This window comes from Mesorhizobium sp. P2_E6, assembly GCF_056403835.1.
The window spans coordinates 1-230,686 of the sequence record NZ_JBFUEQ010000009.1; the positions used below are offsets into that span (position 1 = coordinate 1).

Sequence of the window (230,686 nt, forward strand, 5' to 3'; positions counted from 1 at the left end):
TCTATTCCCTGTATAACTACAACGTCTCCAGCAATTGGCATGGTTGTATTTGTCTCAACAAATCCAGCGTTTGTTAGATTCCGTCCGTAATCTTTCGCGTCACCAGTTGGAACCAACGTTATGCCGCCGCTTTCAATTGCCTCCCTTACAGATCTTGCACAATGACCCTTGCCATGACTTCCGCCAGCACCAGCATGTCCTCGCGCAAAGGAAATAGCCCTATTTTTATCCCAAGGCATAATAATGCTCCCGGCGTGAGCGGCATGAGCCTAGGGCAATTTACCCCAATACCGGCCCCTTGAAAATCGGACACCGCGCAGGGCGGCGGCCTTCGCTTATCGCCGCCGCGCTGAGCGTCATCCCTCGTTTGTAGTTCGCAACCAACCCCACCGCCGCTCGTTGACCTTATGCTGGTTGATCCCAGCACTCCATAAACTTGCCCGCTGCTGAAAGGTGGCGGGCTTTTTTTGGTTGGAACGGTTTGTTTTTCGGCTCGTTTTTTCAGCGCATCCGTGACGCGGGTGCACGAAAGTTGTTTCGACATCTTTCGGGGCCTGCTATGGCTTCCTCCGTGGCGGGTCTTTTGCGTTCCTACGGCCGGGTTGCTAAGCCGCGTCTAATCAACGAGCACGATGAACGGTCTGTGCTTCGGTCGTTCGTGCCAAATGACCTGTCGCAGATCGCGCGCATGTCGACCATCTGGCCGCAGATTGGACAGGGATAGAAATTGTCCTGATCGTCGGAATGGCCGCCCCCGTGCTTACCAGGAATAGGCGGTCCAAGGTCGGATAGCTTCGTCATCTCGCTCGAACATCCTGTTGCGGTAAAGGTTCCGATCGGCCGCCGGCGCCCTGCCACAGCGGCAGCCCGGTCGATACCGCGACTTCAAGATCGGCCGTGAAGAGATTGGCGCCACGGCCGCGTAGCTTCAGCAAGATCGAGCTGTCCATGTCGCTATGAAGCCTCCTCAAGCCGAGCTCGTTGTAGACATGGCCGGTCGAGCCGGGATTGATGCCCGATATGACGACAGTCGACGCGCCGCTGTTGAATGCATAGAGCACAGCGGTGATGCCGTTCGAAAACTTCCGTGCATTGTCCAACTCGCTGTGGCGCGCGCCCATGACCGCCTCGTGCAGGGCAATGCGCTGGTACGTGCTAACCATCCGGAGCTGGTCGTAGCGATAGTTAAATGCCGCGAGGCCATCGCGTAGGCGCTGCTCTCCGAACGGCCAGCGCATCACATACAAGATGCCGGTCTCTTCGCCGTTGAGAACGCGCCGTACGGCTACGGCATTGTCGTTCGTGCCGTCGACTTGGTTGAAATGGAGAAAGGTCGCGTCAGGTTTGGCGATGCCCCATTTCCTCGCCACCGACTGGGAACCGTTGACGGTGAGAACCGAAAAATTCTCGTCGAATCCCTTGGGCAGGTTAGATCCAGGGGCGGAGCCGACGACGAGCACTGGCCCGATGAACCGGGTCGGATGACGCGGGGGCTTGGGGCGGGAAAACCTGTAGACGAGTGCTTCCTTGATCGTTCGTCTGATCTTGGAGTAGCTCATCGGAAGTCGTCACCGCTTGCCGAGTGGGTAGTGGGTCAGTTTGAAATCTAGTGGTGGTTCGGCTCTAGCTTTGACCGGACTTTATGAATAGCGCTCGCGATGGCGTCGGCTGATTCAAGGTCCAGCGCAATATCTAACAGACCTTCGGTTGTGTGAATTGAGAGAACGCCAATCACACCCACATCGTCCGTAATGGTGCCGACGTGGATTTCAGTCGGTACGAAGGGCCGCGCCTTTCCCTTGCGTTGCATTTACTCACCTGTACACCCCTCGCGGCGACAGTCGAGCAACACCGTGGCACATTCAAGCTGTCCTTTGGGTCACGTAACGTGCGGGAAGCGTTCTTAGGTTAGCGAGTGCCAAAAGCCTTACCTATTCGCCTATTTCGGCAGCGCGCTTCTTGTAGGGACCGCGCTGCCCGGCTTCGGCGCAACGGCGTCCATCTTCTCGCAAATGCGCATGACGGCATTGCCGATCGCATCGGCGGGGCGCTTCTGGCCTTTAGGTCCGGTTGGCATGTTGTTCCTTGTCTATCTCGGCGGCATCAACCCAGCCGCGTCGCCATGCCTTGCCCGCTTCTGTTCGCGCTGGGTAGGGGCAGTTGGCGAGATCGATCCCAGCACAATACGCGTCAACGCCTTCCGTCTCTGCGGCGTCGATTGTTGGGAAGGGTATCAGTTCCGGTTCCATGCTTTCCGCTAAGCTATAGGAGGCCGGGCCGATATGGGAAATGCATATTGCATCCCGTCAAATTTCAAACTGAGACTCTTCCGAGAAGCGCATTGGCGGACGGTGCTCACCACCAAGGACAAGGCCAAGGCGCTAGCCTGGGCAAGGGAGATCGGCGACAAGGTGCGGATCGAGGAGATCACGCCGAGGCCGAAGAGGCGCTAGCGCAATAGCATGCCTTCCGGATCATTGGACTGTCGGCTTCGGTATGAACTTGGGCGATTGTAGATCGTGGCCCAACTTTGTTGCCTGAGCGGGTCTAAGGATGACCGGGACAACATCGCCTTCGGTCGGGAACAGTAGTAGAACGACGCCTCCGACTGCTTCACTCATGGCCACCTCCCACTTGTCGATGGCAATTGCTTGCTTCTCGCTGTTGATCTCGGCTGCCATTGCATAGCCCCCTATCTTTATTTCCCCGAGGGCAGCATCGCGCAACCTGCGCGCGAAGGCAAGCTTTGCCACCGCAAGGGCGTACTTGACGATTTCAGCAGGATGAAGAAGGCCGGCGCCTAGGGGGAGGTTGCCTGAAGGCGCCGGCCAAGCGGAAAAAGTCCGCCGCGGTGTGAGGGTAGCTGAGTCTTGACGCAACGTCATGCCTGTAAGATCAAAGGCCCGCTGCCTGCGGACGAGCGGGCAGCGGGTACGGCCCCCAACGCTGGGCAGCACCATCCCATGAAAGATGACCGCCTAGGCGGCTATCTGGCCTTTTCCTTGCGGACTATGGAAGCTTCGGCTCGTGAGCTTCCCGGATGAGCTTGGCGGCTTCGTCTATGGTGATGCCGACCTTGCGGGCATAGTAGGCGGCTTCCGCTTCAAGCGCGCCCTCTAACTCTAATGGCGCATCAATCGCCTGATTGGCCTTCTGTTTCGCCTTCTTGCCCATGAGGCGAATCATAGCACATTCCGCTAGATAGCTCTATTCAGGCCCCTCGAAATCCTGCGGCCTTTGCTTTCATGTGCTGGAGGTCTCGCCTCCGCCTTTCGCGCTTCTTTAGGCTAAGCGCTCCCGTCGGTTTCGCTTTCCTCATCGATCATCCGGACCGGAAGATAGGCGTTTGTTTCCAGCCACTCCCCGCAGCACGATCTGAATGAGATCCGACCGGCCTACCTTCATCTCGGCGGCGATGGAATTCAATGCGTCTTCCGTCTCCGGTTGCAATGGGACGCCGGCTACATTCCTGAGCATCAAGGCAGCGCGCCGAAGGATGATCTGCAGATCCGCCCGCGACATGTCCGCGATGCGGTCGGCGGCGCTCTCAAGCTCTTCAGCGATGGATGCTCGGGTCATGGCCCTACCTTTGCCATACAAGGCGGCCGCCTGCCAAATTTATGGTAGTGGGTCGGTTTGATATTTTGTCGATGTGAATCAATCTGCGATGCCAACTTAGAAGCAGGCCAACCGCCTCTTGACCTTGGACTTAGCGCCTGGTGGCCCTGGGCGGGGGTGTCCATAGTCACTGCCTGCCCTAAACGCCGACCGCGGGGCTGGTCCGTTCGCACTGTATTGATTTTTAGGAAGGGGGGATGTTGGGAAAATCGGCCTCAACGCCATGCGCGGCAAGGTGTTGGGCGTCAAAATTTACCGACTCTGTCACAGACATAGGCAATACCGGCCTGCCTTTGCCGGTCTGACGGTCCGTGACGGTCTCAGTCATGCGCTTGCCATTTGTCATCAGTTGCCTAGTGCCTTCCGATGGTGCGATTGTTTGCGCGAACGGCGGAGGGTGCATGGAAACGAAGAAAGCAATGGGCCGGCAAGGATGGTGGTTTGCTGAGGTGGACGGCAAGGCCTTGGCCTGCGCACACAAATACTGGCTAAAGGGAAGGACTTATCACGATCCGTTCGAGCGCCATAAAGGCAAGGACAACCAATCCAGGATCGACGAGGCCGTGAATGCGATCAAAGACACGAAGAAGGTCGTTTTGACAAGCGACAAAGCCACAGTCGACCCAAACGGAATCGTTACAGCCTTTGAGCGAACGGGCTACATCGCGGTTTTCGAGGTCGCTGACATTTCATACTCAGTCGACGATGGGCTCAGATTCCGCTTGGCTGAGCGGCTTTGCCACTTGGAATAGCGGCTGTCAGCGTCGGCCGATTGGCAGCCGATGCCTGCCGGTTTTCGACGTGATGCTCTACAGGCTTGGTTGCGGTGGCATGCGGCCACAGGCAAGCGCCAGGACGTGCGGGGGCCTTCGACGGTCTAGGACAGCGGCCAGACAGAACGCGCGCTGGCGGGGCTAGGCAGCGTCCGGCGCTTCGCCAAATTTAGCCTTCAGCTTTGCGATCGCGTGGACGTCTTTCGTTTCCCATATGATTGTGCGCGTGTGGTCCGCCGTCGAATAGACGGACGACAGGTAATCGCGGACTTTCACGGTCTGAACTGCATCATCTGGCCGCGGATGTTCGGTAAAATTGAAGTCCGTCTTCTCCGATCACCCAGCCTTTTGGGGTGAGGTGGTATTCGGTCCATTCGTTGCTTGCCGACATTTTCAAAACTCCGGGGAAATGGAAAGTGAAGAGGCGCTAAGGCGAAAGGAAACCATCGCCCTGTGCGCCGTCATGCGCAAGCGGGCTTGCAAGTGCCATCGGGTTCAGGATTATATTCCTCTGTTGCGGCGACCCCCCTTCAACGGAGATCGCCATGTCCAAGACCCTCGCCGATACCCTGGCCGCTCGCGAAACGATGTACGTCAATTGCGAGCACCCTATGTGCTGGCGCTGATAGACAAGCTCGGCCCCGATCACGGTTCGATGCATTGGGATCTGGTTGGCCGCTTCGGCTGCTCGGATTGTAAGGCTGCAGGGCGCGACCCCCGGTCGGTGTTTTTCACCGTCGTTCCTGACTATAAGGGCATCCAGGCGAAGAGCAATCGCGACTGGAAACCGCCTTTCGAACGATAGACGCCGCCGACAGGCAGAGCTACATTTTAGCGATGCCTCATGAGCCTGTAACAACCTATGTGGTCAGCGTGTTCGAGAAGCCGCATTGGCGCACCGTGCTGACGACCAAGGACAAAGACAAGGCCTTGGCTATGGCCAAGGAGATCGGCGACAAGGTGCGGGTCGAGGAGATCACGCCGAAGGCACTGACAGCTTTAGCCTGCCAATGCATGCCCTATGGCGATGCCTAGGCCGATAGCGAGGCCGCCAGCAAGCTTATAGGCAGATCGAGGGCCGAAGCGCCGGATCGGGCTCCACACGTCCCAGTGAGGCGCTCTGAGGGCAGACGAAAGGTCATCGACCGTGTCCATACCCTCACCATAGATCGAAACCGCGATTCTGTGAATCCCCACCTTCATGGCGTTATCGCACCAGTAGATTGTAGCTCGGTTCCTCACAGTGATAGACGCGGCATTGGCCGTCGCGGGTTGGAACGGCGGCGGACATCGGCACGTCGGGCCAGTCGCACTCATTGCCGAACTGGCGCACATAGCGGTCATATGTGTTGGGGCCGGTGGTCAGCACCACGGCGTGCCGGCTCTGGATCAACTGCTGAAGCTGCTCGCAGCTCATCGTGCGCGTGTCGGGCCGAGCCTCGGCGACGCTCGTGGCACAACAAACTGCCATCCCGGCAAGAAAGGCGATCGACGGACTTTTCGTGGCCAACACAACGGAACTCCCGATCATGGTCCGCAGCATCGCGCGCAAGCTTCGTTCCCGCAAGGGCGCGCTTGACGATTTCAGAAGCGACGACTCGGCCGAAGTGACAGCACAAATCCTACGACCAGACCGACAACGAAGCCCAGCGGCCCGGTTATGAAGATGCCGAGCAGTGGACCCTGGTTTGCTTCAGGCGTGAAGATCACCGGCCCGACAAACCCGCCGACGAATCCGATGATGCCGAGGATCACGCCCCAGCGAAACATGGTGGCGATCATGAAGGGCTCTTCCTCAACCTCACCCCGGCGCCGCCGCCATTCTCGGGGATGAACTCGACCCCGCCGGCAAAATCTCTAACCAACCTCCCGTCGACGGCCTATTGGCCCGCTGCCTCTGGTGGCGGGCTTTTCAATTTCGGGCTTCGCCAATTCAGCGTGTGGCTGCCGATAGCGCAGACGCCGAGCGTACGCTTGCACTTGAGAAAACCACGAAGGCGAATAGCAGCACCGCCGCAGCCACGATCAGCGAGCCGACGGCAACGACCGGTTCGATTGCCGTATAGCCTTCATGCAGCATCAGATACAAAGCAGGCAGCATGATCACAAGCCCGACGTTATATAGGCCGTAGTGGATCATCGCGATTTTCCGCTCGGCCTTTGCCGGGTTAAGGGCGTAGTAGCCACCGAAGATTGCACTTGTAACCCATCCGAGAAGATTGATGTGCGCATGCGCCGGAAAGGCACTGTGGTCGCCCGAAATCGCCATCTGCAAGCCGGCACCAATCCCCAGGATGAGCCACACAACTGCCGTCTTAAAGAAGAGATCCGAAACCTTAGGCATGACACTTCCTCCCCGTAATGCCGATTTTCAACGGGGGTGATATTAGGGTTCCCTAAAAAAGCAATGCAATCAAAATCAAAGACCATCCACAGGCCCCTACTGCGCCTTACCGCTGAATAGGTACCCGCTGCTCCGGTGGCGGGCTTTTCAATTTGCCCAGCCCTTGGCCCACTTCACCCGTGCCGCAGCGAATTCCATCTCAAGCGACGCTTTCGGCTTCTGCAGCTTCACGGCCACACAATGTTTGCTGGCGGCATCCCAGGAACTGCCGGTCATGCAGACTGGGCGCTTGGGCGAGCAGGACTTTCCGGCCAACGTGGACTTCAAGCTGCGCGTGCACACGCAGGCCCCTTTTTCCCAACCCCAATTCTCCGGGCAGCTCACGCAGCGCCGAGTTTTCGGATCGACGAACTGCCCCGCCCCACAGGAGCAGGCCGAGCGCTTGGCATCCCACGAGGCGCCCACTGCACAAGAGACGCAAGTTTTCCTCTTCGGATTCCAGTATTTCCCCTCTGGGCATGCTCCGCTCTCACCGGTGGGCTTGCTGGGCTGCGCCGGCGATGGCGGCAACGCCTTCGCCGGTGCAGTCTTCTGTGGCTCCGCCGGCTGCTGGCCCGGACAAGTGAGCTTTTGGTCGCATTGAAGCGTGCACCCGACCACACCACGAGACCGATTGACCGGAGTGTCCGGGTATTCGAAGGGACAGGGCATCTGCTGTGCGCTTGCGGTCCATCCGAACAGCATCATCAAACTGGCGAGAAGAAGATGGCGTCTCATAGTTCGGATAGTAGTGATTGTTCGCCGAATTGAAAACGGTCAACCGCGTGATGCCCGCTGCCTCACGGTAGGGGCCCTAGCCGTACAAATGCAGATTATTGACAGACATGCATATATCTGAAATGTATACGTACATTGGAGGCAAGAATGGCAAAGATGAGCATATACGTTTCGGACGAACTGAAAGAGCGCATGGATGGAAGGCCAAACGACAACTGGTCGAGCATCGCTCAGCGCGCTTTCGAATTGCAGATCAACTCAACCCTTAAGGAAGGCACTGACATGACTGAAGTGATCGAGAGGCTTCGCGCCTCCAAGGCCAAGCTCGAAGAGCGGGAGCGGCCTCAGTGGACTAAGGATGGAAGGGAATGGGCAGCCGGTCACGCTGAGATCGACGAACTGACCCGCGTGTGCGAGATCGACGTCGACGCATATGACGATGCTGACGATTTGCTGCTCGTGCTGTGCGCTGCCTATAATGACGACCCGAATCCGGATCGCGACCAGGTTGCCGACATCTGCGAACAGCTCACGGGCTCGCCGAAGAAGCGCCCGACCAGGAACCAGCTCGCCTGGTACATCGAAGGCGCGCAGCAGGTTTGGGAAGAGGTCAAAGATGAGGTGTTCAAATAGCCTTCCGGCTCCTACGGCTTGAGTAAAGTAAGGCCCGCTGCCTCACGGTGGCGGGCTTTTCCCTTTTACTGGATGCTCAGTTCCTAAATCGCGCGAAGTGGCACCTTTTTGTGTAGCTATGCTATTGATTCTTGATGATATTTTAAGGATTGATGCTATCATACCGCGTATGGCCGAGACTTCAATCGAATGGACTGACGCAACGTGGAACCCTGTCGCGGGGTGCACGATTCTGACTTCCGGTTGTACAAATTGCTATGCGATGCGAATGGCTGCCCGCCTTGAAGCAATGGGCACGGAGAAGTACCAGGGCCTGACGCGCAAGACCGGCGGTCGCGCCAAATGGACTGGCAAGGTGGTGACCGATCCGAAATCGCTTGCGATCCCGGCTACTTGGTCAAAGCCGCGACGGGTGTTCGTCAACTCGATGTCCGACCTCTTTCATGTCGACGTACCGGCGGACTTCATACGCCAGGTCTGGACCGTTATGGAAGGAACGCCGCGGCACACATACCAGATCCTGACCAAGCGGCCGGAGGTTATGGCGAGCGTCCTGACGCGGGGAGACTTCCCGGTGCTTTCGAACGTTTGGCTTGGAACTAGTGTCGAGGACAGTCGCGTGCTCGATCGTCTCGACGATTTGCGCCGCGTGCCAGCGGCAATCCGCTTTGTCTCGCTCGAGCCGCTTATCAGTTCCGTCGCTGGCGCCAACCTGACCGATATCGATTGGGCGATAGTCGGTGGCGAATCGGGACCAGGCGCCCGCGAAATGGATCCGCGCTGGGTCGACGAGATTGAGACCATGTGCCGGCGCAGCGGAACGGCGTTCTTCTTCAAGCAATGGGGTGGTCGCAACAAGAAGGCGACAGGTCGAACGCTGAATGGCCGCACCTACGATGAGATGCCGGCGGCGATCTAGAATAACTGGCCCTGGCCGTTGTCGGTCGCGGCCTTCCAGAAGGCAAGAGCAAGATCGTGCCGGGCGGCCAGCGTCAACCAATAGAGATGCTGGCCGCGACTTCCTGTGATCAACTGCATGTCGGTCGACGCCGCCATTCCGAGCTTGACCACCTTGATCTTCCACAGATCAAAGACAGCACGCCGAACGTGCGTGAACGGCTGGTTGACATCGACCGATGACCGCCATCCGGGGACGAATTTGTCGAAGGCCGATTTCTGCGCTCGAACATTCAGCCCGGTATTCCTCTGCAAATCCATCTTGCTGATGTGGACCATCATATCGATGCGCTTCCGCTTCGATAGCGTCTCAATCACCGAGAAATCGAACGCGGCGAGGTTGTAAGGGTCGATAAAGGCAAAGTGCAGCCCATAGGGGTCAAGCTTTGCCCGGATCGCCTTTGCGGTGTCCACCGCTTCCCCGTGAAAAGCTTCTACCGGCGCCTTAAGTCGCGTCAGCCGCGCCATTGCCAGATCAAGTCGGGCAGCATCGGAATCGGCGATGAAAACGGAACTGAAAGGCGTTTTCGATCGAAGGCTTTCATTCCAGGCCGCGACGCAACCTCCCTCGATAAACTCACCGCTGCGGCGAATCTTGGCGCGTCCAGGCCCGCAAAACAGGTCGATGTAGGTAGCGCCAGCTTTTCCAGGACCGACCCACTTCGCCCTTACCCCGCGGGAGATCGAGACATATTTGCAGAGGAGGGCAATCTTATCCTTCGACCATGCCCCAACGTCTTCGACCAGCATCCCGTCGTCGCCGTCCACCAGGTTCCCCACACACTACCCCTCCCATGTCGCATCCCATGTCGCGTGGACCTGCCGATAGTCGCAGGAAACCCTTGGAAATCAACGGTAGTGGATTGCAACATGACTGCGACATAGATGAGCAGCATTCCCTCATTTGAAGGACCGTAAGCCGATGAATTTATTGAGGAAAGAGATGGTGCCCAGAGGCGGATTCGAACCACCGACACGCGGATTTTCAGTCCGCTGCTCTACCAACTGAGCTATCTGGGCCTGTTCCGGCAAACGAAATCTCATACACCGGATCTCATGAAGCGCCATGGGCGCCCCTTGAAAGCGCGTGGGTTATAGCACGGGAATCCGGCCTGTCCAGCGCCCAGATGGCGATTTCAGACAGGAATGAGACGCCGTGCAGTGGCCCGGTTCCGGTACCGAGGCGATGGCCGGAACGGCGTGCGGCGCGGTCCCATTTCGGCCGGCGGCGCCCTTGTGCGCGTTGCCGTCGCGGACCGCAACGGCGCGACCCGTCTTTCAGCCGACGATCAAGATACGACAATGCATTTGCAGCGCCGGGCAAGCACCGCCTGATCGCCGGGTTCTATCTGGCGCCGGACACCCCTCTGCGAAAATCGGAGGGCGACATACCGGCCAGCTTGCGGAACGATTTGTTGAAGGCGCTGAGCGAGCCGAAGCCGGAATCCATGGCGACGCGGAGCACATTGGCGTCCTGGTGCATCAAAAGCGCCTGCGCGTAGCTCAGCCGCAAAAGGTTGACATACTCGTTGAGCGTCATGCCCGTCGATTTCTTGAACAGGCTCATGGCGTATTTGGGATGGATGTCGGCTGCCGCCGCGATGTTCACGCAATCGATGTCGTAGAGGAAGTTCTCGGCGATGAAATCGCACATGCGCCCGACGTTGCGCGACGACTGCTGGTCGAAGGCGCTGCCCGTTTCCTGGCCGATCGGGGTTGCGGATACGAGCCGGTAGGGCTCGAACCGCACCCGCTCCAGCCGCAGCAGCAATTCGTTGACGGCGTGTTCCGCCTTGGCCTGGTCGCCGGACCGGGCGTAGCGGTTCCAGCGCTCGAAATTATGGTTGTCGGAGGGGTCGGTGGCACTCGTCACCAGTGTGGCACCCGTCATCAGCCGGTGCCGGATGTCCGTGGGCAGGTGCAGCCGGAAAAAATGCACCAGCGGCAGATGCGCTCCGGCATAGACGGCGTCGTCGGACAAATCGTCCATCTGGTGCGGCAGGCCACCCCAGAACAGGCACATCTCGCCGGCAGACAGCGAAATCTCGTGGTCGTTCATGCGGTAATGCACGCTGCCGCGCACGATGAAATTCACTTCGACCTGGGCATGCCAATGCGGTTTGAGCATCACCAGAGGACTGGTGTGAAACATTTGCAGCAGCAGCGGCAAGCCTTCCACGCTGCTGGCACCAGGCTGGTAAAACGGTCGTTCCGGCATCTTACTTTCCGCCAATTTCATATTCCCTTTGACGGCGACAGCCCCTGCCCACTGCATAGTCTAGCCACGCTCACAGTGAGAGAGCAAATGGAATGGGAGGATTTCAATGCGCATCACAATGACCTGCGCCGCGCTCGCGCTCGCCCTGGGCTCTGCCCCGGCCTTTGCGCAATCCGGCGAAATCACGATCTGGAGCTGGAATGTCGCGGCTTCATCGCTGAAGGCGACCGTCGCCGGCTTCAACAAGCAATTTCCCGACGTCAAGGTGACGGTCCAGGATCTCGGCAACCAGCCGACCTACGACAAGTCGATCGCCGGCTGCGCCGCCGGCGGCGTCGGCCTGCCTGACATCGTCACCATCGAAAACGGCGAGGCCGAGAACTACTGGAGCCAGTTCCCCGACTGCTTCGTCGACCTGCATACGCTGGGCTATACCGCCGAGGATCAGAAGAAATTCCCCGACTTCAAGCGCACCGAGCTCGAAGTCGGCGACAAGGCCTATGCAATGCCGTGGGATTCGGGTCCTGTGGCGGCCTTTTACCGCCGCGACTTCTACGAGAAGGCCGGCGTCGATCCGGCATCGATCAAGACCTGGGACGATTTCATCGCCGCCGGCAAGAAGATCCAGGCCGCCAACCCGGGCGTCTCGATGACCAATGCGGATTTCAACGGCGACAGCGAATTCTTCCGCATGATTTCCAACGAGCAGGGCTGCGCCTATTTCGCCGAGGACGGCCAGTCGATCACGATCAACCAGCCCAAATGCGTCGATGCCATGACCAAGGTCAAGGAGATGAAGGACGCCGGCATCGTCTCCTCCGCCGACTGGGGCACCAAGATCACCAACAACACCGCCGGCACCGTCGCCACCCAGGTCTATGGCGGCTGGTACGAAGGCACCATTCGCACCGAATCAGCCGGCGAAAACGGCAAATGGGGTGTCTACCTGATGCCGAGCCTCACCGCCGACGGCCCGCGCGCTGCCAATCTCGGCGGCTCCTCGCTGGCCATCACCTCGGCGTCCAAGAACAAGGAGGCCGCCTACGCCTATCTGAAATACACGCTCGGAACCAATGAAGGCCAGATCACCATGCTGAAGGACTTCGGCCTGGTGCCCTCGCTGGTGTCGGCGCTCAATGACCCCTATGTCGCGCAAGGCCTACCCTACTGGGGCGGCCAGGCGGTGTGGAAGGACATCCTCGGCACCTTGCCCAAGGTTGTTCCGAGCCGCGGCACGCAATTCCAGAGCGACGCCGAAATCATCGTCCGCGCCGTGCAGACCAAATATCTGGCCGGCGGCTACCCCGACGCCAAGGCAGCGCTCGACGATGCCGCAAGCCAGATCGCCGCGGCGACCGGACTGCCCGTCAAATCTTGATCTGGACCGAGACGGTCCCGGGCGGCATTGATGCTGTCCGGGGCCGAACGCGCCACGTGTCTCGGCACGGGCGCGCCACCCCCTTGAACGCGGAAAGGAGGCTACAATGCGCTATCAGAATGCCACGGCTTATCGCTTCCTCGCGCCCTATCTGCTGATCTTTGCAATCTTCTGGGTGTGGCCGATCATCGATTCCTTCATGATCTCCTTCCAGGCGACACGTACCGTGCCATGGCGGTTCGCGCCCACCTTCAACTGGGGCCGGTTGATCGGCGACCCCGCCTTCTTCAACGCCCTGAAGAACACGCTGCTCATCCTCGTCATCCAGGTGCCGGTGATGATCACGCTGGCGCTGGTGATGGCGGTGCTATTGAACTCGCCGCTGCTCAAGGCACGCGGCCTGTATCGCTTTGCTTTCTTCGCCCCGGTCGTGGTCGGCGAAGTTGCCTACTCGGCGGTCTTCCGGCTGATGTTCAACCTCAATTTCGGCATCATCAACAAGCTCTTGAACAGCGTCGGCCTGCCCAGCGTCGACTGGTTTTCCAACGTCACGCCGGCGATGGCGCTGATCATGATCGCGGTCACCTGGCGCTGGGCCGGCTACAACGCCATCATCCTGCTCGCCGGCATGCAGTCCATACCCGAAGATGTCTACGAGGCGGCGACGCTCGACCGCGTCAGCAAGCTCAAGCAGTTCTTCTTCATCACTCTGCCGCTCTTGAAGCCGGTCATCGTTTTCTGCCTTGTGCTGTCGATCATCGGCACCATGCAGCTGTTCACTGAGCCCTTCCTGATCACCGAGCGCGGCGGACCCGGCGGCGGCACCGAGACGCTTGGCCTGTTGCTTTACCGCCAGGGTTTTCGGTCGCTCAACTTCGGCTACGCGTCGGCCGTCGCCTACACCATGGCCGGGCTGGCGATCGCGATCACGCTGGTGCAGCTGTGGCTGACGAGGGAACCGAAATGAGTTCCCTCTCCTCCGCAAGGCTGGGACGCAGCATAGCGCTGCATCTGTTCCTGACGCCGCTGGCGCTGATCTGGCTGTTTCCGCTGTGGATGATGGTGGTGTTCTCGACCATGCCGGACAACGGCATCTTCAGCCCCGGCATCGAGCTTTTGCCGCATGGCAATTTCATGGACAATTTCAACAATCTGCAGCGTGACACCGACTTTGTCGGCGCCATCGGCATTTCGGTCTCCGTGGCGGTGACCTACACGTTCCTGTCGGTGCTGCTGACGTCGATGGCCGGCTGGGCGCTGGCCCGCTACAGGTTCGTCGGCAAGGGCGTGGTTGTCGCCATCATCCTCGGCACCATCACGCTGCCCTATGCGGTGGTGCTGATCCCGCAATTCATCATGGTTGCGCGCGATTTCAAGCTTGCCAACACCTGGGTGGCCCTGATCGTGCCGCCGCTGTTCAATTCGCTCGGTGTGCTGTTCATGCGGCAGAGCTTCTCGATGATGCCGGACGACCTTTTCGATGCGGCGCGCGTCGAGGGGGTGAAGGAATGGCGCATCTTCCTCTTCGTCGCACTGCCCCTGGCGCGGCCGATGCTGGCGGCGCTCGCCATCATCCTGTTCCTCGCCTCCTGGAACAACTATTTGTGGCCGCTCCTGATCAACAGCCAGCCCGGTTCGATGACGGCGCCGGTGGCGCTCGGCACGCTGATCGGCCTGACCAAGGTGTCGTGGGGCGGCATCATGGCGGGCGCGGTGATGCTGACGGTGCCGATGCTTGTCGTCTTCGTGCTTCTGCAGCGCCATTTCATCGCCGGCATCGCCGCCGGCGCGATCAAGTAAGGGACAGCATGGCGACAGTCACGCTCAACAATGTCATCAAGCGCTTCGGCGTCTTCGAGGTCGTCCATGGCGCCAACATCGACGTCAAGGATGGCGAGTTCGTCGTCTTCGTCGGCCCCTCCGGCTGTGGAAAATCGACGCTGCTCAGGATGATCGCCGGGCTCGAGGACATCAGCGGCGGCGAGATCGCCATCGGCGGCAAGCTCGTCAACGATGTCGAGCCGGCCGACCGCGGCATCGCCATGGTCTTCCAGTCCTACGCGCTCTATCCGCACATGAGCGTCGAACAGAATCTGAGTTTCGGGCTCAGGATGACCGGCAATCCGAAGGCCGACACCGACCGGCGCGTCAAGCGAGCCGCCGAAATCCTGCGCATAAATGAACTGATGAACCGGCGTCCCAAGCAATTGTCGGGCGGCCAGCGCCAGCGCGTCGCCATTGGCCGCGCCATCGTGCGCGAACCGCAGGTGTTCCTGTTCGACGAGCCGCTTTCCAATCTCGACGCCGAATTGCGTGTCCAGATGCGGGTCGAGATATCGCGCCTGCACAAGGAACTCGGCACCACCATGATCTATGTCACGCACGACCAGACCGAGGCGATGACACTCGCCGACAGGATCGTCGTGATGCGCGCCGGCCATATCGAGCAGATCGGCCGGCCGCTCGATCTTTATGACAATCCCGACAATCAGTTCGTGGCGGGTTTTGTCGGCTCGCCGAAGATGAACTTCATCAGCGGCCGCATTGTCGGGCGCGATGCACATGGTGTTGTGGTCGAACTGGCCGGTCAGGAGAAGACCCGTATCGCGCAACCGCTGACGAGCGCTGTACCTGAAGCAGGGAGCAAGGTCATGGTCGGGGTGCGTCCCGAACATTTCGGCAGCGCCGGAGAGGGCGACACCGACCTTGTGGTGCGCATCGACGTGGTCGAGCACCTGGGCGGCACAAGTTTTCTCTATGCCAGAACGGCGAACGGTGACGACGTGGTGATCCAGCGCGACGCGGCAAACGTTCCCGATGCGTCCGAGATCACCGTTTCCATCCGCAAATCCTACCTGTTCGATGAAAAAGGGCTGCGGCTGCGCTGACGGCCGCCGGTTCCAGCCTTCAAGGAGAATGACAATGACTTCAACAACGCCCATTCGCTGGGGCATTCTCGGCCCGGGCAGCATCGCCCAGGCCTTTGCCGGTGGCGCGGCCGCTTCGCGCACCGGCAAGCTCGTTGCCATCGGCGCGCGCAACCCCGCCAAGCCAGGTCTCGCCGAGAGTTTCCCCGGCGCCCGCATCGTTGATGGCTACGATGCCTTGCTCGCCGATCCCGACATCGACGCCATCTACATTTCGATACCGCATCCCGGCCACGCGCAATGGGCGATCAGGGCGGCGGAAGCGGGCAAACACGTGCTTTGCGAAAAGCCGCTCGCGCTAACCGCCTTCGAGGCCGACGCCATGATCCATGCCGCGCGCAAGGCCGGCACCTTTCTCGGCGAAGCCTTCATGTACCGGCTGCATCCGCAGACGCTGAAGCTGGTCGAACTGATCAGATCGGGCGTCATCGGCGATATCAGGATGATCAAGTCGAGTTTCGGCTTCGCCATGCCTGGCTTCATGCCGGAGCATAGGCTCTATGCCAACGATCTTGCCGGCGGCGGCATTCTGGATGTCGGCGGCTATCCGGTCTCGATGGCGCGGCTGATTGCCGGGGCGGCGGCGGGCCTCCCCTTCGCCGAGCCGGACAAGGTGGTTGGTACGGCCCACCTTGGCCAGTCCGGTGTCGACGAATGGGCTTCGGCGGTGCTGCATTTCCCGGGCGGCATCATCGCCGAAGTTTCCTGCAGCATCTCGCTCAACCAGGACAATGTGCTCAGAATCTTCGGCACCAGGGGTCGCATCGAGGTGCCGGACTTCTGGTTCGCCGGCGGCAACCGCGACGTCGGCCTGGGCCAGATCGACGTGATCGGATCCGACGGCGTGCGTGAGACCATCAGCGTCGACGAAAAGCGCCATGTCTATTCTTTCGAGGTCGACGCCGCCGGTGAGGCCATCCTCGCCGGGCGGCAGGAATTCACATGGCCGGGTATGGACTGGGCCGACAGTCTCGGCACCTTGCGCGTCCTCGACAGATGGCGGGCGGCGGCGGGCCTGGAGTACGGGATCGAGAAGGCCCCGCAGCGCACCAACACCATCTCCGGTCGGCCTTTACGCTCCGGCGGAACGGCGATCGCCAAACGCACCATTCCGGGCCTGTCGAAGCCGGCGTCCGTGGTGGCGCTCGGCTTCGAGGATTTCCGCACCTTTTCTTCCGGGTCGATCCTGCTCGATGCCTTTTTCGAGGCCGGCGGCAATCTCTTCGACACCGGCTATGTCTACGGCGGCGGTTACACCGAGGCGCTGCTTGGCGAGTGGCTGAAAAACCGCGGCGTGCGCGCGCAATCGGTGGTCATCGCCAAGGGCGCCCATTCGCCGCTCTGCTATCCCGATGTGATCGGCAAGCAGCTTGACCAGTCACTCCACCGCCTGCAAACCGACCATGTCGATGTCTATTTCATGCATCGCGACAATCCCGATGTGCCCGTAGGTGAATTCGTCGATGCGATGGATCGTGAGGTGAATGCCGGCCGCATCCGCGGCCCGTTCGGCGGCTCGAACTGGACGATGGAACGCATGGACGAGGCTATTGCCTATGCCGAGCGGACCGGCAAACAGAAGCCCGGCGCATTGTCCAACAACTTCTCGCTGGCCGAAATGCTGGAGCCGATCTGGGCCGGCTGCGTGACCTCCTCGACCGATGCGTGGAAGACCTGGCTGGCCGCCCGGCAGATGCCGAACTTCGCCTGGTCGAGCCAGGGGCGCGGCTTCTTCACCGACCGCGCCGGGCGCGACAGGCACGACAATGAGGAACTGGTGCGGGTCTGGTACTCGGAGCGGAATTTCGGCCGCCGCGACCGGGCGATCGAACTTGCCGCGCGGCTGGGCAAGAGCCTGATCCATGTTGCACTGGCCTATGTGCTCAATCAGCCCTTCCCATCCATTCCGCTGATCGGGCCACGCACCCTGGGCGAGTTGGACGACAGCCTGCGCGCACTCGACATCACGCTTTCGCCGGCCGATCTCGAGTGGCTGGATGGCGGCAGGCTGCACGCTGCCTGATGCATGTCGCCCAGAAGTGCGCAGCGGTTTTGGTCGACATGCATGAAACCACGATCCCAAGGCGGCGTCAGGTCTCGTCGTCCGGCACCTTGGCGCCGCCTCTGGCCGGGGTTCTCATGCTGGCATACATGCCGGTGGTGCGGAATTGGCTGGGCGTGATGCCGTAGCAGCGGCGGAAGACCTTCGAAAAATAATTCGCGTCCTCGAAGCCGCACAGGATGGCGACTTCCTTCACCGGCAGGAAGTCCACCTTGGTCAGCAGCTTCGCCGCGCGTTGTAGGCGCTGCTGCAGCACGAACTCGGCGGGCGGCAGGCCTTCGCTCTCGGCGAAACAGCGCGAGAAATGGGCCCGGCTGAGGCCACTGATCTGGACCAGGTCCGCCACCGGCAGCGGCCTCTCTAGATTGGCACTGATGTGATCGATGACCGGCTGCATGGCACTCTGTTTTTCGGCAAAGGAATGTGAGCCGAAGACATCGTCATAGAGCGCCATCGCGGCTTCGTAGGCGACGGCGGAAGCAGCACCCGGCGAAGCGGCGCCCTTGATGAGGCGCAGGCTGCAATCGGCAAGATGATCGATCGTCGCCGGCTGCAACCGAAACACCGGACCCGACGTGCCGAGTATGGATTTGTGGATGCGCAGCGCCTCATCGCCGTTCATCGAAATCCAGAAATATTCCCAGCGTTCATGCTTGGCCAGCCAGTAGCGGTGGTTATGCGGCACCAGCACCAGCAATGTGTCGTTCTTCTGCAGGCGGTAGTTGCGGTTCTCGTAGCGCAGCCGGCCGGTCCCGCTGATCGTGTGCTGGAGCACGGTGAACGGTGTCTGGCCGCGCTTGCGCCCGTCCCAGTCGTAGATTTCGTCCTCGCGCACTTCATAGCCCGTGCTCGTCGGCATGGCGTGCAGGCGCTGGCGGCCGCGCGGCAGCGAGATCGTGCGCATGGACTGTCCGTTGGCTATCAAATCTTGCAGCACAAAATTACCCTTCAAAGCACAATCCTTCTCTGGTCGCGCTCGTGAATAAGCGCATAATCCCCTTCGAAAAGCGAGAGAGATCCGCAGTCGAGGAGCGGACCGGGAGGTTGGCATGGCCGGATTCCGGCGTGTCCTGCACACATGTCATGGCATGTGGCGGAACCTTTCCTTGTCGTTCCTTGCCTGCCATTCGAACGAAATGAGGTCCGGCAGATGAGTTTCAAAATCGCTATCATTGGTGCCGGCAGCGTTGGATTCACCAAGAAGCTGTTCACCGATATCCTGTGCGTGCCCGAATTCACCGACATCGAATTCGCGCTGACCGACGTCAGCGCGCACAATCTTGAGATGATCAAGGCGATCCTCGACAGGATTGTCGAGGCAAACAGACTGCCGACCAAGGTGACGGCGACCACCGACCGCCGCAAGGCAATCGAAGGCGCACGCTATGTCATCAGCTGCGTGCGGGTCGGCGGCCTCGAAGCCTATGCCGACGATATCAGGATTCCCCTGAAATACGGCATCGACCAATGCGTCGGCGACACGATCTGCGCCGGTGGCATTCTCTATGGCCAGCGCAACATTCCGGTGATCCTGGATTTCTGCAAGGACATACGTGAGGTTGCCGAGACGAACGCCAAATTCCTGAACTACGCCAACCCGATGGCGATGAACACCTGGGCGGCGATCGAGTACGGCAAGGTCGACACCGTCGGGCTCTGCCACGGTGTCCAGCACGGCGCCGAGCAGATCGCCGAGGTGCTGGGCGCGAAGTCCAGGCAGGAGCTCGACTATGTCTGCTCCGGCATCAACCACCAGACTTGGTTCATCGATCTGCGCCTCAACGGCCGCGAGATCGGCAAGGACGAACTGGTCGCCGCCTTCGAGGCGCATCCGGTCTATTCCAGGCAGGAGAAGCTGCGCATAGATGTCTTGAAGCGCTTCGGTGTCTATTCGACCGAAAGCAACGGCCATCTTTCCGAATATCTGCCCTGGTACCGCAAACGCCCCGACGAGATCACGCGCTGGATCGATATGTCCGACTGGATCCACGGCGAGACGGGCGGCTATCTCCGCTACTCGACCGAAACCCGCAACTGGTTCGAAACGGAGTACCCGCAGTTCCTCGAAGCGGCATCACAGCCGATCGATCCCAAAAAACGCTCCAACGAGCATGCCAGTCACATCCTGGAGGCGCTGGAGACCAACCGCGTCTATCGCGGCCACTTCAACGTCAAGAACAATGGCGTGATCACCAACCTGCCGCAGGACGCCATCATCGAGTCGCCCGGTTTCGTCGACCGCTTCGGCATCAACATGGCCGCCGGCATCACCTTGCCGGAAGCCTGTGCGGCCACCTGCATCTCCTCGATCAACGTCCAGCGCATGTCGGTCCATGCCGCTATCGCCGGCGACATCGATCTGCTCAAGCTCGCCGTATTGCATGACCCGCTGGTCGGCGCGGTTTCAACCCCGGAGGAGGTCTGGCAGATGGTCGACGAAATGGTCGTCGCCCAGGCAGCCTGGCTGCCGCAATATGCCCACGCGGTTCCGGCCGCCAGGGCGCGGCTGTCGACATCCGAGGTCAAGACCCGCGAATGGGCCGGCGCGGCGCGGCGCAGCGTGCGCTCGATCGAGGAATTGCGCGCCGAAAAAGCCGCGCTGAAACAAGCCGGCTGAAATTTCATGCGGTGATGGTGGATCTACGGGAGGGGGATCCACTGCCACGAAGTCGTTTGGATTCGAGGAGAAGCGGAGCAGGTATAAAAGCTCCGGAACAAACAAGAGGGAGAGAGACCGTGAGGAATTTACGCAATATCAGTCTTGCCGCCGGACTGGCGCTGAGCGTCTCGGTTCCGGCACTCAACGCTTTCGCTTCAGAGCCGACAGTCCCGCCGGTGCCGGCGACTTTTCCCGCCGAGGGCAAGATCAAGTACGTCGCGCGTGACTCCATCCTGGAGTTCAAAGCCCTGCCGGAATATCATGAGCCGGATTGGGTGACCGAAAAATACGTCAAGACCGGCAAGCTGCCGCCGGTGAAGGACAGGCTGCCCAAGGAGCCGCTGGTCTTCAAGACGGCCAACATGCCTGACGGTGTGGGCGTCTATGGCGATACGATGCGCCATGTCATCGGCGGCCGGCCGGAAGGCTGGAACTATGGTGCCGGCCAGACGCAAGGCTGGGGCGGCATCGATATTGGCCTTTCCGAATGTCTGACGCGCACGGCGCCACTGTTCCAGGTCGAAGCCAAGGACACCGAGCCGCTGCCGAACCTTGCCAAAAGCTGGGATTGGTCGAAGGACGGGCACAAGCTGACCATGCATCTGATCGAGGGCGCCAAATGGTCTGATGGCGTGGCCTTCAACGCCGACGACGTCATGTTCTATTGGGATGACGAGGTGGTCGACCCGAACGTCTCGCCGCTCAATGGCGCGACGCCGGAAACCTTCGGCGTCGGCACGACGCTGAAGAAAATCGACGACTACACTGTCGAGTGGACCTTCAAGGACGCCTTTCCGAAACAGTACCTCTACGCCATGGCCTATGGTACCTTCTGCCCCGGCCCCGCGCACATATTGAAGCCGCAGCATCCGAAATATTCGAAGAACACCTACGACCAGTTCAAGAACGCCTTTCCGCCGGAATATATGAACATGCCGGTGATGGGCGCCTGGGTGCCGGTCGAATACCGGCCGGACGACATTATCGTCATGCGCCGCAACCCCTACTACTGGAAGGTCGACGAAAAGGGCAACCAGCTGCCCTATCTCAACGAACTGCAGTACAAGCTGTCGACCTGGGCCGACCGCGACGTCCAGGCGGTCGCCGGCTCGGGCGACTTCTCCAACCTCGAGCAGCCAGAAAACTTTGTCGCCTCGCTCAAGCGCGCCGCTGAAGCCAACGCGCCGGCACGGCTCGCCTTTGGTCCACGCCTCATCGGCTACAATCTGCGCCTGAACTTTTCCGCCAATGGCTGGGGCAACCCGGACGAGCGCAGCCAGGCAGTCCGTGAGCTGAACCGCAATGAGGACTTCCGCAAGGCTGTCACCATGGCACTCGACCGCAAGGCACTGGGCGACTCCCTGGTCAAGGGGCCGTTCACCGCCATCTATCCCGGCGGCTTCTCCTCGGGCACAAGCTTCTATGACCGCAAGTCCACCGTCTACTATCCATTCGACCTCGCGGGCGCCAAGGCCGAACTCGCCAAGGCCGGCCTCAAGGATACCGACGGCGACGGTTTCGTGAACTTCCCGGCGGGCACTGCCGGCGGTAAGAACGTCGAGATCGTGATGCTGGTCAACAACGACTACGGCACCGACAAAAGTCTTGCCGAAGGTGTCGTCGCGCAAATGGAAAAGCTGGGCTTGAGGGTCGTGCTGAACGGCCTCAACGGTACCCAGCGCGACGCCTCGCAGTATTCCGGCCGTTTCGACTGGTTGATCCGGCGCAACGACCAGGAACTGACCTCGGTTGTGCAGAACACCGAACAGCTTGCGCCTGTCGGCCCGAAAACCAGCTGGAATCACCGTGCGCCGGAAAGCGGCGAGGTCGACCTGATGCCTTTCGAAAAAGACCTCGTCGACATCGTCAACAAGTTCGTCGCGTCAGAGGACAACGACAAGCGCGCCAGCCTGATGAAAGAGTTCCAGAAGATCTCGACCGAACACGTCTACAATGTCGGCCTGACGGAATATCCCGGGGCGCTGATCGTCAACAAGCGCTTCTCGAACATTCCGCAGGGCACACCGATCTTCATGTTCAACTGGGCCGAGGATTCGATCGTCCGAGAACGCGTCTTCGTCGCGGCCGACAAGCAGGCGAAATACGAATTGTTCCCGCAGGAACTCCCGGGCAAGCCCGGAGACAAGGGTCCGATGTAAGTTTACCTCCCCTGACCAAGAGAGACCCGGCCGCGCCGCTGGCGCGGCCGGGGCGAACCAACCCTCCGAACGACCCTCAATGGGAGCGTCCGGCGAAATGAGGAAGCCGACCGTCCATGCTGCGATTCCTGCTTATGCGCATAGCGTCGGCAATACCGGTCCTCGCAATCTTGAGCCTCGTCACCTTCGCCATCATCCAGGCGCCACCTGGTGACTATGCCGACTACATCCGTTCGCAGCTGATCAACCAGGGCGGCGCGTCCTTCGCGGAGGCCGATGCGCAGGCCCAGGCCTACCGCGTCGACCACGGCCTCGATAAGCCGCTGCCCGTCCAGTATCTCAACTGGATCGGCGGAATCATTACTCGCGGCGATTTCGGCTACAGCCTCTACTACAACAAGCCGGTGGCCGATGTCGTCGGCGAGCGCCTGCCGAGAACGCTGCTCCTGGCGCTGGTCTGCCATCTGCTCGCCTCGGTGCTGGGCATCACGTTCGGCATATGGGCGGCGACAAGGCAATACACGTGGATCGACTCGACGCTCTCGGCCATCGCCTTCCTCGGCATGACCGTGCCGCGCTTCCTGATGGCGCTGATCATCGTCTATCTCCTCGTCTTCCAGTTCAACCTGTCGGAGATCGGCTCATTCTTCTCGCCGCAATATGGCGGCGCGCCATGGTCTTGGGCGAAGTTCGTCGACCTGGTCAAGCATGTCTGGCCGGTGGTGGCGATCGCCACTTTCGGCGGCCTCGCCTACAATATGCGCGTCATGCGCGGCAATCTGCTGGATACGCTTAACGCGCAATATGTCGAGACGGCGAGAGCCAAGGGCCTGACCGGTAGCGCCGTCGTCATGCGGCACGCCGTGCCCAATGCGCTGCATCCACTCGTCATGTATCAGGGTGTGGTGTTGCCCTACATGCTCACCGGCGAGATCGAGACGGCGATCATCTTCGCGCTGCCGACCGTCGGCCCGGCGATCGTCGGTTCGATGGCGGTCGGTGATGTCTATGTCACTGCCACCTTCATGATGGTGCTGTCGGCGACACTGATCGTCGGCAACATCATCGCCGACATGCTGCTCGTCCTGCTCGACCCGCGCATCCGCCAATACGGAGAGAGCTAGATGCTGGCCCGCGATCCATCACCTCCACCGCTGCCGGCGGAAGGACCTATCGTCGCCAAACCTGCGCGCGGCAATGAGAGCTATATCGCGCTCGTCTGGCGTCGGTTGAAGCGCTCCTGGACCGGCATGGCCGGGCTTGGGCTCGTCGTTCTGTTGCTGGTGATGGCCGTGTTCGCCGAATTCCTGGCGCCGATGGACCCGAAGGCGACCGATGTCGGCTTCGCTCCGCCGCAAATGCCCTCCTTCCACGACAAGGACGGCAATTTCGTCGCGCGGCCACGGGTCTATGCGCTGGCCGATTCGGCCGACCTCGATCCGGTCACCTTCCAGCCCGTCGTCGGCCCCGACTACGACCATCCGAGACTGCTTGGCTTCTTTGTCGAAGGCGCGCCCTACAAGCTCTTCGGGCTGGTCCCGGCGGGCCGGCATTTCTTCGCCTCGATGGACGGCCAGCCGGTGCATTTCCTCGGTACCGACAAGTTCGGCCGCGATATCCTGTCGCGCGCCATACATGGTTCGCGCGTCTCGCTGATGATCGCGCTGACGGTCGTCTTCATCATCACCGTCATCGGCACCACCGTGGGCATGGTTTCCGGCTATTTCGGCGGCCGGTTCGATATCTGGATGCAGCGCTTCGTCGAACTGGTGCTCGCCTTCCCGCAGCTGCCGCTCTATCTTGCGCTGACGACGCTGATCCCCGTCACCGCGCCGACCAATGTCTTCCTCGCCTTTGTCATTGTCGTCATGTCGGCGCTGGGCTGGGCGCAGATGTCGCGCGAGGTGCGTGGCAAGACGTTGGCGCTGGCGCGCATCGAGTATGTGCGCGCCGCAATGGCGGTCGGCGCCACCGACCGGCGCATCATCCTGCAGCACATCTTGCCCAATGTGATGAGCCACGTGATTGTCGCCGTCACCTTGGCGATCCCGACGGTGGTGCTGCTCGAATGCTTCCTCGGGTTCCTCGGCTTTGCGGTCAAGCCTCCGCTGATCTCGTGGGGCCTGATGCTGCAGGACACCGCGACCTATTCCGTTATCGGCACCTATCCCTGGATCCTGTCGCCGGTCGGTTTCGTGCTCGTCACCGTTTTTGCCTTCAACGCGCTGGGCGACGGCCTGCGCGATGCCGTCGATCCGTATTGAGGTGGCTGGGATGACCGTCGCACTCGCCGAATCCTTCGCCCCCACCGTTCGTCATGACCATGACGGGCGCCAGGACCAGCCCATCATCGACGCCCGCAACATCGAGGTCGCCTTCAAGGTCGAGCACGGCGTTGTCGAAGCGGTCAAAGACATCTCGTTCCAGCTCTATCGCGGCGAGACGATCGCCATCGTCGGCGAATCCGGTTCGGGCAAGTCGGTGACGGCGCGCGCCGTCATGGGGCTGCTGTCGCGCCGGGCCGCCGTGTCGCCGAAATCGAGCATCTGTTACGATGGCCAGGACATCCTGAAATTCCCCGAGAGCGAGCGGCGCAAGCTGCGCGGCAACCGCATCTCGATGATCTTCCAGGAGCCGATGAGCTCGCTCAACCCGATCTATACGGTCGGCAGCCAGATCGTCGAGGCGATCCGGGTGCACCGCAAGGTGAGCCGCAGGCAGGCCTGGGCACGGGCGCTCGAACTCTTGCGGCATGTCCAGATCCCCGAGCCGGAGGCGCGGCTCAAACAGTATCCGCACCAGCTTTCGGGCGGTCAGCGGCAGCGCGTAATGATCGCCATGGCGCTGGCCAACGATCCTGACGTGTTGATTGCCGATGAGCCGACCACCGCGCTCGACGTCACCGTCCAGGCGCAAATCCTGAACCTGATCCGCAATCTGCAAAAAGAACTGCGGATGGCGGTGATCCTGATCACTCACGATCTCACCGTGGTGCGCAAATTCTCCGACTATGTCTACGTCATGCAGCATGGCGCGATGTGCGAGCACAACGTCACCGAACGGCTGTTTGCGGACCCACAGCATCCCTACACGCAGAGGCTGCTCGCCGCGGAGCCGCGCGGGCGTCCGCAACCGCTTCCCGAGGGCAGCGGCGCCATCCTCGAAGCGAATGATGTGCGCGTCTGCTTCATGCTGCGTCACGGCAGTTTCCTGAGGCCGGACTGGCGCGAGCTGGTCGCCGTCGACGATCTCGGCCTCAAGCTTTGCCGCCATGAGACGCTGGGGCTTGTCGGCGAATCAGGTTCCGGCAAGACCACATTCGGCCAGGCGCTGCTGAGATTGATCGACACCAAGCGCGGCGAAATCCGTTTCGACGGCCAACCGATCCAGGGCCTGTCACGCAACGAGATGCGGCCACTGCGCGCGCGCATGCAGATCGTTTTCCAGGATCCTTTCTCTTCGCTCAATCCGCGCATGACGATCGGCCAGATCATCGAGGAAGGGCTGGTCGTCAACAGCATAGGCGCGACGCGGGCCGAGCGGGTCGACCGGGTGCGCGAGGCGCTGGTCAGTGCCGGCATGCCGGGCGATATCCTGTCGCGTTTCCCGCACGAATTCTCGGGCGGTCAGCGCCAGCGCGTCGCGATCGCCCGCGCCATCGCGCTCGAGCCCGAATTCATCCTGCTCGACGAGCCCACCTCGGCGCTGGACCTCTCCGTCCAGGCGCAGATCATCGACCTCCTGCGCAAGCTGCAGGACGAGCGGGGCTTGAGCTACCTGTTCATCTCGCACGACCTCAAGGTGGTGCGCGCGCTGTGCCACCGCGTCATCGTCATGCAGCACGGCAAGATCGTCGAACAGGGCCCCGTCGACGAGGTCCTCACCAATCCCAAGACCGCCTACACCGAACGGCTCGTCAGGGCCGCTTTCGATGTGGCTTGAACATATGCCGGAGGTTAGCGTGGCAAGAAATCCCAAGATCACATTCATCGGCGCCGGCTCGACGGTGTTCATGAAGAACATTGTCGGCGACGTGCTGCAGCGGCCGTCGCTTTCGGGCGCGACGATCGCGCTGATGGACATCAATCCGCAGCGGCTCGAAGAGAGCGCGATCGTCGTCAACAAGCTGATCGCGACGCTCGGCGTCAAGGCGAAGGCAGAGACGCATTCCGACCAGCGCAAGGCACTGGCGGGCGCCGACTTCGTCGTCGTCGCCTTCCAGATCGGCGGCTATGAGCCCTGCACGGTCACCGACTTCGAAGTGCCGAAGAAATACGGCCTGCGCCAGACGATCGCCGACACGCTCGGCGTCGGCGGCATCATGCGCGGCTTGAGGACCGTGCCGCATCTGTGGAAGATCTGCGAGGACATGCTCGCCGTCTGCCCGCAGGCAATCATGCTGCAATACGTCAACCCGATGGCGATCAACACCTGGGCGATATCAGAGAAATATCCTGAGATCAGGCAGGTCGGCCTCTGCCATTCGGTGCAGGGCACGGCAATGGAGCTGGCGCACGATCTCGACCTTCCCTACGAAGAGATCCGCTATCGCTCGGCCGGCATCAACCACATGGCCTTTTATCTGAAATTCGAGCATCGCCAGCCCGACGGTTCCTACCGCGACCTCTATCCCGATCTCGTGCGCGCCTATCGCGAAGGCCGCGCGCCCAAGCCCGGCTGGAATCCGCGCTGCCCCAACAAGGTGCGCTACGAGATGCTGACGCGGCTAGGCTATTTCGTCACCGAAAGCTCGGAGCATTTCGCCGAATACACGCCCTATTTCATCAAGGAAGGCCGCCCCGATTTGATCGAGAAATACGGCATTCCGCTCGACGAATATCCCAAACGCTGCATCGAGCAGATCGAGCGCTGGAAAGACCAGGCGCAGGCCTACCGCTCGGCCCAACGCATCGAGGTCGAGGAGTCGAAGGAGTATGCCTCGTCGATCATGAACTCGGTGTGGACGGGCGAACCCTCGGTGATCTACGGCAATGTCCGCAACAATGGCTGCATCACTTCGCTCCCCCGCGATTGCGCCGCCGAAGTGCCGTGCCTGGTCGACGCCTCCGGCATCCAGCCGACTTACATCGGCGACCTGCCGACGCAATTGACGGCGCTGATCCGCACCAACATCAACGTGCAGGAACTGACGGTGCGGGCGCTGATGAGCGAGAACCGCGAGCACATCTACCATGCGGCGATGATGGATCCGCACACCGCAGCCGAGCTCGATCTCGACCAGATCTGGTCACTGGTCGATGATCTCCTCGCCGCCCACGGCGACTGGCTGCCGGCCTGGGCGCGTGTGGGGCGCAAGAACGAGGCCGCCTGAACGCACGGGTCTCACTTCGGCTCGTCGGCGTCCGTTTCTTCCTCGTCGTCGCGGGCGGAGATGACATAGGCGCCCTTCAGCCAGCGGTTGAGGTCGATGTCCTTGCAGCGCGTCGAGCAGAACGGATAGGTTTCGCGCGCCGAGGGCTTGCCGCATTCGGGGCAGGGGCGCTTTGGCCGCAGCGGCGTGACCTTGTCGTCCAGGCTCACAGCCGGGCTCCCACCTGCCAGCCGCGATGCACCTTGAAGCCTTCGCCGGAAAGCAGCGCCACCGTCTCATAGAGCGGCAGGCCGACGATGTTGGTGTAGGAGCCGACCAGCTTGACGACGAAGGCGCCGGCGAGACCCTGGACGGCATAGCCGCCGGCCTTGCCGCGCCATTCACCCGAGGCCACGTAGGCGTCGATTTCCTCGCGCGGCAGCCGCTTGAAGCGCACCCGCGTCTCGACCAGTCGCTGGCGCAATTTGCCGCCCGGCGTGATCAGGCAGATGCCGGAATAGACCCGGTGCGAACGGCCCGACAGCAGCCCGAGGCAATTGGCGGCGTCGTCGAGGGTTTCAGCCTTGGGCAGGATGCGCCGCCCGACGGCGACCACCGTATCGGCGGCCAGCACGAAGCCAGGCGCATAGTCGGCCTCGGCCGTCAGCGAGGCGAACGCCTTCTCGGCCTTTTCCTTCGACAGCCGCTTGGCCAGAGAGCGCGGGTGCTCGGCGCGCAGCGGCGTCTCGTCGACATCGGCCGGCAGCACGCGGTCCGGCTCGATGCCGGCCTGCTGCAAGAGCTCGATCCGGCGCGGCGAACCCGAGGCAAGCACCAGCTTCTGCAAAATGCTCATCGCGGACCAGTCGGGCTTTGCTTACTTGAAACGATAGGTGATGCGGCCCTTGGTCAGGTCGTATGGCGTCATCTCGACCAGAACCTTGTCGCCGGTCAGCACGCGGATGCGGTTCTTGCGCATGCGGCCGGCTGTATGGGCGATGATCTCGTGTTCGTTTTCGAGTTTCACCCTGAACATCGCGTTGGGCAACAATTCCGTCACGACACCCGGAAACTCGAGGACTTCTTCCTTCGGCATTCGATACCTTTGCTTGGATGGTAGTTCCAGCGCCCTGGCCGGAATTTCGGCGGAACCTATATGATAAACGCCCGCTTGTGAACACGCTTAATCCGTCTCGGTTTTTGCTTCTGGAAGCAAAAAACGCCGACCTATGCGCGCTTTCAGCCGCTCGCGTACGTCGCGATAGCTGGCCATGATCTGCTCGCGCGTGCCGGCGGCGTCGGTCGGGTCCGGCGTCGGCCAGTATTCGACCTCTACGGCGAGCGAGCGGGTGAGTTCGAGTGCGGCATGGTGCGCTTCTGGCGCCAGCGTGACGATGAGGTCGAAATAGTCGTCTTCGAGATCGTCCATCGTCCTTGGGTGACGCTCGCCCAGCGACAGTCCTTCCTCGGCCAGCACCGCATCGACGAACGGATCGCGCTCGCCGGCGCGAACGCCGGCCGAGGCGACGAAGACAGTGGCCGGCAGCGCCCGCCGCGCCAGCTGTTCGGCCATTGGCGAGCGCACGGCGTTCATGCCGCACAGGAACAGGATCGAGCGGGGCAGGGCAGCCAGGGCTAGCCCCGCCAGTGCAGCACGCAGACCAGCGTGAACAGCCGGCGCGCCGTATCGAAATCGATGTCGATCTTGCCGGCCAGCCGGTCCATCAGCGTTTGCGAGCCCTCATTGTGCAGACCGCGGCGGCCCATATCGATCGCCTCGATATGGCTCGGCGTCGAGGAGCGGATGGCGTCGTAATAGCTTTCGCAGATCATGTAGTAATCCTTGACGATGCGCCTGAGCGGCGTCAGCGACAGGATGTGGGTGACGACGGCAGCCCCGTCCTCGCGCGCCACGGCAAAGACCAGGCGCTGCTCGGCCAGTGACAGTTTCAGCCGGTAGGGGCCGGCGCCGTTGTCATTGACGGGTTGAAAACTGTTCTCCTCGATCAGGTCGAAGATCGCCACCGCACGCTCATGCTCGACATCGGGCGTCGAACGGCCGATCGATTCATCGAGTTCGACATCGATCAGCCTGGCGCGGGTTTGATCGGAGTCCGACATCGCGGCCTACATGTTCAGTCGTATGGCGACGGAGCGGCCGTGCGCATCGAGGCCTTCCGCCTTGGCGAGCGCAATCGCCGCCGGCGCCAAAATCCGCAACTGCTCCGGTCCGAGCTTCAGGATCGAGGTGCGCTTGACGAAGTCGAGCACGGACAAGCCCGACGAGAAGCGCGCCGAGCGTGCCGTCGGCAGCACGTGGTTGGAGCCGCCGACATAGTCGCCGATGGCCTCCGGCGTGTGGCGGCCGAGAAACACGGCACCGGCATTGCGCATCCGCGCCAGAAACCCTTCGGCATCGTCTATGGCAAGTTCGACATGTTCTGCGGCGATGCGGTCGACCAGCGGCAGCGCGGCGTCGATCGTGACGACCTCGACCACCGCGCCGAAATCGCGCCAGCTCGCCGCTGCCGTCTCGGCGCGCGGCAGGCTCTGCAACTGGCGTTCCACGGCCTTTTCGACGGCACGACCGAAGGCCGGATCGTCGGTGACCAGGATCGACTGCGCCGACGCATCGTGCTCGGCCTGGGCTAGCAGGTCGGCGGCGATCCAGTCCGGATCGTTGCTGCCGTCGGCCACGACGAGCACTTCCGAGGGCCCGGCGATCATGTCGATGCCGACGGTGCCGAACACCTGGCGCTTGGCCGCCGCCACATAGGCATTGCCGGGTCCGACGATCTTGGCCACCGGCTTGATCGTTTCGGTGCCGTAGGCAAGCGCGGCGATCGCCTGCGCGCCGCCGACACGATAAATTTCCGACACGCCAGCGATATCAGCCGCCACCAGCACCAGCGGATTGATGATGCCGCCAGGCGCCGGCACGACCATGACGATGCGTTCGACGCCCGCCACCCCAGCCGGTATGGCGTTCATCAGCACCGAGCTTGGATAGCTCGCGGTGCCGCCCGGTACATAGAGCCCGACTGCCTCGATCGCCGTCCAGCGCGAGCCGAGCTCGACGCCGGCGGCGTCCGTATAGCGATCATCCCTGGGCCGCTGTCGCTCATGATGCGTGCGGATGCGGTCGCGCGCGAATTCCAGCGCCTCTATCGTCTTGGGGTCGGCGGCCTTGTAAGCCCGGGCGATATCGTCCTTCGAAACGGCAATGCCGAGGCTTCCGAGGTCGGCGTGGTCGAATTTCTTGGTGTAGTCGATCAGCGCCGCGTCGCCCTCGGCGCGCACGCGCGCGATGATGTCGCGCACCGCGGCATCGACATCGGCCGACACCTCTCGCTTGGTCAAAAGGAAGGCGGCGAAACGCTGCTCGAAATCGGCATCGGACTGACGAAGCGTGATGGCCATCGGACGCTCAAGCCTTGTGCACGGGACGCGAGGTGGCTTCCCACGCGCCGCCGATGTCGGCAAGGCGGGCCTCGATGCACTCGACATCGAGCATGATGGTGCCGCCGCCCGAAAAGATCAGCTCGACGATACCGGCCGGCTTGCTGATCTCGATGAAACTGACCGCCAAAAGCGACAGGACCTCGGCCGGCTTGTCTCGAGCAATGCCATTGGTCTTGGCGCCGAGCACGCGGTCGAAATGCAGCACGGCCTGCCGCCGCTCATTGTGCTGGCGAAACAGGCTGGATTTGGCCTCCCAGACAAAGCGGTTCATGGTCAGCACGAAACGCTTGGCCGAAGGCAGAAACTCGAGGTCCGAGACCTTCATCACGGCATCCTGGACATGGGCCGAAACGATGCTCAGATCCTGGTCGTCGAGTGCGATAAGCTTAAGGGCGGTCATGCGGATTTCGCACCTGAAGGTTGATTGTTCAGCCTTCTGTTAGAGCATGATCCCGAAAAGTGGAAACCGGTTTTCGCAAAAGATCATGCTCAGACAGGAATCTGGAGCCTCATCTCGACCTTAATCGAGATGAAACAAGCTCCAGGCGGGTCTTTCCCGTCCGCGCAACCGCGCCGCGAGGCCTGGCGATTGGCCTACGCGGAAATCCTCTCGATCACCGCGCCGCAATTGGAAAGCTTTTCCTCCAGCCGCTCGAAGCCGCGGTCGAGATGGTAGACACGGTTGACCGTGGTCTCGCCTTCGGCTGCCAGGCCTGCGATGACCAGCGACACGGAGGCGCGAAGATCGGTCGCCATAACCGGCGCGCCCTTCAGCTTCGGCACGCCGTCGACGATCGCCGTCTGGCCCGAAAGCGTGATGTGGGCGCCGAGCCGAGCCAGCTCCTGCACATGCATGAAGCGATTTTCGAAGATCGTCTCGGTGATGCGCGACTTGCCCTTGGCCATGGTCATCAGGCCCATGAACTGCGCCTGCAGATCGGTCGGGAAGGCCGGGAATGGCGCCGTCGTCACATCGACCGGCGAAATGCCGGCGCCGTTGCGCCTGACGCGAATGCCGGAATTGGTCGGCGTGATCTCGGCGCCGGTCTGGGCGATCACGTCGAGCGCGGTCTGCAGCAGTTCGGGGCGTGCGCCTTCGAGCACGACGTCGCCGCCGGTCATGGCGACAGCCATGGCATAGGTGCCGGTCTCGATACGGTCGGGGATGACGCGCACGCGGGCGCCCGACAGCGATTCGACGCCATCGATGGTGATGGTTGGCGTGCCGGCGCCGGAAATCTTCGCGCCCATGGCATTGAGGCACTCGGCGAGGTTGACGATCTCGGGCTCGCAGGCGGCGTTTTCAAGCACCGTCTCGCCCTTGGCCAGCGACGCCGCCATCATCAGGACGTGGGTGGCGCCGACCGAGACCTTCGGGAACACGTAGCGGTTGCCGACAAGTCGGCCGTTCCGGGTCTTGGCGATGACGTAGCCGGTGTCGACGTCGATATCGGCGCCCAGCACCTGCAGGCCTTCGAGGAAAAGATCGACCGGGCGCGTGCCGATGGCGCAACCGCCCGGCAGCGACACCTTGGCCTCGCCCATGCGCGCCAGCAGCGGCCCGATCACCCAGAACGACGCGCGCATCTTCGACACCAGCTCGTAGGGGGCCGTGGTGTCGACGATGTTGCGGGCCGAGAAATTGATGGTGCGCGAATAGCCCTCATTCTGCTTTTCGCGGCGGCCATTGACCGAATAGTCGACGCCGTGATTGCCGAGGATGCGGATCAGCTGCTCGACATCGGCCAGATGCGGCACGTTTTCCAGCGTCAGCGTGTCGTCGGTCAGGAGCGAGGCGATCATCAAGGGCAACGCCGCGTTTTTGGCGCCTGAGATCGGAATGCTTCCGGCAAGCTTGTTGCCGCCGACAATTCTGATGCGATCCATGGAAGAACGTCCCTCTCGGCCAAAAAAGCCGGTTCAATCGGTTGAGTATCGGCCCCTCTAGACCATTGGCCGGTCTGGTTCAAGAAATAGGATTTCGCCCGCTCCGGTCCAAGAGTGGCCGATTTGAGTTAATCTTTCTGCATTTCCTTCGCCGAGCCGAGCCCGTCCGGTCGTTGGTCGGCTTCGCCGATACGCCGCGAGCGCGACTGCGCCTTGCGCTTCTGTAGATTGGCGCGCAATTGCTCGGCGAGCCGGTCCTTGCGGTTCGTGCCGCCCTTTTTCAGTGGAATTGTCTTGTCGTTCATTGTCCCGCAACCAACCAGCCCGCTATTCAGGGATAGCCAACATTGTGGCGCCGCCATGTCATGAAAAGCGATCCGGCAAAGGCTTTCACAGAAGCGTTGCACTTGGCCTTGCGCTTGCCGGTTCGATATGGCAGAAGCCCCGCCATCGGCGGCTGCGGTAGCTCAGTGGTAGAGCACTCCCTTGGTAAGGGAGAGGTCGAGAGTTCAATCCTCTCTCGCAGCACCATTCGTTTTCGAAGCAGCATCAAAAACTTAGAGTTTTCCGTGGCTTCCGTTAATTCGGGCTGTTATGGGAAAGTGCTCTGGTATGGCTGGTAAGCGGTGGCGAATGCGGGGTCTGTCCAAACGCAAAGGCTCTGAGGTGTGGCAGGGCAAGTTCCGTGTGCCCCAAAGGTTATGGGATCGGCGCGTCGATTTGCGGTCTCTTGGCGTCTCCGACCTGGGGAAAACTCAAGAATTCACTCGGTCCCTCGGGGAATATGACCGGGATCGAGCCGGCGAAGTCTACCGCAAGCGCCTCGCTGTTTGGGACCTCAAGCTTGGGGCGTGGGGGACGCTCCTGGAGAACGGTCCTCGGGGTCTAACCCAGAAGCAACGCTTCGCACTCGCGGGCGAATACGCCAAGGCCTTCCTGGCGGCGCATGAGGAAGAGCCGTTTTACGCTCCTCCAAGTCTGCCGGCCCCAGAGGCCCGTGCTGACGATGGCGGGGTGTTGGCTGGGGCGATGATCTCAATGGCTCCCGGCGAACGTGCCGAACTTCGGGGCGCTCTTCTCGCCTACTTCAAGGCAGGCGACCATGAACGGGTGCGGTTGGCCCTCTCCCTGTTCATCAGGTTCCCAGCACTCCAGGCGAGCCTGGGGCAAGACTTCGTGATGGCTCTGGAAGGAATGCATGGGGCTGAGGCTGATGCGGCCCTCGCGGCTCGGGGGCTTCTGGTCACGGAGGAGGCGCGGCGTCTCCTGACCTTCGACCTGGCGGACATGATGGGGGCTGCTCGACGGGGCCTAGTGGCGCGGAGCGGAGGCGATTACAGGCCGGTCCCGGAGCTTGAAGGTGCTCCCGGCTTCGTCTTGGAGCCAGTGTCCGTAGTGGCCGCGCCAGGCCGTCCCGTGGTCACATTCGCCGCGATCATCGACGCTCAAGCCACCAAGCGGAGCGCGGGGCAAGGCTCCAAGCCTATGCCAGAGAACTCGGTCAAGAAGTACAAGCGCATTGCCGATGCCTTCGCTCACCACCGGGGCTCAACCAATGCGGCAACCGTGACAGTCCATGAGGTCGAGGCCTGGGCGGATGCGATGCTGGAAGCGGGAGAGCCGTCCAATCGGTCCATCGCAGATCGGCTTGTAAACCTCGGGACCATCATCAACTGGGGCAAGCGCCTGCGGGAGCACCGAGAGACGATGGCGGCGGCGGAGACGGTCTCGGGCAAGGTCGAGCTGCCAAGCTATATGGAGAAGCCCGGTGGCGAGACCGCGTATCGTCTTGAGGAGGCTCGCACGGTTCTCAGGGCGGCGCGGAACGAGACCGACGCAAGCAAGCGCTGGCTGCCGTGGCTGTGCCTCTATGCGGGCCTCCGGATTAGCGAAGCGAACACGCTGAGGAAAGCTGATCTCTTTGAGGCCGAGGGATCGTGGTTCCTCAAAGTGACAAGTGCCGGCAAGCGCTCCCTTAAGACCGCAAGCAGCGAACGGCGCATTCCCGTCCATCCGGCCCTAAAAGCAGAGGGTTTCCTTGAGTGGGCGAGGGGCGCCCCTGCTGGTCAGCTATTTAGGAACGGCGCAACGTCACTCATTGGGCGATGGGTGAAGAGCAAGGCAGTGGGTCTGGTCCGCTCTGGGGTCGCCCCTAATCACGGGCTGCGCCACCTCTTCGTTGACCTTTGCCGGCGCTACGGAGTGGAGGACAGTGCTCGGGAGTATATGGCGGGTCACTCCTCCCCCTCGGTTCACGTCAAGTATGGCTCCTCGGATGCCATGCTGCCAGGGCTTGCGACGGAGATGCGGAAGATTGAGCCGGTGCTTTCGGTGTGGTGCCCAACTCTAGTCCCTTAAGGACTTTCCTAACCCGCACCGCCGCCCTTCACGCCCTTCTTCTGAAGCAGTGCCCGCATGTTCGAGGTGAACGACTTCGCGGCAGCTTTGGAAAGCGCCACTTGCGTCGCCAAGAATATCAGGATTTCCCTGACCTCCATCGCGAGTTCAAGACAACGCTCGTCGGATTCGGCATGAAGGCCCTCGCTCAAGGTTTCATGAAGCGTCTTCAGCGGGTTCATCCCATCCGGACGGAGTATTGGTGGCAACAGATCTTTGACAAGCTCTATCTTCTCGGCAGTGACCCGAGTTTTCTTCGTTTGCTCCAGCGCCTCCAAGTAGTGCGCTCGCTCTGCTTCTGCGATTAGGTCAGCCACTTCGCCAAGTAGCTCATCAATTATTTCTTCCACGATGCGTCGGTAGTAGGCAAACGCGCCGATGCCGTATCCCTGCGCCTCTGAGACAAGCGCCCTGCGAAGATAGTCCTTGCGCTCTCCGAGAAGCCTTTCGACCGAGGGGTCGCCCGCAACATCCCAAGGCGGGAATTGACCAATCTTCATGATGGATTTTCGGTCATTCGCAACTTTAACGACGAAGAATGCCTCAACCTCTTCGCAGCCTATGCAAAGGTACCGAAGCCTCAGCACTTCGCCACCAGTGTCTCCGTTAGTAATGCGACCAACCTCATAATACTCGTTGATCATCGCAAAGGTCTGATCAGATTTGCACTTCGGGCATGCTCGATTGATCCTCCCTTTCGGAATCGATCCGAGAGAGTTTGGTATCTCCATGTTGAATTTTCGGTATAGTGGATATTCTTGGAGAAATTCTCGACTTGGCAACTTCCCGACCCCCACAGCACGACTCGAAATCCTAGTCATCTGAGTAGCAGACCACTTGCCGCCTCGTGAAGTCCCCGTCCCCCTATCATTCAAAGTACTGGCAATAGCGGCGAGGTGGGCCGGCCGGCCGTGACGGGAGGGGGGACGGTCAAGCGGGAGCCCTCTTCAACACCCTCGTTACCCAAGTCGTCGATCAATCGCCTCCCCGCTATGTCTTTGCCACTATGTCGTTCATCGTGTCAGCGTTGGCAGTGCGGGTCTGACCGGTCCGAACGGTTTGGCACGGCCAGCCGGGAGGAGTCGTCACGCCGGTCGAGTCCTAAGGCGAAGGCGGCGCGGCCGCTTCGGCATTGTCGGACTTCCCCTTCAGCACCCTACCACTCGCCTCCAACATGCTGACCGCCCCGGCCAGGCAGGAGCCGGCGACGGCTGCCGCCAGGACCCAATCAGCTAGCCTGCCCGAGCGAGACATGGCCAGGAAGACAATTAGCGCCGCAACGCCTAGCCCAAGGTTGGCACTGTAGACCGCAACAATCACCAGCCATCTGGGAGCAGGGCGCGAGGCATCGACGGCGGTAGCCCACATGACCAACAGGGCGATCCCTACTGCAATCGCGATGAACCCTATCGTCCCGAAAAAGACCATTGATGCGCTCCCCTAGCAAGCGAACACATTAGTGACACACCTCGGAGTCCTTAGGAACTGCGCCGGGGACGGGGGGACGGCCTCTCTTTGGGCCACCATTGCGACAGTCGGTGGGGCGATTGCCTACCTGGGGTTTAGATGTATAGCTCCTGCCAGCATATTTGGGGGGCGAGTCTTATGCGGAATGCTTGCGTAGCCATGGCGGCGATGCTGACGATTAGCGGTTGCGCGATGACGCTGCCGGTTAGGGGGCAATCGGGCGACGGATCGGAGACCTTCACGGGTTCGGCCACCGGCCAGATCGATGGAGCCGGAACGCTTTCCATTGTGAGCAACAAGGGCCGCACCTGCAAAGGTGACTTCGTCTATACGACCAACCGCGAGGGGAGTGGCACGTTCACTTGCAGCGACGGCACGAGCGGCCCCTTCACGTTCGTCTCGACTGGCACTCGTGGGACAGGCTCGGGCACGCTTGGTGGCAAGCCCTTCACGTTCTCATTCGGATGAGCGGCCCAGCCCCACGCTACACACAAAGTCGGCTGACGCGTGGCCTCATTTTCGGCGGTGTTGGGTACCTCATTGGCCTCAGCACGGGCGTTGCGGCTCTGGGCAGTGCAGTGAGCGGCGCGGTTGTGTTCGGCCCCATTGGCTTCGTCATCGGGTGGTTGCTGCCTGCCAGATGGGCTGGTGCGGAAGCGCCGCCGGCCGAATCGCTGTTGACTCCGGTGGATGCGGCGACTGAGCCAGGTCCTGGCCCCATTGAGCCACCAACAGCCCCGCGTAGCGACTTTCAGCGTGTCGAGGATTCCTTGAACGAGATGATCCCCATGGTAGGGCGCGTCCTCGGCTCCGTCTGGAACCTGGAGATGCGGCTGCTGATAGCGGTCGGCCTCATGCCCTATTTTGTTCGCCACGGTTGGCTGCTGTTCGGCCTCGCCATCTTGCTGCTCGCGGTGGTGTTCCCTTTGGGCATCGTCTTCACGGTCACCGGGGTTGCCGCAATGAGCTATGGCGCGGAGGCCGGCAGCAACTTCATCATCGACCTTCAGCGCCCTGCGGTCTGATCCTCCGGGCTTACCACCCGCCACCTTATGTCATACACCCCACGGTCCTGCGGGACTCCTGCGGCAAGGTTCTGGCCATGCTGGCTGGAGACCCTGGACTGTGATGGGCGGGCCTGCGGTGGCCATGGTGCGGGGGATAGCTTCCCCTCCCTCTTCTACCTGGCGGAACTGCGGCCAGTCTTTCCGGTACCTTAATGCAGTCACTTTGAGCACTACCACCCGGCAGGCCGAAGGAGCGCCATCTGATAAGTCAGGGCCGATGAGGGCGAGGATCGCTCGGCACTTCTACCCCCCAAAGCCGGCCTCGGCGCTGCGAACACCTAAAGACCACCAGGGGGCCTCCCTTTACCCCATAGGGGGGAGTTATCGCGATGTCGTCTCGACGCCGCCATTACCTGCCTCGTCTGGACTTCTAGCCCTAGTGGACGCATTCTATCCTTGGGGAGAGGCGATGAGCAAAGTAGTTCATCCCAAATGGGCGAGACGGCGAAAGCCATTGTGGCGCTCGCTTCTCGCTGCTCGCCTTACTCTCGCTCTGGCGCTGCTGGCGGTTACTTCAGTCGCCTACGTTGCGACCAATGACCGGTCCCAGCTCCCGCGCGTCCATGTCTCTGGAACTTCATCGAGCACGGTAGCGGTCCGCAGGGCGGGCTGCGACATCAAGGGCAACATCAACGAACGGGGCGAGCACATCTATCACATGCCGGGCCAAGCGTATTACTTGGCTACTCGCATTAATCCTGCACGAGGGGAGCGATGGTTCTGCTCCCAATGGGAAGCATGGTGGGCTGGCTGGCGGAAGGCGAAGGTGTGATGGCAATGACAGCCTTGGACCTGTTCGTCGTCTTTGATAGTCGCGAATAGCCCTCATGGCTCTGCATTGGTTCAACCCTCCCGTTTACGTTAGGACCGACCGTCCTGGGCTCCGCTACGGGGTCAGTCATGTCGAGGGTGCTGCCGAACAGCTCCTCAAGTGGACCAAGAAAGGGCCTAAGTGGAACTACGCGATGCGCGTTTGCATGGCCGCTCTGGCCGACGAGATGCCACCTCAAGAAGCCCGGAAGGCATTCGAGGCGGCCGCCAAGGAAGAGAAGATGTTCCTCCCTTCTGTCTAGGAGGTAAACCGGCGATCCATCACTCCATGTCTGGCACTTCGCCCCCCACAAAGAGTGTCGCTGGCTCCCCGTATTCGCCCAACGACGGGTTAGCGTCCCGCGACCATGCGATGACGCCCGCATGCTTCCCCGCTAGGCCCTTTGCGATCCTTATCGCCCGGTCCTCGGTCTGCTGCTCGGCAGGCCCAAAGACAGGCTGAAGGTCGCCGGTCTCATCCCGGTCGAAGGCGGTGACAACGATTAGCTTGGGGGCTTTCTGCTGGGGCAGGAGGTTATCTGACATCAAGGTTCTCTTTCCGCTGCGCCACTCGGTGTGAGGTGACCGGCTCACTTGGAAAAATCGCAGTCGTGCCGAGTATGGGCATCATTGAAGGTTCAAGCTCTGGCGCTTTCTGCTTGGCCTTTAAGTCCGTGATTTCCTCGTCGCGTCTGGCAATTCGGCTTTCCAGATTGGCGATGCGCTCGGTCAGTAAATACCGTCCAACAGCAAACCCACCGCCTCCGAACAGGACGGCAAAAGTGGCAAAGGCTGCCGGGTTGGCCGCTACCAGCGCAGAGTTACTCTCAATAAACGCGATAAGGTCATGCATTGAGCGCCGCTACTTTCATCCCAGCACAGGCGGCGTTGGGTCAAAGCTGATCGCCACCAGCCCCGGATATCTGTGAGCGAGGGCGAGGATTTGGGTCTCAAGCTCGCAGTTGTAGGCCATGAGCGCCTTCACAGTCTCAAGGGGGCTTTCGTAGCGGGCTATGAGCTTCTCCGCTTCGGAGTGCAGTTCGGCTTTGGATTCGGCATCTAGGTGCATCGTAGCCATTACGGGTATCCCCAAGCGTGATGGTCGCAGTGAACAAAAAGAGAACATAGATGTCAAGGGTGAATTGACTCGGAGAGGAATGGGTTCCTATTTTTGGCCATGCCTGATACTGGTGGAAGACGGAAGCGAGGCGGCGAATGGAAGCTCAGCAATGCCCATGACATTGGACAGCTGGTGCTAGTCCGCTGCGGCCTCTGTAACGTAAAGCGTTGGTATCAGCCGAGTGATCTGAAGGAAATCTTTGGGGACATTGAGGCTGAGTTGGTTGGCAGCAAAATGAGTTGCGGACGGTGTGGCAAGAACGAGTACATGCGTGCCGAAACACAAAACCCATCGGCCCGAGAACGGCAGGATATTCGGGTTAGGCGACTGGCTGAAATCAGGACAGTTCGGCGGGTAATCTGGCGAGATGAGAGCTGAGGGGTTGGTTTCATCCATGGACCGACGTCTATTCGTGGGGATTGTTTTCGGATCTTGCAACATCTGACTGCATCCCGCCCGCTCTTAGTCTAAGCTCAGTCAAACTGGGTGGCGGGGCAAAATGATCGAACACATCTCATTACTGAGGAATATTGGGGCGTTCGACTCGGTGACGCCACAGGCAAATCTAGCATTCACGCCGTTCTCTCTCGTATATGCAGAGAACAGCCGGGGGAAGACGACACTTGCGGCTATTTTGCGTTCTCTGGCTACCGGCGAAGCCAGTCACATCCTTCATCGTCATAGGCTCGGCGCCAAGCACCCGCCGCACATTGTCGTAAAGCACGACGGAAGCCCAAACGTCTTCCAGAACGGAACCTGGAGTCACCCGCCGCCCCATGTCGCTGTGTTTGATGACGAGTTTGTCGCGAACAACGTCTGCTCCGGGATAGAAGTAAGCGCGTCACACCGGCAAAAACTGCACGAACTTATCGTTGGGGCGCAGGGCGTCACTTTGAACGCTGCCTTACTTTCACAAATAGACAAAGTGGAAGCACACAATGCTGCTCTTAAGCTCAAGGCTGCAGCAATCCCTGCCAAATTGCGCGGTGACTCGACGGTGGAAGCCTTCTGTGCGTTCAAAGCGGACCCAAATATCGATGGGAAGATACGGGAAGCGGAGCGACGCTTAGCAGCCGCGAAATCCTCGGATGCTATTCGCCAAAAGGCGCTCTTTGAACCCTTCGCACTACCTGATTTTGACACCGCCGTCGTCCAACAGATTCTCGGAATGACGCTGGCCAATCTTGAGGCGCAGGCTGCAACGCGGGTGCGAGAGCATTTGAAGCGCCTCGGACGAGCCGGGGAAAACTGGGTGGCCGAAGGAATGGAGCTTATCAGTGCAGCTTCCGAGGGGCGGGAAGGCGACGCGTGTCCGTTCTGTATGCAGGGACTGCAGAACTCGCCGATCATCGCGCACTATCAAGGCTATTTCAGCGCCGAGTACGATGCATTGAAACGCGCCATTCGAGAGACCGGGCTCGCTGTTCGCGACGCACACGGTGGAGATATTCCAGCTGCTTTTGAACGCGCTATTAGAACCGCAGCGCAGAACTGCGAGTTTTGGAAGGAGTTTGCCGATGTTCCGGAAATAAGAGTCGATACCGCTGCGATCTCACGCGAATGGACTGCCGCTCGTGAGGCTGTTCTCGGGCACCTGCGTGCAAAGGCTGTTTCGCCGCTTGAACCCATGTCTTTGGGCCAAGAGGCGATTGATGCAATTCACGCATATCGCAAGCGGCTCGCAGACATTGGTGTATTGTCAACGCGGCTCGAAGCCTGCAACCCCGCGCTACAGATCGTCCGCGAAAGGGCTGGGGCAGACGAGATTCCGGCGCTGACCAGCGACTTGAGCGCCTTCAATGCGCGTAAGCAACGCTTCGATCCAGCGATTGCGGCACTGTGCCAAGACTATCTGACGGAGAAGGCCGCCAAGAAGGTCACCGAGGCGAACCGTGCAAAAGCCCGCGAGGACTTAGATAGATATCGCCAGACAATTTTCCCGACGTATGAGACTTCCATCAATGACTATCTCCGGCGCTTCAATGCGGGCTTTCGGATCGCTCAGTTCTCATCGGTCAACAACCGTGCTGGCTCGTCGGCATCATACTCCGTCGTGATAAACCAGCAGCATGTCGACATCTCAGCGGGACACGGACCTTCGTTTCGGAACACGCTGAGCGCCGGTGATCGAAATACGCTGGCCTTGGCTTTCTTCTTCGCCTCGCTAGAGCAGGACGCCAATCTGGCTAAGACGGTAGTGATAATTGATGATCCGATGACCAGCCTAGACGAAAATCGTTCGTTGACAACGAAACAGGAGCTGCGGCGCCTCTATTCTCGCGTCGCTCAAGTCGTGGTTCTGTCTCACTCAAAGCCATTCCTATGCTCCCTTTGGGAAGGGGCAGATACGAATACGCGCTCAGCGTTTCGCATAGGCCGCGCCAACGTGGGATCAGAGCTGTATGAGTGGGACGTTCGAAACGACAGCATCACAGAGCATGACAAGCGCCACGAGCTTGTTTCTCGTTACCTTCAGGCGAGCGATCCTGCTGTAGAGCGATCAGTCGCCGCAGCCCTCCGTCCAATTCTGGAGGCGTTTGTGCGCGTGGCGTGTCCGCCTGATTTCCCGCCCGGCTCACTACTCGGTCCTTTTGTCGGCAAGTGCCAGCAGCGTCACGGCACTGGAAACGACATACTGTCCGTCGCTGATACCGTGGAGTTGCGTGACCTACTCGACTACGCCAATCGCTTTCATCACGACACCAATCCGGCCTGGGAGACAGCCGCGATAAACGATGGCGAGTTGGTGGATTTTGCGAACCGCACACTGTTGTTTGCATCGCGCGGATAGTTCCAGAGGCCCGCGAAGAAGAACAACGGGCGGTCCTCGTTGATGGCAAACCAGTAGTTCTTTTTGATGCCTGTCTCGGGGTCCTTCACGTCGAACCGGGCTGGGTTCCGCGAAGCTCGTCACTAGAACTCCGGCACCGGCTTGTCCCTACAACCGAACTTGCCGCCAGTAGCCGCATCCTTGATGTTGTCGTTGTAGAAACTGCCTTTGGACCCTGCTGCCAGCAGCGCCGACACTGTGCCTTGGTCAATCTCGCAGTAGTGATACCAGACCTGCTTGAGGCGAATGAGCATGTAGGAGTGCTCGGCGTTGTAGCAGACCCGCTTGACGACGCTGCTGTCTAGCTCCCCGGTGCATTCGAATTTGGCCAGGTCCACGGGGCCGCGATACTTTACGTCCACGGTTTCGGCGAAGGCCGGCCCAGCCAATACCTGGAGCACCAAAACGGCACTGGCCGCAGCCAGCCGCAGACCCATTAGTCCCATCCCCAACCCCTCCGGCAAAACTGAGCAGTAGGCTCTCAGCTTTGCAGCCACAAAGCAATCACCGTTCGGTAGGCCCACGGCACACGAAATGTACCGGAAGTTTGTCAACTGCCGCCTCTGGCGGCCTAGTGCGTCTGGGCTGTTTATGTCACGCAGTTGGTCCAATCGATCTGTCTCGACACCTCAAGGTGGTTCAAGATGCCTATTCTGTGGACAGAGCAATTGACGCCAACAGTCGGGCCTTATGCTGGTGAGGTCGCTAAAACGCAACATGAGGTTTGAGGCGGCATACTTTCGGCCTGGAGTCGCCAAATGAACGGACTAGAAATATCGATACGCATTACCTCCGGCTCCGGTTTATGTCAGACTGATTTGGGACATTGCGAACTGGAGGGGGAGCAACCAGTGAAGAAGCGCCTATTTATCGGGTCATCGGTCGAAGGATTGGACGCCGCCTACGCAGCACAAGAGAACCTTGAGCACAACCTCGAAGTTACCGTTTGGTCCCAGGGCATTTTCGAACTGAGCAAGACTAGTATCGAGGCCCTTTATGAGGCCCTTGATCGCTTTGACGCGGCTGCGTTTATTTTCAGGGGCGATGACACCTTAGTGAAGAACGGGGAGCAACGAGACGCAGTGCGGGACAACGTGCTGTTTGAGTTAGGGCTATTTGTAGGCCGGATCGGGAGAGACAAGTGCTTCATAATAAAACCCCGGTCGCAAAGGACGCTCCATTTCCCCACCGACCTCCTCGGGGTGACAACTGCCGACTACGATGACAGTCGTGGGGACGGCAACCTGGTGGCTGCATTAGGACCGGCCTGCAATCGAATTAAGAAGGCGGTAGTTCCGCCCAGCGACCAGAAACCGGCTGTAGCAGGCGACATCCGGTCCCTACTCTTAGGTCAAGCTTACCGTCTGTTCTTCAATCCGCCCAACCGATCAAAGCGGATACGATTTCACGACAACGGCATGATCGTCGAAGGCAATAACAAGAACGAGCATGCATGGCGGATCGTGCGCAACCGCCTGGAGCTAATCCAACTGGATGGGCAGGTCCATAGCCGCTTCGAATATGATCCGGCGAAGAAGATATTTAATCACACGAATGATTCCGACACGCCTTCAATCCGGGGACAATTCATCGCCCCAGACGTCTAAAGTCGAAGGCCTCGAACCCCTTCCTGGTCACAGGCAGCACCACCCCAACAATCGTTACTGCCACCGAATCCATGGCCTCCCTAGCCTCCTTCTCCTTCGAGGCCGGCACCATGATTCCGTCATGCATCGGCAATGCCGGGACGCCTTGTTCCATCAGGGTGCGCAGCGTCGCGACCAGGATGCGGCTCTCGGTCAACATGAGCCTGAGGCCAAGCCCGGTGCCGAACATGGAGGCGATGGCCGGGTGACGTTCCGCCAGAGCCCCGCTGAGCCGCTCGGCGTTCCACTCGTTGCCTGCGGCCTCCCGGACCTCGCTAGGCAGCCGGCGCATGGTCCCACGGCGGCAGAGCAGCGCGGAAAGACCCATCTTGGCCGCTGCACGCGGTAGGCCCCCAATGCCGCTGTACGGGTCGCCCTGAGGCAGGGTCTGGCCGGCCTGGAGGTAAGCCAATTGCGGGAACATGGCGGTGAAGTCGAGGTCCGCCACCTCTTCGCCATCGACCCTAAGGAGATGCCGTTGAGTCTTCGGAAGGTTCATCCAAAAGCCGCCGTAGAGTCGCCCGTGTTGGTCGAACGTATGGGGGGCGTCTTGGTGCTCGATCTGGAAGCGGCGGGTGAGGAGGACGGGGGGAGGAGGCGGGCTGCCGTCTAGTCGGATGTCGGCCTCGTTGAGGAACGCATTGATGGCCGTCATGTCCGCCCGCATAGCGACCGTTTCGGGCGTGTCGGCGTAGTCCAGGAGGAGCTTGCTGCGGCCCCTCCCGGTGGAGGCCTTGAGAACGATGGTCTCTGCCCCCGCCTCCCGACCAATCGGCCTCGGGGCTAGCTCTAGGTCCACCATCATACTGCGGAAGCGTGGAGTCGGCTCGATGGTGGACCGCTGACCGCCTCGCCCGCCGCGCTGCCGGGTGACGAAACCCGATGCCTCCATGCTGCCGATTAGCTTCGTGACCACCTCGCGGGGGAACCGAGGGCGGTCGTAGCGGGTCGCTTGGTCGTTCCTCGCTGAGACGGCCAAGCGGGTGCCGGCTGGGTGATGGAGCACCAGGAGGGCGAGGCTGGCGATGAGGTTCCCGGTGATTGCCCTGCGACGCTGCGTTGCGTCCCGACGCTGGCGCTGTGGCGAGGGGGAGTTATGTTCGATGTCCTCAAAGACGGTAGTGGCGAGGGCCTGGAGAACCGGACATGCGGGAGTCAGCCAAGGGTCGTGGTGGATATCGCGGCCTGGGGTCCGCTCTTCTTCGGCTTCGTTCAGCTCCGCTTCTGAGGTCATGGCCCCTCTACGGCGATGGTGAAAGGCCGCGGAATTTCGCATGTCTCGACAGACCCCCGCGTCAGGTCGCCAAATGACGGGGTAGTGGATCGTTGGTACGCGAGACCGGCCTGACGGGCCTCTCCGTGCGCGATTCCGGTAGCTAGCCTCAGCCGATGGAGTGTGAGCGGCCTCGCGACAGGTCGATACGTCCAGCCTCCTTCGTCTTGGCGAAGGGCAATCTCCCGGAGGACTTCATAGCCGGCGAAAGGCTTGCCGGACGAGGTCTCGCCCTCTCGCCGCATAGCCGCCCGGATGTGGCCTCTTGGCCCAATGTACGCCCCCAACTCGGCATGGGCTTGCACGAAGACTTCCAAGTCGGCTGGCACCATGGCCAACAGGCGTCGAATGCCCAAGGCGAGCATCGGGACCCCTGAGGTAGTGTGCCCAGCACCCCACAGGATGCCTTCCCTGCCTTGCCCCGCCCAGACGACTCCGTAGGTGCCAAGCGGGAAACTTCCCACCGCTGTAACCTGCGTCTGGGGTTCGTGCCAGGCGGCAACCGCTGCGGAGATGGCATGCGGCGAGTTGAGTTCTCCGGGAGCGAACCCGTACTTTGAAGCTGTCATGTCGTTACGTCCTTGTGGGTCGAGTTGGATGGCGCGGCTCATTGTTGCGCCCGCCCGTTGGTGAGAGCCTCCAGCAGCGCCTTGGCGCCAGGTTGCCCGTCCGTCCTGGCCTTTCTGTTTGCCGTGACGGCTCCGCGAGCTTCCATCTGCCGCTTCCCGATTATGGGTTGCAGCTCTACGTTCTCCTGGAGGAACACCTTCTTGGCGGCCTCGCGGTAGCGCTGGACGATCTCCCCGAGTTTGTTGAGCCTGGTGCCCTTCACGTCGGAGTCACCATCGGGGAGGTCCTGGTATGGCTCCGATTTGATCAGGCCGGCGAGGACCTCCTTGAGGTTCTTCTGCCCTGGGATGTGCCCTGACAGCTCCTGGAGACGCTGGTAGGCGTTCTTGCCGGCCTGCTTGCCTTGCGTGAGGGTGATCTCCCGAAGGTCCACGCCCTGAAGGTCCGTCCCCGGCTTGCCGATGCCATGGTCCGTCTGGAGCATGATGCGGTTGTGCTCGGCCTCCACGATGTCCGCGTCCTGGGAGTCCATGAGGCCAACGTGGCGCTCGATGGGATCGCCCCATACATCCATGGTGAGAGGGAGCGTCTCGGAAAGCCCAGGTACGCCCCTGATGGCGTTGTCCACGAAGGTCCGCGCCTCACGGAGGTACGGGTCGGGATTGGCACCACGCATCAAGGAGGACATAGGGAGCATAGAGCCCGCCGTGCGCCCCAAGAACTTAGGAAGCTCCGTCTCGGGGTCGAGGGCCGCCTTCAGCGAATTGTTGAGGTTGAGGAGGAACGTCTTCTCGCCCAGGTTCTTGGCCACCGCCACGGCAACCGCCATAATCAGATCCGATCTATCCTGGTCGGGATTCTTCTTCTGGAGGGTCACGATGTCGGCCACGAGGCCCATTACGGTGGCGGCGGGGTCGAACCTTCCGAGCTGGAAGTATCGCCGCTTGCCGTCCGCCCCCATCCAGGTGACCGAATAAGGCTTCCATCCGGTGGAGAGAAGCTCCTGCTTCAGCACGTAGTTGTCAGGGCCACTGCCGGTTAGAGAGTCGTTGGCCGCCAAATGAGCCGCGAGGCCCATGAACATAGACCCCATGGCCATCTGACCAATAGCCTGAGCTTGGGCCTCCATCCCGGTCTTTCCAAAGAGTGCGTTCCGGAACTCCGTCTGGAGGACATTCAGTCCCGGCGTGAGCTTCATTCCATACCGGATGACGTTGATGGGGGTCTTCACGAAGGGTAGCACTAGGGCCAGGATCGGGGCTGTCCGGCGAGCACTTTGTACGGCCCGCCCTAGCGCAAATCCGGGAAGGGTCTCGTAGTTGAGGTCCTGCTGGAAGGTCGTCATCTGGGCTTCCCGCACCGCGTTGGCGTCGAGAGCCCTGCCGGTTGCCGGGTCGAGGGCCTTGTCCATGGCCTTCTGCACGTAGTCCTTGAGGTCCCGGCCGGTCAGCCCGAGGCCCGCCGCGTCGGTGGCAGCTTTGGACTGCACCACGGCCCTGTAGCGGAGCGTCTTGAAGAACTCGTCGGCACCGCCCAGCGTCCGCGTAGGCAAGCCCACGAGGGTACGGTAGTTAGCCGACTGCCAGGCGTTGTGCGCCACGTCCCAGACGGAGTTCCAGGGCTTCCATTGAAGCGGTTGCGTCTGGGGGCCCGTCACGCTGCCGTCGAAGAACTCCGTGTTCTGGGGGTTGAGGATGGAGTCACCCCGCCTGAAGGCTTCGACCGCATTGGACCAGCCGTCCGCCAGGGAGGCGATGGTGTAGTGGTACTCGCGGAGTCCCTGCCTTGTGAGCGAGGACAGCTCCGCCCTCTTCCCTGGGTCCTTGGTGATGAGACGGAGGGCCGCCGACCCGAAGGTCTTCTCGATGGGCCGCGCAGCAAGCATGAAGGCGTTGGTCGTTAGGTTGACCATGTGGGTTGGCCACATCCAGAGGAGGCCGTTTGTTAGGTGCCAAGTGGCTTCGTCCAGGACCCGTTTGCGCCAGTTCTCGTTGAGGAGCATGGCGACCTTCTTGGGGTCTCCACCGGCCTTGCGCATCACCATGATGACCTGCTCGGGGTCCATGCCTTTGAGCCGCGCGATGTCGGCCGGCCTGAAACGGAATTGGGAGCGTGCGAAGCGCAAGGTGCGCCCCGAGTTTGCAAGCATGGAGTTGGCCGAGGCCATCGTGTCGAACGAGACCCCGAGCCGCGCCATGAACTCCTGGGTGGCGAGCTGGACGTTGCCGCCGAACTCGTGGAGGTTGCCGTTGGCAATCCTGTTGGCCAGGTCGTCAGCGTCATTGAACATGCGGTTGCCGAGGCGGAGCGCGGCCTCCATCTGCGGAGCGAGGAGCTTAGCCTTATCACCGGCCTCAGCGAGCTGCCCGAGGATGAGCGCCGGGTCCTCATTGAACTGGAGGCCCAGCTCGTTCGCGAGAGACCGCATATGCTCGTCCGTCAGAACCTTGCCGCCCTTGGCGACATTGAAGCGGTCCTCCAGGACCTTCGCCGACCGCTGGATGAGGGACTCCACGTTGCCAGTGATGTGAAGCTTTTGCCAGGGCAGGGGAATCCTCTTGCCAAAGTCGTGGCCAGCTTCCTGGGCCAGCGCCTTGGAGCCGTACGTCTCGACCGCTTTGGCATCCGCCTGGGTGTCCCTCAGTATCTTCGCGATGTCGTCGCCAGGTATCTCCTGGGTGGGGACGGCCTTGAGCGGGACTTTCTCAGTCGGGAGGAGGGGCTGGCCGGTCTTCGGGTTGATCGGAGGCTTGGTGCCGAGCTGCTCCATGGTGTCTTCGGCAGGACCAGTTGGAACCCCCTCGGTTTTGGCCGGGCTAGGCCCTCCGATGGCTCCTACCTCACGGGGTGCTTCGCCGGGCTTGGGGGTCTCTTTCCATATCCCTGGGCGTATCTCTTCCTCGGGGTTGAAGTTCACCTCGGAAGCCCGCACTTCGCCGCCGACCGAGGGCGCATCAGGTAGGCCGTACTCATTGGCATTGGCCAGTCGGGACTTCTCCAGCTTGGCGATCTCCTTCGCCGCCGCCGCTTTGTCGCTATTGCGGAGATATTTGATGACGCGCACAGCGCCGACCAGGGTCAGGTCCGCACCGATGGACTCCAGGGCATTCTTGAAGCGGCCCTCGGCAGCGGTGTCGTCGGGGTCAGCCGCCAGGTAGTTGGTCACGGGGTTCTGGAGGTCAGGGAACTCTTCGACCAGGTTCGACAGGCGGTCCTCATGGGGATCGAGGACGGTGTAGCCGGCGATGGCACCCTTGGCGATCTCGTAGCCAGTCTTCAGGATGGCGCTGCCTTCAGTGTAGGCCTTGAGTGGGGCCAGGAGCTTGCCGGCCCCGATGAGACCGACAGTGAGCTGCGAGACACCTTCGGTCAGCCCGTAGCCGATGCTCTCGTTGGCCAGCGCCCGGCCCTGGGCCTCGAAGCTCTGCCGGATGTCCGCCTTGTCGGTCTCCTTGGGCTCACCGACTAGGAAGTCCTTGGTCTCGAACAGCGCCTTGGAGGCTCCGATGGACGCGGCTCTGGCGGTCCTCTCGATCACCCCGGCCCCATCAGGTCCTTCTTGCTGCTGGAGGGCTATGCGGTCGCGGAAGGCCTGGTCGCCTGCCGGGTTGTTGGGATCGGCCTGCCTCCGTGCCTCCAGCTTGGCGGAGACCCTCTCGAATGCCCTGCGGATGCGGGCCTGCTCGTCGTCGGCTGGTGCGAATGCGGTCGTGGTGTCCATGCTTCGTGTCTTTCGATGGGTTGCGGCCGAGCGGGGGGCCATCGAGGCTCCGGCTGGGCGGGTGAATGGTGGGGATCGGCGCTGCTGCCGACTAGGTTGTTAGGAGTGAGGAATCTTGGCGCATGACCGCACGGCCCGTGGTGGGGCTCCATTGGGTCGGGCGCTGGTGAGATGGTTGGGCGGCCCCAAAAGGCCTGATGACGGCTGGATGCGGCATGTGGCCTGACCATATGGCTCGGCCCGCTGCGGCTGGAATGGTCCACCGATACGATCTCTCGGAGGCGGGCATTCATTCCTCGATTGAAGCGCCAGCGCAGCCCATCGGATGACAGGGGTACGGCCATGCCGCACTTCAAGTAGACCCCAAATTGCAAACCGCGCTGGCTGGCCGCTTATCAAGTAGGTGGGCTATTGGTCGGGCTGCTAATTCCTCTTCAAGTACAAGCCCAATTCATCGTCGTCGCGCCGCACGGGTCGGCCTTGGCTACGCCTCTCTTCAAGTGGGTGGGAATTGCACACTGGGTCCGGCCGGCCGCATATCAAGTAGGAGGGCTATCGGTCGGGAACCCACGTGGCTCCTCGCTTCATCAAGTAGGTCTCTCCCTCGCCACGGGCCGAGCGGATTGGCGCACCGGCTACGCGCCAGCTTCCAGGATGAACTCAACTTGCGAGAGGAGTCCCCGTCCGCGTGGCGTCAGGTAGAATATCTTCTTCCTCCCGTTGTCTGGGTTCCGCACCGTCCCGACCAGCCCTAGGCCGGGTGTGCCCTCGCGGTAACCGTGGCCCAGATACCGCAAGTGCTGCGAGATGGTGGTTGGCGAGAAACCCAATCGGTCGGCGAGGTCCTCCAGCGTCAGCGGGTCGTTCGGGTCTCGCGGGTCGAAGCCCCAAATGGCGGCCCCGAGGAACGCCACTGAGATACCTATGGGCATATCCTTGGCCTCGGCCATCATGCGGCGATTGGCTTCGAGATACCTACGGATTATCTGACTCGACATCACAAACTCACACTCTGCTTCGGGGCCGGCTCTGGGAAGGCCTGGCGTCGTTACGGGTGAGGCGGATGGGCACCGGCGCTGGGGCCGTAGTAAGAGCGGACCTCATCGCGAACCGAGGTGATGTGCGACAGCCAGCCCGTGAGGGCCCTCCCAGCCCTTCGGTCGGCCAGGAACGAACCCACCTCGAAATGCTCAAGGCAGTCTAGGGCGAAGTTGATGGCGATGTCAGGGTCCGCGAATGCATCAGCGGATGCGGGGAGGGACGGCAGGCGGGCGGGTGTCAGGAGGGTCATGCGCAGTCTCCGATTTGAGTTGCGCCGCCCAGTATGGCCATAACGAGTCGCCGATCAACAAGTATAAACTGTGCAGGTTCGTAGTGTTGTCACGCGCACAGTTATCGAGTGTCTGGGCCACCGTCCGCCAATGTCGCTAGGCTGCCCTCAGGATGCGGAAGACGCTCGCCCTCCCGATGCCCAGCTCTTGGGCGATGGCGTCGGCGGTCTTCCCCGCAGCCTTCAGCCTGATGACCTCGGGGGCCATGCGCCGCGCCGTGGGAGCCCGGCCCTTGTACTTCCCCTCTGCCTTCGCCTTGGCGATCCCCTCAAGCTGCCGCTCCAGCATTAGCTCCCGCTCGAACTCCGCAATAGAGCCCAGCAGGTTCACCATGAGCTTGCCCGTTGGGGTTCCGGTGTCCAGGTTCATGGAGAGGATACGGAGGGCCACGCACTTGGATCGGAGCTTCGCGGTGATCCCCACGAGGTCGGCCACTGAGCGGGCCAGCCGGTCGAGTTTGGTGACGATGAGGGTGTCGCCCTCTCGCACGTAGTCCAAAGCTCTCTCAAGTTCCGGCCGCTTGGTGGCCACCGAGGACAGCTCCTCGCGGAACACCTTCGCGCATCCCGCTCCGGTGAGGTCCCTGAGCTGGGCCTCAAGCCCTGCCTTCTGGTCGGTGGTGGAGGTGCGGGCGTAGCCGACGAGGTGTCCGTTCGGTGTGACGGTCGAGGTGACGTGCTCTAACTCTTTCATGATGGCCGCCCGCCCCTCACTCATGCTGCGGGGAAACGCGCGACCACTGCTTGATAAACTTCGTCCATTGAGGGTCGATTTCAAACGTCAGCTTATGGGGCGGAAGATGGCTCAAAGCGTTGACGACGAAAGTGCGAAAATCTGCGACTAGCTGCAGATGCCCTTCGTCTTCGTCGCCTACCAGATTGTCGATCCTTTCATATTCGGCGCCGATTGCCCTCAATACGTCGAGCAGCTCGAACAGCACGTCATCGAAAAAGACGTAGCTGCCGTCTGTGAAAAGCTTCAGGTCACTGCCGATCAGCTGAAGCTTGATGGGATCAATTTCCGCATCCTCCCAGTCGGCTTCGAGCTCAAGGGAGGGCATGGGGTTAAGGTCTTCCTCACGCTTGAGCATCTGGACGCGTATTTCGTACTCCATTTCGGTGTCCTCCCTTTTCGGATCATTAGACCTAAAGAGGATGTGATCCTTTCGTATCAAAAAGTCAATCGATATTCGTATGAGACTCAAAATCACTCGTTCTGGTCGACTCACTGAGGCAAGCCCTTATGATACTATTGACCAAGCCATTATATTTGTTGTGGTTTCATGGCCCGTGCCCTAGATTCACGCCCGGTACGCTCCGGCAGAGCCCGCTTTCAACGGCATGTTGTGACCTGACACCAAATCGGCATCGGCCAGGGGTGGCACGGGGGGAAATTCGCCCGCTGTCAGGTAGATTGAAGGGCTCGCGTGAGCCACCCTCACAGCTATCCGGGAAACGCTAACTCCTCGCTCGATTAGAATTGCGCAGCGACGCCGGTATTAAATAGGCTAGTCGCGTCAATTGAGCTTGGTATAGCTGGCCTAGCAATGTACCTGGCGGTGAACATTACCCAAATGCTGCGGTGGGAACGAAATGGCAAATGCTGATAAGGCCCTAGCGGCGATCAAGGAAAGGCTATTCCTTGTGGTCGGCCTGTCTTCCGTTGCGGTCATCTTGGGTGGATTTCTCATATGGCCTGGGCCTCAGCATCGAAAAGCCGAAGCCGAGCGAGCCCATGCGGCGTCCGTGGAAGCGGAGAAGCGACGAGTCGTAGCTGATCTGGCGGAGCAAGCAGCGATTGCTGAGGAAAATAAAGTCATGGCAAAGAAAAGGGCATCTGCCAGCAACGAGACACTAAGGGGTATCGTCGAAGGATGTCAGGCAAATATAGGGTCGGAGGTATCCAGCCGGGATAAGCTGTTCCCTTATTTCTTTCCAGCCTACGGTCCAGATGACTTGAAGCGATTTGGTGAACTCGCTTTGGGGTTTGGAATGAAGATGGGGCGTCCAAGTAGGGTGATGGACGGAGAGGTCCCATACGATGCCGTGGCATTTAATATCGCTACCATCCGTACAGACCCACTAGCGGATATCGAGTTTGTAGTGGAGGGAGCGAGTGATGGGTTCGCTGGAGTTACGCAGTGGGCGGCTACTTACAGATGTAAACTGCGCGGCCTGGACATCGTTAGCGTCGATCGAAAAGACTATTACGCGATAAATTAGAAAGCGCGAGGCTGAGGCGCTAAGGGCCTACCCCAAGGGGGGGAAGTCCGTCCGCTGCCATGTAAATTTGAGCGTTCGCATGACCGACCTTTTTTGCTGGTCCGGTCTAGCGCCCCATGCGGGTAAGGAAGTCATATATCGCTTGGTCCAGTATCTCCGAAGGATCATTGGCGAAGTCACGCACTGGCGAACCTTCCTTGGCCTGAAGCTGGCGTTGGGCCTGGCGAATCGCCAACATCTGTTCCAAGTGCGTATCGTGTAAAAGCACGAACAGCTTCCCACCCTCCCGCATCGCCCCGAACGCAGCCAACTCCGCATTTTCATGTGGCACGGTGCGGCTGACAAGGAAACAAACCGACCGCAAAGCCGCAGCGTTCACATAGCGTTCTGTCGAGTAAATTTGGCTTGGGGTGATGCCATCGGAATAGTTCTTACACTCGAATATGATGGCCCTGGTCCGAAAGTCTCTTGTGAGCGTGTCCCAGAAAGGATGGCCAGCCCGCACCCGGTAAACAAGGTCCAGGATATCGAGCCCGTCCTCGGTGCGGCTCTGGGCACGGGGATCGACCAGGTAATCACCAAACAAGTAGGTCACGATTTCCTCTACGAGCGCCTCGTATGCCTTAGCGTCGTCCCGTCCCGCACGGGTGCCCCGAAGCTTGTCTCGTAAGGCATCCCCCTCAAGCGGACCTTCTTCAGAGAAGCCGAGCCCAGCCTCGCCAAATTCGAGATAATCGCCAGTCGGTTCGGAGAAGCCAGGACTGCCCACCGAGCCGGACTGTATCGACCTTTCTGAAAGCCCCCGAGCGGCTTCGCCAATCTCCTCTACGCCGGCCAATTCATCGAAGAACTGTTTAAAACGATTAGTCAGTCGAACGCGTTTCCCTCGGAGCCTTCTTAATTCTAAGTCAATCTGCTCGCGGTCCCATATGTCGATCTTAAAGTCTCTCTCCAGCCACTCGCGGTGAGCGGGTTCGACGATACAGCTAACCACCACGAGATGCGTGCTCGATGAATCGACAATTGAGAGGATTGCTTTGGACCGTGCCACAACGTCTCGCAACTCACGAAGGCTGGGCGGGTTTGCGGGCACCACCTTGGTATCGACTACAAGGCTCTCCTCCTGCCTGCTTGCGTGTATGTCCGCACTCCGCGACCGCGATCCAACTGGGGACCACTGCGTCTCAATCTCGTACCCGATAGCGACGAACAATTCGCCGCATAGCGCCTCAAACCGCTCACCCAGGCGTCTAATTTCCACAGCATCCCCTCCGCCTCCGACCGGCTCCTAGTGCAACCTCAAGGCTGTTGTTATGGCCAAGTACCCAGGTTGAAGTCCACTCGTCAAACTCCGAGCAGCCGGCCAGCTTGGCATTGCGGACCTTGTGGACGAACCATCGGGGGAACGACGCTCATACCCCTGTACTCCGGCCAAGGCTTCAGAGTCAGGCTTGAGGTTGCACCTGCTATGGTCCCGTGCTACGGAAATCGAAGTGTCGGCCCTGAAAAGCTCTATGTTTTCAACGCTGGGTGTGACGTTGGAGGGACTTCAATCCTCTCTCGCAGCACCAGTCCATCCCGTTGAAATCGCTGAAGCCATTGGCGTGCTACGCGTTCCGTCCATTCTGACGTTACAAATGACGTCACAAGACGGAAATCGAGAGGGCCGCTGTCCACCAGGCTTGTGATCCCCAAGGACCGTCGGCCCTTTATGGGGTGCAGGACAGGGGCTGCGAACACGCCTTGGGGCCTGGGCATAGGACGGCTCTGAAGGCATTGCCAGGCGCTGCTCATCATCATGAGTGCGTTGTTGCGCAACTCCGGCGTGGGATCTCTGGACCGCTGAATGATGCTGACCCGGTTAGCGACGGTGAGTTCTCGGCGCTCCGACGGGAGCGACCAAGCGCTTGAGAAAATCCCTCCCGGCATCGGCTATCAGCACACATGCGCGGATCGTCGCGGTCCGGAGATCGAACGAGCGGACCATTGATTCTCGGCCAGCCCGCTGCTTCTCAAGATAGCGCGCGAGTGCAATTTCGTGGCGTTGCGGCGCAACCGCATTCCACAGCCGCGGGTTCTGCCCGGCATCATCATGCCAGATGGGCCACTCGTTCGGGTGCAGCATAGCATCCTCCTCCTGAGACAAGGGCTGCCTCGTCCGGGCAATCTCCTCCGCCGCCCGTGAGAAATGCGTTGGAACCAGCGTGATGAATTCGTGAAAAGCGTCACGCCGGCAAAATCGCGATTGAAATAGGGGCAGGTAGGGGAAATGATCGCCGGCGGGAGCTATGGCTGTGGCGGATTCGATGACGCACCCTCATCTCTGTCTGCTTGGTGGTTTCGATTTTGCCAGCGATGCAGCGACGGTTCCGCTCCTCGGCCGCAAGGCGCGTGCCATGATAGCTTACCTGGCCCTCCAGTCCGGACGCTCGCAATCGCGCGAGAAACTCGCTTCCCTTCTGTGGGGCTGCAACAGCGAGTCCCAGGCCCGGACGAACCTGCGGCAGGCCTTGTCTGCCGTCAGGAAGGCCACTCACGCATCAGGGGGCGGGAGGTTCCTCACCGAGGGCGACACCATCAGCCTCAATCTCGACGATCTCGATTTCGATGTCGCGCGGTTCGAGGCGCTGGCTGCTGGCTCCGCCCCCGAGCAGCTCGAGCAGGCGCTTGCTGTCTATCGTGGCGACCTCCTCGACGGCTTCGATCTCAAGGAGGAGCCGTTCGAAGACTGGTTGAGGTTCGAGCGCGAGCGATTGAGGGCAATCTCCATAGCTGTGCTGGAGAAGCTCGTCGCACACCATTCCGCGACAAGCGATCTTGCATCATGCGTGCGGGCGGCTACGCGCTTGCTGGCTTTTGAACCCCTGCGGGAAGACATTCACCGCGCCTTGATGCGGGCCTATGCAGCCCAGGGTCGCGTCAACCTCGCCCTGAAGCAATATGAGCGCTGCCGCGATGCCCTGCAGCGACAGCTCGACTTGCGGCCCGAGCCCGAAACCCGAAAGCTGTATGACGACCTTCGGGGGCGCCGCATCACACCGGACTCGGCTTTTCCAGCGCCCGGAGTTTCACCTTCGCAACAGACGCGATCCCAAGCCGATAGGCGTCCGGATTTCTCTGGCCAGCCCATCAGCCCGCCGACGCACTACGTCAAGTCGGCAGGGATCAACATCGCTTATCAGGTGACCGGCGACGGGCCGATCGACCTGATTTATGTGCCCGGATGGGTCTCCAACCTCGACCTTTCCTGGTCGTCGCCGCGGCTGGCGCATGTGCTCCGGCGCCTCGGCAGCTTCTGCCGCCTGATCCGTATGGATAAGCGCGGCACGGGGCTGTCCGACCGCAATGTCGGTCTGCCGACGATGGAAGAGCGGATGGAGGACGTGCGGGCAGTGCTGGATGCGGTCGGCTCGAAGCGCACGGTTCTCTTCGGCAGCTCCGAGGGCGGCCCCATGTGCATGTTGTTCGCGGCGACCTATCCCGAGCGCACGGCGGCGCTCGTGCTCAACGGAGCCTATGCCAGCGGCAGATGGTCGAAGGATTATCCCTGGGCGAGAACAAGCGAGCAGGTGGAACAAGATCTAACAGTCGTCGAGAGAGAGTGGGGAGAGCCGGCGGACATGAGCAACGCCGCGCCCAGCCTGATGAACGACAGTTTCGAGAGAGAATGGTTCGCCGCCTACCTCAGGAATTCAGCCTCTCCCGCCGACGCCATAGCGCTCTGGCGCTGGGGAACCGAAATCGACGTTCGCGACATTCTGCCGGCCATTCACGTTCCGACGCTCATCGCTCAGACGACGGGCGACCGCTGGGTAAAGCGGGAAGAAGGACGCTACCTGGCAACGCATATCGAAGGTGCCCGATACATCGAGCTTGCCGGCCGGGACCACGTGATCTGGGGGGAGAATTCCGATCGCCTCGTGGACGAGATCCAGGCTTTTGTCACCGGCGCTTTGCCGGCGGTGCCGGGCAAGCGGCTCCTGGTGTCGGTGCTGTCCGTAGAGATAGAAGGCCCTTCCTCTGGTTCGGGCACGGATCTGATTGAGCGACACGCCGAAGAGATCCGTAGCGATCTGCTCGGCGCCGAAGGCAGGCGGATCAGACGCACGGCAAGCGGATTTGTCGCCGTGTTCCAAGGCCCGACGCGATCGATCCAGTGCGCGATCGCGATCCGTCAACGCCTGAAGCAATCCGGTCTCGATGTCCGCTCGGCAGTCCATACCGGCGAATGCGAGGAGCGCGGCGATGATTTCACCGGGATGGCGATCGAGCTGTCATCGCGGCTGCTCGATCATGCGCGGCCAGGCGAGATCATTGCCTCGCGGACGGTTCGTGATCTCGTGGTCGGCTCCGGCCTGATGTTTGAAGAGCGCGGCGATACGGAACTTGCCGGGCTTCCCGGGAGCTTGCAGCTTTTCTCCGTCGGTGGGCCAGCCTGACGGCGATGATCCTTGACGCAAGTGGCTCGCGCACCTGACTCGTGGTATCGTCGTTGCGGGAGACGGCGGACGCGCCGTGAGTGCCCGCCCGCTCCCACAATGGGAGGAAAAAATGGCTTACTACGTATTGCTCTCAAATTTCACAGATCAAGGTATCAGGAGCATAAAGGATACCCAGAAGCGCGCGGAGGCCTTCAAGGCGATGGCCAGCAAGAACGGCATCAAGGTTCACACCTTGTTGTGGACGCTTGGCCAGCATGATGTCGTGGCGATTGCAGAAGCCGACGACGACATTGCTGCGACCGCACTAGCCTTGTCGATCGCATCGCTAGGCAACATCAGAACCCAGACATTGAGAGCGTTCGACGCCGCGGATATGGCCAAGATAATGGCAAAGATGGCCTGACCGCCACTCTGCCGTGAACGGGCGATCGAAGCCCGCTGGCGAGGGGAGCGGCGGCCTCGCTCATATCCTTGAAGCGAAAACCCTGGGACGAGGCCAGGGTTTTTTATGATTGCGGTTCAACTCGATATTTTGGTCAAATCGCAACCTTAGCCAGCCACATAGCGGCTACCTTGAAGCCGTTGCCGTTCGGATTGCGGGTCGTACTTGAAGCTGCGAAGATTGGGCGTTCGCTTAGCGATGTACTGGAAGGCATCTTATGCCAGTTGTTCGGGTGGAGCGGCGGCTCGCTGCGATCATGGCCGCCGACATAGTGGCCTATTCACGCCTGATCGAAGCAGATGAGGCCCGTACACTCGCGTCGATCAGGACCCTTCGCTCCCAAGTGGTAGACCCGCTGATCGCAGACCATAGGGGCCGTGTTGCCAAACTAATGGGCGACGGCGCAATCGTTGAGTTTGGCTCCGTTGTTGAGGCCGTGGCCTGTGCCGTCGCAATGCAGGAAGGGACGGCGGAGCATCAGCGGGAGGTCCCGCCCGAGAGCCGCATAGTGTTCCGCATCGGCATCAACGTCGGTGACGTTGTCGTGGAGGACGGCGACCTGCTCGGGGATGGCGTCAACATCGCGGCACGGCTTGAGGCACTGGCGGAGCCTGGGGGCATTTGCATTGCCGATGCGGCGCAGAAGCAGCTGGCCGGCAAGACTGACTTCGCCTTTGAAGACACCGGCGAGCGCAAGCTGAAGAACATCGCGCAGCCGGTCCGCGTTTGGTGCTGGTCCAAGGGATCGGCACCGCCTGCCGCCGGTGCGCCGCTATCCTTGCCCGACAGACCCTCAATCGCAGTGCTTCCGTTCGACAATCTGAGCGGGCAGCCGGAGGAGACCTACTTCAGCGACGGCATCACCGAAGACATCGTCACCGGGCTGACGCACTTCCGCTCGCTGTTCGTGATTGCCCGCAACTCCTCCTTCGCCTTTCGCGGCAAGTCGATCGACCTTGCCGAGATCGGCCGGCGGCTTGGGGTGTCCTATCTTCTCGAAGGCAGCGTGCGGCGCGCCGGAGCGCGCGTGCGGATCACTGCGCAGCTCATCGAGGCGGCGACCGGCGCGCATCTTTGGGCCGAACGCTATGACCGCGGCCTCGACGACGTCTTCACGGTGCAGGACGAAGTTGCGCAGACCATTGTGTCGACGCTGGTTGGGCGAATTGAAGATGCGAGACTTCAGCAATCGCTCCGGAAGCCGACAACCAGCCTTGCCGCCTACGACTGCCTGCTGCGGGGCATGGCCCACTTTCGGAGTGACACGGATGCCAATCGGCAAGCGCTTGAGATGTTCGAGAAAGCGGTGGCCCTCGACGCGCGGTATGCCGTGGCGCATTCGTATCGTGCTTTCGTGAAGGTGGCACAGAACGGTCACGCCGCCGCACCGATCGAGGTGCTGGACGCGGCGTTCAACGAGGCAAAGCACGCGATCGCACTCGACCCTCTGGAGAGCCGCTGCCACCGCATACTGTCGACCATCTGTCTCTACCGTCGTGAATACGACATGGCCGAGCAACATCTCCGCCGGGCATTCGACCTCAATCCCAATGATGCAGACGGACTGATCATGAAGGGCCGCTTGCTGGCCTTTCGTGGCAGGCCGGAAGAAGCACTGGTTTGCTTGGAAGCTGCTGGTCGCCTGAACCCACTACACTTTCGCTGGTACGATGTTCATTTCGGCATCGCCCTTTATTCGCTTCGGCGCTTTGCAGAGGCCGCTCAGGCGTTCAAAAAAATGCCCCTGCCAAGCTCGTGGTCGAGTGCACGGCTGGCGGCCTGCTACGCCCAGCTCGAACGGACCGAAGCGGCACAGGCAGCAGTGGCGGAGGTCCTGCGCTTGCAGCCTGATTTCTCTACCGCTGAATACATGCGCGAGAGCGTCCTCCTTGAACACGCCGAAGACCGGGAGCTTCTCCGTGAAGGGCTCATCAAGGCCGGATTGCCGGCGTGATTTGGCCGTGCCAGAGCAGCTGGTGGCTACCATGGTACCGGGTCGTTCCCGCGCGCAGCGTACCAGAATTGCAGCTTGGTGGCTTAACCCGTTGGCGCTTTTGTTAGATGCGTAGTCGCCTCCCTCAGGCAAGATTCTAGTCCTGCAGTTGGGAGGGGGGATCGGCGTAGTGCGTTTGCACCGCCTCGCAAACCTGCTCGAACATCCATGTCAGGCCGACATCCGTCATCACCGCTTTCTGGGCGATAACGCAGATCGGGACGTGGCCAGTGTTCAGCGGAAGGTCGGCGCTGACCAGGCCGAAGCGCGGTCCCTGCCTCGCCGCCAGCACGGCCGGTACGGCGGCGATGAGGTCGGACTCGGCGACCGCCGCAAGCGCCATAGTATAATTGGGCACCGTCAACACCACACGTCTCGCTAGGCCGCACGCTTCCAGGGTTTCGTCGATCAGCCCCTTCCTGTCGCCGGTGAACGACACCAGCACATGACGCATAGTGCAGTAGCGCTCTAGCGTCGGTTGCTCGGCAAAGGGATGACCGGCGCGCATCACCACCACGAAACGCTCCTTTAGCATAGCGCGCCGGGTGAAGCGCGCCGGCACGTCATCCAGCGGCGCGACGGCGATATCCACCAGGCCGGCGTCGATCTCGGCAAGCACCGGCCGCCAGGTCCGCTCGATGGGCCCGCCCTTGCGATAGGGCAGCATTTGCAGCACCGTGAGGTCGATATTGGGCGCGGCCGTGGCCAGCTTCTCGACAAGTGGCGGCAGGAACACCGCCGAAAGCGCGTCGGCGGCGCTGATGGTGAAGCGCCGGTTCGACGTCTCCGGACGGAACGGCTCGACCGCCACAACCATTCGCCGGACCTGCGCCAGAATATTGGCGATAGGCTCGGCCACCTCCAGCGCGCGCGGCGTCGGCACGACGCCCTTCGGCGTCTTCAGGAAGAGCGGATCGTTGAGCAGCTTGCGCAGCCGGCGCAGGCCGTGGCTGATCGCCGACGGCGACAGCCTCAGGCGATCGCCAGCCCGTCCGACATGGCGCTCTTGGAGTACCACCTCGAACAGTTTCAGCAAATTGAGATCGGCGCGGGATAGGTCGATTTCATTCAGCATGATGCTGAATTGATATCATTGGATACATCAGAGTCCAAGTACGATACTGGCGTCACAAGGGTTTTCCAGACCCGTGAGGGTATCCATGCAAGAATCGGGTGGCGGGGTGCGACGCGCTCTGATGGGATGGCTGATCGGCCGGGAACCGGACTTGGGGTTCGTCCGGCACCTCGGCGAGCGCTGGCTGGCGGAGCAGCCTTTTTCGGGCGAATTGAGCGGCGTCTCACTCCAAGCGGAGGAGGGGACAAGCGGCATGGCGAGATCATCTGCCTACAAGCTCGATGCCGGGCAGGCGAGCGGCTGCGCTTCAGCGGCGCCGATTTCCTGGTCAGGGCCGCGGCCGACACGACCGGCGGCGCCTTCTCGATCATCGAGGAGATCGATCCGCTCGACACGCCCCTGCACAGGCACGCCAACGAGGACGAGATTTTCTATGTCATCAAGGGTGAGCATGTCTTCCGCTGCGGCGACCAGGAGTTCCGCGTCGGGCCGGGCGGAACGATGTTTGCGCCGCGCGGTGTGCCGCATGCACACAAGCGCGTCCTGCCGCGCACCGGCAGGTTTCTCACCATGACCTCGCCGGCCGGCTTCGAAGGCTTCTTCCGCGAGCTGTCCGCGGCTGAGGCGAGCGGCGCCGCGATGCCCGAAGCCTACGCGGCCGTGTCGCGCAAATACGGCATAGACTGGCTATAGGAGACATCGTCATGACACTGGACGCCCTGATCCTCGACCCGATGCTGCAGGCCCTGGAGAGCAGGTCGCCCTCCGCATCGGAGGATGACGGCACAGGGGAGGCTTCCACAGGCGAACTCTTCCAGCGAGCTGCCGATCACGCCACGCGTTTTCGCGACGCCATCGCCTCCGGGCCGCAGCGGCCGCTGATGTCTTATCGGCAGGCTCTGGACAGTTTCCGCGAGCCGCTTCCCGAACGGGGCAGCGCTGGGATCGGTGTTGTTGACGAGCTTGCCGAGAAGGCTGAGCCCGGCCTGCACAGGATGACAGGTCCGCGCTTCTTCGCCTGGGTCTGCGGCAATTCCCATTCGGTCGGCGTTTGTGCCGACTGGCTGACCAGCACCTGGGGTCAGAACACCGGCAATCACCACGCCGCGCCGTCGGCCTCGGCCGTCGAGACGATCGCCGGCGGCTGGCTGCTCGAGCTTCTCGACCTGCCGCGCGAAGGCTCCATCGGCTTCGTCACCGGGGCGACCATGGCCAATTTCGTCTGCCTGGCAGCGGCGCGCGGCGCGGTCCTGCGGCAGGCCGGCTGGGATGTCGAGGCGCAAGGCCTGTTCAGCGCGCCGCCCATCACGGTGCTGATTGGCGACGACGCCCATGCCACGGTGTTCTCGGCGCTGCAGTTCCTCGGCCTTGGCCATGACCGCGTCGTGCGTGTGAAGACAGACGACAATGGCCGTATCGCGGTGGCCGATTTTGCCGTGGCCGCCGCCCAGGTCTCCGGCCCTTGCATCGTCATCCTGCAGGCCGGGCAGATTAACACCGGCGCCTTCGACGATTTTGCCGGCATCGTTCCCATCGCCCGGCGCATCGGTGCCTGGGTCCATGTCGATGGTGCCTTTGGCTTGTGGGCGCGCGCCTGCCCCGGGCGCAGCTATCTGGCCGCCGGGGTCGATGCCGCCGACTCCTGGGCGACGGACGGCCACAAATGGCTGCAAACGCCCTATGATTGCGGCTATGCTATCGTGCGCGACGAACAGGCGCATCGCCGTGCCATGACGATCGCGGCGAGCTACCTGCCACTGGCCTTCGAGGACGAGCGCGACCTGAGCCACTATGTGCCCGAACTATCGCGACGGGCGCGCGGCTTCGCCACCTGGGCGATGATCAAGCATCTCGGCCGCGAAGGCATCGCCGCGATGGTAGAGCGCCATTGCAAGGTGGCCGGAGCGATGGCCGATAGGCTGCGCGCCGACAACGCCATTGCCGTGCCCAACGACGTGGTGCTGAACCAGTTCGTCGTGCGTTTCGGCGCCGACCGCCCGGACGAGGAGGCCGACCGGCTGACGCTGCAGACGATCGCCCGCCTGCAGGCCGATGGGATCTGTTTTGCCGGCGGCGCCAGATGGCACGGCCGCCAAGTCATGCGGGTGTCGGTGATTTCCTGGTCGACCGACGACAGGCAAGGCGAAATTGCCGCCGACGCCATGATAGCGGCGTGGCGGGCGATAAGGTAGCCGATGGCTCGTCGTGATCGCTTGCTGTCTGACATCTACCCTGTCGGCTGGCCTTGTATTCAAGTAAATGCTAATATTGATCGGGCCCGGCAGATGCCGTTCCAGCTTCGCTCGGCCCATGGCGGCAGCTGATGTCGAGGGGGACGCATGCGGATCGCAATGATCGGGGCGGGCGGCATCGGCGGCTATCTCGGCGCAAGGCTCGCAGAGGCGGGGGGCGACGTCAGCTTCATCGCTCGCGGTGCCCACTTGCAGGCAATGCGCCGGAACGGCCTGCGAATTCAAAGCGATATCGGCAACGTCTTTCTCCCCAATGTGTCCGCGAGCGACGCGCCGGCCGACATTGGTCCCGTCGATCTCGCGATTTTTGCGGTCAAGCTCTACGACAGTGAGAAGGCCGCCGCCGCGCTCGGACCGCTCATCGGCAGGAATACGCGTGTCGTGACGTTGCAGAACGGCATCGACAGCGTCGAGATTCTAGGCCGCCATGTTCCCGGCGACCAGGTGATTGGCGGCGCCACCTACTTGTCCGCATTCATCAAACAGCCGGGAGAAGTCGTCCACGCTGGCGGGCTGCGTCACATCCTGGTCGGTGGACACCGCGAGCCTCTCATCAAGGACCTTCAGGCGCTCTGCGATCGTGCTGTTGGGCTTGAGCTGAAGCCGGTTGCCGACATCGACAATGTGCTGTGGGAGAAGTTCGTGACACTCGCGGCCTTTTCCGGAGGGACGTCGCTCATGCGCTCCGGGATCGGTCCGATCCTCGACGACCCCGAGGCTCGTATCTTCATCGAGCAACTGCGCGACGAGGGGATGGCGGTCGCGGCCGCGGCCGGTCATCCCATGGTCGAGGGGTTCGAAGGGCGCGTTGTGACCAGATGGACCGCATTCCCACCGCACGTAAAATCGTCGATGGCCAACGACCTCGAAAGGGGCAAGCCAATCGAGGTCGCCTGGCTGTCCGGGCGCATGCACGAATTGGGCATCAGGTTCGGTGTTGCGACCCCCGGCCACACGGCGGTCTTCCGCGCCCTGCATCTCTACGCTGCGGGTGCCGCCCACTAGCGGTGCCGCTTCAACGTCCCTTGGGAGGATATCATGGCCAGTTCGTCGAGCGAGAGCATGCCGGTGGCGACCGTTAACGAGGCTACCGGGCCACAGGACACGTTCAACAAGGAGCTGGAGACGTACCGCAGGATCGTGGCCACAAACCTCATGTTCCACCGCGAGGTCTACGGGCTCCTGCGCGATCTGCTCGTCGAGCATGCACCAGGGTCGTTTCGATTCCTCGACGTGGCGTGCGGCGATGCCGCTGCCTCTGCCGCGATGCTGAAGACGTCCGCGATCGGCGGCTATGTCGGCATCGACCTGTCGGAAGCGTCGCTAGCGCTTGCCGCTCGCGCACTCGAAGGGCTCCCATGCCCGGTCGAACTGCGCTGTGGCGATTTCGCGCAGGCGATGGCGAACTGGTCGGAACCCGTCGACGTAATCTGGATCGGCATGTCGCTGCACCATCTAGCGACCGAGGGCAAGGCGAAGCTGATGCGGCACGCCCGCAGGGCCTTGGGCGGCGTGGGCCAGTTCGTCATCTGGGAGCCGGCCCTGTTCGAGGGAGAAGATCGCGCCGCCTGGCTCGCCCGCTTCTCGTTGCTGCGAGACAAATGGTCGGCCGTTTCCGACGAGGAATTCGCTTCCATGGAACGGCATATGCTTCTGGCCGATTTCCCTGAAACCGCCGACACTTGGCTCGGCATGGGGCGGGATGCCGGGTTTCGCCGCGCCGAGGAGATTTTCATGATGCCGAACAGAATGGGCAGGGTATTCCGCTACTGGAACTAGCCAGCGCATCGGGGCGACCATGTCATCAGATCTGAAACCGGGTGAGATCCCGCCGGGCGACGCTCCGGTTCCCGCGGCCGTCGTGCTGGTCGGTCGCTCGGGTCGCCTGCGCCCGCTCGACGCCGGGCGCGACGCATCCTGTCTCTACCCGCTGTCGCATGACGAGCACACGAATGCCACCTGGGTCGACATGAAGGTTGGCCCGTTCGCCAGCGAGCAATGTTTCGCCGACCACGTCGCCGAACTGGTGGCCGACAAGAAACGCGCCTTCTTTGCCGTCGCCGGCCTCGACGACAAGCCGCTGGGGTGGCTCTGTCTGATGGAGGCGAGACCCGCCCATCATGTCGTCGAGCTCGGCTATGTGCTCTACACGCCGCCGCTGCAACGCACACGGCTCGCCACCGAGGCGCTCTACCTGATCCTGCGCCATGTCTTCGACGATCTTGGCTACCGGCGCCTCGAATGGACCTGCACCTCGACCAACCTGCGCTCGCGCAAGGCGGCCGATCGGCTCGGCTTCGTCTATGAGGGCACGCTGCGCCAGGGCCTGTTCCTGAAGGGCAAACCTTGCGACATCTGTGTCTATTCGATGCTTTCCAGCGAATGGCCGGACCATCGCTCAGCTTTTGAGGCCTGGCTTGATCCCGGAAATTTCGACGCCGGGCGGCAGCTTCGCTCGGTTGCCGAGATCAGGAGCGGCCTTGATTAGCATGATCCAGAGGTCAATCCTCAGTCGCAGCACCAGTCAATCCCTTGAAATCACAGTGCCGCGTCATCGACCAAGCGGCTGCCGTGACAAGGCGAGGAGCTCGGCCTCGTCGGTGATGCCGGCCATATAGTTGGCGATGATGCGGGAGGCCAGCGCTTCTCGGCTGGCATCAGAGTCGCCCTCGCGCTTTGCCTGGTCGAAGACCCGCCCAAGAAGTCCCATCTCGGACGGCGTGAAGTTGCCCGCCTCTTTGAGTTTGCGATTGATGGACATGCGGCCTCCCTTCCTTTCGAAAAGTATACGCGCATCTCACGCAAAAAGGACGGACTGAACGAGCGACAGCTTCGATTGCGCCCTTTTTGATTTCGCTCACAACCCGCGATCTTACGCCACCGACCAGCCGCCATCGACCAGAATATTGGCGCCGGTGATCATCGACGCTGCCGGCGAGGCCAGGAACACCACGGTTCCTGCGACATCGATCGGATCGCCGATGCGGCCGAGCGGAATGTGCCCCAAGACATGGGCGTGAAAGTCCGGCTCGGCGAGGGACGGCCGCGTGCCGTCGGTCCAGATGAAGGTCGGCGCCACGCTGTTGACGGCGATCTTGTGCTGCGCCCATTCGGCGGCCAGGCAACGCGTCAAATGGTTGATCGCCGCCTTGCTCATGCAGTAGATCGCCTCGCCCTTCAGCGTCACCGTGCCGGCCTGCGAGCTGATGTTGATGATGCGCCCGGATTTCTGCGCGATCATCAGCCTTCCGACCGCCTGGGTGGTGAAGAACGTGCCCTTGAGGTTGACGTTCACCGTCAGGTCGAAATCCTCCTCGGTGACGTTTTCGGCCAGGTTTTCCGGCCCAAGCCCGACATTGTTGACCAGCACGTCGATGCGGCCGAAGGCGGTGTGCGCCTCGGCGACGGCCTTTCGCACCGTGGCGAGGTCGGTCAAATCCATCTGTACGGCAAGCGCCCGCCTGCCCAAACTCTCGATCTCGGCGACCAGTTCCGCCCCGTCGGCCTTGCTGCGCACGCCGACGATCATGTCGGCCCCCGACCCGGCACAGGCCAGCGCACAGGCGCGGCCGATGCCGCGCGAGGCGCCGGTGACCAGCGCCACCTTGCCGGTCAGATCGAACTTTGGTGTGAACTCTGTCATCGCAACCTCCCCTGAAGGTTTTCGGGCCGAAACTGCACGGATAAGTCACGACCTTTACGCTGAACACTATCCGCTCGCGGCGTGAAAGCCAGCCGGCATCTGAAGACAGCTCAAGACAAGAACACGGCTTGCCCCCCGGACTTGACAGGCTGTGCGGCGTGCTGGCCGATCTCGGCGCTGTCCGCAAGGAGAAGGCGATGGCTGAGGAAGCCGTCGCCGCATGCCAGGACGCGCTCGTTATCTTCCCGGACCGCAATATGGACGATCTCACCGCCGGTTCGGAAAAAAATAACGCCGAAGCGCTAGCCTTGCTGGCCGCACTGCACCGACGCAGCGATTTCCCTCGGGAGCCAGGCGATTGCAACGACGCGTGACATAGTCGATCGCTTGTCGTATATTGACATAAAGATATCCTTATGTGACATGAATAGGCTTGTCGCCAAAGGGATAAAAAATGTCGCAGAATTCTGCATCGCTGGACGCATTGTTCGGCCCCGTTGCGGCAAAGCCCGACGGTTCGGAAGTGCTTGCGGCGCTGACGGCGGCAGCGCGCGAACGCATCCTCATCCTCGACGGCGCCATGGGCACGCAGATCCAGGGCCTTGGGTTCGACGAGGGCCAGTTTCGCGGCGAGGCCTTCGCGGGCTGCGCCTGCCACCAGCAAGGCAACAACGACCTTTTGATCCTGACCCAGCCCGGGGCGATCGAGGAAATCCACTATCAGTACGCCATGGCAGGCGCCGACATCCTCGAGACCAACACCTTCTCCTCGACCTCGATCGCCCAGGCTGACTACGGCATGGAGGATGCCGTCTATGCGTTGAACCGCGACGGGGCGCGGCTGGTGCGCCGCGCAGCGCTGAGGGCGCAGCAGCAGGACGGCAAACGCCGTTTCGTCGCCGGCGCCCTGGGGCCGACCAACCGAACGGCGTCGATGTCGCCGGACGTCAACAACCCCGGCTATCGCGCCGTGACTTTCGACGATCTGCGTCTCGCCTATGGCGAACAGTTGCGCGGGTTGATCGACGGCGGCGCCGACATCATCCTGATCGAGACCATCTTCGACACGCTGAACGCCAAGGCGGCGATCTTCGCCTGCAACGAGATCTTCATCGAGAAGGGCGTGCACCTGCCGGTGATGATCTCCGGCACCATCACAGACCTGTCCGGCCGCACGCTGTCCGGCCAGACGCCTACGGCCTTCTGGCATTCTGTGCGTCACGCCAGCCCGTTCACCATCGGCCTTAACTGCGCGCTCGGCGCCAAGGCCATGCGTGCGCATCTGGCCGAGATTTCAGGCGTCGCCAACACGTTCACCTGTGCCTATCCGAATGCCGGCCTGCCCAACGAATTCGGCCGGTATGACGAGAGCCCGGAATTCATGGCCGCGCAGATCGAGGATTTCGCCCGCGAGGGGCTGGTCAATGTCGTCGGCGGCTGCTGCGGCTCGACGCCGGATCACATCCGGGCGATCGCCGAGGCGGTGCGGAAATATCCGCCGCGCGCCATCCCCGAGATCGAGCCGAAGATGCGCCTGTCCGGGCTGGAGCCGTTCACGCTGACCGACGAGATTGCGTTCGTCAATGTCGGCGAGCGGACCAACGTCACGGGGTCGGCCAGGTTCCGCAAGCTGATCACGGCGGGCGACTATGCCGCCGCGCTCGACGTGGCGCGCGACCAGGTCGCCAACGGCGCCCAGATCATCGACATCAACATGGACGAGGGGCTGATCGATTCGAAGAAGGCGATGGTCAGTTATCTCAACCTGGTCGCCGCCGAGCCGGACATCGCCCGCGTCCCGGTGATGGTCGACAGTTCGAAATGGGAGATCATCGAGGCCGGCCTGAAATGCGTTCAGGGCAAGCCGCTGGTCAACTCCATCTCGATGAAGGAAGGCGAGGAGGCGTTCCTGCATCATGCCAGGCTGGTGCGCGCCTATGGCGCGGCCGTGGTCGTCATGGCCTTCGACGAGGACGGCCAGGCCGACACCAAAGCGCGCAAGGTCGAGATCTGCACCCGCGCCTACAAGCTCCTGACCGAACAGGCCGGCTTTCCGCCGGAGGACATCGTCTTCGACCCCAACGTCTTCGCCATCGCCACCGGCATAGAGCAGCACGACAATTACGGCGTCGACTTCATCGAGGCGACCGGCGAGATCACCGCGACGCTGCCGCATGTCCATATCTCAGGCGGCGTGTCGAACCTCTCCTTCTCGTTCCGCGGCAACGAGCCGGTGCGCGAGGCGATGCACGCCGTGTTCCTCTACCACGCCATCCAGCGCGGCATGGACATGGGCATCGTCAATGCCGGCCAGCTTGCGGTCTACGATACGATCGAACCGGAACTGCGCGAGGCCTGCGAGGATGTCGTGCTCAACCGCGTGCCCAAGGCCGGCGGCACCGCCACCGAACGCATGCTGGAGATCGCCGAACGCTTCAAGGGCACGGCGGGCCAGGAGGCCAGGGAGCGCGATCTCGCCTGGCGCGAATTGCCGGTCGAGCAGCGGATCAGCCATGCGCTGGTTAACGGCATCACCGAGTTCATCGATGCCGATACCGAGGAAGCGCGGCTGGCGGCCGAGCGCCCGCTGCATGTCATCGAAGGGCCGCTGATGGCCGGCATGAATGTCGTCGGCGACCTGTTCGGCGCGGGAAAAATGTTCCTGCCACAAGTGGTGAAGTCCGCGCGGGTGATGAAACAAGCGGTCGCAGGACTATTGCCGCACATGGAGGCCGAGAAGCTGGCGAACGCCGCCAATGGCATCGACAATGGCGAACGCCAGACGGCGGGCAAGATCCTGATGGCGACGGTCAAGGGCGATGTCCACGACATCGGCAAGAACATCGTCGGCGTGGTGCTCGCCTGCAACAACTACGAGATCATCGATCTCGGCGTCATGGTGCCGGCGGCCAAGATCCTGCAGACGGCGCGCGAGCAGCACGTTGACATCATCGGTCTGTCCGGCCTGATCACGCCGTCGCTCGACGAGATGGCGCACATGGCCGCCGAGATGGAGCGCGAGGGTTTCGACATTCCGCTGCTGATCGGCGGCGCGACGACCAGTCGCGTGCACACGGCGGTGAAGATCCACCCGCGCTATACCAGGGGTCAGACCGTCTATGTCACCGATGCCAGCCGGGCGGTCGGCGTGGTCTCGTCCTTGCTGTCGAACGAGACCAAGGGCGGCTATGTCGACGCGGTGCGCGCCGAATACAAGAAGGTCGCCGATGCGCATGCCCGCTCCGAAGCCGACAAGCTGCGGCTGCCGCTGGCCAAGGCGAGAGCCAACGCACACCGGATCGACTGGGCGAGCTACGAGCCGCCAAAGCCGTCCTTCACAGGCGTGAAGGTCTTTGAGAACTGGGACCTCGCCGAACTCGCGCGCTACATCGACTGGACGCCATTCTTCCAGACCTGGGAGTTGAAGGGGCGTTATCCCAAGATCCTCGAAGACGAGGCGCAGGGTCCCGCCGCTCGCCAGCTTTTCGAAGATGCACAGGCGATGCTGAAGAAGATCATCGCCGAAAAATGGTTCGCGCCACGCGGCGTCATTGGCTTCTGGCCGGCCAATGCCGTCGGCGACGATATCAAATTGTTCACGGAAGAAGCGCGCTCACAGGAACTGGCGACCTTCTTCACCTTGCGCCAGCAACTGACCAAGCGCGACGGCAAGGCCAATGTCGCGCTGTCGGATTTCGTCGCTCCGTCGGACAGTGGCAAGCCCGATTATATAGGCGGCTTCATCGTCACCGCCGGCATCGAGGAGGTGGCGATCGCCGAACGGTTCGAGCGGGCGAACGACGACTATTCCTCGATCATGGTCAAGGCCTTGGCCGATCGCTTCGCCGAGGCCTACGCCGAGCGCATACATGAGAAAGTGCGCCAGGAGTTCTGGGGCTACGCGGCAGACGAGAAGCTGGCGCCAGACGAACTGATCGGCGAGCCCTATCGCGGTATCCGTCCGGCGCCCGGCTATCCGGCGCAACCCGACCACACCGAGAAGGCGACGCTCTTCCGGCTGCTCGACGGCGAAGGCAATGCGGGGGTGAGCCTGACCGAAAGCTATGCGATGTGGCCGGGCTCGTCTGTGTCGGGGATCTATCTGTCGCATCCCGAAAGCTATTATTTCGGCGTCGCCAAGGTCGAACGCGACCAGGTCGAGGACTACGCACGCCGCAAGGCCATGCCGTTGGCCGAGGTCGAGCGCTGGCTCGGACCCATCCTCAACTATGTTCCGGCGCACCATGCCGAGGCGGCTGAATAGCGCGGCAAGGTCTGTCGCCTTTTCGCTCTGACAGTCGGTGTGAACGGGACTCAGGCGCAGGTGTTTTGACTCTGGTTCACACTGTGCCGTCAACAGAATTTGCTCTGGTTGCCGGCTTGTGATCCATGGCGTGGCGGTTACACCTTCGGGGTAGCCGTCTTTGTAGTTGGAGCGCCAAATGACTGTCCTCACACGCCGTAGGCTTTTGAAAACGGCAGCGATTGCCGGCGCCGGCGGGGTAGGGCTCTCGGCCATGGGCAGGTTTGCTGGCTGGGCCGCTGCCGGGCCTGAGCCGGTGGTGCTGGAGACGGCCAAAATCCAGGCGAAGCTGATGGATGTCGGCCAGACCAGGGATGTGCTGAGCTATGGCAACGCCGGAATGCCGCCGGTACTCAGGATGAAAAAGGGCCAGCCCTTCGCCGCGCGGCTTGTCAATGCGATCGACGATCCGACGACGATCCATTGGCACGGCATTCGCGTGCCGAACAAGATGGATGGCGTGCCGTTTCTGGTCCAGCCCTATGTCTATACCGGTGATCATTTCGACTACGCCTTCACGCCGCCCGACGCCGGCACGTTCTGGTACCACCCGCACTGCAACACGCTGACCCAGATGGGCCACGGCCTGACGGGGGTAATCGTGGTCGAAAACCCCGGCGATCCGACATTCGATGCCGAGATGGTCCTCAATCTGCGCGACTGGCGGCTCGGCGACGACGGCCAGTTCATCGACCAGTTCCGGCCGCGCGATGCCGCAAGAACCGGCACCTACGGCACCGTGCGTACCGCCAACTGGCTCGATCAGCCCCAATATGACGCGCCGGCTGGCGGGCTGGTGCGGCTCAGGGTCGCCATCACCGACGTCACGCGGATCTATGCTTTTCTCGTCGACGGCGCGGAGGCCACCGTCATGGCGCTTGACGGCAATCCGGTCCCGCAGCGTTTTGCTCCCGATGCTCTGCTGCTTGGACCCGGCCAGCGCATGGAGCTGGCCATCCGCATGCCCGACGACGAGGGCGCGATTGTCAGCCTGCGAGACGTCAGGGGCACCAAGCCCAAGGTGCTCGCGACCCTGCGCGCGACTGGAAGCTCGCTCAAGCGCGACATTCGTGATGTTGCACCCCTCGAGGTCAATCCGGTGGCGGAGGTGGATCTCACCGCCGCCCAGCATATTTCGCTGGCGCTCAGCGCCACGGCGGAAAACGTCCCGAGCGATGGCATCTGCGGTTCGCTTGGCTACAGTTTCTGGGCCATCAACAAGGTGCCGTGGCCAGGCGATACGCCCGATCCAACCGCGCCATTGGCCGAACTGAAGCTCGGCAAAAGCTATGTCATCGACATGGAGAACCTGACGCCGCAATCCCATCCGATGCATCTGCACGGCATGAGTTTCAAGGTGTTGTCGTCCTCGACTCGCCAGGTTCAGCCGCTGATTTCGGACACCTATCTTATCCAGCCCAACGAGAAGGTGAGCCTGGGCTTCGTCGCCGACAATCTCGGCGACTGGCTGCTGCACTGCCACATCATCGAGCACCAGAAATCGGGAATGACGAGCTATGTCAGGGTGGTCTGAACCCGGTTTCAATGGCTCGGAGATGGGTGGGAAGGTTGTTCTAACGCTGCATTGACGAGCGAGAAATTGCCGCCGGCTTGCGGTTTCATTGGCAAAAGGGGGCGATTCCCTGCTATTGCCGCCTCGAAATCGAGAAGCATGGACGCTCCCGCATGACCAATGTCGCCTTGACCGGGCTTGCCCGCGATCTCGCCAGCCGTGCCGCCGAGGGCCGCCCGGTACGCATCGGCGTTATCGGCTCGGGCGAGATGGGCACTGATCTGGTGACGCAAGGCATGCTGATGAAGGGCATCTCGGTCTGCGCCGTCTCGACACGACGCCCGCACACCGCGCGCGAGGCCATCCGTATTGCCTACGGCGATGAAGCGATGGCGGTCGAAGCCGACACCGCGTCGAAAGTCACCGGTGCCATCGAGAGCGGCAAGATCGCCATCACCTCCAATGAAATGCTGGTCACCAATCCGCTGATCGACGTCGTCATCGACGCCACCGGCAAGCCGGGCGTCGCCGCTGATTTCGACCTGATGGCGATGGAGCACGGCAAGCATCTGGTGATGATGAACGTTGAGGCCGACGTCACCATCGGCTGCTATCTCAAGCAGCAGGCCGACCGGTTGGGCGTCGTCTATTCGGTCGGCGCCGGCGACGAGCCGTCGAGCTGCATGGAGCTGATCGAATTTGCGTCCGCGCTCGGCTACACCATCGTCTCCGCCGGCAAGGGCAAGAACAACCCACTCAACCACGATGCTGTGCCGGACGATTATCGCGAGGAAGCGATCCGCCGCAATATGAACCCGCGCATGCTGGTCGAATTCGTCGACGGTTCGAAAACCATGGTCGAGATGTGCGCCATCGCCAACGCCACCGGGCTGGTGCCCGATGTCCCCGGCATGCATGGCCCGAGGGCCGATCGCGATGACCTCGCCAAAGTGCTCATCCCGCGCGAGGATGGCGGTCTGCTGTTGAAGAAAGGCGTCGTCGACTACACGGTCGGCAAGGGCGTCGCGCCCGGCGTCTTCGTCATCGTCGAGGCGACGCATCCGCGTATCATCGAGCGCATGGACGATTTGCATATCGGCCACGGCCCCTATTACAGCCTGTTCCGGCCGTACCATCTGACCTCGCTGGAAGTGCCGCTGACCGCTGCCCGCATCGTGCTTTTCGGCAAGCCCGACATGGTGCCGCTGCCAAAGCCGGTGGCCGAAGTGTGCGCCGTCGCCAAGCGCGATCTCGCCGCCGGCGAAACCTTCGATGCGATCGGCGAGACCTGCTATCGCTCCTGGACCATGACCACAGGTGACGCTCGCGCCCAACGCGCCGTGCCGGTCGGCCTGCTCGAGGGCGGCAAGGTGTTGAAGTCGGTCCGGAAAGGCGAACTGCTGAACGCCGACAATGCCGCGCCCGACCAGACCACGCGGCTGTTCGCCTTGCGCCAGCTGCAGGACGAGATGCTGTACGGAACGAACTGAGTTCTTACTTACCCAGTTCGATCGACCGCAGCCGCGCGGCCTCGACTGCCTGGACAAGCAGATTGGTGAGCCCGTCCTCCCGCATCAGCACGCCAAGCGCGGCTGCCGTCGTGCCGTTGGGGCTGGTGACCTGCTGGCGCAGAACGCCCGGTTCCTCGCCGCTTTCGGCGGCGAGCGAGGCAGCGCCGTAGACTGTCTGCATGGCGAGCAGCTTGGCGGTTGCCGTCGGCAGGCCAGCCTTCTCGGCGGCCACGGTCAGTGCCTCGATGAAATGGAAAATATAGGCCGGCCCCGATCCGGACACGGCGGTCACCGCATCCATCAGGCCCTCGTCGTCAATGGTGGCCACTTCGCCACTCGCCGACAATAGGTCGGAAACGAAACGCTTGGTGTCGTCGGAGACCAGTCGGTTGGAGAACACCACCATCATGCCCTTGCCGATGGCAGCGGGCGTGTTGGGCATGCAGCGCACAACCGGTGCGCGGCTGCCCAGGATTTCTTCGAAAGTGGCGGCCGGTGTCCCGGCAGCGATGCTGACGAAGGTGGTGCGGCCGTCGCCGAAGCGCTTGTAGGCGGCCGTCACGTCGCGGATCACTTGCGGCTTCACCGCGATGACGACGAGATCGGGAACGGCATCGGCTGGAATGCCGCCGGCATCGGCTGATGTCCCGCAGCCCAGCACTGCTGCTCGATTGCGTAGGTCGGCATTGGGCTCGACCACGAAGACCGCCGATGGTTGAAGCTTGCCGGATTTCAGCCAGCCCGAGAGCATGGCGTAACCCATATTGCCGCAGCCGGCGAGAACGAGCTTGATCGTCATGGAACCCTCCGAAGGAAGGCCTTCACATAGACGCTCGCGGTTCGGTGGGGAAGCCCCGTCAGGACGGACGAGAAGACCGCTAGCCGCGATCGGAATCCCGCACTGCCATGGGCCGCAGCGACACCTGTCTCAGCCCAAGCACGCCGAGCACGAAGAACAGCCAGACCGGGTCGCCTCGATGGAAGAAGAAGCTTTCGAGGAAGGCGTTGAGCGCCGTGAACAGCACCACCATCATGAAGAAGTCGCCGAGATAGATGTTTTCCTTGCGAAGCGGGATACGCATATAGTCGCGCAGCGGCGCGATGAGGAAGGTGTAGACCGCGACGCAAAGTGCCGGAATGCCCATCAGCACGGCGATGTCGAGATAGCCGTCATGGCCGTGCACGATGGTTCTGATGTCCCACGGTCGGTCGAAGGGCTGGTCCTGGTTGAGCAGCAGCGGCGTGCCCCAGAAGCTTTCATAGCCGTAGCCGGTCCATGGTCTCTTCGCCAGCATGCTGCCGGCGAACTCCCACAGCGTCGTGCGCCCGGTATAGGTGAGGTCGGGGAAATAGATCGCCGCCAGATGTTTCACCGGCGGCAGGAAGACGATGCCCAGCGTGCCGACCGCCGTGCCGATCATCGCCAGCGCAAACAGGACCGGCGTGCCAAGCCGCATCCCCATCAGGCTCGGCAGCACGACGATCAGGATCGAGAACGGCACCAGCCCGGCCGTCGTCTTGGAGCCGGTGTGCAGCATGAAGATCATCGCCGCGCAAAAGATCGCCGCCCCCCAAAGCCGCTGCCCGCGCCGGTAGAGGTACAGGCCGGCGAAGCTGAAACAGGCCATGATCGGGCCGGCGATGTTCTTGTGGGTGAACACGCCGCGCCACAGGCCGGCATGTTCGGGCTCCTGTGAGTCGGCGGTGTGCATGGCTTCGTGCGGAAAGACGATGAGGCCGAAATAGGACAGGCCCATGACCACGACGGCGGTGAAGATGATGACCTTTGAGAAAGCCTCGGCGTCGCGCGGCAAGACCAGTATCGTCGCCATCGTCAAAATGCCGATCAGCGTGAACGAGGCGGCACGCATCGCCGTGGGCGGGTCGGTTGCCAGCACCACCGACAGGAAAAAGAAACCGAGCATCAGCACCCAGGACGGGCTGAGCAGCGAGCGCACCACGCGCGGATCGGCGAAAGCCATCAGCGAGAAGATCGACATGGCGCCGAGCGAGCCGAAGCCAAGCTGGTTGACGATGTCGCCGCCTTCACCGGTCAGTTCGGCGCCGGCCGGCTGGAACGGCCGGAAGGACACCATGATGACGGTGAACAGCAGTGCTGCGATCGCGGTCGCCACGCCTTCGCGGGTGAATGCGGCGCTGAGCGGCGCGCGCTCAGTTTTTCTCAGGCTGGCGGTACTGCTCATTGGCATATCCGAATTCGGCCAGCACGCGGCCCAGCGCCACATGGACGGGGTAGATGGCGATCGCCGGCGATCCTGTCCGCGCCAGCCGGAGCATGCCGCGGAACGGCGAGGCGGCAAGCAGCGCCAGGCTCTTCAGCAACACCATGGCGCCGGCCAGCGGCGTGCCGGCGCGTTTCTTCTTTTCGACCAGTGTCGAGATCACGCCGTTGCGCAGGCTGCGGGCACGGATCCAGTCGGCTTCGAGGCGCCGGGCCGGAACGGTTTCACGCACTTGTCCCTCGGCGCACCAGCCCAGCACGAAGCCTCTCTGCGCGGACCGGCTGAGAAAATCGGAATCACCGCCGCCCATGAAGTTGAATTTCAGATCGAGAAATGGCGGACCCATGGCGATCAGAACGTTGCGTCCGACCAAAAGATTGCCGGACGAATAGAGCGCCGGCACGCGTCCAGTTTGCCGGTAGGGCGGCGCAAACACTGGATGCTCGGCCCATTTCGCATGGGCGGGGTCGGCAAAGTCGGGCACCTGCGGACCGCCGACGATATTGGCGCCTAGCGTTTCGGCCGCCGTGCACATCCGTTCCAGCCATTGCGGATCGGCGATCTCGTCATCATCGATGACCAGCAGATGCCTGAAGTTGGGGAATTGCAGGATCGCTGTCTGCCAGCCGGCATTGTAGGCGCTGCAATTGCCGCGCTGATGGGCGATGATGACCAGACCTGAAATCTCGCCGCGCTCGAACAGCGGCACCGCCGCCTTGGCGCCGGCACGCGCTTCGGCTTCATTTTCCATGACGATGACGGCGAAGCGCCGGCCGGTTTGCTGCGCACGCAGTGACGCCAGCGTTTCCAGCACCTGCTCGGGCCGCTTGAAGGTCGGCAAGGTGACGACGACTTCGACAGCCTGGACGTCAAGCCGGGGCGAGCGCCCCGCGATCGATACCGAACTGTCCGATGGCAAAGGGATCATCTGTGTCCAGCCACATGGTGAGTTGGGTTCTGGTAGCACCACGGTGATAAGGTTTCGTTAATCACCTTGTACGGAGAAGCCTGCCTGGCAGCGGCTTTCGCTCGTCGATTGTGCTCGCTTAATCAAGGGTTCACCGCACTTTGCTACCGGCTACACCACAGGATAGGTGAGATGCATCTGCTGTTCGCCACATCGATCGTGCCCGACGGCGCTCTTGCCTCGGGCTATGAAATAGCCAACGCTGCAATCATCGCTGCTTTGCGGCGAGCTGGCGCGCGCGTCACTGTCATCGGTTTCACCTGGCCGGGAAAACCCGCAGCCGATCCCGAAAACACCGTGGTGCTGGGTGCGATCGACGTGCGCACGGACAATGCCTCTGCACGACAAAAGCTGGCCTGGGTCGGCAAGGCGCTGCTCTCGGGCCTCACCTTCGCCTCGGTCAAGTTGCGCGCAGTGCCCGACAGCGACGTTCTCGCCGCGGTCGCACGCGCCGGTCCGTTCGACGGCTATGTGCTGAATTCCGTGCAGTTCGCCGGCGCCTTCGAAAAGCTGTTCGCCGACCGGCCCTCGATCTTCGTCGTCCACAATGTCGAGCATCTTTCGGCGCGGGAGAATGCCGCTGCCGCCGGCAGCCTCTTCCAGCGCCTGCTGTTTCGCCGCGAGGCGAAGTTGCTCGAGACCATGGAAGAGCGTCTCTGCCGCCGCGCGCGCTTCATCTTCACGCTGGCCGAGGAAGACCGTGCGGCACTCGGTGTCGCCTCCGACGACCGCTCGGCGGTGCTGCCTTTGGTGACGGGCGCGCAGCCGCCGACCGAGGTAGCTTTGCGCCGGATCGATTGCGAGGCAGCGCTGATCGGCACCTGGACCTGGCAGCCGAACCGTATCGGCCTGGACTGGTTCCTGGGCAAGGTGGTGCCGCATCTGCGGCCCGGTTTCCGCATTCGCATCGCCGGCAGCATGCCTTCGGGCGTCACGTCGAAGCATCCCGGTGTCGAATTCGTCGGCCGTGTGCCGGATGCGCAGGCTTTCGTGCGCAGTGCTGCCGTCATCCCGCTGATCAGCACCGCCGGCAGCGGCGTCCAGTTGAAGACCATCGAGACCTTCGAACTCGGCCTGCCCTCCGTCGCCACCAGCCGCTCGCTGCGCGGCATCGATCATCGCCCGGCCAATTGCGTCGTCACCGACGATCCGGCCGATTTTGCCCGGGCCCTGGAGGCCGCGGCAGCTGTCATCCACGATGTCGACGGCAGCGCTTTCCGTCGGTCGCAGGTCAGGGCGCTCGATGCCGCCATCCGGCTCGGCCTCGAAAAGCTCGGGCCGGTCAGGCAGGAGGCGTTTGCATGAACATGCATGCCGCCCGCACCCCGTCGGGGCTCGACACCTCGAAGACGATCCTCGGTATCCCGGTGCTCGCGATCCGCTGGAACGATGCGGTCGGCCTGCTGAACCGCCTGATTGCCGAGCGGCGCTTCACCAAGGTCAGTTTCCTCAACGCCCACAACGCTAACCTCGCCTCCACCGACCCGGTCTTTGCCGACGCGCTCGATGATTTCCTCATCCTGCCCGACGGCATCGGTGTCGATCTGGCGGCGAAACTTCTTTATGGAGCGCCGTTTCCAGACAACCTCAACGGCACCGACTTCGTCCCCGCCTTCCTGCAGGCCTCGACGACGCCCCTGACGGTCGGGCTGCTCGGCGCGACGCGCGTCAATGCCGAAGCTGCGTCGGCCAAGCTTGCAGCACTTGCCGTGCAGCACAGCTTCGTGGTCATCCATGACGGCTATTTCTCGCCGGCCGAGGAGGCGGGAATAGTCGATCGGATCGAGAAATTGCGGCCGGACGTGCTGCTCGTGGCCATGGGCGTGCCGCGCCAGGAATTGTGGATCGCACGCCATATCGACGCGCGTCACTGCACGCTGCCGATCGCCGTCGGCGCATTGCTCGATTTTCTCAGCGGCGCGGTGCCGCGGGCGCCCTTGTGGATGCGCCGGCTGCGGCTCGAATGGCTGTTTCGGCTGGCCGTCGAACCCGGTCGCTTGTGGCGCCGCTACGTGGTCGGCAATCCCTTGTTCCTGCTGCGCGTTGTCAGGCAGAAACTCTCGCGCATACCGGAAGCTGCGGGAGACATCCATTGAACAGCCGGTTCGTCCCAGGCGCCGCGATCGAGCCAAGCTCGCTTCGGCAGGTACCGACGGCGGCAATAGTGACGGCAAGCTATGCGCCGGATTTCGAGCGTTGCCGGCTGTTATGCGAAACGCTTGACCGCCACGTCTCGGGCGCGGCGCACCACTATATCCTGGTCGAACATCGCGATATCAAGCTTTTCCGTCAGTTGGAGAACGACCGTCGCAGCATCGTCGATGAGCGGGAATTGCTGCCGCGTTGGCTGCATGCCTTCGACGATCCGCTCAGCCTGTTTCGCCGGCGTGTCTGGCTCAGCCTGAAGACGCAGCCGTTGCGCGGCTGGCACGTGCAGCAATTGCGCCGTATCGCGATCGCCGCGCACGCCAGCGAAGACGTCCTGATCTTCTGCGATTCCGACGTCGCCTTCCTCAAACCTTTCGACTGCGGCGCCTTCTGGCGCGAGGGCAAGGCGCGGCTGTTCCGCCGCGACGGGATGCTGGCGGACGAGGGGCATGAGGAGCATCGCATCTGGTCGCGCAACGCCGGTGCGGCACTCGGTATCGACCCCTCCCGGACATCGGTCCATGACTATATTTCGACGCTGATCGCGTGGCGGCGTGACACCGTGCTGGCCATGTGCGGCGAGATCGAGAAGGTCCATGCGCGTGGCTGGGTCGAGGTTGTCGGCTCGGCGCGCAAGTTCTCCGAATGCATGATCTACGGCCGCTATGTCGACGATCTGCTGGAGGGTGCCGGCCACTTCCACGCTTCGGAGGAGTTCTGCCGAGTCCACTGGGCCGGGCAAGCGCTGTCGGACGACGAGTTCCGCCGCTTCGTCGCCGCCATGGCACCGGAGCAGGTGGCAATCGGCATGCAGTCTTTCATAGGCACCGATATCGGCCGCATCCGCCGTCTGATCGGGCTCAACTAAAGGCCGGATCCTGAAAGCGGGCCGGGTTGCCGTCCGCAATTGCGTCAAAGCTGGGGAGATAGGGTGGTTCTGCGTTTCTGTGAACGGTGAACCGCCCTAGACCGGCTTTGCCGGCTTGCGCATCGCCGAATAGGTGAGCAGCGTTGAGGCAAGATACAGAAGCAGGAAGACGACGTTGAGCGACAGCACCAGGTTCGGCGTGTCGAGGATGGTCGTCAGCACATAAGTCAGCAGCACCGCCTTCAGCCCGGCAAGCAGGCCGAGATTGAGCGCCCGCACCAGCGTCTGGCCGCGGGCGAACAGCAGCTCCGCTTGGTATTCGACCAGATTGCGCAGTCCCGGGACGCAGATCGCCAGCGCCACCAGAGGAGCGGCCTCGGCGACGTTCTTGCCGAGCGCATTGGGGAAGAAATGCAGCACGATGCCAAGCGTCAGCAGCGCCAGCGTCGAGACAGCGAAAACGCCGCCTTCGATGCCGCTCTTGACCGCCAGCCGTGACAGAAGCTCCGGCGCGCGCATCATGCGCTGCACCAGCATCATCGAGAAGGTGCGGATCGGAATGGCCGTCAGGTCGACCAGCCGCATGATGATGGCGTAGATACCGGCCAGATGCGGTCCGCCGATCGCCAGGACCAGTAGTTTGTCGAACTCCATCTGCAGATAAAACAGCACTTCGGCCCCGGCCACGTAGATGGAGTCAGCCAGTCGCCGAAGATAAAGCTCGATGCGCAGCCGCAAACGCTGGCGCGGGTAGAAGAAGCCGAAGGCAATCAGCAACGAGGCGGCATTGGCGCCGATATAGAACCACGACCATATCCAGACGCTGTGTTGCGCCCAGAACATGAACAGCACCGCGCCGAGCGCCCGCAGCGCCGTCGCCAGGATGGCCAGCAGCGCGGCGCGGCCGAACTTGCCCAGGCCGTTGTTGACGATCAGCGCCACCTCCACTGGCCGCCACAACAGGGCTTCGGCAAAGACGATTGCCGCAAACACCGACAGCGGCACGGTGTCGGCGAAGAAGATCAGGTAAACGCCGAACGAGGCCGCGGCCAACAGCGGCAGCGACAGCAGGCCGAGCAGCAGGAAGCCGGCGGTGAAGGTGCCGATCAGATTGGGGCGGATGGTGGCGGTGCGATAGAGTGCCGAGATGAAGCCGAAGGCGAGAATGCGCGACAGCATGACGCCGGCCGCCGATGCGGTTGCGAACATGCCGAACTCGGAAATCGACAGCGTGTTGGCCAGCGCGATGAAATAGGCGAGTGAAAACACCAGCCGCCCGCCAGCGCCGCTGATCGCCGAGAAATAGTCGCGCAGCAGGCCCCGTCGTTCGGCCAAAAAAATGCCGATCCGGGCGAGGGTAGGCCGCCTTTGCGGTATGTCACTGGCTTGCGTCATATCTCCAGGGAGAGCTTAGGTCGGAAAACTTAACGTGCCGTTCTGGAGTCCAGGGGCGTGTTGAAAAATAGGTACTGGCGGAGGGAGAAACGGGGGCTTCGGCGGGCGAAAATTAACCTTTTGTTTTCCATGCCTGTTTAGCGTGGCTTAACGAATGGCGAAGCGCCGTTTGCAGGCCGCCAAGGGTAAAGCTCCAGACGATGGTCGACAGGGAAAACCGTGAAGACTGGAAGCGCGAGCGTTCACTGCTGGCGCTTGGCAAGGCTGTGCGTGGCGACGACGAACCCGACGCGTCCCTGGTCTCGATCGGGGACCGGGCGGACCCGTCATGGCGCGAGGATGCCGCCACGCGTCATCGTCTCGCCCGGTCACAGCGCGAAGCGCGGACGAGCCCTTCGCAGCGCGAGGCGCTGTCGAATTCGAAGCTGCCGGATGCCGTTGCAACAGATGGATATCAGGCTGGCTATGAGCCAGCTTCGTCTGCGCAGGTGCCGCCTGAAGGCGGTCGATCCGCTGACGATTATTCAGCAACCAGGTCGGCATCATCGGACTACGCGCAAACCACGTCACGGTCTGCTGAAACCGCAGGCACCACCTATCGCCCCGATCGCATATCCGAACCTTACCATTCAGGCGACGCGCGGGCGTCCCGCAACGACGGCGCGGACAGCCAGCAATGGAAGCCGCTGATCGATCCGATGCAGGTCGTCCGTGGCGTTGGCAAGTCGAAGCTGCTGATCGTGGCGACGACGATATTGGGTGCCGGGCTCGGCATCGCCATCGCGCTGTCGACGCCGAAGAAATACGAAGCCACCACAGAACTGATCGTCGATCCGCGCGACCTGAAGCTCACCGACCGCGACCTCACCCAGTCGGTCGTCGCCTCCGATGCCACGCTGGCCATCGTCGAAAACCAGGTTCGGGTGCTGACGTCCGGCACCGTTTTGAACAAAGTCGTCGACAAGCTCAATCTCGTCAACGATCCGGAATTCAATGGGCAGGGCAGTGGCGGCCTCAGCGTCATGTCGCTCATCCGCTCCATCCTGTCGCGCCACGACGGGCCGGGTGGTGTCGACGAGACCCGCCGCCGGGCGCTTACTGTCGGCAATCTGGGCGAAAGCCTTTCAGTCGAGCGCGGCGGCAAGACCTTCGTCATCACCGTCAGCGCCACCACGCAGAATGGCGAGAAATCGGCTCTCATCGCCAACACGATGACGGATGTCTTCCTGCAGACCTTCGGTCAGATCCAGTCCGATACCGCCGGCCGCGCCACCGACGAACTGACGGCCAGGCTTGATGAATTGCGCAAGGGCGTCGAGGCGGCCGAACGCAAGGTCGAGGATTTCAGGGCCACGCACGACCTCGTCGACGCGCAGGGCCACCTCATCAGCGACGACGAGATGCTGAAGCTCAACGAGCAGCTGTCGGTTGCGCGCGCCCGCACGCTGGAACTCAACGCCCGGGCCGCTTCGGCGCGTTCGGTCGACGTCAACTCGGTTCTCACCGGCACCTTGCCGGAGGAGATCAACTCCAACACGATGAGCGATCTGCGTTCGCAATATGCGTCACTCAAGCAGGAGGCCGACCGCGCCGCCATCCGGTTCGGTCCGCGGCACCCCGAACTCCAGGCGCTCAATGCCCAGCTTGCCGGCGCACGCGACCGCATCGCCGCGGAACTGCGTCGCATCGGCTCGTCGCTGCAGGTCGACCTCAAGCGCGCGGTCCATCTCGAACAGGATCTCGCCTCTCGTCTGGCGCAGCTGAAGGTTCGCAGCGGCGACGTCAACAGCGACCTGGTGTCGATGCGCGAACTGGAGCGCGAGGCCGCCGCCAAGCGTTCCGTCTATGAACAGTATCTGCTGCGCGCCAAGGAGACGGGCGAGCAGAAAGACATCAACACCGCCAACATCAATGTGATCTCGAAGGCCTTCGCGCCGCTCGAGCCGAACGGGCCGTCGCGGGTCGTGGTGGCGCTTGCCGGCCTGCTGCTGGGCTTTGCCTCCGGCGTTGGCCTCGGCGCCATGCGTGGCGCCTATGAGAGCTTGCGTGACACCGCGACATCGCGCTCGCGCCGCGACCGCAGCATGGACGAACGCCGGACGCCTTACGACGACAAGGCATATCAGGCAGCACCGCCGCCGCCAAAACCACCTGCACCGCAGCCGGCGGCACCGCCACCACCGCCACCTGCACCGCCCCCGCCACCGCCTGCACCACCCGCGCCTGTTCAACAGGCTGACGTCACGCCGACCGAAGGTCCCGGTCGGATCAGTGCGTTGCTGTCGAAGCTGCGCAAGGCCATGTCCCGCAAGCAGTCCCCGCAGGACACCATCGATGCCGGTGAGTGGGTCTCATCCTTTGCCGAAGGGAAGCCAACGGAAGATCTGACGCACCCCGCCTATTCCCAGTCGGCAGCGGCCTTTGCGCCCCTGCCGTCGGCCGCGGCAGCCTATCCACCACCGCCTTTCCGGCCCGGCGGCCATGTTCCCTATCCGCAACAGACAGCGCAGCCGCCATTGCCTCCCCACATGATGCCGCAGCGATCGTATTCGGGTCCGCAGGCCTATCCCTATGGGCAGCCGTTAGGCCTTCCGCAGGCGCAGCACTGGCAGGTGCCGCAGCAGCCGGGCTATCCCTACCCGCAGCCCATGCCCGATGCCGGGCAGATGTCTTATCCGCCCCACCCCGCTTCCGCGCCTTATCCGCAACAGCCCACCGCGCCGCAGCAGGCGGCTCAGCCCGACGAGCCATCGGTGGAGGCGCCCCGGGCGGCGGAGGATGTCGAACGGCACGCCCCGATCGACGAAATCCGCGCCAGCCTGCGCGAATTCCGCGAAGCCGTCCGCGAACTTACCGAGACCCGCGCGCGCCGCCGCTACTTCTGAGCCACAAAATAAGTCGCGCTGCCGAACAAAAACATGCCGGTTTCGCGTAAACGGCATGGGACGGCGCTTTGACGGGATTGCGTGTTGGAATTTTCGTGAAAATGCCGCGCTGCATGGTGCCGAAGGCACGCTTCCGAGTTTGATCGGGGCGCGCGGTTTCGCGGCATGCGTCAGACAAGGATCCAGGGTGCCGCATTCATGTTTTCGATGCGGCCGTTTGGGCGGAACGGTGTTGAGGGTGGTCCATGGCCGAAGTGATTGATGGGAAGAGCGTCGCCGAAGACGTGGTGCGGACGGTTAAGACCCTGACGGCCGAACTTGTCGCGAAAGGCAAGGCCAAACCCGGTCTTGCCGTGGTCATCGTCGGTGAGGATCCGGCCAGCCAGGTCTATGTCGCTTCCAAGTCGCGCACCGCCAAGGAATGCGGCTTTCATTCCGTCCAGCACACGCTGCCGGCCGAAACCTCCGAGCCGGCATTACTGAAGATCATCGGTGATCTCAACGCCGATCCGGCCATCAACGGCATCCTGGTGCAGCTTCCGCTGCCCGCCCATATCGACGCCGGCAAGATCATCCAGACCATCGCGCCGGAAAAGGATGTCGATGGCTTTCATTTCATCAATGTCGGCAAGCTCGGCACCGGCGAACTCGAGACCGCCTTCGTGCCTTGCACGCCGGCCGGCTCAATGCTCCTGATCGAGCGCGTGCGCGGCAAGGACCTGTCCGGCCTCAACGCGGTCGTCGTCGGCCGCTCCAACATCGTCGGCAAGCCGATGGCCAACCTCCTGCTTGCCGCCAACTGCACCGTCACCATCGCCCACAGCCGCACCAGGGATTTGCCGGCGCTTGCCCGCACCGCCGACATTCTCGTCGCGGCGGTCGGTCGGCCGGAGATGATCAAGGGTGATTGGGTGAAGCCCGGCGCCACGGTCATCGATGTCGGTATCAACCGCATTCCGGCGCCGGAAAAGGGCGAGGGCAAGTCGCGCCTCGTCGGCGATGTCGCCTATGCCGAAGCGGCGAAGGCCGCCGGCGCCATTACGCCGGTGCCCGGTGGTGTCGGCCCGATGACCATTGCCATGCTGATGGCCAATACGTTAGCCTCTGCCTACCTCGCGGCCGGATTGAAACGGCCGTCCTTCTGACCCACCAGAAAGCCGCAGCTTTGCCGAACCCAACTGTTCCTGTAGAACGGCCGGTCATGACGGATCCCGTTCAAGGCGGCCGGCAGTTCGCTTTCCTGCTGGTCGACAAGTTCTCGATGTTCTCGCTGGCCGCGGCGATCGATACGTTCCGGTCGGCGAACCGGTTGCTTGGCCGCGACTTCTATGGCTGGACGACCGTCTCCGCGGATGGCGATCCGGTGATGGCCTCCAACGGCCTGCCGCTGAAGATCGACTATGCCGTTGCCGACCTGCCGCCGGTCGACATCCTCTTCGTCTCGGTCGGACTGACGACGGAATTTCCCGGCAAGAGCAAGGTGCTGGCGGCGCTGCGCAGCTGGGGCCGGCGCGGCAACGCGCTCGGTGCGCTGTCGGTCGGCTCCTACCTGCTTGCCGAGGCCGGCCAGCTCGAAGGCTATCGCTGCACCATCCATTGGGAAAACCGCGCCGGCTTCGTCGAACGCTTCCCCGACATCAACTGCACGGGCAACGTCTTCGAGATCGACCGCAAGCGCTACACATGCGCCGGCGGCACCACCTCGATCGACCTGATGCTGGAGATCGTGCGCGGCGATTTCGGCTCCAACCTCGCCAATGGCGTCGCCAACCAGTTCCAGCACGAGCGCATCCGCTCGGCCGGCGACCGCCAGCGTGTCGGGCCGGAACGCGATCTCACGGGCAAGTCGGAGAAGCTCAGGCGCATTGTCGAACTGATGGCCGACCACCTCGATGAGCCGCTGTCGGCGGTGCAGCTGGCCAAATCCGCCGGCCTGTCGGTGCGCCAGGTCGAGCGCCTGTTCCTACGCCATCTCAGCGTCACGCCGGGCCGCTATTACATGCGGCTGCGGCTGGAGCGGGCGCGCGAATTGCTGCGCCAGACCAACATGCCGATCCTCGACGTGGCGATCGCCACGGGCTTCACCTCGCATTCCTATTTTGCCCAGAGCTACCGGCTGCAATTCGGTAGGCCGCCCTCGGAAGAGCGCCGCACGACCTACTGAGCGGAGATTTTCGCTTCCGCTCAAAAGTTTGACATTCCGTCCCCTCCCAGCCGCGCCCGGCCTTGTGTCCTGACGCTGCGTCAAATAGTTTCCCGCCCGGATCGGGGCGGATTTGAGGAGATTTCGATGGCGGGATTTGCACGGAGCGTCGCTGCGGCGATCCTCCTTTTGTCGATGACGACGTTCGGCTTTGCCGCAAACAAGGTCATCATCATTCTCGATGCCTCTGGCTCCATGTGGGCGCAGATCGACGGCAAGCCCAAGCTCGAAATCGCCCGTGAATCGCTGAGAACCGTGCTTCAATCGGTTCCCGCCGATGACGAGATCGGCTTCATGGCCTATGGCCATCGCGAAAAAGGCAGTTGCGACGACATCCAGTTGATCGTGCCACCACAGGCAGGCTCGGCAAGCGCCATCTCGGCCGCTGCCGACAGCCTGAAATTCCTCGGCAAGACGCCGCTGACGGCCGCCGTCAAGCAGGCGGCCGAAGCGTTGAAATACACCGAGGACAAGGCGACCGTCGTCCTCATCACCGACGGGCTGGAAACATGCGGCGGCGATCCCTGCGCGCTTGGCAAGGAACTCGAGGCGTCCGGCGTCGATTTCACCGCTGACGTCGTCGGCTTCGGCCTCACCGCCGACGAAGGCAAGCAGATCGCCTGCCTCGCCGACAACACGGGCGGCAAGTACATCCAGGCCTCCGATGAGAAGGCGTTGCAGGAGGCGCTAGTCGAGACGGTGGCGGCACCAGCACCAGCACCCGCTCCTGCTCCTGAACCGGCTCCCGCCCCGACGCCTGCGCCGGAGCCCGCGAAACCGGAATTCAACTTCCAGCCGACGGTGGTGATGGCCGAAGGTGGCGAGCCGATCACCGACGGCAACGCCTGGGAGATCTACAAGGCGAATTCCGACGGCTCGCGCGAGGATTCCGTGACCACCGAATATGGCGCCTACAAGGGCAATCTCGAGCCCGGCGACTATGTCGTCGTTGCACGCGACGACGAGGCCAAGGTGGAGCAGAAATTCAAGATCGAGGCCGGCCAGGTCTACAAGCCGCTGTTCACCTTGAACGCGGGCACCATGCTCATTCATCCGCGGCCGAGCCAGGGCGCCGACATCAGTGACGAGGCCCATGTCGACTTCACCTATCCCGGCGGCAACACCACCCACTATGGCGACACCAAGATCATCGTACCGGCGGGTGAACAGAAGGTCACGGTTCAGATCGGCAGCGGTTCGGTGGTCGAGACCATCCAACTGGCCGCCGGGCAGACGATCGAAAAGGACGTCATCGTCGGCGTCGGGCACGTCGTGTTCAACGCTTATTATGTCACCGGCGGCGACAAGGCCGACAGTTCCGGCCTCGGCTTCCAGATCGTCAAGGCGAAGAAGAAGATCGACGGTTCACGCGACGATGTCGAGCATTCCTATGGGCCGGACAGCAAGTTCTGGCTGCCGCCGGACGACTATGTCGCGCTCACCACGCTTGATCTTGCAACCGTCGAACAGCCGTTCAGCGTCAAGGTCGGCGACAATCAGGACATCAAGGTGCCGCTCGGTGCCGGCGTTCTGGCCATGTCGGCCCCTGGCGCCTACTCGATCGAGGTCCTGTCTCCGAAAAAGGACATCCAGGGCAATCGCAAGGCGCTTGGCCTGAACTATGGCGACGCCTGGCAGCAGACCATTCCGGCCGGCGATTACGTGGTCGTCCGGCACATGTCCGATGGAGGCCATGACAAAGAAATGCCGGTGACGGTCAAGGCTGGCGAGCGTACCGAGATCACCGTTACGCCATGACTGCCGTATGACCGGCAGCAAAAAAGGGCGGCTGTCAGCCGCCCTTTTTTATCGACAGGACGATGATTTCGTCACGCCGTGCCGAAGGCGCTGGCGCCATGGTCGGCACGGCCGACCAGTTGCCGGAAGCCGGCGAACAGCTCGCGGCCGAAACCGAATTCATTGCCGATGAGGTCGGCATCCGCCGTCCGGCGCAGTGCAAACTCGCCGGCCGGCACGAGCACTTCCAGCGTTCCGGCGTCGGCGTCGAGCCGGACGATGTCGCCATCATGGATCCTGGCGATCGGTCCATCCTCGACTGCTTCCGGCGTGACATGGATGGCGGCCGGCACCTTGCCGGAGGCGCCCGACATGCGCCCGTCGGTGACCAGCGCCACGCGCTGGCCGCGGTCCTGCAGGATGCCGAGCACCGTGGTCAGCTTGTGCAGTTCCGGCATGCCGTTGGCCTTCGGCCCCTGGAAGCGGATGACGGCGATGAAGTCACCGGTCAGCGTTCCCGCCTTGAACGCCTCGTTCAGTCCTTGCTGGCTGTCGAAGACCTTGGCCGGCGCCTCGATGATGCGCCGCTCCGGCTTCACCGCCGAGGTCTTGATGACGGCATGGCCGAGATTGCCCGACAGCACCTTGAGACCGCCGGTTGCCTGGAATGCCTTGTTGAACGGCGCCAGCACCTTTTCGTCACCGCTTTCGCGCGGCGAGGCTTCGCGCACCACGCCGCCGTCGGCGCCGAGCTTGGCCTCGACCGCATAGGGCCGCAGGCCTTCGCCCCACACTGTCTGCACATCCTCGTGCAGGATGCCTTCGTCGAGCAGTTCGCGGATCAGGAAGCCGAGCCCACCTGCCGCGTGGAAGTGGTTCACGTCGGCGAGACCATTGGGATAGACCCGCGCCAGTAGCGGCACGGCTTCCGACAGGTCGGAAATGTCCTGCCAGGTGATGGCAATGCCGGCCGCTGCCGCCATCGCGATCAGGTGGATGGTGTGATTGGTCGAGCCGCCGGTGGCATGCAGGCCGACGACGCCGTTGACGATCGAGCGCTCGTCGATCATCCGCCCGACCGGCGTATAGGCATTGCCGAGCGCCGTGATCGCCAGCGCCCGCTTCGTCGCCTCACGGGTCAAGGCTTCGCGCAGCGGCGTGCCGGGATTGACGAAGGAGGCGCCCGGCGTGTGCAGGCCCATGATCTCCATCAGCATCTGGTTGGAATTGGCTGTGCCATAGAAGGTGCAGGTTCCTGGCCCGTGATAGGACTTGGACTCGGCCTCCAGCAGTTCGGCCCGTCCCGCCTTGCCCTCCGCATAGAGCTGGCGGACCTTGGCCTTTTCGTCGTTCGGCAGGCCGGTGGTCATCGGCCCGGCAGGAATGAACACCGCCGGCAGATGGCCGAAAGTGAGTGCGGCGATCACCAAACCCGGCACGATCTTGTCGCAGACGCCCAGATAGACGGCGGCGTCGAACATGTTGTGCGACAGGCCGATCGCTGCGGCCATGGCGATCACATCGCGCGAAAACAGCGACAGCTCCATGCCGGGCTGGCCTTGCGTGACGCCATCGCACATTGCCGGCACGCCGCCGGCCACCTGGGCGATGCCGCCGGCCTCGCGCGCCGCGTCCTTGATCAGCGCTGGAAAGGTCTCGAACGGCTGATGCGCCGACAGCATGTCGTTGTAGGAGGTGATGATGCCGAGGTTCGGCACCGCGTCCGCACCCAGCGCCAGCTTTTCCGAGGGGCTGCACACCGCAAAGCCGTGGGCGAGGTTGCCGCAGGACAGCACGGCCCGGTTGGCGGTGCGGTTCGACGCTTCGGCGATGCGGCCGAGGTAGCGCTCGCGGCCTGGTCTGGAACGCTGGCGGATGCGCTCGGTGATGGCTTCGATGTCGCGTCTGGCGGTCATGGTGTCGGTCCTTTCAGGCGAGGTCCCGGAACACAATCCGGCTGTCTGCCGGGACCCTCAGCACGTTCAAATCAGGGCGCCCAGAAAACCTCTACGGGCTTGGGTGCGGCGTCGAGCACGGCGCGGATCGGCTTTCGCGGTCCAGGGGCAACCGCGCTGTCGAAGGCGGCGCGCTTGTCCTCGCCTTCGATGTGCAGCGCGATGAAGCCTGCATCGACAATGCGCGCCAGCGACAAGGTCAGCCGCGGCTCGACGGCGCTGGCCGCATGAACCGGCAGCACAATCCTGTCGGAGGACGGGTCAAGCAGCTTTGCCAGATCGTCGGCATCGGGAAAGAACGAGGCGGTGTGGCCGTCCGGTCCCATGCCGAGCACGACGACATCGAGTGGCCAGGGCAATGACTGCAGCGCCGAATTGTCGGAAGCCGCCGCATCCTCGATGCCGACGCCTTCGTGATAGAGCGGCACGAACCGTGCCGCCTTGGCCGCGTTCTGCAACAGATTGGCGGCCACCAGCCCGGCATTGGAGCGCGGCGAGGACGCAGGCACGAAACGCTCGTCGACCAGCGTCACAATCACCTTGTCCCAGGCGATTTGCATCGCCGAAAGGGCGGCGAAGAACTTTGCCGGTGTGGTGCCGCCGGAGACGGCGAGCAGCCCCATACCGCGCTCGGCGATCGCCTTGGTCAGGCGCCCGGCGACATGATCGGCGAGGGCGACCGCCAACTCCTGGCGCCCGGCAAAGCCGTTCCAGCTATAGGCGGCGCCGTTCAATTGCTCTCGTGCCATGTCCGCCCGTCACGTTCGATCAGTGCAATAGAGGCCGACGGCCCCCAGGTGCCCGCTGTGTAGCCCTGCGCTTCCTGTCTGGCGCTTTCCCACGCGTTCTGGATCGGGTCGATCCATTTCCACGCCGCCTCGACTTCGTCGCGACGCATGAACAGCGTCTGGTTGCCACGGATGACGTCCATGATCAGCCGTTCGTAGGCGTCCGGCGCGCGGCCGTCGAAGGATTGCGCGAAGCTCATGTCGAGCGAGATCTGGCGCAGCCGCATGCCGCCCGGACCCGGATCCTTGATCATGATGAACTGCTTGACGCCTTCGTCCGGCTGTAGCCGGATGACCAACTGATTGGCGAAGATCGGCCCGGCGCTGTCGCCGAAGATCGAATGCGGGATCGGCTTGAACTCGATGACGATTTCCGAAACCCGCGTCGCCAGCCGCTTGCCGGTCCGCAGATAAAACGGAACGCCCGCCCAGCGCCAGGTGCCGATCTCGGCCTTGATGGCGACGAAGGTCTCGGTGTTGCTGTCGTGGGCAAGCTCCTCGACATAGCCCTTCACAGCGCCGCTCGCCGAGGCGCCGGCGCGGTACTGGCCACGCACGGTGTGCTTGGGCGCCTCGTTGCCGTTGATGCGCTTCAGAGCCCTGAGCACCTTCAGCTTCTCGTCGCGCACCGCGTCGGCGTCCATCGACGACGGCGCTTCCATGGCAACAAGACACAGCAGCTGCAGTATATGGTTCTGCACCATGTCGCGCAGCGCGCCGGCCTTGTCGTAATAGGTGACGCGGTCTTCCAGACCCACGGTCTCGGCCACGGTGATCTGCACGTGGTCGATATGGGCGGAATTCCACAATGGCTCGTAGAGCGCGTTGGCAAAGCGCAGCGCCATCAGATTCTGCACCGTCTCCTTGCCGAGATAGTGGTCGATGCGGAAGATCTGGCTTTCGTGGAAATCGTCGCCGACCAGGTCGTTGAGTGCTTGCGCCGAGGTAAGGTCGCGGCCGATCGGCTTCTCCAGCACGATGCGCGAGTTCGGCGTGATCAGCTTGTGCTCTTTCAGCTTGTGCGAGATATCGCCGAACAGCGCCGGCGCCACCGCCAGGTAGAAAGCGCGGATGCGGTCGCTATCGCCGATCGCCTTCTTCAGCTTGTCGAAGCCGGCGCCTGTCGTCGCATCGGCCGAGACGTAGGAAAGGCGGGCGAGGAACGTCTTCAGTTCCTTGGCGTCGATATCGTCAGCTTTGACGTGGTCCGAGATCGCCTGTTTGGCGAAGGCCTGGAATTCCTCGTCGGTCATCTTCGAGCGTGACGTGCCGATGATGCGCGTCGGCTCGGAGAACTGATGGTCGCGCTGGCGATAGTAGAGCGACGGCAGAAGCTTGCGTTCCGACAGATCGCCGGTGCCGCCGAAAATGATGAAGTCGAAAGGATCGACGGGGATGATCTGGCTGGTCATGGTCTGTCCGCTCTGACGCCGGTCGCTGTGACGCGGCTGATATAATCTAATCGATTTAAATTTTCCAGTGCCATGGTGTCACATCTGAGTGTTGCGCCTGCCTCTTGACAGCCCGATACCTCGGAGGCTTGTCGACAGGCGCGGCCCCGGAAGCCTTCGCAGTTGCAGCATAGAGCGGGATCGAAGCGAAAGCCAAAGGAGAAATCGGCGATGACCGCACATCTTTTGACCAAGCCGGTTAGAAGTCGCGGCCCGGCTAGAAGCCGTGGCCCGGTCAGAAGTCGTGGCTTTGCGTTTGCCGCGGGCACTCCGGTCGATCGTCACCAATCATGAGCGGGAAAAGCATGCGTCTGGAAAACAAGGTTGCCGTCATCACCGGTGCGGCGGCGGGCTTTGGCGAGGGTATGGCCAGGCGCTTTGCGCAGGAAGGCGCCAGGGTCGTCGTCGCCGACCTCAACGCCAAGGGCGCGGAGCGTGTCGCCAGCGAAATCGGCGAGGCGGCGATCTGGACCCAGACCGATGTTTCGCAGCGGTCCGAATTTGACGAGATGGTCTATGCCGCCAAGAGCGCCTTCGGCCGCATCGACATCATGGTCAACAATGCCGGCTACACCCATCGCAACGGCGACATGCTCGACGTCGACGAGGAAACCTTCGACCTGATCACCGCCGTCAACATGAAGGCGATCTATCACGCAGCACGCGCCGTGGTGCCGATCATGGATCGGCAGGGCGGCGGCGTCATCCTGACCACGGCTTCCACCGCCGGTCTGCGGCCGCGGCCCGGCCTCACCTGGTACAATGCCTCGAAGGGCTGGGCGATTACCGCCACCAAGTCGATGGCGGTGGAACTGGCGCCGAAGAACATCCGTGTGAACTGCCTCTGCCCGGTTGCCGGCGAGACCGGCATGCTGGAGAAGTTCATGGGCGCCGACACGCCTGAAATCCGCGAGAAGTTCCGTGCGTCGATCCCGCTCGGCCGGCTTTCGACACCACTCGATATCGCCAACGCCGCACTCTGGTTGGCGTCCGATGAAGCCGCCTTCATCACCGGTGTGGCATTGGAGGTCGACGGCGGACGCTGCATCTGAAAGCGCCAATGCCCCGAAAATCGGTACCGATTTTCGGAAAGGATCATGGGCAAATCAAAATGCGGCACGGAGGCAGCGTTTCGGCGACGGGTCTATCTCTTGTCTTGGCGCAATTCGCTCAGGGAAAGCGCTACGCGCTTTTCCCGGGGAAACCGCTTCACACTTTTCCTGAAATTGCTCGAGGCGTCAGGCGCCGGTCTTGATGTAGGTCTTGTAGATCCAGCCGGTCTTGCCGTTGTAGGTGATCTGGCACCACTTCTTGCAGCTCATCACTTGCACCGAGCTTTTGGCTGGCACCGTGAGGATAGCGGCCGCATTTTTCTTCGGGCCGCTGCGCATGGTCACGGCCCGCAGGATCTGTCCGGTTCCGGCGGCCTCGACTTTGCGTGGCTTCGACTTGGCCTGGCTGCCGTCGCCTTCAGCCGCTGCGGGCTGCTCCGACGGCACTTGCGGCTGCACCGCCGGGATGGCGGCGGTTTTCGCGTCATCGGGATGGCTACCCGCCGGCGGAGTGGGGGCGGCAACCTTGGCAAGTTCGCTGGCCGCATCGCTATCGGCTGCAGGTTGCGCGAATGCCACTGCGGCTTTGTCCGGTGCCTGTTTAGCCTGGTTCGCCACCTGGACGGGAGCAGGCGCACCGGCAGCGGATGCGGCCTTCGACTGCGAACCGGTCCAACGCGGATCATTAGCTGGCAGCGCCGGTATGGTGGCTTGCGCGGCCGCCACGGTCGGCAAAATCTTGTCCGACTTGCGCGCCGCCTGCGGCACGGCTGCTGCAGCCACAGTTGCTCCCGCCGGAGCGATTTTCGTCGTTTTCACCGGAATGGTTGGAATGGTCTGCTCGGGGCTCGCCGCCGCTTGCCTGTCATTGGCCGGCAATGCCAGCCACAGCGCCACCGCGGCGACACCAAGCAGTGCGGCGGTGCCGATCGCAGCGATCACCAGATGCGAATTCGAGCGGACCTCCTGCCAGAAGGACGGCCGCATGTCATATCCGAACTGCATGGCAAAGCGCCGACGTTCCGGCGTACCGAAACTGAAGGGCTCTCTCACTCTTGCCACCTCCATAAGCGGGCCGATGTTCTTCCGATCAAATGCCAAGAACCTGGCGCCAGATCTGCATCAGTCCCAAGAATCAAAGCGGGCAAGCCCGCAGAATTCCCCGTCAGTAACCCACAACCGGCATCTTTATATCGCTGATTGTGGCATCACTACGCCCTCATCAGGGATTCTGCTCCTTTGGAGGGGATTCTGCAATGTGCCGTTACGGCAACAAATATTACAGCAATATTACATAGATGAGAGCGATCCTGTCCGTCCGGACCACGATCCCGAAAAGCGACCATGCGGTTTCGCAGGAGATCACGCTCCCAATTCCACCTGGACAGAACAGCTTCTAGATCCTGTCGCGCAACGCGAACCAGTTGAGTGCCAGGAACAGCAGCGGCGCGCGGAAGCGCCGACCACCGGGGAATGGCGGGATCTTCAGATCCTCGATCAGCTTCAGGCGGTCGCGGTTGCCGGCGACGGTTTCAGCATAGAGCTTGCCGAAGAAGTTCGACAGCATGACGCCGTGGCCGGAATAGCCGCCGGCCGAGATCACATTGGGCATCACTTCGCGCACGAACGGCTTGCGCGGCACTGTGATGCCGACATAGCCGCCCCAGCCATGCGTGATCTCGACATCCCTGAGTGCCGGATAGAGTTCGACGATCTGACGGCGGATGTGGATGTGGATATCCTTCGGATCGTTGACGCCATAGACTTCGCGTCCGCCGAACAGCAGCCGCCCGTCTTTCGATCTGCGGAAATAGCGCACGACGAAGCGGGAATCGTCGACCGCCTCGCCGCCCGGCAGCACTGTCGAGTCCGCGCCCAGCGGCACCGTTGCGCCGATGAACGAACCGATCGGCATGATGTGCGCGGCACTCACCGGCTCAAGCGTGCCGCCATGGGCGTTGACCGCGATCAGGCATTTCTGCGCTGTCAGCGTGCCTCTCGGTGTCGAAACCTTGACCTTGCCACCACTGGAAATGATGCCGGTCGATGGCGTCTCCTCGAACAGTTGCGCACCGGCTTGCGCCGCCACCCGCGCGGTGCCGATCACCAGCTTCATCGGGTGGATGTGGCCGGTGCCGGTGTCGCGCGTGCCGCCGAAATAGGCGGTCGAGCCCAGCCGCTCCGCCGTCTGCTTGGCATCCATGAACGAGATATGCGGGTAGGAAAAACGGCTCGCCATGATCTCGGCATGCGCCTTGTAGTCGTCGACATAGCGCGGCTTGTGCGCCACCGAGAGTTGGCCCGGCATATAGTCGATATCGATCTGGTTGGCGGCGGCAAACTCGAGGAGATCCGCCTTAGCCTCTTCGGCAAGGCCGAACAGCGCCTTGGCGCGGGAGAAGCCGTATTCGGCTTCCAGGTCCTCGACCCAGGCGCGCTGGCCGGTACCAAGCTGGCCGCCATTGCGCCCGGAGGCGCCATCGCCGAAGCGGTAGGCTTCAATCAGCACGACATTCGTGCCTGCCTTGGCAAGGTGAGCAGCCGCCGACAGGCCGGTGAAACCACCGCCGATGATGATGACATCGCACGTCTTGTCGCCATCCAGCGCCGGATATTCCGGCCGTGGGCCGGCGGTGTCCTCATACCAGGAACGGCCGGGAGAAATCGGGGATTGGTAGGGCATGATGGAGGAAAGACTCGGTGATTCAGAAGGAGGAGGTGAAAAGCGAATAGCGAATAGCGAATAGAAAAATATCGGGTACCTTCGCTACTCGCTACTCCCTACACATTCAGCAACAGATACTCTCGCTCCCACGGACTGATCACTTCCATGAACGTCTCGAATTCCGCCCGCTTGATCGCCGCATAGGTCGCGGCGAAGGATTTGCCGAGCAGTGCGCAAAGTTCCTCATCGGCCTCGAACAGGTCGACGGCTTCGAGCAGGCTGCGCGGCAGGTCGATCTCGGCCGCGTTGGCGGTGGTCAGCACGGGAGGCTCGGCCTTGATCTTGTTGGTGATGCCGATCAGCCCGCAGGCAAGCGATGCCGCCAGCGCCAGATAGGGATTGGCATCGGAGGAGGGGATGCGGTTTTCGACGCGCCGCGCCGCGGGATCCGAGCGCGGCACGCGGAACGCCGTGGTGCGGTTGTCGTAGCCCCATTTGTTGTTGACCGGAGCCGACGCCGCCTGTGTCAGCCGGCGGTAGGAATTGACATAGGGCGCGAACATCACCAGCGCGTTCGGCACATGCTTCTGCATGCCGCCGATGAAATGGAAGAAGTCTTCGGTCTCCGAGCCGTCCTCTGCCGAAAAGATGTTCTGTCCGGTCTTCTTGTCGATGATCGACTGATGGATATGCATGGCCGAGCCCGGCTGCCCTTGGATGGGCTTGGCCATGAAGGTGGCGTAGATCTCGTGCTTGAGCGCGGCCTCGCGAATGGTGCGCTTGAACATGAACACCTGGTCGGCCAACTCGATCGGGTCACCGTGGCGCAGGTTGATTTCGAGCTGACCGGCGCCCTCCTCATGGATCAGCGTGTCGATCTCCAGGCCCTGGCCCTCGGAGAAATGGTAGATGTCGTCGATCAGTTCGTCGAACTCGTTGACGCCGGCGATCGAATAGCCGGCGCCGCCGCCGATCGCGCGCCCCGAACGGCCGACCGGTGGCGTCAGCGGATAGTCCGGATCGGGGTTCTTGCGCACCAGGTAGAACTCGATCTCGGGCGCCACCACCGGCTTCAGTCCACGCTTGTCGTAGGCGGCAAGCACGCGCCTGAGCACGTTGCGCGGCGTGAACTCGACAGAGCGTCCGTCCTGGTGGACGAGGTCGCAGATGACAGCGGCCGTCGGGTCCTCTTCCCAGGGCACCACCGTCAGCGTCGACAGGTCCGGCATCAGCTTGAGGTCGCCATCGTCCTCCGGATAGTGGAAGCCGTTGCCATCCTCGGGATAGCCGCCGGAAATCGTCGTCATGAAGACAGCCGACGGCAGTGCCAGCGAGGTGTTGGAGGTGAATTTTTTCGATGGCATCATCTTGCCGCGTGCGACGCCGGCCTGGTCAGGTGTGATGCACTCGATGTCCTCGATGCCGCGCCATTCTAGCCAGGCGCTGGCTTCCTTCCAGTTCTTGACGCCACGTTGGTTTTTCACGAAGGCAGGCGTACGCGCCCGTCCTCCGCGGCTCGACGGACGGACTTCCTTTTTTGCAGGCGGCATCATTCACCAGATTGGGTTGCGGATTGTGGAGTATAGCCGTGCGCCCCTGTGGAAGGGAAGGGGAGCCACGTCGGGCATTGACTGAGGCGGTTGAAAATCACGCCAATCGGCTTAGTTTCCCAATCCCAATCGAGACCCCGATCCCATCGAGACTTTGCATGCGGCACGACAGCAAATTGACGACGATCGGCTTCGATGCCGACGACACGCTCTGGCAAAACGAGCAGTTCTTCCGCATGACGGAGAAGCGCTTTGCCGCCATGCTTGCCGATCATGGCGAAGCCGAGCACATCTCGGCACGATTGCTGGAGGCCGAAAGACGCAACCTTGCCGTCTATGGCTTCGGCATCAAGGGATTTACGCTGTCGATGATCGAAACGGCGATCGAGGTCACGCAAGGCCGCGTGCCGGCTTCTGTGATATCAGAGATTCTCGATGCCGGCCGCGAGATGCTGAGCCATCCGATCGAGGCACTGCCGCATGCGCGCGAGACGATCGAGAAGCTTGCCGGCGCATTCCGCCTTGTGCTGATCACCAAGGGCGACCTCTTCGACCAGGAGCGCAAGCTGGCTGGATCAGGCCTCGGAGATCTGTTCGACGCGATCGAGATCGTCAGCGACAAGAGTGCCGCCACTTATGCCCGCCTCTTCAGCCGCCACGGCGATGGTCCGGCAAGAAGCATGATGGTCGGCAATTCGCTGAAGTCGGACGTGGTGCCGGCGATCGAGGCCGGCGGTTGGGGTGTCCACGTGCCGCATGAACTCACCTGGGTGCTTGAGCATGTAGAGGCTCCGGTGACCGAGCCACGCTTCCGTGAGATATCCGATCTCGGACAACTGCCCGGACTGGTCGAAAGCATCGTCAATCCGGACTGATCGCGGGGCCTTCCTATTTTGCGCAATTCCGGACGGAAATTGCTTAGCGGTTGATCAGGCGATCGATCACCGGCTGCAGCCGTTCGGGTGTGATCGGCTTGGCGACCACCACGTCTATGACGCTCGACAGGCCCAGGCTCTCCGGCGTGCCATTCTTGGTTGAAAGCAGGATCACCGCCGGAAGCGATTTGCCGGAGGCTCGCCTCAACGCGTCGATACTGGCCATCAGATTGTCGCAGTCCTTGTTGTCGGCGCCGCCGTCAAGGACAACCGCACCGGGAATGAGGGACCGCAGGATCTTTACCGCCATGTCGGGAGATTCCGAGATTGGCTTGAGCCCGGATCGCTCTACGATCTTTGAAATCACCACGCGATTGATCGGCGATTTGCAGACGACGAGCACTTGCGATGGATCGCGGATCGTCTCTGTGTTCGAGTCGCGGGCAACAAAATTCAGGTGTCTTGGAGTCTCGCCTTCGCGGTTCACTGGGCACACAAGTCGGCCAAGAAGCTCGCCCCTATTTCAATGCAGAGTTGAATCTGGAGCGCAATTGGCGTGAGATCGCCGCCTATGTCAAGTTGAAATAAAAGTCCCCCAGATCATCCCTGGGAACAGTGAATTTCAAGCAACGCTACTGTACTCAACTGTCCACAGGTGGGCTTCATAAAAAGAAAATTCACCTGCGCAGAGACTGCGCAGGTGAAGGGTCGGTTGCGCGCGTTCGATCAGCTGTTGCTCTGCTGCGTGACGATCACTGGGATCAAGAGATCGCCCCAGTTTCCGTCGCCGCCGTGATGCCGTGCCGAGCGCACGAGCTCCACCGAGACGCCGGCCTCGACTGCCTTCATCACCGACTGGTTGAGGCGGTGTAGATCATTGGCCAGCATGCGGATCGTCGCTTGCTGGTCGACGGTCATCGTTGTGGCCTGTTCTTCGGCGCGTTCCTTGACACGGCTTATCGATGCCATTGGTCTTCTCCTTGTGTTCCAAGCCCTGTTGGGCGTTTCCTCTGTGTTGTTCTGTTTGCTATTCGGCGGCCGGCTTGAACTGCGCGTGCTCGGTCGACTCGTGCATGGCGGTGGTCGACGACTGGCCGCCGGTGATCGCCATCGACACGGCGTCGAAATAGCCGGTGCCGACCTCGCGCTGATGCTTGGTCGCGGTGTAGCCATTGGCCTCCGCCGCGAACTCAGCCTCCTGCAACTCGGAATAGGCCGCCATCTGCCGTGCCTTGTAGCCGCGCGCCAGTTCGAACATGCCGTAGTTGAGCTGATGGAAGCCGGCGAGCGTGATGAACTGGAACTTGTAGCCCATAGCGCCAAGCTCCCTCTGGAATCTGGCGATCGTCGCGTCGTCGAGGTTCTTCTTCCAGTTGAACGATGGCGAGCAATTGTAGGCAAGCAGCTTGTCGGGGTGATGCTTGCGCACGCCCTCGGCGAATTTCTTGGCCTGCGCCAGGTCCGGCTTGGAAGTCTCGCACCAGATCAGGTCCGCGTGAGGCGCATAGGCGACGGCGCGGGCGATGCAGGGTTCGATGCCGTTCCTGACGTGGTAGAAGCCCTCCACGGTGCGCCCGGCGCCGTAGTCGACGAAGGGCTGGTCGCGTTCGTCGATGTCGGACGTCAGCAGCTTGGCGGCTTCCGCATCGGTGCGCGCGACGACCAGGGTCGGTGTGCCCATCACGTCCGCCGCCAGACGCGCGGCATTGAGGTTGCGGATGTGCGCCGCGGTCGGGATCAGCACCTTGCCACCGAGATGGCCGCACTTCTTTTCCGACGCCAGCTGATCCTCGTAGTGGACGCCGGCCGCGCCCGCTTCGATGAAGGCCTTCATGATCTCGAAGGCGTTGAGCGGCCCGCCGAAACCGGCTTCCGCATCAGCGACGATCGGCGCGAACCAGGTCTCGACCGAAAGCCCGTTGCCTTCCGAGGTCTCGATCTGGTCGGCGCGCTGCAGCGTGCGGTTGATGCGCTTGACCAGTTCGGGCGCGGCGTTTGCCGGATAAAGCGACTGGTCCGGATACATCGCGCCAGCCGTGTTGGCGTCGGCGGCAACCTGCCAGCCCGACAGGTAGATCGCCTTCAGCCCGGCGCGCACCTGCTGCATCGCCTGGTTGCCGGACATGGCGCCGAGTGCGTTGACGAAGTCCTCCTCGTGGATGAGCTTCCACAGCCGGTTGGCGCCCATTTCCGCGACGCTCTGGCGGATCTGCACCGATCCACGCAGCCGCTTCACATCCTCCGGCGAATAGGGCCGTTCGATGCCGTCGAAACGACCTTCCGGCGCCGAGGGGACAAGGTTGTAAAAGTCAGTCATTGGTCACTCCGAAGGATTGCTGCACCCGTGTCCGGCGCCAATGATCTGCGCGCCGGGATATGACTGAATTTACATTGCGGTGCGAAATGGGCCAGGGAAATCAAGGAAATCAGCTTGAAATAGGGGAAAACCTGTGTTGTGTTTGACAGGAAGCCGTTGTAAATTTGTCATGACTGTAAAAGATACGCGCGTAAGGTCTCTGCGAAAGTGGTGTAAATTCTTGTCAAGGACAGTTGATGGCTGACCAGAAGATCTTTGCCGGGCCGCGCATTCGCCGTATCCGTAACGCCAAGGGCCTGACGCAGACTGCGATGGCCGAGGGGCTCGGTATCTCGCCGTCCTATCTCAACCTGATCGAGCGCAACCAGCGGCCGCTGACCGTGCAATTGATCCTCAAGCTGGCGTCCGTCTACAAGGTCGATCCGCACGAACTGCAGGGCGAGGCGAGGGGGTCCGTCGCTGCCTTGAAGGAAGTGTTCACCGATCCTCTGCTGGTCGGCGAGTTGCCGGGAGATCAGGAGTTGATCGAGCTTGCCGAGGCGGCGCCCAACGCGTCGGCGGCGGTGATAAAACTGTTCCGCGCCTATCGCGAGCAGGCCGAGCGCCTGTCCGACCTCAACGAACTCCTGGCGCGCGAAGGTCGGGCGACCGCACTTTCCGGGGCTCGCTTGCCGATAGACGAGGTGCACGAGATTTTCGAGCGCCGGCCCAACCATTTCGCGGCACTCGAGGAAGAGGCCGCGGCGTTCACCTCGGTGCTTGATCCCGGCGACGATCTGTTCGGCGCGTTGAAGGCCTGGCTGAAGCGCGAATACGGCATCGTGGTCAAGGTGCTGCCGGTCGCCACCATGCCGAACTGGCGCCGCCGTTATGATCGCCACTCGCAGCGCCTGTTCCTGTCCGAACGGCTGTCGCCGTTCGATCAGCTGCGCGAAGTGGCGATGGAAGCCTGCCTGATCCGCATGACGGTCGCGGTCGCTGGCGAGATCCAGGCGCTCAAATTGACCACCGACGAGGCCCGCCGTCTCGCCCGTTTCGAACTCGGCCGCTATGCGGCGCATGCGCTGATGATGCCCTACCAGGCCTTTCATGCGGCTGCCGTTCGTGCCCGCTATGATATCGACGTTCTGCGTTCGCGCTTCGGCGTCTCCTTCGAACAGGCGGCGAACCGGCTGACCATGCTGCAGCGGCAGGGCGTCCAGGGCGTGCCGTTCTTCATGCTGGAGGTCGACAATGCCGGCAACCGCTTCCGCAAGGCCGGCAGCCAGGGCTTTCCGCAAAGCCGCTTCGGTGGCGGCTGTCCCAAGCTGCCCGTGCATGTCGCTTTCACCCAGCCCGGCCAGATCTTCGTCGAGGCGGTGGAAATGCCCGACGGCGCCGAGTTCCTGTGCATTGCCCGCACGCTGGAAGGTCCGCAAGGCGCCTTCTCCGAGCGTCCGCGCCGCACGGCGTTGCTGCTTGGCTGCGACATCGGCTTTCGCGACGACATCGTCTATGGCGCGGCACTTCCCGGCGCGGCTGCCACCGCGAAGGCGGGCAGCGTCACGGCGACGCCGGTCGGGCCCGCCTGCCGGCTTTGCGAACGCGTCGGCTGTCTGGCGCGTGCCGAGCCGCCGGTGACGCGTCCACTTGGCCTCGACGAGATGGTGACGGGCCTGAGTGCCTTCGACTTCCAGTGACGCTGGCCCCCAGTGACGCCGGGCCGGGTGCCACAATTGTCGTCGATCTCTGGCTCACCCCCGGCCTTCGCCTTTGCGTTACGCGAACGGAGCATCTTTTTGTCGTCCCTTGCGCATCGTCCCGTCCACAAAAGCCCGACAGTCGCGCCCATGACCGACACAGCACCATCACCGAGCGTTGTTTTGTCGACCGTCTCGCCGCGCGAGGAACGCGTCGGCATGCTTTTGGTGTTCCTGTCGGCGCTGATGTGGAGTTTCGGTGGCACCATCGCCCGCTTCATCGCCGTCGGCGACAGCTGGACGGTTATTTTCTGGCGCTCCGTCTGGGCAGCGGCCTTCCTGATCTGCTTCATGGTCTGGCGCGACGGCTGGCGCGGCACGCTGAAATTGTTCCGCGACATGGGTCTGCCCGGCCTGGCCGTCGGGCTCTGCTTCGCCACGGCATCGACCGCCTTCGTCGTCGCACTTGCCTACACAACCGTCGCCAACATCCTGCTGATGCAGGCCGGCGTGCCGCTTCTGGCGGCGCTGTTTGCCTGGGCGTTGTTTCGCGAGAGGGTGAGTGTCGTGACCTGGCTGGCGATCGCCGCCGTCATTACCGGTGTCGCCATCATGGTGTCGGAATCGCTCAATGGCGCCGTCTCGCCGATAGGCGACGGGCTGGCGCTCTTGATTGCTGTCATGTTCTCGATCGCCACCGTCATTACCCGGCGGTTTTCCAGCGTTCGCATGACGCCGGCGACCTGTCTCGGCACCATGCTTGCGGCGGGCTTTGCCGCCTCGCAGGCATCGACATTCGCCGTGTCGGCCAGTGACATGGGCTTTCTGTTTGCCTTCGGCGTGGTCAATCTCGGTCTTGGCCTGGCCTTCTTTGCCACCGGGGCGCGGCTGATCCCGGCGGCCGTCGCAGCATTGCTCGGCACGTTCGAGCCGATCCTCGGCCCGATATGGGTCTGGCTCGTCCATTCCGAAGTACCGTCGGAGCGCACCATCATCGGCGGCGGGGTGGTGGTGACGGCGCTGCTCGTCCATATCGGGCTCGAATTCAAGCGCCAGGCACGACCCGAGCGTGCAGGGGTCACAGGGGTGCCATCGCCTAATTGATGCGGCGTGCATGCTTTGCCATTGACAAATTCGCTGCCGCGCGGGCAGGCTGAGACTACGCAACAACAAGACAGGCGTATCTTGCCAAGTCTCCCTGCCGGTCAGATCGAGACCGGACCACATCGTCGTATCTCTGCCCCCGCCACGGCGAAAGCCTTTGACGGTATCCGCACGCCTCCCAGGCAGCGACAGGGACACAAACCCACCACCCGCCGCTCATCGAACCGCCCGCATGCTGTCGGCGGTTGGCGCTTGTTGCTTCCTGGAAAGCTCAATAGTCTGAAACAAATGCCCGGCCGCGCGGGGTCCGCGTCGAGCCGGCGAAGGAACACTCATCAAAGGAGAATAGCATGATCCGCAAAGCGCTCTGGCTTTCGGCGACCTCGGTATTTCTGACGCTTTTCACCGTCGGCGGCCATGCCGAAGATCGCGTCGTCAACGTCTTCAACTGGTCGGATTATATCGACAGTTCGATCATCGATGATTTCACCAAGAAAACCGGCATCAAGGTCGTCTATGACACCTTCGATTCCAACGAAATCCTGGAGACCAAGCTGCTTGCCGGCGGCAGCGGCTATGACGTGGTCGTGCCCAGCGGCAACTTCCTCGCGCGCCAGATCCAGGCCGGCGTGTTCCAGAAGCTCGACAAGTCGAAACTGCCGAACATTTCCAACATGTGGGACACGGTTTCGGAACGAACCGCCAAATACGACCCCGGCAATGAATACTCGGTCAACTATATGTGGGGCACGGTTGGTCTCGGCTACAACATCAAGAAAGTGCAGGCGGCACTCGGCACCGACAAGATCGACAGCTGGGATGTGTTCTTCAATCCGGACAGTCTGGCCAAGTTGAAGGACTGCGGCGTCTATGTGCTGGATTCACCGGCCGACATCATCCCTGCGGCGCTGAAATATCTCGGTCTCGACCCCAACAGCACCTCGCCTGACGATATTGCCAAGGCCGAGGAGGCCCTGCTCAAGGTCCGGCCTTACATCAGAAAGTTCCACTCCTCGGAGTACATCAACGCACTCGCCAACGGCGATATCTGCCTGGCCGTCGGCTGGTCGGGTGACGTGTTCCAGGCTCGCAACCGCGCGGTCGAGGCCAAGCAGGGCGTGGAAATCGGCTATTCCGTGCCGAAGGAAGGCGCTCAGATGTGGTTCGATCAGATGGCGATCCCTGCCGATGCGCCGCATGTCGCCGAGGCGCTCGAATTCATCAACTACATGATGACGCCGGAAGTGATCGCCAAATCGTCGAACTATGTGCTCTACGCCAACGGCAACAAGGCGTCGCAGCAGTTCGTCGACAAGGCGCTTCTCGACGACCCGTCAGTCTATCCCGACGCGGCGACCTTGCAGAAGCTCTATACGGTCCAGCCTTACGATCCCAAGACCCAGCGTCTGATCACACGCAGCTGGACCAAGATCGTCACCGGCCAATAGCAATCCGAGACGGTCCCGGCAGCCACCTGCCGGGACCGATTCTTTCTGGGGCAAGAAGCAAGACACAGGACGGAGTGGGACATGAAATCGCTTGGCAGCATCCGCAGGGATTTTGCGCCGTGGAACGACCCGAACGCCAAGCCATACATCCAGTTCGACAATGTCACCAAGAAGTTCGGTGACTTCACCGCCGTCAACAATCTGTCGCTGACCATCTTCGAGCGCGAGTTCTTCGCCCTGCTCGGCGCGTCGGGCTGCGGAAAGTCGACGCTGCTCAGGATGCTCGCCGGATTCGAGGAGCCGACAGCTGGCCGCATCCTGCTCGACGGCCAGGATCTGCGCGGCATTCCGCCCTATCGCCGGCCGGTCAACATGATGTTCCAGTCCTATGCGCTGTTTCCGCATATGACGGTCGAGAACAACATCGCCTTCGGCCTCAAGCAGGACGGCATGCCGAAGCCCGAGATTGCGTCACGCGTCGCCGAGATGCTGAAGCTGGTCAAGCTCGAACAGTTCGCCAAGCGCAAGCCGCATCAATTGTCCGGGGGCCAGCGCCAGCGCGTCGCGCTCGCCCGCTCGGTCGCCAAGCGGCCGAAGGTGCTCTTGCTCGACGAGCCGCTCGGCGCGCTGGACAAGAAGCTGCGCGAGGAGACCCAGTTCGAACTGATGGACCTGCAGCAGAATCTCGGCCTGACCTTCGTCGTCGTCACCCACGACCAGGAAGAAGCGATGACCATGGCCGACCGCATAGCCATCATCGACAAGGGCGAGGTGATGCAGGTGGCGACGCCGGCCGAAGTCTATGAAGCGCCGACATCGCGCTTTGTCGCCCATTTCGTCGGCAACGTGAACATGTTCGAGGGCAAGGTCGCCGAGCAGACCGCAAACACGACACGCATCGCGGGTTCGAGCGGAGCCCAGATCGTCGTCGACAACGCCGCCAAGACGGCTGCAGGCGCCGATATCGTGTTCGCCATCAGGCCGGAAAAGATCAAGATTTCGTCTAAGAAGCCGGCCGATGCGGTGAATGCACTTGAAGGCGAAGTCTATGACATTGCCTATCTCGGCGACATGACCGTTTTTCACGTCAGGCTGGATGACGGGCAGATGGTGCGGGCCAGCACCATGAATGCCGCCCGCATCACCGAGGATCCGCTGAGCTGGAACGACCGCGCCTGGGTTTCCTTCCGGCCCGACGCCGGCGTCGTGCTGACGCGGTAGGGGGCGGTCATGTCGAACGCCGCCGTCACCGCATCAGCCCCGGCAACCAATGCCGACAAGTCCGTCCTGGCCAGGCTGGGAGCGGCTTTCGTCGGCCGCCTGGTCATCATCATCCCGTATGTCTGGCTGCTTTTTTTCTTCCTCGTTCCCTTCATCATCGTCTTCAAGATTTCGCTGTCGCAGACGGCAATAGCCATGCCGCCCTACACGCCGGTGCTCGACTTCAAGGACGGCATCTCCGGGTTCTTCGCCGGCTTTGGCGCGCTCAGCTTCGACAACTACGCCTGGCTGACGCAGGATGCCCTCTATTTCAACGCCTATGTGACAAGCGTCATCATCGCCGCGATCTCGACGGTCCTGACGTTGATCGTCGGCTACCCGATCGCCTATGGCATGGCACGCGCGCCGGCAACGATCCGCCCGACATTGCTGATGCTGGTGATCCTGCCGTTCTGGACTTCGTTCCTGATCCGCGTCTATGCCTGGATCGGCATCCTCAAGCCGGAGGGGCTGCTCAACCAGCTGCTGCTGGCCACAGGCATCATCAGCCAGCCCTTGATCATCCTCAACACCTATACGGCGATCTTCATCGGTATCGTCTATTCCTACCTTCCGTTCATGGTGCTGCCGCTCTATTCGTCGCTCGAAAAGATGGATTATTCGCTGATCGAGGCTGCAAAGGATCTTGGTTGCCCGCCGACCAGCGCGTTCTGGAAGATCACCTTCCCGCTGTCGCTGCCCGGTGTCATCGCCGGCTGTCTGCTGGTGTTCATCCCCGCCGTCGGCGAGTTCGTCATTCCCGATTTGCTCGGTGGATCGCAGACGCTGATGATCGGCAAGACGCTGTGGAACGAGTTCTTCGCCAATCGTGACTGGCCGGTCTCGTCGGCCGTGGCCGTCATCCTTCTGCTGCTCTTGACCGTGCCGATCATGTTCTTCCAGCAGGCCCAGGCGCGCGCCCAGGAGCAGGACAAATGAACACCACCTGGAGCCGATTCAACGTCACCTCGATCGTGCTGGGCTTTGCCTTCCTGTACCTGCCGATCGTCCTGCTCATCGTCTTCTCCTTCAACGAGTCGAAACTGGTTACCGTCTGGGGCGGTTTCTCGACCAAATGGTACGTTTCGCTGTTCCACAACCAGGGCCTGATGGACGCCACCTGGGTTACGGCGCGCGTCGGCGTCATTTCGGCCACGGTGGCGACCGTGCTCGGCACGCTGGCGGCGCTCACCTTGACCCGCTACACGCGGTTCAGGGGCAGGTTGCTGTTTTCAGGCATGGTCTTTGCGCCGCTGGTCATGCCGGAAGTCATCACCGGCCTGTCGCTGTTGCTGCTGTTTGTCGCCGTCGGTCTCGACCGCGGTTTCCTGACCGTCACGCTCGCCCACATCACGCTCACCATGTGCTTCGTCGCCGTCGTCGTGCAGTCGCGCCTGGTCAGCTTCGACCGCTCGCTGGAAGAAGCTGCGATGGATCTTGGCGCAACGCCGGTGAAGACCTTCTTCCAGATCACGCTGCCGGTCATCATGCCGGCGATCGTGTCCGGCTGGATGCTGGCCTTTACGCTTTCGCTCGACGATCTGGTCATCGCCAGCTTCACCTCCGGGCCTGGAGCAACAACGCTGCCAATGAAGATCTACAGCCAGGTGCGTCTCGGCGTGACGCCGGAGATCAACGCCGCTTGCACGATCCTGATCGCCGTTGTCGCGGTCGGCGTCATCATCGCCTCGGTCGCCAACAAGCGGCGTGAGGTGCAGCGCCAACTCGACGAGCGGGCCGCACAACGCGGCTGAGGCAATTCCGGGAAAAGCGCGCAGCGTTTTTCATAGGGAATTGCTTCACGACAAACCGGCGGTAAGGCCTATTCCCCAGAAACGCCGCGGCTGATCGGGGAAATGAACGGCGTGCTCCACGTTCCTCCGACGAAGAAGGATGACTGGATGGGGCCTTGCTGGCCGTTGGCCTGCGTTGCCGCCTGGTCCGGCTGAATGATACCGCCGGACAAGGCCAGTCCTCGTCCGGTGTAGGACGCGATCCCGGACAGCCAGAGCTTGTACTTCGCCGAATTGGCTTCGGCCTTGTCGATCCGCGCCACGCCCTTCGTGATGCTGGCCTTGATCTCGGCACCGTCGATCGGCAATGTTCCGTCGGAGACGTCGTCGAGCGCGAAGAAGCCGCCTTGTTCGGTATGCTTGAGGAAGGCGGGCAGGTTGAGCTTGCTCAACACACCCGGTCCGAACGTCGCGGAGACCGAACCGTCGGCATTGTCGAAGATGGAGTCCCAGGTTCTGCCTGGTCCCTTGAGGATCACCGAGACCGTTCCGGTGGCGACCGGCACCAGCCGGGTCATCCCAGCCGCCGTGCCGAAGGCGCCGCCATCGATGTCGGACGCCAGCAGCTTAATCTCGACCTGCGAGCCTTCCGGTTTGCGGTCGAAGCGAAGGCTGCTCTGGATGTTGCCGCCAAAGGCCGAGGCATCGGAGATATCGAAGACGGAAAGACCATCCTTGACCTGGGCGGTGGCGGCGACGTCGGCGAGTTGGATAGGCCCCGCCGTAGCGTGCGCTGCCGACAGCCTGAGATCGAGGTTGACCTTGTCGGCGAAACTTGTGTCGATGTCGCCGGGTTCCGCCCCTCCGGTCGGCGCCAGCGGCGTAAAGGCCGACAGAAACGATCTGAGATCGAGCGTGTCGAAGGCGAGCGTCCCGGAAATCACCGGTTGCGCCTCGCCCAGCGAGAGATCCAGCGCGCCCATTCCTGGATTGTTGTCCAGCGCGATCGCGGTGTTGTCGAATTTGACGCGCCCCGCCGTCGCCGTGATCTTGCTCGAAATGCTGACCGAACCGATCGCAGCACTCGGCGCAATGCCGGCCTGCGACCACTCCAGGACACGCCGCAGCGAAGGTGCCGAGAATTTCGCCTGGCCGTCGAAGTAAGCGTTTTCGGACATGCTTGCCGTGCCGTCGAACGAGAAGGTCGCGGGCGCCGCCTTGAAGGATAGCGTCAGCGGTGCCGTACCGCCGGCAAACAGCACAAGCGGCTTCGGCGAGGCGACGTCCAGCGCGACGCTTTCGCCGCGCCAGATCCCAGTTGCCGACAGCGTCGCATTGCTGTTCATCGCCGCCCAATTCGCCTGGCCGGACAGGCTGCTCAGGATCTCGACATCCTTGCCGCCGATGGACGCCACCATGCGGCCGTCGCGGAACTCCACCGTGCCGAACGTGTCGGCCGGCAGCTTGTCGAGGTCGGGCTTGGCAGGGTCGGCATTGACCACGCCGCGCGCCGTGTCGATGGAACGCGTGATGCGCCCGCCGGTCGGGACGGCGGGCAGGAAAAAGCCGGCCGGCGTTCGCTCAACCCGGATCGTCGGCCGCACCAGCCGCGCCGTCGAAAACTCCACGTCGCCGCGCAAGGCCGCCATGGCGGAAAGGTCAACCTCGACCCGCTCGGCCTCGACCACCGGCGGCGCCTCGGTGTCGGTCCATTGCGAAAGCGTCACATCGGTCAGGATCGCGCGGAATTTCGGCCAGACCTCGATGCGCGGCGAGCCGTCGATGGCGACCCGGAAGCCGCTCCACGCACTCATTTCCCAGGCAATGCGGTCACGCACGATTCGGGTGGAGGCGATCAGCGGCAGGGCGGCAACGACCAGCGCGATGACGAGCACGGCGGCGCCGATCGCCCATATTCCGCGCCGGATCAAAGTTGATGGCATATCGCCCCGTATGTTTCCATTCCGACAAAAATCGCCTGACGGGCGTAACCCCAGTCGTCACTACGACTTAGGGCTGAGGCATTTCAAGTCTTTATGGCCCGGCGATGGCATTTGCGCACATCTGGTCTCACTGACCGAACAAAATCTTGCTCTGCTGCGCTGCGATATGCATAAGCGGTGGCGACCGTGGAGGAACGATCATGGCTGCCGAAGTACCGCTCTGGACCCCGACGCAAGACCAGATTGATGCAGCACCCCTGACCGCTTTCACGAAGGCTGCGGCAGTGAAAGCCGGCGTAGCGTTTTCTTCGTATTCGGAGCTCCACCGCTGGTCGGTCGAGGACCGCGAAGAGTTCTGGAACCTGGTCTGGGACTTCGGCGGTATCGTCGGCGACAAGGGGACCAATGGGGGCGAGCGCGTGCTCGTCGACGGTGACAGGATGCCTGGTGCCTCGTTCTTCCCCGACGCGACGCTGAATTTCGCCGAGAATCTACTGAAGAAGACCGGCGCTGGTGAGGCAATCGTGTTTCGCGGCGAAGACAAGGTCGAGCGCCGACTGTCGTGGAACGAGTTGCAGGCGCTGACGTCACGGCTGCAGCAGCTTTTCCTGTCGCTCAAGGTGAAGAAGGGCGATCGCATCGCAGCGATGATGCCCAACATGCCGGAGACCGTCGCCGCCATGCTGGCTGCCGCCTCGATCGGCGCCGTCTGGTCGTCCTGCTCTCCCGATTTCGGCGAGCAGGGCGTGCTCGACCGCTTTGGCCAGATCGAGCCGGTGGTCTTCATCGCGCCCGATGGCTACTGGTACAATGGCAAGGCGATCGAGGTCGCCGACAAGATCGCCGCGGTTGCGGCCAAGCTTGGCACGGTGCGCAAGGTTCTGGTCGTCGACTATCTCGGCACCTCGAGCGATGTCGCTGATGTCATCGACAAGGCCGTGGCGCTGGAAGAGGCGCTTTCGCCCTTCGCCGTCAAGCCCGTCACCTTCGAGCGGCTGCCGTTCGCGCATCCGCTCTACATCCTGTTCTCGTCGGGAACGACCGGCATTCCCAAATGCATCGTCCATTCGGCCGGCGGGACGCTGATCCAGCATGTCAAGGAACATCGGCTGCATGCCGGTCTCACCGACGGCGACCGCTTCTTCTACTTCACCACCTGCGGCTGGATGATGTGGAACTGGCTGGTTTCGGGGCTCGCCTCGGGCGCGACGCTGCTGCTTTATGACGGCTCGCCCTTCTACCCCAACGGCAATGTGCTGTTCGACTTCGCCGATGCCGAGAAGATGACCTTTTTCGGCACCTCGGCCAAGTTCATCGATTCCGTACGCAAGGCCGGTCTCAAGCCGATCCGCACGCATGATCTGTCGAGCGTGCGGGCGATTTCTTCCACCGGGTCGCCGCTGTCGCCGGAGGATTTCCGTTTCGTCTATGACGGCATCAGCAAGGATGTCCATCTGGCTTCGGTCTCCGGCGGCACCGATATCGTCTCCTGCTTCGTGCTCGGCGTGCCGACACAGCCGGTGTGGACCGGCGAGATCCAGGGACCTGGCCTTGGCCTTGCCGTCGATGTCTGGGACGACGACGGCAAGCCGATCCGCCAGGAGAAGGGCGAGCTGGTCTGCACCAGGGCGTTTCCATCGATGCCGATCGGCTTCTGGAACGATCCCGAGGGCAAGAAATACCAGGCCGCCTATTTCGAGCGTTTCGACAATGTCTGGTGCCATGGCGATTTCGCCGAATGGACCGTGCATGGCGGCATGATCATCCATGGCCGTTCCGACGCCACGCTCAATCCGGGCGGCGTGCGTATCGGCACGGCGGAGATCTACAACCAGGTCGAACAGATGCCGGAGATTCTGGAAGCTCTGTGCATCGGCCAGGATTTCGACAACGACGTGCGCGTCGTGCTGTTCGTGCGACTCGCGGCCGGCGTCGAACTGGATGACGATCTGGAAAAACGCATCCGCTCCAAGATCCGCAGCGGGGCGAGCCCGCGTCACGTGCCAGCCAAGATCGTCGCCGTCACCGACATCCCGCGCACCAAGTCAGGCAAGATCACTGAGCTCGCCGTGCGCGACGTGGTGCATGGCCGCGCCATCAAGAACAAGGAGGCGCTCGCCAACCCCGAGGCGCTGGAGCTGTTCAGGAACCTACCGCAGCTGGCCGAGTAACCGGGCAGGCATGGTTAACCAAATATGTCGCGAGAATTTACCTAGATTTCATGAGTGGTACACATTCGTAAACTTTCGGCGGCGCCGGTAAGGAGTTGTTAAGGCCCGGCGTCGATAGTCGCACGTAACTTGAGGGAGAAATCCCGTTCCTCTGTCCCCGGAGGATCTGAATTCGCTCAAGCCCCGTTGTGACAGCAATCCCATCTCTTAAGGCGTCCTCTTGGGCGCCTTTTCTTTTGCTGCTGCATGCCGCCCAAAAGTGGTCCCGGTTTGGGAGAACGACATGCACAAGGATAAAGACCGAAAGCGCATCGCCTGAATCTGATCGGACGCGCTGCCCTGGAGGTCGGTCTGTTTTCCGGAATTGCTTATTCGGCGAGCACGCGGGTCGACGGAAACGCGACCTCGACCAGGGTGCCTTCACCCGGTGTCGAGTTGATGGTGAACCGGGCGCGGTTGGCTTCCACCATCGCCTTGGTCAGCGGGAGTCCAAGCCCCGTGCCGTCGCCACGTCCGCGCTTCAACGCGTTGATCTGCTTGAACGGCTTCAGTGCCTGCTCGATCTCGGCGTGGCTCATGCCGATGCCGGTGTCGCGCACCCGCATGACGACGTCGCCTGACGTCTCATAGGCGGTCGAGACGATCACCTGGCCGCCGGCTTGGGTGTAGCGAATGGCATTCGACAGGATGTTGAGCGCGATCTGGCGCACGCTGCGCAGGTCGGCGACCACTTCCGGCAGCCGCGACGCGAAGCTGGAGCGGATAATGACGCGCTCGCGGTTGGCCTGCGGCTGCATCATCGCCACCGTCTCGGCCAGCGTGTCGTTGAGCGACACTGCCTCGTATGCCATCTCCTGCTGGCCGGCCTCGATCTTCGAGATATCGAGCAGGTCGTTGACGAGGTCGAGCACATGGTTGCCGGAGCGATTGATGTCGCGCAGATAGTCGCGGTAGCGGTCATTGGCGACCGGTCCGAACTTCTCGTCGACCATCAGTTCGGAAAAGCCGATGATGGCGTTGAGCGGCGTGCGGATCTCGTGGCTGATGCGGGCGAGGAAATCGGTCTTTTGCGAGGACGCACGCTCGGCCACCGCGCGTGCCTGGGTCAGGTCCTCTTCGGCCCGCTTCCACTGCGTGATGTCACGCACGACGGCACAGAAGCCGCTGTCGTTGGGCAGCCGGCCGATGGTCATGAACAGTGGGATGAAGCGGCCCTGCGCCTCGCGCCCGATCACCTCGCGGCCGTCATTCATGACGCTCGCCACGCCGGGCTCGGACAGTCCGTTGAGATAATCGCGCGCCGCACGCTGGCTTTCTATCGCAAACAGCGAGGCGAACGGTTTGCCGGTCACTTCGTCGCTGTCGAAACCGAACAGCGCTTCGGCCGGCCGGCTGATCGAGCGGATGGTGCCGTCACGGCCGATCAGCACGACCCCGTCGGTGGCGGTGTCGATGATGGTGCGCATCTCGGCGATGCGTGCCTTGAGCTCGGGAATGTCGGGCTGCGTCTGCTCGTCGCCAACCACATGCAGGGCCGCCGGCGCGTCATCTTCGCCGGTGCGGCGCACGACCAGCATCAATGCCTTGCCGTCACGCCAGGGGACGGAGCGCAGGATAGCCTCGATCGGGAATTCCTGCCGATCGCGCGTCTTCAGTCGCAAGGCGCGATCGGTGCCGTCGGAGGTCCCATCGTGGGCGTAGGGGTCGGCAAACAGCGCGCCGAGGCCGCCGGCATCCGCCAGGTCGTCGAGCGCCTCATAGCCGGTCAGGTTGAGGAATTCCTCGTTCGCATAGTGCAACTGGTCGCCGGAATGGATGAGCAGCGGCACCGGCAGTTTGCTGAGAAGCGAGGTATCAGGAGCCTTGTGCTCATCTCCGGCGGAAAAGGCCGACGGCACGAAACCTTCGACCTTGAGCGGCGGCACATTAAGGCGTGGGCGCGCGATGCGTGCTGCGGCGCCGCTTGCGCCGGCAGTTCCCGCGACGGATGCGGACAAATGCTCGTCAGAGGCAGCGGCTTCTTCGTCGGGCTGTACCCAATCCTCATTATCCTCGGCATCGCGAAAATCCGCCGATGTCATGCTGTCGTCATCAACAGCGTCATGTGTCGCATCGGCTACAACCGGCCCTTTGCCGGTGGCGACGGGCTCGGTGATCTCTGGTTGCGCCGCCACCGGTTCGGAAACCGGGGCCCCGTCGCTGTTGTCCGCGACAGGACCGCGTTCATCATCACGGTCGGCATAGCCGAGCAACGAACCCGGCAGGGTATCGGAGGGTGCCTCGTGACCCGCTTCGTCCGGGTGACCGCCGTCAAGCCGCGCCAGATCCGCTTCGTCCTCGGCATCGACATCCGTCTCGGCCGTTTCGGCCGGCATCGTCTCTGGCTCCGCCGCCGGGATTTCGCCGGCAAGCGTCGGCTCTTCGTGCGAGGCCACATCCGCTGTTGATGGAATCTCGCCGACTGCCGCAGCTTCGACAGGTGTCTTGGCCGCCCGTTCCCTGGGATTGTCGAGGCTGGACTTCTCGGCCTCCGGCGACTCGACCGGGGAACTGTCCTTCTTCAGCCGTTCGCCGATCTCGCGGAACGCGCTTCGCTCCAGCGTCGACAGGCCCTTATCGTTGGCTGGCTGGCGATGCTCGGCCAGCCGGATCACCTTGTCGGCAAAGCGTCGCTCCGGTTTCGGCACGATGGTCAGCGCCGGCACCTCGCCCTGGAACGGGTCCGATGCCTTCGGCTCCTCGACCTTCGGCTCCTGGGCTTTCGGCGCTTCAGCCTTGGGCTGTTCAGGCACGGGTTCCACGGCTTGCGGCTCCGGCGTCTCCGGGGCCTTGCCGTTGGGCACCAGCGCCATGCCGATGGCTTCCGGATCGACGACCGCGTCACTGGCCCGGGCAACGCCGAAGCCACGGAAGCCTTCGAAAGCACGGCTGCGGCCATAGACAGGCAGCGCCGCCAGGTCGACCGGGATCTTCAGATCGGATCCGGCGACCGGCCACAGCACGGAGCGGCCGGACCAGGTATCGCGCCGCTCCAGCAAGCCGGCGATCTCGCCGGAGGGATCGAGGCCGAAAGTGGCCGCCACATCCCTGAAGCGCCGCCCGATCACATCGGCGGCCGGCTTGCCGACAATGTCGGCGAATTCCGGAGACAGCGTGCTGAACTTGCCATCGGCATCGGTGCGCCAGACGAAGCGCAGTGGCGCCGCCGTGCGGTCGATCGACCGCACGACCGGGCGTTCGACAGGGGCGGTGGCCTTGGTGTCGTGCCGCGTCGGGATTTCCGCCGCACCCTCCGCGACGGCGGCAGGGGGCTCAACCGGCTCGGCTGCAGCGGCCCGGCCGGCCCGTTGCCTGTCTTCCTCACCGGCATTGAAGTACCAGTGATCGTGCTGCGCTGCCGTAGCGGCGGCAGTTCCCGGGTCGTTATCCGCCGCCTCCGCAGGCTGCCCCGCTGGATCGGCATTCTCAGGCGCTGGCGGAATGATCTCGGCGGCTTCCGGAACGCTCGGTTCGTCCACGGCCGGGTGTTCGATGTCGATTGCCGGTCTGTTGTCCTGGTCCGGTTCCGACTGGGCAATCGCGCTTACCGCAGCCGCGGTTTCAACCTGGGCTGGCGCTTGCGTGTCCGCGACACTGTCGTCGGCAGCGGACGTGTCGTCGAGTTGGTCCTCGTCGATCACCACCAGCAGATGCCGTTCCTCGGTCAATCTTGCCAGGCCTGCCGGATAGGAGGTTGCGCCGCCGGGAACGAGGCGCTTGACGATGCGGTCGCCCTCATCCGCGACGTCGGCAACCAGCGCCGCCAGCGTCTCCGGCAAGATGCCCAGTGCCGAAAATCCTTCCGAGGCGGCCTCGACGTTTCCGCTGGCATCGACAAAGGCAATGAAATGGCCGTCTTCGGTAAAGCCGCCGATGGCGCGAGCGGCGATTTCGCCGGCGCTGCGCGAGCTCGTCTGCGCCGCCGGCACGGTCAGCATGATCGCCTTTTCGGCGTCCGGCATGGTCACGGCACTGGCCAGGAAGCCGACGGCACGGCTCGTCATGCCCGTTGCCAGCCGCACCGTGATGGCGCGGTCGCCGCTGATCTCGGGAAATCCGCTGGTCGCCATGATCTGGCGTCTGGCGATCAACGGCAGTTGCGCGGAGGCGCCGATGATCGCCTCGATGTCGGGGTAGCCGAACACCGCGGCTCCTGGCCCATTGGCCCAGATCACCTGCTCCAGATCCGTCGAAAGAATCGCGATCGCGTCGCCGGCGGCAAAGCGCTGGCGGACTGCTTCGAGCACGGCGACGTCGAGGAAGGAATATTCGGACGGCATGCGCTTGGCGAACCCTCACGGAGCGGCAAATTGCGGTTAACGCTTTGTTAATAAAAGCCGGCGGCGCGAAGGTCCACAAGCCAGAACGTGCAAAGGCTGGAATCTGGCCTCTTGGTTAACGGCCCGAAGAAAATTATGGTGCACTGCAACAAAGATATTGCAATGCACAAAATTTGCCTTTATATTGCCATCATACATGAACGAGACGGCTTTCTGTCAAAGCCGCTGACGCTGAAAAGGATGGAAAATGTCCAGGACCAAAACTGCCGACACGATCGAAAACGTTGAATTCCCGAGCTTCGACGCTTCCAAGGCTACCGACCAGATGCGCGCTTTCGCCGAAAAGGGCGTTGAGCAGTCGAAGGAAGCCTACGCCAAGCTGAAGACCGGCGCCGAGGAGACCCAGAAGGCTCTGGAGTCGACCTACGAGACCGCCAAGACCGTTTCCAGCGACCTGTCGCTCAAGACCATTTCCGCTCTCCGCGCCAATGCCGAGGCTGGTTTCTCGCATCTCGAAGCCCTGATCGGCGCCAAGTCGCTGTCGGAAGTCGTCGAGCTGCAGACCGCCTTCCTGCGCAAGCGCGTCGAAATGACCGTCGAGCAGGCCAAGGACTTCCAGACCGTCGCCTCCAAGGCGGCCGAGGACGTCACCAAGCCGATCAAGACCGCCTTCGAGAAGGCGATGAAGGAAATCAAGGTTGCCTAACATTTGCGCATGATCTGAAGATGCAACAAAAGGTCGCATTTTCTTAAAAACGATCATGCGTATGATGGTAGCCATCAAGGAATACCCGGCGAGTGGAACCTCCTCCCTCTGCTCCCGGGGTGACCAGCCAGCACCTCCTCCCGCTGGCTCGTAACAGGAAAAGGCCGGCACCTCCTCCCGCCGGCCTTTTTCTTTGTCCGGCGAAAAGTCGATGCTGTTTGTGGGCAAGCGACCTTTGCCTAGCAAAAGTCTTGAATTAAAATCCATTAGCCCGTAAGGACGCATCGCCGAACGACGGAGCGGATCACGGAAAGCGCGCTTTCCGCCTGGTCCGGCTCGGTGAACGTGCCGTTGTAGCTCAGATGGTTAGAGCGCCGGATTGTGGATCCGGAGGTCGCTGGTTCGATCCCAGCCAACGGTACCACAAATTTCTCGGTAACTAATTGATTTTGCTGTATAATTTCAAACTTCTAGCCGTCAATTTCGGTTCATTCTACTCATTTGTGTTACCTACTGTGCTACTTAGCGGACAAATTTGAGGGTTGAACGAAACGGCTTTGGGCCTCTTCGTCGAGGCCTGCCGCGAAGTTGATCTTCGAGTCGTTGCGGATCACTGGACTGGACATGTGGTATGTTCCGACTTGCCCCATAGTTGACCTGCGCCAGCCGCAAGAGGACGGCAGCTTTGCGCCTCATGTCGGCCGTTCAGGCAATCCGCACTATCCTCAAGAAGCGGACGTCGATTGTTTCAACGTGAGGACAAGTTGCGAAAGCTGCCGGACGTGCCCCCCGAGACCCCTGCGGCACCAACATGTTCAGTGCTGCGGGCGGCTCAGCGTAACAATGCCTTCGACGTCCTGGCGGGTACGCGCGAAGCGCTTGAGCACCAGAGGGTCGTGCCCGGGGACGATGTGAGCGGGGGAACTGGCGAGTTGTTTCATACGCTCGACCCCGAAGATCACATCGCTCAGCCGGTCAAAGACGGGAAAAGGTTTTTCGCGTTCCATGTTGGCGTAGAAATGGGCTGCGTCCGACGCGATCACGACCGCGCCGTTGTCGGTCTCCACCCGCACGACCTGCAATCCGCGCGAGTGGCCGCCAACCTTGTGGAGCGTTATGCCGGGCGCGATCTGCGACTCGGGGTCGTGGAAGCAGACCTTTCCGGCAAAGACGCGTCGTACCATGGTTGACACGTCTTCCGCCTCGAAGGGATGGCGCATCGCATGGTGGCACATGCAGCGGCCGGTCGCGAACTCCATCTCCGCATCCTGCAGGTGAAAGGTCGCGTTCGGGAACAGATGATGGTTCCCGCAATGGTCGTAATGCATGTGGGAGATGATGACGTCGCTGACGTCGGCGTGGTTGATGCCGATTGCCGCCAGGCCTTCATCGACGGGCCTGACGACACTGCGTCCGCGTTTGTCGCCGGTCGGCTTGTCGAAGCCGGTGTCGACGATGAAGGTGCGTTTCTCCCCAACGATCGCCCAGACGAAGTAGTCCAGCGGCATGGGAACATCATGCGTGTCGCCGCCCAGGAAATTCTCGCCCGAGCGGCGCTTGAAATGGCCGTAGCGAACGGCATGGATTTCATAGCGTCCGGGGTCACCCATGATCAGCTCGCTTTGGCGACATCTGTGGTCTGGGCCGAGCCGACCTCCACATGCGCCCATGTCTCGACCGTCTTGACCATACAGGTAAAATCGGAATCAGGCCCGTAGAGCTGGTTCGTCACGCTGAGCAACTGGCGCACGGCACTGCCCACCACCATCGGTACGCCCATCGCCTCCGCCTCATCCACGCACAAGCGTACATCCTTGAAGGACAGGCCTGTGGCGAAACCGAAATCGAAGGTGCGCGGCAGGACGGATTTCGGGAACTTGTCTTCGGTGGCGCTGTTGCGGCCACTCGAGGCGTTGATGACGTCGATCATCACCTTGGGGTCGAGGCCTGCCTTGACGCCCATCACGACCGCTTCGGAGGAGATCGCAAGTGCCGCCGCCGCAAGCAGATTGTTGGCAAGCTTCATGGTCTGGGCGGAGCCCTGAACCTCGCCCATGAAGAATATCCGCCCGAAATTCTCGATCACCGGCCTTGCCGTTTCGAAGGCAGCCTTCGGCCCCGACACCATAACGGCGAGGGTGCCGTTGCGCGCTCCCTTCAATCCTCCGCTGACGGGCGCGTCGATCATGGCGATATTCTTGGCAGAAAGGCCTTCGGCAACCTTGGCGGCCGTGCGCGGACCCGTCGTCGAGATGTCGATGAAGATGCGAACCGCCTTGCCCTCGGCGATACCGCCTTCGCCGAGCACCACCTTTTCCAGGATCTGCGGGCTGGGCAGACTGGCAAAGACGATCTCCGCACTGTCGGCAACATCGCGCGCACCGGCGGCGGCTTTCGCGCCCGCATTGGTCAACTCCGCAACGGCTTTGCCGTCGACGTCGTAGACAGTCACTTCGTATCCGGCCTTGATGAGACGGGTCGCCATCGGCGTGCCCATTTTTCCGATGCCAACAAAGCCGATTTTCAGGGTCGACATGATCGCTCTCTCCTCTTTCGGGGCCTATTGCCCATGGTGCTTGGTCTCGATCTCTGGGATCGCATTCCGTCAGGTCGTTTCCACCGTGGGCATTTCGAGCGCCTGGCCTGTTCGCGGCACGAGAAGTTCCGCTATGTCCACGACCTTCAATCTGTCGGCCACGCCGAGCGCATCGATCGCGGCGGTGTACATCACCTTGTCCTTCGGGCAGGCGACGACGAAATAGGCGATGTCGCCCAGGCTCAGCGCTTCACGGATGCGGTTCTCGCTCGGCCGCTCGGTCACGCCGTCGTCGCCTTGCCAGATGCGGCCGCCGCCGGCGCCGCAGCAGAAGGAATTCTCGCGGCAGCGCGGCATGTCATGAAGCGTATAGCCGGCGGCGCGGATCAGCTCGCGCGGCGCATCGAAGCCGCCATTGTAGCGCCCAAGATAGCAGGGATCGTGATAGGTGACCCTGGCGCCGTCGGCGACGTGCAGATCGAGTTTTCCCGCCGCGATAAGTTCCGCCAGCAGCGCCGTATAGTGCAGCACCTCGAACGCCACACCGAAATGCTGATAGTCGTTCTTCAGCGCATTCAGGCTATGCGGATCGGTGGTCATGATCCGCTTGAAGCTGCACGCCTTGATCTCGTCGATGTTGGACTGCGCGAGCGTCTCGAACAGACCCTCTTCGCCGGCACGCCGCACATCGTTGCCGCTGTTGCGCTCGGCATCGAAGAGAATGCCGAAGTCGACACCGGCCGCGGTCAGCAGTTCTGCAACCTTGCGGGTGATTTCCTGAACGCGCGGATCGTAGGACGCGTAGTCTCCTACGAACCACAGAACGTCGACGGGTTCCTCGCGCGCGTCCTTGACCGGAAAGCCGAGCTCCCGGGTCCAGCGCGCCCGCATCTTGGAAGGCTTGCCCATGGAATTGCCGAGACGGGTCAGGTTCGATAGCGCCTCCTGCAGACCGGGGCTGACATGGCCTTCGTCGACCAGATGACGGCGCATGTCGATGATCTTGGGCAGATGTTCGATCTCGACCGGGCATGCCTCCATGCAGGCACGGCAGGTGGTGCAGGCCCACAGCGTCTCCTCGGAAATCACCCCGCCGACCAGCAGGGCCGCCGATGATCCTGCGGCAAGCGCGTCGCGCATGTCGGTGATCAGCAATTTCGGGCTGAGCGGCAGACCGGCCGCATAGGCTGGGCAGACCGCCTGGCAACGGCCGCATTCGGTGCAGGACAGAAGGTCGAGCTGCTGCTTCCAGTCGAACTGCCCCAGGCTGTCGATGCCTGGAGTCTCACGCGCTTCCGGGACCGCGGGCGCCAGGCCGCGCGGTTCGAGGCTGCGGAAGTAGATGTTGGGCGCGGCAAGGAACATGTGCCGGTGCTTCGAACCGGGGATATAGACAAGGAATGCCAGAATGGCGCCGATGTGAACCCAGTAGAACAGCTCTTCGCCCGCATGCGCCGACATGCCGGCACGATCGAGCAGTCCTGCCAGCGCTGACGCGACCGGCCGCCACGAGCCGTCGGCGCCACCGACTATGCGCGCGGCCGCCTCAAGCAGCAGAGACGCCACGATCAGGACGATCAACACATAGATGATTGCCGCATCACTGCCGCTCGAGCCGTCGAAACGGGCAGGCCGCAGCACGTAACGCTGATAGAGTGCAAGTCCGACGCCGACCAGCATCAGCACCGAAAAGATATCCTGCAGAGCGGCAATCCAGGTTTCGCCACCGATGGGCGCAAGTGAGAACCCGGGAAACAACCGCGAGCCGAAGGCATCGATCGTGGCGGTGAACAGCACGAAGAACGAAATGAAGATGATTGCGTGAAGCACGCCGGAAAGCGGCTTGCGGACCATTTTCCGGTGCATGCCGATGGCGACCATCACGCCCTGGAGACGCAGCATCGGGCGGTCGAAGCGGGCCGCTGCCGGTGCATTGGCAAGAGCAACCGCGTAACGGCGCGAGCGCCAGACCGTCAACGCGAGTGCTGTGATGACCAGGATCCAGAGTGGCAGGGTCGATGCCATCTCAACGGCCAGAGCCGGCCCGCAGCCTGTCGCTCAGATTGGCGACGAGATCGAACAGGTCACAGGTCGCGCCGTAATGCGCGACATTGAAAATGGGTGCCTTCGGATCGGTGTTGACTGCAATGATAAGGTCGGCCTGCGACATGCCTTCGAGATGTTCGGGCGCACCGGACACGCCGAGCGCCAGATAAAGCTTCGGCTTGACCTTCTGGCCGGATTTGCCGACTTGGCGCAGCTTTGGCAGCCAGCCATTGTCGACGACCGGACGGCTGCCGGCGATCTCCGCCCCCAGCATCGTCGCCAGATCGCGCGCAAGGTCAATGCTTGCTTCGTCGCCGATGCCTCGGCCCACGCACACGATCCTCTCGGCCGTCGTCAGATCGACGTCGGCATAGTCGGGCACGTCGATGGCCACCATCTTCACCTTGCCGCCGGCGAGCACGGGTTCGGCATCGATCGTCTGCACGTTCACGGCGGCGATCGGGCCTGGCGCTGCCTCCGCGAAGGCACCTGGGTTGATCATCAGAATGGCGGGCAGCGGCACTTCGCATTCGGCGAGTATCTTGCCGCCATACATCTGCGCGACGACCGTCAGGCTTTCGCCACGCCGCTTGATTTCATTGACATAGGAGACGAGCGGCCAGCCGGTTCGCGCCGCGATGTCGGCTGCCACGTCCAGTCCGTTTGCCGAATAGGGAATCAGGACCAGGCCAGGGCTCTCGGCGGTGATGACATCGCGCAGAAGCAGCGCGTAGGTCTCGGCCGGAATAACATCCGATTTTGTGGCCCGGACCACTATCAGGCGATCGGCGGCACCGAAGGAAGCGGATGCGCCTTGTGCGTCACCGCCGGCGAAAAAGGCGACGACCTCGTCGCCGGCCTGGGCGAGCGAACGCGCCGCCGCGATCATTTCGAGGGAGAAGGCTTCGATCTTGCTGGAGTGGCCTTCGGTACAGGCAATCAATTTCATGGCTTAGTTCCTCGCCAGGCCCTTGGCTGCCAGGATGCTGACCAGCCGATCCGCGACTGTCTCGGCATTGCCGCCGAGGTTCTCGCCGGAGCCGCCCTGGACTGGCAGACGCAATGTGATGATCCCGGCGGAACGCTCGAAGCCTGACGATTCGGGCGTGGCGCGGCCGATGGGCGTTTTGGATGCTTCGCGAAGCTTGCTGCCGGAGACATAGCGTGGCGCCTTAGACGCTGTCTGAACGCCCAGTACCGCCGGCGTGGCCAACTCATAGGTGACGGCGACACCTGCGCCGCGCTCTTGCGTGACCCCAAGCACTGCGCCGTTCGCAACGATACGGTTGGTTCCCGACACATGCGGCCAATCGAGCAGCGCGCCGACATAAGGCGCGAGCTGGCCGAAGACATCCTCGCTCGATTGAACGCCGCTCAGAACCAGGTCGGCCGACTTTGCCCGCGCCATCGCCGCGATGGAAGCCGCGATTTCGCGTGAGGAGATCATGGCGTCCTCCTCGGATTGAAGCGCCACGACTTCGTCGGCGCCGCGCGCGGCAGCCATCTGCAAGACACGGTTGGCGCCCTCGCCAATGGCCACCGCCGTCACCTTCGCACCGACGGCTTCCTTGAGCAGGATTGCTTCCTCGAGGGCATGATCGTCGAAATCGTTGAGCTGGAAATCCAGCCATTCCCGATCGATGCTGCGCCCGTCCTCGGCGAGCTGCAGCTCGCCCGCGGAATCCGGGATCATGCGCAAGACAACAAGAATATTCACGGCCTCTCCTCCGACGGAACGCACCTCAAGCGCCCGGCACCGGTTGCTAGATAAGTCGTATTCTTCGCCGTCCCCAATGGCGAAAAGGGTAATAGCAGCTATTACAAGACGGCAGATTGACGATCGTGGGTAATCGACTGCTAATTTGCGTCAAATCGCTTTCAATCGAATTTTCCTGAATTGGAGGGTATCAGGAAGATAGCCGTGCGATTTGCCCGGGGTATAAGCATATATTCTTTGTTTATACTGTCCCGCGTGCACGAATTTCTGAGGAGAATTTTAAGCGCTCTGTCGAGCGTTCAGGAGGAGGAACCAATGTCAATAAAGAGCATCCTAGACCACAAGATATCACGCAAAAGCTTCATCAGGGGTATGCCGGCCGCCGCCGCGGCGATCGCCGCCGTGCCGGGGCTCCAGCTTGCACAGGCCACCCCGGCCGCCGCGGCTGAAGCCGAAACCAAGCCCGGCTACTATGGTGCGCCACGCACCTGGATGTGGAACCCCAATGCCAACAGCATGGTCGACACGTCGAAGTGGAAGAAGGCGGGTCCCTATACGATCGGCTTTTCCAATGCGTCGATTTCCAATGCCTGGCGCGTCGCCTTCCAGCATGGCGTCCTCTGGTCGGCCGGCCAGCATCGCGACGAGATTGCCCATCTTCTCGTCACCGACGCCAATGACGACCCTTCCAAGCAGATCGCGGACATCCAGGATCTGATCAGCCAGGGCGTCGACATTCTGCTCATTGCGGCCTCGACCGAGGACGCGCTCGATTCCGTCGTCGGCCGCGCCACGGAACAGGGCATTCCCGTCGTCATGGTCGATCGCAAGGTGAAGACGCCGGCAAACTACATCACCTACGTCACGGCATCCGATTGGGCGCTGGGCCGTCTCGAGGCACAGTGGCTGTGCGAGACGCTGGGCGGCAAGGGCAACATCGTCATGCTGCCAGGCATCGCCGGATCCAGCGTCGCGGAAATCCGCATCAAGGCGAACGAGGAAGTGTTCTCCAAGTTCCCCGGCATCAAGGTGCTGGAAAAGCAGTATTGCGACTGGAATCCGGCCACCGGCAAATCGGTGATGGCCGCGCTGATCCAGAAGCACGGCAAGGCCATCGACGGCGTGCTGTCCGACAGTGCGCTGCAGGGCTATGGCGCGATCGAGGCGTTCCTCGACGCCGGCTACAAGGACGGCGAATTTCCGCCGATCACCGGCGGCGACGTTGCGCGGATGTATCAGCTGGCCAACCAGCACAACATCAAGATGGTCGGTATCGACTATCCGACGTCGATGGGCATCACCGGCATCGAAACGGCGCTCGATGTGCTCAAGGGCATTTCGGTTCCCGACAAGGTCGAGGTCAGCTTCCAGGTGGTGACGTCGCCTGGCGCCGATACGGTGTCCGTCAAGGGCGACCGGCATCTGCTCGACCATGTCAGCATGAGTGACCCGGGTGACCTGTCGCCAAGCAACGGACTGCCGGCGGGATACAACCCCAGCACGTTCAATCCCGACTATCCGAAGTGAGCCTCCCAGCTCAACCGGGTGCGCGTCCAAGGACGCGCACCCGGGTGTGATTTGATTGTTTTGAGCGTCGGATAATGTCCATTTCTGTTATCGAACTCAGCCAGATCGAGAAGGAGTATCCCGGCGTAAAACCCCTGGACAAGGTCGATTTCGCCGTACAGCCAGGCGAGATTCACGCCCTTCTCGGTGAGAATGGCGCTGGCAAGTCGACCCTTATCCGCGTCATGGGCGGGGCCGTGAAGCCGAATTCCGGCGCCATCACCTATCTCGGCAAGCGGGTCTCCTGGCAATCGCCAAAGGCCGCGCGCGCCGCCGGCATCCATGTCATTCATCAGGAACTTGCGCTTTTTCCCGAACTGTCGGTGGCCGAAAACATTCTGATCGACGCACAGCCTCGCGGCCGGTTTGGGCTCATCTCCAATCGTGCCCGCCACGCCCGCGCCGCGGAAATCCTCGCCCAGCTCGGGGTTAGCATTCCCACGCACGCAAGGATCGACGAACTGCCGCTTGCCGACCAGCAGATGGTCGAGATTGCAAAAGCGCTGGTCGGCAAGGCCAGGCTGCTCATCCTGGACGAACCGACCGCTGTCATTGCCGGCCACGAGGTCGACCTTTTGTTCGAGAACATGCGCAGGCTGCGCAACGAGGGCGTCGGCATCGTCTATGTCTCGCATCGGCTCGAGGAAATTTTCGAGATCGCCGACCGGGTAACAATCCTGAAGGACGGCCAGGTCGTCGGCATGAGCCCGGTGGGCGAGATCAGCCGCGAAGAGATGATCACCAAGATGGTTGGCCGCAGCCTCGGCCAGATCTATCCGGCGCGGCGCGCGGCGCCGGCGGATGGGCCGGACATCCTCAGCGTTCGCAACCTGCGGGCCGGTCCGCGCGTACGCGACGTCAGCCTGAGCGTGAAGGCCGGAGAGATCGTCGGCGTGGCCGGCATGGTCGGCTCGGGGCGCACGGAAGTCGCGGAGGCCATTTTCGGCGCGCGCGCCGTCGAAGGCGGGGTGATCGAGTTCGACGGCAAGCCGTTCCCAAAGAGAGTGCCGAAGGATGCCATCGCCGGCGGCCTCGGTTTTCTGACCGAGAACCGCAAGGACGAGGGCCTCTTTCTTGGCCTTCCGATTTCCGCCAACATCATGGCGCCGGACCTCCAGGGCATTACGAAATATGGCCTGATCGACCGCTCGCGGGAGCGTGCGCTGGCGGAGCGCCAGATCCACGATTTCTCGGTCGCAACACCGTCGCCTGATGTGAAGGTCGGCAATCTGTCTGGCGGCAACCAGCAGAAGGTGCTGTTCAGTCGCTGGTCCAGGATCGCCAATCGGCTGCTCATCCTCGACGAGCCGACACGCGGCGTCGATATCGGCGCCAAGGTCGAGATCTACCGCATCGTCCGGCGTCTGGCGGATTCGGGCGTCGGCGTCCTGATGATCAGTTCCGAACTGCCAGAAATCGTTGGTCTGTCCGACAGGGTCTTCGTGATGGCCCAGGGCCGCGTCGTGGGCGAAGTCGAAGGCGACGCTCTCGGCGAGGAGGTAATCATGGATCTCGCGGTAAGATCGATCGAGCGTCACAAGGCGCCAGCGGAGGAGATCGCATGAGCGCCATCGCCATGGATATTCGCCGCAACCGGCTGATGATGTCGTACCTGATCGTTGCGGTGCTGCTGGTCATGCTGGCTGTTGCCGGCGGTTTCCTGTCCGACCGCTTCCTCACTTGGCGCAATGTCGGCAATCTGTTCCAGCAGCTTATCGTGCTGGGCATGGTCAGCCTCGGCCAGACCTTCGTCGTGCTGATGGGCGGCATCGACCTGGCGATCGGCTCGCTGGTGAGCGCGCTGACGGTCTTCCTGGCGAACTTCCTCGAATGGCGGCCGGACCTGGTCTGGCTGGCGCTGCCGCTCGCCCTGGTGGCCGCGACCGCTGTGGGGGCGCTCAACGGGCTGCTGACGGTTGTGCTGCGCGTCCATTCGCTGATCGTGACGCTCGGCATGTCTTCTGTCATTTTCGGCGGCACGCTGATGTATCGCAAGGAGCCCGGCGGTTCGGTGCCGCGCGCCTTCGCCGACGTCGCCTATGCCAAGGTCGCCGGCATTCCGGTCAGCGCCATCATCCTCGTAGCCATTTTCGCCTTGGCCGGCCTCTGGCTACAGCGGACCCGTTCGGGCCGCAGCATCTATTTCGTCGGCGGTGATCGGGAAGCGGCAAGGCTGAACGGCCTGCCCGTCGACCGCATCGTCGTGCTTGCTTACGCGCTGTCCGGCCTGTGCGCCGGCATCGCGGCGATTTTCCTCACCGCCCGCACCGGTGTTGGCGATCCGCGCATCGGTGCTGCGCTGACACTTCAATCGGTGACGCCTGTCGTGGTCGGCGGCACCATACTGGCCGGCGGCAGGGGCGGCGTGCTTGGCACGTTCCTCGGCGTACTGCTGGTCACCATGCTCAACAATTTGCTGAATTTCGTGAACGTCTCGTCCTACTACCAGTGGGTCATCCAGGGTCTCATCATCATCATCGCGGTCGGCATCCACACTTCGAGGCGGAGATAACGATGGCGCCTCTCGACACTCCGATGCCGCGCTCACGAGGCCTGTCGCTCGCGACCATCTTCGAACGCTATGGGCTGGTGATCTTCCTGGCGGTGCTGATGGCGGTCGCTGCGGCGGCGTCGCCGACCTTCCTGCGGCCGGCCAACCTGGTCAATGTGCTGACCATCGCGGCACCGCTCGGCATGGTCGTGATCGGCCAGACATTCGTGATCCTGGTGCGCGGGCTGGACCTGTCGGTGGCGTCCCTGATGGCCACGGTCGCGGTGCTGGCGACAGCCTTCAAGGCCACCACCAACGACGCCATTCCGCTGATCTTCCTGGCGGCGATCGTCTTCTCGGCCATTGTCGGCTTCCTGAACGGATGGCTGGTGGCCAGGCGCAACGTCAGTCCGTTCCTGGCGACGCTGGCGATGATGATCATCCTGCAGGGTATCCGCTTCGCCTACACTGGCGGTGCGCCGATCAGCACCTTGCCGCCTGGCATGGGCTTTCTGGCCTCCGGGCGCATTCTTGGCGTTCCCGTCAACCTGATGACGCTGGCGGTGCTGGCGATTGCTTTTGGCATCGTGCTGCATCGATCGCGCCTCGGACGCGAGATATTCATGGTCGGAACCAACCCCAAGGCCGCGTTCCTCAACGGCGTCGCGCCTGATCGCGTGATCATCCTGTGCTACGTGATCTGTTCGGTCTGCGCGGGAATAGGCGGGCTGTTCCTGCTCGGCTATGTCGGCACCGTTTCGAACTGGGTCGGCCAGGGCTACGAACTGGACTCCATCGTCGCCGCCGTCATGGGCGGTGTCGCGCTGACCGGGGGGCGCGGCAACATCTTTGCGGCGCTGCTTGGCGTGGCCGTGCTGATGGTGATCAACAATCTCGTGCTGCTGCTCGGATTTCCGATCGAGATGCAGCTCATCATCAAGGGCATCATCATCATCGGCGCGGCGGCGTTTTACCGGACGCGCCTCGTCTGACACGATGTTGCCATTGGACCGCAAGGGAGGAAGAAAATGACCGTTGAAGTTCTGGCGGATCGCAGTGCACGGGCAAGGCGCGACGAGGAAGTCGATGTCGTGATTGTCGGCGCCGGTCCATCCGGCTCGGTCGCAGCCCTCCATCTGGCGCGCGCCGGCATTTCCGTCGTCGTGCTCGAGCAGGGCGAATGGCCGGACTATGCCGACTATACGGGTGCCCGTCCGGAGCACGAGCTTGTCAGCACCAAGCTCTGGCATCCCAATCCCAACGTCCGCGACAATCCCAACGACTATCCCGTCGACACCTCGACGACGGACATCAACCCGCTGATGTATGCCGGCGTCGGTGGCAGCGCGACGCTCTACGGCGCGCAATGGATGCATTTCCTGCCGTCCGACTTCCGCGTGCGCTCGATGGATGGCGTGGCCGAGGACTGGCCGTTCACCTATGAAGACCTGTTGCCCTACCAGCTCGAGATCGAGCGCGAAGTGGGCGTGTCTGGCCTTGCCGGCGATCCGGCCTATCCGCCGCGCGGCGCGTATCCCTTTCCGGCGCTCCCCATGGGCTCCGTCGGCCAGCGCGGTGCGCTGGGTATGGAGAAGATGGGCTGGCACTGGTGGCCCGGCAGCAACGCCATCCCGTCGGAGAAGTTCGGCGAACTCAATCCCTGCGTGCGCCGCGGAACCTGTCTGACGGGCTGTCCGGAGGGCGCGAAATCGACGACCGACCGGTCGCATTGGCCACTGGCCCTGAAGGCCGGCGCGCGGCTCGTCACCCGTGCCCGTGTCAAGGAGATCGAGACCAACGACCAGGGACTGGCGACCGGCGTCGTCTATGTCGACGCGAACGGGCGCGACCGGCGCCAGCGCGCCAAGGTGGTGATCCTGTGCGCCAACGGCGTCGGCACGCCCCGGCTGCTGCTGATGTCGGGAGGGGCCGGGAACCCGGACGGCCTTGCCAACTCTTCGGGCATGGTCGGCAAGCGGCTGATGATGCATCCCTTTGCAAGCGTACTCGCCTCCTACCAGGATCCGCTGGATTCCTGGCGCGGTCCCTTCGGCCAACAGGTCTATTCGCTGGAATTCTACGAGAGCGACGAAAGCCGCGGCTTCGTACGCGGCTCGAAATGGAACTGCATGCCGTCGGGCGGACCGGTCGGCATATCCGGCGCGACCGGGTCCAAGGTCTATGTCGCCGAAAGCGGCCGGTTCCAGGATTTCTGGGGCGCCAACCTGCATGAAAATGTAGCGCGCCGCTTCGGCCACTCGCTGATCTGGGGCATTGTCGGTGAGGATCTTCCGGAAGAGAGCAACCAGGTGGTCCTGTCGAAGGATCTGGTGGATTCCGATGGCCTGCCCGCGCCGCAAATCGTCTACAAGGTCAACGAAAACTCCAACCGGCTGCTGAAGTTCAACATCGACCGCTGCCTGGAATCGGTGCGCGCCGCCGGCGCCATCGAGACGCTGGTTTCGACGCCGGTGCGTGAATCCGGCTGGCATCTCATCGGCACCACCGTCATGGGCGACGATCCGAAGCGCTCGGTCGTCGACCAATGGGGCGCCTGCCACGACGTGCCGAACCTCTACATCATGGATGCGTCGACCTTCCCGACCTCGGGCGCCACCAACCCGACGGCGACCATCATGGCGGTCGCGCTACGCAACACGCGCCGCATGATCGCCGAGCGCCGCAACCAGAAGGTGGCCTGACATGTCAAACCAGAACACTTTCTTCGCGCTCGCCGACTTCCTCATCCCCGCGCATGGCAAGATGCCGAAGTTCAGCGACGTCTGCGGTTACGCCGATGTCGAGAAGTCGCTGGATTTTCGTATTGATCTGAAGCCGGGCTTTGCGCGCGGCATCGCAGTCGATCCGGCCAACGGCGCCGAGGCTCGCCTGGAAAGCCTCAACAAGGAGGATGGCGAAGCCTTCTCGGCGATCACCACGATTGCCATCGCTACCTACTACATGAGCCCGCGCGTGCGCGAACTGATCGGTTATCCCGGCCAGGAGAACGTCCCCTACGATTCCAAGGCGACGCAGACCTACCTGACCGACGGCTCGCTCGGCCAGGTGGTCGCGCGCGGCCGCAAATATCGGCCGAGCCCCGGCCTTTGATCTCCCAAGCAACTGGAAAGGACCATCCAATGGGCAAAGACGTTTTCGACAAGGGTTTTGAAATCCGCAAATCGGTTCTGGGCGCCGAATTCGTCGAGAAATCCTTCGCCAGCGCCGACGATTTCAATCGTCCGCTGCAGGAACTTGTGACGGAATATTGCTGGGGCGCTGTCTGGGGCCGCGACACGCTCGACAAGAAGACCCGCAGCATGCTGAACCTCGCCATGCTTTCCGCGCTCAATCGTCCCCACGAGCTGAAGATGCATGTGAAGGGCGCGCTGACCAACGGTGTGACCAAAGACGAAATCCGCGAAGTCCTTCTACAAGTCGTGATCTATGCCGGCGTGCCCGCGGGCGTCGATTCCTTCCGGGTGGCGCGCGAAGCAATGCAGGAAGTCGGCGCATGACAACGCGTCCGCCGCTGGCCACGGAAAAGCTCTCGATGCTGATCGGCGGCCGCTCGGCCGCCGCGCAGTCGGAGGATTTTTTCGAATCCTTCGATCCCTTCACCGGCAAGGCCTGGGCCCTCGTTCCGCGCGCTGGCGTAGCCGATGTCGATGCGGCCGTTCAGGCAGCAGCGGCCGCGTTCCGCGGTGAGTGGCGGACGATGACCCCAAGCGCGCGTGGCCAGATCATGACCCGCTTTGCCGACCTTGTGGCGGAGGAGGCCGAAAACCTGGCTGTTCTCGAAACCCGCGACAACGGCAAACTGATCAATGAAATGCGGATGCAGTGCAAATACATCCCGCAATGGTTCCGCTTCTTTGGCGGCCTTGCCGACAAGATCGAAGGGCGTGTGATCCCGATCGACAAGCCGGGGGTGTTCAATTACACGCGCCGCGAGCCGCTCGGGGTTGTGGCCGCGATTACGCCGTGGAACTCGCCCTTGATGCTGGCGACGTGGAAGCTTGCCCCGGCGCTCGCTGCCGGCAACACGATCGTCTGGAAGCCGTCGGAATTTTCCTCGGTGTCGGCATTGTTCTTCGGCCGGCTTTTCGAGAAGGCGGGCTTTCCCAACGGCGTCGTCAACATCGTCACCGGCTTCGGCCATGAAATCGGCGACCGCCTCGTCACGCATGCCGATGTCGCGAAAGTGGCGTTCACCGGTGGCGATGCAACCGGCCGCCGCGTCTATCAGGCTGCCGCTGGCGGGCTTAAGAAGGTGACGCTCGAACTCGGCGGTAAATCCGCCAACATCGTTTTCGCCGACGCCAAGATGGATGCCGCCATCCCTGGCCTCGTTTCCGGTATCTTCGCCGCGACGGGGCAGACCTGCATCGCCGGCTCGCGCGCGCTTGTGCAGCGCTCCGTCTACGACCAGGTGACGGAGAAGCTGGTCGCCTTCGCAAAGACCGCGAGGATTGGCGATCCGCTCGATCCCGAGACCCAGGTCGGTCCGATCACCACCCTGCCGCAGCGCGCGAAAGTGCTCGACTACATTGGCATCGCCAACGGTGAAGGCGCCGCGCAATTGCTCGGCGGCAAGATACCCGAGGACAAATCGATTGCCGACGGCTGGTTCGTGGAGCCGACGATCTTCGGTAACGTGAAGCAGTCCATGCGCATCGCCCAGGAAGAGGTCTTCGGACCTGTTCTGTCGGTCATTCCGTTCGACGACGAGGACGAGGCGGTGGCCATCGCCAATGACACCATCTACGGACTTGCGGCCGGTCTTTGGACGCAGGACCTCGGCCGCGCAATCCGCCTGCCCGAGCGGCTCGAAGCCGGTAGCGTCTGGGTCAACATGTACCGCGCCACCAGCTATCTCTCGCCTTTTGGCGGCTACAAGCAGTCGGGCATCGGTCGGGAGAACGGCCAGACCGCCATCTACGAATATCTTCAGGAAAAGAGCATCTGGATCGATGCCGGGAATTCCATTCCCGCGCCGTTCGTCCAGCGCTGATCGAAGAGACCCTTCGGAGGAAATCATGAACATACGTTTCGATGCGGTGCCGCCGCTCGACCCCAAGGTGGCGGCGTTCGTCGGCGGCAGGCATGCGATGCTGATCGGCAACGCGTGGCTGCCTGCGGCCTCCGGACAGTCGCTCGACGTCATCGACCCCTCGAACGGCCGGGTCATCGCGCAGGTGCCGGCTGGCGATGGTGCCGATGTCGATCTGGCGGTCAAGGCCGCGCGGACGGCGATCGACGGTCCCTGGTCAAAAATGGTGCCGGCCGAGCGCGCCAGGCTGATCTGGAAACTTGCTGATCTGATTGACGCCAATGTCGATATGCTGGCAACGCTCAATTCTTATGAGAGCGGCAAGCCAATCGGCGATTCCCGCAATGGCGAGGTGCCGTTCACGGCCGAGACGTTCCGCTACTATGCGGGATGGGCCACCAAGATCAACGGCGAGACGATGACCATCAACGCGCCGGGTGACTGGCATGCCTACACCCGCCGCGAGCCGGTCGGCGTCGTCGGCCAGATCATCCCGTGGAACTTCCCACTCAGCATGCTCGCCTGGAAGGTGGCGCCGGCACTGGCGGCTGGCTGCACCATCGTGCTCAAGCCGGCCGAGCAGACGCCGCTCGGTGCGCTCTACTTCGGTAAGCTGGTCCAGGACGCCGGTTTTCCGGAAGGCGTGGTCAACATTCTGACCGGCTTTGGCGAAACGGTGGGTGCGGCTATGTCGGCCCATCCCGACATCGACAAGGTTGCTTTCACTGGCTCGACCGAAGTCGGCCGGCTGATCGCACGCGCCGCGACCGGCAACCTCAAGAAGGTCAGCCTGGAGCTTGGCGGCAAGGCGCCAACCATCGTGCTCGGGGACGCCGACATCGACATGGCGGTGGCGGGCGCCTCGAGCGCGGCATTCTTCAATGCCGGCCAGAGCTGCGGCGCGGGAACGCGGTTCTTCGTCCACAAGAAGATCTACGACAAGGTCATGTCCGGCATTGCCGAGCGTGCCGAAAAGCTGAAGCTCGGCGCCGGGCTTGATCCCTCAACCGAGCTCGGCCCCGTCGTCTCTCAGCAGCAGATGGAACGCATCACCAGGTTGATCTCGGAAGGCAGGAGCGACGGTGCCGAAATCGTCACCGGTGGCGCGCGTGCCGGCGACGTCGGCTATTTCGTCGAGCCGACGGTCATCTCCAGGACGCGGCCGGACATGTCGGTGATCCGCGAGGAGATATTCGGGCCGGTGGCCTGCGCGATGCCGTTCGACGACGAGGATCTGGACCAACTTGCCAGGGATGCCAACGACACCGAGTATGGCCTGGCTGCATCGATCTGGACCAACAATCTGGGCGCCGCGCATCGGCTGGCCGCGAAAATCAAATCCGGCACGGTCTGGGTCAACTGCCACAACTTCAACGACGTCACCATGCCGTTCGGTGGTTTCAAGCAATCGGGGTGGGGGCGCGAACTTGGCGAACAGGCGCTGCAGCTCTACACCGAGACCAAAACCGTCGCGATCCGGTTGCCATAGGCGAGGCGGTCAATGTCCTGCTACGAGACGATCGACACACGGTTTGGGGAGCTGATCGATCCGGTCGCATTCCTCGAAACCGTCCATACGGGAAATCGCTGGGCGGAGGGACCGGTCTATTTCGCCGACCTTCGCTCGCTGATCTGGAGCGATATTCCCAACGACCGCATGCTGCGATGGGACGAGGAGACGGGAGCGGTTTCGCTTTTCCGCGGCCATGTCTCCAACCCGAACGGCAATACACGCGACCGAAACGGAAGGCTGATCACCTGCATGCAGGGGGAGCGTCGCGTCGTGCGCACGGAATGGAACGGCACGATCACCCTTCTGGCCGATTCTTTCGATGGCAAGCCGTTGAACTCGCCGAACGATGTGGTCGTGAAGTCCGACGGCAGCATCTGGTTCACCGATCCCAATTACGGGATCATTTCGGATTATGTCGGGCGCAAGGGCCTGCAGGAGCAACCGGGCTGCCGCGTCTACAGGATCGATCCCAGCTCGGGAGTAGTCACCGTTGTTGCCGATGATTTCTCTATGCCGAACGGGCTAGCCTTCTCGCCCGACGAGAAGCACCTTTACATTTCGGACTCCGGCTTCCTCACAGACCGCACCGCCCCGCATCACGTCAGGCAGTTTGACGTTGACGGTGACAAGTTGGTAAATTCCCGCGTCTTCGCCGACATATCGCCTGGCATTCCGGATGGCTTTCGCGTTGACGTTGCGGGCAATCTCTGGATCAGCGCGTGGGATGGCGTACAGTGCCATACGCCCCAAGGTGAGCTCATCGGGAAAATTCAGGTGCCGGAAATGGTTGCGAACCTGACCTTTGGTGGACCGCGCAACAATAGGCTGTTCATCACAGCGACAACGTCGGTCTATGCCGTTTTCCTAAATGTCCGGGGCCAGCAGTACCCGTTCGGCACGTGACACGGACACCACTGAGTCAGCCTGGAAGCTCTGTAGCAGTGGATGGTTAGGGCGAAAGTTGGACACGAAACAGCTACAGGTATTCATCGCCGTCGGTGCGGCTGGCAGCTTCTCGAAGGCCGCGCTCGACCTCAACGTCACCCAGCCGATGGTCACGCGCCATATTCGCGGGCTTGAGGAGGAACTCGGCGTCGAGCTGTTCTATCGCAACGGCCGCGGCGTCGTGCTGACCGAGGCGGGCGTGCTTCTGAAGGCCCATGCCGACGAGATCGTCGAGCGGATGCGGCTGGCGCAGAATGCAGTATCGAACCTCAAATCCTCGCCGAAGGGGAGGTTGGTGCTGGCCGTGCCGCCCTCGGTTGGCACCGTGCTGACCGTGCCCTTGGTCAAGAAGATCAAGAACGAGTTTCCCAATGTCGCGCTGCAGGTGATCGAAGGCTTCAGCGGCCATATCCTGGAATGGCTGATCGCCGGTCGCATCGATGCCGCCGTGCTCTACAATTCGCCGAACCATCCTTCCGTGCTGACCGAACCGCTGGCCGATGACGAGCTGTTTCTGATCGGGCCGGTCTTGTCCGAGCGCGCGCTGCCGCGCGGGCCGGTCGGCCTCAACATCTTCGCCGAGCTGCCGATGATCCTGCCCAGCCGCCCGCACGGACTGCGGCGGCTTATCGATAACACCTTGGCGGAGCATGGCATCTATCCGCGTGTAGAGATGGAGCTGGAGGCAATGCCTTCAACCTTGCTTCTGGTCGAGGAGGGAACTGGCTATACGGTTCTGCCCTACGCTTCCGTCCACCTCCTTGTGGAGGCTGGCCGCATCGAGGTCTGGCCATTCGACCCGCCGATTACCCGACAGCTGATCCTCGCGACCTCCTCGCAGCGACCGATGTCCTCGAACTTTCGCCCCCTCTTCCGTGCGGTGCGCACGGAACTGCGGGACATCATATCGACACACATCTGGAAACCGACAAGCCATATCGAATAGCTGCACGAGCAGGATAGTGTGCAATTCGGCTGCCTGCTGCCAACCAATAGCTCCCGATGGAAAGAATTTGATGCGGAATACGATGCTGGGCTTCGCGGCACTTGCCCTGGCCGCGTGCCAATCGGCTCCTGTGGAGCCGCGACCCGCCGCTGTCGAACCTCCTTCAGGTCCCGTTGCCTGACTACGAGGGGATTCAGGCACAGCGCAACCGCGACTGGAAACCGACTTTCGGACGATAGACGAAGCGGGCCTTTAGAGCGGCAGACCAAGGACTTCAGTCTTACAATGGTAGTTGTGACGACTATTCTGGCCGCGCTGCGTTCCCCTTTAGCCCTTGCGGCATCGCCATTTCCTGATTAAGCGCCAACATCCAAAAAGAGGTACAGTTAACAGCCAAAAGCATCAGCAGGGGAGCCGGCGCTCGCGCGGGAAAGTGGCAGCACGATCGCAAAGGACAAGTCTGATCACAACGCGGTGCGAGCCCGTCTGTGCTCTTTAGGCTGCTGCTGCTCTTTAGGCTGCGTGGGCGAAGCGATCGACCCTGAAGTCGTCGAGCGGCGTTTCGCAATGGTCGGTGGTGATGAGTTCGGCCATGGCGTCGCCCACGCCCGGGCCGAGCTGGAAGCCGTGTCCGCAGAAGCCGAAGGCGTGGAACAGGCCTGGCGTCGTCGCCGAGCGTCCCATGACCGGCAGCATGTCCCGCACATAGCCCTCGCAGCCGGACCATGTGCGGATGACCGCCACATGCGCGATTGCCGGCAGCAGCCGCGCGACGGCGCGCAACTGCACCGGCAGGCGCATGGGGTCGGCGTTCGCATGGCCCGGATCCAGGTTAACCGCCACCCTTTCGGCGGCGCCGCCGAAGACGATGTTGCCCCGCTCGACCTGACGCAGATAGGCGCCATGGTGCTTATCGCGCGTCCAGATGCCGACCACCGGCAGGATCCGATGCGGCAGCGGCTCGGTCACGCCCATCTGCGGGCCGTAGGCATCGAGCGGGATCACTTCGCCGAACTGCGCGGCGATGCGCGCGCCCCAAGCTCCGGCAGTATTGAGCAGGCAGCCGGCGGCGAATGTACCTTTTGAACTGGCTACAAGGAAACCGGAGCCCGTGCTGGTGATCGTCCCGACTTCGGCTCCCTCGACGATTTCCGCGCCCAGCTTGCGGGCAGCCTCGGCAAAGGCAGGTGCGATCAGCCGCGGATTGCCGCTGCCATCTTGCGGAGAGAACGACGCGGCGATCGCTTCGGGACCGAGGCCGGGAAAGCGGGCATGGATCTCGCGCGGGCCGAGTTCCTCTAGCTCAAGGCCCCAGGGGCGCGCCGCCTCGGCATAGGTCCGCATGTCTGCGAGCCCGCCTTCATCGAAGATCAGCCGGATATGACCGGTGGCGCGGAATTCCACGTCGCGGCCAAGCATTCTTTCGGCCTCGCCCCACAGCCTGAGCGAACGGTGGGCCAATGGAAGCTGGGAGAGATGGCGCCCGGTGCGCCGGATGTTGCCGAAGGAGGCGACGGTTGCACCGGTGCCGATCCGATTGCGCTCGACCAGCGTCACGCGTGCCCCGCGCCTGGCGAGGAAATAGGCCGAAGCCGTCCCCATCAGTCCGCCGCCCAGCACGATCACATCCATAGTCGTTCCTTAGCGTAGAGCAGCCGATCCTTGGATGTATCCATCTTGTCTGCGCCACGGCATTGCGTCAAAGATGGGTTTGGATAACAGCCATAAGCTTTACCTATGGAGTGGCAATGCGGGCCCGGCAGCTCGAAGTGTTCATCGCCGTCATGCGTGCGGGCACCGTGACCGCCGCGGCGCGGATGCTGAACATCTCCCAGCCTGCGCTCAGCCAGATCCTGCTCCACACCGAGGACGAACTCGGCTTCACGCTGTTCGAGCGGGTGAAGGGCCGGCTACGGCCGACCCCTGAGGCGCTGGAGATTTTCGCCGATGCCGAGAGGCTGTCGGCAGGGCTCGAGGGCTTGCGCCGCAAGACCACCGACCTGCGTCTGGGCCGAACTGGGCTGGTCCGGGTCGCGGCTTCGCCACCGCCGGCCATGGCGATATTGCCGCGCGCGTTCACCGGATTCCGGGCGCAGCATCCCGATATTTTGCTACGTTCCCATATGGCGCCGATCGCCGCGATCATCGACATGCTGCGCGCCGGCGATGCCAGCCTCGGCGTGGCCATGGACGACCGTCTGCCTCCCGATATCGAGGCGGAAGTGATCGGCAGCGTCGGATTCGCATGCCTTTTGCCCATAGGGCATGCGTTGGCCAGGAAAACCGAGCTGCGGCTCGCCGATCTCGCCGGCGAGGAATTGATATCCTATCGCGGAAACACCCGTCCCGCCGACGAACTGGCCCATGCGGCCCGCGCGCAGGGTGTGGCGCTTTCGCTGTCGCTCGAGATCGACGTGTCCATCTCCGCGGTCGGCTTCGTCCAGACCGGTCTGGGTATCGGCCTCGTCGACGCGCTGCTTCCGTGGCACCAGTTCGCCGGGCTTGCCGTCAGGCCGCTCGCGGCGGGGCCGGAATTTCCGATCGCGCTGCTGACCTCGCGCACACGGCCACTTTCGCGGGCCGATGAGATGATGCGCGAGCAAATCCGTGCTGCCTGTTCGGTGGTCCTCGGCGAACATCGCGCCAAAGCATAAGCAAGACTTATATCCTTGCCTCTCATCCATCTTGGACCCTGACCGTCCGCTCGTGCCAGTTTTGGTCGGCAGACAGGAAGGGACGCATCATGGACGGTGCCATCGCGGTAAATGGGGCGCGGAAAGAGGCCGACTGGAAGGTCGGCGTCGATATCGGCGGGACATTCATCGATTTCTGCGCGCTCGAAGCCCGCTCCGGACGCGTCGCTTCACTGAAAGTGCTGACGACGCCGGAAGATCCGGGTGCCGAGCTTATGACGGGTCTTGCCCTTCTGGCCGAACGCGAAGGCTTTGATCCTGCCCACATGACGCGCTTCGTGCATGGCACGACCGTCGGCATCAACACGATCATCCAGCGCAAGGGCGCGCCGCTGGCGCTGTTCACCAATGCCGGCTTCGAGGACGTGATCGAACTCGCGCGGCTGCGAATGCCGGACATGTATTCGCTGTTCTGCTCGCGGCCGGATCCGCTGATCTCGCGTGACATGGTGTTTGGCATTCCGGTTCGCATGCGTGCCGATGGGAGTGAATCCCAGGCACCGGACATGGCGGCTGTCGAGAGGGCGGTGGCACTGGCGAAAGCGAACGGGGCGCAAGGGATCATCGTGTCCTTCCTCCATTCGTGGCGCAACGCCGCGCAGGAAACCTCGGTGAAGGCGGCGATCGCGCTTCTTGCGCCCGACCTCTTCGTCTTCTCCTCGGCCGAGGTGTGGCCGGTCATCCGCGAATACGAGCGTAGCTCGACCGCCATCCTTAATGGCTATGTCCATCCGCGCGTCTCGTCCTATCTGACGGCGCTGGAAGAGAGACTGAAGGACCGCGGCGTGCCGGCCCGCCCGATGCTGACGAAGTCGAACGGTGGGCTGATGAACGCTGCCGAAGGCAAGCGTGCCTGCGTGAACATGCTTTTGTCGGGAACGGCCTCCGGCGTCATCGGCGCCTCGTGGCTGGCGCGCCAGGCAGGCGAGGACAAGGTCCTTACCCTCGACATTGGCGGGACCTCGGCCGACTTCGCGCTCATCATCGGCGGCGAGGCGCAGTTCGGGACAGGCGAATTGATCGGCGAATTTCCGCTCCATATCCCCTCCGTGTCGGTGAGCTCGATCGGCGTCGGCGGCGGCTCGATCGCCAGTGTCGACGCACAGGGGGTGCTGCGGGTCGGGCCGGAGTCGGCCGGTTCGACGCCAGGACCGGCATGCTATGGCCGTGGCGGCGAGCGGCCGACGGTGACGGACGCCATGGTGGTGTGTGGATGGCTCGGTCACAGCGAGATGGCCTACGGCCAGCTCAGGATCGATACCGGGCTGGCGCATCGCGCCATCGGCGAACTTGCCGCCCGCCTCGGCCGTCCAGTCGAGCAGACCGCGCAGGCGATCCTCGACATCGCGGTGTCGGAGATGTTCGTCGAGGTCGAGAAGCTCGCCTCGCGCGCCGGCGTGGACTTGCGCGATTTCACGCTGATGCCCTTCGGCGGCGGCGGCCCGATGCTCGGCGCCTTCCTTGCCCGCGAACTCGGGATGAAGCGTGTCATGGCGCCCCGCCGTCCCGGCGTGGTGTCGGCGCTGGGCGGGCTCGTGGCGGACCTGCGCGGGGACTTCATTCGCACCATCTTCAGCCTGCTGTCGGGCATGTCGCTCGCCGGAATTCGCAATGCCTTCGAGGCCCTCGCCCAAGAGGGTCGCGACTGGCTCGCGGCGCAGGGGCATGAGGGGGCGGCCGAACTCAGTCTATCCTGCGACATGCGCTATGTCGGGCAGAGTTATGAGATCGAGGTCGTCCTTCAGCCGGAATGGCTGACGGACGGCAATGCGACCGCCATCGCACAAGCCTTCCACCTCACCCATGAGCAGCTCTACGATTTCCACGACCCGGACGGCGAGATTGAACTTGTGAATGTCCGGCTGTCCTCAGTGGGCGCGGGGCCGAAACTCCACTTCCCGGTGGTCGACGTGATCGACGCCCCGGCCATTCCGGCGCGCCGTCTCCCGGTCTACACGGGCGCGAGCGTAGAGACCGTCGATCTCCACGACCGGCAGGCCCTCGTGCCGGGCAGCACGTTCCATGGGCCTGCCGTGGTCGTTCAGGAAGACACCACTTTTGCCATTCCCGCGGGAGCGCAGGCAAGGGTCGACCGTCACCTTAACCTTCTGCTGACGTTCCCGGAGTAAGCCATGTTTGACCGGACAAACCTGCAGGTTCTGGCGAACCATGCCCGCGCGGCGGCCGAGAACATGGCCCACACATTGCACCGCACCGCGCACTCCGCCTTCGTCAAGGAGACGCAGGACTTTACGGTGATGCTGATGGACCGTTCAGGCGCGACCTTCGCCGTGCCGATGGACCTCGGCGCCACCTGGTATCCGGGGCTTTCGTATCACCGCGCGATCGCGATGGTCGACAACTACCGGCCGGGAGACGTTGCGTTCACCAACGATCCCTATTCCGGCCACGTCGCCACGCACGCGCCCGACACGCATCTGTGGAAGCCGGTCTTCGTCGACGGCGAGATCGTCGCCTGGACCGGGGGGCATATCCATAACACCGACATGGGCGGGGCCGTGCCGGCTTCGCTCAGTCGGGCGCTGACCGAGATCCATCAGGAAGGGATTCGCTTTCCTCCGATGAAGTTGGTGAACGAGGGCGTCTTCGACGAGACGATCCTGCGGATCATGAGCACCAATGTGCGCAAGCCCGACCTCAACATAGGCGACATCAAGGCGCTGGTCGGCGCGCTCAACACCGGCGAGCGCAAGATCCAGGCGATGGTGAGGAAGTTCGGCAAGGCCGGCTTCATCGAAGGCGTTTCCGCTCTTCTCGACCATGCCGAGGCGCAGGCGCACGACGTGCTGCGCGCCATGCCCGACGGCACATGGGAGTTCGCCGATTATGCCGATGAGGATTCGGTCGAGGCCAATCCCTGCCGGCTGAAGCTGACGCTGACGATCAAAGGCGACGAGGCGGTGCTAGACTTCACCGGCTCCGATCCGCAGCTCGGCTCTTCGCTCAACGTGCCTTCAGGTGGCGACCCGCGCCACACCATGCTGCTGGTGGGTGTCTACTACGTCCTCTACACATTCAACCCGAAGCTCCTGCTCAATACGGGCCTCACCCGGCCGTTCACCTGCATCGCACCTACGGGTTCGGTGTTGAACCCGGTATACCCCGCCGCCGTGGGCATGCGCTCGCTCACCTGCGCCCGGCTGCGGTCGGTCATCTTCGGCGCCTTCTCGCAAGCGGTGCCGGACCGCCTGCCAGCGGCACCCGCCGGCAACAACTGCATCGTTAACGTCATGACCACGGACGAACGTACCAGCCGGACCGTGATCGCGGCGGTGAACCCGGTGGTGGGCGGCGGTGGCGCGATGCCGCATCGCGACGGGACCAATGGGTCGGGCGCCGATGCCGCCTATCTCAAGAACACGCCGATCGAGATCACCGAGACCGAGACCCCGGTCGAATTCGTGAAATACGGGCTCGCCATGAACAGCGGCGGTGCGGGCCGTTGGCGTGGCGGCCTGGCGACCGAGATGGCCTTCCGTGTCTTCGCCCCCGACTCAAGGATCACGGCGCGCAACCGGGACCGCGGCTTCTTTCGTCCCTGGGGCGTGCTGGGCGGCAAGGCGGCCGGCCTGTCTGACATGGTCGTCAATCCGGGAACCGAGCACGAGCGGCGACTGGGCAACATCGACACGGCGGTGCTGCAGCCCGGCGACGTGCTCGATATCCGTTCCGCCGGAGGCGGCGGGCGCGGCGATCCGCATGGGCGCGAGCCCTGGCGCGTCGCGCAGGATGTGCGGCGAGGCTATGTCTCGCCAACGGCTGCCGAGCGCGACTATGGCGTCGTCATCCGCGACGGCGAGGTCGACGAGCAAGCGACGGAAAGGCTGCGCGCACGCCAGGGGCCAGCCGCCGGCCATTTCCATTTCGGTCCGGAGCGCGACGGTTACGAAGCGCAGTGGACCCCAGCGGCCTATGACCGGCTTACCGCCATACTGAGGGATTTGCCGATCCATTGGCGGTTCTTCGCCAAGACGGAGATCTTCCGCCGCATGAAGGGACGTTCGGGGCCGGAGGGCGTCCAGGCGGCGTTCGATGCGGCCTGCGAGCGGTTCCCCGAACTGCCACGTCCTCGCCCCGTGCGAGAAGCAGCAGAATGATCACCGCCGGCCGCATCGTCCGGCTGGCCGAGCGCGACCGGGCGCAGTTGCATTTCTTTCTCGACGGGCAGATGCGCAGTGCACTGGCGGGCGACACCGTGCTGACCGCCATGCTGGCATCAGGGTACGCGTTGCGAAAGTCCGAGTTCGGACCAGAGCCGCGCGCCGGCTTCTGCCTGATGGGAGCCTGCCAGGATTGCTGGGTATGGCAGGACGAGGGACCGCGCCTGCGGGCTTGCTCGACACTTCTCAGCGAAGGCATGCGGTTGCGCACGATGCCACCGGAGCGCTGGCCGTGAGCGAGACCCCGCCGCCGCGGATCGTGATCGTGGGCGCCGGTCCGGCTGGCATAAGGGCCGCCGCGACGCTTGTGGAGGCCGGGCTCCACCCGGTGGTGATCGACGAAGGGCAGCGCGCAGGCGGACAGATCTATCGCCGCCCGCCCGCCGGCTCCACCCGCACATCGGAGCAACTCTACGGGTCGGAGGCGGCGAAGGCGCGAGCGCTGCATTCGCTCTTCGACCGGCTGGCCGCAGAGGGGCGGCTCACCCATTGTGCGGCGAGCTCGGTCATCGCAGTGCATGAGGGTCGGCTGCACGTGCTGGGGGAGGGTGGTGTGCAGGTGGTCTTCTATGACCGCCTGATCCTTGCCACCGGCGCATCCGACCGTGTCGCTCCGGTGCCGGGCTGGCAGAGCGCCGGCGTCTATAGCCTTGGCGCGGCGCAGATCGCGCTCAAGGCGCAGGGCGTCGCTCTTGGGCGGCGGATCGTCCTTATGGGATCGGGTCCTTTGCTGACGCTGGTCGGCGCCCAACTGGTCAAGGCTGGAGCGGATGTGGCAGCAGTGCTCGACACGTCTCCCTGGCATCAGCAGATGCGCGGGTTCTGCCAGCTTGCCGCCCGGCCGTTCGTCACGCTGCGCGGTCTGGCCCTGCGGACGAGACTCGGCGGCCGCTACCATGCGGGCGTGACGCTCGAACGGATCGAGGCCGACGGGAAAGGTGTCACAGCGATGCGCTGGCGCGACGCCGGCGGCCGGGAGCACCGCACCTCTTGCGACATGATCGGCATGGGCTGGCACCTGCGGGCAGAGACGCATCTGGCCGACCTTGTGGGATGCACCTTCACCTATGACGAGCAATGGCGGCAATGGCTGCCAAGGACCGACCAGATGGGTCGTGCCGGCAACGGAGTCTACCTTGCCGGCGATGGGGTTCGTCTTCTGGGAGCGGATGGCGCGGAGATCGCTGGGCGTCTCGCGGCTGCGGCATGCCTTGCCGATCTCGGAATTCCTGCGTCCGCCACCGGCGTCGATTTGCGCAAGCTGGCACGGCTCGAGCGCTTTGCCCGCGGCCTGGCTTACGCCTTTCCCTGGCCGGCAGCGATGGCGCGGGCACTTCCCGATGAGGCGGTCGTCTGTCGCTGCGAGAACGTGACAGCCGGAGCCGTACGCCAGAGCGTGGATTTCGGCGGCGGCGAGGCCAACAGGGTGAAATCGCTATCGCGCGTCGGCATGGGGCGATGCCAGGGGCGCTACTGCCAGTTGGCTGCCGTCGAACTCGTGGCGGCGCAGGCCGGCTGTGCGGCCGACGCTGTCGGCCGGTTCCGCGGACAGGCGCCTGTCCGGCCGGCGCCTGTCGGTGCCTTCCTCCGGGACGGCTGATGCAATTCCGGAGTCCACACCAGGAAGACATGGATCACGTCTCAGAAATCGGCGACCTTCCCCCAGGCTGAAGCGTCGAAGCGCCGGGGATCATAGGAATTCGGATCGACGATCGGTTCCGACCCGGTCACCAGATCGGCGACGAGGTGACCGGCGCCCGGGCCGATGCCGAAGCCGTGTCCCGAAAATCCGGCAGCCAGGAAGAAGCCCGGCACCGTTTGGATCTCGCCGATGGCGGGCACGCCGTCCGGCGTGCTGTCGATGTAGCCGGCCCAGGCCGCGCTGATCTTTGTTTGGCGCAGTGCCGGCAGCAGCTCGAGCGCCCGGGTGTGCGTCAGGCGGATGGTCGCCTGATCCGGGGTCGGATCGAGGATGCGCATCCGTTCCATCGGCGTCGGCTGGTCGAGCCGCCAGCAACCGAGTGTTTCGTGGCCCGAGCGCATGCCCTGCAGACCGCCGGGTGCGAGGCTGCGCCAGCGCTTCAGGAACATGGGCAGGAACTGCGACGAGAAGCGCAGCTGCTGCGGCGTCACGTCCACCCGGCCGCGTCCGCTTATGGCGAGCGTGTAGCCGCCGTCGCCGCGACGCGTGGCCGAGATCCTTGCCGTGTGCAGCGCATCCGGCAGACCTTCGGCACCCGGCGAGACGGACAGGATGGAGGAACGGATCGACGCCTGCGGAAAGCGGAAGTCGAACTGCCGGCAAAAAGAGGAGGCCCAGGCGCCGCCGGCTAGGACGGCCAGCTTCGTCCGGATCGTTCCGCTTTCGGTGACCACGCCGCTCAGGCGGCCGCCCTCGATCTCGATACCGCGCGCGGCGCAGCTCTGGTGCACGGAGCCCCCAAGCTTGAGAATGGCACGGGCGACCGAGGGCGCGGCGCGCGACGGGTCGGCGGTGCCGTCGGTCGGCGAGAAGACGCCGCCCTTCCAGGTCCGGCCCGTGGCGCGGCCCCGCTCGCTGGCCGCGGCGCTGTCGAGCATATGCGTGGTAACGCCGGCCGTTTTGGCGAAATCACGCCAGCGCGCCCAGCCGGCCAGTTCCGCCTCGTCGTCGCTGAGATAGAGCAGGCCGCAGCGGCGAAAGCCGGTGTCTTCGCCGGTTTCCGTCGCGAAGCTGTCCCACAGATCAAGGCTTCGGGTTGCCATCGGCAGTTCGCGGGCGTCACGATTCTGCTGGCGGCACCAGCCCCAGTTCCTGGAGGACTGCTCGGCGCCGATGCGTCCCTTTTCGACAAGCACGACCTGCATGCCGCGCCTGGCCAGATAGTAGGCCGCGAAGGCACCGACAATGCCGCCGCCGATCACCACCGCGTCCGCGGACTGGGGCAGTTCGCCGGATGTCTCGATTTGCTGCAGCGGCGCGCGCATGGTCCCTCTACGTTTGAAGCGCCAATCCTAGCGCGTTGCGCAGGCAGCCGCTGCCGCAGTTGAGGCCCAAGCAGAATTTTATTCCGGCAGCCCGGTTGAAATCGGGAGTCGCTGCGTTTCAAAGCGGTATCGCTTGGATGGACAGGCCGGCGGGCTGTGGTAGTGTCAATGGCTACTAGCAAGGCAGCATTTTGTGCTGTGGCGAGCGCGTTCTGCGGAGACGGCCGTGAAACTGGATCGGATCGATATCAAGATCCTCTACGAGTTGCAGAAGAACGGCCGCATCACCAATGTGGAACTGGCCGATCTGGTGCATCTGTCGCCAAGCCCGTGCCTGATGCGGGTCAAGAAACTCCAGTCGGAAGGCTACATCGAGGGCTATTCCGCACAGGTCAATATCGGCAAGCTCGGCCAGACGCTGACCGTGTTCACCGAAATCACCTTGAAGAACCATCGCCAGGTGGACTTCGCCCGCTTTCTCGCCGTCGTCGAGAAGATCGACCAAGTCATCGAATGCCACCTCGTGTCGGGCGGCTACGACTATTTGATGAAATTCGTCACCGCCGGCATAGCCGAGTACCAGACGATCATGGAGCGGTTGACCGACATGGATATCGGCATCGACAAGTATTTCAGCTTCGTGGTGCTGAAGTCTCCCATCGTCAAGGCGCACATGCCACTGCCCAGCCTGTTTCCGAGGTGAGGCGGCTGCTTCCTGAAACGGTGGCCCCTTATCGATGTAGTCAGCGGTGGCCGTACTGGCTGACGAGCTCGGGGTCGCGGACGAGGCCGTCCAGCCAGGTCGGGTCGAGCTTCGGCACCGAGGAGAACAGAAGCTTGGAATAGGGGTGGGTGGGCGCCGTCACCTTGTCGGGCGTGATCTGCTCCACCCGTTCCCCGTTGTACATGACCATGATCTCGTCGCAGATGGCCTCGACGACGGAGAGGTCGTGGCTGATGAAGATGTAGGAGAGTCCCAGCTCGCGCTGCAGCTCCTTGAGCAGCTCGATCACGGCGGACGCCACCACCGTGTCGAGGGCCGAGGTGATTTCGTCGCAGATGATCAGCTTGGGGTTGGCCGCCAGCGCCCGTGCGAAATTCACGCGCTGCTTCTGGCCGCCAGAGAGCTCCGATGGGTGACGGTAGCGCAGGCCCCTTGGCAAGCGCACCATGTCGAGCAGTTCGTCGACGCGCTTCGCGCGCGCCTGCCTGTCGAGGCGGTGATAGAAGGCCAGCGGACGAGAGATGATGTCTTCCACCGGCTTGGCCGGATTAAGCGCGGTATCGGCATACTGGAACACGATCTGCATCTCGCGCAGCTGGTCCCGACTGCGTTTCCTGGCGGCGCGCGGCAGGTCCTTGCCGTCGAAGACGATGTCGCCGGTCGCAGCAGGATGGATGCCTGCGATAACGCGCGCCAGCGTCGATTTTCCGCAGCCGGATTCGCCGATGACGCCGAGATTGCGCCCCTTCTCGACGACCAGGCTGACGGAATCGACCGCGCGGATGAGTGGCAGTCCGTCATCCCGAACCGGGCCGTAGCCGGCCGTCACATTGTCGATACGCAGCAGCTGCTTGGTCCCGGCATCTGCGTCCGCATGTGCTTGCCGCGGCTTCGGTTCGAAGGCGGCCAGCAGTTCGCGCGTATAGGGATGCTGGGCAGCCGAAAGGATTGCTGCGGTAGTGCCGGTCTCCTGCACTTCGCCGCCCTTCAGCACCACGATGCGGTCGGCGATCTGGGCCACGACCGCGAGGTCATGGGAAACATAGACACCCGCCACGCCGCCCGCCCGCATGACCGACTTGAATGCCTTCAGCACGTCGATCTGCGTCGTCACGTCGAGTGCCGTCGTCGGCTCGTCGAAGATGACCAGCTTGGGATCGCTGATGAGCGCCATGGCCGCCGAGAGCCGCTGCAACTGCCCGCCCGAAACCTGGTGCGGATAACGGGTACCGATCCCTTCCGGGTCGGGCAGAGACAAAGCCCTGAACAGCTCGACCGCACGCTGCCGCGCCTGTTCGGGCGGCATCAGCTTGTGGATCCGCGTGACCTCGATGACCTGCTCCATGATCGTGGAGGAGGGGTTGAACGAGGCGGCGGCACTTTGCGGGACATAGGCAATGTCGGTCCCGCGCAGCCTGGCGCGTTCCTTTTCGGAAAGGGCAGCCATGTTCTTGCCGCCAACATTGATCTCGCCGCTGGTGATCCGGCAGCCGGGCCGCGCATAGCCCATCAGCGAGAGCGCCACCGTAGTCTTGCCGGAACCGCTTTCTCCGATCAGGGCGACGATCTCACCGTCGGCGATGTCGAGGCTGACGCCCTTGATGATTTCGACAAGCCGTCCGGAGTCGGTTTTCGCCTCGATCCGCAGGTTCCTGACCTCGACGAGATTGCTCATGCGTCCCGGTCCCTGATCTTCTGCGGCAGGTTGTCGATCAGCAGGTTGACGCTGATGGTGAGGCTGGCGATTGCCAACGACGGCACGATGACGGCGGGGGCCGCGAAAGGCAGGCCGCCGATGTTCTCGCGCACCAGCGCGCCCCAGTCGGCGAGCGGCGGCTGGAGACCGAGTCCCAGGAAGGACAGGCCGGAGAGCAAAAGCACGATGAAGACGAAGCGCAGGCCGAAGTCGGCCAGCACCGGGCGGATGATGTTGGGCAGGATTTCAGACCCGATGAGGTAGAGGGTGCTCTCGCCGCGGACACGGGCGACGGTGATGAAGTCCATGGTGTTGATGTTGACGGCGAGCGCGCGCGCAAAGCGGTAGGCGCCGGGGATATAGATGACGGCGAGCGTCACGATCAGCACCGGGATCGACGAGCCGACCGCGGCGACGACCACAAGGCCGAACAGCTTGCTGGGGATGGAGTTCATGGCGTCCAGGAAGCGGCTGAGGCAGGTGTCGAGCCAGCCACCGGTGACGGCCGCAATCATCCCCAGCACGACGCCCGAAAAACAGGCGATGGAGACGGCGGCGAGCGATATGCCGACGGTGTAGCGGGCGCCCATCAGAACTCGCGAGAGCATATCGCGCCCAAGATAGTCCGAGCCGAGCCACAGTCCCTGGCGCATCGGGCCGAAATAGTCGTCGTCGACTATGTCGCCGATCGAATGGGGAATCACGTAGGGCGCAAGGATCGCGACGAGCGTCCAAGCCAGGATGACCAGAGCGGCCACGACGCCCACGAGGCTGTAGCTGTGGCCCAGGAAGGACCGCCGAGAGGTTGTCACGCGCGCTGTCGTCATCTGAGCCTCGGGTTGGACATGATGGCGACGACGTCGGCGGCGGTGATGAGAAAGAGATAGCCGAGGCAGAAGATCATCGCGCAGCTCTGGATCAGCGGCAGGTCGCGGGTGGCGACCGCATCGACCATCAGCTTGGCGATGCCGGGATAGTTGAAGATCGTCTCGACGATGATGACGCCGCCGACCAGATAGGAAAGCGAAAGAGCTACCGCGTTGACGATCGGCCCGAGCGCATTAGGGAGCGCGTGCCTCAGGACCATGCGGCTGCGCGAGGCGCCTTTCAGAAGCGCCATCTCGACATAAGGCGTGGAGAGCGTCTCGATCACCGCGGCGCGGGTCATGCGGATCATCTGGGCGGAGATGACGAAGGTGAGCGTGATCACCGGCATTGCATAGATGCGCACGAGATCGGTCAGCGAATGCGCCTCGTTGACCGAGGACAGCGCCGGCAGCCATTTGAGATAAACGGCGAAGAGCAGGACCGCGAGGGTCGCGACCATGAATTCCGGCACGGAGATGACGCCGATCGACAGGATGGTGACCGTGCGGTCGTAGACGGAGCCGCGCAACATGGCGGCGGTGATGCCGAGCGTCAGCGCCAGTGGCACCGAGAGCAGCGTGGTGATGCCGGCGAGCTTCATGGTGTTGACCAGGCGCCCGCCGATCAGCGCCGCAACAGGCATCTCGTTGGCATAGGAGGTGCCGAGGTCACCATGGAGCAGGCCGAGAAGCCAGAGCAGGAAGCGCAGGATCGCCGGATCATTAAGATGCATAGCCTCACGCAGGCCGGCGACCGCTTCAGGAGTCGCCGCCTGGCCGAGCAGGATCGACGCGGTGTCGCCGGGTAGCATGCTGGTGGCGAAGAACACGGCGAACAGCACGATCAAAAGTGTGACGGCCGCGATCCCCAGCCGCTTCAGCACGAGGTTGAGAACCCCAGATGTCATGGAAGCGCTCCCTGCGGTTGTTCGGCCAAGCAATCTTGCGCAATGAACTGCCGGGGGCTGGCTGACCGGCCCCCGGCAGGCGTCTCTCAGGCTTCAAGCCAGAGATATTCTGCCATTGCGTAGCCCATCATGCCACCGAGCGGGTTCGCCTCCAAACCCTTCACCTTACTGGAGAGGGCATCCACGTTGGAAATGTAGGCCGGGATGATGGTGCCGGCCTCCTCGGAGACCATAGCCTGCATCTGGCCGTAGATCTCCTTGCGCTTGGCCTGGTCGAGCGAGCCGCGCGCCTCGATGAGCATCTTGTCGAACTTCTCGGACTTGTACTGGCTTTCGTTCCAGGGCGCGTTGGAAGCGTAGAGGAGCGAGAACAGGATGTCCGGCGTCGGGCGCGGATTGATGTTGCCGAAATGGATCGGCGCCTTGAGCCAGTAATTGTCCCAATAGCCGTCGGCCGGGACGCGCTGGACGTCGAGTTTCATGCCGATATCCGCGCCGGCGGCCTGGATGATCACCGCCATGTCGATCGACGAGGTCGCGGCGTCGGAAGCGATCACCGGGATGGACTGGCCGAGCAGGCCTGCCTTCTGGAAGTGGAACTTCGCCTTGTCCGGGTCGAAAGCCTTCGGCTTGATGTCGGGATTGTGGAAGATGTTTGCCGGCGAGACAGGCTGGTCGTTGCCGATTTCGCCAAGGCCGCGCAACGCCGATTTGACGATCTGCTCGCGGTTGACGAGATACTTCATGCCGGCCACGAAATCGGCCTTGCTGCCCGGATCCATGTCGAGGCGGATGTTGAGGTCGGTATAGTTACCCGAGGTCGTCTTCGACAGCTCGAAGCCGTGCTGGCCGCCGATGAGCTTCATCGCGCGCGGATTGATCGAAGCCGCAAAATTGATGTCGCCGGAAAGCAGGGCGTTGACGCGGGCACTGTCGTCGCTGATGGCGATGAATTCGAAAGAGTCGAGATAGGGCTTGCCCGACTTCCAGTAGTTCTTGTTCTTGGTGACCACCGACCGCACGCCCGGTTCGAAAGCCTGGAGCACGAAGGCGCCGGTGCCATTGCCCTTGGAGAAGTCGGTGGTGCCGTCCTGGACGATCATGAAGTGATGCAGCGCCAGGATGGTCGGGAGGTCGGCATTCGGGTCGGCGAGCGTGATTTCGACGGTCGACTTGTCTACCGCCTTGAAGCCGCTCATCTGCGCGGCGATCTTGGCGACCTTGGAGCCGACCGCTTTGTCGAGATGGCGCTTCAGCGAGTAGACGACGTCGTCGGCGGTAAGGTCCTTGCCGTCGTGGAAGGTGACGCCCTTGCGCAGCTTCACCGTCCAGGTCTTGGCGTCCTTGCTGTCGAAGCTCTCGGCCAGCTCCATCTGCGTGACGCCATCCTTGTCGAGGAAAGTCAGGCGGTTGTAGAGCGAGCAGCAGCGGACATAGTCGGTGGAGAGCGACGCCTTTGCAGGATCAAGCGTGTCGGCGGTCGATGACGACCAGCCGGCGGCTTTGAAGTTTCCGCCGGAAACCGGCTCAGCGGCGACGGCATTGGTGGCGCGGCCGAGCACCAGGCTGCCCGCGGCAACCGCGGCGCCGCCGGCCAACAGCATCTTGAGAAGTTCGCGGCGGTTCGCGCCCCGCCGAATGGCGTTTTCGACCATGGCATCGTCTGCGCTGGTCCAGTTCGTGATCTTGTCGGTCATGTTATTCCCCTTTCTGTTTGTTTGGTCGGGATGCTCGTCTTGTTGCGGCTTTCCGGGCTTGGGCTCAGGTTCGTTCCTTCAGGCTTTCCCGCACGGCCGACGCCAATGCGGCCATTGAGGTGAAGTGGTAGTCCGGGGCGGTGAAGCGCTCCGGCTCGATCGTGCCGCCATAGCCCTTCTGGGCGTGCCGGCGTTCGATCCAGCAGTTGGTCAGGCCAAGTGTCCGGGAAATGCCGATGTCGTGATACTGGCTCTGCGCGACGTGCAGGATGTCGTCCTTGCGGTCACCCCGGGAGGCGACGAAATCAAAGACCTTCTGGAAGAACGCCGGATCCGGTTTCTCCGTTCCGGTATCGTCGGCGGTAAAGGTGGCGAAGAAGGGCGATCCCAACTGCTTCTCGAAATGATTGAGTGCCCAGCGCCGGGCATTGGTCATGGCAATCAGCTTGTGTGACTTCGCAAGCTCGGCCAATGCCGCCGCGCTGTCGGGAAAGCCTTGCCAGGTGCTGGCGGAGTCCTGCAGGCGGACGCCGTATTTCTCCTCGGCCGGCAGGCCGAGCCGCGGCGCGATGACCCTGTAGACACGCACGAGATCGTCAGGGAACAGCCCTGCATCGGGCATGTAGCGGGCCTGCCGGTACAGGGCCAGCGCGGCTTCGCCATTGATGGAAACGCCAGCGTCACCGGCAATCCCGGCCAGGCAGGTGGTAATGCCGCCTTCGAAGTCGATCAGCGTGCCGACGACGTCGAAGGTCATGTATTTGAATTCGCTAAAGCCCCTGGCCAAGACTGGCTCTCCTCTGCGCGCGGCCGAATTGAATGGTGTTGAACAGAACAAAATTCCGTGCTGTCCGGGGCGTCGGCCTTTTCAAAAGCTCGGAAATTCGGGCCTTCTGGCCTTGTCTTAAGGACAGTCTGGCACTTCCCCCGCGCTGGATTCGCCGAAAAGGCGTGAGGGAGCGGCACAAAATTGCGAAATCGTCTGCCCCGGCGCTATTTCGAAATACGCGGTATTCGTCGCCCGTCATGCCAGGGCCTGGCGGACATCAGCATCGTCCAATGTTTGGTCGAGCGTCCGGCGCGTGCGCTCGACGATAGCATCGATGTCGTCGTCGGTGCAGCAGAGCGGGGGAGCGTAGCCGATAACCCCATTCGCAAAGGCACGGATGATGAGACCGTTGTCCCACGCCCTGTCGAAGACGCGCCGCGCCGGCATGGCCGATGCGGGAAGCGGTGTCTTCCTCCTTTTGTCGACCACCAGTTCGATCGCGGCAAGCATGCCGCGACCACGCACGTCGCCCACCAGCGGGTGGTCTCTCAGGCCCTCCAGCCCCGCCATCAGGCGAGCGCCGGCCTTGATGCCGTTCTCCAGCAGGCCGTCTTCGTAGAGCTTCAACACCTCGAGCGCGACGGCGGCGCTGACGGGATGGGCGGAATAGGTATAGCCGTGGCCGACCGCAGAAGCGCCCGCGCCATCGGCGATGACGTTGTAGACATGATCGGCCATGAACACTGCGCCCATCGGAACATAGCCCGAGGTCAGCCCCTTCGCGGTCGTCATCAAGTCGGGAACGATGTCCTCGTCCGTGCAGGCGAAGAGAGGGCCCGTGCGGCCGAAGCCGGTGATCACCTCGTCGGCGATGAACAGGATGCCGTACTCCCGGCAGAGTTCGCGCATCGCCTTGATCCAGCCCTTCGGCGGGACGATCACACCACCCGACCCCTGGATCGGCTCGGCATAGAAGGCAGCGACCCGCTCCGGTCCGAGCTCCTCGATCTTGGCCTTCAGCGCGGCGAGCGATGCGGCGATGATCGCGTTCGCGTCCTCGCCTACCGGGTTGCGATAGGGGTAGGGCGAGGGGATCTTGTGTTGCCATTCGAAGGGAATGCCGAAACCGGCGTGAAAGGCGGGCAGGGCGGTCAGGCCCGCGCCGACCACCGACGATCCGTGATAGCCTTGCTCGATGGAAATAAACTGGTCGCGTTTCGGCTCGCCCCTGGCATTCCAATAATAGCGAACGAAACGGATCGTGCTGTCGACCGCGTCAGACCCGCCGAGCGTGAAATAGACGTGATTGAGATCCCCGGGCGCGCGTTCGGCCAGTTCCGAGGCGAGCCGGATGGCCGGCTCCGAACCGAGGTCGAAATAGGCGGTGGCGTAGGGAAGCTCGCGCATCTGCCTTGCCGCCGCCTCGACGATGCTGTCGTGGCCGTAGCCGGCATTGACGCACCACAGTCCGGCGAAACCGTCGACAAGTTGCCGGCCGGATGCATCGGTCACGGTCGCCCCCTTCGCCGATTTCAGCACGCGCACGCCGAGGGCCTCATGGCCACGGTATGAGGAGACCGGATGGATGAGATGGGCGCGGTCGAGTTCGATCAGGGAATTGGCGAGCATTGTTTTCCTCCGCGCTAGCCGAGCGCCTGATTGGCGAGGGCGTAAACTTTTGGCCTGGCCTGTTCCGCGCCCGTCTTGGGCGGACGGTCCATGGCGACGCCGCCGCCGGCATGGGCGAGGCCGATGTCTTCGAGCCAGCCGGCAATGCCGGTCCGGCTGTCGGTATCCACACGCAGAAAGGCGCCGGGGCGCGGCGCGGCGAAGAAGCTGATCAGGGCCCTGGCGTCCGCGGGACTTCCCGCGATGACCGGACCAATCACCTCGCCGCGTCCAAACGGGCGGATCGCGGCATAGGCGTCGATGGCGCCGTTGCGGCGGATAACCGCGAGTTGGCCGTGCTCGGCCAGCGCATCGATCAGGGCTTCGCGGTCGGCGCCATAGGCGTCGCGGTCCATCGCCTTGATGTCCGACAGATCGTCCATGCGTGCGGCTTCCACGTCCTCGGGCGCGCCGAGCTGTGCAACCGTGCCCTGATGCTGCAGGATCGTGCCGGAGGGCACAAAGCCCAGTTTCTGATAGAGAGGCATGCCGTCAGTCGTCGCGACGAGCCGCAGCGGACGGTCGCCGGCGAGGGCGAGAGCCTGATCCATAAGCCGGCGCCCGAGCCCCTTGCCACGCACGTTCCTGTCGACGATCACCATGTTGATCATGGCGCAATCCGCGCCGTAGGGCGTTACCAGGATGGTTCCGGTGACACGGCCCTCGTCGTCGAGCGCGACCGCGCCGCTTGAGAGCTGCAGCGCCATCTGCCAGTCCTGGGGGCGATGCGGCCACTTCTCCTGGCGAGAAAGCGCCACCGCTCCCTCGATATGGTCCGGCCCGAAGTCCTGGATTTCGATCTCGCCCTGCGGCATGAGGCATCCCTATCGTCTGCTGCCCAAGTCTCGGTCATCGGCGCGCCGCAGATCATCTGAAGGCTTTGGCTTCGACAGTATCTTTCGCCGTAGCGCGAGGCGTGCGCCGCATCTTGTGCTGGCACCCTCCACGGCGGACTTGCTTCACATCTCGCACGGCGCCGCTTCGGCACGGCAAATGCTACAGCGTGCCAAACCGGATGGTGGATACGGAACTTTCTGCTTTCGGGAGGGCGATTTCGGTCAGGTGGGTCGCCACCAGCCGTCCTATGATGAAATACATCCCAGCGCGGATGTGCTTCCACCGGAGATCGACGGACATGGCTTCCTTCAGGCCCAAATACATCACCTTCGACTGCTACGGCACGTTGACCGATTTCCAGATGGCGGAAGCGGCGCGAGACCTCTACGGCAGCCGGCTCGACGAACCGCGCATGCAGGAGTTCATCAAGAACTTCGCGGCGTATCGGCTCGACGAGATCATGGGCGACTGGAAGCCCTATGCCGACGTCGTTCACAACGCGCTCGAGCGCTCCTGCAAGCGCAATGGCGTCGCCTTCAGCGCCGACGACGCCAGGATGGTCTATGAGCGTGTCCCGACCTGGGGACCGCACGCGGACGTCCCGGCCGGCCTGGCGAAGGTGGCCAAGGCGATTCCGCTGGTCATCCTGTCCAACGCCATGAACGCGCAGATCATGTCCAATGTCGAAAAGCTAGGCGCGCCGTTTCACGCCGTCTACACGGCCGAGCAGGCGCAGGCCTACAAGCCTCGCTTCCAAGCCTTCGAATACATGCTCGACATGCTGGGCTGCGGCACGGAGGACATCCTTCACTGCTCGTCTTCGTTCCGCTACGACCTGATGTCGGCCCACGATCTCGGCATAAAGAACAAGGTCTGGGTCAACCGGGGCCACGAGCCAGCCAACCCGTACTATGGCTATGTCGAGATATCAGACATTTCGGGTCTTCCAGGCGTGGTCGGTCTCTGAAACAGGCGGGTTGCCGATGAAGTTCGTCTCCTACTGGCACGACACGGCCCCTGTCTTTTCCGGCGGGGCGCAGGGCCCGGTCGAGGGGCACTACGATGCCGCCATCATCGGCGGCGGCTTCACCGGTCTCGCCGCGGCGCGCCAACTGGCGAAGGCCGGCGCCAAGGTGGCCGTGCTGGAGGCAGAACGGGTCGGCTGGGGCGCATCCGGTCGCAATGGCGGGCACTTGAACAACGGCCTCGCCCACAGCTATCTCTCGGCCAAGGCGGAGCTCGGCAAGGAACGCGCAATCGCGCTCTACCGGGCGCTCGACGACTCTGTCGATACCATTGAGGCGCTGGTCGCCGAAGAGGGCATCGACTGCAATTTCCGCCGTGCTGGCAAACTGAAGCTCGCCTCCAAGCCGCTGCATTTCGAAGCGATCGCCCGCAACTTCGAAGCTCTCCATGCCGAAGTCGATCCGGATACGGAGCTGCTGTCGGCGGCAGATCTCAAGTCCGAGATTGGCTCGCCCTTCTACGGCGCGATGCTGTCGAAGAAGAGCGCCATGATGCATATGGGCCGCTATGTGGCAGGCTTGGCCACGGCCGCCGCCCGCCACGGCGCGGTGATCCACGAGAACGCGGCGGTGACCGACCGCAAGCAGGCCGGCAACAGGCATGAGCTGACAACCTCCCGCGGGCGGATCAGCGCCGACAATGTGCTGGTGGCGACCGGCGCTTACACGACGCCGAATTTCGGCTATTTCCGCCGCAGGATCATCTCCGTCGGCAGCTTCATCATCGCTACAAGGCCGTTGAGCGACGACGAGATCGCTGCGACCATGCCCGGCAACCGGACATGCGTGACATCGATGAACATAGGCAACTACTTCCGGCTTTCGCCGGACAGGCGCCTGATCTTCGGCGGTCGCGCACGCTTCTCGGCGACATCGGACCAGCGCTCCGATGCCAGGAGCGGACAGATATTGCAGGCAGGCCTTGCGGCGATCTTCCCGCAACTGGCCAAGGTCGAGATCGACTATTGCTGGGGCGGGCTGGTCGACATGACCAAGGACCGTTTTCCGCGGGCCGGCTACCATGACGGTGTCTGGTACGCGATGGGCTATTCGGGCCACGGCGCGCAGCTTTCCACCCATCTCGGCATGATCCTGGCCGATGCCATGCTCGGCCGCGAGGACCGCAATCCGATGAAGGGGCTCGAGTGGCCGTCCATCCCCGGCTATTCTGGCAAGCCCTGGTTCCTGCCGATGGTCGGGCTCTATTACAAGATGCTAGACAAGATCCAGTAGAGGTTCCAGCAGAGGGCGGTCGCGGAAGGTCCGCACCGCCTCGTGGCTGCAGCTCAGCTCAGCCCGCCGATGTGAAAACTCTTCATCTCGAGATATTCCTCGATACCGGCCTGCGCGCCTTCACGCCCGAGGCCGGACTGCTTGACGCCGCCGAAGGGGGCCACCTCCATCGAGACCGTGCCGGTGTTGAGTCCCACCATGCCGAACTCCAATGCCTCGCCGACGCGCCAGGCGCGTTTCAGGTTTTCTGTGTAAAAGTAGGAAGCAAGCCCGTAGGGCGTGCCGTTGGCGAGCGCGATCGCTTCCTCTTCCGTCTCGAACCGGAAAAGCGGCGCGACCGGGCCGAACGTTTCCTCGCCGGCGAGCTGCATGTCTTTCGTGGCGCCGGTCAGCACCAGCGGCGCGACATATTGAGGGCCCTCCGGCAGCGCCGGCTTCTCGCTGATGATCACAGCACCTTTGGCGATCGCGTCGTCGACATGGCGGTTGATCTTCTCGACCGCCGCCATGTTGATCATCGGCCCGATGGTGACGCCAGGCTGCGTGCCGGGCCCCACCGTCATGGCGTTGACGCGGGCGGAAAGCTTCGCGGCGAAGGTTTCGTAGACAGTGGCCTGGACGAGAATGCGGTTGGCGCAGACGCAGGTCTGGCCGCCGTTGCGGAACTTCGAGACAAGCGCGCCCTCGACGGCGAGATCGAGATCGGCGTCGTCGAAGACGATGAGAGGCGCGTTGCCGCCGAGTTCGAGACTGAGCCGCTTAACGCTGTCCGCCGCGCCACGCATCAGCAGCGAACCGACCCGAGTCGAGCCGGTGAAGGAGATCTTGCGAACGGTCTCGTTCGCCATGATCTCGTTGCCGATTTCGGCCGGCATGCCGGTGACGATGTTGATGACGCCGGCGGGGATGCCCGCGCGCTCGGCAAGCACGCCGAGCGCCAGCGCCGAATAGGGGGTGAACTCGGATGGCTTGATGACCACCGTGCAGCCGGCGGCCAGCGCCGGCGCGACCTTGCGGGTGATCATCGCGTTGGGGAAGTTCCACGGCGTGATGATGCCGCACACACCGACCGGTTCCTTCAGCACGATGATGCGCCTGTCTGGCGTCGGCGAGGGGATGGTGTGGCCGTTGATGCGGCGGGCTTCCTCCGCGAACCATTTGACGAAGGACGCGCCGTAACGGATCTCGCCCTTGGCCTCGTCCAGCGGCTTGCCCTGTTCGGTCGTCAGGATCAGCGCGAGATCGTCCAGATGCGCGAGCATCAGGCCATGCCAGGCTTCCAGCAGGGAAGCGCGCTCGGCGTTGGTCTTCTTCTTCCAATCCGCGTAGGCGGAAGCGGCGGCCTCTATGGCCGCGCGGGTCTCCGGACCGGCCATGTCGGGCACCGTGCCGATCGCTGCCTGCGTTGCCGGGTCGACGACGTCGACCGTCCTCCCGGAGCCTGCAGCGACCCACTTACCGCCGATCAGGCCGGCTTCTCGGAAGAGACTTTTGTCTTTCAGGTTTTTCATCGAAAACGACCTTGCAATCAGGTGAGCGCCGCGACGATGGCGGCCGTGATGGTTTCCGTGGTGTCCTTGCCGGCAGTTGTTCCAACGCCTCGCGCGGTCGTCGCCTCGACTGCCTTCATGACGCGGTCGGCCGCGGCTTTTTCGCCGAGATGATCGAGCATCATTGCGCCGGACCAGATGGTGGCGATCGGATTGGCGATGCCGAGATGTGCGATGTCGGGTGCCGAACCGTGCACCGGCTCGAACATGGACGGCGCCGAGCGGTCGGGATTGATGTTGGCGGAGGCCGCGTAGCCGAGCCCGCCCTGGATTGCCGCGCCGATGTCGGTGAGGATATCGCCGAACAGGTTGGAGGCGACGACGACGTCAAGGCTCTCCGGCGCCATGATCATGCGCGCGGCGAGCGCGTCGACATGATAGCTGGTCACTTCGACGTCGGAGTACTCCGCGGCCAGCTTGCGGGTAATCTCGTCCCAGAACACCATCGAATATTTCTGCGCGTTGGATTTGGTGACGGAGGCGAGCTTGCCGCGCCGCGCCCGCGCCTGCTCGAAGCCGAAGCGCAGGATGCGCTCGACGCCGGCACGGGTGAAGATCGAGGTCTCCACGGCGACCTCGTCCAGCGTGCCTTGATGCACGCGCCCGCCGGCGCCCGAATATTCGCCTTCGGTGTTCTCACGGATGCACAATATGTCGAAGTTTTCCGCCCGCAGCGGCCCTGTCACGCCCGGCAGCAGGCGGTGCGGCCGGATGTTGGCGTACTGCACGAATGCCTTGCGGATCGGCAGCAGCAGGCCGTGCAGCGAAACGGAATCCGGCACCTCCGCCGGCCAGCCGACCGCGCCGAGAAGGATGGCGTCGAAGCCGCGCAAGGTGTCGATGGCATCCTCGGGCATCATGCGGCCGGTCTCCTTGAAGAAGCGGCAGGACCAGGGGAACACGGTGCCCGTCAGGGCAAAGCCGAAGTTTTTGGCAACGGTTTTCAGCACTGTCCAAGCGGCGGCGGTCACATCGCGGCCGATGCCGTCACCAGGGATCAGGGCGATCGAGTAGGTCGTCATCGGCATCACTTCAAAGGCTGATCAGGACACTCTTGGTCCTGCGGTTGGCGAGATAGGCCTCACGGCCAAGATCCTTGCCGATGCCGGACCGCTTGTAGCCCCCGGTTGGCAGGATATGGTCGCGCGAGCGGCTGTAGCGGTTGACCCAGACGGTGCCCGCTTCGAGCTTGCGCGCGAAGCGGATGGTACGGGACAGGTCGGAGGTGAAGAGGCCGGAGGCGAGCCCGTAGGTCGGATGGCAGGACAGTGCCAGCGCCTCGTCCTCGGTCTCGAAGGTCTGGACGGTCAGGACCGGACCGAAGATCTCCTCGACGATCGCTGGATTGGCCTGGTCGACATCTGTGATCAGCGTCGGCTCGTAGAAATAGCCGAGGCTGTCCATCGCGGCGCCGCCGGTCAGGCATTGGCCGCCGGCTTCGACCGCGGCCCGCACGATGCCGTCGATACGCGCCCGCTGCCGTTCCGAGATAACAGGCGAATACTGCGTCGCCTCGTCCCAGGTCGGGCCGGGCCGCACCGCCTTCATCTTCTCCAGGATCGTGGCCGTCAGCCTGTCGGCCAAGCTCTTCTCGACGATCAGGCGCGTGCCGGCCACACAGGCCTGGCCGGCATTGAAGGTGACGCTGCCGGCGATCGCCGTCGCTGCCTTCTCCAGATCGGCATCGGCAAAGACGATCTGCGGGCTCTTGCCGCCGAGTTCCAGCGTCATCGGCTTGACGCCGGTGCGAGCGACGTTTTCCATGATGGCCGAACCGGCGCGGGTCGAGCCGGTGAAGCTGACCTTGGCGATCTCGGGATGGCCGGTCAGCGCCGTTCCAGTCGTCAGGCCGTCTCCCAGGACTACGTTTATGAGCCCTGCCGGTAAGCCTGCCCTCACGGCGAGTTGTGCCATGTAGACTGCGGAAAAGGGCGTCATTTCCGACGGCTTCAGCACGACCGCATTGCCCGCGGCCAGTGCCGGACCAAGCTTCCAGCCAGCCATCGAGATGGGGAAGTTCCACGGCGTGATCGCGCCGACCACGCCATAGGGCTCGCTCATGATCATGCCGAGACTGGCTTCGTCGGTCGGCACCAGCTCGCTGCCTTCCTTGTCGGCGAATTCGGCAAAGAAGCGGATCTGCTCGGCGGTTATGGCAATGTCGCCGGCGACGAGCTGGCCGACGGGCCGCGTCGAGCACAGCGCCTCGATTTTTGCCAGCGTTTCGGCTTCCGCCTCGATCAGGTCGGCCCAGGCCTGGAGCGCCCTGGTGCGCTCGCGCGGCCGAACTCCGCCCCAGTTGCTGGTCTTCAGCGCCGCCTTGGCGCCCGCTACCGCCCGGTCGACCATTTCGACGCCGGCCACGGGGCTGACGGCGTATGCCTTGCCATCCGACGGGCGGCGCATCTCGATCGCACCCTCGGCCGCAATCAGCTCCCCGCCGATAAAATGGCCGACGGGAAGGGAGACGGTATCCGGGTCGAAGCTCAGGCCCATGGGCGCCCACTCTCAGCTGTTCTGGAGGAGCCTAGCCCGTGCAACAGCGCAGCATGCACCGTTCGAAGATCGGTCGCGGATGATTGTTGCGTGCTGGCGATGAGGGACGGCAAAATCTGTTGCGGAGGCCAGGGCCTCACGTGCGAACCCCATTATCCTACCGTGACGTAGATCTTGCGCACCGTTTCGATGGTCTTCCAGACGCCGGTGAAGCCGGGCTTCATCACGAAGCTGTCGCCGGCGCGGTAGGTCACCGTCTCGCCGGCGTCGGGCGTGATCTCGATCACGCCGGAAAGGATGTGGCAGAATTCGAAAGTCTCGCCCTTGATCGAGCGCGTCTCTCCCGGCGTCGCTTCCCAGACGCCGGTATGGACGAGATCGTCCTTGGCGGCGTCCTGCGCCCACGTCTTGAAGGCGGGGTCGCCGGCTATCAGCCGTTCGGGCAACGCCCTGGACTGGCGTGGCGGGAAAGATGGGGCGGTGTCGACGGTCTTGAGCAGGGACAAGTGATGGCCTTTCAGGTTGGATTTCAATAGCCGCGCGACCGGTCGATGAGCCCGATGGGGTCGAGCCCGGCGCGGTGGCGTCGGATGTTTTCGATGACGGCCCGCGCTGCAGTTGCGGGCTGGGTGACGCTGGCGACATGCGGGGTCAGGATGATCTTCGGATGCGACCAGAACGGATGGCCTGCGGGCAGCGGTTCGGGATCGGTGACGTCGATCATCGCCGCCGCAAGGTGGCCGCTGTTCAGCGCGACGAGAAGCGCTTCATGATCAAGCTGTGGCCCTCGGCCCGCGTGGACGAGCGCGGCGCCCTTGGGCAGTTTCGCGAACAGGTCGGCATCGAGAAAACCGCGCGTGTCTTCGGTCAGCGGCAGCAGACAGACCAGAATGTCGCTGGACGCCAGCGTTCGCTCCAACCCGAGCTCGCCGTGGTGACAGGTCACGCCGTCAATCTGCCGTGGCGAGCGGCTCCAGCCGGCGAGCGGGAAACCGAAGGGCTTCAGCCGGTCGAGGACGGCCTGACCGAGTTGCCCGAGGCCGAGCACGCCGATCCGGCGCGACCCAGCCTGCAGCTGTGGGATGTCACGCCATTCGCCGGCGCGTTGCTGTGCCAGATAGGCGGGCAGGTTGCGATGCAGGGCGAGCACGGCCAGCGTTACATACTCCTGCATCATGCGCACGATGCCTTCCTCGACCGTGCGCACGATCTTCACCTGTTCTGGTAAGGTATCGAGGCGGAACTGGTCTACGCCGGCGCCAATGGAGAACAGGATCTCCAGGTTCCTGTAGCGCGCGAGGTCTTCTGGCGCGGTCCAGGTAATGAGATAGCGTACGGAGTCAGGATCGACTGTTGCGGCATCCATAGTGAAGGGGACGTCCGGCAGTTCCTCGGCGAAGGCATCGGCGAAGATCGCTCCGCGCCGCGCATCGGAATTGAACAGGAATGTCATTCCGGTTCCCCTTCAAGCCGCGCAGCGGGCGCCCAGCGCCTCGATCAATCGCTGGCAGGCGGCGAGTTCGCTGGTGAGAATGTACTCATCCGGCTTGTGGGCGCGATCGATGTCGCCGGGGCCGCAGATGATCGCATCGACCCCGGCAGCCTGGTAAAGTCCGGCCTCCGTGCCGTAGCTGACGGCGGCAAGCGGCGCTTCGCCGGTCAGCTCGGCTAACAGTGCCGCCAGTGCCGCGTCCTGCGGCAGCGACAGCGCCGGATAGGCGCTCATCGGCGTCCACTCGACCCGAAAGCCATCTTCGGCCGCAAGGGCCTCGGCTCGCGCCTTGACCGGCGTGAGCAGGCTGGCCGGGTCGACGCCTGGAATGGCGCGCGCCTCAAGGTCCAGCGTGCAGGTGCCGGGAATGATGTTGACCGACTGTCCGCCTGCCACCACGCCCGCTTGCAGCGAGGAGTAGGGCGGCTCGAAGGCAGGGTCGAACGGACCGTTCGCCAGCCGCTCGGCTTCGCTCACGGCCGTGCTCAGCGCACCGGCCATGGCGTGGATGGCGTTGAGGCCGAGATCGGGCCGCGAGGAATGGCCTGAGCGCCCGTTGATCGTCACGCGGGCGGCCGCCTTGCCCTTGTGCCCGCGCACGGCGCGCATGCCGCTCGGCTCGCCGACGATGACACCGAGCGGCTTCGCGCAAAGTTCGGGGAGGCGGGCGATCAAATGCGGCACGCCGCGGCATCCGACCTCCTCGTCATAGGAGAAGGCAAGATGAATTGGCCTGGCCAGGCCCAGTCCCGTCAGCGCAGGCACGGCCGCGAGCGCCGCGGCCAGAAACCCCTTCATGTCAGTTGTGCCGCGTCCGTAGAGTCGCGTGCCCTCTCGGCGCAGCGCGAAAGGAGCCGAACTCCATTGCGGCTCGCCGGCGGGAACGACGTCCATGTGGCCGGACAGGATGTAGCCAGGGACATCGGCGGGGCCGATCGTCGCGAACAGATTGGAACGGTCGCCTTCTGGCCCCGGGAGCACCGTGACCTGCGCCCCGTGCTCTACGAGATGGGCCTCTATCCAGCCGGCGATATCACCGTTCGGCTTGCCTGCGACCGATGGAAAGGCGACGAGACGGTCGAGGATGTCGAAGACGTCCATTCCAGCCCTCAAAGCATTTCGGGTCCACCGGGATCGATACCGTCGACCATACGCTGCTAGATTTCCGGAGAGGATGTGCGCGTTCTTTCGCGATTGCGTGCCGAAAGCGGAAATGTTTCAGTTGAATCTAGCGTTGGTGCGCGGCTTTCGAGCAAATCGTACCGGTCTGCTTGTTTAGCGTTGGTAGGGGCAGAGGGTGGCCATCGGTGCGTCGCTCTCTGGTACGATAATCTTGCAGGGGCATGGACTTGAAGCCGTCCGGAAGCTTGAAAATCGATACGTTCTCGATGCGCGTCGGCGACATCGAAAGCGTCGAACTGGATCGCTTGCACGCGCTCTCGCTCTCCGTGGGATGGCCGCATCGCGCCGAGGACTGGCAATTCCTGCGCGAGTCGGGAGAAGGGTTCGTGGCGCTCGATGAGATCGGCCGGGTTCTCGGTTCGGCCATGTGGTTCGCGCATGGTGCCGATTTCGCAACCGTGGGCATGGTCATCACCTCGCCGCGGCTCCAGACCCTGGGGGCGGGGCAATGGCTGATGAAGCGGGTCTTCGACAAGGTCGTCGGCCGTGATCTGCGCCTCAATGCAACGCGCGCGGCAAGGCGGCTCTATCTCTCGCTCGACTTCCAGCCGGAGAAGACCGTTTATCAATGCCAGGGCATCGCCCGCGTGCCGACGACGGGTTGGCCGGCAAATATTCGAGGCGATGTCCGGACTTTGGACGCAAGGGATATTCCCGCCGTGATCGCGCTCGACGCGGCAGCATTTGGCGTAAGGCGGACGGCGCTCGTCGAACAGCTTTTCGCCCTCTCGGCCGGCTATGGTCTTTTCAAGAATGGCAGGCTGAACGCATTCGCGCTCTGTCGGCCGTTCGGGCGGGGCCATGTCGTGGGGCCGGTTGTGGCGGAAAGCGACGCGGATGCCGTGGCGATCGTGCGGCCGCACGTGGCCGACCATTCGGGGGCCTTCCTGCGCATAGACACCCACATGGACAAAGGCGAGTTCGCCGCCTTTCTGTCACACAGCGGAATGCCGGTTTTCGACACGGTTCTCACCATGTCGATGGGCAAACGCCTCGCCGATTTTGCCGTCGGCGGCGCATCTGCGCCGGTGACCTATGGCCTCGCCAGTCAAACTCTCGGGTAGTTTAGTCCAGGGCGCGGGCCGGCGCGGCGGTTCACGCCGGCACAATCGCGGCTAGCTGGGAGAACCGACATCGAGGCGAGACGGCTTTTTTTGCAACCATGCTGGACCAAACGCAGCAGGCCAAACTGGAAGTGTTACAGCCTTCCAAATTGCTTAAGGGGGCGTGGATCAATAGGGGTCATAGAATTAGCCGAGTTTCGATAGTGAAGCGTCGCGGAACCATACGAAACGATGCGGGAAGATTTCTGATTTTGGCCCACGAAAAATTAAATAAAATCAACGTTCTTGATACGTCCTCCGGGCCCACCAATACCTTTTCGAGATAAAGAGTATCAGCCTGGGTGGCAAAGGAGCAGAACATCAAGGTGAGCCGACGTGCGTGAGGATGTTGCTCTGTGCGGCTCCTTCGCCCAACGCCCCGTGAAAGTGCTACCTATTGTGACACCTAATTGTGATACAAATCGAGACCAGAGGCAGAAAAAAGACAATAAAAACAATATCTTGTAGAAGATGTTGATCCCAGCCAGCGGTACCAATAAATTCAGTGGTTTGTCGCATGGGGTAGGGGCGTCCTTGCCCGCTTCATGTCACACCTATGTTGCAACTGGCTACCGTTGATTTCCAAGGGTTTCCTGCGACTATCGGCAAGTCCGTGCGACATCCCCAAAAACGGCGGCGGCGCCGGGGTGAGGTTGAGCAAGCCATGAGGCTGATCAGATCATTGGTGAGACGTGCGCCGGAATGGCTGCTGCTTCAGTGGGAAAAGGCGCGGCGACGCCAAATCCTCAAGCGCTACCCCCCTTTTGGGGAGCCGGCGTGGGGTCAGCAGCCGACTTTTTTGAGATACTGATCGGATTGGTCCATGCCACTTGATATCGAAACTCGGTTTCTCTGCCTGGCGGATTTTGAACCCGCGGCGCGGGAGCTATTGCCGCACGCGGTTTATGAGTTCATTGCCGCCGGTGCTGGCGAAGAAATCACCAAGCGTGACAATGAAGCCGCATTCGACCGCATCAAGTTAAGGCCGCGCGTGCTTCGCGATGTGACAAGACTTGATACCGGGATCACGCTCTTCGGGCAAAGTCTGCCGCATCCGATCATCCTAGCCCCAATAGCATATCAGCGGCTGGCGCATCCGGAAGGCGAGGTGGCCGCGGCGCGCGGCGCCGGAGTGGCGGAAGCGGTGTTCACTCTGGGCACGACGGCGACGGCGGCGATCGAGGATTGCATGGCGGTGACCCAGTCTCCAGTCTGGTTCCTTCTCTATTGGCAAAGCGATAGCAGTTTCAATGGCGAACTCGTATCGCGCATGGCCGCACTGGGCGCAAAGGCGATCAGTGTGACGGTCGACATGCCAACACCAGGCGATCGCCGCAGGCAGTTCCGGGCAGGATTCAAAATTCCCGACAGCCTCGCAACGCCATACTTCAAGGACCGGAACACCGGCGTCCTCAAAGTTGGCACTGCGCAGCGGCGCGCCATGCCGACCTGGGCGGATATTGCCTGGCTGCGTTCTCTGACAACCCTGCCGCTTATCCTGAAGGGCATCCTCGATCCTGACGATGCCGAGCAGGCGATCGGAACCGGTGCCGATGCCATCGTCGTCTCGAACCACGGTTCGCGCAACCTCGACACCCTGCCGGCGACCATCGACGCCCTGTCCGCCATCGCGGATCGGGTGGCCGGGCGGATTCCCATCATCCTCGACGGCGGCGTGAGGCGTGGCACCGACGTTTTGAAGGCAATTGCCCTGGGGGCAAGCGCGGTCATGATTGGCCGCCCCTATGTCTACGCACTGGCAACGGATGGTGCCGAGGGCGTAGCCCATTGTGTCAACCTGCTTCGCCGGGACTTCGAGGTCGCAATGGCGCTTACCGGCCGGGCGCGGATCGGCGAGATCGACCGGTCGGTAATCTGGTGAAGCCGGACCTATTCCTTAGCGCTCTGATGGCGGCTGTGGTCCTGTCTCAAAGACGATTGACGAAGCACTCTGCCAGTTCCAGCAACCCCGCCGCACGCTCTGGAAACGGCCGGCGTCGAGTTCATCGCAGAGAGCGCCCTAGCATAGCGCCTCGTGCCCCTCAGATGTTCCTCTCGAAGGTATGAGCCACGATCGGATCTGGCGTCGATAGCTCAAATCCTTTAGCTGCCATAAAGGTCAGAACGATAGCCACAGCTATCGATGCAATCACGGTGGCGGTGCGAGCTATGATTCTCATGATCTCTACCCAAAGCTCCAGCAAATTCTCTCGGACGGGTAGGTCCGCCTTCTAAGGTCGGGATGCTCGCGGCGGATTGCAACTAACCCTTAGTCTAGGTCCAGCTTCGGCGCGCTTGGCAATGCGGGTCGGAAGCGGCCCCGCGTTTCGCTATCCCTTCGGCAGCAGCACCGGCATTTCAGAAAAGCACCAGCTAATTTGTGCTCCGCTGGGCGGAACAGCGCCGTTAGAGCCAGTGCTCCAAAAGAAAGGAGTGGACAACGCACCCAGGGCGGATTGCGTTTGCGCTCGACTGGCGCAATCCTCACCTAGGGGAAGTGAGGAAGCATGAGCAGCTTGGGCTTATGGGTCATACTCGCGACGGCGACCATGGCGATCCTTTACCTGTTGTCGTATGTCTCGATCACGATGTAGGGAGATGGCCGGGGCGTGCTGCATTTGTTGACGGTCAGCGCCCCTTCTTCACCTTCGGCGTGATCTCCTCGATCCGCACCTTGTTCTGGATAGCCAGCGTCGAGGCAGCCGGTCGGAAGCGCACCACGGTAGACAGCTATAGCTCGCACCTTGATCTGCACATCGTGCCGTTGATCGGGATCTCAAACTTACAGCGCTGAACATCGCCGCTGCACGCTCGTTTGAGGATCAACTGCGCGCAGCGGTCGTTCTCAAGCGATGATCCGAAGGGTTCGCTCGCATGGGTGAACTCACTCGGGGTAGCCCCCAACGTCCTCCGGCCCCGGCTTGTTGAAAAGGATAAATGCCAAGGGATTGCCGGGCTCGGACATTGCATCGCTGCGCAGGCCCGATATCTCTCCAGCCACGCCGCTTGCGTACTCCGCAACCACTTCGCCGAAGCTATTGCGCTGGATGGCCACCTTCTGTCCGGCCTCGACCTTGTCGTTGAGCTTGACCAGATACTCGACCAACCCGCCCTCGGTTGCCAGGATCGGGAACGCACTGTTGCCGACAAAGACGTGCACGTCCTTGCCCGTGCGTCCCATCGGCCCGGCGACGATGCCGTGATGCTTGAGCACGTTCATCGTGCCTTCCACGAATAGCCCGATCATCTCGAGGTCCAGGTGGCGGGCAGCCCCGATCTCCGGGCAAAAGGACGGGATGCCCGCGGCGTTAAACGCGTTATGGAGGACATTGGGATATGTTGGATTGTCGAAGATCTGGCCGATCGGATAGAGCTCCGCCATCGCCTTGATCTCGGGCACGTCCATCTCGGCAATATTGAATGCGGTGACCTCGAATCCGGTCGTTCCGGTATGGAAGTCGATCGCGAAGTCGGCGTTGGGCCGCAGCAGCCGGTTGAACACCAGCCCGGCGTGTCGGCTGGCCGCGGTGATGTCGTTCTCGTTCCCGGGCCACACCCGGTTCATGTCGATCAGGTCGAGGCCTCTGCCCGCGTTGGGCCATCTGCGCTGCATGCTTTCCAGGGCCGGGCGGGAGATGTCGGTGACCGCCATCACCGTGCCCGACATCTCAGCGGGGTCGAGCTGGTTCATCACGGTCTGGACCGTATGTATGGAACTCATCTCGTCGCCATGCACCCCGCTGGTCAGGATGCCGCGCTTGCCCGACTTCGCCCCCTTGGCGACGGCCACGGACACATACCAGTGCTGTCCAGTGGGACTCTCCACGCCCTGGAAATACAGAAGGTGCTTCTTGCCGGGCTCCAGGTCGTTGACGTCGAGCGTGCTGACGACTTTCTTCCCCTGGATCACATCGCCGACATAAATCGTCGCCGATGGCGCACCCGCTGCCGGAGTGGACGAGGAAGTCGCCGAGTCCTCGGCGTTCGCGGCGCCGGCGTTGGCCGCCAAGGCGGCCGCGGCGCCGACCGTTGCAATGGATGCCATTATAAGGTCGCGGCGATCAATGCCCTTTACAGATTTGTCCGACATGATGGGGCCTTTTTGCAGAAAATCCCCCGCGACTTCAAAATACTGGTATGCCGCCCAACAAGCAAGCTTGCATGATTTCTGTGCGGTAGGAAGAGGAGTAGTCCGGGCCGGTGCCAACGCTTCGGTGCTGCCAATCTTCAGCGTGGCCAGCCTTGTCGGCTCCGGCGCGGTGGTTGCGGCGGTCCCGGCTTTCGAGATCGTGTGCAATTGGGTGCTTGGGATCAAGGGCCGGCCCTTGGTCTCGCTGGCCATCGCGGCCAACATCCTCGCCTGCGCTCACAGGCTCGGCCTCGGGCGGCCTGACCGTCGCGCTCGAAGTTAGTCCCTTGACAATACGCTTTTCGGGGGAGTTGATTCTAGGGAAACCAAAGCAACGTCACGGAGAGTTCCATGCCTCGTCCCTTGTTTGCTTGCCTGGGTCTCGTTCTCAGTCTTGTCGTGCCCCTGGCTCTGCCGGCGCCCGCCCATGCCGTCACGATCAACATCAACATCGGCACCAGCCTCAACAATGGCCGAGCGATCACATGCCGAGAGGGCGAGAGGCTGCTGCGCAACCGTGGTTTTTGGAACGTCCGGCGAGTGGATTGCCGCGGGCGCCTTTTCACCTATCGGGCGCGCCGCGCCAACGGTCTGTTTGAAGTCGGGTTGAACGCGCGCAATGGCCGTGTCGTAGATATGCACCGCATCAGGCGGTGACCTCGTCGCGGGTCCGGCTGCCGCGGCCGGCCGTTCGAACCGCGAAACAATCGCATGAGGCGCCCGTCGCAAGCAGCGATCACATCCTGGCGCGCGCGGCAAGATGTTGCTTCAGTTGCGCTATCTGGTCGGCCGACCACCCCTGTGGGTCAGTCACGGCGAGCCACGCATTGACGTAGTGTTCGGGCGCAAAGACATGTCCGTAGCCCATCGGCGAGTTGGTCGACACGGCCATGTCGAGGGCGAGCTGCAGCATCGATACGATCGGGTACCACCGCAGCTCCGGCGAGACGTCCGGGCCGCGCGGCGCATTCATCCAGTCCGGACGGCGATAGAAATCGCTATAGGCGAAGAACGTCAGTGGATCGCTCGCATACTGGAGGTAGACGATGCGCAGTGGACCCCAGGGCGCGTCCCTCGGACCGGGGTCGCCGTTCTGGTTCATGAAACGGACGAAGGACCCGTCTCGGAATTGCGGCAGCCAGGCCGGTGACCCGGCATTGCGATGCTCCGTCACGCTGCGCCAGATTCTGCTCTTGAACGGCGGACCGCTCCACAGAGCCCCCTGGACAGGGTCACCAAGCATCTCGAAAAGCTCCATCGATCTCTCGGAATTCATCGCTCCCAAGCTCAGGCCATGCAGATAGAGTTTCGGCCGACTCTCGTGCGGGAGCGTCGTCCAGTATCCATAGACTGCGGCAAACAAAGCCTTTGCAGCCTCCGAGCCGTATTCCGGCTCGAGCAGCAGCGATAGCGGGCTCGACAGGTAGGAGTACTGCTGGGCCACGCTCGCCACGTCGCCGTGGTGGAGATACTCGACCGTATCCATCGCAGAGGGATCGACCCAGCCGGTGCCGGTGGGGGTGATGACGACGAGTACGGAGCGTTCGAAGGCGCCGACGCGTTTCAATTCATCGAGGGCGATTTGCGCCCTTTCCTCCGCCGTGTCGGCGACACCGAGCCCGACATAGACCCGGATAGGTTCGAGCGCATCGGCGTGCGTGAACGCGCGTATCTCGGCGGCGGTGGGTCCTGTCGCGATGAATTCGCGTCCTGCCCTTCCAAGTTCTTTCCAGCGGACGAGGGAAGCCGAGCTGCCGGTCTTGAGCGGAGATTCAGGTTGCGGTCGGTCCGGCTCGATGAGGGCGTCAACCGCCGCGAAGGACGAATCGGCCAAGTGCAGCACGTAGCGGAAGAGCACACCGTTTGCCATCGTCCAGAACAACAGTATCGCGACTGCGAAACCGATCACCTTCGAAACCCTGCGTGGGACGAAGCGGCCCAACCTTTCTGAAAACCAACGGGAGATACCTTTGAAGAGCCTGGCAAGCGCGATGACCACCAGGAACGTAGCGATCGCAATGAAACAGACCTCAACCGGATGCCCGCTCGTCACGGGTTCGAGCTGCATCAGTCGACGGATCGAGTTCTGCCATTCCGCCGCCCACCACAGAAACAGTATGGCGATGACGGCGCAAGCGGCCGCGACAGCAATCTTGAGAGAGAGCAGAAGCCGCTCACGCGGTTCCGGCAGTTCCATATAGGTCCATAGCCAGCGCCAGGCGACTCCGATGCCGTATCCGACGGCGAAACATGCCCCGGACAGCACGCCTTGGGTCAGGTAGGTGCGGGGAATGAGCGTCGGAGTAAGCGAGGCGACGAAGAACAGCGTGCCCAAAGCGAGGCCGCCGGCGGAAAGCGAGCGCCAGAACCTTGTCACCCAGCTGCGCATACGCCCGTTTCGCTTCCCTTTGGGATGAATTGTCTCGGGATGATTACGATGGGCATCATGGCTCGCTCTCGCGTTTAATAGAAGGACGCAGCTGCTGAAATTTCCGTTTGCCTCGTCCGGCAAGGCGCACCATGTACTCGGTTGAGCGTCGACCTTTCGCGCCGACGCCACCACGACCGCCAGCGTGGTCGCCTGCGACGTCAGCTTTCAGGAAGCGGCAAAGCTGGCCTCTACAGTCGAGATGCGGCGCTGAGTTGCCCGTTCCAGCAGCCGGCTCAGGCGGCAAAATCTGACTCCATTGTCGACCTCAGCCCGGACAAGTACCAATTGCAGGGTCTTCAGGAAGGAAGAAGCTTCGCCGCTCGCAAGGGGTGAGTTCGCGAGGCACGGTGCGCCGGGCGAAGTCAATGAGGTCCCTGGGTGTCTGGAAGACGCGAACGATGCGGACGCTTTCCTCGCCGGAAACAATTGCGATCTGGGTGCCGTCGGAACTGAAAGCTGCGCGTGTAAGGCCCGGTCGAACGGTCGCTTCGTCCTGGCTGGCAAGGACGGCAATCTGGCGCCCCGATTGCGTCGCCCATAGCCGGACCGTGCGATCTTCGGATGACGCGGTCACGACATACAATCCACTGGGACTGAACTGGGCGCTGTCCACCGCGCCGCTGTGGCCCCTAAGAACGGTCCTTTCCAGTCCGCCAGCGACGCTCCAGATCCGGACGGTTCCATCGCGTGAGGCCGTCATCAGCGACTGGCCGTCGGGACTGAAGGAGACCACCGTCACCTCGCCGGTATGTCCCTCTAGCGTTACGACGTTTGCTCCGTTCGTGGTCGACCAAATTCGGGCCGTGTGGTCGAGTGAGCCCGTGGCGACCAGTTGACCGTCCGGGTTGAAGGCCGCTGCCGTGATGCGATCCCGGTGCCCCACAAGGGCCTTAAGCTCAGCCCCGCCCGCCTTCAGGAGGTGGCCCGCATTGTCTTCCCTGGCCGCGAAGACCAGACGTTCGTCGGGGCTAAGAATGGCCTGCGGCAGCTTGCTGCTTGAATTGATGACGGCCAGCTCGGTACCGGTCACCGCATCCCACAGCTGCGCGGTACCGTCGATCGATGCGGAAACAAGCGATTTGCCGTCGCGACCAAACTGGATCTGGATCAGTCCGCCATGGGCTCGGAACTGGGCGGTCTCGAATCCCCTGGCAACCTCCCAAATTCGGACCTGGCCCCCAAGAGATGCCGTCGCGACGCGCCTTCCATCGGGACTGAACGTCGCGCGTTGAACGATCTCATGTGTATCGAGTCGGATGATCTCGCGGCCGCTCACGACATCCCAGAGATGCGCCGCGCTGTCGCCGCCACCGGTCAACAGGTGGATATTGTCGGCACTGAAGACCGCGAAAGTCGGCCGATATTCATGAGAGAGCGTGGTCGTCAGTGCGCCGTCGACGTCCCACAGCCGAGCTGTGCCATCGTGCGAAGCGGTGAGAAGAATGTTGCTGTCGGCCGGGCTGAATTCCAGATGCTCGACCAAAGATTCATGACCGGCGATCGTCGTGACCAACGAGGCGCGTTCAACGTCCCAGATGCGGACCGGCCCATTGACCGAAGCAGTCGCCAGAAAGCGGTCGTCCGGGCTGAAAGCACCGTTCATCTCTTCATCGCGTTCATCCGCACCGATATCGGCGAGCTTCAAACCCGAAACCTCCTGGCCGAGCAGGTCATGCAACGTTCCCAACGATCCATCCCAAATCCGGGCAGCGCCGTCGAGTGATACGGTGGCGATCCGCTGACCCCCGTGACTGAAAATCACGCCGTTCAATTGCGTGTCGCTCTTGTGGCCGTCCAGCTTCGCGATCTCCGTTCCTTTCGACGCATCTAAAAGGCTGGAAGTGCCGCCGTATGAAAGCGGGCCGCATGCGCCAGCCAGCAGCCGGCCCCCGTCCGGGCTGAACGCCAGGCTATAGGGCCGGGAGTTCACCCGGAATGACCGCGTCAGTGCGCCATCCGCGGTACTCCAGATCGAAACAAAGTGCTTGCGTGCCGTCGCGAAGCTGTGACCGTCCGGACTGAAGCCAGCCCGTGCATATCCGTCGCTTCTTACACTCACGACTTTTCTTCCGGTCCGGGCGTCCCAGAGCACTGCATCGCTGTTCTCCCCCGCCGTCAGCACCTGGTTGCCATTCGGGCTGAAGATTGCGGTTGGATAATTGCCTACCGGCTGCAGGATGAAGAGCTGTTCTCCCGAGATGGCGTTCCAGACGCGTGCAGTGCCGTCCCTCGCGGCCGTCAGGATACGGCTCCCGTCCGGGCTGAACTCAGCCCTCTCCACGGCCCCTCCATGACCTTTTAGAACCGCAGTTTCGGCACCGCTGGAGATGTCCCAGACGCCTGCAGTTTTATCGTAGGATGCAGTGACGATGTGATCGCCGCTCGGATTGAACGCCGCATCCGCGACGCCGGCACCATGCCGGAAGATTTTGATCTGGTGGTGCGCCAGCAGGGCCTTGAAGAGGGCTGCCTCCGCTTCAAAGAGATAGGGCCGCTCGGACGGGTCTTTCGAGGACAGTGCTTCGAGCGCCAACAGGATCGCAGCCTCGGTGTTGCCTCTCGCCGTGGACTGCTGCGAGAGAAACGCGAGCGAAAGAGACTGGTTGCGCAGCGCCAGGTCGCGTTGCGACCTTGCTTCCTCCTGCGCCCTGAAGGCGACCAGTGCACCTGCGCCCGCCATGAGAGCGAGCATTATCGCCACAATCGCGGCATTGCGCGTACGGCGGGCAAGCCGGTTTGCCGCGGCAGCCGCGAGGCTCCGGCGCTCGGCCTCGCGCTCACGGCGCTCGCGTTTTGCCTCTTCTGCGGCCTCGATCAGCGCCAGCTCTGTGTGCCGGTCCTTCTCCTCTTTCTGCTGATGGGCACGCAAGGACGCCTCGATGTATTCAAGTACGTCATCGTCGACCTCCTCCCGTCTTGACAACATCAGCTCTTCGCCCTCCGCGAGACGTTTGCCGGACGGAAGGAGAAGCTCTCGATTCCTGCTCTCCAGGTGCCATCGGTGGGTGTCGGCCCTGAGGCGTTCGCGCGTCTCGAGAAAGTCCCGGTTTGCATTCACAATGTCACCGGCGCGCGGCCAACGGCTCAACAGTGCTTCATGTGCAACGCGGACGAAGACATGCCCTCCGGCGTCCTCGTCGCTGACGAGGAGCCGTGCGTCGATCAGGGCCCTGACGAGGGCCGATCGCGAGGGGGTGCCTGCAATTTCGGTGAACAGGGCCGGACGTGCCGTGACCGTTTCATCGCCAGGACTTGCCGTGGTGAGCGCGCGCAGCACCGCGGGTAAGGCCTCCTGGATGTTGGGCGCCAGCAAGTCCACGACTTCGTCGGCGCGGCGCGCGATTGCGCCTTCGAGCCCGCCGAGCGCGCGATAATGCGCAAAGGTGAGAACTCGGCGCTCGCGGCCGGCCTCGTACAACGCGTCGAGCACGAACTCGAGAAGCGGCAATGATCCGGGATCGGCAGCTGCTGCCTCCTGCAGCACATCGTCGAGCCGCCCCAGTTCGGCACTCTCCTCGAAGCGGAGCCCGGCGACGCCCGCCGGTTCGCGGATGATCTGCCCGATCTCTGGGCCAGTCGGCGGCAGGAGTTCGTAGCTGGAGAGGCCGTCCTTGAGCGCCGAGAAACCCCGGACCTCTCCGCAGCGGTGAAAAAAGTCCGAACGGATCGCCGCTATCACCCAGGCCAGTCCGCTCGCGGCCAGCACCGCCATGAGCCGCACGAGGGCCTCGCGCGTCGCCGGCTGCTTCTCCGTCGTGAACAGCTCCTCCAGCTGATCAATGGCGACAAGCAATCTGATCTGCGGGCGGGCCGGCCCGGCGGCCTCGCGAAGTGCCTGTCGGATCATCGCCAGTGCCCGATCCGGCGTGCTCCTGCAGAGCCGAGCAAACTCCGCGGCTGTTACTTCGGAGGCCAGCTCCGGCACAGCAGTTTCGCGAAGCAGTGCCGCAGCCAGCACAGCGAATGCATCCGGTCCTTCGGAGAGGCGGATCAGGCAGCGGCGCCACAGGGATATGCCTGCCACGGCTCCAGGCAGTGTCAATGACGGCAGCAGGCCAGCGCGCAGGAGGGAAGACTTGCCGCATCCGCTCATACCGTAGATGAGCAGGAATGCCGTGCCACTTGCTGCCTGCTGCTCAAGTCTTGCGGTGCAGGCCGCAATCGCCCGCGCTCGGCCGAAGAAGAGATCGGCATCTTCGAATTCGAAGGCATCGAGACCACGAAATGGTGACCTGACCGGTTCCTCCGCAGCAAGGGGTACGCGGTAGATGCGCAAGGCGCGTGCGACGTTCTTCAGCTTGTGCTCGCCGAGATCGACGAACTCCAGCGAGAGTCGGTCTTGAGCCTGGGCGCGCACCGCTTCCGTGACGCAAATCCCGCCCGGTCGTGACAATGTTTGCAGATGAGCGGCGACCTCGACGGCCTCGCCCGCGAGGTGGTCGCCCTCGGCGACGGCATAACCCAGGTGAACGCCGATGCGGAAGCGCAGGCGCTTTACCTCGGGAACTTCGCGGTTCCGCCTATCGACCTCATGCTGGATCTCGCCCGCACACCGCATCGCCTCGACAGGGCCGGCAAACTCGGCGACCAAGCTCTCTTCGGCGCTCCAGAACACACCGCCTGCATGTTGAACCAGCAGCCGATCGATGATCTGCTTGTATGCCCGGAAAGTTGCAGCGGAGATCGGCTCATCCATGCCTGTCAGCCGGCCCCCGGCGGCCACTTCGGCGGCCAGGATGGTGGCCATTCTCGGTCCGGCATTTGAGGGAAGGACCAGCCTGTATCCGCGCCTCGGAACCGTCTGCACGACGGCCTGCCGATTGTCGTTGAGCGCCGCACGGATCTCGTGAATGCATTGCACCAGGCTGTCGTCGGTCACGGCTATGCCGTTCCAGACTGCCTTCATCAGGTCGTCCTTGGTGATGACCCGATCAGCGTTCTCCAGAAGGTGACGAAGCACCGCGAAGGTCTGGTGGCGAAGTGCGATTGTCCTGTTGGACTTGTCGCGCAAGGTCTCGCTGCTCAGATCGGCGGTAATGCCGTTGAGTACGAACGTCGTGGGCGGCGAGCTATTCAAGCCGGTTCCCTCACGCACGAAGCCGCAGTCCAATTCTTCGATCTTAGCACGGTTCGCGCTGCGAAGAGTCATCGCCATCCAGACCGGCGGGGAGCGCAGATTTCGGCGAATGATCGGACGCCGTTCGTGACCAAAGAGACGCTCGGACCGACAATTGCATTCTCAGCGGGAGGCTCGCCATGGACTACTTGGTGCGGATTGCTCGATCTGCCGGAGCAAGACCGGTGCCACGGCTCACGGGCTTCTGCCTGCTCAGTCTGTTCTTCGCGATGGCGTCTCTGGCTTCCTCGACCGACCGTCGCGCAGACGACCTGACCGAAGTCGATCTGCAATTGATCCTTGCCGTGGACGTCTCGCCCTCGATGAGCAAGGTTGAGCAAAGAGTGCAACGCGACGGCTACGTCGATGCTTTCCGCCACACGGACATCGCCGGGGCAATCAAGTCGGGAGAGCGGGGCAGGATCGCAGTGCTTTATCTGGAGTGGGCCGGCCCACGTCAGCAAACAGTCATTGTGCCGTGGACAATTGTCGAAAGCCTCGACGATGTTCTGACTTTGGCAGACAGGCTTGCGGCGCTGCCGTTGACTGAAGGCCGCGGAACGTCGATTTCCGGCGCATTGTCGGCCGCGAATGATCAGTTCGCGAAGAGTGGCTTGCGCAGCCCGCGCAGGGTTATTGACGTATCCGGCGACGGACCCAACAATGCCGGAGCGCTCCTTGACCCCATCCGGCAGGTTCTTCTCGCGGAAGGCGTGACGATCAACGGGCTGCCTATCGCAATGCCCCGCATTGGCGGGGCCGACGGGTTTGCGATGTACGACCGCTCCAACCTCCAATACTATTTCGAGCGCTGCGTCATTGGCGGGCCAGACGCATTTACAATCGGCGTAACCGAGGCTGCTATGTTCGCGACTGCAGTTCGTCGAAAGCTGGTGCGTGAAATCTCCATGAACATGGGTCAGGTGATCCACGCCAGCTACACCGTGCGTTCAGACCGCACGGTCGATTGCAACGGGATCGCTCAAGTGCCGGGCCGGTAGCGATAGGCGATTGGGTGGCCGCGTTGCAAAGGGTGGGCAGCAACACGCACCGCTGCCTACAGTCAAATTGAATCTGCTTGCGGACCCAGGGCCACTGGCTTGCCATGCGGTGTATTCAGGTAGGCGTTTCGCCAATCCTGTTGGCGTCTGTCCACCTCGGCCCGTGCTGCGAACTGGCTCTTGTCCAATATCTGCTCCAGAGCGCTGAGAAAGGCCCCGTAATAGATCGCGTCGGGGTCAATGGCAGTATCGGCCGCCCGTAGATCGAGCTCGGCGCCCAGGGTCTGAGACCAATCCTCGGCTTCGATCTTTCCGTCGGCGATGAGCAGGTCGACCAGCGCAATGACCTGAGCGTGCCATTGCTCGGAGAAGACAGGTTCGCCATCGCGATGGCGCCGTGCGCGACGGGCAATCTCAGGCCGGCTCAAGATAGCTGTCCCACATGTCGATCTGCAGGCTGTCTGCGCTGTCGCCGGCTTCAGGCCAAAGATCCGACATGCGAAACCGCACGACGTATGTCTGCTCGCGCCGTATCGTGCCGACAGCTTTCTCGTCGGGCAAAGGCTGTGGTCCGTTCACGCTGTCGACAACCCCGGGCCGGCCGCGGACATACCCAGCCAGCCGCGTGTGCATTGTGGCGACGTCGCGCCGTGCCACAATCTTGTCGCCAGCCTTGAACCTTGCCTCTGTGGGCGGGACCTCGACCGCAGGCCTGGGCGACTCGTATTCGAAGGTTCGACTTGAGGCCCTGCCATCGAAGAACTCCTGAACGCCCGCGACGCCTTCATCCACAGACGTGACCATCATGGCCAGAATCCACTTCTCGAAATAGTCGAGGCCGAGGTAGGCGTCCGGGGGAAGCCTTTCCAAGACGTGGCGATACCAATCGAGCGTCCAGCCCGTGCGATCCGTCGTCAACTTTTTCATCGACATCATGGCGATCGCCCATGTGCGCGCCTTCCATTCATCGGAAAACAACGCCGAGTCATCTTCTGCGACGTTCGGGATCGGCCTGAACCCTTGCCTGCCGCCGAGGTCGTGTACCGTATCCATCACCCCACCTCCTGCTTTGGCAACAGATCCCTCATCGTCCCGATCATTGCATTGCGCGTCACGAGGTCGGCGAGGTCCTCTTCGGTCCAGCCGTCCGTCCCTTCTGGACGCTCCGGGACCACCATGTACCGCCTGTCTGAAGTCGAGTCCCACACCGTGACCTCAACCTTGTCCGGCAGGTCGGTTCCGAATTCGGCGAGAACGCCACGCGGATCGCGGACCACTCGCGCCCGGTACTCGGTCGACTTGTACCAAGATGGAGACATTCCCAAGATTCCAACCGGATAGCAGGAACACAAGGTACACACGACAACGTTGTGGATCTCAGGAGTGTTGAACACTGCGACAAGAGGGTAATCCTTCCTGACGCTTGGGACGATTTCCGAAAACGCCTCGGCCGCATGTTTCGCCAGCCGTTCGGCGAACTTGGGATCAGTCCACGCCCGCGCGATGACCTTGGCTCCATTCATCGGACCTACGTTTTCCGAGTAGTCGTCGAGCCACTTGTCCACGGCGTCGGCCGCCAGAAAGCCTTTCTCGACCAAAACCGTCTCCAGTGCTCTCAGGCGAAGCGCCGGTTCAGGCGGAAGATGGCTGTGCAATTCCCGATGAAGTTTGGCAACCTTGTCGGAATCGTATGAACTCATTGATGCCCTCCCCGAGTATCATTCTTCGCACCGCGCTGGGTTGGATTTTTAGGGTTGCGTGGCTAACTCCTCGCCGACCATCAATGACCAGTTTATTGGAGCGGTGCACTCGAGTCATTGACTTTCTGACCTTACGTCAGCTTCGAGGTCGAAGCCTATGTCTTGCAGTTTTGAGGCCCCTGCACGCGGCGACCGGACCGGGCGCCTACTAGGGCACGCGCCAGGCGCGACACCATTGCAGTTCGACACTCCGATATGATCGGCCCTTGATATCGTGTAAAACGATCGAGGTCCTCAGTGCTTCCGGAATGAGACGATGCGCCCGGCCAAGATCCGTCATTCGAGAAGTGATGGCGAGGATCGCGTACAGAGCGATGGGCATAGGCTCGCGCGATCTGGTGTGCCTGGCTTTCTCTCGCGATCGCATCGCAGGCGGCCCATGCTAGGGGCGGCGAGAGCCTCGCGCCCCAACATACGACTTACCGCATCACTTGGGATCGGACCATGATCCGAGTTGTGAAGGAGGAACGTCCATGACCGGCGACGCATTCTACCACGAAGGCAATCGCTCTCTGCAGGACCGCTTCGAGAGCCGGCGCATCGCTGACCGCCTGGCAGAGATGGCGCGGACGGTCTTCACCGACGAGGATAAGACGTTCATCGAGAATGCGATTTACTTCTTTCTTGCCACGGTCGACGCCGAGGGACGGCCAGATTGCTCGTTCAAGGGCGGCCCGGCCGGCTTCGTGCGTGTCATTGGGCCGTCGGAGCTAGCGTTCCCGGATTATGACGGCAACGGCATGTTCAGGAGCCTCGGCAACCTCGACGTCAATCCGAACGTCGCGCTGTTGTTCATCGCCATGCACGGCACGCCGCGTCGCCTGCGCATTAACGGCGCCGCCCGAATCGACCGAGATGATCCGCTAACAGGCAAGACGGTCGGCGCACAGATGATGGTGCGCGTGCAGGCGCGCGTGATCTTCCCGAACTGTCCGCGCTACATCCCGATGATGCAGCTCAGCGAGCCGTCGCCCTTCACGCCCATGCCGGGCTGCGATCTGATCGAACCTGCTTGGAAGGGCTTCGACGCCTTCAAGGACGACATCCATCCGCGCCAGCCGACATGGAAAGGCTGATCGACGGCGATCACGTTGTCGCCCAAAAAGCCGCGAAGCCCGAGAATACGCGGTGACGCGGCCCTCCAAGTCAATTCCGTCGCGCGGCGCTAGCTGGGCTCAGCTTGGCCGACCCTGCTGCTCAGTATTTGATGGATCGCATTTGCGCTGGGTCAAAGCTCGCCTCATCCATTGTGACTACAAGATGGTGATGGCAGTTGGCCGTTCGACCATGGAGACGATTCCAATGAAGCTGATGGCATCCCTGTCCTTGGCTACTTATCCAGATGCGAACTCCTCGAAAATCGCGGCGAACTCGGTTGCTCTCGTCAAGCAGATCGACGCATCGCTTGACGCTGTTGCCATCAATGTCGACATTCCCGACGTTTCGAACGCGCTGTCGAGCTACTTGCTTGATCTTCGCAACAAGATACGAGAGGTCGAGGCGACCAGCCGCAAGTGCGGCAGTGTTCTGCTAGAGGCCATTACGCAAGAAGCGGCACATAGCGGTGTGACCCTCACGACTCAGGAGCTGACCGCACCACCGGCGCTGATGGGCGAGGTTGCCGCAAACCACTCCCGCTATTTCGATATCTGTCTGGTCGGCTGGGCGCCGGCCAACCAGACGGCGCGGATGATAGCCGAGGCAATACTGTTTGGTTCGGGTCGACCGACCCTGCTTCTTCCCGACTCCACTGACGTCGGGGTTCTTGGACATGTCGTTATCGCTTGGGACGGCAGCCGAGTCGCCGCCCGGGCCGCTGCCGATGCAAAGGCGTTTCTCGAACGTGCCTCGATGGTCACTGTTGTGACCGTGGCTGACGAAAAACCGCTTCCGGGACAGGACATCGGCGAACGCCTTGCGCAGGGCCTGAGGACGCGTGGCCTGGTGGCCGAGGCTGCCTCTATTCAAGCGGGGAAACGTTCAATCGGAACTGCCCTACAGGAACACGCTCTCAAGGTCGGCGGCAACCTGCTTGTCATGGGCGGATACGGTCATTCCCGCGTCAGGGACTTCGTGCTTGGTGGAGCCACCGAAGGCATTCTCGCCGATATGCGCCTGCCTGTTCTCCTGTCGCATTAGGTCGGCGCGAGATGAGAGGCGAGACGGATCCAGTCCTGCGCTTCCACGGCGCGGCCCATGGTGTCACCGGCTCGTGTTATGAAATCGAGACGCCGCATTCGCGGATCCTCATCGACTGCGGCCTGTTCCAAGGTTCCAAGTCCGAGAGGGAACTGAACTATGGTGCGTTCCCGTTTCCACCGGACGCGATTGACGCCGTCATCCTGACCCATGCGCATATCGACCACAGTGGCCTTTTGCCGAAACTGGTCAAACAGGGCTTTTCTGGTCCGATCCATACGACCCGTGCCACCATTGATCTCTGCTCGGTCATGCTGCCGGACGCGGCGCATATCCAGGAGATGGAGGTCGAGCACCTGAACCGTCGCAATGCGCAGCGCGGGCGCCCGCCCGTCGAGCCGATCTACGGTCAGCAGGATGCCGCCGCGTGCATGATATTGTTTCGGGCTTCGGAATATGGCGAATGGACCACCATCGCCGAAGGCGTTCGCGCCCGCTTCTGGAACGCGGGCCACCTGCTTGGTTCGGCGTCGGTAGAGCTCGAGATCGACCGACATGATGTGCCGCTGAGCATCGTGTTTTCGGGCGACATCGGCCCAGGCCACAAGCTGCTTCAGACCGATCCTGAGGGGCCGGCCGACGTCGACTATCTGATCTGCGAATCGACTTATGGCGACCGGGACCGCCCGGACGTTTCGCCCGAACGGCGGCGATCTCAGCTCGGTGACGTCGTGCGCGGCGCCGCCAAGGCCGGCGGCCCCCTCATCATTCCGTCCTTCGCCGTAGAGAGGACGCAAGAACTGCTGATCGATCTGTATTTGCTCATGAAAGCTGGGGAGGTTCCGTCAGCCCCGGTCTTCGTCGACTCGCCGCTGGCAACACGTGCCAGCGCGATTTTCGAGCGGCATGCCGACGAGATCGAACAGGGCAACGTGCTGCGCCAGGCCCTCGGTTCAAAGGAGTTGCGCTTCACCGAGACGGTGGAGCAAAGCAAGGCGATCAATCGCCTGAGTGGCTTCTTCGTGGTGATTGCTGCCAGCGGCATGTGCGACGCGGGGCGTATCCGCCATCATCTCAAGGCCAATCTCTGGCGCAGGAACGCCACGGTGATGATGGCCGGATATCAGGCCCAGGGGTCGCTCGGGAGGATCCTGCTGGACGGCGCGCAGCGCGTGCGCATCCAGGGTGAGGAAGTAGAGGTCAAGGCCCGTATCAGCCTGTTCGACCTTTATTCCGGACATGCCGATGCCAGTGAACTGGTCGCCTGGATCAGGGCCCGAACTCCTGTGAAGCAGCAGGTATTCTTGACGCATGGAGAGGAGGCTGGACTCGGCGGCCTGCGTAGAAGGCTTGCAGGACTGATACCCGACGACAAGATCATCATCCCGAGGCTGGACGATGCTTTCCAATTGACTCCCGGTCGCAGTTTGCCGGTCGAGGTCAACGAGCCCCGCCGTTTGAGGCCGGAAAAGATTGCCCGCCTCGACTGGCACAATGACCTTTCAAAGCTACTCCTGGACGTAAACGAGGCGGTCAGCGCCGCGACCGATGAACGGGGTCGCGCCGCGGTGATCAGGCGCATGCGCAGGGCGCTCGAGGACAAGGACGTGTAGGGGCCGGCCTTCTTGGTAACTGGTCCCCTGCACCGGCACCTTTGTCCTCATAGGGGCCGGGCTGCTCGAGCGGGCGCCGCGGGAAGGTGTGATTTCCCGACCTTGAAGCGGAAGAAGATCGCTTCTTCTGAAGATCGTCACCATTTGACGATGCCGACGCCGGCGATATTGTGAACCGCATGACCGACCAGCCCAACCGCCCGGACGACTATCCCGATCGCCAGATCGATCGCCAGCAGGAAACAGGTTTTGAGCGCAGAGTTCCCTTGCCCGCTGGCTACCGACAAGGTGTCATCTCCGCTATCACCGTGCTGCTCGGATTTTCGCTTCTTTTCCTGCGGTACTGGAATTTCGAAGTCGAGGGCGGATGGACGTTTGCCTCGATCCTGGCGACGCTGCTGCTGGCACTGGCCATCGTCCTTCAGTTCGTTGCGCTGTGGCGGTCGTTGCTCCCACGAGACGATGACGAGCCGGTTTATCAGGTCACGCTGCGCTGGTTCCTCGCCTCGATCATCGCTCTCCTTGCGGGCGTGCTGCTCGCCGGGCTGACGGCTTCGCACGTCTTCAATCTTTGATCGATACCGGCCGCGCGACTGCCGCCGTCCAGCCCTGGCGCCTGTTTCGCCTCGGGCGGTTCCGCCCGAGCCGAGCTTCCCGTAGATCGGGCGGCCCCTCGCTGCGGGCCGGCGCTTCGTGGCGGCGAAAGGCGTTAAGGCTTGTGCAATCTTCGCGGTCTATCGTCACGGGCAGATTGGCGAGGGAACATGAAACGCAAACCGCTTCTGCTTTTTGCCTTCCCGTTTCTCATTCTTGCGATCCTGGCTGGGGAACGCATGGCAGCCTTCCTGCTGGGAGCCTATCCAGCCAGCCCTACCGCATGGTGGATATGGCTTGAACTGCGCCCTTTGTCGACGATGCTTTGGCAGCAGGTCGATGTCTATCTGGGTGGGTCGATGGCTGTCGACGCCGCCGTCCTTGCCGCCGCATCGATCGTCTGCTGGATGGCGTGCCAGACCCGAAGGTCGGCTTTCTTCTTTCTCACCAACCACGTCGCCCTGCTCTTCGCTGGGCTGATGATCGCGGTCGGCAGCCACTCGGAAACGGCGAGCACGATCGCTGCGTTCACCTCGCCCGGCGGTCTTCCGTTTTCGCTGGCGATGGATTTCACCTTGAAGAACAGTCTTGTGCTGCTTCTGGGCACAGCGGCCTGTGCGTACTGCCACATCGTCTTCCTCGCCGAAGCGCGGGCGCGGTCCGAAGCCCGGACCACCCGCATCATGGCCCTGCAGCGCGATCTCTAGAGCAATTTTCCGTCCGGAGTTGCGTCAGAACAAAGCGTTAGAGCGGGCGCCACTCGCCACCTGTGCCCTGCCAAAATCCATACCCTACAAGGTCTAATTGATCCTCTTGTAATAGACCTTGCCGTCAGGCTGCTGGATGCGCTGGTAGTTGGAGCTTGGGGGAGGGGGCGACGCCGGCGCGGCCCTCTTCCTGGGCGTGACACTGGGTTCGCTCGCGCTCGCGCCTTCGAGAGCTTCGGGCGCTTCCGCCAGCGTGCTGGTGGTCATCTCCGGCGGCTCCATCGCACCCGGCGTGGCCTCGTCGCCGGCAATCGGCCTAGTCAGTGCCAGCTGGGCAACGTTGCTATTGATCTCGTTGAAGCTGCCTTGCAGTTGGCTGTCCAGTTTCTCGAACCGGCTCTGGAAGCCGTTGTTGACCGTGTCGAGCCGTGCCGCGATCCGCTGCTCGAACGCCCCGAGCTGCTCCAGCCGCGCTTCGACGAAACGCAGGTCGCTCATGCCGCGATAGAGATAGATCGCGGCGGCCATGTTGATCGCAGTGATCACCAAGGCACCGCTGGCGACGAGAATGGCGATGGCCCTTGCCTTGCTGGGTCTCTCGATGACGACGACCTGTTCGCGCTGCTCCTGTTGTCCGATATCGATCGCCGGCATGTCCGGTTCGCTGAGCATCGTCATTGGACCACCACCTTCGCGCCGACCGCGACGCGCTTGAAAAGATCGATCACATCGGTGTTTGTAAGCCGAAAACATCCCGATGTCCCGTCGAACCCGACACCAGACGGATCATTGGTGCCGTGTATCCGGTAGAGTGTGTCGCGACCGTCACGCAGCAGGTAGAGTGCCCTTGCGCCAAGAGGATTGTAGGGCCCGGCGGGCACCATTTTCGGCAACTCCGGCTGGCGGGCCCGCATTTCCTGCGGCGGGCGCCACTCCGGCCATTCGGTCTTGGCCCCAACCTTGACGACGCCCGTCCAGCCAAACCCGTCGCGTCCGACGCTGATCTGGTAGCGGAGCGCCTGGCCTTGGCGGGTCACCAGGTAAAGCGCCTTCTCGTTCTTGCGGATGATGATCGTTCCTGGCTGCTCGGTGGTTGCGAAGGCAACCGTCTTGCGCAGGCTGGGGCCCATCGCCGGCAGCGGCGGCCGATCCGAAAGGCTCGATCTCGCCTGGGCGAAGTCCTGGACGGATAGCGCCAACGCCGCGCCCAGCAGGCTGGCGTAGGCCAACCCCTGGACGATCCGGTAGCTAGCGTGCAGCGTCATCGAGCCGCTCTTTGAACATCCGCTTCAGGTCCTTGTTGAAGCGCGCCCGCCCATCGACTTCGGAAGGCAGGATCGCACGATTCAAGGCGTCGGTCAGCAGCGCATTGTCCAGCGGGACCGACTTGATGTGCGGCGCCTTGAAGATCTTCTCGAGCTCGCTGCGCGAGAAGTGGTTGCCGAACCATTTGCGCTTGTGCTTGTTGGCGACCAGCGTGATGTTGACCGCATTGCCACGCAGTTCGCGGATCTTCGTGTAGAGCCGCTTGCCTTGCCGTAGCGAAGCGACATTGAGTTCGAAGACGATGAAGATCTCGTCGCTCGTCGACAGCACGGAGTTCTGCCAGGGCGTTTCGATGTTCGGCAGGTCTATGACGATGTCGTCGAAACGGTAGGCGACGAGGTCCAGCAGCCGGAACACGAAATCGCTGCCATGCGGCTCGAAAGGCAGTTGCGGCCTTTCGAAGGCATACATGGTGAGGCCGGACGGGCGCGACAGCTTGATGACATCCATCAGTTCGACATCGAGCCGTTCCGGCTGGCCGATGATGCCGGCGAGGTCGAACTGGTTGAACAGGTTGAGATAGGCGCCGCAATTGGCGCTTTGGAAATCGAGATCGACCAGGCAAGTGGAAGCCGCGCGTTCGGCCGATTTCGAGGCCAGGTATTCGGCCGCCGACAAAGCGAGTGTCGTCCCACCGGCACCGCCGCTAGCGCTGACGAAGGTGATGATCCGGCTTTTTGTTCCCTGGTTGCCGGTGTCGTGGAAGGTCACCGCGTTGAGCAGTTCCTTGGCGTCGAGCGGCTTGTGCAGCCAGTCGGATGCGTTCATGCGCACCAGCACCCGCGTCTGCTCCGACGTCAATTCGCCGGAAACTGCGATCAGCGGCACGCTTGCCCATTTGGACCGTGCCTCGACGATGCCGGCCTGGCCGAGCACCTCGCCATTGGCAAGGTCGAGGATGACGATGCCGGGACGCGTGTCGGCGGGCGGCCCCTTGAGGAAGTCGGCGGTCTCGGAAACCCTGACATCGTAGATCGCCAGCGCCTCAAGCCGCGTCGCCACCTCGCGCTTGAAGTTCGGATCCGACGAGAACAGCGCCACCTGCTTGCGCTTGGTCGGTGTAACTTTGGTGTTGATGGCATTCATGATGGGGTGCTCTTCAGATCTTCGCCCGTGACCGTGCTCAGCATGGAGGGCATTGGAATGCTTCCGAATCCGTACAGTCCGCCCAGGAAGAAGAACTGGTAGGTCCTGTTCTTCAGGTTGACGGTGATTGTCGGCACCGGTCCGCCCAGTCGTGTCTGGTAGCCGAGGCCTGTGGCAGCGTAGGTGATGACCACATTGTCGCGTTGCAGGCCGGGGAAGAAGTGGCACATGCCGCGCCGCATGGTGAGCCACTGGGCTCCGGTGATTGTCGGACAGGCGTTGTCGTTGGTGACAGCCGTGTCTCCCCGGAATATGCGGCTGAAATTGGTGGCGCTGAACGTGCCGCCATTGCTGCAGGCGCCTGTGGTTCCAGTGTAAGTGCAGACGAAAGGTCCATACGCGCCGGCGGCAACCGGCGCGCCGGGCGATGCGATCGGCGCGGCAGCCGCCAGATTGGTTACAACCGGATCGGAGATGGATGCCAGCCGCGCGCCGATCTGGACTGCCTTGGTCGCGGCATTCCATTGGTAGAGTGCGTAGCCGAAATCGACGAAGCCCAGCGTCAGCGCAAACAGCAGCGACGAAACGATGGCCATTTCCACCATCGCTGTCCCATCTTCCGATTTTGCGAAACGCTTCATCATGATCAGAACCGGATGTACCGCTCCTCATGAGAAGCGTTCAAAGTGATCGGACCGAAGCCGAGCAACGACAGCATGCCGATGCCGCTATAGGAAAAAGTACCCTCCACTCTGACCTTGCAGACCTTTGTCGTGGTAGAACGGTATTCTATGACGCCCGTAGTAGGGTCGACGGCGTCACGGCAGGAGGCGGGGGCGGCGATGGTCACCGTCACATTCGCTTTCGCCCAGCCAGTGATGCGCGGAGGGTCCGTTGCTGGATTCGCGTTCCATTTGCCGAACACCGCTATGTTGGTAGCGATGTCGGCGCAATTGATCGCCGCAAGACCGTTGTCGGTGTACATCTGGCTGTTGCAGCGCGCGCCGTAACGGGCGGCATCCGAAAGTCCGGCTTCCATCAACAGCTTGTCGTGGATCAGATTGCCGAATTCGAAAACGCCCGCCGACAGGGGCACCATCAACGGCAGTATCAGAGCCGTCTCGACAATTGCGGTGCCGCGATGGTCGCGTCGAAATCTCTGGAGGTGACGGAACAGGGTGCTGATCATCGCTATCACCGGTAAAGCTGGGCTTCGTCGCGCAGGTAGTTGTCGAGTGTGCCGTTGCCGCCCTTACCAGTGATGTCGACCAGTTCGACGAAGATATCCTTCCCGTCGTGGATCGGTTCGGTGATGAAGAAACTGGCGAATCTCCGGACCGGAATGCCCGTCAAGCGGCCTGTGAATTTCAAGCCGGAAGCCTGGAGCGCATTGCAGTCCAGGACCGCGCCGTAAAGCAACCGGCGGTCAGGAATCGAGATCGGGGTGCCAGCTCCGGCCGGCGGTGTGCCTTTTTCTCCACCGACAGAGGCATCGCCGACGATGCTGTCATTGGTTAGGGGATTTCCATCGGGATCGAGTTCGTAGCGATAGACCTCATACCGCGTCGGGAGGTTGGCGCCAGTGCCGGATAGAGCCGCAGGCACGGGACGCGAGGGGTGGTTGGCAGCCCAGTAGCGCGCGAAGTTCCAGTCACCGGCACCCATGCGGCCGCCCATCATGGTGCAGTTGCCGGCGATCTGGCACGAGTCGCGTTCAAGACCGACGCCCTTGGTGGGGTCAGTTTGGTAGTCGACCTTGTTGCTCTTGACGTACTGGTCCCAGTTTTTGGCGCCCTTGCGCACATTGACGGCAGGTCCGTCCGAGTAGTTGGACGAATTGATACCGAAACGCGAGTTGATGCCGTTCTCCACAGGTCCGGCGTTCTGTCCCGGCTCCGTGTCGACGCCGTCGCGTGAATAGCAATTCTGCGGCTTGGAGTCAGCGAGCATCTTTTCGAGCTGATTGGCGCCGTTGCCGAACGGCGAAGCCAGGAAAGCGAAGTTACCTGGCATGTAAGACCCGTCACCACGCAACTTGATCTGCCGGCGACGGTATTGCCGGGTCTGCGCTGCCTGCTCCAGCGTGACGCCGCCGGTGATGGTCGTATCCTCATAGGGATTGCACATGAAAACGGGCGTGTAATCGCAAACGCCCGATGTGAACCCGGCAGTCGCCACTGACCCAATGGCCCACGAGTTGTTGGTGCCGCCGGGCAGGAACGAGGCTGGAAATAGTGTGCCGAAGCCTTGGGGCGTAATCTTGACCTGTATGTATCTGGTCTCATCTTCGCCAACGGCCTGAACGGCATCGGCAAGATAAGTCGCCTGGTTGGCAGTCGTTATCTGAATGCCGTCCGTGGGGGGGATTGCCTTGAGGAAGCACCAGGAAATGCTTCCAGCGCTGTTGCATCGCGCCGTGCCGCCCGGTTGCCCGGAGGTCAGGGGAGCCCGATAGCCGGAGGTCGAGAAATTGCTTTGATTGTTGACAAGGGTTGCCATGGCGCGCTCTGCCCGTACCCATGAACCGGGAAGGCCATCAAGTTCTGCCGCTCCGGCCAGCGCAAATGCGTCGGCGGCCTTTTGCATGTCGTTTTGCAAATTGTTGGCCCGGCTCATATCGATCACCAGCACCGAAAAGCCGATGATCGCCGGCAACATGATGGCCACTAGAACGAGGGCTATACCCCTTTGATCCCGCCAGAACGCGCGAATGACTCGCAACATGGCCTTACTCTTCGCTCCCCTGACGCCAGGTTCCCTCGTATTATCTGGCGCACTGAAACCGCATCCCTCTGTTCAATTCACTGTGTATTCGTCACACCCGAGTTGCCGATATTGACCGTGATGGGCGGCGGCGCCGGCGGCGCCGGCGGATGTCTGTAGTTCTCGCCAACAATAGCAGCGCGCATGCCGTCACTTTCGATCTTCGTGTTCTTGGACTGCGGGTTGAGCGTGTCGACCGTCTGCAGCAGCGAATTGAACTTCTGCGTGTCGCCGGCGGCCAAGGTCACCGAATCGTAGTTGTTCAGATAGTCCGCGGCGCAGCCTGACAGCGCGCTGGCGCACAGGGTGAGGATCAAGAGGCTATTTCTTGACATAGATCATCTTGTCCTTCGATTTGAAGTCGAGCATGTGGCCATAGGGGCCGGTGACGCCGTCGCCTGTTTCATACTTTCGGATCATGTCCTTGTTCACCTCGAGCTGGCCCAGCACGAAGAATTCCGGGTCGTTGGCGGGCCGCGTCTTGTCGAACGGCGTCGCCAGTTGCTCGCCGGGCTTCACCGGCCGCACGAGATGAGGCGTGACGATGACCACGAGTTCGGTTTCTTCCTGCTGGTTGCTCGAATTGCGGAACAGCGCCCCGATGACCGGCACCTGGCCGAGCCACGGCACCTGGTCCTGAAGCTTGGTGGTCTTGCTCGACAGAAGTCCGCCCACGGCGAAGCTCTGGCCGTCGCGCAACTCGACCACGGTCGCAAGCTTGCGGTTGGTGAAGATCGGGTCGCCGGCGGTTGTGAAGCCGGTCAGGTCGCTGACCTCCGGCGCCAGCTTCATATGGATCTTACCGTCGTCGAGCACGACCGGCGTGAACGTAAGGTTGACGCCGAATTGCTTGAAATCGATCTGGACGAGGCCATCCGTGCCGATGCTGCGGATTGGGACTTCGCCGCCGGCGTTGAAGCTGGCCGGCTCGCCTGAAAGCGTGGTGAGGTTGGGATTCGCGAGCGTGCGCACCACGCCCTTGGACTCCAGCGCCTCGATGATCAGATCGATCTTGATATTGTTGTCGATGACGCGCGTGATCAGGGCTCCGAAGGGATTGGAGTTCGATAGGAGGCCGCTGAGCATATCGCCTGGCCCGAGCACGATATTGTCCTTGTCGACGGCGGCAACACCAGTACCGGTACGGGTCGTGCCTCTGCTGTTGGTGCTCTTGATCGACACGCCGAGATCGCGGCCGGCGTTGCGCTTGGCTTCCAGCACGCGCACTTCCAGATTGACCTGCTGGCTGTCGTCGACGATCACGGAGTTGATGATGGCATCGGGGCCATATTGCTGCGCCACTTCCATGATCGCCGCCAGCGTGGCGCCGTCCTTGACATGACCGGCGAGCCTGACCCTGCCGTTGACCGAGCCGACTTCGATGCGCGACTTTGGCGCCACCTGGCGGATAGCCTGCGCCATGTCGCTGACGTCGACGCCGACCTCGATCTGGATGACGCCGAGCGAACGCTTGTCCGTGGAGAAGAGATTGACCGTCGTGGTGCCTGCGCCCTTGCCGATGACATAGAGCGTGCGGTCGGTCATCGGCTGGGCATCGGCGATCTTCTCGTCGCCGACGACGATGTCGCCCAGATTGGCATTCACCTGGATCGTTACCGATTGCGACATCGGCAGGAAGATCTTGTGGACGCTGGGGTTCGACACATCGATGAAGCGGTCTGCAGCATGAGCCGCGAGGCTCAATGACAGCAACGCACAGAAACACGCTAGAACGGCGGCGGCCAGTGATCCCCAGAACACGCGCATCTACGCTACCCCCTCGCCGGCTGATTCGGACTCCAGATATCCTAGTATGCCGGTGTTATTGTTGTCGTGGCACATCATATGTTTCGAGCTTTATACCTCGAAACACACCCACTGTCGCCCGCGCCGGTGGTTCCGGCTGCACATATTTGACCACTTCCTTGACAACTTCTTTCACCTGCGGCGCAGAAGCCACAGCTGGAGCCGGCTTCACCTTGCTCAGATCGTCGAGCTTGCTGCCCACTCGGTCGACTGCCTTGGTCAACCCTGCGAGCTTTTCGTCCGCGCGCTGACGTTCTGCTGCTGCTGCAGCTTCGGCTGCAGCCTGCTTGTCCAGTTCGGCTTGCCTTTTGGCTACATCCGCTGGCATTTCACCGGTCAGGTCGGAAAGCGTTACGCGCTCGGTCGTCTCGCCGCTGCTGGCCGCTGCCTGGCGAAGCGCCAGCGACAGCTGGCCCGCACCCGCTGCGAGGGTGAGCTTCTGCGCGTCCTTGGTGCTGACTTCGACGGTCACCGCTTTGACCACGGTCGGGCTGTCCTTGCTTTCGTCGGCGACCTGGTCGACGGCGAGCACCTTCACGCTCTGCAAAAGGACATCGACAAAACTCTGATCCGCGCCGTCTGCATTGCGCAGGGTGCGCGTCAACAGGACGTCGACCCGGTCGCCTGGGAACACAAATCCGGCAACGCCGAGCACGTCATTGACTCTGATGGAAACGGCCTTCAAACCTTCGCCGAGCACCGCCGATAGCGTGGCGCGCTGGCCGGGGCCGGTAATTTTGGTGGCGAGGACAGGTTCATTGGCGCCGATCGACTGGAGCGCCTGCTTGGGGTCGCCGGTCATGAGCTCCTTGGCCGTCTTGAAGGCGCCCGCCGGGACCGCGCCCGCCGGCCATGCGATTTCACGCAATTTGTCGGCGGTTAGCGTATCGCCGAATTTCAGGGCCACTGCGGCGACGACGACCGTATCGGCCTGGACACCGTTCGCTTCAGCCATGGCGCTGCGCTGGCTGGCGAGCCAGATATTGATGAGAACCACCGCAAGCACGCCGAACACGCCGGCGAGTACGATCATGATGATTGTGTTGCCACGCATAGCCCAAGCCCCAAAACCCCAAGGGCGGGAATTCGCCCGCCGCGATTTGAATCAGGCCCGGATCGAATGGATCCGGGCCTGAAGCATTTGATTAGCTGCCGACGCCCGGACCGCAGGTGCCGATGCCGCTGCCTGCCATCGCCGTGCAGAGGCCGGTGAAGCGACCGTTCACCCAGAGACCGATGCCGACGATGATGAGGATTGCCGCGCCGGCGATGATGCCGACCAGGATGGAATATTCGACCATGGCAGCGCCGTTTTCGTCGTCGCGGAACTGCCGGGCCATCGTCATGAGCTTCTTCATGCCAATTTCTCCCTTTGGAGGTTTGAACCCGACGAGACGAGCCAAGGATGAAATCCATACCCAAGCATCCCCCGTCATCCCAATCCTTGTCCCGCTAAAATGCAGAGTCAAACGGGATTAACAGTTCCTTAACCTTCCAATACCTGATCGGAGGCCAGGATAGTTTTTGCAAGAGCTTGATTCGATTAGTTTTTCAACCGCCTTAACCATTCGTTCACAATTTGGCCATACATCCGAATTCGGTATCGCTAAATTAGCCAATATGCATAATCCTTTATATATAAGGGCTTACGAGAGGGCATCGACCCGGCATGGCTCATTACAATCGGTCATGTTCCGTGAGCGACACGTCGATTGCCGGGTCTTGGCATGTCGCCAAATAAAAACGATTTTTTTGACCCCTTGTCCTTAACTATGTCACAAGTATTGTCCGTTCGGTGGAGGGCTCGGCGCTTGTGCCTTCCGTGGTTAACGCTTAGTTTCCAGGCAGGGGAATTTTCGGGGGACTTGGCGAGATGTTGGGCCGCTTCATAAAAGGACCGAGTGAGACACGGGCGCAGCTGCAGCCGGTGCAGGTAGCGGTGACGCCCGGCGTTCCGTCTCCCGCGACGGACGCCGCCGAAGACGGCACCGATTTCCTGACCCTCAAGGTCGAGCTTCACCGCCATTTGATCGACCGCTTCAACCTCGCCGTCCTCGAAACAGCGTCCAAGGACGAAATCCTGAATGAGATCCGTCCGATCGTGCGCGAGTTCGTGCGCGGCCGAAACGTGCCGCTGAATGCGCGCGAGCTGGATCAACTGACAAGCGACACCGCCGATGAAATGCTCGGGCTGGGTCCGATCGAGCCGCTGCTCAAGGATGACTCCATCGCTGACATTCTGATCAACACCCATAATCGGGTATTTATAGAGCGGCGTGGCGTGATCGAGGAAACCGCAATACGGTTCCGCGACGAGGCGCACCTGCTGCGTATCATAAACAAGATTGTCTCCGCCATCGGCCGCCGTGTCGACGAATCCGCGCCGATGGTCGATGCCCGACTGGCAGACGGTTCGCGCGTCAACATCGCGGTGCGGCCGATCTCGGTCGATGGCCCGCTGGTGTCGATCCGCAAATTCTCAAAGCATCCCTATTCGCTTGAGCGCCTGATCGCGTTCAATTCGATCCGACCGCCGATGGTCGATCTGTTGCGGATTGCCGTGCAGGCGCGCAAATCGATCCTGGTTTCGGGAGGCACCGGCAGCGGCAAGACGACCTTGCTCAACGCGCTGTCGAGCTACATCCCCTCGAAAGAACGCCTGATCACCATCGAAGATGCGGCGGAACTGCAACTGCAGCAGCCGCATGTCGGGCGGCTCGAGACGCGTCCGCCCAATGTCGAAGGCAAAGGCGAGGTTCGGCAGCGCGAACTGCTGAAGAATGCGCTGCGCATGCGGCCCGATCGCATCATCGTCGGCGAGGTGCGCGGCGAGGAAGCCTTCGACATGCTGCAGGCGATGAACACCGGCCATGAAGGCTCGATGACCACAATCCATGCCAACACGCCGCGCGACGCGATATCCCGGCTCGAGCAGATGGTCGGCATGGCCGGCATGCCGATGAGCCATGACTCAATCCGCGCGCAGATCGCATCGGCTATCGACATCATCGTGCAAACGCAGCGTCTTTCTGATGGTGGCAGGCGGGTCATCTCCATATCGGAACTGACCGGCATGGAAGGCAACGTCGTCCAGCTTCAGGAAATCTATCATTTCGTTCGTCGTGACGTGACAGCAGACGGCATCATCATCGGCGATTTTCGAGCGACCGGCGTGCGCCCCCGCTTTGCCCAGGAAGTCGCGACGCTCGGGCATCAGTTTGCCAAGGATGCCTTCAACCCGCAGGTTGCCCTGTGATGCCGACCGGTCAGACGCTGCTTTACTTCATCTATGTACTTGCCGCTGCGTCGGTGATCCTCGCCGCCGAAACCTTTTACATGGCTTATGCCGCGCGGCGCGCCCGAGCCGGCACGATCAACCGGCGTCTTGCGCGCCTCGCGGAAGAAGCGCCAGCAGAGCAGACCTTGCAGGGCCTGCTGCGCGAACGCGGGTTGACGGTCACAGGCGATTATATCTTCGGCATGGTCGCCTTGAACCGGCTCTACACGCAGTCGGGCATCACCGGCAATCCGTTGGCTTTCGCCGTAATGTTCCTGCTGGCGGGATTGGTGCTGGCGCTGGTCCTCCCATTGATTTTGGGTTTTTCGTTCGTGGCAGGCCTCCTCGCCTTTTTGCTTGTGGGTTTCGCCCTGCCGCTTCTCGTTCTTCGGCGCGCACGCAACAAGCGTATCGTGAAATTCGCCGCCCAGCTTCCTGACGCATTGGACATGATCGTCCGTTCATTGCGGGCCGGGCACCCGACCACCGTGGCCATCACACTCGTGGCCCGCGAAATGCCCGACCCGCTCGGCACCGAATTCGGCATTGTTTCCGACGAAATCACCTTCGGCCTCAGCCTTGAAAATGCCGTGCGGAAGCTTTCGCAACGTGTTGGGTTCGAAGGCCTTCATCTGCTGTCCGTTTCGCTGTCAATTCAAGCCAAGACCGGCGGCAACCTCACCGAAATCCTGGCCAATCTCTCATCCGTGCTGCGCGAGCGACAGAAACTGCGCCTGAAGATCCGGGCACTGTCGGCCGAGGGCAGGATGTCGGCATGGATCATTTCGCTGTTTCCGGTGGTCATGCTTGCCCTGCTGATGGTTATCGCGCCGAGCTACTACGGCGATATTTGGGGCAGTCCCCTTCTCATGCCGGCGTTCGTGCTCTTCGGACTCTGGGCGCTGCTCGGTGACTTCATCATGTACCGAATGGTCAATTTCGATTTCTGACAGGAGCGAACCATAAACCTGTTCTCAAATACCCAGGATCTGGGCCTTCTGGTTTCCATCGCTGTCTTCCTGGCGGCAATGGCGCTGTTCCTGTTCGGCGCGCTGATTTTCCGGCCTGCCTTGCAGACGCGCAAGCTGGTCACGCAAAACCTGCTGTCTGAAGGGATCGCCAGCCGTCGGTCGTTGGTCGGGCAGGAGCAACTCGCCAAGATATCGGCGCAAAGACCCGTCGATGCCTACTTCCGCTCGGTCGAGAAAGAGCGGGGCGAGCCTAACGCGCTCGAAGCCAAGCTCTTTCGTGCCGGATTCTACCAGGCGAGCGCGCCGCTTTTCTATACGCTATCCCGAATAGGGGCCGTCGCTGTCGGCTTTCTGGGAGTGTACACCGGCTTGCTTGCAGTGGTCCCGCCGGGAATTCCGGGGGTTCTTGTATTCGTGGTTTCCGCGCTGTTCGGCCTCGCTTGTCTGGTTATTCCGAGTGTCGCGCTGGATCGGTTCGAGAATGCCAAGAAGGAAACCTATCGCCGGGGTTTTCCCGACTTCATGGACATGATGATCACCTGCGCCGATGCCGGCATGAGCCTGGAGGCCGCCGTGGAGCGGGTGAGCCAGGAACTGGCTGGCACGCACAAATGGCTGGGGATACAGCTTTCGATCATGAATTTGCAGTTGCGCGCCGGCAAGCCGTTGCGTGAGGCCCTCCGGGATCTTGCCGACCGTCTGGGCCTCGATGAGGCGAGGGCGCTTTCGGTATTGTTCCGCCAATCGGAGGAACTCGGCACCAGCCTGACGGATGCCCTGCGTGTCTACAGCGACGAGATGCGCGGCAAGAGAATTCTCAGGGCGGAGGAAAAGGGCAACGCGCTTCCGGTCAAGATGATGATCCCGCTCGGGGTCTGCGTCTTTCCGGTGGTCTTGATGATCGTCCTGTTGCCGATCATTATCCGCATGAGGGGGATTTTCTTTTAGTTATGTGTATGCTTTGGTCCTAATGTGAGTCGGGGGACCCTCGAGGGGAACTGCATGAAGAGGCATATCGCTGTCGCAGCCTGCCTGTTGACGGTAGTGCTGGCCGGCTGCCAGACAGACCCCGCCGACGGTGTCGTTCGCACCAACGAGCCGTCGAAAGGCGACGTAACGTCCTTTGGCGATGCTTTCGACGGGCTGAAGACGATCGCCGATGTCGAATATCACGCCTCGGACCAGGCCGTGGCCGAAGCCAAGAACCAGTTCCGCGCAGAAAACTACGGCAATGCCGGCGCGTTGTTCTTCAAGGCGACGCAACTGTCGCCCAATGACGGTAACGCGTGGATGGGGTTGGCTGCCTGCAGCGACCGGATCCACCGGTTCGATCTCGCCGACCGGGCCTACGCCCGAGCGCTCAAGCTGGTCGGCCCGACGGCGGAATATTACAACAATGTCGGCTATTCCTACCTGTTGCGCGGCAAGCTGCAGGACGCACGCAGCAATTTCCTCAAGGCTTACGAACTGGCGCCCAAAGACCCGACTGTCGCCAACAATCTGAAGCTGCTGTCATCCAGCGTGCAGAATATCGAGCGCTAGCATGCTGCTGGTAGAATCGCTGCTTCTGAAAGCGCTCGCGATCCCGCTGTTGGCCAGAATAGGCTGGCTCGACTTCACCACCCAGAAGATCGCCAACCGCGACGTGCTGTTGCTGCTCTGCCTGGGGGCGGGGGGCCTGCTGCTGCTGTCGCTCCAAACCGGATCGTGGTGGGAGATGGGGCTGAGCGGCCTTGCCGCGCTTTTGCTGTTCGTTGTCCTGTTCCCGTTCTGGGCGCTGCGCAAGGTCGGGGCCGGCGATGTCAAGCTGCTGGCGGTGGTGCCCTTTCTGATAAGCGGCGGCGATCTCGCGGTGTTTTCAGTGCTGCTTCTGATTTTCGCCCTCGCCACAGCGGTGATCGTGAAAAATCCGCTCTTGCTGCCTGCGGGCGCTTTTCGGGTCATTATCCAGCATTTGGACCGCAAGGGCGTGGTGCCATTCGGAGTGCCGATCTCGATGGCCGCGATCTGTACGATAGCGTTCCTGATCTACAAAAGTCTGGTGATGACGACCAACTCTGGAATCCTCGATCAGCTTAACTGAACCTTGAGCTTAGATAGCCAGCAAAATGGCCGTATACCTCTATATTAGCTTGTGCTAACGTATAGAGGTCGCAGCCCAAAACACCCCAAACGACCCCCCGGTGCTGCGATTACCGAGCGCCGGCAAATATGCGCTCACCAGACTCTCCAGTTTGCCGGCGCTCGGTCCCCTCGGGGTGACGACGCGGGCGTTGCAGCAACGCTTGCGCCGCGTGGGTTACGTTTGCAATTTGGACAGACAAAAATCCAACATAGCGAGCCGCCAAGGCATATTAGTTCATGCTTGCATTGATGTCCAAAAACTGGAACTGTTCGTGCGGGGTAGAAATCATGCGATGGGGCGAAAGACAACCGGGTTGATTCTTCCCGGAATCTTTCGAGGGCGAATGTATTTTCCACAGTTTCTGGTGGGAGCAACGGCGGCGTTGGCCGTCATCTTTGGCTGGATCTACAGCGTCACGGGCTCGTTTTGGGTCTCGTTGGCGTGGACAGTCATCAGCGCCGTCGTGCTGCAGGTGGGGTATTTCGCCTGTGTGCTCGTTATGATTTTCCGCCGCGTCGATGAAACAACCGATGCCGATCGAGCGGTTCAGAAGAAGTCCGATGAAGCGTTTCCCGCCAAACGCGACGGTATCTCGTTCTAGAGCAATTCCCTAAGGGAAAGCGCTGCGCGCAATCGCGGATTACTTCGCGCTGTCTTCACCAAAGCTGTCTTTCATCGCGCGCAGGATAATGACGGCCGAGGCCGCTCCCGGGTCCATGTGCCCAAGGGATCGCTCTCCCAGCCGCGCCGCCCTTCCGCGTGCTGCGACCATGGATCGTGTCGAATTTGCGCCGGCTTCCGCGGCCTCCAGGATGCTGCTCCACATTTCCCGGCTTCCGGCAGCGCGGGCACGTGCACCGACGGCTGCTTCCGTTGCTGGGATCCAGGCATCCAGCATCGTCTTGTCGCCGCGCTGCCCTTTGCCGCGCTCCTTGATGCCGGTCGTCATGGCCTCGACGATCGCCGCCTGGTCGGCAGTCGAGAGGCGTTCATCTTGCTTGACGGCTTGTGCTGCTCTTCGGAACGCCGTCGCATAGAGCGGCCCCGTGGAGGCGCCGACCGCATCGAGAAAGGCCGATGCGGCAGAGGTGAAAACGTCCGACGCAAGCATGTGGTCGAGGTCGAGCTTGGCGAGCTCCGCGTTCACCGCCATGAAGCCGAGCGACATGGTGATGCCATGGTCGGCATCGCCGATGGCGCCATCCAGATCCGAGAGGTGATCCTTCCCCGCCTCGATCGCAATGGAGATGCGATAAAACATCCTGCTCAGGCGTCGCGCCGCATTGTCCGACATCGTGTTCCTCCCAGTTCAAGCAGGATGCGACCCATCGTCGATCGGCGCATACTCGTATCTCAGCCGACCCGCAGGACGGCTGTATCGCAAGGATGATGCAACAGGTCCGTCAACTCGTTGTCGAGGTGCAAGACCGTTATCGACGCACCGACCATGTCGAGCGATGTGCAATAATGCCCCACCCAGTTCGCCTCTATGGTGATGTCCTTGGCGCTCAATCGCTGCGCGACGCGCCTGAACAGGATGTAAAGCTCCATCAGCGGCGTGGCGCCGAATGAATTGATCAGCACCGCGACACGGTCGCCCGCTGCCGGCTTCATCTCCGAAAAGATGCGGTCCATGATCCGGTCCGTGATCGCGTCGGCGCTCATCATCCTTTCGCGGATGACGCCGGGCTCGCCATGGATGCCCATACCGATCTCGATGTCGTCGGGGCCGATTTCGAAATTGTGGCGACGGGTCTGCGGCATAGAGCAGGGCTCCAGCGCAACGCCCATGGTGAAAGTCCGTGCGTTGGCCTTGCGCGTCACGGCCTCGCAGGCGTCGAGCGACAAGCCGCGGTCGCAGGCAGCGCCAGCGATCTTGAACATGAAGAAGTTGCCGGCAACGCCGCGGCGGCCCTCCCTGTCCTCAATCGGCGACGAGGCGATGTCGTCGGTTGTCACCACCGTGCGGACCTCGATGTTGTTTTCCGCCGCGATCTCGGCCGCCATTTCGAAGTTCATCACGTCGCCGGCATAGTTGCCGTAGACGAACAGCACGCCTTGCCCGCCCGATGCGGCATTGGCGCACTGGAAGATCGTGCCGGGAGGCGGTGACGAAAAGATGTTGCCGACGGCCACGGCATCGGCGAGCCCCTTGCCGACATAACCGAGAAAGCAGGGCTCGTGCCCTGTGCCGCCGCCGATCACCAGCCCGACTTTCCCGGGCCTCGGCCCGGTGCGGGCAACGAGAGCACGATGCGAACCCTTGATCGGCTCGATATAGGCGGCGTGGGCCCTCACCACGCCGTCAAGCATTTCCTCCACGACATCGTCGGGGTCGTTGAGGAACTTCTTGATATGGGTGCGGAAGTTGCTGGGCAAAGCCACGGCGTTGTCGAGCCTTGGGCGCTGCGAGAGCTTTTGGTCGAGCTCCGTCACGCCGTCGGCATTGAGGATGCCACGGCCGGTGGCGGCGTCGGTGATGAGCACGTTGACGTAGCCGCCCCGCAGCGCGGCAAGGATTGCCGGCACCTTGTCGAAACCGCCGGCGACCGCAATGCGCAGGCCGATGGCCTTCAGCCTGTCGAGCGATATTCCGATCGTACGGTCGTCGAGCGGGCCGGCCACCGGATTGCCCTGTCCGTCGATGAAGCGGCCGGCGACGACACCCACGGCATCCTTGGCGAGGTATTGTTGAAGGGGGACCGATTCGAAGAAGCCGCTGGTGTGGATCGTTGAATTCGGGCGCAGGGAAGAGATGCCGAAAAGCGCCTTGTTGGCTTTGGCAAGCGCCTCGAACTGGCTTTCGATCAGCGTCTCGCGCAACAGCATGTCGCGAACCTCGGCCGTCGAAACGACCGCTGGCGCGGTGATGTTGATCAGCTTCCCATCCACAGCGCCGGCAATGGCGGCCGCGCACAGTTCCGGCGTATAGGCAAAACTCGCACGAGTGCCTCCGGTCGCCTGAACGACGGTGACGTCCTGGAGGCCAGGCACGGAGGCCTGCTCCCCGATTGCCAACACAGTTCGTCCCCAGGCAACGGCAAGCGTGTCACCGGATTTCAAAAGCTTGGCAAGCGCCTGCGCCGCAGCCCCGCCAAGACGATCGATCAGTGGACGCGCATTGTCGTCGCTTGGCACGACCAGGCAGTCATGCAACCCGAAGTGACGCTTGAGTTCCTGCGCGATCGAGAGCGAACTCAGCCGTGACGGCTCGAGCGAAATGTTGACGATCCCGCGGGCGCGGGCATCGGCCAAATAGCTGTTCACCGTCGCCCGCGAAATGCCCATGATGTCGGCGATATCGCCTTGCGTCATGCGATCTTCGTAGTAGAGCCAGCAGGCCCAGACGTAGGGGTCGTCACCGTAGCGCAGCGGGATGGGTTCGGTGCCGGCCTCGGCCCCCGTCCGCACCGTCCCGTTCTTCCGCGCCGATGATGCCTTGACGGTCATGCTGCCTGGTTTCCCCGAATCCATAATCGGTCGCCAAGATGGGCGCAAACGGGCGAACTCTCAATCTTGCTCCGCTCCCGGCTGGAAGATCAGCCGGGAGCCATTGCTCGGGAGGAGCATTCTTCAAAATTCAACGCACCGCTGTCGCGGACAGCTGCAGTTTCTGCTTGGCGCTTAGCGCCAGGGCTTTCAGGATCAACGCGCAGGATGTGGCGCCGGCGTCGAGGACGCCGACCGAGCGCTCACCCAGGCGGCTGGCGCGGCCGATCTTGGCCACAAGGTCCTTCGTGCCGTCGCGGCCTTTTTCGGCTGCGGCAACCAGGGCATCCAGCGCGTCCGGAAATGGCTTCCCGTCGGCGTTGGCGCTGTCGAAGGCGTCGATGGCCGGGACGAGCGTGTCGAGAAGCGTCTTGTCGCCAACCTTGGCCGACCCGATGGCCTGGATGCCGTCGAGACCATTGGTGAGCATCGTGCTGAAAGTCTTCGCATCGATTGACGATGAGTGTTCGATCGTCTCGGCGAATTGCGTGAACATGACGCCATAGAGCGGACCCATGGAACCACCGATCTCGGTCATCAGCACGGTGCCCAGCGTATCGAAGGCGGTGGCCAGCGACATGTCGTTGCCCCTGATCCTCTCCGCGGCCATGCCGAAGCCCTTGGCCATGTTGACGCCGTGGTCGCCGTCACCGATCTTGCCGTCGATCTCGCTCAGATAGGCCCGGTTTTCGATGATACGGTCCGCCACCGAAAGAACGATGTCGCCAGCGGAAGCGTTTTCAAAATGCTGCATTCGCCTGTCTCCTAGAACCTTGCGGGACAATCGACATCGACATCCAGCAGCCTTTTCAGTTCGGCGTCGAGCGCCATGACCGTGAGTGTGGCGCCGACCATTTCCAGCGACGTGAAATAGTTGCCGATATAGGTCTTGTGGATGCTCAGCCCGCGTCCGGTGATCTCCTGTTCGATCGTGTCGTTGAGGATGTAGAGTTCGTTGACCGGGGTTGCGCCGAGGCCGGACACCAGCACCGCAACTTCCGTTCCGGCTGCAAGGTCATGATCATCGAGGACGATCTTGACCATCTCCCGCGCTATCTCGGCGGCGGGCTTCAGCGGTTCGACCCGGACACCCGGTTCACCGTGATGACCGATGCCGACTTCCATCGTGCCCGGCTCGATCGAGAAGTTGGGGTGGCCCACGGCGGGCAGCGTGCAAGGGCCAAGACCAACGCCAATCGAGCGGCAGTTGTCGATCGCCGTTTGCGCTGTCGCCCGCACGTCCGCGAGACCAGCACCTTCCGCGGCCTTGGCGCCGGCGCATTTCCACATGAAGATCTCGCCGGCAACGCCTCGGCGCTTGTCGCGTTCATCCGGCCCTGCCGAGCACACATCGTCGTTGGCAACGACGGTTGCGATGTCGATGCCTTCCTTGGCCGCGAGTTTTATCGCCATCTTCACATTCATGTTGTCGCCGGCGTAGTTGCCATAGAGGCAGACGACGCCCTTGCCGCCATCTGCCTCGCGCGCGGCGTCGAGGAAGCTCTTTGCCGTTGGTGACGAAAACAGCTCGCCGACCGCAACCGCATCCAGCATGTTGCGTCCCGTATAGCCGATGAAGGCAGGCTCGTGGCCGGAGCCACCCCCGGTGATCACGCCGACCTTGCCGCTGACCGGCGCATGACGGGCGACGATGACACGGGGATTGCCGCCAAGCCTGACGATATCGGCATGCGCCTTGACGAAGCCCTTGACCGTATCCTCGACGACCTCGTCGGGATTGTTGATAAACCGCTGCATTGTTGCTCCAATCCTGCGCCGCTCAGATTATGGTGTAGCCGCCGTCGACCAGAAGGTCGGCGCCGTTGATCATGTCGGCGCCGTTCGATGCCAGGAACACCGCTGCGGCGGCTATTTCCTCCGGGAAGGCAAAGCGGCCGGTCGGGATGCGCTGCTTCAGCGCCTCGCCGCGCGGCCCGTCCCACGCCTTTCGGCCAAGGTCGGTCAGCACCACTGTCGGCGAAATCGTATTGACCGTGATGCCATGCTTGCCCCATTCGGCGGCAAGCGTCTTGGACAGGCCGATGACACCGAATTTCGAGGCACAGTAGGCGACGTGCTGGTCGATCGCGACGGTGCCGGCCTGCGAAGCCATGTTGATGATCTTGCCGCCGTTGCCGGCTTTGATCAGGACGCGTCCGGCGGCCTGGGAGACGAGGAACGTTCCCTTGAGATTGATGGCGATGGTCTTGTCCCAGGCATCGAGGCTGAGCTCCTCGGCCGGAGCAAGGATGGCGACGCCGGCGCTGTTGACGACGATGTCGATATGGCCGAAAGCCGCTTCCGCCGCAGCAAACACGGCCTCCACGGATTTCGGATCGGACACATCGCAGACGAAGAACTTGGCACCGTTGCCGAGTTCATCGGCCTTCGATCTCGCAACCGATTCATTGATGTCGATCACTCCGACTGCGGCACCCTTCAAGGCAAATGCCGATGCAATGGCGCTGCCGATGCCGGAGGCGCCGCCGGTGATCAGGGCGACTTTGCCGCCAAGTGAAAAATTGAGATCGACCTGTATTGAATCAGTCATGGTTCTCTTCCCGGCCTGTTGGAAAGTGGGGTGTGCAAGAGGGCACACCCCACGGCTGAATTACTTGCGTGTCGCAAGAAGCTTGTCGACGTTTTCCGCCGTCACCGGCGTCCACGGCACATTGTAGATCTTCTCCTTGCCGTCCTTCCACGGCATGTCCTTGTAGGTTGCCCAAATGTCGGACTGGGGTTTGTAGTCACCCTTCTTGGCATTGAAGATGGCGAGATCGAGCGCCCCTTGTGCCTGGGCACGTGCGTCCTGAAGGATCGACGTCATCTCGCCGTTCTTGACGGCGTGGAGCGCGTCGGTGATGCCGTCGATGCCGGCAATGGCAAAGCTCTTCGTATCAAGGCCGGCGGCCTTGATCGCCTCGATGGCGCCGAGGGCCATTTCGTCGTTTTGGCCAATCACGCCATTGATCTGCTTGGGGTGGGCGGTGAGCCAGTTTTCCATCAGCGTCTGGGCTTCAGCGCGCGACCAGTTCGCCGTCTGATCTTCAAGGATCTTGACATCCGGGCACTCGGCAAGCGCCTTCTTGTTGCCTTCGAGGCGAGAAATCTGCGCCGACTGACCGACCGGCCCCTCGAGAATGACGACGTTGCCCTTGCAGCCAATCTTGTCGAGCACGGTCTTGGCTTCCATGTAGCCCGAGATCGTGTCGTCGGACCCGACATAGGAGGCCAGGAGATCGGAATTGACGCGGGTGTTGGAGCCGACAACCGGGATGCCGGCATCGGCGGCCGACTGCACGGCGGCCGCGCCTGCATCGACGTCAATCGGTGCGAAGATGATCGCATTGTACTTCTGCGTGACCATTGTCTTGAACTGGTCCTGCTGCACCAGGGCATCATAGCGGCCGTCGAAAACCGTCAGTTCGACTTCACCGCTCTTGACGGCAGGGTGCTCCTGAAGCGCTGCTGCCCAGATCTGCATGAACTCCGCATTCAACCCGTAAGGTGCTGCGCCGATCTTGATCTTCTCCTGCGCCATGGCCGACGAGGCCAGCAGCGCGGTCGCGGACGCGAGCGCTATCATCAATGTTTTCATTTCGTACCTCCACTTTAAGTGAGCGACCGACATGGTTCGCCTATCAACGGACACGCGGTGTGCAGGTCCGATCCCGGAGGGGCTTTGGGTCCGATGCTCTAAGCCCCGTAGTTTCTCTTCTGATCAAGCATCACGGCGCCAACGATCAGGGCGCCCTTGAGAACTTGCTGGTAGTAGGATTGGATACCCATCAGATCGAGGCCGTTGTTCATGACGCCGATGATCAGCGCGCCAATCAGTGTGCCGGTCACCCGGCCCACCCCTCCTGAGAGACTGGTTCCCCCGATCACCACCGCGGCGATCGCGTCCAGCTCATAAGCAATACCGGCCTGGGGCAGTGCGGAGCCGGTGCGGGCGCTGAGCAGCATTCCGGCGAGGCCGGCAAGACCGCCGGAGACGACATAGACGACGAACTGAATGCGGGTGATGTTGATGCCCGAGGTCCTGGCAGCGTGGGGATTGCCGCCGACGGCATAGATGTAGCGGCCGAAACGCGTCCGGTTGAGGATCCACCAGGAGACGGCAAACACGATAGCCAGAATGACGACCGGGGCTGGTATGCCAAGGATGTCGCCTGTGCCGATCCAGCGAAACGCCGGCGTCAGCGCGGGAACAGGCCGGCCTCCGCCATAGATGAGGGTCAGTCCGCGTGCGGCCGACAGCATGCCCAGCGTCGCCACAAAGGCCGGCACCGAAAAGCGCGACACGATCACACCCGAAACGGCGCCGCAGGCAACGCCGACCAAAAGACCGATGCCGAGGCCGACGACGACTGGATGGGGTGAACCGGAAATCCCGGCGGTCGCGGACGTGGTCACGAAACTGGCGCTGATGAGACCGGCAAGCGCGACCACGGAGCCGACCGAGAGGTCGATGCCGCGGGTCAGGATGACGAAGGTCATGCCGATGGCGAGGACACCATTGATCGACGTCTGCAGCAGCACGTTCGAGATGTTGCCGGCTGTCAAAAAGAACTCGTTGGAGACCGACAGAACCGCAACCAGGATCAGGAAGGCAAAGAAGATGCCGTATTCCTGAATCAGCAGCCGGCGCTGCTCCGAACCGAGCCAGCTTTTTGCGTTCTCGTTGTTTCCAACCGACATCATTGACTCCTCTGCCGCCGGACGAACACCCTGTCCCTGCTCAGGTTGATAGGTGGACGAGTGATTGGGCATCCGTTTCCTCCCGGCTGTAGATCCCGGCGCTCTTGCCGGCGCGCATCACCATGATGCGGTCCGACATGCCGAGAACTTCGTCGATTTCCGACGAGATCATCACGACCGTGCCGCCGGCGGCGGCGAAGTCATTGATGATCCGATAGATTTCACGCTTGGCCCCGACATCGACGCCGCGGGTCGGTTCGTCCAAAAGCAGGACCTTCGGGTTGCGAAGGAACCATTTTGCCAGCACCACCTTCTGCTGGTTGCCGCCTGAAAGGCCGGAAACCGGCATCGTGTCGCGCGCCGCCTTGATCTGGAATTTTTCCCGCATGTCGCGGCTTGCTTGCGCCTCCCGCGGCCGATCCATGCTGAAGGCGGGGCTCATTTCCGGCAGGCTCGCCATGCAGATGTTGGCGCGCACGGAATCGGAGAGATTGAGGCCGGTCAACTTGCGGTCTTCGGTGACCAGCGCCAGCCCGTGCGCCATGGCATCGGCCGACTTGGAAATAGTGACCTCGGCACCGTCGAGCTTGATGCTTCCTGCCGAAGGCTTGTCGAGCCCGAAGAGGCAGTTGAAGATCTCGGTCCGTCCGGCCCCCATCAGGCCGTAAATGCCGAAGATCTCACCCTTTCGTGCGGTGAACGAGATATCCTCGATCTTGTTCGGGCATGTGAGCGCGGTAACCTCGAGAACGGTTTCCAAGGTGGGCGTGTTGGTCTTGATGTATTCCTCGGACAGTTCGCGGCCGACGATCATGCGGATCAGGTTGTGCCGATCGATGTCTGCAAGCGCCCCGCTGCCGACATAGGCGCCGTCACGGAAGACCGTGTAGGAATCGGCGATCTGGAAGATCTCCGACAGCCGGTGAGAAACGTAGACGATACCGCGGCCCTGGGCCTGCAGGCGGCGGATCGCGGCAAAGAGGTGCTGCGCCTCCCGCTCGCCGATCGCCGATGTCGGCTCATCCATGAAGATGACCTCGGCGTCGTGGCTGAGCGCCTTGGCGATCTCGACGAGCTGCATCTGCGCGACCGAGAGGTTCATCATGTATTGTGTGGCTCGAATATCGAATTCGAGATCGTCCAGCAGCTTTTGCGCGGACCTGTTCATCGCGCGGAAATCGATGCCGCCGAACCGTGCTGAAGGCTCACGGCCAAGGTAGATGTTCTCGGCAACCGTCATGTGAGGGACGGGGCTGAGTTCCTGTTCGATAATGGCGATGCCCGAGGCCAATGCGTCGGCCGGGCTTGCGAATTCCACATCCTTGCCGCGACGACGGATTGAGCCGGCATCGCGCTTGAAGATACCCATCAGTATCTTGAGGAAGGTCGACTTGCCGGCGCCATTGCCGCCGCAGAGCGCGTGAACCGTGCCGGCGCGAAGTTGAAAGCGGCCCTCGCGCAAGGCTGCGACGCCACCAAAGGACTTCTTCAGCCCTTCCACCTCGAGCAAAAATTCCACGTCGGCTCTCCTCCCAAGGGCACTCGACACCCCTCCTTGGCGCGAGCTGATCGACACGAATGATCTCTGTTGTTGGCGTCGATATTTACAATAGTCGACTGGCACTCGACAAATGTCAAGCTGCGAGCCAAACTATGAATGCCAACCGTTGGCCGCGGATGGAATGCACCCGCTGACACCCAGGACCCGGGCGCCAGACGGCGCATCCGCGGCACAACTCAGAATCTGAAAGGAAGTGAGCCCATGAAGATCGCTATCGGCGCCGACAGTGCGGGAAAGCCGCTTCTGGATGTGATTGCGGCTCATCTGGCCGGAAAGACCGGCATAACGCTAACTGATTTCAGTCAGCCGGGCTTTTACGCCGACATAGCGCAGACGGTTGCTCGAAAGGTGCTTGAAGGTGAATTCGACCGCGGTTTGCTGTTTTGTGGAACCGGCATCGGTGTTTCGATTTCCGCCAACAAGGTGCCGGGCATGCGCGCCGCACTGACCCACGATACCTACTCGGCCGAACGGGCTGCCAAGTCCAACAATGCTCAGATCATCACGATGGGCGCGCGTGTGATTGGCCCGGAACCGGCGAAGGCGATTGTCGACAAGTATCTGGCGTCCGACTTCGATCCCACCGGGCCTTCGGCCGAGAACGTCAAGGCAGTCGATCGTCTTGATGAGATCAAGCGCTAAAGAAACGAAGGGCCGCGCGCGAATTCTCGTGGTTTGGGGATCAGTAGGTGGCGCGGCCGCCGGAGAGATCGAATACCGACGCGGTGGTGAAGCTGTTCTCCTTCGAGACCAGCCAGGCGACCATGTTCGCCGCCTCGTCGACTTCGAGGAACCGTGCGCGCGGGATCTTGGCCAGCATGTAGTCGATATGTTCCTGTTTCAACTGGTCGAAGATCGGCGTGCGCGCCGCAGCCGGCGTGATGCAGTTGACCGCTATGTCGTAGCCGGCAAGCTCCTTGCCCAGTGACTTGGTCAGCCCGATGACCCCTGCCTTGGACGCCGAGTAGGCGGATGCGTTGGGGTTGCCTTCCTTGCCCGCGATCGAGGCGATGTTGACAATGCGGCCGTAGTTGCGCGCCTTCATGGCAGGCACGACAGCGCGGTTGACGTGAAAGGTTCCGTTGAGATTGATATCGATGACGCGCCGCCAGGCATCGAGCGGATACTCGTCGAGCGTGTGATTGGGCCCGGCTATCCCCGCCGAATTGACCAGGATCGAGACGGCCCCGCTCTCGTTTTCGGTGCGGGCGTGCGCCGCAAGCACCGCCTCGGCATCGGTGATGTCGACCAGGACGCCCTTGGCTGCGTCCCCGAGGCCGGCAACGGCCACCTCCAGCCCTGCCTTGTTCATGTCCCACAGGCTCACCCTTGCGCCCGATGCGACCATCCGCCGGGCAAAGGCCAGGCCCAGCCCTTGCGCTCCACCGGTAACGACGGCGACCTGTCCTTCAAGATCGATTTTGTTCATTGCGTTCAATCCCTGGCGATCGATATGCAACCACACGACGGCACGCCCGGTTTCGGCATGGAAATCGCCGACAGGGCACTGCTGAAATCCCTCGTCTAACGTGGCGGCCTGACGCTTGTTTTGTTCGGGCGGGCAGTATCGACATCTTCAGGCAGCCGAGCCCGACGTCAATGGTGTCGGCGAGGGCAGTTCCGTAAATGTGCTACGTGTTGTGATACAAATCTGCCGCGCGCTCTTCGGGTTGAGGCCGACGCCGCTGCCAGAAGGCAGTGTCCCACCGCGCGGCGGCGGCATAATGCACGCCGAGCGCGGAGGCGTAGTCGGCAAAGCCCTGCGAGGCGATCATCGCGTAGCGCGTGCGTGCGAGGTCGTCGCGTCCGTCGACCATGTCCGACGCGGCATAGGCGGCGAGGATCCCCGAGCGCAGCGCATGCACGATCCCTCGCGACGACAGCGGATCGGCGGCGAACAGGCTGTCGCCCGCCGCCACCCAGCGCTCACCCGCTGCCGGATCGACGGTGGCCGTTCCCGCCGATTTCACCAGCGTTGCGGTTTCACGCGCGCCAGGAGGCAGAAGCGGTGCGATCAGTCGTGTTGCCGCCAGTGCGCGGTACCAGGATTCCGGATCGCGCAGGCCGCTGCCCAGGTCAGGATCGGTCAGGCACGCCACCACCCGGCGTCCGCCGGGCAAGTCGGCGCTATACCACCAGCCCTCCGGGCGCGCCTCGATGACCATGCGGCCATCGCCCGGCGCGCGGTCGAAGAAGCGGGTGTATGCGGCGAGGTGGCCATGCACCCGAAGCTTCGCGCCGAAGGATCGCGCCAGCCGCCAGCTGCGGCCGGTCGCCCAGATCACGGCGCCGGCGATAATGTCCCCATCGGCGAGCTTGAGCCGCCAGCCCTGGCCCTCACGCGCCGCCGAACGCACGTCGCACCCAAGTCGCACTTGCGCGCCTGCCGCCGCTGCCGCCTGCACCAGAAGCCGATCGAACCGTGCCCGGTCGAGTTGCCAGCCGGCGCCGTGGGCGGAGAATATGCTGTGCCGCTCGTCGAGCGCCTCGCCGGCCCATGCCGAAACGACCGCGCGGTTCTCCACGAAAGCCGCAGCAAGGAACGGCGTCCAAACGCCGAGCTGGCGTAACAGCCCCTGTGCTACCGCCGCCAACATCTCACCCGGTTTTATCAGCTCGTGCAGCCCCGCTTCGAACAGCACCACGCGCCGTCGGGGCGCGTGACGGCGCAGCATCAGCGCTGCCGCGGCACCCGCCGGCCCGCCGCCGATGACGACGAAGTCAGCCTGCTCGCACGGCATAGAAGGATGCCACCACCCCTGCCGGGTTCGTGCTGCCGCCATCGCCCGAATGCGGGATGGTGCGCACCACCGAGCCGACGATCGCGGGCACTTCCAGCCGGTCGGTGCTGTCGGGCCAAACCGGCACAAGCCAGCCGATATAGTCGTAGATCCACTGCTCGCCGCCGATCACGCCCTTGCCCTGGAAGCGGACCTGCATCGGCGAACCGTAAGCGAAGCTACCGCGCAGATCGAGCGACCATCCCGGCCCGCCGATCGTTCCCGCAAGTTCGGTGACGGACTGCTCCGCAATGGCCAGCGTGCCTTCGCCGAACAAAAGGTCGTTGGCCGCCTTGCTGAGATCGGGGTCGTTGTTGAAGCTGCGATAGGCCCAGTTGCCGACAAACGGATTGGTCACGGTCATTCTCCCGAATCTTCGACGCAGATGTATTTGATTCCGGGCGAGGGCTGATCGAGCCCGCCCGCCGGATTGCGGACGATGAAGCCGAGCTTCGACCATTCGGTCACCATCTTGAGGTCGCCGGCAAGCGTCTGCGGAATGCCGCGCGCCCAGTTGCGGAACTGGAAGTCCTTGCCGACGGGATAATAGGCCTGCATCGGCCGATGCGCCGGCCACCATAAGGTCTCCCACACGCGCCGCTCGCGCTCCATCAGCGTGTTGCCGACGCTGTCGGGATAAAGGACGTTCCATTCCTCGTAGGTGACGTCGATCGTCTGGGTGGAGCATTCGTTGAAATCGGCCTGCCATGGCAGCCCGCCGAGCTTGGTCAGGTCGCCGGGCTGCAATCCCAAATCGAGGTCGCTGCCTTGCGACAGCGGGTCGGAGGCATAGGCGATATAGCCTTCCTCGCTGACGCCCGCTCCCCATCGGTTGGCGTTCTCCTGCGCCGCGGTCAGCGCAAAGCTGTACCATTCAGGGTCGGCTTTGATCCGGTAGGGCTCGCGCCAGATCGCCGGATTGCGGATGATCCACGTCACCTCACCGCCTGGGCAGAAGGCGCCGCCGAGTCCGTTCGACAGCACACCCTGGTCGAGACCGCGTCCGCCCGGCACGTTCCAGTCCTTGTAGGGCTGCCAGGGATCGATCGCGGGGGCGAAACCTGCATCCACCTCGTCAATGAAGATGCCCGCCGCCCATTGCCGCAGCAGGAACAGTTGCGTGTCGGTCAGCCGCAGGAACTTGCTCACCGTCTTGTTGGTGATCGGATTGTCGCCGGCAAGCAGCGGCATCAGCGGCAGGTGATAGGTCCGCGTCGCCGGATTGGCGTCGAGCCGGAACAGGTTCTCCTCGCCTGGCTTGCGCAGCAGATCGAACAGATACTGCCGCGCGGAACGGCCGGGATCGGTCGTGGCATCCTTGGCCGCGGCAGCGAGCGCGCGCTCGAGCAACTGGCCGGAACGGTATTCGAACGCCAACCGGCGGAGCGCAGCCTCGATCGGCTCGTCCGGATCGGTGGTCCGGTCTGGTTCGCCGGGCTCCTGCCGCGACGAGGCCCGGGCGAGCGTCAGCATCCGTTTGCGCGGCGGCGCGGCGGCCGCGGCGATGCGCTCGATCACGCCGGTGATCTCAGCATCGAAGGCGCTGCGCGCCTCGGCATAGGCCGGCTCGGCCACGGTGTCGTTGTCGGCGAAGGTTTTTTGCCAGCGCGCGGCATAGCTGCGCGGCGCCTCGCCATCGTCGGGCGGGCAGACCGCGGCGGTGAAAGTCGCCGCTGCCGCCCTCAGCGTGGCGGCGGCATCGCCAACCACGGCATCGGCAGCCGCGCCCGGCGCCTGCGTTGCATCGAGTAGCATCAGGCTCGGTTCCACCGCTGCCTCAAGCAGCCGTCCGCCGACATGGTCGTCCTTCGCGCGGCCTTCCTTTTGCGCCAGCGCACGCGGTGCGATGCGTGGCGGGATGCACAGGCGATAGGGATCGAACGTGCCCCGGCTCGACTGGTTGTGCGGGAAGTTCGATTGCTGGAGGATGTTGGTGAAATAGGAGAATTCGTCGGCGCGGAAAATGATCGGCCAGATGTCGCGCCAGAACCAGGGGCGATAGGCCGGGTTCCACTCAACCGGTCCTGCCTGCCAGTGCTGCAAGGCCGCCGTGTCGGTCGGATCGATCTTCTGCGGCGCGTCAAACGTTCCCGCGGTGCCGTACATGTCGGTGCGATAGGCAAATTCCCGGATAGACATGTCCTCGACCACGTCCTCCAGCGTGATCATGTCGAGCACTTCCGGCGCATAGCGCGGATACCCGACCAGCACCCAGGCAGGATATTCGACATCGATGTAGCGCAGCGCCTGGACGCGCTCCTCCATCATCACCAGCCGCGCCATCACCGGCCCGTCCGAGATGTCGTCGAACCAGCCGTCGCTGTTGGCGTAGGTCTCGATGCGCGGATGGCCAAACCCGCTGAGGAACGAGCCGCTGTTGCCGTGTCCGCCAAGCAGCAGCAGCCGTCCGCTGTCGTCCGTCATCATTTCGCCCAGCGTGTCGATGTCGTTCGGCACCATCCCGGTCGGCGGGAAGGTGACGGCATAGGCGGGGTTGGTGTCCCGCCCGAAGCTCGCCTTTCGCCGCGCGGTGCAGTCGACGGCTTGCGGGCCGGCGTCGATGATCAGATTCTGCCGTTCGACCGGATCGGTGATGCCAGCGTTGCGCAGCGGCGCGTCGGCGGCATAGCCGGCCTCGCCGCGCAGCCCGTCGAAGGTGAACCATGCCGCCTTCTTGTTGGCGAGCTGAACGCGCCACTGGATGTCGACCAGCTTGCCGCGATTGCCGCCGCCTTCGACATGGTCGCCGATCTTCAGCGGACTGCCCTGTGGGTTGGCCGCGTCATAGACGAAGATCTGGAAACGCGCGGCCTGGCGCTTGATGCGGCCCTTGCTGTCCTTGAAGTGTTTGATCGGCGCGTCGTCTTTCGCGGCATTGCCGTTGGCATCGCATTCGATCGGCAACTGCGCCGGCTTTTCCGGCGAGATGCAGAAACCCTCGGGGCTGTCGCCGAGCCGCGCGATGCCGACGGCCGGGTGGATGCGATAGACTGTTGGGTCGGCCATTTGATTTCCCCTCGGTGCCTGCGCCGGCCGTGTCTTGTGTTTTCAATCCAGAAAGTTGAGCGAGACCCCGTCGAGCCGCAGCAACTCGCGGTCCTCCTCATAGGAGGCGCCGATCACGACCAGGCTTACTGTCAGGCTGGTGGCGCCGGCCGCGATCAGCCTGCGTGCGGCGCGCGTCACATCGATGCGGTGGTTGCGCGGCGTGTTCATGCTGCGCTCGCGTAGATCGAACTTGCGGTTCTCCGCTGGTGGAATTTCGCAATGCCCGGGCCCGCCAAAACATTCGCCGTGGCCGAAGATTGCCGCATAGCCGGCATAACCCGGCAGGTTGAGCGGCGTGCTGGCGTCGGCGTCCGGCGTGTTGAGAAACACGCGGATGAAGCAGGAGCGCGGCAATTGCGGCACCCGGTGCAGCCGCACTTCCGCCGAGCGGAAGCTCTTGGTCGCTTCGGGCACCGCGATCGGCGCCGAGACGAACCGTCCGACCGGACTGGTCAGCCCGACCGGCATGAGGCATCCGCCACGAACATATTCATAGCCGAAGCGGTTCATATCGAGCGTATCGCGCACCGCGTAGCTCCACGGCGTCAGCGCGGAATCGAGATCGGCGGGCAGGCCGTCGGGATGGTCCTGCTGCCAGCGCCACCAGAGCCGGTCGATATTGGCGTGCACCGGCCAGAAGATCGGGTCGTAGGACGCGGTCAGGTTCGAGAACATGTCGCCGAACTGCGGCTCGGAGTAGAGGTCGTCGCGCTGGTGGAACTTGCGTCCGGCAACGCGTACCGCGCTGTTGCGATCGGCGGGCGCGCTGGTCTTGAACGCAGGGTTCATACCGCCGGTCCAGATGTGCATCGTGTTGTGCGGATTCTGGTCCAGGAAGCCGAAGCTGTCGACATAGAGGCTGCCACCGCCGAAGTCGCGGAAGGTGCGCAGGCTGAGGATCTCGTCGATGTCCTCCTGTGCCGGATAATGATAGTGGATGACGGTGTTGATCGTGCCTTTGCCGAACTGGCTGGAATAGCGCAGCGGATACCATAGCGAATTGGCCTCGAGCAGCGCGTCGATCAACCGCTTGCGATTCTCTCCCTCCACATAGTCCTTGCCGCAGGCGCCGCTGACCGCGTCATAGGCCTGCGTCGGATTGGCCCACAGCTGTCCCACGAGCGTGCCGATCTTGGCCGGGAAACCGTGATCGCGCAGGAAGCGCACCGAGGCCTCAGTGAGGAACCCCTTGAACGCATCGGGGAGGATGGCGCCGTTGGCCGGATCCTCCGGCTTGTAGCGCGTAGCCGGGAAATCCCACCATGGCATGGTCACATCGGGGCAGAAATCCTGCAAAGCCTGTTCGAATTCATAGAGATACACGCGATGCCACGGCAGGAAACGTTCCCAGCCATGCTGACAGTGGTTCTGGTGGATCAGGGCCAGATTGTTGTAGCTGCGTTTGTCGCCGACCCATTTGTTGAGCTTGTAGAGCTCACGAAAGGCATAGCGCAGCCGCTCCTTTTGGGCATCGTCCAGCACATCGACGTCCATGCGCTGCCGCAGCTCGCCCTTGGCGTAGCGCCATGCCGCCGGATCGGACGCCGCGCTGAAGACCGGGCCGGCAATCCCCTTGACCTCGACGCGCGCCTCGGTCGCCACGCTGACCTCGCTGGCGAGCGCAATCGAACCGATCAACGCGCCGGGGCAGCCCTCTTCGATCCAGGTCTCGATCCGGTCTATGTCTTCATCGGCGACCGGCTTGCCGCCCCAGGGCAGGCGAGGGAACTGCTTGCCGTCGAACGGCGGCAGTCCGCGCAAGCCCCGGATCAGCGCCGAGCGCGCGCCGCGCCCCTTGGCATCGCTGGTGCCGCAACAGGTGGTCGAGAGCGGCGCGATCAGCGGCATCCCGTGCAGCTGCAGTGCCAGGAACTCCGGCAGCGTCAGTCCCGTCAGGCTGCCGGGTCCCCCGGTGCCGCCGGCCGTCGCGAGGATCGCCTCCACATCGCTCCAGGTGAACGGCGCGGCGGGCATTGGCTGCGCCTTATTTGTGGCCATCGTGGCCATCCATCTGCATCTGCATCGCGCCGCTCTGGGTGATGTCGCCCACCTGATCAGGCAGCACCACGGCAACGTTCTGCATCATGCCCTGGTCCTCATGATCGAGGATGTGGCAGTGCAGCACGTACTCGCCAATGTAGCGCTCGTAACGGGTACGGACCTTGATCGTGTAGATGCCCGAGAAGCCGGCCGGCAAGGATTGCGGGATCAGGCTCTTGATCCACAGCGTATCCTTCCACACGCCCTTGAGCCCGGCATATTGCGGATCGTAGGGCTCACCGCCGGCATCGTCTATCGCGCCCGGCGCGCTGACGTCCTTGCCGTTGGGATCGATGATCGAGACGATCTGGAACGGATTGACGTGGATGTGGAACGGATGGCTGACGAAGTGCGACTGCAGCGTCCATTCCTGCGCCTTGCCCAGCGGCAGCGAGCGGTCGATGCGGGTCGGGTCGTAGGGCTTGACGTCGGCCGCGTTGAGCGTGTTGCCGACCTCGAACTTGGTGTTCGGCCCGGTCGTGTCGATGAAGAAGGTCAGCTCCTGCGTGCCGTTGCCCTTCACCTCGTCGTCGGTGACGTCGGGATGCGGCGTGAAGCTGGTGAATTTCATTCCTGCCTTGAGATCGGCCACCACCGTCGCTTTGACATTCGCCGGCATGTTGGCCTCGGCCAGGGCGACCAGCTTGCGATTGACGTAGGTTTCCACATTTTCGACCGCCGTTCCCGGCGCGACGTCGACCAGTGCGAGCAGTTGCGATCCGACATCGAGCCCGTTGACCACGCCTGATTTGGGCGCCGAGGAGTCGATCACGCAATAGCGTCCGGCTTCTGGAAAGACGACCAGCGCGTCAAAGCGATAGCCGGGCTGGAAGGTTGCAAGCTTGGTCGGCTGCGCCGCCGCCATCGTCAGCCCGTCGGCCGCGACCAGCGTATAGGGCACGGGCGTGGTGCTGCACGTATCCTTGATGAACGCCGCGTTGGTGTCGGCATTGAGCAGCGTTTTCACTCCGGGCTTGAGCTTGCCGTCAAGCACCTTGAAAAATTGCAGGCTGATCGTATCGCGCACGCCGGCATGGACCATGCGCCAGCGCTCGATCTGGCCCTGCGTTGCCTTCAAGGCGTCGTTCGGATTGAACACCTTGCCATTGAGCGAGGTATAGCGCCCCGATGCCGGCCAGGTGCCCGGCCCGAACTGGTCATAGCCCTCGATGCCGCCGACATCGCCGGGATCACAGAAATAGTGGCCGTTGATGTCCTGCTTGATCGGGCCGAGTTCTCCGGGCTTGGCCGCCGGCGCGCGGCAGGCATACTGGATCTGCTGCATCACCAGCACCCGCTCGGGGATCGCCGAGGTCGGGATCAGCGTATCGATGTCGCCATGGGTTGTCGGGGTCGGGAAGCGGTTGCCGCGGATGATCAGCGCACCGGCCATGCCGCTCGACACCTGCAGCGCCGTCGAGCCGTGGCGATGGGTGTGATACCAGAACGTGCCGGAAGGATGGTCCGACGGGATGTTGTATTCGTAGGTGAACTGCGTTTGCGGGTTGATCGACAGCAGCACGTTGTCGCTATTGCCCGATGGGCTTACCCACAGCCCGTGAGTATGCAGATTGGTGCCGTTGAAGCAGTGGGGGATGTCGGGCATCTGGCCGCCGGGCATGCAGCCGGGGTCGCCGGGCTGCGGCCCTGCCGGCAACTGATTGTCGAGGGTGACGCGCACCGTGTCGCCCGGAACGGCCTCGATCGTCGGCGAGACATAAGGAGCCTTGGGATCGACGCCCTTGCCGGTGTAGCCGCGCAAATGGACCTTGTCGTAGCCGCCCGTGGACGGGTTGTAGATCTGGTTGTCGATGTACTCGATCTTGAGATTGAGCAGGCGGTCGCCACGCACCGGCAGCGTGTTTCCGGGCAGTGGTGCAGCAGGTGCGAGCTCCGTCAGAGCAGGCTTGGCGATCGGCGCGCGGTCATCCTGCAGCACCGGTGGATTGAGGATCTCGGCCGCTGCGGGCAGCACCGCGATTGGTACCAGGCTGCTGCCGAAAAAACCCAAGAGAAATCGCGCACGCGCCATCGATCCACCAAGCGACATGGGGCCTCCCTCATACTGGCTGTAGACTTCGATCCGTAAGCATAGTGCGCCCGATCCGGAAATCTGTCTAGCTTGCAAAGCCATAAAATCTAAAATTTACTTCCAACAAAACTGTGATGGTGCACTTAAAGAACTTGCTTATACGACTCACGGTCAGTTCATTTCAATATTGCTCTATTTTTAATCAGTTTAGGTGCCGATCGGCGGCGGAGCATGACCGCGAGGATCACAGCGTCTGCAATGTCACCGTGGGGGCGGCAGTCACCACCTTGGGGACGCCGCTCAGGACGGAGCCGCTGCCAAAATAGGCCACGAACAGCACCGAGGTTCCCCAGTTGAACTCGAAACTGTAGCTGTTGCCGCCGGCCGTCGCGTAGTAACCGGCCGGGGCCGGTGTCGGGTGGCCGGGCCCGGTATCGCCGTACTGCGAATTCAGCGCGATCGCATAGGCATTGTTGCCTTTGGTGTCCTGCGGGCCGCCGATGAAAGCGAACAGGCAAAGACCGGCCGAATTCGCCTGGAAGCCCAGCTGCATGTACTGCGGCAGCGTGACCGCTTTCAGCGTGGTGTCGACAGCGACCGGGACGGCGTCGCCGGTGGTCGGCAAAGGCGTTGGCGCCGCGCCGCCCATGCCCGGCCCATAGGCCGCGATCCAGATTGGCGTGTTGGTGTTCACGCTGACATTGGTGATGTTCAGATTGTTGGCCTGCCAATTGTTGATCAGGATGGTGGGCTGCAAGGCCAGCCCCGGCGCCAGCAGGAATTGCGGCTGGCTGCTGCCGCTGGTTAGCGCCAGCTTGCCGGCATTGTTCATCTCGGAAGCATTCTGGAAAGCCAGGATCATCGACCCGTTGGGGGTCTGCGGCATCGCCACGCTGTCGCGCACGGCAAGCTCCACCGGGGAGCCATCCCAATTGTCCGTCGCCAGGGATTGACCCAAAATGTTGAAGTCCGAAGGTGGCATGGCTTCCGTCTCATAGAGCAGCCAAGATGGCGGAAAGGCGGACCGGTGCGGAGGTCTACAGGGATTGCAGCAGGGTCGTCACCGGCGTTGCGGTCTGCGGCGAGAGATTGACCACGTAGACTATCGCCGCCCCCCAACTGAAGGACATCGTGTATCTGTTGCCGGCCGCCGTGGCGTAAAATCCGTCCGGCGGAGTGTTCCCGGTCGGCGGTCCGGTGTCGCCGCTCGGGGCGTTGAGCGCAATCACATAGGCATTGTTACCCGACTGGTCAGGCGGTCCACCGACCACCGCGACCACCTGCTGATTGCCGGTGCTCGAGCTGAACTCAAGCTGCATCCAGTTCGGTGTCGTTATCCCTTGCACCGCCTGGCGCATCGCCAGCTGGACAGGTGTGCCGCTCACGAGCTGGCCAGGCTGCATGCCGGGAATGCCGGGGCCGAAGGCCTGCACGAAGATGGGGGTCGCGGCATTGAGGCTGGTGTTGGTGAGGGTCAGGTTGTTGGCCTGCCAGTTCGCTGTCAGCACGCTGATCATCCGCGCCAGGGCCGGAACCCGAACGTTCGTTGGGGCGCTGCTGCCAGAGGTGAAGGTAAGCCTGCCCTCGTTGTTCTGCTGTGACTGGTTGAAGTAGCCGACGATGAGGGAGCCGTTGGGCGTCTGCGGCATGGTCACGCTGCCACGGACCGCCAGTGTCTGCGGCATGCCGTTCCAGGTCGCGTTGACCGTGCCCGCTGCGATGAAGTCGTGCATGTCAGGATGTCCTCTTTGCACCGGCGTTGTCGCGGGAGCCGGCGGCTTGCGCTTCCGGCTCCCGCGCTTCGATCACAGAGACAGCAGTTGCGCCGTCAGCGAGGAAGCCGTCGAAGGCGACATGTTCGCCACGTAGACGACCGAGGAACCCCAGTTGAATTCGAAGGAGTAGTTGTTGCCGCCCGTCGTCGCGTAATAGCCTTGTGGCGCCGCCGTGCCGGTGCCCGGGCCGGTGTTGCCGGACGGCGAGTTCAGCGCGACGGCGTAGGCGTTGTTGCCTGACGCATCCTGCGGACCGCCGACAACGGCAACGATGATCAACTGGCCCGTATTCGTCCCCAGGGTCAGCTGCATCCAGTTCGGGGTCGACGTTCCCTGGGCAATGCCGCCTGGCTTGAGCGTCAGCGCGGTGTTGATGGCTAGCGCAACCGGCTTCTGGCCGGGCAGTCCAGGACCGAAGGCCTCGATCCAGATCGGCGTCGCGGTCGCGACGCTGACATTGGTGACGGAGAGATTGTTTGCCTGCCAGTTGTTGACGAGGATGTTCGGCTGGGAAAGCAACGCCGGAGCTGTCAGGAACGACGGTGTCGAACTGCCCGAGGTCAGCGCCAGCTTGCCGGCATTGTTCAGGGAGGCGGTGTTCTGATAGGCGAAGATCATCGATCCGTTGGTCGTCTGCGGCATCGCCGCGCTGTCGTGGTAGGCCAGCGTCAGCGGCGAGCCATCCCAGTTTGGGTTAGATGCGTTTGCACCGAGAATGTCGAATTTTGCGGTCGTTGCCATAATTTCCCTCGCGGTTTGCGGGTTTCGGACTGTCGTTCTTGCAGGCGAATTCCAGAGCGGCGGACTTGAAGTCGAAGCGTGCCGTCGCTCGATCGTTTTGTTTCAACATCGGATGCTTCCAAAACCTGTTGCCGGCTTGGGGCCCGATGGTCTGGTTTCGAAACGGCTCCTCCTTCCACTCGTGTCTGCGTGACGCCGCCGCGAATGCCCGCCTTGAGGCGGTCAGCTCGCGTCGATGTCCGTCAGTTTCAGTTGCAGGTTGCTGAAGCGCAGCACCGGCGTATTGACGCCGCTGAGTGCTGCGTAAAGCGTGATGTCGAAGACCAGCCTCGCACCTGCCGGCATTGCGCTGGCGCCGAAGACAATGCTGTTTTTGGAGGCCCAGCCGGCGATCGCCGCTGCGAAAAGCGCGGCGAAATCGCCGAGCTCCGCCGGCTGTTGCCCGTCGATCTCGAAGGACCGCGCCAGCACGATCGGAACAAGCGGGCTGATCGAGGCGCTGTCGAACGCGCCGCCGGCAACGGCGGGGAACGGGAACTGGTAGGAGCAGGCGACCTTGACCCGCCTTGTGGTTCCGCTGGTCACGTTGGCGGCCGCATGCGCCGCAAGCAGCGATTGTTCGTGCACCGGGTCGGCCAAAAGGTCGGCCATGATCGTGTAGATGCGCTGGCAAAGGCTTGACGGCGATGTCGGACAGGCAGCACCTGAACCCTGGCCTGGCAGCGTCGCCACATCGATCGGCGTCGCATTGTCGATGAACGGCGTGACCGGCTGGCTCGGCCTGACCTGCGGCGTCATGTAGACGAATTCCGGCACCACCTGCCACGCCGTGTTGTTCGGGGCTTCAAGCGTGATCAGGTTGCGCTCGATCTGCACCGAGGCGAGCGCATTCTCGGCCGCCAGCACGTTGAGTGCATCGACCTCGATCGTGTGCGCCACGCCGAAATTGCCGGGCGCGGCGTTGTCGACCTCGAACAGCAGGCCGTCCGGCGGCGACGGCTGGACCGGATGCTGGTTGGGGTACGGCGTCAGGGTCGACGGGTCGAGTGCGGTGACGGTCAGCGCGACATTGGAGAAGCTGGATTCGCCTTGAGCGGCCGGCCACTGCAAATCGATCTGCCGCGTCGTCCCGTCCGGCTGCAGCGTGTCTGTGACGACGTAGCTGTCGGTGACGCTGATCAGACCCTGACCGAGGGCCATGTTCAGGCTCGGATTCCAGTCCTTGTTCGCCGTCACCTCGCCAATGGCGGTGGCGAAGGCGGCCACCGCATCGGGCCAGGCTGGATCGGCCGGGTTGCGCAGCACCGGGCTGATGGCACCGTAGACGGCCGAGGTGCGCGCCAATGCCGTGAACAGGTCGTAGGGCGGGCCTGCGCTGGGGGCAGGGTTGGCGGAGTTCGGCGGGTTGTCCGGCGCCGCGCTGAGGTTGGTGTTGTAGGTGACGGCGGTGTTGATCTGGTCCTGCGCGACGAGGAACGCCTGATAGGTATAGAGGTAGCTCCAGTCGGCGCCGTCGGCGATTGGATTGCCCGAACCCGACGTTGGCGTGTAGCCCGACCAGGTCTGGCTGACCAGCGTCGGCGGCGTCGGATACTGGCGATACACGACCGGGATTTTGGTCAGCGCGCCGGCCGGTCCGACATGCGGCACGCCCTTTGGATAGGGATCGACGAGCTGCAGCCAGATCGATGGACGCGCTTCGCCGGGTGCGCCCGCCGGCGCCAGGAAGAACTGCAGGTTGGTGATGGCGAAACGCAGATCGAAAGGCACCACCGCGGCAGCGGCCGCGTCGGGATCGCCGTAGAGGAAGGTGAGGGGGCTCGCCCCCATGCTGCTGACGCCGACATGGGCGGTCGAGAGCCCGGCGTTCTGGCGCGTGGCGGAGAAGGTGCCGGCGCCCGAACCGCTGGCGGCGGTGGCGATCGTGAAGGTGGTGTCACCGGTGACGGTGACGCCGTAGACGCCATTCGCCGGCAATTGCCCCGAACTGGCCTGGAATATCATCAGCACCCTGCTGCCGTCGGTCAGGCCGTGCGGATTGTTTGTCGTCGCAGAAAGGCTGAGACCGCTCCAGCTGTAGTTTCCGGCGAGTACGGCTTCGATCTGGCCGAAGAGCTCGATATTGCCATCGGCGGCAGCCGAGACCGACTGGTTCCAGGTCACGTCGTATTGGACGATGGTGTCGACGGAATAGGCCGTCATCAGCGCCGCGCGCATCTGCTGCTCGAACACATCCTTCGCGATGGCAAGTGCTGCGGTCGTGCCGGTGAACGGCGATTGCGGGCCAAACAGCCAGTCCACTTCGTATTGCGCGTATTTCTGCGCCAGCGCCTCGCGGCCGAGCGCCATCGCGTCGTAGGCGTCGGGGGCGACCTCGAAGGCCTTGGCCGCCGAGGCCGGTGACAGCACCTCGTCGACCGCCTGGAAGAAGATGCGGTTGAGCTGGTCGAGGTCGGTGTCGATGAACAGCTGTTGCGCCGGCAGCGCCGGCAGCTTGGACGACAGCTGCGGCATCGAAACACTGGCGCTGTTCAGCACATTGTCGAGCGGCTTGGGCGACAGGAAGCGCGGTCCGGCACCTGCGGCACCGATCGAGATGTCGAGCAGCGATGCCGCGGCGGCCCACAGCGATTGCGAGCCGGCGCGTGCTCCACCGGAGCCGTCATGGGCGAGCTTCAATGACTTGAGCCGCTTGCGCGCCAGTGCCGTGCTGGACTGGGCCGTGCTCGACAGTTTCTGCTGTGGCGATGCGTCGGCCCCATTCATGCCGATGGCGAGCTTCTGCGCCGGGAAGGCGCCAACGAAAGCGGCGGCGAACTGCGACATGTTGCTGGCGCCGCCGGTCGCCGGAACAAATCCGGTCGCGACGTTCTGCGCCGACGGCACCATGATCGTGCCGAACTGGTCCTTCAGATAGGGCGAGATCAAATTGGCATCGCGGGTGATGCCGAACAGCACGACGATCTCGAACAGCGGCGGCAAGGCGCCGGGACCGCTGACCGGCATCGAAATGGTCACCGCGCCGGGGAAGTTGGTGCTGAGCCCCGCCAGCCAGTTGACGAGGTCGGCAACCATGCCTGTCACCTTGCTGGTGTCTGCAGCACCCACCGGGAAATTGACAAGGCTGCTGCCATCCGCCTGCAGGGCAAGACTGGTCTCGACATAGAACGAGATGCCTGGACCGCTGATCTGGTCCTCGATGGTGCGGAAATTGGCCAGGGCTGCCGCCTTCTGGTCCGCCGACATGCCGCTGAAGGCCGCCTGGCTCGGCGTCAGGACGATCTCGATGGTGTTCGGCGTCGAGCCGTTGAAACCATAGGTCGGCAGGATCCCCGGCCATTGGTCGACCGGCACGATCGGATCGAAATAGAGGTTGGTGTCGCTGTAGCTGGCCGGCGTCGGCAGCTGGTTGCCGAAGGCGTCGTTGACGAAGAAGTCCAGCGTGAACTTGTCGTTGATCGAAGCGTAGCGGTCGGGCGTGGTGGAGCCGGCATTGGCGGTGGCGACGTTGTACAGCGGCGCGAACACCCGGTACGTGCCGGTGGTGCCGGACTGGTCGGGCTTTTGCGGCTGGATCGGCGCTGACAAATTGCTCAGCGTGAAGCCTGTCGTCGCCTGTATCTGGTAGGTGACGAGACTGTAGAGCCCGTTGAGCGACGCCTTCGCATCACCCGCCGCGACCAGTGCTGCGTGCAGTTCGGTATCGTCGGCGATGCCGGATGCGCGCAGCGCCTCGATGACGCGACCGCGCGAATGGGAGTTCGCCGCGCCAAGCTGCCCGGTTTTGACCAGGGCGGCAGGCGTCTTCAGTTGCATGACGCTTTCGGAGCGCGTCAACTCGACACCGAAGGTGCCGGCCGCGACCTTGACGTAGCGGGCCTCCAGGGCCGGGTCGGCGGTCTCGGCATAGTAGACGAGGCCGCTCTGAGTGCCGGCAAGCACGACCGCGTTGTAATAGGGCTGGATGGCGAGCGGCGAGCCGCTCTGGTTGGTTCCGCTGCCGGCCTTGTAGGTCACCAGCATCGTCACCTGCGCGACGCCCTTGACGAACAGCGGCGTTGGCAGGGCGTTGCCGGTCTTGTCGACAAAGCGCAGATAGTAACCCTGCGCATTGGCGACCGTCGCCTGCTGGATGATCTGCAGGAAACCGTAGCCGCCATCCGCTGTGATGTCGGTGCTGGCGCCGACGGACACACCCGCCGGCAGACCGAGCGCGAAGGCCATCAGCCCTTGCGGCGGCTGCGACACCGTCGTGGTGTTGGTGCGCAGCGCGAAGACGGCATTTGGATCGACCACTGCCGAGACGAGGCCGGGCGCACCGGCGGCCGTCTGGAACAGGATCTGGATCGCGTCGACCGGCCGGTCACCGCCCCTGAGATCGTCGAGGATCCGACCGAGCAGCGCCTCGTCCGACTGGCTGGCGCCGGACAGTGCGTAGACGTCGGCAAGCATGCTGCCTTGCGTGGCGCCCGGAATCTGCTTGACCGTCAGCGTGATGCTGGTGGCAAAGGTAATGTCCCCAGCAGGCAGCGGCGTGCCGTCCGGCAGATAGGCCCCTTGCGCCTGGCGGGATTTCACCAGGACGGGGATCGCTGCCGTTCCTTCATTTACCTGCAATTTCTCCAGGCTTGGCGCGAATGGCCGCAGGCTGAGCGCCGTCGCGCTTGGCGGCGTCCAGGCGATGGCGTTCTCCAGCGCGAAAGATTGCGGCCCGGTCGAACTGAGCGCGATTGGTGTCGGGCTGCTTGGCGCCGTTATCGACGCTTCGGTGAAGGCGAGATAGGGGCTTAGGACGTCTTGGGTGAGCGAGAACGAGGCGTTGACGGCAAGCCAGTCCTGCGTCTTGTCGGGATTGCTCAGCGTGATGCTGTAGCTGTTGTTCTTGGCGAAGCCGCCGGCCGGAAATTCCTGCCACAGAAGCGCGAACAGCGGGTTCGTGCTGGTCGACACCGCCCCGCCTGGCACGGTGAGACCGGCGGTGTAAGGCAGGCGCACGCCGCCACGCAACGCGCTCGACATCTGCCCCGCGAGGCCCTGGAAGCGCGTTTGCGCACCGGGTGTCGGTGCGGCCACCGCCGCCATGAACAGCTTGTCGAGCGGTGACGAGGTCAGCCCCGCATCCTGCATCGTCACCAGCAGCTCGTGCACCGCGCCACGGATCAAGCCTTTGAAATAATCGAGGAATATCTCCTGCGACAACGGCGTGGTGCCGCCGGCGTCGTTGACCGAGGTCGGGTTCGAGGTCTGGTTGACGAAGAGCTGGTTGAAATAGGTGTCGACCGCTTGCAGGTAGGTCTGCGAGACGAGGTTCTGCGCCAGGAACTGGTAGGACAGATCCTGTGCGTTGCCATTGCCGTCGGTGCGCCCGGTGGTCGCCATGTTGAGGAACGGCGGCATCGGGAACACGCAGGCCTTGGCTTTGCCGGTCGGTGCGGCAAGCGTGGCGGAGAAATTGGCGAGCTGGCCAAGCAAGGTCGGATAGTCGATCCAGCCGGTGAGCGCGTCCGGCTCGCTGTCGATGTCCTTCAAACCGGGCGTGCCGCTGCTGGAATCGAATTCGAGCAGGACCACGGAGTTGTAGGCCGGCAGGTTCAGCGCGTGCATGAGCGCGAAGGTGGCAAGCTGCGTCGTCACCGCCTCGAACGGCTTGAAATCGGCATAGGTCGGGTTCTGCGACGGGTTGTCGTCGTACTGTATGCCGAGCGATGTCACGACCCACGGCGTGCCCTTGCTGGTCGCATCGGGGAACACCACGGTCAGTTCCGGCAGGAACAGGATAGGCAGGTCCTTCGGCAGGTTGGGGCAAAGCCCGACACTCGCCGCTGCACCCGCAAGAAGCCGCTGCTTCAGCCGCGCGAAAGTTTCGATCTTGGCCTGCTGCGACGAACCGGCAAGCTGCCATTCGAAGCGGAACGAGGCATTGAAGCTGAAGCTGATGGAAATCGAGAACAGGAAGAGGTTGATCTCCACCGTGACGCTGACGCTGACGCTTGCCTCGATGTAGAGCAGGATCGAGCCGCCACCGCCGCCCGGCACACTGGGTGGCTCCAGCGCCAGGATGATGCCGATGCTGGCCTCGAGGCGGACGTTGACGCTGGCCTTGATGATGACGAAGTCGAGCGAGCCGTAGAGCTCGCCGATGATGCCGAACTGGCCTTGCAGCGACAGCGCGTCCGGCTTTTTGGCGAGGTCTCCGCCACCGCTGGTGAGATAACCGGCCGCACCCTGGATGATGCCGAAGAAGGTGACGCTTACCCCCGCCTTCAGCGGCCCGGCGGTGAAGTCCTTGCCGACGCCCAGCCGCGCGGCAAAGCCGAAGGCCAGGATGCTCTGGTAGGTGCCTTTGAACACGTCGGGGTCGGTGGCCGAACTCAGGCTGGCTATGTAGAAGCCGCCCGATCCGGTCACCGGAATAGGCCCGGCCTGCGCCTGCACCTGGAAGCAGACGCTCCAGTTGTCGCCGTCGGGGAAACCGAGGTCGACCTTCCAGTCGCCATTCGTGTAGACGTCGACGCTCAGTGTCGGCAGCGTCAGCGAGGCCGCGCCAACCTGGAAGGTGCGCAGGCTGTCGGGCAGGCTGAAGACCGCGGCGAATTTGCCGATCGTGTCGGAGATCTTGGTGTAGACGACCTCGAATTCCGCACCCTTGCCGGCACCGCCGGTCAGCTTGAGCAGCAGTGCGTAGAACGGCGTCACGTCATAGAAGATGAAGCCGACCTCGAGCACTTTCAGCAGCGTGAAGTCGGTGACGATGATCCACTTGCCTTCGGGATGGTAGATATCGGCAAATTTCTTGTTCTTGAGGGCGTCCCAGAAGTCGCCCTGCATGAACTTCAGGAAAGCATCGAAATTGGCGGGCGGCTTGGTCGGGTCGGGCCCGACCCGCTGGCCGACACCGAGATAGACGAGCTCGAAGACATCGCTGACAGCGCCCACCTTGGCCGGCGCCGCCAGCAGTTTCTGCGCATCGTCGCCACCACCGCCGCCGCCATCCTTGCCCAAATTGTAAGCACCGATCCAGCCAATCTGGTCGGCGCCTTCGGTCGGTGCGAACAGGCCGATGCTGATCGTCCCGTCCGGTGGCAGGCGCTGGCCCAGTATCTCGATGAAGCAATTGTGCATGCCGAGCACCAGCATCTTGGGATCGGCATCGGTGGCGTATTCGAGATTGAACTGTTCGATCGAGATGGTCAGCACGCCCTCGATCTTGATTTCCAGCTTGCCGTCGACTTGCGGAAGCTGGATGCCGAAGGCCAGCCCACCGCCGTCCTCGGGGCTCAGCCAGCCGATGAGGACGCTGAATTTGAAGGCCGAAAGCGAACCGACCAGCCCGCCCATCGAGCCGAGATCGAGATCGAAGATCAGCGCATAGTTGAAATTGTCCTGCAGCGTGACGCCGTTTTCCGCCAGGCCAGGCAGCGAACCGAGCGAATAATAGTTCAGGCTCTCGATCGTCTGATCGGCCGTGCCCGAATAGAGGAATGACTTGAGCTTGAACGGGATCAGGTCGAGCAGGCTGTCGGCGCCGCTGCGCTTCTCGGTGGCGCCGAGGTCGAGCCGCAGGTCACCCGGCGAAAAGCTGAGCGACGGCGTGCTTGTCGACGGCTGTCCCTGGGCCGGGATCGTCAGGTCGAAGCCGACGTCGATACCGAGATTGGAAAAGGCCAGCTTCTCGAACGCAAACAGGTCGAGCACCTGGAATTCGTTGAACTCGATATCACCCCAGATGGCGAAATGGGCGCTGATGTGGGTCGTGTCGGCTTTTGGCGGCGTCGCCGCGGTCTCGTCATCGAACGAGAATTGCAGTTTCGTCAGCGTGATCTGCTTGAGATATTTGTTGTTGGACTTGCCGTTCTCGTCGGTGAAGTTGAAGACGAAATCGCCCTGGGCGACGAACGAATAGACGCCCTGTCCGGAACTCTTGTCGTCGCCGCTGGTGCCGTGCGCCTGGTAGGAACCCATGATGGCGATGACATTGGCGTCATCGCCGGCATTGGCGGCCGGGCTCAGCGCGGCATCGAGATTGACGCCGGTCTTGAACAGATTGTTGATGGTGAGATTGACCTCGCAGGCGAAGCTGCGCAGCTCGGAATTGGTGAACAAAGCGCGCAGATATTCGACCTCGAAGCCATAGTCGATGTCGATATCAATATTGCTATCGGGGGCCGCTGCCGACTTGCTCGCCGCCTTTTCATAGTCGACCAGCGCGAAGGTCGCGCTCTGCGCCAGCGTCGGCACGGCCTGCGACGGGTCGGTGTTGTTGATGGCGATGCCGACATGGTGGACACGAAAGCCGGCTATGCCTGGATCCTTCATGCCGCCGAGCACGGCGCGCACCGCGGTCGGCAATTCATCGAGCTGCATGTTGCAGTTGACGGCGAGGATGCCGTTGAAGGTCGGGTCGGTTACGGTCTGGTAGAAATTCCAGTATAGCGAGGTGGTGTCGGGCTGCGTGCCGCCATTCGGGAACACCGCGGCCTTCGCCTCGGTGATCAGCTTTTGCAGATAGGCCTGGGTGGCGGCGGCGGTGAACGTCTTGTTGAAGATGTCGGCCTGCGACCACAGCCTTGTGTCGGCAACCAGAGCTTCGATCGTCTCGCCCGGATAGAATTTCATCATGAAGATCGGCGGCGTACCGTCGGGCGCGGCGCGCTTGCCCGGCGACAGGTCGAACGTCCAGTCGCCGATCTCCAGTTTGTCGCCTGAAAAGTCGAACAGGGCCTGCCCGGAGCCAAGCGGGTCAGGGTTGGCGGGGTTTTCGCTGACCACCGTGAAGATCTGGTTCTGCTGCACGGCCTTGCAGATCGACGGACCCATGGCCTCGAATTCCAGGATGCCGGCTGCACTCGTCGCCATCTGCAACCCGGTCCATGCCAATGGCGTGCCGGCAAGTTCGGCCAGCATGCCTTGCGGCGTCATCGCCAGCGTCGTCGGTCCGGCGGCGACAGCGTTTGCCGCCGCGCCTTGCTTCGGTGCCGGAATGAAGCCGCTGGCGCGCCTCGGGTTGAGCGCCCGCGATTCCATGTCGAGATAGGCGGCGGCATTGAGGTTCGGGTCGGTCGAGAAATCGAGCCCCGCATAGGGCACCAGCGGTATGGCGGGCGTGCTTGCGGCTTTCGCGCTCCATGAGGCGACCTTGAAAGCGTCGAGTACATAGACGGTGAGGCCGGAGGCGGGCTCAGCGCCGGCAAGCATTGTGGCCGTGTTGGTGCGCTGATTGTAGAGCGGAGCGCGCTCGGGTTGCGAGACATAGCTGCCGTCCTGGACGATGAGCTGTGCCCACGAAGTCGTCGCGGTGGCATCGAGAAAAGCCGGGCTGGTCGGCGAATCCTGCGCTGGCGCAATGCGATAGGCCGGCTGCGCCGGTACGAATTCGAGCTTGTCTGGTGCCGAGCCGATGGTGACGGTCACGAATTCGGTGCCGGTGACGCCGCACAGCATCTGCACCGTTTCGGAGCTTGCGCCTGCGGCCAGGTTGGCGCCGGCATCGAGCGCCAGGCCGAACTGTCCCGCCGGCGTC

The 230,686-nt window shown here is 62.6% G+C and carries 199 protein-coding genes, 3 tRNA genes and 2 pseudogenes (1 of these 204 cut by a window edge); 94 read left to right on the forward strand and 110 right to left on the reverse strand.

The genetic code is table 11. The features are described from left to right. From AC1D08_RS22340 to AC1D08_RS22355, 4 genes are all read right to left on the reverse strand, one after another. Positions 1–239: hypothetical protein (locus tag AC1D08_RS22340; RefSeq protein ID WP_477424039.1), on the reverse strand; the 239-nt coding region annotated here is incomplete at its 3' end. A 558-nt stretch (positions 240–797) separates the two neighbouring features. Continuing rightward, complete coding sequence (locus tag AC1D08_RS22345) at positions 798–1,559, reverse strand: membrane-anchored protein (protein ID WP_477424041.1); 762 nt, start codon at positions 1,557–1,559, stop codon at positions 798–800. A gap of 47 nt (positions 1,560–1,606) precedes the next feature. After that, on the reverse strand, positions 1,607–1,810 hold the full coding sequence (locus tag AC1D08_RS22350) for a hypothetical protein (protein WP_457155264.1): 204 nt from the start codon (positions 1,808–1,810) through the stop codon (positions 1,607–1,609). Between the two features lie 250 nt (positions 1,811–2,060). Beyond that, the gene (locus tag AC1D08_RS22355) at positions 2,061–2,249 is read right to left on the reverse strand and encodes a ribosome modulation factor (protein WP_457155629.1); all 189 of its coding nucleotides are present in this window, start codon (positions 2,247–2,249) and stop codon (positions 2,061–2,063) included. Between the two features lie 33 nt (positions 2,250–2,282). On the opposite strand from AC1D08_RS22355, the gene AC1D08_RS22360 reads away from it, so the two are divergent. Then, a complete protein-coding gene (locus AC1D08_RS22360; protein ID WP_457155630.1) occupies positions 2,283–2,453 on the forward strand; it encodes a hypothetical protein in 171 nt (56 codons plus the stop codon). 21 nt (positions 2,454–2,474) lie between these two features. On the opposite strand, the gene AC1D08_RS22365 is transcribed toward AC1D08_RS22360, so the two are convergent. The 3 genes and pseudogenes from AC1D08_RS22365 to AC1D08_RS22375 form a co-directional block, all read right to left on the reverse strand. Beyond that, positions 2,475–2,681, reverse strand: a complete 207-nt coding sequence (locus AC1D08_RS22365) for a hypothetical protein (protein WP_477424043.1) — start codon at positions 2,679–2,681, stop codon at positions 2,475–2,477. A gap of 328 nt (positions 2,682–3,009) precedes the next feature. Then, positions 3,010–3,186 (reverse strand): hypothetical protein, encoded by a 177-nt coding sequence (locus AC1D08_RS22370; RefSeq protein WP_477424045.1) that lies wholly within the window; start codon positions 3,184–3,186, stop codon positions 3,010–3,012. 101 nt (positions 3,187–3,287) lie between these two features. After that, positions 3,288–3,579, reverse strand: a pseudogene (locus AC1D08_RS22375) (hypothetical protein). A gap of 440 nt (positions 3,580–4,019) precedes the next feature. On the opposite strand from AC1D08_RS22375, the gene AC1D08_RS22380 reads away from it, so the two are divergent. The 3 genes from AC1D08_RS22380 (at position 4,020) to AC1D08_RS22390 (ending at position 5,426) form a co-directional block, all read left to right on the forward strand. Beyond that, positions 4,020–4,370, forward strand: a complete 351-nt coding sequence (locus AC1D08_RS22380; protein ID WP_457155373.1) for a hypothetical protein — start codon at positions 4,020–4,022, stop codon at positions 4,368–4,370. Between the two features lie 619 nt (positions 4,371–4,989). Beyond that, entirely contained in the window at positions 4,990–5,196 is a 207-nt protein-coding gene (locus AC1D08_RS22385) for a hypothetical protein (protein WP_457155737.1), read from the forward strand. A 32-nt stretch (positions 5,197–5,228) separates the two neighbouring features. Next, the gene (locus AC1D08_RS22390; RefSeq protein WP_457155736.1) at positions 5,229–5,426 is read left to right on the forward strand and encodes a hypothetical protein; all 198 of its coding nucleotides are present in this window, start codon (positions 5,229–5,231) and stop codon (positions 5,424–5,426) included. 172 nt (positions 5,427–5,598) lie between these two features. Here AC1D08_RS22390 and AC1D08_RS22395 read toward each other — a convergent pair whose 3' ends face one another. From AC1D08_RS22395 to AC1D08_RS22405, 3 genes are all read right to left on the reverse strand, one after another. Next, positions 5,599–5,862 carry a hypothetical protein gene (locus AC1D08_RS22395; RefSeq protein ID WP_457155651.1) on the reverse strand — a complete coding sequence of 88 codons (264 nt, stop codon included), beginning with the start codon at positions 5,860–5,862 and terminating at the stop codon, positions 5,599–5,601. Between the two features lie 113 nt (positions 5,863–5,975). Next, complete coding sequence (locus AC1D08_RS22400; protein ID WP_457155650.1) at positions 5,976–6,173, reverse strand: hypothetical protein; 198 nt, start codon at positions 6,171–6,173, stop codon at positions 5,976–5,978. A 151-nt stretch (positions 6,174–6,324) separates the two neighbouring features. Further along, positions 6,325–6,735, reverse strand: a complete 411-nt coding sequence (locus AC1D08_RS22405; protein WP_477424048.1) for a hypothetical protein — start codon at positions 6,733–6,735, stop codon at positions 6,325–6,327. A 163-nt stretch (positions 6,736–6,898) separates the two neighbouring features. Here AC1D08_RS22405 and AC1D08_RS22410 point away from each other — a divergent pair, with 163 nt between their 5' ends. From AC1D08_RS22410 to AC1D08_RS22420, 3 genes are all read left to right on the forward strand, one after another. Next, entirely contained in the window at positions 6,899–7,378 is a 480-nt protein-coding gene (locus AC1D08_RS22410; RefSeq protein ID WP_477424050.1) for a hypothetical protein, read from the forward strand. A gap of 281 nt (positions 7,379–7,659) precedes the next feature. After that, the gene (locus AC1D08_RS22415; RefSeq protein ID WP_457155052.1) at positions 7,660–8,145 is read left to right on the forward strand and encodes a hypothetical protein; all 486 of its coding nucleotides are present in this window, start codon (positions 7,660–7,662) and stop codon (positions 8,143–8,145) included. A 169-nt stretch (positions 8,146–8,314) separates the two neighbouring features. Continuing rightward, the gene (locus tag AC1D08_RS22420) at positions 8,315–9,064 is read left to right on the forward strand and encodes a DUF5131 family protein (protein ID WP_477424202.1); all 750 of its coding nucleotides are present in this window, start codon (positions 8,315–8,317) and stop codon (positions 9,062–9,064) included. Here AC1D08_RS22420 and AC1D08_RS22425 read toward each other — a convergent pair. The 3 genes from AC1D08_RS22425 to AC1D08_RS22435 form a co-directional block, all read right to left on the reverse strand. After that, on the reverse strand, positions 9,061–9,870 hold the full coding sequence (locus AC1D08_RS22425; protein WP_457153785.1) for a three-Cys-motif partner protein TcmP: 810 nt from the start codon (positions 9,868–9,870) through the stop codon (positions 9,061–9,063). The two genes, AC1D08_RS22420 and AC1D08_RS22425, sit on opposite strands and share 4 nt — an antisense overlap. Before the next feature lie 176 nt (positions 9,871–10,046). Beyond that, positions 10,047–10,122, reverse strand: a tRNA-Phe gene (locus AC1D08_RS22430). Positions 10,123–10,447: 325 nt separating this feature from the next. After that, entirely contained in the window at positions 10,448–11,341 is an 894-nt protein-coding gene (locus tag AC1D08_RS22435) for a helix-turn-helix domain-containing protein (protein WP_457153786.1), read from the reverse strand. Positions 11,342–11,426: 85 nt separating this feature from the next. Here AC1D08_RS22435 and AC1D08_RS22440 point away from each other — a divergent pair, with 85 nt between their 5' ends. The 5 genes from AC1D08_RS22440 (at position 11,427) to AC1D08_RS22460 (ending at position 17,648) form a co-directional block, all read left to right on the forward strand. Beyond that, positions 11,427–12,698: an extracellular solute-binding protein gene (locus AC1D08_RS22440; protein WP_457153787.1), complete on the forward strand. Its 1,272-nt coding sequence runs from the start codon at positions 11,427–11,429 to the stop codon at positions 12,696–12,698. A 106-nt stretch (positions 12,699–12,804) separates the two neighbouring features. Next, positions 12,805–13,665: a carbohydrate ABC transporter permease gene (locus tag AC1D08_RS22445; RefSeq protein ID WP_184872124.1), complete on the forward strand. Its 861-nt coding sequence runs from the start codon at positions 12,805–12,807 to the stop codon at positions 13,663–13,665. After that, on the forward strand, positions 13,662–14,498 hold the full coding sequence (locus tag AC1D08_RS22450) for a carbohydrate ABC transporter permease (RefSeq protein WP_095088662.1): 837 nt from the start codon (positions 13,662–13,664) through the stop codon (positions 14,496–14,498). The genes AC1D08_RS22445 and AC1D08_RS22450 overlap by 4 nt, the downstream gene beginning before the upstream one ends. A gap of 8 nt (positions 14,499–14,506) precedes the next feature. After that, entirely contained in the window at positions 14,507–15,586 is a 1,080-nt protein-coding gene (locus AC1D08_RS22455; protein WP_477424052.1) for an ABC transporter ATP-binding protein, read from the forward strand. A 34-nt stretch (positions 15,587–15,620) separates the two neighbouring features. Further along, positions 15,621–17,648 carry an aldo/keto reductase gene (locus tag AC1D08_RS22460; protein ID WP_457153970.1) on the forward strand — a complete coding sequence of 676 codons (2,028 nt, stop codon included), beginning with the start codon at positions 15,621–15,623 and terminating at the stop codon, positions 17,646–17,648. A 67-nt stretch (positions 17,649–17,715) separates the two neighbouring features. On the opposite strand, the gene AC1D08_RS22465 is transcribed toward AC1D08_RS22460, so the two are convergent. Then, positions 17,716–18,738: an AraC family ligand binding domain-containing protein gene (locus tag AC1D08_RS22465; RefSeq protein ID WP_457153969.1), complete on the reverse strand. Its 1,023-nt coding sequence runs from the start codon at positions 18,736–18,738 to the stop codon at positions 17,716–17,718. A 99-nt stretch (positions 18,739–18,837) separates the two neighbouring features. Here AC1D08_RS22465 and melA (AC1D08_RS22470) point away from each other — a divergent pair, with 99 nt between their 5' ends. The 6 genes from melA (AC1D08_RS22470) (at position 18,838) to melA (AC1D08_RS22495) (ending at position 27,837) form a co-directional block, all read left to right on the forward strand. After that, entirely contained in the window at positions 18,838–20,304 is a 1,467-nt protein-coding gene (melA, locus tag AC1D08_RS22470; RefSeq protein WP_095088881.1) for an alpha-glucosidase/alpha-galactosidase, read from the forward strand. A 119-nt stretch (positions 20,305–20,423) separates the two neighbouring features. Then, positions 20,424–22,505 (forward strand): ABC transporter substrate-binding protein, encoded by a 2,082-nt coding sequence (locus AC1D08_RS22475; RefSeq protein WP_477424055.1) that lies wholly within the window; start codon positions 20,424–20,426, stop codon positions 22,503–22,505. A gap of 116 nt (positions 22,506–22,621) precedes the next feature. Beyond that, complete coding sequence (locus AC1D08_RS22480; protein ID WP_457151826.1) at positions 22,622–23,629, forward strand: ABC transporter permease; 1,008 nt, start codon at positions 22,622–22,624, stop codon at positions 23,627–23,629. After that, entirely contained in the window at positions 23,630–24,769 is a 1,140-nt protein-coding gene (locus AC1D08_RS22485) for an ABC transporter permease (RefSeq protein WP_457151825.1), read from the forward strand. 10 nt (positions 24,770–24,779) lie between these two features. Next, complete coding sequence (locus AC1D08_RS22490) at positions 24,780–26,447, forward strand: ABC transporter ATP-binding protein (RefSeq protein ID WP_457151824.1); 1,668 nt, start codon at positions 24,780–24,782, stop codon at positions 26,445–26,447. A 19-nt stretch (positions 26,448–26,466) separates the two neighbouring features. After that, on the forward strand, positions 26,467–27,837 hold the full coding sequence (melA, locus tag AC1D08_RS22495) for an alpha-glucosidase/alpha-galactosidase (RefSeq protein WP_457151823.1): 1,371 nt from the start codon (positions 26,467–26,469) through the stop codon (positions 27,835–27,837). 11 nt (positions 27,838–27,848) lie between these two features. Here melA (AC1D08_RS22495) and yacG read toward each other — a convergent pair whose 3' ends face one another. The 9 genes from yacG to AC1D08_RS22540 all read right to left on the reverse strand — a co-directional run bounded on the left by yacG (position 27,849) and on the right by AC1D08_RS22540 (position 33,527). After that, a complete protein-coding gene (yacG, locus tag AC1D08_RS22500; protein ID WP_095088647.1) occupies positions 27,849–28,046 on the reverse strand; it encodes a DNA gyrase inhibitor YacG in 198 nt (65 codons plus the stop codon). Continuing rightward, the gene (locus AC1D08_RS22505; protein ID WP_457151822.1) at positions 28,043–28,672 is read right to left on the reverse strand and encodes a Maf-like protein; all 630 of its coding nucleotides are present in this window, start codon (positions 28,670–28,672) and stop codon (positions 28,043–28,045) included. Before AC1D08_RS22505 ends, yacG begins: the two co-directional genes overlap by 4 nt. Before the next feature lie 21 nt (positions 28,673–28,693). Then, complete coding sequence (infA, locus tag AC1D08_RS22510; protein ID WP_006200926.1) at positions 28,694–28,912, reverse strand: translation initiation factor IF-1; 219 nt, start codon at positions 28,910–28,912, stop codon at positions 28,694–28,696. Between the two features lie 87 nt (positions 28,913–28,999). Then, positions 29,000–29,464 (reverse strand): arsenate-mycothiol transferase ArsC, encoded by a 465-nt coding sequence (locus AC1D08_RS22515; protein WP_457151828.1) that lies wholly within the window; start codon positions 29,462–29,464, stop codon positions 29,000–29,002. Next, positions 29,452–29,937, reverse strand: a complete 486-nt coding sequence (locus AC1D08_RS22520) for a UPF0262 family protein (RefSeq protein WP_457151821.1) — start codon at positions 29,935–29,937, stop codon at positions 29,452–29,454. The genes AC1D08_RS22515 and AC1D08_RS22520 overlap by 13 nt, the downstream gene beginning before the upstream one ends. Positions 29,938–29,943: 6 nt before the next feature. Then, entirely contained in the window at positions 29,944–31,236 is a 1,293-nt protein-coding gene (hisD, locus tag AC1D08_RS22525; RefSeq protein WP_457151820.1) for a histidinol dehydrogenase, read from the reverse strand. A gap of 7 nt (positions 31,237–31,243) precedes the next feature. Beyond that, positions 31,244–31,678 (reverse strand): DUF2948 family protein, encoded by a 435-nt coding sequence (locus AC1D08_RS22530; RefSeq protein WP_457151819.1) that lies wholly within the window; start codon positions 31,676–31,678, stop codon positions 31,244–31,246. A gap of 194 nt (positions 31,679–31,872) precedes the next feature. Continuing rightward, positions 31,873–33,165, reverse strand: a complete 1,293-nt coding sequence (murA, locus tag AC1D08_RS22535; protein ID WP_184872108.1) for a UDP-N-acetylglucosamine 1-carboxyvinyltransferase — start codon at positions 33,163–33,165, stop codon at positions 31,873–31,875. A 128-nt stretch (positions 33,166–33,293) separates the two neighbouring features. Beyond that, positions 33,294–33,527 (reverse strand): hypothetical protein, encoded by a 234-nt coding sequence (locus tag AC1D08_RS22540; protein WP_457151818.1) that lies wholly within the window; start codon positions 33,525–33,527, stop codon positions 33,294–33,296. Positions 33,528–33,621: 94 nt separating this feature from the next. Between AC1D08_RS22540 and AC1D08_RS22545 the strand changes: the two genes are divergently transcribed. Continuing rightward, positions 33,622–33,696, forward strand: a tRNA-Thr gene (locus AC1D08_RS22545). 102 nt (positions 33,697–33,798) lie between these two features. After that, positions 33,799–35,523, forward strand: coding sequence for a site-specific integrase (locus AC1D08_RS22550; protein WP_477424058.1), 1,725 nt, complete (start codon positions 33,799–33,801; stop codon positions 35,521–35,523). An 8-nt stretch (positions 35,524–35,531) separates the two neighbouring features. Here AC1D08_RS22550 and AC1D08_RS22555 read toward each other — a convergent pair whose 3' ends face one another. Beyond that, positions 35,532–36,293, reverse strand: coding sequence for a hypothetical protein (locus AC1D08_RS22555; protein WP_477424060.1), 762 nt, complete (start codon positions 36,291–36,293; stop codon positions 35,532–35,534). A gap of 370 nt (positions 36,294–36,663) precedes the next feature. Next, complete coding sequence (locus tag AC1D08_RS22560) at positions 36,664–36,990, reverse strand: hypothetical protein (protein WP_457154730.1); 327 nt, start codon at positions 36,988–36,990, stop codon at positions 36,664–36,666. 177 nt (positions 36,991–37,167) lie between these two features. Between AC1D08_RS22560 and AC1D08_RS22565 the strand changes: the two genes are divergently transcribed. The 4 genes from AC1D08_RS22565 (at position 37,168) to AC1D08_RS22580 (ending at position 39,169) form a co-directional block, all read left to right on the forward strand. Beyond that, entirely contained in the window at positions 37,168–37,497 is a 330-nt protein-coding gene (locus AC1D08_RS22565; protein WP_477424062.1) for a hypothetical protein, read from the forward strand. A 302-nt stretch (positions 37,498–37,799) separates the two neighbouring features. Beyond that, positions 37,800–38,054, forward strand: coding sequence for a hypothetical protein (locus tag AC1D08_RS22570; protein WP_457154728.1), 255 nt, complete (start codon positions 37,800–37,802; stop codon positions 38,052–38,054). Between the two features lie 451 nt (positions 38,055–38,505). Further along, on the forward strand, positions 38,506–38,868 hold the full coding sequence (locus AC1D08_RS22575) for a sunset domain-containing protein (RefSeq protein ID WP_477424064.1): 363 nt from the start codon (positions 38,506–38,508) through the stop codon (positions 38,866–38,868). A gap of 55 nt (positions 38,869–38,923) precedes the next feature. Beyond that, on the forward strand, positions 38,924–39,169 hold the full coding sequence (locus tag AC1D08_RS22580; RefSeq protein ID WP_477424066.1) for a DUF982 domain-containing protein: 246 nt from the start codon (positions 38,924–38,926) through the stop codon (positions 39,167–39,169). A 19-nt stretch (positions 39,170–39,188) separates the two neighbouring features. On the opposite strand, the gene AC1D08_RS22585 is transcribed toward AC1D08_RS22580, so the two are convergent. From AC1D08_RS22585 to AC1D08_RS22600, 4 genes are all read right to left on the reverse strand, one after another. Continuing rightward, positions 39,189–39,452, reverse strand: a complete 264-nt coding sequence (locus AC1D08_RS22585) for a hypothetical protein (RefSeq protein WP_477424068.1) — start codon at positions 39,450–39,452, stop codon at positions 39,189–39,191. After that, on the reverse strand, positions 39,442–39,759 hold the full coding sequence (locus AC1D08_RS22590; RefSeq protein ID WP_457155782.1) for a hypothetical protein: 318 nt from the start codon (positions 39,757–39,759) through the stop codon (positions 39,442–39,444). The genes AC1D08_RS22585 and AC1D08_RS22590 overlap by 11 nt, the downstream gene beginning before the upstream one ends. Positions 39,760–39,774: 15 nt before the next feature. Beyond that, positions 39,775–39,984 carry a hypothetical protein gene (locus AC1D08_RS22595; protein ID WP_181057344.1) on the reverse strand — a complete coding sequence of 70 codons (210 nt, stop codon included), beginning with the start codon at positions 39,982–39,984 and terminating at the stop codon, positions 39,775–39,777. Positions 39,985–40,161: 177 nt separating this feature from the next. Continuing rightward, positions 40,162–40,422 carry a hypothetical protein gene (locus tag AC1D08_RS22600; RefSeq protein ID WP_477424070.1) on the reverse strand — a complete coding sequence of 87 codons (261 nt, stop codon included), beginning with the start codon at positions 40,420–40,422 and terminating at the stop codon, positions 40,162–40,164. Between the two features lie 103 nt (positions 40,423–40,525). Here AC1D08_RS22600 and AC1D08_RS22605 point away from each other — a divergent pair, with 103 nt between their 5' ends. Then, a complete protein-coding gene (locus AC1D08_RS22605; protein ID WP_477424072.1) occupies positions 40,526–42,817 on the forward strand; it encodes an AAA family ATPase in 2,292 nt (763 codons plus the stop codon). 122 nt (positions 42,818–42,939) lie between these two features. On the opposite strand, the gene AC1D08_RS22610 is transcribed toward AC1D08_RS22605, so the two are convergent. Further along, complete coding sequence (locus AC1D08_RS22610) at positions 42,940–43,293, reverse strand: KTSC domain-containing protein (protein WP_477424074.1); 354 nt, start codon at positions 43,291–43,293, stop codon at positions 42,940–42,942. Positions 43,294–43,614: 321 nt separating this feature from the next. Here AC1D08_RS22610 and AC1D08_RS22615 point away from each other — a divergent pair, with 321 nt between their 5' ends. Next, positions 43,615–44,463 carry a TIR domain-containing protein gene (locus tag AC1D08_RS22615; protein WP_477424075.1) on the forward strand — a complete coding sequence of 283 codons (849 nt, stop codon included), beginning with the start codon at positions 43,615–43,617 and terminating at the stop codon, positions 44,461–44,463. Here AC1D08_RS22615 and AC1D08_RS22620 read toward each other — a convergent pair. The 6 genes from AC1D08_RS22620 to AC1D08_RS22645 form a co-directional block, all read right to left on the reverse strand. After that, complete coding sequence (locus AC1D08_RS22620) at positions 44,444–45,736, reverse strand: hypothetical protein (RefSeq protein WP_457153133.1); 1,293 nt, start codon at positions 45,734–45,736, stop codon at positions 44,444–44,446. The two genes, AC1D08_RS22615 and AC1D08_RS22620, sit on opposite strands and share 20 nt — an antisense overlap. 646 nt (positions 45,737–46,382) lie before the next feature. Beyond that, on the reverse strand, positions 46,383–50,066 hold the full coding sequence (locus AC1D08_RS22625) for a hypothetical protein (protein ID WP_457153132.1): 3,684 nt from the start codon (positions 50,064–50,066) through the stop codon (positions 46,383–46,385). A 635-nt stretch (positions 50,067–50,701) separates the two neighbouring features. Then, positions 50,702–51,064, reverse strand: coding sequence for a hypothetical protein (locus tag AC1D08_RS22630; RefSeq protein ID WP_457153131.1), 363 nt, complete (start codon positions 51,062–51,064; stop codon positions 50,702–50,704). 50 nt (positions 51,065–51,114) lie between these two features. Further along, complete coding sequence (locus tag AC1D08_RS22635) at positions 51,115–51,357, reverse strand: hypothetical protein (protein WP_457153130.1); 243 nt, start codon at positions 51,355–51,357, stop codon at positions 51,115–51,117. 136 nt (positions 51,358–51,493) lie between these two features. Beyond that, positions 51,494–52,090, reverse strand: coding sequence for a recombinase family protein (locus tag AC1D08_RS22640; RefSeq protein WP_457153129.1), 597 nt, complete (start codon positions 52,088–52,090; stop codon positions 51,494–51,496). Between the two features lie 16 nt (positions 52,091–52,106). Then, entirely contained in the window at positions 52,107–52,511 is a 405-nt protein-coding gene (locus AC1D08_RS22645) for a hypothetical protein (protein WP_477424078.1), read from the reverse strand. A 478-nt stretch (positions 52,512–52,989) separates the two neighbouring features. Between AC1D08_RS22645 and AC1D08_RS22650 the strand changes: the two genes are divergently transcribed. Beyond that, positions 52,990–53,619: a hypothetical protein gene (locus AC1D08_RS22650; RefSeq protein WP_477424080.1), complete on the forward strand. Its 630-nt coding sequence runs from the start codon at positions 52,990–52,992 to the stop codon at positions 53,617–53,619. 106 nt (positions 53,620–53,725) lie between these two features. On the opposite strand, the gene AC1D08_RS22655 is transcribed toward AC1D08_RS22650, so the two are convergent. Further along, positions 53,726–54,670 (reverse strand): hypothetical protein, encoded by a 945-nt coding sequence (locus AC1D08_RS22655; RefSeq protein WP_477424082.1) that lies wholly within the window; start codon positions 54,668–54,670, stop codon positions 53,726–53,728. 1,243 nt (positions 54,671–55,913) lie between these two features. On the opposite strand from AC1D08_RS22655, the gene AC1D08_RS22660 reads away from it, so the two are divergent. The 3 genes from AC1D08_RS22660 (at position 55,914) to AC1D08_RS22670 (ending at position 60,457) form a co-directional block, all read left to right on the forward strand. Next, positions 55,914–58,058: an alpha/beta fold hydrolase gene (locus AC1D08_RS22660; RefSeq protein ID WP_477424083.1), complete on the forward strand. Its 2,145-nt coding sequence runs from the start codon at positions 55,914–55,916 to the stop codon at positions 58,056–58,058. A 112-nt stretch (positions 58,059–58,170) separates the two neighbouring features. Continuing rightward, positions 58,171–58,464, forward strand: coding sequence for a GYD domain-containing protein (locus AC1D08_RS22665; RefSeq protein WP_095088629.1), 294 nt, complete (start codon positions 58,171–58,173; stop codon positions 58,462–58,464). Between the two features lie 256 nt (positions 58,465–58,720). Further along, entirely contained in the window at positions 58,721–60,457 is a 1,737-nt protein-coding gene (locus AC1D08_RS22670) for an adenylate/guanylate cyclase domain-containing protein (protein WP_477424085.1), read from the forward strand. Positions 60,458–60,593: 136 nt separating this feature from the next. Here the strand turns inward: AC1D08_RS22670 and AC1D08_RS22675 are convergent, their stop codons facing one another. Further along, positions 60,594–61,571 (reverse strand): LysR family transcriptional regulator, encoded by a 978-nt coding sequence (locus tag AC1D08_RS22675; protein ID WP_457153200.1) that lies wholly within the window; start codon positions 61,569–61,571, stop codon positions 60,594–60,596. Between the two features lie 126 nt (positions 61,572–61,697). Here AC1D08_RS22675 and AC1D08_RS22680 point away from each other — a divergent pair, with 126 nt between their 5' ends. The 5 genes from AC1D08_RS22680 (at position 61,698) to AC1D08_RS22700 (ending at position 66,311) form a co-directional block, all read left to right on the forward strand. Further along, positions 61,698–62,264 carry a cupin domain-containing protein gene (locus AC1D08_RS22680; protein WP_457153199.1) on the forward strand — a complete coding sequence of 189 codons (567 nt, stop codon included), beginning with the start codon at positions 61,698–61,700 and terminating at the stop codon, positions 62,262–62,264. A gap of 41 nt (positions 62,265–62,305) precedes the next feature. Beyond that, a complete protein-coding gene (locus tag AC1D08_RS22685) occupies positions 62,306–63,763 on the forward strand; it encodes a pyridoxal phosphate-dependent decarboxylase family protein (protein WP_477424203.1) in 1,458 nt (485 codons plus the stop codon). Positions 63,764–63,910: 147 nt separating this feature from the next. Then, positions 63,911–64,828 carry a ketopantoate reductase family protein gene (locus AC1D08_RS22690; RefSeq protein WP_457153198.1) on the forward strand — a complete coding sequence of 306 codons (918 nt, stop codon included), beginning with the start codon at positions 63,911–63,913 and terminating at the stop codon, positions 64,826–64,828. A 33-nt stretch (positions 64,829–64,861) separates the two neighbouring features. Further along, positions 64,862–65,602: a class I SAM-dependent methyltransferase gene (locus AC1D08_RS22695; protein ID WP_457153197.1), complete on the forward strand. Its 741-nt coding sequence runs from the start codon at positions 64,862–64,864 to the stop codon at positions 65,600–65,602. 19 nt (positions 65,603–65,621) lie between these two features. Further along, positions 65,622–66,311: a GNAT family N-acetyltransferase gene (locus AC1D08_RS22700; protein ID WP_457153196.1), complete on the forward strand. Its 690-nt coding sequence runs from the start codon at positions 65,622–65,624 to the stop codon at positions 66,309–66,311. A 63-nt stretch (positions 66,312–66,374) separates the two neighbouring features. On the opposite strand, the gene AC1D08_RS22705 is transcribed toward AC1D08_RS22700, so the two are convergent. Both AC1D08_RS22705 and AC1D08_RS22710 read right to left on the reverse strand, forming a co-directional pair. Then, complete coding sequence (locus tag AC1D08_RS22705) at positions 66,375–66,584, reverse strand: hypothetical protein (protein WP_095088617.1); 210 nt, start codon at positions 66,582–66,584, stop codon at positions 66,375–66,377. A 111-nt stretch (positions 66,585–66,695) separates the two neighbouring features. Next, positions 66,696–67,466, reverse strand: coding sequence for an SDR family NAD(P)-dependent oxidoreductase (locus AC1D08_RS22710; protein WP_477303045.1), 771 nt, complete (start codon positions 67,464–67,466; stop codon positions 66,696–66,698). Positions 67,467–67,624: 158 nt separating this feature from the next. Here AC1D08_RS22710 and AC1D08_RS22715 point away from each other — a divergent pair, with 158 nt between their 5' ends. The 4 genes from AC1D08_RS22715 (at position 67,625) to AC1D08_RS22730 (ending at position 74,772) form a co-directional block, all read left to right on the forward strand. Next, positions 67,625–67,840 (forward strand): hypothetical protein, encoded by a 216-nt coding sequence (locus tag AC1D08_RS22715; RefSeq protein ID WP_457153691.1) that lies wholly within the window; start codon positions 67,625–67,627, stop codon positions 67,838–67,840. Positions 67,841–67,920: 80 nt separating this feature from the next. Next, positions 67,921–71,730 carry a methionine synthase gene (gene metH, locus AC1D08_RS22720; protein ID WP_477424088.1) on the forward strand — a complete coding sequence of 1,270 codons (3,810 nt, stop codon included), beginning with the start codon at positions 67,921–67,923 and terminating at the stop codon, positions 71,728–71,730. Positions 71,731–71,908: 178 nt separating this feature from the next. After that, complete coding sequence (locus AC1D08_RS22725; protein WP_477424090.1) at positions 71,909–73,303, forward strand: multicopper oxidase family protein; 1,395 nt, start codon at positions 71,909–71,911, stop codon at positions 73,301–73,303. A 152-nt stretch (positions 73,304–73,455) separates the two neighbouring features. Next, entirely contained in the window at positions 73,456–74,772 is a 1,317-nt protein-coding gene (locus tag AC1D08_RS22730) for an NAD(P)H-dependent oxidoreductase (protein WP_457154438.1), read from the forward strand. 4 nt (positions 74,773–74,776) lie between these two features. On the opposite strand, the gene proC is transcribed toward AC1D08_RS22730, so the two are convergent. The 3 genes from proC to AC1D08_RS22745 form a co-directional block, all read right to left on the reverse strand. After that, positions 74,777–75,592, reverse strand: a complete 816-nt coding sequence (gene proC, locus AC1D08_RS22735) for a pyrroline-5-carboxylate reductase (protein WP_457154439.1) — start codon at positions 75,590–75,592, stop codon at positions 74,777–74,779. Between the two features lie 79 nt (positions 75,593–75,671). After that, positions 75,672–76,997, reverse strand: coding sequence for an O-antigen ligase family protein (locus AC1D08_RS22740; protein WP_457154440.1), 1,326 nt, complete (start codon positions 76,995–76,997; stop codon positions 75,672–75,674). Then, positions 76,966–77,964 (reverse strand): glycosyltransferase family 2 protein, encoded by a 999-nt coding sequence (locus AC1D08_RS22745; RefSeq protein ID WP_477424093.1) that lies wholly within the window; start codon positions 77,962–77,964, stop codon positions 76,966–76,968. The genes AC1D08_RS22740 and AC1D08_RS22745 overlap by 32 nt, the downstream gene beginning before the upstream one ends. 171 nt (positions 77,965–78,135) lie before the next feature. Here AC1D08_RS22745 and AC1D08_RS22750 point away from each other — a divergent pair, with 171 nt between their 5' ends. The 3 genes from AC1D08_RS22750 to AC1D08_RS22760 are packed head-to-tail and all read left to right on the forward strand — an operon-like array spanning position 78,136 to position 81,019. Beyond that, positions 78,136–79,308 (forward strand): glycosyltransferase family 4 protein, encoded by a 1,173-nt coding sequence (locus AC1D08_RS22750; RefSeq protein WP_477424095.1) that lies wholly within the window; start codon positions 78,136–78,138, stop codon positions 79,306–79,308. Further along, positions 79,305–80,099 carry a WecB/TagA/CpsF family glycosyltransferase gene (locus AC1D08_RS22755; RefSeq protein WP_457152701.1) on the forward strand — a complete coding sequence of 265 codons (795 nt, stop codon included), beginning with the start codon at positions 79,305–79,307 and terminating at the stop codon, positions 80,097–80,099. Before AC1D08_RS22750 ends, AC1D08_RS22755 begins: the two co-directional genes overlap by 4 nt. Then, the gene (locus tag AC1D08_RS22760) at positions 80,096–81,019 is read left to right on the forward strand and encodes a DUF6492 family protein (RefSeq protein WP_457152702.1); all 924 of its coding nucleotides are present in this window, start codon (positions 80,096–80,098) and stop codon (positions 81,017–81,019) included. Before AC1D08_RS22755 ends, AC1D08_RS22760 begins: the two co-directional genes overlap by 4 nt. Before the next feature lie 96 nt (positions 81,020–81,115). Here the strand turns inward: AC1D08_RS22760 and AC1D08_RS22765 are convergent, their stop codons facing one another. Beyond that, complete coding sequence (locus AC1D08_RS22765; protein ID WP_457152703.1) at positions 81,116–82,414, reverse strand: lipopolysaccharide biosynthesis protein; 1,299 nt, start codon at positions 82,412–82,414, stop codon at positions 81,116–81,118. A 200-nt stretch (positions 82,415–82,614) separates the two neighbouring features. Here AC1D08_RS22765 and AC1D08_RS22770 point away from each other — a divergent pair, with 200 nt between their 5' ends. The 4 genes from AC1D08_RS22770 to AC1D08_RS22785 all read left to right on the forward strand — a co-directional run bounded on the left by AC1D08_RS22770 (position 82,615) and on the right by AC1D08_RS22785 (position 89,260). Next, complete coding sequence (locus tag AC1D08_RS22770) at positions 82,615–85,299, forward strand: Wzz/FepE/Etk N-terminal domain-containing protein (protein ID WP_457152704.1); 2,685 nt, start codon at positions 82,615–82,617, stop codon at positions 85,297–85,299. Between the two features lie 245 nt (positions 85,300–85,544). After that, the gene (folD, locus tag AC1D08_RS22775; RefSeq protein ID WP_095088586.1) at positions 85,545–86,444 is read left to right on the forward strand and encodes a bifunctional methylenetetrahydrofolate dehydrogenase/methenyltetrahydrofolate cyclohydrolase FolD; all 900 of its coding nucleotides are present in this window, start codon (positions 85,545–85,547) and stop codon (positions 86,442–86,444) included. A gap of 56 nt (positions 86,445–86,500) precedes the next feature. Next, positions 86,501–87,463: a GlxA family transcriptional regulator gene (locus tag AC1D08_RS22780; RefSeq protein ID WP_013530232.1), complete on the forward strand. Its 963-nt coding sequence runs from the start codon at positions 86,501–86,503 to the stop codon at positions 87,461–87,463. 126 nt (positions 87,464–87,589) lie between these two features. Continuing rightward, positions 87,590–89,260 (forward strand): vWA domain-containing protein, encoded by a 1,671-nt coding sequence (locus AC1D08_RS22785; RefSeq protein WP_477225429.1) that lies wholly within the window; start codon positions 87,590–87,592, stop codon positions 89,258–89,260. Positions 89,261–89,331: 71 nt separating this feature from the next. On the opposite strand, the gene edd is transcribed toward AC1D08_RS22785, so the two are convergent. From edd to zwf, 3 genes are all read right to left on the reverse strand, one after another. Beyond that, positions 89,332–91,155: a phosphogluconate dehydratase gene (gene edd, locus AC1D08_RS22790; RefSeq protein ID WP_457152500.1), complete on the reverse strand. Its 1,824-nt coding sequence runs from the start codon at positions 91,153–91,155 to the stop codon at positions 89,332–89,334. A 71-nt stretch (positions 91,156–91,226) separates the two neighbouring features. After that, positions 91,227–91,943, reverse strand: coding sequence for a 6-phosphogluconolactonase (pgl, locus tag AC1D08_RS22795; protein ID WP_457152499.1), 717 nt, complete (start codon positions 91,941–91,943; stop codon positions 91,227–91,229). Beyond that, entirely contained in the window at positions 91,925–93,394 is a 1,470-nt protein-coding gene (gene zwf, locus AC1D08_RS22800; protein ID WP_477424098.1) for a glucose-6-phosphate dehydrogenase, read from the reverse strand. Before zwf ends, pgl begins: the two co-directional genes overlap by 19 nt. A 344-nt stretch (positions 93,395–93,738) precedes the next feature. On the opposite strand from zwf, the gene AC1D08_RS22805 reads away from it, so the two are divergent. After that, the gene (locus AC1D08_RS22805) at positions 93,739–94,485 is read left to right on the forward strand and encodes an SDR family oxidoreductase (RefSeq protein ID WP_457152497.1); all 747 of its coding nucleotides are present in this window, start codon (positions 93,739–93,741) and stop codon (positions 94,483–94,485) included. A 186-nt stretch (positions 94,486–94,671) separates the two neighbouring features. Here AC1D08_RS22805 and AC1D08_RS22810 read toward each other — a convergent pair whose 3' ends face one another. The 3 genes from AC1D08_RS22810 to AC1D08_RS22820 form a co-directional block, all read right to left on the reverse strand. After that, complete coding sequence (locus AC1D08_RS22810; RefSeq protein ID WP_477424100.1) at positions 94,672–95,538, reverse strand: SH3 domain-containing protein; 867 nt, start codon at positions 95,536–95,538, stop codon at positions 94,672–94,674. Between the two features lie 343 nt (positions 95,539–95,881). After that, on the reverse strand, positions 95,882–97,168 hold the full coding sequence (locus AC1D08_RS22815; RefSeq protein ID WP_457152495.1) for an NAD(P)/FAD-dependent oxidoreductase: 1,287 nt from the start codon (positions 97,166–97,168) through the stop codon (positions 95,882–95,884). A gap of 98 nt (positions 97,169–97,266) precedes the next feature. Beyond that, positions 97,267–98,703: a glutamine synthetase family protein gene (locus tag AC1D08_RS22820; RefSeq protein WP_457152494.1), complete on the reverse strand. Its 1,437-nt coding sequence runs from the start codon at positions 98,701–98,703 to the stop codon at positions 97,267–97,269. 155 nt (positions 98,704–98,858) lie between these two features. Between AC1D08_RS22820 and AC1D08_RS22825 the strand changes: the two genes are divergently transcribed. Next, positions 98,859–99,575 carry an HAD family hydrolase gene (locus tag AC1D08_RS22825; protein ID WP_457152493.1) on the forward strand — a complete coding sequence of 239 codons (717 nt, stop codon included), beginning with the start codon at positions 98,859–98,861 and terminating at the stop codon, positions 99,573–99,575. 43 nt (positions 99,576–99,618) lie between these two features. Here AC1D08_RS22825 and AC1D08_RS22830 read toward each other — a convergent pair whose 3' ends face one another. The 3 genes from AC1D08_RS22830 to aceA form a co-directional block, all read right to left on the reverse strand. Continuing rightward, entirely contained in the window at positions 99,619–100,071 is a 453-nt protein-coding gene (locus AC1D08_RS22830; protein ID WP_457152492.1) for an ANTAR domain-containing protein, read from the reverse strand. A 230-nt stretch (positions 100,072–100,301) separates the two neighbouring features. After that, positions 100,302–100,544, reverse strand: a complete 243-nt coding sequence (locus tag AC1D08_RS22835; protein ID WP_477412473.1) for an SMc00767 family acetate metabolism repressor — start codon at positions 100,542–100,544, stop codon at positions 100,302–100,304. Positions 100,545–100,602: 58 nt separating this feature from the next. Then, entirely contained in the window at positions 100,603–101,892 is a 1,290-nt protein-coding gene (gene aceA, locus AC1D08_RS22840) for an isocitrate lyase (RefSeq protein ID WP_457155320.1), read from the reverse strand. 236 nt (positions 101,893–102,128) lie between these two features. On the opposite strand from aceA, the gene AC1D08_RS22845 reads away from it, so the two are divergent. From AC1D08_RS22845 to AC1D08_RS22870, 6 genes are all read left to right on the forward strand, one after another. Continuing rightward, a complete protein-coding gene (locus AC1D08_RS22845; protein WP_095088564.1) occupies positions 102,129–103,571 on the forward strand; it encodes a helix-turn-helix domain-containing protein in 1,443 nt (480 codons plus the stop codon). A gap of 150 nt (positions 103,572–103,721) precedes the next feature. Next, positions 103,722–104,675: a DMT family transporter gene (locus AC1D08_RS22850; protein WP_457153776.1), complete on the forward strand. Its 954-nt coding sequence runs from the start codon at positions 103,722–103,724 to the stop codon at positions 104,673–104,675. Between the two features lie 350 nt (positions 104,676–105,025). Further along, entirely contained in the window at positions 105,026–106,123 is a 1,098-nt protein-coding gene (locus AC1D08_RS22855; protein ID WP_095088560.1) for a polyamine ABC transporter substrate-binding protein, read from the forward strand. An 81-nt stretch (positions 106,124–106,204) separates the two neighbouring features. Further along, positions 106,205–107,344, forward strand: coding sequence for an ABC transporter ATP-binding protein (locus tag AC1D08_RS22860; RefSeq protein WP_095088558.1), 1,140 nt, complete (start codon positions 106,205–106,207; stop codon positions 107,342–107,344). A 9-nt stretch (positions 107,345–107,353) separates the two neighbouring features. Beyond that, positions 107,354–108,322: an ABC transporter permease subunit gene (locus AC1D08_RS22865; protein WP_477424102.1), complete on the forward strand. Its 969-nt coding sequence runs from the start codon at positions 107,354–107,356 to the stop codon at positions 108,320–108,322. Further along, positions 108,319–109,137 carry an ABC transporter permease gene (locus tag AC1D08_RS22870; protein WP_095088554.1) on the forward strand — a complete coding sequence of 273 codons (819 nt, stop codon included), beginning with the start codon at positions 108,319–108,321 and terminating at the stop codon, positions 109,135–109,137. Before AC1D08_RS22865 ends, AC1D08_RS22870 begins: the two co-directional genes overlap by 4 nt. Before the next feature lie 68 nt (positions 109,138–109,205). Here the strand turns inward: AC1D08_RS22870 and AC1D08_RS22875 are convergent, their stop codons facing one another. After that, a complete protein-coding gene (locus tag AC1D08_RS22875) occupies positions 109,206–111,059 on the reverse strand; it encodes an AsmA family protein (protein WP_477424104.1) in 1,854 nt (617 codons plus the stop codon). Positions 111,060–111,259: 200 nt separating this feature from the next. Between AC1D08_RS22875 and AC1D08_RS22880 the strand changes: the two genes are divergently transcribed. Next, positions 111,260–113,230 carry an acetoacetate--CoA ligase gene (locus tag AC1D08_RS22880; RefSeq protein ID WP_477424106.1) on the forward strand — a complete coding sequence of 657 codons (1,971 nt, stop codon included), beginning with the start codon at positions 111,260–111,262 and terminating at the stop codon, positions 113,228–113,230. A 368-nt stretch (positions 113,231–113,598) separates the two neighbouring features. Here AC1D08_RS22880 and AC1D08_RS22885 read toward each other — a convergent pair whose 3' ends face one another. Continuing rightward, complete coding sequence (locus AC1D08_RS22885) at positions 113,599–117,549, reverse strand: PAS domain S-box protein (protein ID WP_457152685.1); 3,951 nt, start codon at positions 117,547–117,549, stop codon at positions 113,599–113,601. Between the two features lie 247 nt (positions 117,550–117,796). On the opposite strand from AC1D08_RS22885, the gene AC1D08_RS22890 reads away from it, so the two are divergent. Together AC1D08_RS22890 and AC1D08_RS22895 are read left to right on the forward strand one after the other, a co-directional pair. Further along, positions 117,797–118,255 carry a phasin gene (locus AC1D08_RS22890; RefSeq protein ID WP_477225446.1) on the forward strand — a complete coding sequence of 153 codons (459 nt, stop codon included), beginning with the start codon at positions 117,797–117,799 and terminating at the stop codon, positions 118,253–118,255. 347 nt (positions 118,256–118,602) lie between these two features. After that, positions 118,603–118,679, forward strand: a tRNA-His gene (locus AC1D08_RS22895). Between the two features lie 391 nt (positions 118,680–119,070). On the opposite strand, the gene AC1D08_RS22900 is transcribed toward AC1D08_RS22895, so the two are convergent. The 5 genes from AC1D08_RS22900 to AC1D08_RS22920 form a co-directional block, all read right to left on the reverse strand. Continuing rightward, positions 119,071–119,763 carry an N-acyl homoserine lactonase family protein gene (locus AC1D08_RS22900; protein WP_477424108.1) on the reverse strand — a complete coding sequence of 231 codons (693 nt, stop codon included), beginning with the start codon at positions 119,761–119,763 and terminating at the stop codon, positions 119,071–119,073. Between the two features lie 104 nt (positions 119,764–119,867). Beyond that, positions 119,868–120,791 carry an NAD(P)-dependent oxidoreductase gene (locus AC1D08_RS22905; RefSeq protein ID WP_477424110.1) on the reverse strand — a complete coding sequence of 308 codons (924 nt, stop codon included), beginning with the start codon at positions 120,789–120,791 and terminating at the stop codon, positions 119,868–119,870. A 69-nt stretch (positions 120,792–120,860) separates the two neighbouring features. Further along, positions 120,861–122,816, reverse strand: coding sequence for a heterodisulfide reductase-related iron-sulfur binding cluster (locus tag AC1D08_RS22910; protein ID WP_457154138.1), 1,956 nt, complete (start codon positions 122,814–122,816; stop codon positions 120,861–120,863). A gap of 1 nt (position 122,817) precedes the next feature. Next, the gene (locus AC1D08_RS22915) at positions 122,818–123,786 is read right to left on the reverse strand and encodes an electron transfer flavoprotein subunit alpha/FixB family protein (RefSeq protein ID WP_457154139.1); all 969 of its coding nucleotides are present in this window, start codon (positions 123,784–123,786) and stop codon (positions 122,818–122,820) included. Between the two features lie 3 nt (positions 123,787–123,789). Beyond that, positions 123,790–124,554 (reverse strand): electron transfer flavoprotein subunit beta/FixA family protein, encoded by a 765-nt coding sequence (locus AC1D08_RS22920; protein WP_457154140.1) that lies wholly within the window; start codon positions 124,552–124,554, stop codon positions 123,790–123,792. 315 nt (positions 124,555–124,869) lie between these two features. On the opposite strand from AC1D08_RS22920, the gene AC1D08_RS22925 reads away from it, so the two are divergent. From AC1D08_RS22925 to AC1D08_RS22975, 11 genes are all read left to right on the forward strand, one after another. Beyond that, on the forward strand, positions 124,870–126,081 hold the full coding sequence (locus AC1D08_RS22925; protein ID WP_477222433.1) for a substrate-binding domain-containing protein: 1,212 nt from the start codon (positions 124,870–124,872) through the stop codon (positions 126,079–126,081). A gap of 74 nt (positions 126,082–126,155) precedes the next feature. Continuing rightward, a complete protein-coding gene (locus AC1D08_RS22930) occupies positions 126,156–127,685 on the forward strand; it encodes a sugar ABC transporter ATP-binding protein (RefSeq protein WP_477303111.1) in 1,530 nt (509 codons plus the stop codon). Then, positions 127,682–128,632, forward strand: a complete 951-nt coding sequence (locus AC1D08_RS22935) for an ABC transporter permease (RefSeq protein WP_457152920.1) — start codon at positions 127,682–127,684, stop codon at positions 128,630–128,632. Before AC1D08_RS22930 ends, AC1D08_RS22935 begins: the two co-directional genes overlap by 4 nt. Positions 128,633–128,634: 2 nt before the next feature. Beyond that, positions 128,635–129,603: an ABC transporter permease gene (locus AC1D08_RS22940; RefSeq protein ID WP_457152921.1), complete on the forward strand. Its 969-nt coding sequence runs from the start codon at positions 128,635–128,637 to the stop codon at positions 129,601–129,603. A gap of 36 nt (positions 129,604–129,639) precedes the next feature. Next, positions 129,640–131,313 (forward strand): GMC family oxidoreductase, encoded by a 1,674-nt coding sequence (locus tag AC1D08_RS22945; RefSeq protein ID WP_457152922.1) that lies wholly within the window; start codon positions 129,640–129,642, stop codon positions 131,311–131,313. A 1-nt stretch (position 131,314) separates the two neighbouring features. Next, on the forward strand, positions 131,315–131,722 hold the full coding sequence (locus AC1D08_RS22950) for a hypothetical protein (protein WP_457152923.1): 408 nt from the start codon (positions 131,315–131,317) through the stop codon (positions 131,720–131,722). Positions 131,723–131,751: 29 nt separating this feature from the next. Beyond that, positions 131,752–132,129 (forward strand): carboxymuconolactone decarboxylase family protein, encoded by a 378-nt coding sequence (locus AC1D08_RS22955; protein ID WP_109661499.1) that lies wholly within the window; start codon positions 131,752–131,754, stop codon positions 132,127–132,129. Then, a complete protein-coding gene (locus tag AC1D08_RS22960; protein ID WP_457152924.1) occupies positions 132,126–133,625 on the forward strand; it encodes an aldehyde dehydrogenase in 1,500 nt (499 codons plus the stop codon). Before AC1D08_RS22955 ends, AC1D08_RS22960 begins: the two co-directional genes overlap by 4 nt. Positions 133,626–133,650: 25 nt before the next feature. After that, a complete protein-coding gene (locus tag AC1D08_RS22965; RefSeq protein ID WP_457152925.1) occupies positions 133,651–135,153 on the forward strand; it encodes an aldehyde dehydrogenase family protein in 1,503 nt (500 codons plus the stop codon). 12 nt (positions 135,154–135,165) lie between these two features. Further along, positions 135,166–136,080, forward strand: coding sequence for an SMP-30/gluconolactonase/LRE family protein (locus AC1D08_RS22970; RefSeq protein WP_477225454.1), 915 nt, complete (start codon positions 135,166–135,168; stop codon positions 136,078–136,080). A gap of 58 nt (positions 136,081–136,138) precedes the next feature. Then, a complete protein-coding gene (locus tag AC1D08_RS22975; protein WP_457151873.1) occupies positions 136,139–137,068 on the forward strand; it encodes a LysR family transcriptional regulator in 930 nt (309 codons plus the stop codon). Positions 137,069–137,581: 513 nt separating this feature from the next. Here AC1D08_RS22975 and AC1D08_RS22980 read toward each other — a convergent pair. Next, positions 137,582–138,700: an NAD(P)/FAD-dependent oxidoreductase gene (locus tag AC1D08_RS22980; protein ID WP_457151872.1), complete on the reverse strand. Its 1,119-nt coding sequence runs from the start codon at positions 138,698–138,700 to the stop codon at positions 137,582–137,584. A 116-nt stretch (positions 138,701–138,816) separates the two neighbouring features. Between AC1D08_RS22980 and AC1D08_RS22985 the strand changes: the two genes are divergently transcribed. From AC1D08_RS22985 to AC1D08_RS23005, 5 genes are all read left to right on the forward strand, one after another. Then, complete coding sequence (locus tag AC1D08_RS22985; RefSeq protein ID WP_457151871.1) at positions 138,817–139,722, forward strand: LysR substrate-binding domain-containing protein; 906 nt, start codon at positions 138,817–138,819, stop codon at positions 139,720–139,722. Between the two features lie 89 nt (positions 139,723–139,811). After that, complete coding sequence (locus AC1D08_RS22990) at positions 139,812–141,890, forward strand: hydantoinase/oxoprolinase family protein (protein ID WP_457151870.1); 2,079 nt, start codon at positions 139,812–139,814, stop codon at positions 141,888–141,890. A gap of 3 nt (positions 141,891–141,893) precedes the next feature. Continuing rightward, the gene (locus AC1D08_RS22995; protein ID WP_457151869.1) at positions 141,894–143,879 is read left to right on the forward strand and encodes a hydantoinase B/oxoprolinase family protein; all 1,986 of its coding nucleotides are present in this window, start codon (positions 141,894–141,896) and stop codon (positions 143,877–143,879) included. Next, positions 143,876–144,178, forward strand: a complete 303-nt coding sequence (locus AC1D08_RS23000) for a (2Fe-2S)-binding protein (RefSeq protein WP_457151868.1) — start codon at positions 143,876–143,878, stop codon at positions 144,176–144,178. Before AC1D08_RS22995 ends, AC1D08_RS23000 begins: the two co-directional genes overlap by 4 nt. Further along, the gene (locus AC1D08_RS23005) at positions 144,175–145,542 is read left to right on the forward strand and encodes an FAD/NAD(P)-dependent oxidoreductase (RefSeq protein WP_457151867.1); all 1,368 of its coding nucleotides are present in this window, start codon (positions 144,175–144,177) and stop codon (positions 145,540–145,542) included. Before AC1D08_RS23000 ends, AC1D08_RS23005 begins: the two co-directional genes overlap by 4 nt. Before the next feature lie 41 nt (positions 145,543–145,583). Here AC1D08_RS23005 and AC1D08_RS23010 read toward each other — a convergent pair whose 3' ends face one another. Beyond that, positions 145,584–146,909, reverse strand: coding sequence for an NAD(P)/FAD-dependent oxidoreductase (locus AC1D08_RS23010; protein ID WP_457151866.1), 1,326 nt, complete (start codon positions 146,907–146,909; stop codon positions 145,584–145,586). Between the two features lie 226 nt (positions 146,910–147,135). On the opposite strand from AC1D08_RS23010, the gene AC1D08_RS23015 reads away from it, so the two are divergent. Beyond that, complete coding sequence (locus tag AC1D08_RS23015; RefSeq protein ID WP_027167818.1) at positions 147,136–147,612, forward strand: Lrp/AsnC family transcriptional regulator; 477 nt, start codon at positions 147,136–147,138, stop codon at positions 147,610–147,612. Between the two features lie 40 nt (positions 147,613–147,652). Here the strand turns inward: AC1D08_RS23015 and AC1D08_RS23020 are convergent, their stop codons facing one another. From AC1D08_RS23020 to AC1D08_RS23055, 8 genes are all read right to left on the reverse strand, one after another. Further along, positions 147,653–149,308 (reverse strand): ABC transporter ATP-binding protein, encoded by a 1,656-nt coding sequence (locus AC1D08_RS23020; RefSeq protein ID WP_457151865.1) that lies wholly within the window; start codon positions 149,306–149,308, stop codon positions 147,653–147,655. After that, positions 149,305–150,156 (reverse strand): ABC transporter permease, encoded by an 852-nt coding sequence (locus AC1D08_RS23025; RefSeq protein WP_457151864.1) that lies wholly within the window; start codon positions 150,154–150,156, stop codon positions 149,305–149,307. The genes AC1D08_RS23020 and AC1D08_RS23025 overlap by 4 nt, the downstream gene beginning before the upstream one ends. Then, entirely contained in the window at positions 150,153–151,103 is a 951-nt protein-coding gene (locus AC1D08_RS23030) for an ABC transporter permease (protein WP_095091041.1), read from the reverse strand. The genes AC1D08_RS23025 and AC1D08_RS23030 overlap by 4 nt, the downstream gene beginning before the upstream one ends. Before the next feature lie 86 nt (positions 151,104–151,189). Next, positions 151,190–152,800: an ABC transporter substrate-binding protein gene (locus tag AC1D08_RS23035; RefSeq protein WP_477424116.1), complete on the reverse strand. Its 1,611-nt coding sequence runs from the start codon at positions 152,798–152,800 to the stop codon at positions 151,190–151,192. A 64-nt stretch (positions 152,801–152,864) separates the two neighbouring features. Further along, positions 152,865–153,557 (reverse strand): HAD-IA family hydrolase, encoded by a 693-nt coding sequence (locus tag AC1D08_RS23040; protein WP_477424205.1) that lies wholly within the window; start codon positions 153,555–153,557, stop codon positions 152,865–152,867. A 267-nt stretch (positions 153,558–153,824) separates the two neighbouring features. Continuing rightward, positions 153,825–155,198 (reverse strand): aspartate aminotransferase family protein, encoded by a 1,374-nt coding sequence (locus AC1D08_RS23045; protein ID WP_457151148.1) that lies wholly within the window; start codon positions 155,196–155,198, stop codon positions 153,825–153,827. Positions 155,199–155,212: 14 nt separating this feature from the next. Continuing rightward, on the reverse strand, positions 155,213–156,052 hold the full coding sequence (locus AC1D08_RS23050) for a GNAT family N-acetyltransferase (RefSeq protein WP_457151149.1): 840 nt from the start codon (positions 156,050–156,052) through the stop codon (positions 155,213–155,215). Between the two features lie 181 nt (positions 156,053–156,233). Beyond that, a complete protein-coding gene (locus AC1D08_RS23055; protein WP_457151150.1) occupies positions 156,234–156,374 on the reverse strand; it encodes a hypothetical protein in 141 nt (46 codons plus the stop codon). Here AC1D08_RS23055 and AC1D08_RS23060 point away from each other — a divergent pair. Both AC1D08_RS23060 and AC1D08_RS23065 read left to right on the forward strand, forming a co-directional pair. Further along, entirely contained in the window at positions 156,373–157,041 is a 669-nt protein-coding gene (locus AC1D08_RS23060; protein ID WP_457151151.1) for a haloacid dehalogenase type II, read from the forward strand. The two genes, AC1D08_RS23055 and AC1D08_RS23060, sit on opposite strands and share 2 nt — an antisense overlap. Before the next feature lie 16 nt (positions 157,042–157,057). Further along, entirely contained in the window at positions 157,058–158,332 is a 1,275-nt protein-coding gene (locus AC1D08_RS23065) for an NAD(P)/FAD-dependent oxidoreductase (RefSeq protein WP_457151152.1), read from the forward strand. A 53-nt stretch (positions 158,333–158,385) separates the two neighbouring features. Here AC1D08_RS23065 and AC1D08_RS23070 read toward each other — a convergent pair whose 3' ends face one another. The 6 genes from AC1D08_RS23070 to argE form a co-directional block, all read right to left on the reverse strand. Continuing rightward, positions 158,386–159,843, reverse strand: a complete 1,458-nt coding sequence (locus AC1D08_RS23070; RefSeq protein ID WP_457151153.1) for an NAD-dependent succinate-semialdehyde dehydrogenase — start codon at positions 159,841–159,843, stop codon at positions 158,386–158,388. A 17-nt stretch (positions 159,844–159,860) separates the two neighbouring features. Beyond that, positions 159,861–160,904, reverse strand: coding sequence for a tartrate dehydrogenase (locus tag AC1D08_RS23075; RefSeq protein WP_457151154.1), 1,044 nt, complete (start codon positions 160,902–160,904; stop codon positions 159,861–159,863). A gap of 10 nt (positions 160,905–160,914) precedes the next feature. Then, the gene (locus AC1D08_RS23080; RefSeq protein WP_457151155.1) at positions 160,915–162,378 is read right to left on the reverse strand and encodes an aldehyde dehydrogenase family protein; all 1,464 of its coding nucleotides are present in this window, start codon (positions 162,376–162,378) and stop codon (positions 160,915–160,917) included. A 152-nt stretch (positions 162,379–162,530) separates the two neighbouring features. Then, positions 162,531–162,884, reverse strand: a complete 354-nt coding sequence (locus tag AC1D08_RS23085) for a cupin domain-containing protein (protein WP_457151156.1) — start codon at positions 162,882–162,884, stop codon at positions 162,531–162,533. A gap of 23 nt (positions 162,885–162,907) precedes the next feature. Next, positions 162,908–163,831: a 2-hydroxyacid dehydrogenase gene (locus AC1D08_RS23090; RefSeq protein ID WP_457151157.1), complete on the reverse strand. Its 924-nt coding sequence runs from the start codon at positions 163,829–163,831 to the stop codon at positions 162,908–162,910. Positions 163,832–163,843: 12 nt separating this feature from the next. Beyond that, on the reverse strand, positions 163,844–164,971 hold the full coding sequence (gene argE, locus AC1D08_RS23095) for an acetylornithine deacetylase (RefSeq protein WP_457151158.1): 1,128 nt from the start codon (positions 164,969–164,971) through the stop codon (positions 163,844–163,846). A 242-nt stretch (positions 164,972–165,213) separates the two neighbouring features. Between argE and AC1D08_RS23100 the strand changes: the two genes are divergently transcribed. The 3 genes from AC1D08_RS23100 (at position 165,214) to AC1D08_RS23110 (ending at position 168,949) form a co-directional block, all read left to right on the forward strand. Further along, complete coding sequence (locus AC1D08_RS23100; protein WP_457151159.1) at positions 165,214–166,116, forward strand: GNAT family N-acetyltransferase; 903 nt, start codon at positions 165,214–165,216, stop codon at positions 166,114–166,116. Positions 166,117–166,978: 862 nt separating this feature from the next. After that, positions 166,979–168,037: an alpha-hydroxy acid oxidase gene (locus AC1D08_RS23105; RefSeq protein WP_457151160.1), complete on the forward strand. Its 1,059-nt coding sequence runs from the start codon at positions 166,979–166,981 to the stop codon at positions 168,035–168,037. A 642-nt stretch (positions 168,038–168,679) separates the two neighbouring features. Beyond that, positions 168,680–168,949 (forward strand): hypothetical protein, encoded by a 270-nt coding sequence (locus AC1D08_RS23110; protein ID WP_457151161.1) that lies wholly within the window; start codon positions 168,680–168,682, stop codon positions 168,947–168,949. A gap of 90 nt (positions 168,950–169,039) precedes the next feature. On the opposite strand, the gene AC1D08_RS23115 is transcribed toward AC1D08_RS23110, so the two are convergent. After that, positions 169,040–170,245 carry a M14 family metallopeptidase gene (locus AC1D08_RS23115; RefSeq protein WP_457151165.1) on the reverse strand — a complete coding sequence of 402 codons (1,206 nt, stop codon included), beginning with the start codon at positions 170,243–170,245 and terminating at the stop codon, positions 169,040–169,042. A gap of 91 nt (positions 170,246–170,336) precedes the next feature. Here AC1D08_RS23115 and AC1D08_RS23120 point away from each other — a divergent pair. Next, positions 170,337–170,562: pseudogene (locus AC1D08_RS23120) on the forward strand (GntP family permease); the annotation flags it as partial. Positions 170,563–170,635: 73 nt separating this feature from the next. Further along, positions 170,636–170,941 carry a hypothetical protein gene (locus tag AC1D08_RS23125; protein ID WP_457151162.1) on the forward strand — a complete coding sequence of 102 codons (306 nt, stop codon included), beginning with the start codon at positions 170,636–170,638 and terminating at the stop codon, positions 170,939–170,941. Between the two features lie 79 nt (positions 170,942–171,020). On the opposite strand, the gene AC1D08_RS23130 is transcribed toward AC1D08_RS23125, so the two are convergent. Both AC1D08_RS23130 and AC1D08_RS23135 read right to left on the reverse strand, forming a co-directional pair. Next, positions 171,021–172,673: an alpha/beta hydrolase gene (locus AC1D08_RS23130; protein ID WP_477424207.1), complete on the reverse strand. Its 1,653-nt coding sequence runs from the start codon at positions 172,671–172,673 to the stop codon at positions 171,021–171,023. A gap of 307 nt (positions 172,674–172,980) precedes the next feature. Beyond that, entirely contained in the window at positions 172,981–177,864 is a 4,884-nt protein-coding gene (locus tag AC1D08_RS23135) for an nSTAND1 domain-containing NTPase (RefSeq protein ID WP_477424120.1), read from the reverse strand. 107 nt (positions 177,865–177,971) lie between these two features. On the opposite strand from AC1D08_RS23135, the gene AC1D08_RS23140 reads away from it, so the two are divergent. Further along, entirely contained in the window at positions 177,972–178,832 is an 861-nt protein-coding gene (locus tag AC1D08_RS23140) for a DUF1194 domain-containing protein (RefSeq protein ID WP_477424122.1), read from the forward strand. Between the two features lie 62 nt (positions 178,833–178,894). Here the strand turns inward: AC1D08_RS23140 and AC1D08_RS23145 are convergent, their stop codons facing one another. Genes AC1D08_RS23145 through nthA form a run of 3 tightly spaced genes read right to left on the reverse strand, consistent with a single transcriptional unit; the run spans position 178,895 to position 180,532 of the window. After that, positions 178,895–179,260, reverse strand: a complete 366-nt coding sequence (locus tag AC1D08_RS23145) for a hypothetical protein (protein WP_477424124.1) — start codon at positions 179,258–179,260, stop codon at positions 178,895–178,897. Continuing rightward, positions 179,247–179,885 carry an SH3-like domain-containing protein gene (locus AC1D08_RS23150; RefSeq protein ID WP_477424125.1) on the reverse strand — a complete coding sequence of 213 codons (639 nt, stop codon included), beginning with the start codon at positions 179,883–179,885 and terminating at the stop codon, positions 179,247–179,249. The genes AC1D08_RS23145 and AC1D08_RS23150 overlap by 14 nt, the downstream gene beginning before the upstream one ends. Continuing rightward, positions 179,885–180,532: a nitrile hydratase subunit alpha gene (gene nthA / locus AC1D08_RS23155; RefSeq protein ID WP_477424127.1), complete on the reverse strand. Its 648-nt coding sequence runs from the start codon at positions 180,530–180,532 to the stop codon at positions 179,885–179,887. The genes AC1D08_RS23150 and nthA overlap by 1 nt, the downstream gene beginning before the upstream one ends. Positions 180,533–181,065: 533 nt before the next feature. Here nthA and AC1D08_RS23160 point away from each other — a divergent pair. The 5 genes from AC1D08_RS23160 to AC1D08_RS23180 all read left to right on the forward strand — a co-directional run bounded on the left by AC1D08_RS23160 (position 181,066) and on the right by AC1D08_RS23180 (position 185,645). Then, positions 181,066–181,668 (forward strand): pyridoxamine 5'-phosphate oxidase family protein, encoded by a 603-nt coding sequence (locus tag AC1D08_RS23160; protein WP_477424128.1) that lies wholly within the window; start codon positions 181,066–181,068, stop codon positions 181,666–181,668. A 142-nt stretch (positions 181,669–181,810) separates the two neighbouring features. Beyond that, positions 181,811–182,731, forward strand: coding sequence for a universal stress protein (locus AC1D08_RS23165; RefSeq protein ID WP_477424130.1), 921 nt, complete (start codon positions 181,811–181,813; stop codon positions 182,729–182,731). Between the two features lie 11 nt (positions 182,732–182,742). Further along, positions 182,743–184,344, forward strand: a complete 1,602-nt coding sequence (locus AC1D08_RS23170) for an MBL fold metallo-hydrolase (protein ID WP_477424132.1) — start codon at positions 182,743–182,745, stop codon at positions 184,342–184,344. A gap of 179 nt (positions 184,345–184,523) precedes the next feature. Further along, a complete protein-coding gene (locus AC1D08_RS23175; RefSeq protein WP_477424134.1) occupies positions 184,524–184,919 on the forward strand; it encodes a hypothetical protein in 396 nt (131 codons plus the stop codon). A gap of 189 nt (positions 184,920–185,108) precedes the next feature. Beyond that, positions 185,109–185,645 carry a hypothetical protein gene (locus AC1D08_RS23180; protein WP_477290201.1) on the forward strand — a complete coding sequence of 179 codons (537 nt, stop codon included), beginning with the start codon at positions 185,109–185,111 and terminating at the stop codon, positions 185,643–185,645. A gap of 93 nt (positions 185,646–185,738) precedes the next feature. Here AC1D08_RS23180 and AC1D08_RS23185 read toward each other — a convergent pair whose 3' ends face one another. From AC1D08_RS23185 to AC1D08_RS23230, 10 genes are all read right to left on the reverse strand, one after another. Beyond that, complete coding sequence (locus AC1D08_RS23185; RefSeq protein ID WP_477424136.1) at positions 185,739–186,323, reverse strand: hypothetical protein; 585 nt, start codon at positions 186,321–186,323, stop codon at positions 185,739–185,741. Continuing rightward, entirely contained in the window at positions 186,320–186,910 is a 591-nt protein-coding gene (locus AC1D08_RS23190) for a L,D-transpeptidase (protein WP_477418107.1), read from the reverse strand. The genes AC1D08_RS23185 and AC1D08_RS23190 overlap by 4 nt, the downstream gene beginning before the upstream one ends. Further along, positions 186,894–188,057, reverse strand: a complete 1,164-nt coding sequence (locus AC1D08_RS23195; protein ID WP_477424138.1) for a CpaE/TadZ family protein — start codon at positions 188,055–188,057, stop codon at positions 186,894–186,896. Before AC1D08_RS23195 ends, AC1D08_RS23190 begins: the two co-directional genes overlap by 17 nt. Beyond that, on the reverse strand, positions 188,054–188,701 hold the full coding sequence (locus tag AC1D08_RS23200; RefSeq protein ID WP_477424140.1) for a TadE/TadG family type IV pilus assembly protein: 648 nt from the start codon (positions 188,699–188,701) through the stop codon (positions 188,054–188,056). The genes AC1D08_RS23195 and AC1D08_RS23200 overlap by 4 nt, the downstream gene beginning before the upstream one ends. A 2-nt stretch (positions 188,702–188,703) precedes the next feature. After that, positions 188,704–189,246 carry a TadE/TadG family type IV pilus assembly protein gene (locus tag AC1D08_RS23205; protein ID WP_477424141.1) on the reverse strand — a complete coding sequence of 181 codons (543 nt, stop codon included), beginning with the start codon at positions 189,244–189,246 and terminating at the stop codon, positions 188,704–188,706. A 5-nt stretch (positions 189,247–189,251) separates the two neighbouring features. After that, positions 189,252–190,781, reverse strand: coding sequence for a TadE/TadG family type IV pilus assembly protein (locus AC1D08_RS23210; RefSeq protein ID WP_477424143.1), 1,530 nt, complete (start codon positions 190,779–190,781; stop codon positions 189,252–189,254). A gap of 77 nt (positions 190,782–190,858) precedes the next feature. Then, positions 190,859–191,155 carry a hypothetical protein gene (locus AC1D08_RS23215; RefSeq protein WP_477424145.1) on the reverse strand — a complete coding sequence of 99 codons (297 nt, stop codon included), beginning with the start codon at positions 191,153–191,155 and terminating at the stop codon, positions 190,859–190,861. Next, positions 191,142–192,587 (reverse strand): type II and III secretion system protein family protein, encoded by a 1,446-nt coding sequence (locus tag AC1D08_RS23220; RefSeq protein ID WP_477424147.1) that lies wholly within the window; start codon positions 192,585–192,587, stop codon positions 191,142–191,144. Before AC1D08_RS23220 ends, AC1D08_RS23215 begins: the two co-directional genes overlap by 14 nt. Before the next feature lie 55 nt (positions 192,588–192,642). Next, complete coding sequence (gene cpaB / locus AC1D08_RS23225) at positions 192,643–193,680, reverse strand: Flp pilus assembly protein CpaB (protein ID WP_477424149.1); 1,038 nt, start codon at positions 193,678–193,680, stop codon at positions 192,643–192,645. Positions 193,681–193,771: 91 nt separating this feature from the next. Continuing rightward, a complete protein-coding gene (locus tag AC1D08_RS23230; RefSeq protein ID WP_477424151.1) occupies positions 193,772–193,984 on the reverse strand; it encodes a Flp family type IVb pilin in 213 nt (70 codons plus the stop codon). A gap of 515 nt (positions 193,985–194,499) precedes the next feature. Between AC1D08_RS23230 and AC1D08_RS23235 the strand changes: the two genes are divergently transcribed. The 6 genes from AC1D08_RS23235 to AC1D08_RS23260 all read left to right on the forward strand — a co-directional run bounded on the left by AC1D08_RS23235 (position 194,500) and on the right by AC1D08_RS23260 (position 199,600). Beyond that, the gene (locus AC1D08_RS23235) at positions 194,500–195,882 is read left to right on the forward strand and encodes a CpaF family protein (protein ID WP_477424153.1); all 1,383 of its coding nucleotides are present in this window, start codon (positions 194,500–194,502) and stop codon (positions 195,880–195,882) included. Next, positions 195,882–196,853, forward strand: coding sequence for a type II secretion system F family protein (locus AC1D08_RS23240; RefSeq protein WP_477424154.1), 972 nt, complete (start codon positions 195,882–195,884; stop codon positions 196,851–196,853). The genes AC1D08_RS23235 and AC1D08_RS23240 overlap by 1 nt, the downstream gene beginning before the upstream one ends. 78 nt (positions 196,854–196,931) lie before the next feature. Continuing rightward, positions 196,932–197,822 (forward strand): type II secretion system F family protein, encoded by an 891-nt coding sequence (locus AC1D08_RS23245; RefSeq protein ID WP_477424156.1) that lies wholly within the window; start codon positions 196,932–196,934, stop codon positions 197,820–197,822. A 54-nt stretch (positions 197,823–197,876) separates the two neighbouring features. Further along, positions 197,877–198,416, forward strand: a complete 540-nt coding sequence (locus tag AC1D08_RS23250; protein ID WP_477424158.1) for a tetratricopeptide repeat protein — start codon at positions 197,877–197,879, stop codon at positions 198,414–198,416. Between the two features lies 1 nt (position 198,417). After that, positions 198,418–198,957: a prepilin peptidase gene (locus AC1D08_RS23255; RefSeq protein ID WP_477424160.1), complete on the forward strand. Its 540-nt coding sequence runs from the start codon at positions 198,418–198,420 to the stop codon at positions 198,955–198,957. A gap of 100 nt (positions 198,958–199,057) precedes the next feature. Continuing rightward, positions 199,058–199,600 carry an exopolysaccharide production repressor protein gene (locus tag AC1D08_RS23260; RefSeq protein ID WP_477424162.1) on the forward strand — a complete coding sequence of 181 codons (543 nt, stop codon included), beginning with the start codon at positions 199,058–199,060 and terminating at the stop codon, positions 199,598–199,600. A 39-nt stretch (positions 199,601–199,639) separates the two neighbouring features. On the opposite strand, the gene dhaL (AC1D08_RS23265) is transcribed toward AC1D08_RS23260, so the two are convergent. The 8 genes from dhaL (AC1D08_RS23265) to AC1D08_RS23300 all read right to left on the reverse strand — a co-directional run bounded on the left by dhaL (AC1D08_RS23265) (position 199,640) and on the right by AC1D08_RS23300 (position 208,708). Further along, complete coding sequence (gene dhaL, locus AC1D08_RS23265) at positions 199,640–200,293, reverse strand: dihydroxyacetone kinase subunit DhaL (RefSeq protein ID WP_477424164.1); 654 nt, start codon at positions 200,291–200,293, stop codon at positions 199,640–199,642. A gap of 59 nt (positions 200,294–200,352) precedes the next feature. Continuing rightward, positions 200,353–202,449, reverse strand: coding sequence for a bifunctional sugar-binding transcriptional regulator/dihydroxyacetone kinase subunit DhaK (locus AC1D08_RS23270; protein WP_477424166.1), 2,097 nt, complete (start codon positions 202,447–202,449; stop codon positions 200,353–200,355). A 130-nt stretch (positions 202,450–202,579) separates the two neighbouring features. Next, a complete protein-coding gene (gene dhaL / locus AC1D08_RS23275; RefSeq protein ID WP_457154298.1) occupies positions 202,580–203,242 on the reverse strand; it encodes a dihydroxyacetone kinase subunit DhaL in 663 nt (220 codons plus the stop codon). An 11-nt stretch (positions 203,243–203,253) separates the two neighbouring features. Continuing rightward, a complete protein-coding gene (locus AC1D08_RS23280; protein ID WP_477225499.1) occupies positions 203,254–204,246 on the reverse strand; it encodes a dihydroxyacetone kinase subunit DhaK in 993 nt (330 codons plus the stop codon). Positions 204,247–204,268: 22 nt separating this feature from the next. Continuing rightward, positions 204,269–205,039: an SDR family oxidoreductase gene (locus AC1D08_RS23285; protein ID WP_457154236.1), complete on the reverse strand. Its 771-nt coding sequence runs from the start codon at positions 205,037–205,039 to the stop codon at positions 204,269–204,271. Between the two features lie 60 nt (positions 205,040–205,099). Then, positions 205,100–206,086: a substrate-binding domain-containing protein gene (locus tag AC1D08_RS23290; protein WP_457154235.1), complete on the reverse strand. Its 987-nt coding sequence runs from the start codon at positions 206,084–206,086 to the stop codon at positions 205,100–205,102. Positions 206,087–206,184: 98 nt separating this feature from the next. Then, the gene (locus AC1D08_RS23295; protein WP_457154234.1) at positions 206,185–207,189 is read right to left on the reverse strand and encodes an ABC transporter permease; all 1,005 of its coding nucleotides are present in this window, start codon (positions 207,187–207,189) and stop codon (positions 206,185–206,187) included. Positions 207,190–207,229: 40 nt separating this feature from the next. Next, entirely contained in the window at positions 207,230–208,708 is a 1,479-nt protein-coding gene (locus AC1D08_RS23300; RefSeq protein ID WP_477424168.1) for a sugar ABC transporter ATP-binding protein, read from the reverse strand. Between the two features lie 243 nt (positions 208,709–208,951). Between AC1D08_RS23300 and derI the strand changes: the two genes are divergently transcribed. Then, the gene (gene derI / locus AC1D08_RS23305; protein ID WP_457154124.1) at positions 208,952–209,392 is read left to right on the forward strand and encodes a D-erythrulose-4-phosphate isomerase; all 441 of its coding nucleotides are present in this window, start codon (positions 208,952–208,954) and stop codon (positions 209,390–209,392) included. Positions 209,393–209,432: 40 nt separating this feature from the next. Here derI and AC1D08_RS23310 read toward each other — a convergent pair whose 3' ends face one another. From AC1D08_RS23310 to AC1D08_RS23355, 10 genes are all read right to left on the reverse strand, one after another. Further along, positions 209,433–210,179, reverse strand: coding sequence for an SDR family NAD(P)-dependent oxidoreductase (locus AC1D08_RS23310; RefSeq protein ID WP_457154123.1), 747 nt, complete (start codon positions 210,177–210,179; stop codon positions 209,433–209,435). 202 nt (positions 210,180–210,381) lie between these two features. Further along, positions 210,382–211,491, reverse strand: a complete 1,110-nt coding sequence (locus tag AC1D08_RS23315; RefSeq protein WP_477424170.1) for an NAD(P)/FAD-dependent oxidoreductase — start codon at positions 211,489–211,491, stop codon at positions 210,382–210,384. Beyond that, on the reverse strand, positions 211,472–211,888 hold the full coding sequence (locus AC1D08_RS23320; protein ID WP_477424172.1) for a hypothetical protein: 417 nt from the start codon (positions 211,886–211,888) through the stop codon (positions 211,472–211,474). Before AC1D08_RS23320 ends, AC1D08_RS23315 begins: the two co-directional genes overlap by 20 nt. Positions 211,889–211,890: 2 nt before the next feature. Further along, positions 211,891–214,536, reverse strand: coding sequence for a LodA/GoxA family CTQ-dependent oxidase (locus AC1D08_RS23325; RefSeq protein ID WP_477424174.1), 2,646 nt, complete (start codon positions 214,534–214,536; stop codon positions 211,891–211,893). Positions 214,537–214,578: 42 nt separating this feature from the next. Continuing rightward, positions 214,579–216,576, reverse strand: coding sequence for a tyrosinase family protein (locus tag AC1D08_RS23330; RefSeq protein ID WP_457151460.1), 1,998 nt, complete (start codon positions 216,574–216,576; stop codon positions 214,579–214,581). Continuing rightward, positions 216,563–218,668 carry a multicopper oxidase family protein gene (locus tag AC1D08_RS23335; protein ID WP_457151459.1) on the reverse strand — a complete coding sequence of 702 codons (2,106 nt, stop codon included), beginning with the start codon at positions 218,666–218,668 and terminating at the stop codon, positions 216,563–216,565. Before AC1D08_RS23335 ends, AC1D08_RS23330 begins: the two co-directional genes overlap by 14 nt. Before the next feature lie 226 nt (positions 218,669–218,894). After that, on the reverse strand, positions 218,895–219,632 hold the full coding sequence (locus AC1D08_RS23340) for a hypothetical protein (protein WP_457151458.1): 738 nt from the start codon (positions 219,630–219,632) through the stop codon (positions 218,895–218,897). 55 nt (positions 219,633–219,687) lie between these two features. Beyond that, entirely contained in the window at positions 219,688–220,383 is a 696-nt protein-coding gene (locus tag AC1D08_RS23345) for a hypothetical protein (protein WP_457151457.1), read from the reverse strand. A gap of 72 nt (positions 220,384–220,455) precedes the next feature. Then, positions 220,456–221,166 carry a hypothetical protein gene (locus tag AC1D08_RS23350; RefSeq protein WP_457151456.1) on the reverse strand — a complete coding sequence of 237 codons (711 nt, stop codon included), beginning with the start codon at positions 221,164–221,166 and terminating at the stop codon, positions 220,456–220,458. Positions 221,167–221,388: 222 nt separating this feature from the next. Continuing rightward, on the reverse strand, positions 221,389–230,686 hold the 3' portion of the coding sequence (locus AC1D08_RS23355; RefSeq protein ID WP_477424177.1) for a hypothetical protein. 923 nt of this gene lie beyond the right edge of the window; the window shows 9,298 of its 10,221 coding nt (coding positions 924–10,221); the start codon falls outside the window, past its right edge; the stop codon is at positions 221,389–221,391.

Coding starts and splice junctions, on each gene's coding strand:
- AC1D08_RS22915 (WP_457154139.1), bottom strand. CDS start 123,786: ATGAAATTGATTGCCTGTACCGAAGGCCACTCCAGCAAGATCGAAGCC.
- AC1D08_RS22445 (WP_184872124.1), top strand. CDS start 12,805: ATGCGCTATCAGAATGCCACGGCTTATCGCTTCCTCGCGCCCTATCTG.
- AC1D08_RS23040 (WP_477424205.1), bottom strand. CDS start 153,557: ATGACCTTCGACGTCGTCGGCACGCTGATCGACTTCGAAGGCGGCATT.
- AC1D08_RS23035 (WP_477424116.1), bottom strand. CDS start 152,800: ATGACCGACAAGATCACGAACTGGACCAGCGCAGACGATGCCATGGTC.
- AC1D08_RS22600 (WP_477424070.1), bottom strand. CDS start 40,422: ATGGATGAAACCAACCCCTCAGCTCTCATCTCGCCAGATTACCCGCCG.
- AC1D08_RS22985 (WP_457151871.1), top strand. CDS start 138,817: ATGCGGGCCCGGCAGCTCGAAGTGTTCATCGCCGTCATGCGTGCGGGC.
- AC1D08_RS22685 (WP_477424203.1), top strand. CDS start 62,306: ATGCTGCAGGCCCTGGAGAGCAGGTCGCCCTCCGCATCGGAGGATGAC.
- AC1D08_RS22865 (WP_477424102.1), top strand. CDS start 107,354: ATGTCGAACGCCGCCGTCACCGCATCAGCCCCGGCAACCAATGCCGAC.
- AC1D08_RS23255 (WP_477424160.1), top strand. CDS start 198,418: ATGCTGCTGGTAGAATCGCTGCTTCTGAAAGCGCTCGCGATCCCGCTG.
- AC1D08_RS23030 (WP_095091041.1), bottom strand. CDS start 151,103: ATGACATCTGGGGTTCTCAACCTCGTGCTGAAGCGGCTGGGGATCGCG.
- zwf (WP_477424098.1), bottom strand. CDS start 93,394: ATGACCAGCCAGATCATCCCCGTCGATCCTTTCGACTTCATCATTTTC.
- AC1D08_RS23170 (WP_477424132.1), top strand. CDS start 182,743: ATGAGAGGCGAGACGGATCCAGTCCTGCGCTTCCACGGCGCGGCCCAT.
- AC1D08_RS23210 (WP_477424143.1), bottom strand. CDS start 190,781: ATGTTGCGAGTCATTCGCGCGTTCTGGCGGGATCAAAGGGGTATAGCC.
- AC1D08_RS23330 (WP_457151460.1), bottom strand. CDS start 216,576: ATGGCCACAAATAAGGCGCAGCCAATGCCCGCCGCGCCGTTCACCTGG.
- AC1D08_RS22580 (WP_477424066.1), top strand. CDS start 38,924: ATGGCTCTGCATTGGTTCAACCCTCCCGTTTACGTTAGGACCGACCGT.
- AC1D08_RS23100 (WP_457151159.1), top strand. CDS start 165,214: ATGGACTTGAAGCCGTCCGGAAGCTTGAAAATCGATACGTTCTCGATG.
- AC1D08_RS22540 (WP_457151818.1), bottom strand. CDS start 33,527: ATGGCGGCGCCACAATGTTGGCTATCCCTGAATAGCGGGCTGGTTGGT.
- AC1D08_RS23105 (WP_457151160.1), top strand. CDS start 166,979: ATGCCACTTGATATCGAAACTCGGTTTCTCTGCCTGGCGGATTTTGAA.
- AC1D08_RS22990 (WP_457151870.1), top strand. CDS start 139,812: ATGGACGGTGCCATCGCGGTAAATGGGGCGCGGAAAGAGGCCGACTGG.
- AC1D08_RS23270 (WP_477424166.1), bottom strand. CDS start 202,449: ATGACCGTCAAGGCATCATCGGCGCGGAAGAACGGGACGGTGCGGACG.
- AC1D08_RS22780 (WP_013530232.1), top strand. CDS start 86,501: ATGACGGATCCCGTTCAAGGCGGCCGGCAGTTCGCTTTCCTGCTGGTC.
- AC1D08_RS22560 (WP_457154730.1), bottom strand. CDS start 36,990: ATGGTCTTTTTCGGGACGATAGGGTTCATCGCGATTGCAGTAGGGATC.
- AC1D08_RS22450 (WP_095088662.1), top strand. CDS start 13,662: ATGAGTTCCCTCTCCTCCGCAAGGCTGGGACGCAGCATAGCGCTGCAT.
- AC1D08_RS22640 (WP_457153129.1), bottom strand. CDS start 52,090: ATGAAAGAGTTAGAGCACGTCACCTCGACCGTCACACCGAACGGACAC.
- AC1D08_RS22850 (WP_457153776.1), top strand. CDS start 103,722: ATGACCGACACAGCACCATCACCGAGCGTTGTTTTGTCGACCGTCTCG.
- AC1D08_RS23110 (WP_457151161.1), top strand. CDS start 168,680: ATGGGTCATACTCGCGACGGCGACCATGGCGATCCTTTACCTGTTGTC.
- proC (WP_457154439.1), bottom strand. CDS start 75,592: ATGACGATCAAGCTCGTTCTCGCCGGCTGCGGCAATATGGGTTACGCC.
- AC1D08_RS23090 (WP_457151157.1), bottom strand. CDS start 163,831: ATGACATTCCTGTTCAATTCCGATGCGCGGCGCGGAGCGATCTTCGCC.
- AC1D08_RS22905 (WP_477424110.1), bottom strand. CDS start 120,791: ATGTCGACCCTGAAAATCGGCTTTGTTGGCATCGGAAAAATGGGCACG.
- AC1D08_RS23125 (WP_457151162.1), top strand. CDS start 170,636: ATGCCTCGTCCCTTGTTTGCTTGCCTGGGTCTCGTTCTCAGTCTTGTC.
- AC1D08_RS22460 (WP_457153970.1), top strand. CDS start 15,621: ATGACTTCAACAACGCCCATTCGCTGGGGCATTCTCGGCCCGGGCAGC.
- AC1D08_RS22355 (WP_457155629.1), bottom strand. CDS start 2,249: ATGGAACCGGAACTGATACCCTTCCCAACAATCGACGCCGCAGAGACG.
- AC1D08_RS22970 (WP_477225454.1), top strand. CDS start 135,166: ATGTCCTGCTACGAGACGATCGACACACGGTTTGGGGAGCTGATCGAT.
- AC1D08_RS22725 (WP_477424090.1), top strand. CDS start 71,909: ATGACTGTCCTCACACGCCGTAGGCTTTTGAAAACGGCAGCGATTGCC.
- AC1D08_RS22770 (WP_457152704.1), top strand. CDS start 82,615: ATGGTCGACAGGGAAAACCGTGAAGACTGGAAGCGCGAGCGTTCACTG.
- AC1D08_RS22435 (WP_457153786.1), bottom strand. CDS start 11,341: ATGAAATTGGCGGAAAGTAAGATGCCGGAACGACCGTTTTACCAGCCT.
- AC1D08_RS22940 (WP_457152921.1), top strand. CDS start 128,635: ATGGCGCCTCTCGACACTCCGATGCCGCGCTCACGAGGCCTGTCGCTC.
- dhaL (WP_457154298.1), bottom strand. CDS start 203,242: ATGCAGCATTTTGAAAACGCTTCCGCTGGCGACATCGTTCTTTCGGTG.
- AC1D08_RS22465 (WP_457153969.1), bottom strand. CDS start 18,738: ATGCCAACCTCCCGGTCCGCTCCTCGACTGCGGATCTCTCTCGCTTTT.
- AC1D08_RS22345 (WP_477424041.1), bottom strand. CDS start 1,559: ATGAGCTACTCCAAGATCAGACGAACGATCAAGGAAGCACTCGTCTAC.
- AC1D08_RS23160 (WP_477424128.1), top strand. CDS start 181,066: ATGACCGGCGACGCATTCTACCACGAAGGCAATCGCTCTCTGCAGGAC.
- argE (WP_457151158.1), bottom strand. CDS start 164,971: ATGGACGTCTTCGACATCCTCGACCGTCTCGTCGCCTTTCCATCGGTC.
- AC1D08_RS23180 (WP_477290201.1), top strand. CDS start 185,109: ATGAAACGCAAACCGCTTCTGCTTTTTGCCTTCCCGTTTCTCATTCTT.
- AC1D08_RS22415 (WP_457155052.1), top strand. CDS start 7,660: ATGGCAAAGATGAGCATATACGTTTCGGACGAACTGAAAGAGCGCATG.
- AC1D08_RS22855 (WP_095088560.1), top strand. CDS start 105,026: ATGATCCGCAAAGCGCTCTGGCTTTCGGCGACCTCGGTATTTCTGACG.
- cpaB (WP_477424149.1), bottom strand. CDS start 193,680: ATGCGTGGCAACACAATCATCATGATCGTACTCGCCGGCGTGTTCGGC.
- AC1D08_RS22675 (WP_457153200.1), bottom strand. CDS start 61,571: ATGCTGAATGAAATCGACCTATCCCGCGCCGATCTCAATTTGCTGAAA.
- AC1D08_RS23050 (WP_457151149.1), bottom strand. CDS start 156,052: ATGCCGCAGGGCGAGATCGAAATCCAGGACTTCGGGCCGGACCATATC.
- AC1D08_RS23065 (WP_457151152.1), top strand. CDS start 157,058: ATGAAGTTCGTCTCCTACTGGCACGACACGGCCCCTGTCTTTTCCGGC.
- AC1D08_RS22935 (WP_457152920.1), top strand. CDS start 127,682: ATGAGCGCCATCGCCATGGATATTCGCCGCAACCGGCTGATGATGTCG.
- murA (WP_184872108.1), bottom strand. CDS start 33,165: ATGGATCGCATCAGAATTGTCGGCGGCAACAAGCTTGCCGGAAGCATT.
- AC1D08_RS22820 (WP_457152494.1), bottom strand. CDS start 98,703: ATGATGCCGCCTGCAAAAAAGGAAGTCCGTCCGTCGAGCCGCGGAGGA.
- hisD (WP_457151820.1), bottom strand. CDS start 31,236: ATGGCCATCACGCTTCGTCAGTCCGATGCCGATTTCGAGCAGCGTTTC.
- AC1D08_RS22875 (WP_477424104.1), bottom strand. CDS start 111,059: ATGCCATCAACTTTGATCCGGCGCGGAATATGGGCGATCGGCGCCGCC.
- AC1D08_RS23250 (WP_477424158.1), top strand. CDS start 197,877: ATGAAGAGGCATATCGCTGTCGCAGCCTGCCTGTTGACGGTAGTGCTG.
- AC1D08_RS22680 (WP_457153199.1), top strand. CDS start 61,698: ATGGCTGATCGGCCGGGAACCGGACTTGGGGTTCGTCCGGCACCTCGG.
- AC1D08_RS22480 (WP_457151826.1), top strand. CDS start 22,622: ATGCTGCGATTCCTGCTTATGCGCATAGCGTCGGCAATACCGGTCCTC.
- AC1D08_RS23060 (WP_457151151.1), top strand. CDS start 156,373: ATGGCTTCCTTCAGGCCCAAATACATCACCTTCGACTGCTACGGCACG.
- AC1D08_RS22490 (WP_457151824.1), top strand. CDS start 24,780: ATGACCGTCGCACTCGCCGAATCCTTCGCCCCCACCGTTCGTCATGAC.
- AC1D08_RS23190 (WP_477418107.1), bottom strand. CDS start 186,910: ATGACGCTGCACGCTAGCTACCGGATCGTCCAGGGGTTGGCCTACGCC.
- AC1D08_RS22750 (WP_477424095.1), top strand. CDS start 78,136: ATGCATCTGCTGTTCGCCACATCGATCGTGCCCGACGGCGCTCTTGCC.
- aceA (WP_457155320.1), bottom strand. CDS start 101,892: ATGACTGACTTTTACAACCTTGTCCCCTCGGCGCCGGAAGGTCGTTTC.
- AC1D08_RS23220 (WP_477424147.1), bottom strand. CDS start 192,587: ATGCGCGTGTTCTGGGGATCACTGGCCGCCGCCGTTCTAGCGTGTTTC.
- AC1D08_RS23140 (WP_477424122.1), top strand. CDS start 177,972: ATGGACTACTTGGTGCGGATTGCTCGATCTGCCGGAGCAAGACCGGTG.
- AC1D08_RS22980 (WP_457151872.1), bottom strand. CDS start 138,700: ATGGATGTGATCGTGCTGGGCGGCGGACTGATGGGGACGGCTTCGGCC.
- AC1D08_RS23340 (WP_457151458.1), bottom strand. CDS start 219,632: ATGCCACCTTCGGACTTCAACATTTTGGGTCAATCCCTGGCGACGGAC.
- AC1D08_RS22740 (WP_457154440.1), bottom strand. CDS start 76,997: ATGAGCAGTACCGCCAGCCTGAGAAAAACTGAGCGCGCGCCGCTCAGC.
- AC1D08_RS22370 (WP_477424045.1), bottom strand. CDS start 3,186: ATGATTCGCCTCATGGGCAAGAAGGCGAAACAGAAGGCCAATCAGGCG.
- AC1D08_RS22645 (WP_477424078.1), bottom strand. CDS start 52,511: ATGGAGTACGAAATACGCGTCCAGATGCTCAAGCGTGAGGAAGACCTT.
- AC1D08_RS22565 (WP_477424062.1), top strand. CDS start 37,168: ATGCGGAATGCTTGCGTAGCCATGGCGGCGATGCTGACGATTAGCGGT.
- AC1D08_RS22530 (WP_457151819.1), bottom strand. CDS start 31,678: ATGACCGCCCTTAAGCTTATCGCACTCGACGACCAGGATCTGAGCATC.
- AC1D08_RS22440 (WP_457153787.1), top strand. CDS start 11,427: ATGCGCATCACAATGACCTGCGCCGCGCTCGCGCTCGCCCTGGGCTCT.
- AC1D08_RS23020 (WP_457151865.1), bottom strand. CDS start 149,308: ATGAGCAATCTCGTCGAGGTCAGGAACCTGCGGATCGAGGCGAAAACC.
- AC1D08_RS22395 (WP_457155651.1), bottom strand. CDS start 5,862: ATGGCAGTTTGTTGTGCCACGAGCGTCGCCGAGGCTCGGCCCGACACG.
- AC1D08_RS23080 (WP_457151155.1), bottom strand. CDS start 162,378: ATGGGCCTGAGCTTCGACCCGGATACCGTCTCCCTTCCCGTCGGCCAT.
- AC1D08_RS22505 (WP_457151822.1), bottom strand. CDS start 28,672: ATGAGCATTTTGCAGAAGCTGGTGCTTGCCTCGGGTTCGCCGCGCCGG.
- AC1D08_RS22365 (WP_477424043.1), bottom strand. CDS start 2,681: ATGGCAGCCGAGATCAACAGCGAGAAGCAAGCAATTGCCATCGACAAG.
- AC1D08_RS23185 (WP_477424136.1), bottom strand. CDS start 186,323: ATGACGATGCTCAGCGAACCGGACATGCCGGCGATCGATATCGGACAA.
- AC1D08_RS22550 (WP_477424058.1), top strand. CDS start 33,799: ATGCGGGGTCTGTCCAAACGCAAAGGCTCTGAGGTGTGGCAGGGCAAG.
- AC1D08_RS22910 (WP_457154138.1), bottom strand. CDS start 122,816: ATGGCATCGACCCTGCCACTCTGGATCCTGGTCATCACAGCACTCGCG.
- AC1D08_RS23290 (WP_457154235.1), bottom strand. CDS start 206,086: ATGAAAACATTGATGATAGCGCTCGCGTCCGCGACCGCGCTGCTGGCC.
- AC1D08_RS22950 (WP_457152923.1), top strand. CDS start 131,315: ATGTCAAACCAGAACACTTTCTTCGCGCTCGCCGACTTCCTCATCCCC.
- infA (WP_006200926.1), bottom strand. CDS start 28,912: ATGCCGAAGGAAGAAGTCCTCGAGTTTCCGGGTGTCGTGACGGAATTG.
- AC1D08_RS22605 (WP_477424072.1), top strand. CDS start 40,526: ATGATCGAACACATCTCATTACTGAGGAATATTGGGGCGTTCGACTCG.
- dhaL (WP_477424164.1), bottom strand. CDS start 200,293: ATGTCGGACAATGCGGCGCGACGCCTGAGCAGGATGTTTTATCGCATC.
- AC1D08_RS22925 (WP_477222433.1), top strand. CDS start 124,870: ATGTCAATAAAGAGCATCCTAGACCACAAGATATCACGCAAAAGCTTC.
- AC1D08_RS22455 (WP_477424052.1), top strand. CDS start 14,507: ATGGCGACAGTCACGCTCAACAATGTCATCAAGCGCTTCGGCGTCTTC.
- AC1D08_RS23130 (WP_477424207.1), bottom strand. CDS start 172,673: ATGCGCAGCTGGGTGACAAGGTTCTGGCGCTCGCTTTCCGCCGGCGGC.
- AC1D08_RS23235 (WP_477424153.1), top strand. CDS start 194,500: ATGTTGGGCCGCTTCATAAAAGGACCGAGTGAGACACGGGCGCAGCTG.
- AC1D08_RS22635 (WP_457153130.1), bottom strand. CDS start 51,357: ATGACCCTCCTGACACCCGCCCGCCTGCCGTCCCTCCCCGCATCCGCT.
- nthA (WP_477424127.1), bottom strand. CDS start 180,532: ATGAGTTCATACGATTCCGACAAGGTTGCCAAACTTCATCGGGAATTG.
- AC1D08_RS22755 (WP_457152701.1), top strand. CDS start 79,305: ATGAACATGCATGCCGCCCGCACCCCGTCGGGGCTCGACACCTCGAAG.
- AC1D08_RS22650 (WP_477424080.1), top strand. CDS start 52,990: ATGGCAAATGCTGATAAGGCCCTAGCGGCGATCAAGGAAAGGCTATTC.
- AC1D08_RS22705 (WP_095088617.1), bottom strand. CDS start 66,584: ATGTCCATCAATCGCAAACTCAAAGAGGCGGGCAACTTCACGCCGTCC.
- AC1D08_RS23055 (WP_457151150.1), bottom strand. CDS start 156,374: ATGTCCGTCGATCTCCGGTGGAAGCACATCCGCGCTGGGATGTATTTC.
- AC1D08_RS23345 (WP_457151457.1), bottom strand. CDS start 220,383: ATGCACGACTTCATCGCAGCGGGCACGGTCAACGCGACCTGGAACGGC.
- AC1D08_RS22785 (WP_477225429.1), top strand. CDS start 87,590: ATGGCGGGATTTGCACGGAGCGTCGCTGCGGCGATCCTCCTTTTGTCG.
- AC1D08_RS23075 (WP_457151154.1), bottom strand. CDS start 160,904: ATGACGACCTACTCGATCGCCCTGATCCCTGGTGACGGCATCGGCCGC.
- AC1D08_RS22380 (WP_457155373.1), top strand. CDS start 4,020: ATGGAAACGAAGAAAGCAATGGGCCGGCAAGGATGGTGGTTTGCTGAG.
- AC1D08_RS23150 (WP_477424125.1), bottom strand. CDS start 179,885: ATGGATACGGTACACGACCTCGGCGGCAGGCAAGGGTTCAGGCCGATC.
- AC1D08_RS22805 (WP_457152497.1), top strand. CDS start 93,739: ATGCGTCTGGAAAACAAGGTTGCCGTCATCACCGGTGCGGCGGCGGGC.
- AC1D08_RS22575 (WP_477424064.1), top strand. CDS start 38,506: ATGAGCAAAGTAGTTCATCCCAAATGGGCGAGACGGCGAAAGCCATTG.
- AC1D08_RS23205 (WP_477424141.1), bottom strand. CDS start 189,246: ATGATCAGCACCCTGTTCCGTCACCTCCAGAGATTTCGACGCGACCAT.
- AC1D08_RS22955 (WP_109661499.1), top strand. CDS start 131,752: ATGGGCAAAGACGTTTTCGACAAGGGTTTTGAAATCCGCAAATCGGTT.
- AC1D08_RS22890 (WP_477225446.1), top strand. CDS start 117,797: ATGTCCAGGACCAAAACTGCCGACACGATCGAAAACGTTGAATTCCCG.
- AC1D08_RS22880 (WP_477424106.1), top strand. CDS start 111,260: ATGGCTGCCGAAGTACCGCTCTGGACCCCGACGCAAGACCAGATTGAT.
- pgl (WP_457152499.1), bottom strand. CDS start 91,943: ATGGCACGAGAGCAATTGAACGGCGCCGCCTATAGCTGGAACGGCTTT.
- AC1D08_RS22870 (WP_095088554.1), top strand. CDS start 108,319: ATGAACACCACCTGGAGCCGATTCAACGTCACCTCGATCGTGCTGGGC.
- AC1D08_RS22710 (WP_477303045.1), bottom strand. CDS start 67,466: ATGACAGAGTTCACACCAAAGTTCGATCTGACCGGCAAGGTGGCGCTG.
- AC1D08_RS23230 (WP_477424151.1), bottom strand. CDS start 193,984: ATGAAGAAGCTCATGACGATGGCCCGGCAGTTCCGCGACGACGAAAAC.
- AC1D08_RS22965 (WP_457152925.1), top strand. CDS start 133,651: ATGAACATACGTTTCGATGCGGTGCCGCCGCTCGACCCCAAGGTGGCG.
- AC1D08_RS23175 (WP_477424134.1), top strand. CDS start 184,524: ATGACCGACCAGCCCAACCGCCCGGACGACTATCCCGATCGCCAGATC.
- AC1D08_RS22670 (WP_477424085.1), top strand. CDS start 58,721: ATGCCAGTTGTTCGGGTGGAGCGGCGGCTCGCTGCGATCATGGCCGCC.
- AC1D08_RS23115 (WP_457151165.1), bottom strand. CDS start 170,245: ATGTCGGACAAATCTGTAAAGGGCATTGATCGCCGCGACCTTATAATG.
- AC1D08_RS23280 (WP_477225499.1), bottom strand. CDS start 204,246: ATGCAGCGGTTTATCAACAATCCCGACGAGGTCGTCGAGGATACGGTC.
- AC1D08_RS22625 (WP_457153132.1), bottom strand. CDS start 50,066: ATGGACACCACGACCGCATTCGCACCAGCCGACGACGAGCAGGCCCGC.
- AC1D08_RS22945 (WP_457152922.1), top strand. CDS start 129,640: ATGACCGTTGAAGTTCTGGCGGATCGCAGTGCACGGGCAAGGCGCGAC.
- metH (WP_477424088.1), top strand. CDS start 67,921: ATGTCGCAGAATTCTGCATCGCTGGACGCATTGTTCGGCCCCGTTGCG.
- AC1D08_RS22930 (WP_477303111.1), top strand. CDS start 126,156: ATGTCCATTTCTGTTATCGAACTCAGCCAGATCGAGAAGGAGTATCCC.
- AC1D08_RS22615 (WP_477424075.1), top strand. CDS start 43,615: ATGAACGGACTAGAAATATCGATACGCATTACCTCCGGCTCCGGTTTA.
- AC1D08_RS22845 (WP_095088564.1), top strand. CDS start 102,129: ATGGCTGACCAGAAGATCTTTGCCGGGCCGCGCATTCGCCGTATCCGT.
- AC1D08_RS22960 (WP_457152924.1), top strand. CDS start 132,126: ATGACAACGCGTCCGCCGCTGGCCACGGAAAAGCTCTCGATGCTGATC.
- AC1D08_RS22555 (WP_477424060.1), bottom strand. CDS start 36,293: ATGGAGATACCAAACTCTCTCGGATCGATTCCGAAAGGGAGGATCAAT.
- AC1D08_RS22585 (WP_477424068.1), bottom strand. CDS start 39,452: ATGTCAGATAACCTCCTGCCCCAGCAGAAAGCCCCCAAGCTAATCGTT.
- AC1D08_RS22730 (WP_457154438.1), top strand. CDS start 73,456: ATGACCAATGTCGCCTTGACCGGGCTTGCCCGCGATCTCGCCAGCCGT.
- AC1D08_RS22825 (WP_457152493.1), top strand. CDS start 98,859: ATGCGGCACGACAGCAAATTGACGACGATCGGCTTCGATGCCGACGAC.
- AC1D08_RS23045 (WP_457151148.1), bottom strand. CDS start 155,198: ATGCTCGCCAATTCCCTGATCGAACTCGACCGCGCCCATCTCATCCAT.
- AC1D08_RS22610 (WP_477424074.1), bottom strand. CDS start 43,293: ATGGGTCTGCGGCTGGCTGCGGCCAGTGCCGTTTTGGTGCTCCAGGTA.
- AC1D08_RS22520 (WP_457151821.1), bottom strand. CDS start 29,937: ATGTCGGACTCCGATCAAACCCGCGCCAGGCTGATCGATGTCGAACTC.
- AC1D08_RS22390 (WP_457155736.1), top strand. CDS start 5,229: ATGCCTCATGAGCCTGTAACAACCTATGTGGTCAGCGTGTTCGAGAAG.
- folD (WP_095088586.1), top strand. CDS start 85,545: ATGGCCGAAGTGATTGATGGGAAGAGCGTCGCCGAAGACGTGGTGCGG.
- edd (WP_457152500.1), bottom strand. CDS start 91,155: ATGACCGCCAGACGCGACATCGAAGCCATCACCGAGCGCATCCGCCAG.
- AC1D08_RS23350 (WP_457151456.1), bottom strand. CDS start 221,166: ATGGCAACGACCGCAAAATTCGACATTCTCGGTGCAAACGCATCTAAC.
- AC1D08_RS22995 (WP_457151869.1), top strand. CDS start 141,894: ATGTTTGACCGGACAAACCTGCAGGTTCTGGCGAACCATGCCCGCGCG.
- AC1D08_RS22400 (WP_457155650.1), bottom strand. CDS start 6,173: ATGATCGCCACCATGTTTCGCTGGGGCGTGATCCTCGGCATCATCGGA.
- AC1D08_RS22835 (WP_477412473.1), bottom strand. CDS start 100,544: ATGGCATCGATAAGCCGTGTCAAGGAACGCGCCGAAGAACAGGCCACA.
- AC1D08_RS22620 (WP_457153133.1), bottom strand. CDS start 45,736: ATGACCTCAGAAGCGGAGCTGAACGAAGCCGAAGAAGAGCGGACCCCA.
- AC1D08_RS22595 (WP_181057344.1), bottom strand. CDS start 39,984: ATGGCTACGATGCACCTAGATGCCGAATCCAAAGCCGAACTGCACTCC.
- AC1D08_RS22665 (WP_095088629.1), top strand. CDS start 58,171: ATGGCTTACTACGTATTGCTCTCAAATTTCACAGATCAAGGTATCAGG.
- AC1D08_RS22350 (WP_457155264.1), bottom strand. CDS start 1,810: ATGCAACGCAAGGGAAAGGCGCGGCCCTTCGTACCGACTGAAATCCAC.
- AC1D08_RS22690 (WP_457153198.1), top strand. CDS start 63,911: ATGCGGATCGCAATGATCGGGGCGGGCGGCATCGGCGGCTATCTCGGC.
- AC1D08_RS23215 (WP_477424145.1), bottom strand. CDS start 191,155: ATGTCAAGAAATAGCCTCTTGATCCTCACCCTGTGCGCCAGCGCGCTG.
- AC1D08_RS23315 (WP_477424170.1), bottom strand. CDS start 211,491: ATGCCGTGCGAGCAGGCTGACTTCGTCGTCATCGGCGGCGGGCCGGCG.
- AC1D08_RS23135 (WP_477424120.1), bottom strand. CDS start 177,864: ATGACTCTTCGCAGCGCGAACCGTGCTAAGATCGAAGAATTGGACTGC.
- AC1D08_RS22630 (WP_457153131.1), bottom strand. CDS start 51,064: ATGTCGAGTCAGATAATCCGTAGGTATCTCGAAGCCAATCGCCGCATG.
- AC1D08_RS22900 (WP_477424108.1), bottom strand. CDS start 119,763: ATGCCGCTGGACTACTTCGTCTGGGCGATCGTTGGGGAGAAACGCACC.
- AC1D08_RS22745 (WP_477424093.1), bottom strand. CDS start 77,964: ATGATCCCTTTGCCATCGGACAGTTCGGTATCGATCGCGGGGCGCTCG.
- AC1D08_RS23025 (WP_457151864.1), bottom strand. CDS start 150,156: ATGACGACAGCGCGCGTGACAACCTCTCGGCGGTCCTTCCTGGGCCAC.
- AC1D08_RS22815 (WP_457152495.1), bottom strand. CDS start 97,168: ATGCCCTACCAATCCCCGATTTCTCCCGGCCGTTCCTGGTATGAGGAC.
- AC1D08_RS23285 (WP_457154236.1), bottom strand. CDS start 205,039: ATGACTGATTCAATACAGGTCGATCTCAATTTTTCACTTGGCGGCAAA.
- AC1D08_RS23245 (WP_477424156.1), top strand. CDS start 196,932: ATGGCGCTGTTCCTGTTCGGCGCGCTGATTTTCCGGCCTGCCTTGCAG.
- AC1D08_RS22695 (WP_457153197.1), top strand. CDS start 64,862: ATGGCCAGTTCGTCGAGCGAGAGCATGCCGGTGGCGACCGTTAACGAG.
- AC1D08_RS23010 (WP_457151866.1), bottom strand. CDS start 146,909: ATGCGCGCGCCGCTGCAGCAAATCGAGACATCCGGCGAACTGCCCCAG.
- AC1D08_RS23310 (WP_457154123.1), bottom strand. CDS start 210,179: ATGAACAAAATCGATCTTGAAGGACAGGTCGCCGTCGTTACCGGTGGA.
- AC1D08_RS23000 (WP_457151868.1), top strand. CDS start 143,876: ATGATCACCGCCGGCCGCATCGTCCGGCTGGCCGAGCGCGACCGGGCG.
- AC1D08_RS22420 (WP_477424202.1), top strand. CDS start 8,315: ATGGCCGAGACTTCAATCGAATGGACTGACGCAACGTGGAACCCTGTC.
- melA (WP_095088881.1), top strand. CDS start 18,838: ATGAGTTTCAAAATCGCTATCATTGGTGCCGGCAGCGTTGGATTCACC.
- AC1D08_RS23200 (WP_477424140.1), bottom strand. CDS start 188,701: ATGATGAAGCGTTTCGCAAAATCGGAAGATGGGACAGCGATGGTGGAA.
- AC1D08_RS22485 (WP_457151825.1), top strand. CDS start 23,630: ATGCTGGCCCGCGATCCATCACCTCCACCGCTGCCGGCGGAAGGACCT.
- AC1D08_RS22765 (WP_457152703.1), bottom strand. CDS start 82,414: ATGACGCAAGCCAGTGACATACCGCAAAGGCGGCCTACCCTCGCCCGG.
- AC1D08_RS23195 (WP_477424138.1), bottom strand. CDS start 188,057: ATGAATGCCATCAACACCAAAGTTACACCGACCAAGCGCAAGCAGGTG.
- AC1D08_RS23325 (WP_477424174.1), bottom strand. CDS start 214,536: ATGGCCGACCCAACAGTCTATCGCATCCACCCGGCCGTCGGCATCGCG.
- AC1D08_RS22860 (WP_095088558.1), top strand. CDS start 106,205: ATGAAATCGCTTGGCAGCATCCGCAGGGATTTTGCGCCGTGGAACGAC.
- AC1D08_RS22590 (WP_457155782.1), bottom strand. CDS start 39,759: ATGCATGACCTTATCGCGTTTATTGAGAGTAACTCTGCGCTGGTAGCG.
- AC1D08_RS23335 (WP_457151459.1), bottom strand. CDS start 218,668: ATGTCGCTTGGTGGATCGATGGCGCGTGCGCGATTTCTCTTGGGTTTT.
- AC1D08_RS23070 (WP_457151153.1), bottom strand. CDS start 159,843: ATGAAAAACCTGAAAGACAAAAGTCTCTTCCGAGAAGCCGGCCTGATC.
- derI (WP_457154124.1), top strand. CDS start 208,952: ATGAAGATCGCTATCGGCGCCGACAGTGCGGGAAAGCCGCTTCTGGAT.
- AC1D08_RS22885 (WP_457152685.1), bottom strand. CDS start 117,549: ATGCCGTCCGAATATTCCTTCCTCGACGTCGCCGTGCTCGAAGCAGTC.
- AC1D08_RS23295 (WP_457154234.1), bottom strand. CDS start 207,189: ATGTCGGTTGGAAACAACGAGAACGCAAAAAGCTGGCTCGGTTCGGAG.
- AC1D08_RS22700 (WP_457153196.1), top strand. CDS start 65,622: ATGTCATCAGATCTGAAACCGGGTGAGATCCCGCCGGGCGACGCTCCG.
- AC1D08_RS22360 (WP_457155630.1), top strand. CDS start 2,283: ATGGGAAATGCATATTGCATCCCGTCAAATTTCAAACTGAGACTCTTC.
- AC1D08_RS22405 (WP_477424048.1), bottom strand. CDS start 6,735: ATGCCTAAGGTTTCGGATCTCTTCTTTAAGACGGCAGTTGTGTGGCTC.
- AC1D08_RS23240 (WP_477424154.1), top strand. CDS start 195,882: ATGCCGACCGGTCAGACGCTGCTTTACTTCATCTATGTACTTGCCGCT.